The 208,695-nt window shown below is 68.2% G+C and carries 180 protein-coding genes, 1 tRNA gene and 3 pseudogenes; 94 read left to right on the top strand and 90 right to left on the bottom strand.

The features are described 5' to 3' along the window. Window positions 1-95 precede the first annotated feature (95 nt). Genes merP through QPK32_RS13155 form a run of 4 tightly spaced genes read right to left on the bottom strand, consistent with a single transcriptional unit; the run spans window position 96 to window position 2,498 of the window. A complete protein-coding gene (merP, locus tag QPK32_RS13170; protein ID WP_290413266.1) occupies window positions 96-392 on the bottom strand; it encodes a mercury resistance system periplasmic binding protein MerP in 297 nt (98 codons plus the stop codon). A gap of 15 nt (window positions 393-407) precedes the next feature. Beyond that, a complete protein-coding gene (locus QPK32_RS13165; protein ID WP_290413265.1) occupies window positions 408-785 on the bottom strand; it encodes a mercuric transporter MerT family protein in 378 nt (125 codons plus the stop codon). A gap of 22 nt (window positions 786-807) precedes the next feature. Further along, window positions 808-1,932 carry a transglutaminase family protein gene (locus QPK32_RS13160; protein WP_290413264.1) on the bottom strand — a complete coding sequence of 375 codons (1,125 nt, stop codon included), beginning with the start codon at window positions 1,930-1,932 and terminating at the stop codon, window positions 808-810. A gap of 23 nt (window positions 1,933-1,955) precedes the next feature. Further along, window positions 1,956-2,498: a TlpA disulfide reductase family protein gene (locus QPK32_RS13155; RefSeq protein ID WP_290413263.1), complete on the bottom strand. Its 543-nt coding sequence runs from the start codon at window positions 2,496-2,498 to the stop codon at window positions 1,956-1,958. Between the two features lie 139 nt (window positions 2,499-2,637). Here QPK32_RS13155 and QPK32_RS13150 point away from each other — a divergent pair, with 139 nt between their 5' ends. The 9 genes from QPK32_RS13150 to QPK32_RS13110 all read left to right on the top strand — a co-directional run bounded on the left by QPK32_RS13150 (window position 2,638) and on the right by QPK32_RS13110 (window position 15,266). Continuing rightward, entirely contained in the window at window positions 2,638-2,970 is a 333-nt protein-coding gene (locus QPK32_RS13150) for a multidrug efflux SMR transporter (RefSeq protein WP_290413262.1), read from the top strand. A gap of 77 nt (window positions 2,971-3,047) precedes the next feature. Then, a complete protein-coding gene (locus tag QPK32_RS13145; RefSeq protein ID WP_290413261.1) occupies window positions 3,048-4,937 on the top strand; it encodes a family 43 glycosylhydrolase in 1,890 nt (629 codons plus the stop codon). A 116-nt stretch (window positions 4,938-5,053) separates the two neighbouring features. Beyond that, on the top strand, window positions 5,054-7,060 hold the full coding sequence (locus QPK32_RS13140; RefSeq protein ID WP_290413260.1) for a glycoside hydrolase family 2 TIM barrel-domain containing protein: 2,007 nt from the start codon (window positions 5,054-5,056) through the stop codon (window positions 7,058-7,060). Window positions 7,061-7,122: 62 nt separating this feature from the next. Then, the gene (locus QPK32_RS13135) at window positions 7,123-8,430 is read left to right on the top strand and encodes an extracellular solute-binding protein (protein ID WP_290413259.1); all 1,308 of its coding nucleotides are present in this window, start codon (window positions 7,123-7,125) and stop codon (window positions 8,428-8,430) included. 19 nt (window positions 8,431-8,449) lie between these two features. Continuing rightward, the gene (locus QPK32_RS13130) at window positions 8,450-9,334 is read left to right on the top strand and encodes a carbohydrate ABC transporter permease (protein ID WP_290413258.1); all 885 of its coding nucleotides are present in this window, start codon (window positions 8,450-8,452) and stop codon (window positions 9,332-9,334) included. Beyond that, window positions 9,331-10,188 carry a carbohydrate ABC transporter permease gene (locus QPK32_RS13125; protein WP_290413257.1) on the top strand — a complete coding sequence of 286 codons (858 nt, stop codon included), beginning with the start codon at window positions 9,331-9,333 and terminating at the stop codon, window positions 10,186-10,188. The genes QPK32_RS13130 and QPK32_RS13125 overlap by 4 nt, the downstream gene beginning before the upstream one ends. Before the next feature lie 13 nt (window positions 10,189-10,201). After that, complete coding sequence (locus tag QPK32_RS13120; protein WP_290413256.1) at window positions 10,202-11,308, top strand: ABC transporter ATP-binding protein; 1,107 nt, start codon at window positions 10,202-10,204, stop codon at window positions 11,306-11,308. A gap of 147 nt (window positions 11,309-11,455) precedes the next feature. Continuing rightward, window positions 11,456-14,296, top strand: a complete 2,841-nt coding sequence (locus QPK32_RS13115; protein WP_290413255.1) for a TonB-dependent receptor — start codon at window positions 11,456-11,458, stop codon at window positions 14,294-14,296. Window positions 14,297-14,306: 10 nt separating this feature from the next. After that, window positions 14,307-15,266 carry a glycoside hydrolase family 43 protein gene (locus QPK32_RS13110; RefSeq protein ID WP_290413254.1) on the top strand — a complete coding sequence of 320 codons (960 nt, stop codon included), beginning with the start codon at window positions 14,307-14,309 and terminating at the stop codon, window positions 15,264-15,266. A 114-nt stretch (window positions 15,267-15,380) separates the two neighbouring features. On the opposite strand, the gene kefC is transcribed toward QPK32_RS13110, so the two are convergent. Both kefC and QPK32_RS13100 read right to left on the bottom strand, forming a co-directional pair. Continuing rightward, entirely contained in the window at window positions 15,381-17,201 is a 1,821-nt protein-coding gene (gene kefC / locus QPK32_RS13105; protein ID WP_290413253.1) for a glutathione-regulated potassium-efflux system protein KefC, read from the bottom strand. Window positions 17,202-17,203: 2 nt separating this feature from the next. After that, entirely contained in the window at window positions 17,204-17,779 is a 576-nt protein-coding gene (locus tag QPK32_RS13100) for an NAD(P)H-dependent oxidoreductase (protein WP_290413252.1), read from the bottom strand. A 198-nt stretch (window positions 17,780-17,977) separates the two neighbouring features. Here QPK32_RS13100 and QPK32_RS13095 point away from each other — a divergent pair, with 198 nt between their 5' ends. After that, window positions 17,978-18,346 carry a hypothetical protein gene (locus tag QPK32_RS13095; RefSeq protein ID WP_290413251.1) on the top strand — a complete coding sequence of 123 codons (369 nt, stop codon included), beginning with the start codon at window positions 17,978-17,980 and terminating at the stop codon, window positions 18,344-18,346. A 126-nt stretch (window positions 18,347-18,472) separates the two neighbouring features. Here QPK32_RS13095 and lpdA read toward each other — a convergent pair whose 3' ends face one another. The 4 genes from lpdA to QPK32_RS13075 form a co-directional block, all read right to left on the bottom strand. Beyond that, window positions 18,473-19,876, bottom strand: coding sequence for a dihydrolipoyl dehydrogenase (gene lpdA, locus QPK32_RS13090; protein ID WP_290413250.1), 1,404 nt, complete (start codon window positions 19,874-19,876; stop codon window positions 18,473-18,475). Between the two features lie 4 nt (window positions 19,877-19,880). Beyond that, window positions 19,881-21,221 (bottom strand): dihydrolipoamide acetyltransferase family protein, encoded by a 1,341-nt coding sequence (locus QPK32_RS13085; protein ID WP_290413249.1) that lies wholly within the window; start codon window positions 21,219-21,221, stop codon window positions 19,881-19,883. Between the two features lie 2 nt (window positions 21,222-21,223). Further along, complete coding sequence (locus tag QPK32_RS13080) at window positions 21,224-22,228, bottom strand: alpha-ketoacid dehydrogenase subunit beta (RefSeq protein ID WP_290413275.1); 1,005 nt, start codon at window positions 22,226-22,228, stop codon at window positions 21,224-21,226. A gap of 85 nt (window positions 22,229-22,313) precedes the next feature. Next, window positions 22,314-23,546: a 3-methyl-2-oxobutanoate dehydrogenase (2-methylpropanoyl-transferring) subunit alpha gene (locus QPK32_RS13075; protein ID WP_290413248.1), complete on the bottom strand. Its 1,233-nt coding sequence runs from the start codon at window positions 23,544-23,546 to the stop codon at window positions 22,314-22,316. A 290-nt stretch (window positions 23,547-23,836) separates the two neighbouring features. Here QPK32_RS13075 and QPK32_RS13070 point away from each other — a divergent pair, with 290 nt between their 5' ends. After that, the gene (locus tag QPK32_RS13070) at window positions 23,837-27,037 is read left to right on the top strand and encodes a PAS domain S-box protein (protein ID WP_290413247.1); all 3,201 of its coding nucleotides are present in this window, start codon (window positions 23,837-23,839) and stop codon (window positions 27,035-27,037) included. 48 nt (window positions 27,038-27,085) lie between these two features. Here QPK32_RS13070 and QPK32_RS13065 read toward each other — a convergent pair whose 3' ends face one another. The 5 genes from QPK32_RS13065 to QPK32_RS13045 form a co-directional block, all read right to left on the bottom strand. Further along, entirely contained in the window at window positions 27,086-28,987 is a 1,902-nt protein-coding gene (locus QPK32_RS13065; RefSeq protein ID WP_290413246.1) for a glycoside hydrolase family 2 protein, read from the bottom strand. A gap of 138 nt (window positions 28,988-29,125) precedes the next feature. Then, window positions 29,126-29,512: a DUF423 domain-containing protein gene (locus tag QPK32_RS13060; RefSeq protein ID WP_290413245.1), complete on the bottom strand. Its 387-nt coding sequence runs from the start codon at window positions 29,510-29,512 to the stop codon at window positions 29,126-29,128. 17 nt (window positions 29,513-29,529) lie between these two features. After that, window positions 29,530-30,516: an alpha/beta fold hydrolase gene (locus tag QPK32_RS13055; RefSeq protein WP_290413244.1), complete on the bottom strand. Its 987-nt coding sequence runs from the start codon at window positions 30,514-30,516 to the stop codon at window positions 29,530-29,532. Next, complete coding sequence (locus tag QPK32_RS13050) at window positions 30,513-31,325, bottom strand: SDR family oxidoreductase (RefSeq protein WP_290413243.1); 813 nt, start codon at window positions 31,323-31,325, stop codon at window positions 30,513-30,515. Before QPK32_RS13050 ends, QPK32_RS13055 begins: the two co-directional genes overlap by 4 nt. Continuing rightward, on the bottom strand, window positions 31,322-32,824 hold the full coding sequence (locus tag QPK32_RS13045; protein WP_290413242.1) for an NAD(P)/FAD-dependent oxidoreductase: 1,503 nt from the start codon (window positions 32,822-32,824) through the stop codon (window positions 31,322-31,324). Before QPK32_RS13045 ends, QPK32_RS13050 begins: the two co-directional genes overlap by 4 nt. Window positions 32,825-32,909: 85 nt before the next feature. On the opposite strand from QPK32_RS13045, the gene QPK32_RS13040 reads away from it, so the two are divergent. Then, window positions 32,910-33,536, top strand: a complete 627-nt coding sequence (locus tag QPK32_RS13040; RefSeq protein ID WP_290413241.1) for a TetR/AcrR family transcriptional regulator — start codon at window positions 32,910-32,912, stop codon at window positions 33,534-33,536. Here QPK32_RS13040 and xth read toward each other — a convergent pair whose 3' ends face one another. The 3 genes from xth to QPK32_RS13025 form a co-directional block, all read right to left on the bottom strand. After that, window positions 33,537-34,316, bottom strand: coding sequence for an exodeoxyribonuclease III (gene xth, locus QPK32_RS13035; RefSeq protein WP_290413240.1), 780 nt, complete (start codon window positions 34,314-34,316; stop codon window positions 33,537-33,539). It abuts the gene before it with no gap. A gap of 126 nt (window positions 34,317-34,442) precedes the next feature. Further along, entirely contained in the window at window positions 34,443-35,126 is a 684-nt protein-coding gene (locus tag QPK32_RS13030; RefSeq protein WP_290413239.1) for a hypothetical protein, read from the bottom strand. An 18-nt stretch (window positions 35,127-35,144) separates the two neighbouring features. Next, window positions 35,145-37,313, bottom strand: a complete 2,169-nt coding sequence (locus QPK32_RS13025; protein WP_290413238.1) for a phosphocholine-specific phospholipase C — start codon at window positions 37,311-37,313, stop codon at window positions 35,145-35,147. A gap of 357 nt (window positions 37,314-37,670) precedes the next feature. Between QPK32_RS13025 and QPK32_RS13020 the strand changes: the two genes are divergently transcribed. Next, window positions 37,671-40,118 carry a TIM-barrel domain-containing protein gene (locus QPK32_RS13020; RefSeq protein WP_290413237.1) on the top strand — a complete coding sequence of 816 codons (2,448 nt, stop codon included), beginning with the start codon at window positions 37,671-37,673 and terminating at the stop codon, window positions 40,116-40,118. Between the two features lie 98 nt (window positions 40,119-40,216). Beyond that, complete coding sequence (locus QPK32_RS13015) at window positions 40,217-41,461, top strand: hypothetical protein (protein WP_290413236.1); 1,245 nt, start codon at window positions 40,217-40,219, stop codon at window positions 41,459-41,461. Window positions 41,462-41,489: 28 nt separating this feature from the next. On the opposite strand, the gene QPK32_RS13010 is transcribed toward QPK32_RS13015, so the two are convergent. After that, complete coding sequence (locus QPK32_RS13010; protein WP_290413235.1) at window positions 41,490-41,918, bottom strand: hypothetical protein; 429 nt, start codon at window positions 41,916-41,918, stop codon at window positions 41,490-41,492. Window positions 41,919-42,019: 101 nt separating this feature from the next. Continuing rightward, window positions 42,020-42,415: a hypothetical protein gene (locus tag QPK32_RS13005; RefSeq protein WP_290413234.1), complete on the bottom strand. Its 396-nt coding sequence runs from the start codon at window positions 42,413-42,415 to the stop codon at window positions 42,020-42,022. An 80-nt stretch (window positions 42,416-42,495) separates the two neighbouring features. On the opposite strand from QPK32_RS13005, the gene arfB reads away from it, so the two are divergent. Then, entirely contained in the window at window positions 42,496-42,894 is a 399-nt protein-coding gene (arfB, locus tag QPK32_RS13000; RefSeq protein WP_290413233.1) for an alternative ribosome rescue aminoacyl-tRNA hydrolase ArfB, read from the top strand. Between the two features lie 34 nt (window positions 42,895-42,928). Here the strand turns inward: arfB and QPK32_RS12995 are convergent, their stop codons facing one another. Together QPK32_RS12995 and QPK32_RS12990 are read right to left on the bottom strand one after the other, a co-directional pair. Then, complete coding sequence (locus QPK32_RS12995) at window positions 42,929-43,690, bottom strand: SDR family NAD(P)-dependent oxidoreductase (RefSeq protein ID WP_290413232.1); 762 nt, start codon at window positions 43,688-43,690, stop codon at window positions 42,929-42,931. 88 nt (window positions 43,691-43,778) lie between these two features. Further along, window positions 43,779-45,464 (bottom strand): hypothetical protein, encoded by a 1,686-nt coding sequence (locus QPK32_RS12990; RefSeq protein ID WP_290413231.1) that lies wholly within the window; start codon window positions 45,462-45,464, stop codon window positions 43,779-43,781. Window positions 45,465-45,600: 136 nt separating this feature from the next. Here QPK32_RS12990 and QPK32_RS12985 point away from each other — a divergent pair, with 136 nt between their 5' ends. Further along, window positions 45,601-46,188, top strand: coding sequence for a flavin reductase family protein (locus QPK32_RS12985; protein ID WP_290413230.1), 588 nt, complete (start codon window positions 45,601-45,603; stop codon window positions 46,186-46,188). A 53-nt stretch (window positions 46,189-46,241) separates the two neighbouring features. On the opposite strand, the gene QPK32_RS12980 is transcribed toward QPK32_RS12985, so the two are convergent. The 5 genes from QPK32_RS12980 to QPK32_RS12960 all read right to left on the bottom strand — a co-directional run bounded on the left by QPK32_RS12980 (window position 46,242) and on the right by QPK32_RS12960 (window position 50,828). Beyond that, window positions 46,242-47,372, bottom strand: coding sequence for a serine hydrolase (locus tag QPK32_RS12980; protein WP_290413229.1), 1,131 nt, complete (start codon window positions 47,370-47,372; stop codon window positions 46,242-46,244). A gap of 290 nt (window positions 47,373-47,662) precedes the next feature. Next, window positions 47,663-48,055 (bottom strand): SMI1/KNR4 family protein, encoded by a 393-nt coding sequence (locus QPK32_RS12975; protein ID WP_290413228.1) that lies wholly within the window; start codon window positions 48,053-48,055, stop codon window positions 47,663-47,665. A gap of 131 nt (window positions 48,056-48,186) precedes the next feature. Next, complete coding sequence (locus QPK32_RS12970; RefSeq protein WP_290413227.1) at window positions 48,187-48,474, bottom strand: hypothetical protein; 288 nt, start codon at window positions 48,472-48,474, stop codon at window positions 48,187-48,189. 226 nt (window positions 48,475-48,700) lie between these two features. Further along, complete coding sequence (locus QPK32_RS12965; RefSeq protein ID WP_290413226.1) at window positions 48,701-49,237, bottom strand: GNAT family N-acetyltransferase; 537 nt, start codon at window positions 49,235-49,237, stop codon at window positions 48,701-48,703. Between the two features lie 187 nt (window positions 49,238-49,424). Further along, entirely contained in the window at window positions 49,425-50,828 is a 1,404-nt protein-coding gene (locus QPK32_RS12960) for an amino acid permease (protein ID WP_290413225.1), read from the bottom strand. A gap of 234 nt (window positions 50,829-51,062) precedes the next feature. On the opposite strand from QPK32_RS12960, the gene QPK32_RS12955 reads away from it, so the two are divergent. Then, the gene (locus QPK32_RS12955) at window positions 51,063-53,438 is read left to right on the top strand and encodes an outer membrane beta-barrel family protein (protein ID WP_290413224.1); all 2,376 of its coding nucleotides are present in this window, start codon (window positions 51,063-51,065) and stop codon (window positions 53,436-53,438) included. A 123-nt stretch (window positions 53,439-53,561) separates the two neighbouring features. On the opposite strand, the gene QPK32_RS12950 is transcribed toward QPK32_RS12955, so the two are convergent. The 6 genes from QPK32_RS12950 to hmgA form a co-directional block, all read right to left on the bottom strand. After that, window positions 53,562-54,266, bottom strand: a complete 705-nt coding sequence (locus QPK32_RS12950) for an MBL fold metallo-hydrolase (RefSeq protein ID WP_290413274.1) — start codon at window positions 54,264-54,266, stop codon at window positions 53,562-53,564. A 9-nt stretch (window positions 54,267-54,275) separates the two neighbouring features. Further along, window positions 54,276-54,737: a DUF6691 family protein gene (locus tag QPK32_RS12945; protein ID WP_290413223.1), complete on the bottom strand. Its 462-nt coding sequence runs from the start codon at window positions 54,735-54,737 to the stop codon at window positions 54,276-54,278. A 13-nt stretch (window positions 54,738-54,750) separates the two neighbouring features. Next, the gene (locus QPK32_RS12940) at window positions 54,751-55,182 is read right to left on the bottom strand and encodes a YeeE/YedE family protein (RefSeq protein WP_290413222.1); all 432 of its coding nucleotides are present in this window, start codon (window positions 55,180-55,182) and stop codon (window positions 54,751-54,753) included. Window positions 55,183-55,342: 160 nt separating this feature from the next. Then, on the bottom strand, window positions 55,343-56,155 hold the full coding sequence (locus QPK32_RS12935) for an OBAP family protein (RefSeq protein ID WP_290413221.1): 813 nt from the start codon (window positions 56,153-56,155) through the stop codon (window positions 55,343-55,345). A gap of 43 nt (window positions 56,156-56,198) precedes the next feature. Next, on the bottom strand, window positions 56,199-57,542 hold the full coding sequence (locus tag QPK32_RS12930; RefSeq protein ID WP_290413220.1) for a hemolysin family protein: 1,344 nt from the start codon (window positions 57,540-57,542) through the stop codon (window positions 56,199-56,201). Between the two features lie 134 nt (window positions 57,543-57,676). Continuing rightward, on the bottom strand, window positions 57,677-58,957 hold the full coding sequence (gene hmgA, locus QPK32_RS12925) for a homogentisate 1,2-dioxygenase (protein ID WP_290413273.1): 1,281 nt from the start codon (window positions 58,955-58,957) through the stop codon (window positions 57,677-57,679). Between the two features lie 137 nt (window positions 58,958-59,094). On the opposite strand from hmgA, the gene QPK32_RS12920 reads away from it, so the two are divergent. The 4 genes from QPK32_RS12920 to QPK32_RS12905 all read left to right on the top strand — a co-directional run bounded on the left by QPK32_RS12920 (window position 59,095) and on the right by QPK32_RS12905 (window position 62,373). Then, window positions 59,095-60,000: a LysR family transcriptional regulator gene (locus QPK32_RS12920; protein WP_290413219.1), complete on the top strand. Its 906-nt coding sequence runs from the start codon at window positions 59,095-59,097 to the stop codon at window positions 59,998-60,000. 49 nt (window positions 60,001-60,049) lie between these two features. Next, window positions 60,050-61,141 (top strand): 4-hydroxyphenylpyruvate dioxygenase, encoded by a 1,092-nt coding sequence (gene hppD / locus QPK32_RS12915; protein WP_290413218.1) that lies wholly within the window; start codon window positions 60,050-60,052, stop codon window positions 61,139-61,141. A 139-nt stretch (window positions 61,142-61,280) separates the two neighbouring features. Beyond that, window positions 61,281-61,640: a CidA/LrgA family protein gene (locus QPK32_RS12910; RefSeq protein WP_290413217.1), complete on the top strand. Its 360-nt coding sequence runs from the start codon at window positions 61,281-61,283 to the stop codon at window positions 61,638-61,640. Further along, complete coding sequence (locus QPK32_RS12905; RefSeq protein WP_290413216.1) at window positions 61,633-62,373, top strand: LrgB family protein; 741 nt, start codon at window positions 61,633-61,635, stop codon at window positions 62,371-62,373. Before QPK32_RS12910 ends, QPK32_RS12905 begins: the two co-directional genes overlap by 8 nt. A 141-nt stretch (window positions 62,374-62,514) precedes the next feature. On the opposite strand, the gene QPK32_RS12900 is transcribed toward QPK32_RS12905, so the two are convergent. Together QPK32_RS12900 and QPK32_RS12895 are read right to left on the bottom strand one after the other, a co-directional pair. Then, window positions 62,515-63,093, bottom strand: a complete 579-nt coding sequence (locus QPK32_RS12900) for a hemerythrin domain-containing protein (protein WP_290413215.1) — start codon at window positions 63,091-63,093, stop codon at window positions 62,515-62,517. 100 nt (window positions 63,094-63,193) lie between these two features. Beyond that, window positions 63,194-63,733 (bottom strand): N-acetyltransferase family protein, encoded by a 540-nt coding sequence (locus tag QPK32_RS12895; protein ID WP_374046739.1) that lies wholly within the window; start codon window positions 63,731-63,733, stop codon window positions 63,194-63,196. A gap of 285 nt (window positions 63,734-64,018) precedes the next feature. Here QPK32_RS12895 and QPK32_RS12890 point away from each other — a divergent pair, with 285 nt between their 5' ends. Both QPK32_RS12890 and QPK32_RS12885 read left to right on the top strand, forming a co-directional pair. Then, on the top strand, window positions 64,019-64,927 hold the full coding sequence (locus QPK32_RS12890) for a manganese catalase family protein (protein ID WP_290413214.1): 909 nt from the start codon (window positions 64,019-64,021) through the stop codon (window positions 64,925-64,927). A gap of 147 nt (window positions 64,928-65,074) precedes the next feature. Next, window positions 65,075-65,989 (top strand): ZIP family metal transporter, encoded by a 915-nt coding sequence (locus tag QPK32_RS12885; protein WP_290413213.1) that lies wholly within the window; start codon window positions 65,075-65,077, stop codon window positions 65,987-65,989. Window positions 65,990-66,091: 102 nt separating this feature from the next. On the opposite strand, the gene QPK32_RS12880 is transcribed toward QPK32_RS12885, so the two are convergent. From QPK32_RS12880 to QPK32_RS12865, 4 genes are all read right to left on the bottom strand, one after another. Then, the gene (locus QPK32_RS12880; protein WP_290413212.1) at window positions 66,092-67,663 is read right to left on the bottom strand and encodes an EAL domain-containing protein; all 1,572 of its coding nucleotides are present in this window, start codon (window positions 67,661-67,663) and stop codon (window positions 66,092-66,094) included. Between the two features lie 184 nt (window positions 67,664-67,847). Further along, on the bottom strand, window positions 67,848-68,327 hold the full coding sequence (locus QPK32_RS12875; RefSeq protein ID WP_290413211.1) for a DUF6644 family protein: 480 nt from the start codon (window positions 68,325-68,327) through the stop codon (window positions 67,848-67,850). 5 nt (window positions 68,328-68,332) lie between these two features. Continuing rightward, window positions 68,333-68,671 (bottom strand): DUF6152 family protein, encoded by a 339-nt coding sequence (locus QPK32_RS12870; RefSeq protein ID WP_290413210.1) that lies wholly within the window; start codon window positions 68,669-68,671, stop codon window positions 68,333-68,335. A 157-nt stretch (window positions 68,672-68,828) separates the two neighbouring features. After that, a complete protein-coding gene (locus QPK32_RS12865) occupies window positions 68,829-70,172 on the bottom strand; it encodes an MFS transporter (RefSeq protein WP_290413209.1) in 1,344 nt (447 codons plus the stop codon). 164 nt (window positions 70,173-70,336) lie between these two features. Between QPK32_RS12865 and cyoA the strand changes: the two genes are divergently transcribed. From cyoA to QPK32_RS12810, 10 genes and pseudogenes are all read left to right on the top strand, one after another. Further along, a complete protein-coding gene (cyoA, locus tag QPK32_RS12860; RefSeq protein ID WP_290413208.1) occupies window positions 70,337-71,356 on the top strand; it encodes a ubiquinol oxidase subunit II in 1,020 nt (339 codons plus the stop codon). 5 nt (window positions 71,357-71,361) lie between these two features. Next, window positions 71,362-73,365, top strand: coding sequence for a cytochrome o ubiquinol oxidase subunit I (gene cyoB, locus QPK32_RS12855; protein WP_290413207.1), 2,004 nt, complete (start codon window positions 71,362-71,364; stop codon window positions 73,363-73,365). Next, complete coding sequence (gene cyoC / locus QPK32_RS12850) at window positions 73,358-73,993, top strand: cytochrome o ubiquinol oxidase subunit III (protein WP_290413206.1); 636 nt, start codon at window positions 73,358-73,360, stop codon at window positions 73,991-73,993. The genes cyoB and cyoC overlap by 8 nt, the downstream gene beginning before the upstream one ends. After that, on the top strand, window positions 73,990-74,409 hold the full coding sequence (gene cyoD / locus QPK32_RS12845; RefSeq protein ID WP_290413205.1) for a cytochrome o ubiquinol oxidase subunit IV: 420 nt from the start codon (window positions 73,990-73,992) through the stop codon (window positions 74,407-74,409). The genes cyoC and cyoD overlap by 4 nt, the downstream gene beginning before the upstream one ends. Continuing rightward, window positions 74,410-75,240: an SURF1 family protein gene (locus QPK32_RS12840; RefSeq protein ID WP_290413204.1), complete on the top strand. Its 831-nt coding sequence runs from the start codon at window positions 74,410-74,412 to the stop codon at window positions 75,238-75,240. Further along, entirely contained in the window at window positions 75,233-76,567 is a 1,335-nt protein-coding gene (locus QPK32_RS12835) for an ATP-binding protein (RefSeq protein WP_374046738.1), read from the top strand. The genes QPK32_RS12840 and QPK32_RS12835 overlap by 8 nt, the downstream gene beginning before the upstream one ends. A 48-nt stretch (window positions 76,568-76,615) precedes the next feature. Beyond that, on the top strand, window positions 76,616-77,155 hold the full coding sequence (locus QPK32_RS12830; RefSeq protein WP_290413203.1) for a response regulator transcription factor: 540 nt from the start codon (window positions 76,616-76,618) through the stop codon (window positions 77,153-77,155). A 139-nt stretch (window positions 77,156-77,294) separates the two neighbouring features. Beyond that, window positions 77,295-77,810, top strand: coding sequence for a DUF6622 family protein (locus tag QPK32_RS12825; protein ID WP_290413202.1), 516 nt, complete (start codon window positions 77,295-77,297; stop codon window positions 77,808-77,810). Window positions 77,811-77,983: 173 nt separating this feature from the next. Beyond that, window positions 77,984-80,526, top strand: a pseudogene (locus QPK32_RS12815) (catalase). Between the two features lie 84 nt (window positions 80,527-80,610). Further along, a complete protein-coding gene (locus QPK32_RS12810; protein ID WP_290413201.1) occupies window positions 80,611-82,797 on the top strand; it encodes a metallophosphoesterase in 2,187 nt (728 codons plus the stop codon). A gap of 129 nt (window positions 82,798-82,926) precedes the next feature. On the opposite strand, the gene QPK32_RS12805 is transcribed toward QPK32_RS12810, so the two are convergent. After that, window positions 82,927-85,359 (bottom strand): TonB-dependent siderophore receptor, encoded by a 2,433-nt coding sequence (locus QPK32_RS12805; protein WP_290413200.1) that lies wholly within the window; start codon window positions 85,357-85,359, stop codon window positions 82,927-82,929. A 625-nt stretch (window positions 85,360-85,984) separates the two neighbouring features. Here QPK32_RS12805 and QPK32_RS12800 point away from each other — a divergent pair. Beyond that, window positions 85,985-87,172: a cation:proton antiporter gene (locus QPK32_RS12800; protein ID WP_290413199.1), complete on the top strand. Its 1,188-nt coding sequence runs from the start codon at window positions 85,985-85,987 to the stop codon at window positions 87,170-87,172. Between the two features lie 15 nt (window positions 87,173-87,187). After that, complete coding sequence (locus QPK32_RS12795) at window positions 87,188-88,315, top strand: YbdK family carboxylate-amine ligase (RefSeq protein WP_290413270.1); 1,128 nt, start codon at window positions 87,188-87,190, stop codon at window positions 88,313-88,315. A gap of 6 nt (window positions 88,316-88,321) precedes the next feature. Here the strand turns inward: QPK32_RS12795 and QPK32_RS12790 are convergent, their stop codons facing one another. Then, a complete protein-coding gene (locus tag QPK32_RS12790) occupies window positions 88,322-88,837 on the bottom strand; it encodes a MarR family winged helix-turn-helix transcriptional regulator (protein WP_290413198.1) in 516 nt (171 codons plus the stop codon). A gap of 62 nt (window positions 88,838-88,899) precedes the next feature. Here QPK32_RS12790 and QPK32_RS12785 point away from each other — a divergent pair, with 62 nt between their 5' ends. From QPK32_RS12785 to QPK32_RS12770, 4 genes are all read left to right on the top strand, one after another. Next, window positions 88,900-90,270, top strand: coding sequence for a chloride channel protein (locus QPK32_RS12785; protein ID WP_290413197.1), 1,371 nt, complete (start codon window positions 88,900-88,902; stop codon window positions 90,268-90,270). A 50-nt stretch (window positions 90,271-90,320) separates the two neighbouring features. Beyond that, window positions 90,321-93,116 carry an EAL domain-containing protein gene (locus tag QPK32_RS12780; protein ID WP_290413196.1) on the top strand — a complete coding sequence of 932 codons (2,796 nt, stop codon included), beginning with the start codon at window positions 90,321-90,323 and terminating at the stop codon, window positions 93,114-93,116. An 87-nt stretch (window positions 93,117-93,203) separates the two neighbouring features. After that, a complete protein-coding gene (locus tag QPK32_RS12775) occupies window positions 93,204-95,594 on the top strand; it encodes a PBP1A family penicillin-binding protein (RefSeq protein WP_290413195.1) in 2,391 nt (796 codons plus the stop codon). 58 nt (window positions 95,595-95,652) lie between these two features. Further along, window positions 95,653-95,883 (top strand): hypothetical protein, encoded by a 231-nt coding sequence (locus QPK32_RS12770; RefSeq protein WP_290413194.1) that lies wholly within the window; start codon window positions 95,653-95,655, stop codon window positions 95,881-95,883. 16 nt (window positions 95,884-95,899) lie between these two features. Here QPK32_RS12770 and QPK32_RS12765 read toward each other — a convergent pair whose 3' ends face one another. The 3 genes from QPK32_RS12765 to QPK32_RS12755 all read right to left on the bottom strand — a co-directional run bounded on the left by QPK32_RS12765 (window position 95,900) and on the right by QPK32_RS12755 (window position 98,388). Next, the gene (locus QPK32_RS12765; protein WP_290413193.1) at window positions 95,900-96,757 is read right to left on the bottom strand and encodes a glucose 1-dehydrogenase; all 858 of its coding nucleotides are present in this window, start codon (window positions 96,755-96,757) and stop codon (window positions 95,900-95,902) included. 90 nt (window positions 96,758-96,847) lie between these two features. Then, complete coding sequence (locus QPK32_RS12760) at window positions 96,848-98,029, bottom strand: mechanosensitive ion channel family protein (RefSeq protein ID WP_290413192.1); 1,182 nt, start codon at window positions 98,027-98,029, stop codon at window positions 96,848-96,850. A gap of 176 nt (window positions 98,030-98,205) precedes the next feature. Next, complete coding sequence (locus QPK32_RS12755; RefSeq protein ID WP_290413191.1) at window positions 98,206-98,388, bottom strand: DUF3606 domain-containing protein; 183 nt, start codon at window positions 98,386-98,388, stop codon at window positions 98,206-98,208. 190 nt (window positions 98,389-98,578) lie between these two features. Between QPK32_RS12755 and QPK32_RS12750 the strand changes: the two genes are divergently transcribed. The 4 genes from QPK32_RS12750 to QPK32_RS12735 all read left to right on the top strand — a co-directional run bounded on the left by QPK32_RS12750 (window position 98,579) and on the right by QPK32_RS12735 (window position 101,218). After that, window positions 98,579-98,902, top strand: a complete 324-nt coding sequence (locus QPK32_RS12750) for a thioredoxin family protein (protein ID WP_290413190.1) — start codon at window positions 98,579-98,581, stop codon at window positions 98,900-98,902. Beyond that, window positions 98,899-100,188 carry an MFS transporter gene (locus tag QPK32_RS12745; RefSeq protein ID WP_290413189.1) on the top strand — a complete coding sequence of 430 codons (1,290 nt, stop codon included), beginning with the start codon at window positions 98,899-98,901 and terminating at the stop codon, window positions 100,186-100,188. Before QPK32_RS12750 ends, QPK32_RS12745 begins: the two co-directional genes overlap by 4 nt. A 34-nt stretch (window positions 100,189-100,222) precedes the next feature. Continuing rightward, the gene (locus tag QPK32_RS12740; protein WP_290413188.1) at window positions 100,223-100,639 is read left to right on the top strand and encodes a GFA family protein; all 417 of its coding nucleotides are present in this window, start codon (window positions 100,223-100,225) and stop codon (window positions 100,637-100,639) included. Window positions 100,640-100,723: 84 nt separating this feature from the next. Continuing rightward, window positions 100,724-101,218 carry a hypothetical protein gene (locus tag QPK32_RS12735; RefSeq protein ID WP_290413187.1) on the top strand — a complete coding sequence of 165 codons (495 nt, stop codon included), beginning with the start codon at window positions 100,724-100,726 and terminating at the stop codon, window positions 101,216-101,218. A gap of 46 nt (window positions 101,219-101,264) precedes the next feature. Here QPK32_RS12735 and QPK32_RS12730 read toward each other — a convergent pair whose 3' ends face one another. Beyond that, on the bottom strand, window positions 101,265-102,071 hold the full coding sequence (locus tag QPK32_RS12730; protein ID WP_290413186.1) for a YdiY family protein: 807 nt from the start codon (window positions 102,069-102,071) through the stop codon (window positions 101,265-101,267). A 305-nt stretch (window positions 102,072-102,376) separates the two neighbouring features. On the opposite strand from QPK32_RS12730, the gene QPK32_RS12725 reads away from it, so the two are divergent. Both QPK32_RS12725 and QPK32_RS12720 read left to right on the top strand, forming a co-directional pair. Continuing rightward, window positions 102,377-103,006, top strand: a complete 630-nt coding sequence (locus QPK32_RS12725) for a response regulator transcription factor (RefSeq protein ID WP_290413185.1) — start codon at window positions 102,377-102,379, stop codon at window positions 103,004-103,006. A 275-nt stretch (window positions 103,007-103,281) separates the two neighbouring features. Further along, window positions 103,282-105,939, top strand: a complete 2,658-nt coding sequence (locus QPK32_RS12720) for an EAL domain-containing protein (protein ID WP_290413184.1) — start codon at window positions 103,282-103,284, stop codon at window positions 105,937-105,939. Between the two features lie 22 nt (window positions 105,940-105,961). Here the strand turns inward: QPK32_RS12720 and QPK32_RS12715 are convergent, their stop codons facing one another. Then, window positions 105,962-107,254 (bottom strand): NCS2 family permease, encoded by a 1,293-nt coding sequence (locus tag QPK32_RS12715; RefSeq protein WP_290413183.1) that lies wholly within the window; start codon window positions 107,252-107,254, stop codon window positions 105,962-105,964. A 93-nt stretch (window positions 107,255-107,347) separates the two neighbouring features. Here QPK32_RS12715 and QPK32_RS12710 point away from each other — a divergent pair, with 93 nt between their 5' ends. Continuing rightward, window positions 107,348-108,277, top strand: coding sequence for a sugar kinase (locus QPK32_RS12710; protein WP_290413182.1), 930 nt, complete (start codon window positions 107,348-107,350; stop codon window positions 108,275-108,277). Here QPK32_RS12710 and QPK32_RS12705 read toward each other — a convergent pair whose 3' ends face one another. Both QPK32_RS12705 and QPK32_RS12700 read right to left on the bottom strand, forming a co-directional pair. Beyond that, window positions 108,278-108,751 (bottom strand): AtaL-like protein, encoded by a 474-nt coding sequence (locus tag QPK32_RS12705; protein WP_290413181.1) that lies wholly within the window; start codon window positions 108,749-108,751, stop codon window positions 108,278-108,280. A 37-nt stretch (window positions 108,752-108,788) separates the two neighbouring features. Beyond that, on the bottom strand, window positions 108,789-109,667 hold the full coding sequence (locus tag QPK32_RS12700; protein WP_290413180.1) for an SDR family oxidoreductase: 879 nt from the start codon (window positions 109,665-109,667) through the stop codon (window positions 108,789-108,791). A 112-nt stretch (window positions 109,668-109,779) separates the two neighbouring features. On the opposite strand from QPK32_RS12700, the gene QPK32_RS12695 reads away from it, so the two are divergent. The 3 genes from QPK32_RS12695 to QPK32_RS12685 all read left to right on the top strand — a co-directional run bounded on the left by QPK32_RS12695 (window position 109,780) and on the right by QPK32_RS12685 (window position 113,661). Continuing rightward, complete coding sequence (locus tag QPK32_RS12695) at window positions 109,780-110,664, top strand: LysR family transcriptional regulator (protein WP_290413179.1); 885 nt, start codon at window positions 109,780-109,782, stop codon at window positions 110,662-110,664. Between the two features lie 73 nt (window positions 110,665-110,737). Further along, the gene (locus QPK32_RS12690) at window positions 110,738-111,946 is read left to right on the top strand and encodes a hypothetical protein (protein ID WP_290413178.1); all 1,209 of its coding nucleotides are present in this window, start codon (window positions 110,738-110,740) and stop codon (window positions 111,944-111,946) included. Between the two features lie 467 nt (window positions 111,947-112,413). Then, window positions 112,414-113,661, top strand: coding sequence for a glycosyltransferase (locus tag QPK32_RS12685; protein ID WP_290413177.1), 1,248 nt, complete (start codon window positions 112,414-112,416; stop codon window positions 113,659-113,661). A 113-nt stretch (window positions 113,662-113,774) separates the two neighbouring features. On the opposite strand, the gene QPK32_RS12680 is transcribed toward QPK32_RS12685, so the two are convergent. Then, window positions 113,775-114,737 carry a DMT family transporter gene (locus QPK32_RS12680; RefSeq protein ID WP_290413176.1) on the bottom strand — a complete coding sequence of 321 codons (963 nt, stop codon included), beginning with the start codon at window positions 114,735-114,737 and terminating at the stop codon, window positions 113,775-113,777. Between the two features lie 78 nt (window positions 114,738-114,815). Continuing rightward, the gene (locus QPK32_RS12675) at window positions 114,816-115,559 is read right to left on the bottom strand and encodes an AraC family transcriptional regulator (RefSeq protein ID WP_374046737.1); all 744 of its coding nucleotides are present in this window, start codon (window positions 115,557-115,559) and stop codon (window positions 114,816-114,818) included. Window positions 115,560-115,661: 102 nt separating this feature from the next. Between QPK32_RS12675 and QPK32_RS12670 the strand changes: the two genes are divergently transcribed. After that, the gene (locus QPK32_RS12670) at window positions 115,662-116,195 is read left to right on the top strand and encodes a DUF805 domain-containing protein (protein ID WP_290413174.1); all 534 of its coding nucleotides are present in this window, start codon (window positions 115,662-115,664) and stop codon (window positions 116,193-116,195) included. Between the two features lie 72 nt (window positions 116,196-116,267). Here the strand turns inward: QPK32_RS12670 and glf are convergent, their stop codons facing one another. The 3 genes from glf to QPK32_RS12655 form a co-directional block, all read right to left on the bottom strand. Further along, a complete protein-coding gene (glf, locus tag QPK32_RS12665) occupies window positions 116,268-117,422 on the bottom strand; it encodes a UDP-galactopyranose mutase (RefSeq protein ID WP_290413173.1) in 1,155 nt (384 codons plus the stop codon). A gap of 383 nt (window positions 117,423-117,805) precedes the next feature. Continuing rightward, window positions 117,806-118,126 (bottom strand): KGG domain-containing protein, encoded by a 321-nt coding sequence (locus tag QPK32_RS12660; protein WP_290413172.1) that lies wholly within the window; start codon window positions 118,124-118,126, stop codon window positions 117,806-117,808. Between the two features lie 167 nt (window positions 118,127-118,293). Then, entirely contained in the window at window positions 118,294-119,406 is a 1,113-nt protein-coding gene (locus tag QPK32_RS12655) for a mechanosensitive ion channel family protein (protein WP_290413171.1), read from the bottom strand. Between the two features lie 131 nt (window positions 119,407-119,537). Here QPK32_RS12655 and QPK32_RS12650 point away from each other — a divergent pair, with 131 nt between their 5' ends. Next, window positions 119,538-119,987, top strand: a complete 450-nt coding sequence (locus tag QPK32_RS12650) for an NUDIX hydrolase (RefSeq protein WP_290413170.1) — start codon at window positions 119,538-119,540, stop codon at window positions 119,985-119,987. Here QPK32_RS12650 and QPK32_RS12645 read toward each other — a convergent pair. Both QPK32_RS12645 and QPK32_RS12640 read right to left on the bottom strand, forming a co-directional pair. Further along, window positions 119,967-122,093: an ATP-binding protein gene (locus QPK32_RS12645; protein WP_290413169.1), complete on the bottom strand. Its 2,127-nt coding sequence runs from the start codon at window positions 122,091-122,093 to the stop codon at window positions 119,967-119,969. The two genes, QPK32_RS12650 and QPK32_RS12645, sit on opposite strands and share 21 nt — an antisense overlap. Window positions 122,094-122,137: 44 nt before the next feature. Then, on the bottom strand, window positions 122,138-122,302 hold the full coding sequence (locus QPK32_RS12640; RefSeq protein ID WP_290413168.1) for a hypothetical protein: 165 nt from the start codon (window positions 122,300-122,302) through the stop codon (window positions 122,138-122,140). A gap of 177 nt (window positions 122,303-122,479) precedes the next feature. Here QPK32_RS12640 and QPK32_RS12635 point away from each other — a divergent pair, with 177 nt between their 5' ends. Continuing rightward, window positions 122,480-123,313, top strand: a complete 834-nt coding sequence (locus QPK32_RS12635; protein ID WP_290413167.1) for a phytanoyl-CoA dioxygenase family protein — start codon at window positions 122,480-122,482, stop codon at window positions 123,311-123,313. Window positions 123,314-123,428: 115 nt separating this feature from the next. Here QPK32_RS12635 and QPK32_RS12630 read toward each other — a convergent pair whose 3' ends face one another. The 4 genes from QPK32_RS12630 to QPK32_RS12615 form a co-directional block, all read right to left on the bottom strand. Further along, window positions 123,429-123,683, bottom strand: a complete 255-nt coding sequence (locus QPK32_RS12630; protein WP_290413166.1) for a hypothetical protein — start codon at window positions 123,681-123,683, stop codon at window positions 123,429-123,431. A 64-nt stretch (window positions 123,684-123,747) separates the two neighbouring features. Beyond that, complete coding sequence (locus tag QPK32_RS12625; RefSeq protein WP_290413165.1) at window positions 123,748-124,029, bottom strand: DUF5985 family protein; 282 nt, start codon at window positions 124,027-124,029, stop codon at window positions 123,748-123,750. A 1-nt stretch (window position 124,030) separates the two neighbouring features. Further along, window positions 124,031-124,288, bottom strand: coding sequence for a DUF5985 family protein (locus QPK32_RS12620; RefSeq protein ID WP_290413164.1), 258 nt, complete (start codon window positions 124,286-124,288; stop codon window positions 124,031-124,033). Continuing rightward, a complete protein-coding gene (locus QPK32_RS12615; protein ID WP_290413163.1) occupies window positions 124,289-124,681 on the bottom strand; it encodes a hypothetical protein in 393 nt (130 codons plus the stop codon). Window positions 124,682-124,853: 172 nt separating this feature from the next. Between QPK32_RS12615 and QPK32_RS12610 the strand changes: the two genes are divergently transcribed. The 4 genes from QPK32_RS12610 to QPK32_RS12595 all read left to right on the top strand — a co-directional run bounded on the left by QPK32_RS12610 (window position 124,854) and on the right by QPK32_RS12595 (window position 128,394). After that, on the top strand, window positions 124,854-125,759 hold the full coding sequence (locus QPK32_RS12610; RefSeq protein ID WP_290413162.1) for a DNA/RNA non-specific endonuclease: 906 nt from the start codon (window positions 124,854-124,856) through the stop codon (window positions 125,757-125,759). A 17-nt stretch (window positions 125,760-125,776) separates the two neighbouring features. Further along, the gene (locus QPK32_RS12605) at window positions 125,777-126,037 is read left to right on the top strand and encodes a hypothetical protein (RefSeq protein ID WP_290413161.1); all 261 of its coding nucleotides are present in this window, start codon (window positions 125,777-125,779) and stop codon (window positions 126,035-126,037) included. Window positions 126,038-126,241: 204 nt separating this feature from the next. Beyond that, on the top strand, window positions 126,242-126,673 hold the full coding sequence (locus QPK32_RS12600; protein ID WP_290413160.1) for a DUF2382 domain-containing protein: 432 nt from the start codon (window positions 126,242-126,244) through the stop codon (window positions 126,671-126,673). A 20-nt stretch (window positions 126,674-126,693) separates the two neighbouring features. After that, window positions 126,694-128,394 (top strand): YsnF/AvaK domain-containing protein, encoded by a 1,701-nt coding sequence (locus QPK32_RS12595; protein WP_290413159.1) that lies wholly within the window; start codon window positions 126,694-126,696, stop codon window positions 128,392-128,394. A gap of 92 nt (window positions 128,395-128,486) precedes the next feature. Here QPK32_RS12595 and QPK32_RS12590 read toward each other — a convergent pair whose 3' ends face one another. Together QPK32_RS12590 and QPK32_RS12585 are read right to left on the bottom strand one after the other, a co-directional pair. After that, window positions 128,487-129,470, bottom strand: coding sequence for a diguanylate cyclase (locus QPK32_RS12590; RefSeq protein ID WP_290413269.1), 984 nt, complete (start codon window positions 129,468-129,470; stop codon window positions 128,487-128,489). Window positions 129,471-129,660: 190 nt separating this feature from the next. After that, window positions 129,661-130,134, bottom strand: coding sequence for a hypothetical protein (locus QPK32_RS12585; RefSeq protein WP_290413158.1), 474 nt, complete (start codon window positions 130,132-130,134; stop codon window positions 129,661-129,663). Between the two features lie 180 nt (window positions 130,135-130,314). Between QPK32_RS12585 and queE the strand changes: the two genes are divergently transcribed. The 8 genes from queE (at window position 130,315) to nadC (ending at window position 137,836) form a co-directional block, all read left to right on the top strand. Then, on the top strand, window positions 130,315-130,950 hold the full coding sequence (gene queE / locus QPK32_RS12580) for a 7-carboxy-7-deazaguanine synthase (protein ID WP_290413157.1): 636 nt from the start codon (window positions 130,315-130,317) through the stop codon (window positions 130,948-130,950). A 13-nt stretch (window positions 130,951-130,963) separates the two neighbouring features. Then, window positions 130,964-131,410 (top strand): 6-carboxytetrahydropterin synthase QueD, encoded by a 447-nt coding sequence (gene queD / locus QPK32_RS12575; protein ID WP_290413156.1) that lies wholly within the window; start codon window positions 130,964-130,966, stop codon window positions 131,408-131,410. 22 nt (window positions 131,411-131,432) lie between these two features. Next, a complete protein-coding gene (gene tadA, locus QPK32_RS12570; protein WP_290413268.1) occupies window positions 131,433-131,957 on the top strand; it encodes a tRNA adenosine(34) deaminase TadA in 525 nt (174 codons plus the stop codon). Between the two features lie 201 nt (window positions 131,958-132,158). After that, the gene (locus QPK32_RS12565; RefSeq protein WP_290413155.1) at window positions 132,159-133,085 is read left to right on the top strand and encodes an alpha/beta fold hydrolase; all 927 of its coding nucleotides are present in this window, start codon (window positions 132,159-132,161) and stop codon (window positions 133,083-133,085) included. Beyond that, complete coding sequence (gene ldcA, locus QPK32_RS12560) at window positions 133,082-134,011, top strand: muramoyltetrapeptide carboxypeptidase (RefSeq protein ID WP_290413154.1); 930 nt, start codon at window positions 133,082-133,084, stop codon at window positions 134,009-134,011. The genes QPK32_RS12565 and ldcA overlap by 4 nt, the downstream gene beginning before the upstream one ends. 102 nt (window positions 134,012-134,113) lie before the next feature. Next, window positions 134,114-135,715 carry an ABC-F family ATPase gene (locus QPK32_RS12555; protein ID WP_290413153.1) on the top strand — a complete coding sequence of 534 codons (1,602 nt, stop codon included), beginning with the start codon at window positions 134,114-134,116 and terminating at the stop codon, window positions 135,713-135,715. A gap of 106 nt (window positions 135,716-135,821) precedes the next feature. After that, complete coding sequence (nadA, locus tag QPK32_RS12550; RefSeq protein WP_290413152.1) at window positions 135,822-136,964, top strand: quinolinate synthase NadA; 1,143 nt, start codon at window positions 135,822-135,824, stop codon at window positions 136,962-136,964. Then, entirely contained in the window at window positions 136,961-137,836 is an 876-nt protein-coding gene (gene nadC, locus QPK32_RS12545; protein ID WP_290413151.1) for a carboxylating nicotinate-nucleotide diphosphorylase, read from the top strand. Before nadA ends, nadC begins: the two co-directional genes overlap by 4 nt. Window positions 137,837-137,928: 92 nt before the next feature. On the opposite strand, the gene QPK32_RS12540 is transcribed toward nadC, so the two are convergent. The 6 genes from QPK32_RS12540 to QPK32_RS12515 all read right to left on the bottom strand — a co-directional run bounded on the left by QPK32_RS12540 (window position 137,929) and on the right by QPK32_RS12515 (window position 145,042). Then, a complete protein-coding gene (locus tag QPK32_RS12540) occupies window positions 137,929-138,972 on the bottom strand; it encodes an alpha/beta fold hydrolase (RefSeq protein ID WP_290413150.1) in 1,044 nt (347 codons plus the stop codon). Continuing rightward, window positions 138,969-139,883, bottom strand: coding sequence for an NAD-dependent protein deacetylase (locus QPK32_RS12535; protein WP_290413149.1), 915 nt, complete (start codon window positions 139,881-139,883; stop codon window positions 138,969-138,971). The genes QPK32_RS12540 and QPK32_RS12535 overlap by 4 nt, the downstream gene beginning before the upstream one ends. 115 nt (window positions 139,884-139,998) lie before the next feature. Then, window positions 139,999-140,907 (bottom strand): DMT family transporter, encoded by a 909-nt coding sequence (locus QPK32_RS12530; protein ID WP_290413148.1) that lies wholly within the window; start codon window positions 140,905-140,907, stop codon window positions 139,999-140,001. A 1-nt stretch (window position 140,908) separates the two neighbouring features. Beyond that, a complete protein-coding gene (nadB, locus tag QPK32_RS12525; RefSeq protein ID WP_290413147.1) occupies window positions 140,909-142,537 on the bottom strand; it encodes an L-aspartate oxidase in 1,629 nt (542 codons plus the stop codon). 90 nt (window positions 142,538-142,627) lie between these two features. Then, complete coding sequence (locus tag QPK32_RS12520) at window positions 142,628-143,815, bottom strand: glycosyltransferase family 4 protein (protein ID WP_290413146.1); 1,188 nt, start codon at window positions 143,813-143,815, stop codon at window positions 142,628-142,630. Window positions 143,816-143,827: 12 nt separating this feature from the next. Beyond that, window positions 143,828-145,042: a glycosyltransferase gene (locus QPK32_RS12515; protein WP_290413145.1), complete on the bottom strand. Its 1,215-nt coding sequence runs from the start codon at window positions 145,040-145,042 to the stop codon at window positions 143,828-143,830. A gap of 311 nt (window positions 145,043-145,353) precedes the next feature. Here QPK32_RS12515 and QPK32_RS12510 point away from each other — a divergent pair, with 311 nt between their 5' ends. From QPK32_RS12510 to QPK32_RS12500, 3 genes are all read left to right on the top strand, one after another. Beyond that, window positions 145,354-145,851, top strand: coding sequence for a pyridoxamine 5'-phosphate oxidase family protein (locus QPK32_RS12510; protein WP_290413144.1), 498 nt, complete (start codon window positions 145,354-145,356; stop codon window positions 145,849-145,851). Window positions 145,852-145,970: 119 nt separating this feature from the next. Continuing rightward, window positions 145,971-146,579 (top strand): nicotinamide riboside transporter PnuC, encoded by a 609-nt coding sequence (gene pnuC / locus QPK32_RS12505; RefSeq protein WP_290413267.1) that lies wholly within the window; start codon window positions 145,971-145,973, stop codon window positions 146,577-146,579. A 168-nt stretch (window positions 146,580-146,747) separates the two neighbouring features. Beyond that, window positions 146,748-147,089 carry a four-helix bundle copper-binding protein gene (locus tag QPK32_RS12500; RefSeq protein ID WP_290413143.1) on the top strand — a complete coding sequence of 114 codons (342 nt, stop codon included), beginning with the start codon at window positions 146,748-146,750 and terminating at the stop codon, window positions 147,087-147,089. Window positions 147,090-147,141: 52 nt separating this feature from the next. Here QPK32_RS12500 and QPK32_RS12495 read toward each other — a convergent pair whose 3' ends face one another. From QPK32_RS12495 to QPK32_RS12480, 4 genes are all read right to left on the bottom strand, one after another. Continuing rightward, entirely contained in the window at window positions 147,142-147,516 is a 375-nt protein-coding gene (locus tag QPK32_RS12495; RefSeq protein ID WP_290413142.1) for a hypothetical protein, read from the bottom strand. An 11-nt stretch (window positions 147,517-147,527) separates the two neighbouring features. Further along, the gene (locus tag QPK32_RS12490) at window positions 147,528-147,806 is read right to left on the bottom strand and encodes a hypothetical protein (protein WP_290413141.1); all 279 of its coding nucleotides are present in this window, start codon (window positions 147,804-147,806) and stop codon (window positions 147,528-147,530) included. A gap of 134 nt (window positions 147,807-147,940) precedes the next feature. Beyond that, window positions 147,941-148,723, bottom strand: coding sequence for a slipin family protein (locus tag QPK32_RS12485; RefSeq protein WP_290413140.1), 783 nt, complete (start codon window positions 148,721-148,723; stop codon window positions 147,941-147,943). After that, window positions 148,720-150,195 carry a nodulation protein NfeD gene (locus QPK32_RS12480; protein WP_290413139.1) on the bottom strand — a complete coding sequence of 492 codons (1,476 nt, stop codon included), beginning with the start codon at window positions 150,193-150,195 and terminating at the stop codon, window positions 148,720-148,722. Before QPK32_RS12480 ends, QPK32_RS12485 begins: the two co-directional genes overlap by 4 nt. Window positions 150,196-150,532: 337 nt before the next feature. Between QPK32_RS12480 and QPK32_RS12475 the strand changes: the two genes are divergently transcribed. Continuing rightward, window positions 150,533-152,128: a DUF2784 family protein gene (locus QPK32_RS12475; RefSeq protein ID WP_290413138.1), complete on the top strand. Its 1,596-nt coding sequence runs from the start codon at window positions 150,533-150,535 to the stop codon at window positions 152,126-152,128. Window positions 152,129-152,988: 860 nt separating this feature from the next. After that, window positions 152,989-153,747 (top strand): cysteine hydrolase, encoded by a 759-nt coding sequence (locus tag QPK32_RS12470; RefSeq protein WP_290413137.1) that lies wholly within the window; start codon window positions 152,989-152,991, stop codon window positions 153,745-153,747. A 253-nt stretch (window positions 153,748-154,000) separates the two neighbouring features. On the opposite strand, the gene QPK32_RS12465 is transcribed toward QPK32_RS12470, so the two are convergent. The 3 genes and pseudogenes from QPK32_RS12465 to QPK32_RS12460 form a co-directional block, all read right to left on the bottom strand. After that, window positions 154,001-154,480, bottom strand: a complete 480-nt coding sequence (locus tag QPK32_RS12465; RefSeq protein WP_290413136.1) for a hypothetical protein — start codon at window positions 154,478-154,480, stop codon at window positions 154,001-154,003. Window positions 154,481-154,586: 106 nt separating this feature from the next. Beyond that, window positions 154,587-154,907, bottom strand: a pseudogene (locus tag QPK32_RS26680) (GNAT family N-acetyltransferase); the annotation flags it as partial. Next, window positions 154,904-155,317, bottom strand: a complete 414-nt coding sequence (locus QPK32_RS12460; RefSeq protein WP_290413135.1) for a serine hydrolase — start codon at window positions 155,315-155,317, stop codon at window positions 154,904-154,906. The gene QPK32_RS12460 and the pseudogene QPK32_RS26680, both read right to left, overlap by 4 nt. Before the next feature lie 82 nt (window positions 155,318-155,399). Between QPK32_RS12460 and QPK32_RS12455 the strand changes: the two genes are divergently transcribed. Beyond that, window positions 155,400-155,702: a hypothetical protein gene (locus QPK32_RS12455; protein ID WP_290413134.1), complete on the top strand. Its 303-nt coding sequence runs from the start codon at window positions 155,400-155,402 to the stop codon at window positions 155,700-155,702. Between the two features lie 6 nt (window positions 155,703-155,708). Here QPK32_RS12455 and QPK32_RS12450 read toward each other — a convergent pair whose 3' ends face one another. Then, on the bottom strand, window positions 155,709-155,909 hold the full coding sequence (locus QPK32_RS12450) for a hypothetical protein (RefSeq protein WP_290413133.1): 201 nt from the start codon (window positions 155,907-155,909) through the stop codon (window positions 155,709-155,711). A 155-nt stretch (window positions 155,910-156,064) separates the two neighbouring features. Here QPK32_RS12450 and QPK32_RS12445 point away from each other — a divergent pair, with 155 nt between their 5' ends. Both QPK32_RS12445 and QPK32_RS12440 read left to right on the top strand, forming a co-directional pair. Then, a complete protein-coding gene (locus QPK32_RS12445) occupies window positions 156,065-156,415 on the top strand; it encodes a hypothetical protein (RefSeq protein ID WP_290413132.1) in 351 nt (116 codons plus the stop codon). 439 nt (window positions 156,416-156,854) lie between these two features. Beyond that, window positions 156,855-160,061 (top strand): di-heme oxidoredictase family protein, encoded by a 3,207-nt coding sequence (locus QPK32_RS12440; RefSeq protein WP_290413131.1) that lies wholly within the window; start codon window positions 156,855-156,857, stop codon window positions 160,059-160,061. A 93-nt stretch (window positions 160,062-160,154) separates the two neighbouring features. Here QPK32_RS12440 and QPK32_RS12435 read toward each other — a convergent pair whose 3' ends face one another. The 3 genes from QPK32_RS12435 to fdhD all read right to left on the bottom strand — a co-directional run bounded on the left by QPK32_RS12435 (window position 160,155) and on the right by fdhD (window position 163,020). After that, complete coding sequence (locus QPK32_RS12435; RefSeq protein WP_290413130.1) at window positions 160,155-160,940, bottom strand: N-acetylmuramidase domain-containing protein; 786 nt, start codon at window positions 160,938-160,940, stop codon at window positions 160,155-160,157. Between the two features lie 64 nt (window positions 160,941-161,004). Then, complete coding sequence (locus QPK32_RS12430) at window positions 161,005-162,078, bottom strand: AI-2E family transporter (protein WP_290413129.1); 1,074 nt, start codon at window positions 162,076-162,078, stop codon at window positions 161,005-161,007. Between the two features lie 174 nt (window positions 162,079-162,252). Then, window positions 162,253-163,020 carry a formate dehydrogenase accessory sulfurtransferase FdhD gene (gene fdhD, locus QPK32_RS12425; RefSeq protein ID WP_290413128.1) on the bottom strand — a complete coding sequence of 256 codons (768 nt, stop codon included), beginning with the start codon at window positions 163,018-163,020 and terminating at the stop codon, window positions 162,253-162,255. Between the two features lie 245 nt (window positions 163,021-163,265). Here fdhD and fdnG point away from each other — a divergent pair, with 245 nt between their 5' ends. The 7 genes from fdnG to QPK32_RS12390 all read left to right on the top strand — a co-directional run bounded on the left by fdnG (window position 163,266) and on the right by QPK32_RS12390 (window position 172,548). Then, window positions 163,266-166,337 carry a formate dehydrogenase-N subunit alpha gene (fdnG, locus tag QPK32_RS12420; RefSeq protein ID WP_290413127.1) on the top strand — a complete coding sequence of 1,024 codons (3,072 nt, stop codon included), beginning with the start codon at window positions 163,266-163,268 and terminating at the stop codon, window positions 166,335-166,337. 16 nt (window positions 166,338-166,353) lie between these two features. Further along, on the top strand, window positions 166,354-167,274 hold the full coding sequence (gene fdxH, locus QPK32_RS12415; RefSeq protein WP_290413126.1) for a formate dehydrogenase subunit beta: 921 nt from the start codon (window positions 166,354-166,356) through the stop codon (window positions 167,272-167,274). Next, the gene (locus tag QPK32_RS12410; protein WP_290413125.1) at window positions 167,264-167,917 is read left to right on the top strand and encodes a formate dehydrogenase subunit gamma; all 654 of its coding nucleotides are present in this window, start codon (window positions 167,264-167,266) and stop codon (window positions 167,915-167,917) included. The genes fdxH and QPK32_RS12410 overlap by 11 nt, the downstream gene beginning before the upstream one ends. Window positions 167,918-167,992: 75 nt before the next feature. Continuing rightward, complete coding sequence (gene fdhE, locus QPK32_RS12405) at window positions 167,993-169,021, top strand: formate dehydrogenase accessory protein FdhE (protein WP_290413124.1); 1,029 nt, start codon at window positions 167,993-167,995, stop codon at window positions 169,019-169,021. Beyond that, window positions 169,018-170,475, top strand: a complete 1,458-nt coding sequence (selA, locus tag QPK32_RS12400) for an L-seryl-tRNA(Sec) selenium transferase (protein WP_290413123.1) — start codon at window positions 169,018-169,020, stop codon at window positions 170,473-170,475. The genes fdhE and selA overlap by 4 nt, the downstream gene beginning before the upstream one ends. After that, on the top strand, window positions 170,472-172,364 hold the full coding sequence (selB, locus tag QPK32_RS12395; protein ID WP_290413122.1) for a selenocysteine-specific translation elongation factor: 1,893 nt from the start codon (window positions 170,472-170,474) through the stop codon (window positions 172,362-172,364). Before selA ends, selB begins: the two co-directional genes overlap by 4 nt. A 91-nt stretch (window positions 172,365-172,455) precedes the next feature. Then, a tRNA-Sec gene (locus QPK32_RS12390) sits at window positions 172,456-172,548 on the top strand. A 15-nt stretch (window positions 172,549-172,563) separates the two neighbouring features. On the opposite strand, the gene QPK32_RS12385 is transcribed toward QPK32_RS12390, so the two are convergent. Continuing rightward, on the bottom strand, window positions 172,564-172,929 hold the full coding sequence (locus QPK32_RS12385; RefSeq protein WP_290413121.1) for a hypothetical protein: 366 nt from the start codon (window positions 172,927-172,929) through the stop codon (window positions 172,564-172,566). Between the two features lie 41 nt (window positions 172,930-172,970). Continuing rightward, window positions 172,971-174,080: a catalase family protein gene (locus tag QPK32_RS12380; protein WP_290413120.1), complete on the bottom strand. Its 1,110-nt coding sequence runs from the start codon at window positions 174,078-174,080 to the stop codon at window positions 172,971-172,973. 190 nt (window positions 174,081-174,270) lie between these two features. On the opposite strand from QPK32_RS12380, the gene QPK32_RS12375 reads away from it, so the two are divergent. Both QPK32_RS12375 and QPK32_RS12370 read left to right on the top strand, forming a co-directional pair. After that, on the top strand, window positions 174,271-176,580 hold the full coding sequence (locus tag QPK32_RS12375; protein WP_290413119.1) for an FdhF/YdeP family oxidoreductase: 2,310 nt from the start codon (window positions 174,271-174,273) through the stop codon (window positions 176,578-176,580). 1 nt (window position 176,581) lies between these two features. Next, window positions 176,582-177,016, top strand: a complete 435-nt coding sequence (locus tag QPK32_RS12370; RefSeq protein ID WP_290413118.1) for a PPC domain-containing DNA-binding protein — start codon at window positions 176,582-176,584, stop codon at window positions 177,014-177,016. Window positions 177,017-177,123: 107 nt separating this feature from the next. Here QPK32_RS12370 and QPK32_RS12365 read toward each other — a convergent pair whose 3' ends face one another. The 4 genes from QPK32_RS12365 to QPK32_RS12350 are packed head-to-tail and all read right to left on the bottom strand — an operon-like array spanning window position 177,124 to window position 181,836. Continuing rightward, window positions 177,124-178,743, bottom strand: a complete 1,620-nt coding sequence (locus tag QPK32_RS12365; RefSeq protein WP_290413117.1) for a chemotaxis protein CheW — start codon at window positions 178,741-178,743, stop codon at window positions 177,124-177,126. Then, window positions 178,740-179,321: a chemotaxis protein CheD gene (locus QPK32_RS12360; protein WP_290413116.1), complete on the bottom strand. Its 582-nt coding sequence runs from the start codon at window positions 179,319-179,321 to the stop codon at window positions 178,740-178,742. The genes QPK32_RS12365 and QPK32_RS12360 overlap by 4 nt, the downstream gene beginning before the upstream one ends. Further along, the gene (locus QPK32_RS12355) at window positions 179,318-180,136 is read right to left on the bottom strand and encodes a protein-glutamate O-methyltransferase CheR (RefSeq protein WP_290413115.1); all 819 of its coding nucleotides are present in this window, start codon (window positions 180,134-180,136) and stop codon (window positions 179,318-179,320) included. The genes QPK32_RS12360 and QPK32_RS12355 overlap by 4 nt, the downstream gene beginning before the upstream one ends. Window positions 180,137-180,144: 8 nt before the next feature. After that, window positions 180,145-181,836, bottom strand: a complete 1,692-nt coding sequence (locus QPK32_RS12350; RefSeq protein ID WP_290413114.1) for a PAS domain-containing methyl-accepting chemotaxis protein — start codon at window positions 181,834-181,836, stop codon at window positions 180,145-180,147. A gap of 545 nt (window positions 181,837-182,381) precedes the next feature. On the opposite strand from QPK32_RS12350, the gene QPK32_RS12345 reads away from it, so the two are divergent. From QPK32_RS12345 to QPK32_RS12310, 8 genes are all read left to right on the top strand, one after another. Next, a complete protein-coding gene (locus QPK32_RS12345) occupies window positions 182,382-182,876 on the top strand; it encodes a hypothetical protein (protein ID WP_290413113.1) in 495 nt (164 codons plus the stop codon). 39 nt (window positions 182,877-182,915) lie between these two features. Then, entirely contained in the window at window positions 182,916-184,220 is a 1,305-nt protein-coding gene (locus QPK32_RS12340) for a hypothetical protein (RefSeq protein ID WP_290413112.1), read from the top strand. A gap of 89 nt (window positions 184,221-184,309) precedes the next feature. Further along, window positions 184,310-189,223: a hypothetical protein gene (locus tag QPK32_RS12335; RefSeq protein ID WP_290413111.1), complete on the top strand. Its 4,914-nt coding sequence runs from the start codon at window positions 184,310-184,312 to the stop codon at window positions 189,221-189,223. Between the two features lie 18 nt (window positions 189,224-189,241). Continuing rightward, a complete protein-coding gene (locus tag QPK32_RS12330; protein WP_290413110.1) occupies window positions 189,242-190,912 on the top strand; it encodes a hypothetical protein in 1,671 nt (556 codons plus the stop codon). 393 nt (window positions 190,913-191,305) lie between these two features. Continuing rightward, a complete protein-coding gene (locus QPK32_RS12325) occupies window positions 191,306-191,932 on the top strand; it encodes a response regulator (protein ID WP_290413109.1) in 627 nt (208 codons plus the stop codon). Between the two features lie 76 nt (window positions 191,933-192,008). Beyond that, window positions 192,009-193,553, top strand: a complete 1,545-nt coding sequence (locus QPK32_RS12320; RefSeq protein ID WP_290413108.1) for an ATP-binding protein — start codon at window positions 192,009-192,011, stop codon at window positions 193,551-193,553. Then, a complete protein-coding gene (locus tag QPK32_RS12315; protein WP_290413107.1) occupies window positions 193,546-193,932 on the top strand; it encodes a PleD family two-component system response regulator in 387 nt (128 codons plus the stop codon). The genes QPK32_RS12320 and QPK32_RS12315 overlap by 8 nt, the downstream gene beginning before the upstream one ends. A 244-nt stretch (window positions 193,933-194,176) precedes the next feature. After that, on the top strand, window positions 194,177-194,479 hold the full coding sequence (locus QPK32_RS12310; RefSeq protein WP_290413106.1) for a hypothetical protein: 303 nt from the start codon (window positions 194,177-194,179) through the stop codon (window positions 194,477-194,479). Between the two features lie 30 nt (window positions 194,480-194,509). Here QPK32_RS12310 and QPK32_RS12305 read toward each other — a convergent pair whose 3' ends face one another. Genes QPK32_RS12305 through QPK32_RS12290 form a run of 4 tightly spaced genes read right to left on the bottom strand, consistent with a single transcriptional unit; the run spans window position 194,510 to window position 199,148 of the window. Continuing rightward, complete coding sequence (locus QPK32_RS12305) at window positions 194,510-195,505, bottom strand: spore coat U domain-containing protein (RefSeq protein ID WP_290413105.1); 996 nt, start codon at window positions 195,503-195,505, stop codon at window positions 194,510-194,512. Further along, complete coding sequence (locus QPK32_RS12300) at window positions 195,502-197,862, bottom strand: fimbria/pilus outer membrane usher protein (protein WP_290413104.1); 2,361 nt, start codon at window positions 197,860-197,862, stop codon at window positions 195,502-195,504. The genes QPK32_RS12305 and QPK32_RS12300 overlap by 4 nt, the downstream gene beginning before the upstream one ends. 15 nt (window positions 197,863-197,877) lie before the next feature. Further along, window positions 197,878-198,633, bottom strand: a complete 756-nt coding sequence (locus QPK32_RS12295; RefSeq protein ID WP_290413103.1) for a molecular chaperone — start codon at window positions 198,631-198,633, stop codon at window positions 197,878-197,880. Beyond that, entirely contained in the window at window positions 198,633-199,148 is a 516-nt protein-coding gene (locus QPK32_RS12290; protein ID WP_290413102.1) for a spore coat U domain-containing protein, read from the bottom strand. Before QPK32_RS12290 ends, QPK32_RS12295 begins: the two co-directional genes overlap by 1 nt. Before the next feature lie 296 nt (window positions 199,149-199,444). Between QPK32_RS12290 and QPK32_RS12285 the strand changes: the two genes are divergently transcribed. Next, entirely contained in the window at window positions 199,445-200,095 is a 651-nt protein-coding gene (locus tag QPK32_RS12285; RefSeq protein WP_290413101.1) for a DNA-binding response regulator, read from the top strand. 128 nt (window positions 200,096-200,223) lie between these two features. Here QPK32_RS12285 and QPK32_RS12280 read toward each other — a convergent pair whose 3' ends face one another. After that, on the bottom strand, window positions 200,224-202,539 hold the full coding sequence (locus tag QPK32_RS12280; RefSeq protein ID WP_290413100.1) for a sensor histidine kinase: 2,316 nt from the start codon (window positions 202,537-202,539) through the stop codon (window positions 200,224-200,226). Window positions 202,540-202,930: 391 nt separating this feature from the next. After that, the gene (locus QPK32_RS12275; RefSeq protein WP_290413099.1) at window positions 202,931-203,107 is read right to left on the bottom strand and encodes a hypothetical protein; all 177 of its coding nucleotides are present in this window, start codon (window positions 203,105-203,107) and stop codon (window positions 202,931-202,933) included. Between QPK32_RS12275 and QPK32_RS12270 the strand changes: the two genes are divergently transcribed. The 4 genes and pseudogenes from QPK32_RS12270 to QPK32_RS12255 form a co-directional block, all read left to right on the top strand. Further along, window positions 203,106-205,076, top strand: a complete 1,971-nt coding sequence (locus QPK32_RS12270; protein WP_290413098.1) for a U32 family peptidase — start codon at window positions 203,106-203,108, stop codon at window positions 205,074-205,076. The genes QPK32_RS12275 and QPK32_RS12270 overlap by 2 nt on opposite strands. Before the next feature lie 52 nt (window positions 205,077-205,128). After that, complete coding sequence (locus QPK32_RS12265) at window positions 205,129-205,602, top strand: hypothetical protein (protein ID WP_290413097.1); 474 nt, start codon at window positions 205,129-205,131, stop codon at window positions 205,600-205,602. A 382-nt stretch (window positions 205,603-205,984) separates the two neighbouring features. Continuing rightward, window positions 205,985-207,328 carry a sigma-54 dependent transcriptional regulator gene (locus QPK32_RS12260; RefSeq protein WP_290413096.1) on the top strand — a complete coding sequence of 448 codons (1,344 nt, stop codon included), beginning with the start codon at window positions 205,985-205,987 and terminating at the stop codon, window positions 207,326-207,328. A 359-nt stretch (window positions 207,329-207,687) separates the two neighbouring features. Next, window positions 207,688-208,695, top strand: a pseudogene (locus QPK32_RS12255) (hypothetical protein); the annotation flags it as partial.

Raw genomic sequence — 208,695 nt, 5'->3', positions numbered from 1 at the left:
CCGTAGCTGCTCTTCCTTATTTATCCCGGACAGCAGTGCGCCTGGGCGGGGACGACGGCCGGTCGTGCGGGCAGCCGGGTTGCACCCGGCCAATGTCAGCGGCTCGTCTTGAGCATCGCCGGATACCCGACGTCCTCGGTCGCCTTCTTCAAATCGGCCAGGCTGGCCTTGGCGTCGTCGTACACGATCACGGCTTCGCGCTTCTCGTAGCTCACCTTGACCTTCGATACGCCGGGCACCTTGGACAGTGCCGCCTTGATCGTGATCGGGCAGGTGGCGCAGTCCATGGTCGGTACGTTCAGTTCCACGGTCTGCTGCTTGGCCGACGCGAACTGCGGTGCGGCGAGGACGAACAGGGCGGCGGTGGCGGTCAGGATGCGGGTGGCGTTCATGGTCATTCCAGTGGGTCAATAAAACAGCGGGGCGATGAGCGGAAAGCCCAGCAGCAGGGCGGCGAACACGGCGCAGGCGATGAAGACGCGGCGCATGAGCGGGCGCGTCTTGGCGCAGCTGCCGTCGGCCAGCGTGCAGAAGCGGCGGGGACGGAACACGAGCCAGCCGGCCCAGCCCAGTGCGCCGACGGCTAGCGCGATGGCGTAGGGCGTGACGGGAGCGAGGGCCTGCAGGTGCGCCATCCAGGCCCCCGTGATCCCGACCAGCACCAATACCAGCGGCAGCACGCAGCAGGTCGAGGCCAGCAGCGTGGCCAGCACGCCGAACGCCAGCAGGCGCCCGAGCTTGCGCTCGGTGCCGGTGTCCACGCTCTCGAGGGTCGGGGGCGTCATGAGGATCGATCGGCCCGCGCGATCAGATGGCGCGCGAGGTGATGACGTACTTGAAGGCATCCGGATTCAGCGAGTCGTACGGCTCGCCGTTGCTCTCGGCCTGCGGGTACATCAGGAAGCCGACCTGCTTGATGGTCTTCGACTCCTGCAGGCGCACGTCGTGGCCGAAGTTGTAGCCCATCCAGTTGCCTTCCCAGCCGCCGAACAGCGCCTTGCGCACCGGGGCCACGATCGGGTTGTCGGCGTCCTTGATCCATTCGCTGGTCTCCTGGCGCATCACCTTGGTGACGTCGGCCGGGTCCATGGCGACCCAGCCGTGCTGCTTGAGCCAGACCTCGGCGCGGCAGTGCTGGGCGCCCTGCAGGGCGGCCGGCTTGCCGCCCAGTTCCTTGTACGGGAAGGCGCTCGGCGCGATGCGCACGCCGTAGACGTCGCGCGCCGGCAGGCCGACGGCGCGGCACAGGCCCACGAACAGGCCGTTCAGGTCGGCGCACTTGCCGCTCAGGTTCGCGGTCTCCAGCATGGACTTGATGTCGCCGATGCCGCAGCCCTTGACCTTCGGCTCGCGGAAGGTGTTCAGGATGATCCAGTCGTAGATGCGCTGGGCCTTGTCTTCGTCCGTGCGGGCGCCGGCCACGATCTGGTTGGCGGTCTTGAGGACGATGCCGTCCAGCGGCATCAGGTCGGTCGGGCGCAGCCACAGCGCGAGGTCTTCCCTGGTTTCGGTGGCAGCCTTGCCATGCTTCCAGTCTTCCGCACGGTCGCGGGTCTGGACGCGCGACACGACTTCCAGCGAGGGCACGACGCCGGCGTCGAACTGGGCGATCAGGTACTTGGCGCCGTAGTGCTCGTCGGTGGCGACCTTCATCGAGCGGGCGTTGCCGCTCCAGTTGTTGGACAGCGTGCGCTGCCAGTCGGTGTCGATGACGGGCAGGGGCACCCACACGGTCGAGGCGCCGGTCGGATTCTGCAGGCTCACCCTGGTGACCACCTCGTAGCCCTTCCAGTCGCCCGGCTTGGGCGCGAACGGGCGCTGCTGCTCCTGTTGCTGGGCCAGCACGGTGCGCGGCAGGGCGCCGGCGAGCAGGGCGCCGCCGGCGGCTTTGAGCAGCGAACGGCGCAGGGCGGTCGGTTTGGTGTCTTGCATTGCAGTCTTCCTAGTGTTGTTGGTTATTCTTGGTGCGGCTTGGCGCCGTCCCGCTCCGCGAGCAGCGCGTCGATCGCGCGGCCCAGCGCCGTGTCGTCGGCGGGAATCTCGCCGACGGTGCGCCAGCGCGCGCGGCCCTGGCGGTCGAGCACGACCGTGGTCGGCATCACGCCCGGGCTCCACAGCTTGAACGCGTCGCCGCCGCGATCGCGCAGCACGGGGTAGGGGATCGGGTGGCCGTCCGTGAATCCGCGGATCGCCGGCATGCCTTCCTTGTAGTTGACGCCGACGACGGCCAGTCCGTCGCGCCCGGCCAGCCTGGCCAGCACGGGGATCTCCGCCACGCAGGGAGCGCACCACGTGGCCCAGAAATTCACGACGACGACCTTGCCGCGCAAGCGGGCGAGGTCGAAGGGCTTGCCATCGAGATCGACGGCGTCGAGCGGCGGCGTCGCCTGCGCGGCGGGCCAGGGACGCAGCACGACGTCCCGTGCGGACGCCGGCGCGTGCACGCCGGCCGCCAGCAGGACGGCCGCGGCGGCCAGGCGGCGCCATTGCGAACCCATCAACATCGTCGGATCTGTGGAAATCGAAGCCATGAAGACCGTCATGATAGCAGAGCGGCGCCGCTTGCGCCGGAGCGGGAGGCGGCCGGCGTTGACATCCGGGCGGCGCGTTGTTCATCATCCACGCAAAGGAGTCATCATGAACAATTGGTTATGCCTGGCGGTCGCCATCGTGTCCGAGACGATCGCCACCACCGCCCTCAAGGCCAGCGCGGGCTTCAGCCGCCCGCTGCCTTCGGTCCTCGTCGTCGCCGGCTACGGGCTGGCGTTCTACTTCCTGTCGCTGACGCTGCGCACGATCCCGCTCGGCGTGACCTATGCCGTGTGGTCCGGCGTGGGCATCGTGCTGGTGACGCTGTCTGGCTGGCTGCTGTTCGGCCAGAAGCTCGACGCGGGCGCGCTGGCGGGCATCGGGCTGATCCTGGCCGGCGTGCTCGTGATGAATTTGTTCTCGAGGACGACGGGGCATTGAGCCTCTTTCCCTGACGTGCTGCACGACGGGCCGGGCAGTAGTAAGCTCGGCCAAAAAACAGCACGACAGGAGACGACATGCCACGATTCCCCCTGGCGGGGCTGGCGGCGCTTGCCCTGGCCACGGCGTTCGCGCCGGCGGCCGGGCAGGCGCCGCGGCCTGCGCCGTCCACCGCCGCCACCGCTGGTTCGTCCGCTGCGGGCCCTGCGGCCCCTGCGCCCGCGACGACCTACCGCAACCCGCTGTCCGTACGCCTTGCGAGCGGGGAGCCGGCCGAGAACTGCGCCGATCCCGCCGTCATGCGCGACCCCAACGCGGAGGCGCCGACCTGGTACCTGTACTGCACCAGCGACCCGGTCAGCAAGCGCGAACGCCCGCGGCCCGGCGAGCAGGGCGACTGGCATTTCCGCATGATGCCGATCTACCGCTCCACCGACCTGGTGCACTGGAACTTCGTGGCCGACGCCTTCGAGGAGCGTCCGGCGGGCCTCGCCGCCGGCGCGTCCGGCCTGTGGGCGCCCGAGCCAACCGTCATGAACGGCCGCTATTATCTGTACTTCACGGTGACCGACGTCGCCGATGCCCACAGTCCGGAGCCGGGCTGCGACCGCGACAGCGCCATCGGCGTGGCCACGTCGTCCTCGCCCACGGGACCCTGGCAGGCCGAGACGCGTCCCGTCGTCGCGCCGCGCCGCGCCGGCCCTGGCTGCAACTTCCTCTGGACCTACGATCCGAAGGTCGTCACCGACGACGCCGGCCGCCACTGGCTGTACTACGGCAGCTACGGCGGCGGGATCTGGGTCGTGCGGCTGGACGCGCGCGGCATGCGCGCCCAGGGCAAGCCGGTGCGGGTCGGGGCGGACGAACGCTACGAAGGGGCCGAGGTGATCCGCCACGGCGGCTGGTGGTACCTGTTCGCATCCGCCACCGACTGCTGCGCCGGTCCGTTGACGGGCTACGTCGTGTACGTGGGAAGAGCGCGCAGCCCCACGGGACCGTTCCGCGACCGCCTCGGCTACGACATGGCGGCGCGCCGCGCCGGGGGATCGCCCGTGCTCGTGCAGAACGGCAACCGCTGGGTCGGCGGCGGCCACAATACCGTCTTTACAGACATGGCCGGGCAGTGGTGGACGATCTACCACGCGGTGGACGTCAATGCGCCGTACTTCAGCGCGAAGGACAAGCTGACCAAGCGCGCGGCGCTGCTCGACCGCATCGACTGGGTCGACGGCTGGCCGCTGGCCGGAGGCGGGGCCGCGCCCACGGACACGGAGGAGGCCGCGCCTGCCGTCGCTCCCGGCACGCTCGCGGCAGAGGTGCACCCGAAGGCGGAAGACGTGCTCGCCGCGACGGGCGCGCCCCTGTGGGCCGACTCGCTGCGCGGCCCGCGGCTGGACCCCCGCTGGCGCTGGCTGCGCCCGCCCGCCAAGGGGGCCTGGTCGCTGGGGCCGGCGGGCCTCGCGCTCTCGACCCAGGACGCCGACCTGTACGTCGACACGAACAGCGCCAGCGTGCTGCGTGCGGCGCTGCCGGATGGCGACCTGCGCATCGAGGTGGAAATGGCCCTGGACGCGCCGGACGACTGCTGCGCGCGGCCCGTCCAGGCGGGCATCGTTCTGATGCGCGACGACGACAACTACGTCAAGCTGGTGGAGCTGGCCCGCGGCGGCCTGCGCCAGGTCGAGTTCGGGAAGGAGCTGGCGCCCGTCGAACCGGGCTATCCGCGCTACGGCAACACGGTCGCGGGCACGCCGGGGACGAAGACCTGGCTGCGCCTGGACATACGGCGCGGTCCGGGCGGGGAGCGCTACACGGCGTTCTCGAGCCAGGACGGGCGGCGCTGGACCGGCGGCGCGACCTGGAACCACAAGCTGGGGCCGGACGCGCGGCTGGGGCTCGTGGCGATGGGCGGGGCCGGGTGGACGGCGACGTTCTCGCGCGTGGCCGTGTACCGTCTGTCGCGTTGAAGATACGGCGCCCGCGCTGTTACGTTTCGTCACGCGAAAGAACTTGCGAGCGCGCGCCGGCCTCCATAGAGTAGGTGAAAACAACGAAGCGCCCGCCGCGGCGCCGAGGAGCCACCGTGGAATACCCCCGCCCGCAACTACGGCGCGCCGCCTGGCGCAGCCTGGATGGCCCATGGCAGGCCATGCTCGACGACGATGCCCGGCTCGTCGATCCGTCCGAGGTGCCGTTCGACCGCACGATCGTCGTTCCCTATCCGCCCGAGGCGCGCGCCAGCGGCGTGCACGACACCGGCTACCGCCGGCGCGTGTGGTACCGGCGCGCGATCCAGCTGGACCCGGCCATGGCGCCGGGCACGGGCGAGCGTCTCGTGCTGCACTTCGGCGCCGTGAACTACCGGGCCCGGGTCTGGGTCAATGGAAGGTTCGCCATCGAGCACCGCGGCGGCCACAGCCCGTTCTCGGTGGACGTCACCCGCTTCCTAGACGGCTCGGCCGTGGAGATCGCCGTCCAGGCCGACGACGATCCGCAGGACATGCACAAGCCGCGCGGCAAGATGGATTGGGAGCGCGACCCGCACAAGATCTGGTACCCGCGCACGAGCGGCATCTGGCGCACCGTCTGGATCGAGAAGCTGCCGCGCGCCCACGTGGCGCAGCTGCGCTGGACCGCCGACGTCGCCGCCTGGCAGATCCGCCTGGATGCCGACATCGCGCATGTGCCGGAGGGCGGCATGGCCAACGTCACGCTCAAGCTGGGCGAGCGTGTGCTCGTCAACGACCGCTGCCTGCTGACGGGCCCGCGCCTGTCGCGCATCTTCCAGCTGCCCGACCCCGGCATCGACGACGCCCGCGCCCTGTGGCTGTGGAGCCCGGAGAGCCCGCAGCTCATCGATGCCGAGATCGAGATCCGCAGCGCCGACGGCGCGCTGGTCGACGAGGTGCGCAGCTACACGGCCCTGCGTACCGTCGGCGTGCAGGGCGACCGCTTCATGCTCAACAGCCGCCCTTACTACCTGCGCATGGTGCTCGACCAGGGCTACTGGCCGGACAGCCTGATGGTGGCTTCCAGCGAACAGCTGCGCCACGACGTGCTGCTCATCAAGCGCCTGGGCTTCAACGGTGTGCGCAAGCACCAGAAGTCCGAGGACCCGCGCTGGCTGTACTGGTGCGACGTGCTGGGCCTGTGCGTGTGGGGCGAGATGCCCTCGGCCTACGGCTTCTCCAGCCAGACCGTGCACGGCGTGCTGGAGGAGTGGAAGGAGCTGGTCGAGCGCGATATCTCGCATCCCTGCATCGTGGCCTGGGTGCCGACCAACGAATCCTGGGGCGTGCCGGAGCTGATGAACGACCGGCGCCAAGTCGACTTCGTGCGCGCGCTGTACTACACGACGCGGGCGCTGGACGGCACCCGCCCCGTGATCGGCAACGACGGCTGGGAGTCGCCGTGCGGCGACGTCGTGTGCGTGCACGACTACGCCCAGGACACGCAGGTGCTGCTCGAGCGCTACGGCAACCGCGAGGCCGTCGACCATACGCTGGCCCACGTGCAGCCGGACGGGCGCCGCATCGTGATCGACGGCTTCACGGGCGCGGGCAAGCCCGTGTTCCTGTCCGAGTTCGGTGGCATTGCCATGATGCAAGTCGAAGACGGTCCCGGATGGGGATACTCGGTGGCGCGCGACGGCAAGGAACTGCTGGCGCGCTACCAGGAACTGATGGCCGCCATCCACCGCTGCCGTCCGCTGTCCGGCTTCTGCTACACGCAGCTGACCGACACCTTCCTCGAAAAGAACGGCCTGCTCACGGAATACCGGGTGCCGAAGGCGCCGGTCGACGCGCTGGCGGCGGCCACGCGCGGGCCGGACGCGGGGCGCCACGACTGGCACCTCGATCCCCTCGGCCACACGCAGCGCTGGCGCGCGCGGCGCGGCACCGATTTCCCGCTCGAGTGGACGCGCGTCGGGGAAACGGCAGAAGTGCTAACCTATCCGGGTGAGCGCCACGTGCCGCAGCAGGACGGTCCGGACGAGCACCCGCCGGGCAATCCGCCCGCGGGCGCGCCGGGCATCGAGCGGCGCGGACGTGGCGGTTCGGGAGTGCGCGGGAGACGCAAGGTGGCTTGAGCCGACCGCGATCTCCCGTCGCCGCGGCGCAAGCGCTGCGGCATACAAGAAAAGGGGAGATCGTGGCACGAGGAAGCAAAGGCCTCGCCGCCGCGCTGGCAGGATTGCTCGCGGCCGTACTGGGACTGTCGTCCCCGGCGGCCCGGGCCCAGGTCGAAGTCCGCATGTGGACCTTGCTGTCCGGCGGCGACGGCGCGCGCATGCAGGCGCTCGTCCGGGACTTCAATGCCAGCCAGCGCGACGTGCGCGTCGTCAGTACGACGCTCAAGTGGGGCGAGCCGTTCTATACCAAACTGATCACCGCCTCGGTGGCGGGCGCGGGGCCGGACGTGGCGACGGTGCACCTGTCGCGCATCGTCAACCTGGCCGGCGGCGGCGTGCTGCGGCCCATTTCCGGGGCCGAGCTGGGTGCCGCGGGCGTGCAGGGTGCGGACTACCTGCCGCGCCAGTGGGCCAAGTCGCACTACGAGGGCAAGCTGTGGGCGATCCCGCTCGACATGCACCCGCTGGTCCTCTATTACAACAAGACGCTGGCCGGCAAGGCCGGACTGCTCGACGCGCAGGGCCACCTGAAGCCCATCGATGGCATCGATGCGCTCACCGACGCCTTCCGCGTCGCCACCGAGCGCACGGGGCGGCGCGGCCTGACGATGGAGAGCAGCCAGAGCTCCTACGCGATCTGGCGCCTGTGGCTGTCGATGCTGGCGCAGCAGAACGTGCCCGTGATCCAGGGCGGACGCTTCGCGTATGGACCTGCGGGGCCGGCGACGCTGGCCAGGGTCGCCACCTGGTTCACGAGCGGCTACGCCCAGGTCGGCCTCGACTATCCCGCGTCGACGAGCCAGTTCATGGGCGGCAACGCCGTGTTCATGCTCAACGGCGTATGGGAAGTGCCGGAAATGGTGCGCGCGACGCAAAGCGGCACGCTGGGCTTCGACTACGGCATCGCGCCGCTGCCGCGCATGTACGCCAATGCCAGCGCCTGGGCCGACTCCCACGCCTTCGCCATTCCCGCGAACGCGGACAAGCCGCCGTCCCCCGCGAAGGTGGCGGCCGTGCTGCGCTTCGTCGCCTACGTCAGCAAGCATTCGCTGGGCTGGGCCGAGGGCGGCCACATCCCGGCCTATCGCCCGGTGGCGGAATCGGCCGCGGCGCGGGCGCTGATGCCCAACGCGATGTATGCACAAGCCGCGCACGACGTCGTCTACGACCCGGACGGCTGGTACATGGGCGCCGCCGGCCCGCTCGAGGCGATCGCGTCGAAATTCCTGCCGGCCGCGCTGTACGGCTACATGACGCCGGAGCAGGCCGTGCGCCGCTTCGAGGACGAGGCGGCGCGCCTTGTCAAGAAGCGCCCGCCGCTCTATTGAGGCCGTGCCGAGGACGACGATGAAACCGGATAGTACGCTCCACGACCGCAAGACGGATACGCTGCCCGCCTGGCTGCTGCTGGCGCCGTTCCTGCTCGCGTTTACGCTGTTCTTCGCCTTGCCGGCGCTGCAGACGCTGTGGCTGAGCCTGACGGAAAGCAGCCTGACGAGGACCAGCGCCTTCGTCGGCCTGGCCAACTACCACACGCTGCTCAACGATCCCGCATTCTGGGATTCGGTCGGCAACACCTTCTATTTCGCGCTGCTGACCGTGATTCCCCTGTGCGCGGTGGGCCTCCTCATGGCGCTGCTGGTAAACCGCTTCGTGCGCGTCCAGGGCCTGCTGCAGGGCGTGTTCTTCCTGCCGTTCGTCCTGCCGATCTCCGTCATGACGCTGATCGCCAGCTGGATGCTGCAGCCCTCGTCCGGCGTCGTCAACCACGTGCTGAACGGCGACCGCGCCTGGCTCGCCGACCCGCACTGGGCGCTGCCCGTCGTCGCCATCAGCACCGTATGGTGGACGGTCGGCTTCAACATGCTGCTGTTCCTGGCGGGCCTGCGCAACATCCCGAAGGAGCTGTACGAGGCCGCCGCCCTGGACGGCGCCAGCGGCTTCACGCTGTTTCGCGCCATCACCTGGCCGGCGCTGCGGCCCGTCGTCGCCACGGCGCTGGTGCTGCAGATGATCGCGTCGCTGAAGGTGTTCGGCCAGACCTACATCCTGACCACGGGCGGCCCGTTCAACACCACCCGCGTAACGCTGCACTATATGTACGAGACGGCGTTCACGCAGAGCGACGCCGGCTACGCGGCCGCCATCGCCATGGCCTTCGTCGCCATCGTCGTGCTGCTGTCGCTGCTGCAGGCGGGCATCGTGCGCTGGCTGGCGGGGAGGGGCGCATGAAGACCGGCGCGCAAGGCCGCGGCATGCCGGGGCGCGGCGGCCTCGCCTGGACCGCCGTCGGCGCCGCCTGCGCCGTCGTGCTGGTGGTGCTGTGGGCGGCGCCGCTGCTGTGGGCGCTGAGCACGGCGCTGCGCCCGGAACCGGAGACGGTGTCCGCCACCTTCCACTGGCTGCCACAGGTGTGGACGCTGAATGCGTTCGCCGAGACGCTCGCCGCGGGCAACCTGGTGCTGTGGCTGTTCAACAGCTTCTTCGTCGCCTTCCTCGTCACGGTGGTGACGATGGCGATCAGCCTGATGGCCGCGTACGCGTTCTCGCAGCTGCGTTTCCGCGGCCGCAACCTGGTGTTCGGCGTCGCCATGCTGGGATTCCTGCTGCCGTTCGAGGCGCTCCTGGTGCCGCTGTTCCGCACGATGAACGCGCTGGGCCTGATCAATACCTATGCGGGCATCGTGCTGCCCCAGGTCGTCGCCCCCGTCGTCATCTACGTGTTCAAGCAGTTCTTCGATGGGATCCCGGCCGACTATCGCGAGGCCGCGACGCTGGACGGCGCCGGCCCGCTGCGCGTGCTGTGGAGCGTCTACCTGCCGCTGTCGGGGAACATCGTGTGGGCGATGGCGATCGTGACCTTCATCGGCGCCTGGAACAACTTCCTGTGGCCGTTCATCGTCGTCACCTCCAACGAGATGATGACGATCCCGCTCGGCCTGACGCAGACCTACGACGCCTTCGGCGTGCGCTACGCCCAGCTGATGGCGGGGGCACTGCTGGGCGCCTTGCCCGTGGCGCTGGCCTACGTCGTGTTCCAGCGCCGGGTGACGCAGGGCTTCCTGGCCGCGGGCGGCCTCAAATGAACATGGAGACGGGATGGCATCGGTAAGGCTCAGGGACATACGCAAGCACTACGGCGAGCACGCCGTCATCAAGGGCATCGACCTCGACATCGAGGACGGCCAGTTCGTCGTCTTCGTCGGCCCGTCCGGCTGCGGCAAGTCCACGCTGCTGCGCATGATCGCGGGCCTGGAGGACATCACGGCCGGCACGCTGGAGCTGGACGGCGTCGTCAGCAACACGGTGGAACCGGCGCGGCGCGGCATCGCGATGGTGTTCCAGAGCTATGCGCTGTACCCGCACATGACCGTCGCGGAGAACATGGGCTTCGCGCTGAAGCTGGCCAAGGTGCCGAAGGGGGAAATCGCCGAGCGCGTGCAGCGCGCCGCCGACATCCTGCAGATCGGCCACCTGCTGGGGCGCAGGCCGAAGGACCTGTCCGGCGGCCAGCGCCAGCGCGTGGCGATCGGCCGCGCCATCGTCAGGAAGCCGGCCGTGTTCCTGTTCGACGAGCCGCTGTCGAACCTGGACGCCGCGCTGCGTGCCCAGACCCGCGTGGAGCTGGCGCGCCTGCACCGCGAACTGAACGCCACGATGATCTACGTGACGCACGACCAGGTGGAGGCGATGACGCTGGGCCAGCGCATCGTCGTGTTCAACGGCGGCCGCATCGAGCAGGTCGGCACCCCGCTCGACTTGTACGAACGGCCCGCGAACCTGTTCGTGGCGGGCTTCCTGGGCACGCCGAAGATGAATTTCCTGCCCGTGGAGCTGGTGTCCCACGACAGCGCCGGCGCGCGCGTGCGCCTGCCCGGCGGCGCCGTGCTCCTGGTCGACGCGGCCGTGCCGCCGGGCGCCGCCGGCGCCTTCACGCTGGGCGTGCGGCCCGAGCACCTGCTGCCCGCGGCGCACGGGGACGGCGCCGGCGAGGAGGGGGCGATCGCCGGCACGCTGAACCTGGTCGAGTACCTGGGCGACGTCACGCTCGCCTACGTGCAGGTGCCCGGCGCCGACGAGATGGTGGCGGCCAAGGTGGCCGCGGGCACGGCGCTGCCCGCCGTCGGAGGCCGCGTGCTGCTGCGTTTCGACGCGGCGCGCGCCTACCTGTTCGGCGCCGACGGGCGGGTCTGCCCGGCCGCCTGAGGGCGCACACGCGAGCGGCCATGTTGCGTGCATGCCGCAGGCGGCGCAAGCGTACGCCGCCGCATTCCGCTTTCTGTTAATTTCCTGATAATCAATTTAACAGATGCGGCCGACGTCCAGGCCGCCGAGAATCGGGAGAGACCCCCAATGAACGCTTTCCAGCTCCGGCCGCTGCACGTGGCCGCCATCCTCCTGTGCGCCCAGGCGGGCGCCGCCTGCGCGCAGGACGCCGCGCCGGCCCAGGCCCGGAATCCCGACAACCCCGGGGCCGCCGCACCGGCCCAACCCGCGGCCCAGGCCCCCGGCGCGCCCGCCGCCGCGACGCCGGCCGCCCCGACCCAGCCGCAGCAGATGCAGCAGGTGACGGTGACGGGCCTGCGCAGCAGCATCCGCACGGCCGAGGCGATCAAGCGCGACTCGATCCAGGTCGTGGACTCGATCAACGCCGAGGACATCGGCAAGTTCCCCGACCGCGCGGCGGGCGACGCGCTGCAGCGCATCGCCGGCGTGCAGGTGGGACGCGACCGCGGCGAGACCAGTTCCGTCATCATCCGCGGCCTGCCGGACGTCGTCACCACGGTGAACGGCATGGAGATCTTCACGGGCACCGGCCGCCGCCTCGCGTACCAGGACTTGCCCGTGCAGGCGATCGGCGGCTTCGACGTCTACAAGACGGCGACCCCCAACCAGCAGGAAGGCGGCATCGCCGGCGGCATCGACGTGCGCCTGCGCGCGCCGTTCGACCTGAAGGGCTTCAACGCCACCGGCTACCTCGAGAACCGGCGCCAGAAGGTGAACGGCTCCAGCGCGACGGACGACAAGAACAACCCGGGCGGCGGCTTCTCGCTGAGCAACCGCTGGAACACGGGCATGGGCGAGATGGGCGCCCTGGTCGACGTCGCGTTCAACCGCGAGCACTGGGGCTATCCCGTGCAGTGGGTCGACCGGCCCGACCGCATCTTCTCGGTGAGCCCGGACGGCACGGCCGTGCGCCTGGGCGACGGCGACCCGGTCGCGCCCCTGCGCCCGGGCGACCGCCTCGGCGACTTCTCGAACATCGGCGGCATCTACAACGCGGGCGACCGCGACCGCGGCAGCATCCACGGCGCCTTCCAGTGGAAGGTGCGGCCGAACCTGGAATTGACCGCGCAATACCTGGGCACGGGCTACCGCGGGCGCAGCGAAGTGGACTACATGATCGCCAACACGACCTGGGCGCCGCGCCTGTCCAACGTCGTGATGGCGCCGGACGGCGACTACTGCAACACGCCGGAAGGCAGGATCTGCCCGATCACGTCGGCCTACGCGCCGGCGGCGCAGTACGACGCGGGCGCGTACAGCTACGATCCCTACGTGGCCACCAGCAGCTGGGGCGTGAAGGAACACACGGTCTCGCACTTCTTCAACCTGGGCCTGCAATACCGCGACGGCCCGTGGAAGCTGTCCTCGAACGTGGCCTGGACCAAGTCGACCTTCGTCAACGACACGATGATCGTCGACCAGCAGGTTCCGGGGGCCAGCGTCAACGGCTATACCTACGGCGCCGACGGCCATGGCGGCTACAACGCGATCGCCACGCCGGGCAGCGCCAACCCGCTGCGCGATCCGAGCCAGTTCGTGCTGCGCGGGATGGTGCAGAACTGGGGCGTGCAGAAGGGCGAGCAGACGCAGTGGCGCGGCGACGCGTCGTACCGCCTGGGCGACGGCTTCTTCAGCGGCATCGACGCGGGTCTGCGCCTGTCGCAGCGCAACGCCAGCTACCATGGGGCCGAGGGCCACAGCGACTTCGGCGGCGCCGTGCGGCCGAACCCCGTCGCCGCCTTCGGCGCCGGCTTCGAGTCCCTGGTGCCCGGCATCGACCGCCTCGGCGGCCAGTGGCTCACGCCGTCGCGCGACTACCTGATCGACCAGGCCGACAGCGTGCGCGGGGTCTACGGCGCCGCCGCCGGACGGGTGGCCGAGGACCCGCTGCGCAGCTTCGACCAGAAGGAAACGACGAGCACGCTGTACGCGGCCGCGCGCTGGAAGGCGAAGGCGGGCGACATCGACCTGTCCGGCACCGCCGGCGCGCGCATCGTGCACACGAGCCGCGACCTGCAGGGCAGCAGCCGCATCGGCGACGTCATCAGCCCGATCGACCGCAGCACCAGCGAGAACAACGTGCTGCCCAGCGCCGCCGCCGTCATCGGCTGGCGCGAGAACCTGCAGTCGCACCTGTCCGTCGGCAAGACCATCAACCGCCCCGATTTCGCCTCGCTGAATCCGGCGCTGTCGCTCGTACCGTCGACCGTCAACGCGCCCGGCACGGGTTCGTCCGGCAACCCGGACCTGCGCCCGACCAAGTCCGTGAACAGCGACGCCACGCTGGAATACTATTTCCAGAAGAACGGCTACGCGCAGATCGCCGTGTTCCACCGCGATATCGACGGCTATCTGCAGAACATGGAGAGCCAGGAAGTCATCGATGGCCAGACCTACCGCGTGACGCGTCCGCAGAATTCGGGCAAGGGCAAGCTGAAGGGCGTGGAACTGGGCGCGCAGAAGTTCTTCGATTTCCTGCCTGGCGTCTGGAGCAACTTCGGCGTCCAGGCCAACTATACGTGGATCGACGGCGAAAACGAGACGCTGCTGTCGCCGACCAGCACCCAGTACCGCAAGACGGCGTTGACGGGCGTGGCCAAGCAGAACTACAACGTGGCGCTGCTGTACGAGGGCAACGGCATCACGGGCCGCCTGACGGCGAACCACCGGGGCGAATACGTCGAGCAGATCGCCGAGCCGCGCTTCGCCCAGGACCGCATCGTCAAGCCGGCGACCTTCGTCGACCTGAGCCTGTCGTACGAGATCAACAAGCATATCTCGATCCAGTTCGACGCCATCAACATCACGAAGGAGAAGTACGAGAGCTACCTGGGCAGCGAGATCCGCCCGCGCGACATCCGCTACAACCCGACGACCTACGGCCTCGGCCTGCGGTTCTCGCTGTAAGGAGCGCCGCATGGCCACGTATGCGAACCCCGTGTACCCCGAGGTATTCGCCGACCCCTTCGTGCTGCGCCACGAGGGCGTCTACTATGCCTACGGTACGGCGCCGGGCAATCCGCAGGGCGGGGAAATCCCCGTGCTGCGGTCGGTCGACCTCGTGCACTGGGAAGCGATCGGCCATGCGCTCGCGCCTGCTGGCGCGACGCAGTTCTGGGCGCCTGAAGTGGCCGCGCACGATGGCCGCTTCTACCTGTATTACTCGTCCGGCGGCGCAGCGGCGGAAGGGACTGACCACCGGCTGCGCGTGGCCGTGGCCGAGCATCCGGCCGGCCCCTTCGTCGACGCCGGCAAGCTGCTGGTGCCCTACCACCCGTTCTCGATCGACGCCCATCCATTCCGCGACGCCGACGGCCAGTGGTACCTGTTCTATTGCGTGGACTTCGTCGATCCGGACGGCGACCACCGGATCGGCACTGGCATCGTCGTCGACCGCCTGGCGGACATGACGACGCTGGCCGGCGAGGCCGTCACCGTCGTGCGGCCCCACCACGACTGGCACGTGTTCCGCAAGGACCGCGAGATGTACGGCAAGGTGGTCGACTGGCACACCGTGGAGGGGCCCGCCGTGCAGGTCCACGACGGCAAGTACTACTGTTTCTATAGCGGCGGCGCCTGGGAGCGCGACAACTACGGCGTCAGCTGGGTCGTCGCCGACCACCCGATGGGGCCGTGGCGCCGGCCCGAGGGCGATGAAGGGGCGCTGCTGATGCGCACGCCGAAGGACGGCCAGTTGCTGGGCCCGGGCCACAATTCCTTCACCGTGTCGCCGGACGGCAGCGAGACCTGGATCGTGTACCACGCCTGGGACCTGGCACAGACGGCGCGGCGCATGTGCATCGACCGGCTCGACTGGGTGGACGGCAGGCCGGTGACGGATGGGCCGACGTGGACGACGCGGCAGGCGCCGGCTTGAAACCGTCGTCCTCGCGCAGGCAGGGACCCAATCTTGCATGCTTGGCGGCGGCCCGATGAAAATCGGGTCCCTGCCTGCGCAGGGACGACGTCGCATATGCTGGATGACGTTCCATCAATCCCAGTAGTGCGTCTTTTCTTCCTCCGCCGCGCGCCGGTCGCGCGCGATCATCTCCTCCAGTTCCTCGCGCGCCTGCTTGCTCAGCGAGACGAAGGTCTCGCGGTCCTTGTAGTAGGGGTAGACGGCTTCCAGGCTCTGCTTGTTGTGGCGGCGGAAGCGGTTGGCGGCGTTGCGCGTGCGGTAGGCGCTCTGGCCCAGGCCTTCGGTCAGCACGGTGCGGCCCAGCTTGAGCGCCGACTCGTAGGTTTCGCGCTCGATCATCGTGACGCCCAGGTCCATCAGCTGGTAGTAATGCGTGACGTTGCGGGCGCGGGCGAAGATCGGCAGGTCCGGATAGTCGCGCCGTACCGTGTCGACGAGGGCGAGGCTGTCGTCGATGTCGTCGATGGCGACGACGACGGCGCGGGCCTTGGCCGCCCCGGCGGCGCGCAGCAGGTCGGCGCGGGTGGCGTCGCCGTAGAACACCTTGAAGCCGAAGTGGCGCAGCACCTCGATCTGGTCCGGGTCGTGGTCCAGCACCGTCAGGCGCACGTCGTTCGCGTGCAGGAAGCGGCCCACGATCTGGCCGAAGCGGCCGAAGCCGGCGATGATCACGTGGTCCTCGTTCGGTTCGATGGCGTCGGCCTTCTTCTTTCTCGCCTTGGCGCCGTCGCCGCCCTGGCGCCAGGCCTGGATGCGGTCGTACAGCATCAGCGTCAGCGGCGTGACGACCATCGACAGCGCCACCACGACGACGAGGATCGAGGCGACGTCGCTCGAGAACACGCGCGCGGTGGCGGCCGCGCCGAACACGACGAAGGCGAATTCGCCGCCCTGCGACAGCAGCAGCGCGAACTGCAGGTGCTGGCCGCGCGCCATGCCCAGCGCCCGGCTGAGCGCGTACAGCAGGGCGATCTTGATGACCTGGAAGCCCGCGACGAGGCCCAGGATCAGCAGCGGCTGCGCCAGGAACACGGCGAAGTCCACCGACATGCCGACGGCGATGAAGAACAGCCCGAGCAGCAGGCCCTTGAACGGTTCCACGTCCGATTCCAGCGCATGCCGGTATTCGGAGTCCGCCAGCAGCACGCCGGCCATGAAGGCGCCAAGGGCCATCGACACGCCGATCCACTGCATCAGCAGGGAGATCGCGATCACCATGAGCAGGGCGAAGGCCGTGAAGATCTCGCGCGTGTCCGTCTTGGCGATGACGCGCAGCAGCGGACGCACGAGGAAGCGGCCGGCCACGATCAGGCCCGCCAGCACGACGACCACTTTCAATACGGCCTGCCAGGCATTGCCGCCGCCGCCCGCTTCCTCGGGAATGCCGAGCAGGGGCACGATGGCGATCATCGGGATGGCGGCGATGTCCTGGAACAGCAGGATCGAGAAGCCGGCCTGGCCGGCCGGCGTGGGCATGAGGTTGCGTTCCTCCAGCGAGGCGAGGGCGATCGCCGTGGACGACAGCGACAGGCCCAGGCCCGCAATCAGGGCGACCTTCCAGTCGATGCCGGCGAGGATGGCGGCGCCGCACAGGCCGGCCGCCACGCCCAGCACCTGGGCGCCGCCCCAGCCGAAGATCGGGCGGCGCAGCGACCACAGCTTGCTCGGCTCGAGTTCCAGGCCGATCAGGAACAGCAGCAGCACGACGCCGAACTCGGCGAAGTGCAGCGCATCCTCGACTTCGCTGATGAGGCGGAAGCCGTAGGGGCCGATCAGGATGCCGGCCAGCAGGTAGCCGAGCACGGCGCCCAGCGCCAGGCGCTTGGCCAGCGGCACGACCAGCACGGCCGCGGCCAGGTAGACCATGGCGTTGAACAGCAGATTGTGTTCCATGCTCAAGCCTCCCCGGTGTAAGGCGTGGCCGCGGCCAGCGCGATGCCCGCGTAGCCCGCCAGGCGGCGCCGGAACTCGGCCGCGTGGGCGTCGATCGTCGCTTCGTCCGCCTTGGCGGCGCCGTGCAGCACGAGCGGTTCGATCCAGTCCATGCCGCACAGGGCGGCCGTCTGCTCGAACGGCGCGAGGAAGTCCGCGAACGGCCGGCCGTGCAAGCCGCCGGGGCGGTAAGCGTCCGGGCCGCTGCCGGTAGTCGTCACCAGCCAGTAGCCCTTGCCGCGCAGCGCGCATTCGCCCTTGCCGTAGGCCCAGCCGGGCTGCAGCACCTGCTCCATCCACTCCTTCATCAGCGACGGCATGCCGTACCAGCGGAACGGGTGCAAGAACACGACGAGGTGGGCGGCGCCGAGCAAGGAGCGCTCTTGCTCGGCGTCGATGTCGAAGTCGGGATACAGCTCGTACAGGTCCTGCACCTGCACGCCCTGCGTGGCGCGCGCGGCTTCCACCAGGCGGCGGTTGGCGGGAGAACGTTGCGGCGCCGGATGAGCATAGATCACGAGGATGGGGGCGGTTGTCATGCGGGCTTTCCAATATTGCAGTGTTGCGTTATTGCACTTATAGCATATCGAGGGCCGCTGCGGCTTCTGCCAAAGAACGTGCTTTCTTGATGGACATACGACGCCCGACATGTCCTACAAGTCAGCCGGGCGCGTGCCGATGGTCGCCGCGCGGGGCGCGCGTATGATAAAACCATCAAGATTGACGAGGAGGATACGATGTCCATGCAAAGCGAAGGCAAGGATGCCAAGGGCCGCAACTACGACCAGGTGACCAAGGACGGCAGCACGTCGATCGGCACGCTCGGGGCCGGCGGCACCGCGGGCGTGAACGACGTGGGCAGCATGTCGGGCGAGCGCGCGGCCGCGCGCGACGGCGCCGCCGGCGGCGGCATCAACACGCAGTCGGATCCTGGCGGCAACGTGCAGGGCGGACGGACGGACGACCTGCTGTCGGACGGCAGCGATGCCGACCGCGGCGACGGCTTCGTCGGCGAGGAAGCCGGCGAGCTGCAGACGGGCATGGGCGGCATCGGCAGCCTGAGCACGGGCAATGCCGGCAGCCGCCAGTCCGACGACAAACCATGATGGAATGAACGGGAACGTTTGATTCCATGCCCCTTGCGGGGATCGGGGGCGCGCCAGCGGACTGGCGCGCAGCACGGGCGGAGACGTGTCGGGGTGACGCGTCCCGCCCGTGTCTTTGGTCATCCGTCAGATATGCAGCGCGTGCCCCAGCGCCTTGAGCGCCGCCTCCTGCACGGCTTCGCCCAGCGTCGGGTGCGCGTGGATCGTGCCGCCGATGTCTTCGAGCTGGGCGCCCATCTCGATCGATTGCACGAAGGCCGTCGACAGCTCCGAGACCGCCTTGCCGACGGCCTGCCAGCCGACGACGACATGGTTGTCCTTGCGTGCCACCACGCGCACGAACCCGTCCGTGCCCTCGATCGTCATCGCGCGGCCGTTGGCGGCGAACGGGAAGCTGGACGTGACGACGTCCAGGCCCAGCCGTGCCGCATCGGCCGGCGTGTGCCCCACGACGACGACTTCCGGATCCGTGAAACAGACGGCGGGGATCGCCGCGGGCGCGAAGTGGCGGCGCTTGCCGGCGATGATCTCGGCCACCATCTCGCCCTGGGCCATGGCGCGGTGCGCCAGCATCGGTTCCCCCGTCAGGTCCCCGATCGCCCAGACGTTGCGCATCGACGTGCGGCACTGGTTGTCGATGCGCACGGCGCGGCCGTTCATGTCCAGCAGCAGGCTTTCCAGTCCATAGCCTTCCGTGTGCGGGCGCCGTCCAACGGCCACCAGGACGCGGTCCGCTTCCAGTACCGCTTCCTTGCCGCCGCCGCCGCGCAGACGGACGCCGCGCCCGTCCTCGGCCAGGCCCAGCACGCTCGCCTCGAGGTGCACCTCCACGCCCAGGCGCTTCAGGCTGGCCGCGACGGGCCGGGCCAGCTCGTCGTCGTAGGCCGGCAGCACGCGTCCGGCCGCCTCGACGACGGACACGCGCGCGCCCAGCTTGCGGTAGGCCGTGCCCAGCTCCAGGCCGATGTAGCCGGCGCCCACGACGACCAGGTGCCGTGGCATGCTGGCCGGAGACAGCGCCTCGGTCGACGAGATCACGTTGCCGCCGAAGGGCATGAACGGCAGTTCGACGGGACGCGAGCCGGTAGCCAGTAGCAGGTGTTCGCAGCGGATGCGCAGCGGGGCGCCGTCGCCGGTTTCGACGTCGACCGTCTTGCCGTCGACGATACTGGCATGGCCGTGCACCAGCGTCGCGCCGTTCTTCTTCAGCAGCGCGGCGACGCCGCCCGTCAGGCGCTTGACGATGCCTTCCTTCCAGCCGACCGTTTTCGCGATGTCGATCGTCGGCGCGCCGGCGGAGATGCCCAGCGGCGAGTCGCCGCTCGCGTGCGCGCATGCCATGTGAAATTCCTCGGCCGCGTGGATGAGCGCCTTGGACGGGATGCAGCCGATGTTCAGGCAGGTCCCGCCCGGATTCGCGGCTTCCACCAGGATGGTCGGGATGCCCAGCTGGCCGGCGCGGATGGCGGCGACGTAGCCGCCGGGGCCGCCGCCGACGATGAGCAGCGTGGTCGTTTCGTTCGTCGTCATCGGCTCACTCCACGAACAGCAGGGTCGGGGCTTCGAGATAGCCGCGGATGGTCTGGATGAACTCGGCCGCCACCATGCCGTCGATGACGCGGTGGTCGAACGAGGACGACAGGTTCATCAGCTTGCGCGCCACCATGCCGCCGTCGCGCACGACGGGCCGCTCGACGATGCGGTTGATGCCCACGATCGCCACTTCCGGGTGGTTGATGACGGGCGTGCTGACGATGCCGCCCAGCGCGCCCAGGCTCGTGATGGTAATGGTCGAGCCGGACAGTTCGTCGCGCGCGCACTTGCCGTCGCGCGCGGCCTGGGCCAGCCGGGCGATTTCCGCCGCGTTCGACCAGGGATCGCGCGCCTCGCTGTTGCGCACCACGGGCACCATCAGGCCGGCGCCCGTCTGCGTGGCCACGCCGATGTGGACGGCCTGGTAGCGCGTGACGATGCCGGCGCCGTCGCCGCTGCCGTCGTCATAGCGGGCGTTTACCTCCGGGTAGCGGCGCACGGCCAGCACGACAGCGCGCATCAGGAGGGGCAGCAGCGTGATGCGGCCGCGTTCCTCGCCGTAGCGCTCGTTGAGCTGCTTGCGCAGCGCTTCCAGCTCGGTCACGTCCACTTCCTCGACGTAGGTGAAGTGCGGGATCTGGCGCTTGGCCAGCTGCATCTTCTCGGCGATCTTGCGGCGCAGGCCGATCACGGGGATGGTTTCCTCACCGTCCAGCTGCGCGTAGCGGCTGTCGCCGCCGCCGGCGTGCCTGCCGCGGCCGGCCAGGTGCGCGTCGAGGTCGGCGTGGGTGATGCGGCCGGCCGGGCCGCTGCCCGCCACGTACTGCAGCTCGATGCCCAGGTCCCAGGCGCGCTTGCGCACGGCGGGCGCGGCCTGCGGTTTCTCGCCGGCGGCACGCGCCTGCGGCCGGCTCGGCGCGGGGGCCGACACTGGCGCTGCTGACGGTGCCGGGGTGGCCGGCGCAGGCTCGCGCCGTGCCACGCTGGCGGCCGCCTCGGCCACGCGAGGCGGCTCCGGCACGAAGCCGTGCGGCAGCTCGGCCGGCTCGTCGCCGGCCTCCGCCGTCCGGGCGACGGGCGCGGCGGCGGCATTGCCGGCACCTTCCACCTGCAGGCGGATCAGTTCCGCCCCCACGGCCAGCGCCTGCCCGACCTTGCCGCCCAGGCCCAGCACCGTGCCGTGCACGGGAGAGGGAATCTCGACGGTCGCCTTGTCCGTCATGACGTCGGCCAGCACCTGGTCTTCCTTGACGGCGTCGCCCGGCTGCACGCGCCAGGCCACCACTTCCACTTCCGCGATGCCTTCGCCCAGGTCCGGCATCTTGATCACGTAATCGCCCATCGTCAGCCCTCCATCGCACGCTTGAATGCCGCACCGACCCGGTCCGGGCCGGGGAAATACGCCCATTCCTGGGCGTGCGGATACGGGGTGTCCCAGCCCGTCACGCGCTCGATCGGCGCTTCCAGCTGGTAGAAGCAGTGTTCCTGCACGAGGGCCGCGAGCTCGGCGCCGAAACCGCTCGTGCGCGTCGCTTCGTGCACGATCACGCAGCGGCCCGTCTTCTTCACGGAGGCCACGATCGTGTCGAGGTCGAGCGGCCACAGCGTGCGCAGGTCGATGATCTCGGCGTCGATGCCCGTCTCCTTCGCCGCCGCTTCCGACACCCATACCATGGTGCCGTAGGCGAGCACCGTCAGGTCGGCGCCGGGCCGGAACACGGCGGCCTTGTCCAGCGGGACCGTGTAATGGCCCTCGGGGACGGCGCCAAGCGGGTGCTTGGCCCAGGAGACGACGGGGCGGTCATGGTGGCCGTCGAACGGGCCGTTGTACAGGCGCTTGGGTTCCAGGAAGATCACGGGGTCGTCGTTCTCGATCGACGCGATCAGGAGACCCTTCGCGTCGTAGGGGCTGGACGGCATCACGGTGCGCAGGCCGCACACGTGGGTGAAGAAGGCTTCCGGGCTCTGGCTGTGGGTCTGGCCGCCGTAGATGCCGCCGCCGCAGGGCATGCGGATCGTCAGCGGCGCCGTGAAGTCGCCGGCCGAGCGGTAGCGCAGGCGCGCCGCCTCCGACACGATCTGGTCGGTGGCCGGATAGAAGTAGTCGGCGAACTGGATCTCCACCACGGGGCGCAGGCCGTAGGCGGCCATGCCGACCGCCGTGCCGACGATGCCGCCTTCCGAGATCGGCGCGTCGAACACGCGCTGCTTGCCGTACTTGGCCTGCAGGCCGTCGGTGACGCGGAACACGCCGCCGAAATAGCCCACGTCCTGGCCGTAGACGACGACGTCGCCGTCGCGGCCCAGCATGACGTCCATGGCCGAGCGCAGCGCCTGGATCATGGTCATGGGGGTGGATTTGTCGCTTGTCTCCGCGGCCGCGTCGTCGTGCGCGGCCCCGTTCTTTGCTGGATTGTCGATGTCTCGCATCACGTCATACTCCCAGTTGCTGGCGCTGCCGGCGCAGGTGTTCGGGCATGTCCTTGTAGACGTCCTCGAACATCGATGCGGCGCTCGGCACGCGGCCGTCGATCAGGGTGCCGTGGCGCTCGGCTTCCTTCTGCGCCGCCAGCACTTCCGCTTCCAGTTCCGCCTGCACGGCCTCGTGCTCGGCGTCCGACCACCAGCCCAGCCCGGTCAGGTGGCGCCGCAGGCGTCCGACCGGGTCGCCCAGCGGGAAATGCGTCCATTCGTCGGCCGGACGGTAGCGCGACGGGTCGTCCGAGGTGGAATGCGGGCCGGCGCGGTAGGTCACCCATTCGATGAGCGTCGGCCCGAGGTTGCCGCGCGCCCGTTCGGCGGCCCAGCACGATGCGGCGTACACGGCCAGGAAGTCGTTGCCGTCCACGCGCAGCGAGGCGATGCCGGCGCCGACGCCGCGCGCCGCGAAGCTGACGCTTTCGCCGCCCGCGATGGCCTGGAAGGTGGAGATGGCCCACTGGTTGTTGACGACGTTCAGGATCACGGGGGCGCGGTAGACGTGGGCAAACGTGAGGCCCGTATGGAAATCGCTTTCGGCGGTGGCGCCGTCGCCGATCCAGCCGGAGGCGATCCTGGTGTCGCCCTTGATCGCCGACGCCATGGCCCAGCCGACCGCCTGCGGGATCTGCGTGGCGAGGTTGCCGGAGATCGTGAAGAAGCCGTCCTTCCTGACCGAGTACATGACAGGCAGCTGGCGGCCCTTGAGCGGGTCCGCCTCGTTGGACAGCAGCTGGCAGACCATGTCGACGAGCGGGTAGTCGCGCGCCATCAGCAGGCTTTGCTGGCGATAGGTGGGAAAGCACATGTCGCCCTGCTTCAGGGCGAGGGCGTGCGCGGTGCCGATCGCTTCCTCGCCCAGGCAGGTCATGTAGAAGGACAGCTTCTTCTGGCGCTGGGCGATGACCATGCGCGCGTCGAAGATGCGCGTCTTCATCATCGTGCGCAGGCCGAAGCGCAGCGTGTCGCGGTCCAGCTGCGGGTTCCATGGGCCGACGGCATTGCCGTCGTCGTCCAGTACCCGGATCAGGCTCGAGGCCAGCGCCGCCGTGTCCTGGTAGCGGACGTCGACGGCGGGGCGCGCGACGGCGCCGGCGGGGGTGATGTCGAGATAGGAAAAATCGGTCTTGCAACCGGGGCGGCCGGTGGGCTCCGGGACGTGCAGCGACAGAGGGGTGCTCTGGCTCATAACGCGCTTCCTTTGTAAGAAATGTGCGGGAGAGAACATATTAGTTGCGGCAAGACGGCGCACGGCAGCGTTGCCGAACTATTTTTCTGCTGCCGTGCAGCATGGGCGCGCCTTCGTGGGGCCGCCCGGCGCACCGGCGCAGGCGCTGACAGTAGCACGCGGCGCAGCGCGGCAGGATCGATTCCGGCAATCGAATCGGCGCCGGTATGTATGCACGATGAATCGTATGCGCGCGAACGTAAAACGAGATTACAATTTCCACCTCACAAGAAGATGGGCGTATTGACAAGATGTCGACACAGGCAGTTCCAATCAGGGCATTCGGCACCGCTGGCGGTGCGGTCGGACAAATCATCGACGACTTCGATTGGAGCAAGACCAGCCTCGGTCCCATCGGCGCCTGGCCTGCGGTGGTGCGCACGACCGTCGAGCTGATCCTGCGCTCTCCCTTGCCGATGGTGACGATGTGGGGCGAGGACGGCGTCATCATCTACAACGCGGGCTATGCGCAGCTCGCCGGCGCGCGCCATCCGCGCAGCCTGGGCGGCAAGGTGCGCGAGGAATGGCCGGAGATCGCCGACTTCAACGACCGCGTGCTGCGCACCGTGCTGGCGGGCGGCGCGCTCGACTTCCACGACGAGGAATTCACGCTGCAGCGCAACGGCCGGCCGGAACAGGCCTGGTTCGACCTCGGGTATTCGCCCGTCGTCGACGAGGCGGGGCGGATCGCCGGCGTGCTCGCCGTCGTCGTCGAGACGACGGGCAAGGTGCGGGCCGAACGCCGCCTGGCGGGCGAGCACGCGCGCCTGCAGGCGCTGTTCGAGCAGGCGCCCGGCTTCATGGCCATCCTGACGGGGCCGGACCACGTGTTCGGCGGCGCCAATCCCGCCTACCGGGAACTGGTGGGCGGGCGCGACGTGGTCGGCAAGCCGGTGCGCGATGCCGTCCCCGAGGCCGTGCCGCAAGGGCTGGTGGCGCTGCTGGACCAGGCCTACCTGAGCGGCGCCAGCGTGGCGGCGGCGGGCCGCGAGGTGTGGCTGGCCGGCGCGGACGGCGTGCGCCGCCAGGCCTACCTGGACTTCGTCAACCAGCCGCTACGCGGCGAGGACGGCGCCGTGTTCGGCGTGTTCGTGCAGGGCCAGGACGTCACCGAGCGCGTGCGCGCGCAAGCCCACCTGCGCGAGAGCGAGGCCAAGTTCCATACCTTTGCCCAGGCGATGCCGCACCAGGTCTGGACCGCCGGGCCGGACGGCAACCTCGACTGGTTCAACGACCACGTGGTCGCCTACACGGGCCTCGATCACGCGGCCCTGCGCGGCATCGGCTGGACCGCGGTCGTGCACCCGGACGACCTGCAGGCCACGCGGACACGCTGGGCCACGGCCATCGCGGGCGGCGCGCCCTACCAGCACGAATTCCGCCTGCGCGCGGCGAACGGCCGCTACCGCTGGCACCTGGCGCGCGCGGTGCCCCTGCGCGGCGAGGATGGCGGCACGCTACGCTGGGTCGGCACGCATACCGACATCGAGGACCACAAGGTGGCGACGGAGCGCCTGGCCACGCTCAACGCCGACCTGGAAGCCCGGGTGGCGCGGCGCACGGCGGAACGGGACCGGATGTGGAAGCTGTCGCGCGACGTCATGCTCGTCGCCGATGTCGACGGCGTCGTCGAGGCCGTGAGCCCGGCCTTCGGCTCCATCCTCGGCTGGTCCGAGCACGACATCGTCGGAAAGAACATCATGGGCCTCGTGCACCCGGACGACCAGGCCGCCACCGTGGCCCAGCTGGCATCGCTGCGCGCCGGACACTATGTCTACAAGTTCGAGAACCGCTACCGGCGCAAGGACGGCAGCTGGTGCCTGCTGTCGTGGAGCGCTTCGCCGGACCGCGGCTTCATCCACGCGATCGGACGCGACATCACGGCCGACCGCGAACAGGCCGAGCAGATCCGCCGCACCGAGCTGGCCCTGCAGCAGTCCCAGAAGATGGAGACGATCGGCAAGCTCACGGGCGGCGTCGCCCACGACTTCAACAACCTGCTGCAGATCATCTCGGGCAACCTGCAACTGCTCGAAATGGACCCGGGCGGCGCCGAGGTGCCGCGCTGGATCGCCAACGCCCGCCTGGCCGTGGAAAAGGGCGCCAAGCTGGCCAGCTACCTGCTCGCGTTCGGCCGGCGCCAGCCGCTGGAACCGAAGGTGGTCAAGGTCAGCCGCGTCGTCACGGGCATGGAGGACATGCTGCGGCGCGCGCTGGGCGAGGAGATCGAGGTCGAGCTGGTGATGTCCGGCGGCCTGTGGAACACGGCGGTCGACGTGGCCCAGGTCGAGAACGCCGTGCTGAACCTGGCAGTGAATGCGCGCGACGCCATGGGCGGCGCCGGCAAGCTGACCATCGAGGCGAGCAATGCGCTGCTGGACGATATGTATTGCCGCGCCCACGCGGACGTGGCGCCGGGCCAGTACGTGCTGCTGGCCGTGACCGATACCGGCTCCGGCATGGACCCGGACGTGCTGCGCCAGGCCTTCGAGCCCTTCTTCTCGACCAAGGAAGAAGGCAAGGGCACGGGCCTGGGCCTGTCGATGGTGTACGGCTTCGTCAAGCAGTCGGGCGGCCACGTCAAGATCTACAGCGAGCCGGGACAGGGCACCACCGTCAAGATCTACCTGCCGCGCACGACGGCGGCCGAGGATGCCCTCGGACCGGTCGAACCGCAGCAGCCGGCCGTCGGCGGCACCGAGACCATCCTGGTGGCCGAGGACGACGAGGCCGTGCGCACCACGGTGGTGGAGATGCTGACGGAGCTGGGCTACCGGGTGCTGAAGGCGGCGGACGCCGCAAGCGCGCTCGCGGTCGTGGAATCCGGCGTGCAGATCGACGTGCTGTTCACCGACGTCGTCATGCCCGGCCTGCTGAGAAGCCCCGAACTGGCGCGCATGGCGCGCGAGCGCCTGCCCAACCTGGCCGTGCTGTTCACCTCCGGCTACACGGAAAACGCGATCGTCCATGGCGGCCGCCTGGACCCGGGCGTGGAACTGCTCGGCAAGCCCTACACGCGCGAAAGCCTGGCGCGCCGCATCCGCCAGGTGCTCGCCAACCAGCGCCAGCGCGGCCATGCGGAGCCGCAGCTGCCCGCGCCGGCGGCCGGCGCCGGGGCGCGGCTGCGCATCGTGCTGGTCGAGGACGAGGACGAGATCCGCGACAGCACCGCGATGCTGCTGCGCCACCTGGGCCACGAGGTGCTGGAGGCGGTCGACGCCGAGCAGGCCGTCGGGCTGATCTCGGACCGGGCCGACGTTCTGATCACGGACGTGCAGCTGCCCGGCATGTCGGGCGACCTGCTGGCCGCCCAGGCGCGCTCGATGGCACCGGGGATCCGCATCGTGTTCGCGACCGGGAAGGGCGAGGTGAACAACTGGCCGGACGCGGTGGTGCTGCGCAAGCCGTACAACCTGGCGGCGTTGATGGAGGTGCTGGCGGCCGCAGCGTAACGGTCGCCGCCGCTGCCTGCGCAGGGGCGACGGCGGTGTGGCGCGGCCTTACTTCTCGTACTTCTTCTGGATGCTGTCGTAGTATTCCTTCAGCGTCCAGAACGCCATCTTCTTCTTCCCCGTTTCCGACACGAGCCCCTTGCGGTTCCAGAAGTCCTGGAAATACGGATGCTGGCGCCGCGGCGAGCGGAAGTCCGCCAGCACCCACGGCGTGATGCCGCGCAGCGAGGGGATCGCGGCGAACATCCTGAACTGGTTGCGGTACAGCGCGTCCTGGTATTCCTCGCTGAAGCGCGTGTCGGCGTCGGCGTGGTAGCCGGCCAGCGCGTCGGCGCCGAATTCCGTGATCACCACCGGCTTGTCGACCTTGATGTCGAAGCGGTAGTTCAGCATGTCGGCATTGCTCGACCAGTACCAGCCGGCGTACTCGTTGAAGCTGACCAGGTCCAGCTCCTGCCCGAGCGGATCGTCGACCGTGATGTCGGCGCCGCTGCGGTGGATCTCCAGCGCGGCGGCGACCAGGCGGGTGTCGTCCAGGCCGCGGGCGGCGCGCGCCAGCTTGCCCATGAAGGCATTGCGCGGCGCGCCGATCGGGGTCTCGTTCCCCACCGACCAGATCACGACGCTGGCGCGGTTCTTGTCGCGCACGACCAGGTCCGTCAGCTGGGCGTTCGCATTGGCATAGGTGTCCGGGTTGTCCCAGGAGATGGTCCAGTAGACGGGCACTTCGGCCCACACCATCAGTCCCATCTCGTCGGCCAGGCGCAGCATCTCCTCGCTGTGCGGGTAGTGCGCGAGGCGTACGTAGTTGCAGTTCAATTCCTTGGCCCACTGCAGCAGCATGCGCATGTCGCCGGCGCCGCGCAGCCGGCCCGGGATCAGGGGGTTCTCGTCGTGCAGGGAGACGCCGCGCAGGAACACGGGCTTGCCGTTCAGGAGGATCTCGTGGCCGCGCGTGGCGATGGTGCGAAAGCCGATGCGGTCGCGCACCGTGTCGCCGCCGCCGGCCAGCTCGACGGTGTAGAGCTTCGGCTGCTGCGGCGTCCAGTACTGCAGTTTGCCGGCGGGGAGGTCGATGGCGGCGCGGCCGGCGGCGTCCGTCGTGACGGTCGTGCGGAGGCCCGCTTCCGGAATGCTCACGGTCACCTGCTGCGACGTCGCCGCGCCGGCCAGCTGCACGTAGCCGGCGATGCGGCCCGGGTCGCCCTTGGCCAGCTGCACCTTGTAGTCGGCGATATAGGTCGCCGGAAGCTCGGCCAGCAGCACGTCGCGCGTGATGCCGCCGTAGTTCCACCAGTCCGTGTTCAGCGTGGGGATCGCCTCCTGGTGGCGCGTGTTGTCGGCCTTGACGACGACGACATTGCGTCCCTTGGCGAGCAGGCCCGTCACGTCGAACTGGAAGGGCGTGAAGCCGCCCCGGTGCATGCCCAGCTTCTTGCCGTTCAGGTAGACGTGGGCTTCGTAGTTGACGGCGCCGAAGTACAGCAGGTAATGCTTGCCCTGCTTGGGATCGGCGTCGAACACCTGGCGCATCCACACGGTCCCTTCGTACAGCTGCAGGCGTTCGGCCTGGGAGTTCCAGTCGCCGGGGATCTTCAGCGTCGGCGCCAGGTCGAAGCTGTACTCGGTCCAGTCCGTCTTGTCCTTCGGCTTGCGGTCGTCGTAGAAGCCGCCCTTGCCGCTGGCGGAGGCATCGAAGGGTGCGCGGCGGTAGTCGTAGTAGCCCGTCTCGTACGGGTCGATGATGTAGCTCCAGCGCCCGTTCAGGCTCACGTGGCTGCGGCCCTGGATGTTCTGGATCGGCGCCGCCAGCATGCTGGCGCTGGCGCCGGCGTGCGCGGCCGGCGTGCCGGCCAGCTGGACGTCGGCGGGCGGGGTCTGGGCGTGGGCCGCCAGGGCGGCAAGCGTGAATACGGCGGGGCAGGCCAGCCGGCGCAACAGGTGTCTCATCCAGTCTCCTCGTTTTTAGCTGTGTTTGGCAACGTTTCCATATTGCCTGAGGGATGGTAGCGGGATCGCGGACGAGCGTCAAAGCGTATTTGCGGCGGGTCGGCGCGGCGGTCTGCGCGAGGCGTGATGGCAGGTCCGCTAGGAGGCGGCGAGCGCCGCCCAGGCCAGGCTTGCCCAGCCGGCCAGCAGCGCCAGCCCGCCCAGCGGCGTGACGGCGCCCAGCCATTTGCGGCCGGTCATGCTCAGGATGTACAGCGAGCCCGAAAACACGAGCGTGCCGAGGACGAACAGGATGCCGGCCGCCTGCAGCGGCCCCGGGGCCAGGCGCCCCGCGGCCGCGCCGCCGCCGATCAAGGCCAGCGCGTGATAGAGCTGGTAGCGCACGCCGACCTCGAACACGGCCAGCATGTCGGCGTCCAGGCGCTTGCGCAGGCCGTGCGCGCCGAAGGCGCCCAGGCCCACGCCGACGAAGGCGGGGATGGCGCCGGCGGCGATCAGGAGGCGGTCGAGGGAAAGCGTGTCCATGGCGCCATGATAGCCGATCAGACGGCGGTGCCCGTCGCAGGCCGCGCGCGGGCGGCGTCCACGTCGGCTTGCGCGCGCCGGATGAAGGCGGCGCAGGCTTCGGGTTGCGTCACGGGCAGCATGTGGCCGCCGTCCACGAGGTCCAGTCGAGCGCCGGGTACCCGGGCCACGAGGTCGCGGCCGTTGGCCTCCCACGACAGGATGCGGTCGTCGCGGCCGTACAGCACGCTGACGGGCAGGCGCAGCGCGTGCCAGCGTTCCTGCAGTTGCGGCAGGCAGTCGGGCAAGGCCTGCAGGTCGCGCGCGGCGGCGAGGTAGGCTTCCGGACGCAAGCCCAGCAAGGCTCCGCCGCGAGTGGCGAAGTCGGCGGGCGGCGTCTCGGGACCGAACACCTGGTCGAGCGCGGCGCGGCCGTGGCGGATCGACGAGGGGACTGCCAGCGTCCACGCCAGCAGGCGGCGCAGGCCGGGAGAGCGCACCGTGAGTCCCTCGAACACGGGCGGCACCGTGTCCTGCATGCGCGTGAGCGGTGCGATGAGCGCGAGGCCGCCCACGTGCTGCGGGTGCTCCAGCGCGAGCGTCAGCGCCACGGCGCCTCCCAGCGAATGGCCGACGACGAGCGGCCGCTCCAGGCCCAGGCGCTCGATCAGCGCAGCCAGCGCGGCCGCCTGGTGCGACAGGCCGGCGCAGGCGTCCGGCGCTCTCGAGGAATGGCCGGAGCCCGGGCGGTCGACGGCGATCACGCGAAACGCGTCTTCCAGGCGGGCGGCGATGCCGTAGGTGTAGTGCGACAGCTGGCCGGCCAGGCCGTGGATCATGAGGACGGGCGGGCCGTCGCCGCCGTCGTGGATGTGCAGGCGCGCGCCCGGCACGTCCACGAAGCGGCCCCTGGGCGGCATCAGCGCCGTCACCTTGGCGCGCACGAACAGCGTGAACAGGAACAGTCCGAGGGCACAGGCCAGGGCCAGTGCCGCGCCGGCCGCCAGGATCGTCGGCAGGGTCATGATCGCTTCATCGCTTTCTTCAACAGGTTCCAGTATCCCACGGGCGCCAGGCGCTCGAGCCAGGCCGCGGCGCGCGCATCGCCGCCCACCAGGATACGCGCGCGGCGCCGTTCGATGCCGCGCACGATCCGTTCGCCGGCTTCCTCCGGCGGCATGCGCAGCATGGCTTGCATGGCCTTGCGGCCGCGCGCGACCTCGTCGGCGGGCGCGTCCGCGGGCACGCGCGCGTTGCGGGCGATCGACGTGGCGACCCCGCCCGGATGGACGACCGTCACGCCCACCGTGCTGCCTTCCAGCTCGTGGCGCAAGGCGTGCGAGAAGCCGCGCAGCGCGAACTTGCTGGCCGCGTACGCCGCTTGTCCCGGCGGCGCGACGATGCCGAAGATGCTGGACACGTTGACGATGCGCGCCTCGTCGCTGGCGCGCAGCAGCGGCAGGAAGGCGCGCACGAGGCGCACGGGTCCGGCGAAATTGACTTCCATGAGCCAGTCGAAGTCGCGCTCGGCCACCTGCTCGAAGGTGCCGCCAAGGGCCACGCCGGCATTGTTCACCAGCAGGTCGATCCGTCCATGGCTATCCATCACGGCGTGCGGGAAGGCGGCGACGGCGGCGCGCTCGGCCACGTCGAGCCGGTGCGCGCTGGCGCGCACGCCATGGGCCTGGACTTCGCGCGCCGTGCCGGCGGCGGCCTGGCCGTCGATGTCGGCCAACGCCAGGTGGCAGCCCCGGCGCGCGAGGGCGAGGGCGGTGGCGCGGCCGATGCCGCCGCCGGCGCCCGTGATGACAGCGACGCGGTTGGTGAAGTTCAAGGCAAGGTTCCTTTCGCGCCGAAGCGCAGCGTGCCGTCGGCCAGGCGGCCGAAGCGGATGGTCAGCATGTCCATCAGGAAGTCCTGGTGCACGCGCCAGGGCCGGCGCGTGCCCTGTTGCGGCAGCAGGTGCGCGGCGCGGCGCACGTAGCCGGACGTGAAATCGAGGAAGGGCGCCGGCTCGGCCGCCGGGTCGCGCCGGACGACGGCGATCGCGTCGCCTTTCCTGTCCATGCGCCGCAACAGGCGGCAGGCCCAGGATGCGGTGAGGTCGGCCTTCAGCGTCCAGGAAGCGTTGGTATAGCCGAAGGTCAGGATGCAGTTCGGCAGCCCGGTGAGCATCATGCCCTTGTACGACATCGCGCGGTTCGGATCGAAGGGTTCGCCGTCGACGGTGACGGCGCTGCCGCCCAGCAGCCGGATCTGCAGGCCGGTCGCCATCACGACGAGGTCGGCGGCCAGCTTGCGTCCCGAGCGCAGCACGAGGCCGTCGGCGTCGAAGCGTTCGATGTGGTCGGTGGCGACCGAGGCGCGGCCGCTCCTGATCGCCTTGAACAGGTCGCCGTCCGGCGCCACGCAGATGCGCTGGTCCCACGGTTGGTAGGCGGGCGTGAAATGCGTGCCGACGTCGTAGCCCGGCCCCAGCTGGCGCCGCGCCATCGCGACGATTTTCTGCTTCGCCAGTTCCGGCCGGGCGCGCACGACGCGGTACATCAGCATGCTCTCGACGATCACGCGCCAGCGCGTGAGCGCATAGGCGGCGCGTTCCGGCAGCCGGCGCCGCAGCTTGCGCGCGAAACCGTATTCGGAAGGGCGGTTGACGATATAGGTCGGGGAGCGCTGCAGCATCGTCACGTGGGCCGCGCGCGGCGCCATCGACGGCACCAGCGTGACGGCCGTGGCGCCGCTGCCGACGACGACGACGCGCTGGCCCGTCCAATCGAGGTCCGCCGGCCAGAACTGCGGCTGGACGATACGGCCGCGGAAGGTGTCCTCGCCCGGAAAGCGCGGGCGGTACGCCTCGTCGTAGCTGTAGTAGCCGCTGCACAGGTACAGGAAACGGGTGCGCAGCTGCCGCCTGGCGCCGGCGTACTCCACCTGCACGCTCCAGCAGGCGTCGGCGCTGCGCCAGGACGCCGCCACGACCTTGTGGCCGAAGCGGATCCTGCGCTCGATGCCGTGGCGGCGCGCCGTGTCCTCGATATAGGCGCGGATGGACGGCCCGTCGGCGATCGCCTTGCCGGCGGTCCAGGGGGCGAAGGCGTAGCCCAGCGTGTACATGTCGGAATCGGAGCGCACGCCGGGATAGCGGAACAGGTCCCAGGTGCCGCCCATGGCGGCGCGGGCTTCCAGGATCGCATAGCGCTTGCCGGGGCAATGGCGCTGCAGGTGCCAGGCCGCGCCGATGCCGGACAAGCCAGCGCCGACGATCAGCACATCGAAGATGTCGGCGGCGTCGTCCTCGCCGCCGTCGGGCGTGGCCGGATGGGAGGGATGCATGCTGTCTCGGAATCTTGTCGTTGTTGGAACTTGACACTGTATATTGTCACAAATGGGATGACAAGATTCTGTGCGAAAATACTATATGGCTTCTGTATCAACCCCTTCCCGGACCTACCGGGGCGTACCCCAGGACGAGCGCCGCGCGCAGCGGCGCGGCCAGCTCATCGCCGCCGGCGTGGCCGTGTATGGCGAGCGTGGCTACCGTCATGCGACCGTCAAGGCGGTCTGCGAGGCGGCCGGCCTCACCGAACGCTATTTCTACGAATCCTTCGCCAACAGCGAGGAACTGCTGATCGCGTGCTTCAACCACGTCACGTGTTCGGTGATGGGGCAGATCCTGGAGGCGGCGGAGCAGGCCGGCCAGGACCGCATCGCGCGGGCGCAGGCGATGCTGCATACCTACCTGGCGGCGCTGCAGCGCGAGCCGCAGTCTGCGCGCGTGTTCCTGGTGGAGATCCGCGGCGTGAGCCGCGCTGTCGACAAGGCGTTCGACGATGCGCTGCGCCAGATCGGCGACGCGGTGGCGGGCCAGGTGGCGCCGCCGGACATGCCCACCGACCCGCTGCTGCGGGCCGGCATCGTGGGCGGCGTGATCCACATCGCGCTGCGCTGGATCGACGACGGCTACCAGCCTGGCATCGAACGCGTTACCGACAGCGCGCTGCGCATGGTCGGCATGGTCCTCATGCAACCGCCGGTCGCGGCCTGATCACTTTTTCCAGTCGAATTCGACCCAGGTCGGCGCGTGGTCGCTGGGCTTCTCGCGGCCGCGCACGTCGCGGTCGACGCCGGCCGCCTTCAGGTGCGGCGCCAGCGATGGGCTGAGCAGCAGGTGGTCGATGCGCAGGCCGGCATTGCGCCCATAGGCATCGCGGAAATAATCCCAGAACGTGTAGATGGTTTCGCCGGGGTGCGTGGCGCGCAGCGAATCCGTCCAGCCCTGTGCGAGCAGGCGCTCCCAGGCCGCGCGGGTCTCGACGCGGAACAGGGCGTCGTCGACCCAGCGCTCCGGCTTGTAGACGTCGTCCGGCGTCGGGATCACGTTGAAGTCGCCGGCGATGACGACGGGCTTGCCGCTGTCGATGAAGTCCTGGGCGCGCAGGCGCAGGCGCTCCATCCAGGCCAGCTTGTAGTCGTACTTGGGACCGGGCGCCGGGTTGCCGTTCGGGAGATACAGGCCCGCGACGATCACACCGTTCACCTCCGCCTCGATGTAGCGGCTCTGTTCGTCCGACGGGTCGCCGGGCAGGCCGCGCTGCAGCTCCTTGGGCTCGACCCCGCGCGCGAGGATCGCCACCCCGTTCCAGCTTTTCTGGCCGTGCCAGATGGGGGAATAGCCGGCGGCGCGGATCTCCGCTTCGGGAAACTTGTCTTGCGGCGCCTTGAGCTCCTGCAGGCAGGCGACGTCCGGTTGCGTCTCGTCGAGCCACTGGAGGAGGGCGCCGAGACGGGTGTTGATGCTGTTGACGTTGAAGGTGGCGATTCGCATGGTGTCATCCGGGTTCATGGTCTGCGGACAGGCGCCGCCGGCCGGTGGCCGGTCGGCGCCTCGTTGCGAGCGATGATACCCGATCGCCACCCGGGAACCGGTGGCGCACGCGCGCGGCAAGCCGCTTCAGCGGCCGCCGCGCAGCCCCTTCCCGCGCTGGCGCGCCCAGCCCAGCATGCCCAGGCCCAGCGCGAACGTCGCGGCGATGCCGGGTTCCGGCACCTCGCCTTCCTGCGCCTGCAGGATGAACGACAGGTTGTCGGCATAGCCGTCGTTGTCCGTCGAGGCGAGCCGCTCCATCGACAGCCAGAACGACACGGCGTGGGTCCCCGTCGGCATCAGTCCTTCCGACGCGCGGTACCACAGGCCCGTCTGGCCGTCGCGGTCTTCCGGGGTCACGGGACCGAGCGACGCGCCGCCGATCTCCATGCCGGATTCGTCGAGGAACTGCACGTAGAACAGCGCGTTGTCGCCCTGGTCGGCCCAGCCGCCCAGCCAGCCGCTCAGGGAGAACGCGGTCGCCTGCGTCGTCGCCGTGCCGAAGTCCAGCGTCTGCCAGGCGGCGGCGTACTGGCCGGTGCCGGCGAACAGGCCATGGCCGCGGTCGGCCGGCCCCGGCTGCGTGGGCAGCACCCAGTTGCTGCCGTAGTTCACCGACTGGATCATGCCGTAGCCGCCATAGCCGTTCCATCCCGTCGTGCCGGCTTCGGCGTCGCCGTTGACGACGAGGTTGCTGCCGTAGATCACGGCCGCCTGGCTGGCGCAGGCGGCGGCGAGCAGCGCCGCGCCGAGGATGCATCGTAGTGTCATGGTCGTTTCCTTTGCGGGTTAGTTGACGCGGTACTGGTCGAGCTGGGCCGGGCCCTGCATCGCCGGGTCGCTGATCGACGGCAGGCCGTTTTCCAGGTGGCCGGCGAAGCGCCGCAGCCAGCCGGGCAGGCCGCTCACGCGCAGGCTGACGTCGTACCAGTTGGAGCTCGCCGCCAGCGGGATCCGCACGGTGCTGCGCGAGCGCGGCGGCACGCGCACGTCGGGGATCCGGTTCGTCGCGTACTTGTTCGACGCGAGCTGGAACACGCAGGGCTGGGTGCCGTTGTTCACCAGTTCGATCACCAGCTCGCCGGCGCGGCGGTCCGCCTGCAGGTTCATCTCCGGCCACGCGGCGTCGGCGGCACGGCGCACGTCGCCCGCGACGTGGCGGTGGAAGCCGTTCGGCCCCAGCACCCATAGGTCGTAGGCGGCCGTCGCGGCCCAGCGTCCGGTGAGTTGCTTGCCCGCTTCGACCGTATAGCGCCGCGGGATCTGGTCCAGCGCGAGGCGGTCGTACACGTGGAACACGGCGCCGGCTTCGCCCGCGTTCTGGAACGTGAGGTCGACCAGGCCGGCCGCCGTTTGCGCCTGCACCTGCAATTCATAGGGCAGCGCGCGTGCCGGGCGCACCCCGGCGGCCTGCACGGGCGCGGTCAGCGTCGACGGGATCGCCGGCACCTTGGTGCTCCCCAGGCTGATGGCGAGCTGGCGCCGTGCGGCCGTGTCGGGCAGCGGCGGGAAGGCGCCGTCCTGCGGATTGACGAAGTCGAAGCACGACAGCAGGTTGCCGCTGACGGCGCGCCGCCACGGGCTGATGAGGGGTTCCTTCACGCCGAAGCGCGCCTCGATGAAGCGCACGACGGACGTGTGGTCGAAGACCTGCGAATTGACCCAGCCGCCCCGCGTCCACGGCGAGATCACGTACATCGGCACGCGCGGCCCCAGTCCGTACGGGCGGTGCAGCGTGCGCGCATCCGCGCCGTTCTGGATGTGGTGGTATTCGCCCGTCGTGTCGACCGTCGAGGCCCCGGCGAAGCGGGCCTGCGCCGGGTCGCTGCTGTAGCTCGTGTACGACGGCACGGCCGGCGGCGGCATGTGGTCGAAGAAGCCGTCGTTCTCGTCGAAGTTGATCAGCAGGACCGTCTTGCTCCAGCTGTCCGGGTTGGCCGTCAGGGCGTCCAGCACGCGTGCGATGTAGTCGGCGCCCGAGGCGGGGCTGGACGGGCCGGGGTGCTCGGACCCTTCGGCCGTCGCCACGACCCAGCTTACCTGGGGCAGGCGGTTGGCCAGCACGTCGGCCTTGAGCAGGTCGAGGTCGCGCGTGCTCACGCCGCGCTCGCGCAGGGCCTGCGAATGGCCCGGACGCCCGTACCACGCGTTGCGGAAGGTGCGGAAGCCGGCCAGCGAATTGTCCGTGAAGTTGTCGGCCATGTTCTGGTAGACCTGCCAGCTGACGCCGGCCGCCTGCAGCCTTTCCGGATACGTGGTCCACAGGTAGTCGGTGGACGGATCCGGATTGAAGTCGTCGTGGCTGTTGTCGGTCGACGGGCCGCCGGCGGCGCCCAGCGGATCGTTGTGGCCCGTGAACAGGAACAGGCGGTTCGTGTTGGTGCCCGTCTGCGTGGCGCAGTGGTAGTGGTCGCAGATGGTGAACGCGCGGGCGAGCGCGAACTGGAACGGCACGTCGCCTTCCGCGTAGTAGCCCAGCGCGTGGTTCTGCTTGACGTTGCACCAGTCGTTCATGCGGCCGTGGTCCCAGGCCAGCTGGGCGTCCAGCCAGGCGTGCGGCGTGCCGGCCACGCGCATGACGGGAAAGTCCTGCACCGTGTTGAGGCGGAACGGCGCGATCGCGCGGCTTTGCGGCCAGGTCGGGCGGCCGGGCACCGGGGCGCCGCCGACCGTCCGCTGCACGAAGACCGTCTTGCGGCTGAACAGGTTCTGGCGGTCCATCACGGGGACGGGGAACGGGTCGGCGAAGCCGCGCACGCCTTCCATCGTGCCGAAATAATGGTCGAAGCTGCGGTTCTCCTGCGTCAGCACGACAATGTGCTCGACGTCCTGGAGACTGCGGGTGCGCTGGTTGGCCGGCAAGGCCAGCGCACGCTGGATGGCCGGCGGGAACGAGGCGAGCACGGCGCTGGCGCCGCCTGCCTGGGCGAGTGTGCGGAGGAAGTCGCGGCGGCTCATGCCTGTACCTCCGTGCGGGAAAACGCGGTACCGAACAGTTGCATGTGATGGGTCCATGTTGTTGGTGGGGACTGGCGCGGAAGCCGCCAGCGCGATCCAGAGTAGGCAGCGTTCGTGAAATGTTGATGACACGATAACGCTTTCGTCGCGTGTTTAGTGATTGGAAGGAAACAGGGCGGCTGCGAGCCTCCGTGTGGGCAGGATATGGTCCAGGTAGTCAAACTACAGCAGACGTAGGGCAGGAAGACGGCTCATCTGGCCGGTGATGCGTACGTTTTGTAAATTAACTACCTCATGCGTTTATAATCCGGCTGGCGCGCCCGAGGCGCCGCCGCCGACAACGACAACGACGAGACCATGACCAACACCCATCACGCCCGCCTGGCCCTGTGCCTGGCCGTCACCGCCGCCTTCGCGCCCCTTGCTCACGCCCAGAACGCCGACCGGCGCTTCGTCGCCATGAAGCCGATCGCCGGCGGCCTGGAGGTGACGGCCAGCGACGGCCGCTACCTGATCACCTCGTATGCGCCGAACATCGTCGAGACGACCTTCGTGCCGAAGGGCCAGCAGCCGCAGCCCGGTTCGCACGCCGTCGTGCTGGCGCGCGCCACGGCGCCGGCGGAGATCAAGGCCGATGCGCGCCGTATCGAACTGGCCGCCGGCGGCATGACCGTGACGATCGACAAGACGCCGTTCCGCATCGCCTACGCATACAAGGGCCGCCCGCTGGTGGCCGAGAAGCGTGGCTATGGCCGTGCGGACCAGCAGGGGGAGAAGCTGGAGGCGCTGGAATTCGCGCTGAACGACGACGAAGCGCTGTACGGCGCCGGGTCGCGCGCCGTCGGCATGAACCGCCGCGGCAACCGCTTCCGCCTGTACAACAAGGCCTCGTACGGCTTCGGCGCGCGCGCCGAGCAGATGGGCTACGGCATCCCGGTGGCGCTGTCCTCGCGCAAGTACGCGATCCACTTCGACAATCCGCAGGCCGGCTGGCTCGAAATGGACAGCCGCCACGACGGCACGCTGCGCTACGAGACGATGGGCGGACCGAAGACCTACCAGGTCGTGGCCGGCGACGACTGGGCCGAGGTGATGGACGGCTACACGCGCCTGACGGGCCGCCAGCCGCTGCCGCCGCGCTGGGCCTTCGGCAATTTCGCCAGCCGCTTCGGCTACCACACGGAGGCCGAGACGCGCGCCGTCGTCGACCAGTTTGCCGCGGACGGCATCCCGCTGGACGCCGTGGTGCTGGACCTGTACTGGTTCGGCAAGACGGTCAAGGGCACGATGGGCAACCTGGCCTGGGACCGCGAGAGCTTCCCCCGCGCGGAAGCGATGATGGCGGACTTTGCCCGCAAGGGCGTCAAGACCGTGCTGATCACGGAGCCGTTCATCCTGACGACGTCGAAGCGCTGGCAGGAGGCGTCGCGGGCCGGCGTGCTGGCCACGGGCAAGGACGGCAAGCCGCTCGCCTACGATTTCTACTTCGGGAACACGGGCCTCGTCGACGTGTTCAAGCCGCAGGCGCGCGACTGGTTCTGGAACATCTACAAGGACCTGAAGGCGGGCGGCGTGGCCGGCTGGTGGGGCGACCTGGGCGAGCCGGAAGTGCATCCGGCCGAGGCGCGCCACGCCACCCCCGGCGGCGTCGCGACGGCGGACCAGGTCCATAATATCTACGGCCACGAATGGGCGCACCTGATCGCCGACGGCTATGCGCGCGATTTCCCGGCCGAGCGGCCGTTCATCCTGATGCGCTCGGGCTATTCGGGCTCGCAGCGCTTCGGCATGATCCCCTGGAGCGGCGACGTCAGCCGCGGCTGGGGCGGCCTGCAGTCGCAGATGGAGATCTCGCTGCAGATGGGCATGCAGGGCCAGGCCTATATGCATTCGGACCTGGGCGGCTTTGCCGGCCCCGTGCTGGACGACGAACTGTACGTGCGCTGGCTGCAGTACGGCGTGTTCCAGCCGATCTTCCGTCCGCACGCGCAGGAACAGGTGCCGGCCGAACCCGTGTTCCGTACCCCCGAGGTAAAGGTGCTGGCGCGCGAGGCGATCCGCCTGCGCTACGCGATGCTGCCGTATAACTACACGATCGCCTTCGAGAACAGCCGCACCGGCATGCCGCTGATGCGTCCCGTGATGTTCGAGGAGCCGGACAACGACATGGCCCCGACCACCGCGATCTCCGGCACCTACCTGTGGGGCCCGGACTTCCTCGTCGCGCCCGTGACGGAACCGGGCGCGGCGCGCAAGGAAATGTATTTCCCGAAGATCGCCGGCCACCCGGAGGCGGCCTGGTACGATTTCTACACGGGCGCGCCGCATCGCGGCGGCATCATCGAAGTGGTGCCCACGGTTCGCGAACACATCCCGACCTTCGTCCGTGCGGGCGCCTTCGTGCCGCTGGCCACGCCCGTGCTGACGACGCGCGACTACACGACGCGCCAGCTCGAACTGCACTACTGGCACGACCCGGCAGTGACGGCCTCCGAAGGCCGGTTGTACGACGACGACGGCCAGACGGCGCGCGCCTACGAGACGGGCAAGTACGAGCTCGTGCGCTTCGGCGCCAGGGCGAGCGCGGGCCGCCTGGACATCACGCTGGCCCCGCAGCCGGGCAGCGCCGTACAGCCGGCGGCACGGACCTTCGTCTTGAAGGTACACAATGTCGCCGTGAAGCCGCGCGGCGTCGAGGCGGGCGGCAAGGCGCTGGCGCATGTGTGGGATGAGAAATTGAAATTGCTCGAGGTGAAACTCCCCGTGCTGCAGGGCACGCCGATGCAGGTGGGCGTGGCACTGTGATGGGGTGACCGTGTTGCTGCGCCGCGTCAGCCGCGCTCCCCGCTTGTGCGGGATTCGCTACACTGCCGGATGGGCAAGGCAGACGCACGCATCGCACCATGAAGACCCAACTGCTACAAGACATCGACGAGAGCGGCTCCAAGTCGGGGCCGCAGCCACCACCGGCGCTCCCGGCCGCGAGGCCGGACGAAGGCGCGTCCCTGATCGAGCGGGCGGCGCAGGCGCCGCGGCCGGGCGCGTCCGCGGCTACGCCCGCAGCCGCGCCTCCAGTCGCCGCCGAATCGGCACCGGACCCGGCGCCACCGCGCATGCCGCGTGCGCCTGCGGCCGTGTGGCGCCGGCAGCAGGTCGCATCGCCCCCGCCGGCCGCGCCGGCCGCGGCTGCGACGCAATCGCGCCAGGACGGCACCCTCGGGGCGTCGATGCAGCGCGCCTACGACCCGCGGTACGGCGAGGCGCGCGTGCCGCCGCCGCGTCCGGCAGCGCCGGAGTCCGCTTTCGCCTCTCGCGATGCCGTTCCACCGATTACGCCGGCACCGCCGCCGATTCCCCCGATTCCTCCGATTCCTCCAACGCCGCCGGCGCGCGACCCGGCACCCGAGGCCGCGATCCCGGACTGGCTGAACGAACGCCTGCGCGAGGATGCCCAGCGCGAGAAACGGGCGCAGTGGAGCAGCCTGTGGAAACGCCGGCTCGCCACCTGGAGCATGGCGGGCGGCTTGCTGGCCATCGTGGCGGCCGCCGGCTTGTGGGTCTATGAGGACAATCGCGTCGACGGCGCGCTGGGCGTCGTTGCGCAGACGAGTCCGGGTCAGCCGGTGGCGTCTCCTGCGCATGTTTTGAAGCCGGCGCCCGTCGAAGTGCCGCCTGCCGTGCAGATGCCAGTCCCTGCGCCAGTCCCTGAGCCGGCATCAGCGGTGGCTGGGGCGGCTGCGTCACCTGCGCCAGCCGACGTCCCGCCCACGACGGCCGCGCAGGCGGATGGCGCGTTACCCGCGATCGCGGGCGGCGCCGCCGTACTCGCGGCAACTGTCGGCGCGACGAGGAGCGAGACCGATCCGTCCGCGGCCGCCCCTCCGGCGCCGGCAGCGAACGCGCAGCCGGCCGCAGTTGCCGAGCGCAAGTCCGCACCGCCTCCCGTACGCCGCAGCACCCCGCGACGCCAGCTCGCCCAGGCCGACAAGCCGCGCCGCGCGGCCGCCGCGCCCGTCGCCGCTGAGCCCAGCGCGCGCCAGCGACGCGAGGAAACCTTGATGCAATGCCGCGCGCACGGCTACGACCAGCGGCAGTGCGACCGGCGCGGGTGCGTGATGACGTCGTATGGGTTTGCCTGCAAGGGCTAGCGCTGACGGTGTACGAGCCCCCACGACATCAGATATACAGCGTTCGCGCTGCGGGCGGCCGCGTCCTGGCCATGTCCGCAAAGCCCTGATAGAAAAAGGGAATGCTGTCAGCCGCGTCGCCGCTCAGGCGACCGCGTACCTTGTCCCAGGTCGCGATGGCGATATGCGTTTCCGGCTCGCCGACGACAAGCACCGGGCCCCGTGTGTCGTCGAGCCACGCGTATTCGCCGCCATATGCTGTGCGGGCAACTTCGAGGATGTAGCAGCCGATCAGGCGAACCAATCCCGAGACCTGCGACTGCGGCAGTTCGGCAACGTAGGCCGATGCTTCGGCAAGCATCTCTTCCACGATCGACAGGCTGTCTTCGGAAAAATCCAGGCCGTCATTCGACCGCTCGCGAAAGGTCTCCACAGCGCGATTTGCCGGGGACACGACGTCGTCAATAAGTGTACTCATCTTTTTTGCCGGTAGCTTCGGAGTCCATTCGAACTGCCCGGGATGGCCGGGGGCCGCCTGCGGGCACTGCGCCGCCAGTATGCATCGGATTCGGCAGGCGGTTAATCCGCATGCGCAAGCCGCAACCCACCCTTGCGGTCCGGCAGCCACGCTTCGGCCAGGTCCGAGCTGACGTCGAAGAACCCCAGTTCATGCTTGGCCGCGAGCGCGAACACGGCGCCGTGCGCCTCGTCGATCTTGTCCCAGTCGTTGAAGGTCATGTAGATCAGCATGCTGCCGATCGTGTAGTCGGTGCCGGTCTCCGGCGTCTCGTCCGAGGCCGGCGGGAAGGCGGCCGCCAGTTCAGCGTAGAACGCCTGCAAGGCCGGCGTGGCGACGGCCGGGTCGTCGTACTCGTGCTCCTCGGGCCATTCCGTCTGCGCCTCGTACCAGTCGAGGAAGGCGGGGCGCTTGGCGGGCGCGGCGTCGGGCGAGAACACCACCAGGTCGTAGCTCATTGTCGTATGCGTGTGTGATAGCGCGTAAGATGCGCGGGTATGATGCTCATTATGTGCGAAATCATCCTCAGCAACCAGCCATGCCCGTGACGATCGATCCCATCGAGGTGACGTTCACGGCGATCCGTGCCCAGGGCCCTGGCGGCCAGAACGTGAACAAGGTCTCCTGCGCCGTGCATGCGCGCTTCGACATCGAGGCGTCCTCCTTGCCGCCGCACGTGAAGGCGCGGCTGCGCGAACTGGACGACGCCCGCATCACGCGCGAGGGCGTGGTGGTGCTCAAGGCCCAGCAGTCGCGCAGCCTGGAACAGAACAAGATCGATGCGCTGCGGCGCCTGCAGGAGCTGGTCGACCGCGCCAGCGTCGTGGCGCCGCCGAGGCGGCCGACGCGGCCCACGCTGGGTTCCCAGCGCCGGCGCCTGGAATCGAAGGCGAAGAGCGGCCGCACCAAGGCGCTGCGCGGAAGGGTGGTCGACTGAAGGCGACCGGGTGGCCTGCGACGGCGACGGCGTCTTATTGCGGCGGCTGGCCGTTCGACGCCATCAATCCCGCATCCACCGGCAGGTTGACGCCCGTGATGAGCCGGGCATCGTCGCTGGCCAGGAAGGCCATCGCGGCCGCCACGCCTTCCGGATCGGCGGGCGCGCCGAGCGGCATGCGTTCCCGGAACTTGGCGACCAGTTCGGGATCGGCCACCATGTCCTCGGTCATCCCCGTCTTCGTGAAGCTGGGGTTGACGGCGTTCACGCGCACGCCGTCCTTGGCGGCGTCCATCGCCATCGCGCGCACCATATTGCTGACGGCGCCCTTCGAGGTGTTGTAGGCGAACATGTTCCAGTCCCCGCCGAGACCCGACACGGACGAGGTCATGACGATGGACCCGCGCGTCTTGACGAGTTCGGGCATCGCCGCCTTGGCCATGTGGAAGTAGCCGGCGACGTTGACCGCCAGGACGCGGTCGAAGTCCTCTTCGCTCGTCTTCAGGATGTCGCCCTCGGCGGCCACGCCGGCGTTGTTGACGAGGATGTGCAGGGCCCCGAAGCGTTCGACGGCCGCCTTGACGGCGGCGGATGCCGTGGCCTTGTCGGCGGTATCGCCGACGTGCACGAGCACGCGGTCCTGCGGCAGTCCCGCGGCGGCTTCCTCGAGCTTGGCGCCGTCGATGTCGAGCATGACGACGCGGGCGCCCTCGTCGAGGAAACGGCGGGCGGTGGCCAGGCCGATGCCGGAAGCGGCGCCGGTGACGAGGACGGTTTTATCGTTGAAGCGGGTCATTCCTGTTCCTTTCGTGTGGGTGGTAGGCGGGGCGCGGCGCAGGCTGCGTGAATCCCCTCGGTTTTGCTGCCTTGGTGTCACTCTGCGCTCAGCGCACGAGCCGCGTCGCACGGTCGGCATCGATGCCGAACACGCGCTCCTCCAGCCCGGCGGCCTGGCCGCAGCGCACCGTCACGGATGCGCCGCCGCGCATGCCGAGCGTGGTCGCGCCGCGGGTGCGGCATGCGGCCCGGGACGCGGCGATGGCTTCGGGGCCGGCGAACAGCGGCAAGCCCTCGGCCGTCGCGGGCACCATGCCGTCGCGCAGCACGCCGCAGCGCAGGCCGGGGCCGATGCGCGGCGCCTTGCGATCCGGGTAGATGCCGGCGCGGCCGTGGCAGTCGGCGCGCACCAGCAGTCCCAGGTGGTGCAGCGTCATCGCTTCCGTCAGTTGCGGACCCCAGGCCGGCGTGGCGGTCAGCACGGCGCCGGGGCGGCGCATCTCGTCTTCCAGCACCGTGCGCAGTGGCGTGGCGCCGCGCAGCGCCGCGGCCAGGCGCGGGGTGCAGGCGGTGTCGCCGCCGCATTCGAGCGCGCGGGCCACGCTGGCGGGATCGCGGTCGGCACCTGGGGCATACAGGGCCTGCAGGCGTTGCAACGGCGTCGTCGGGCCTGGATGCGACAGGGCCAGCGCATGCAGGGCCAGGCCGCAGCGGCGAGCCAGCATGTCCTTGCCGCGGCCTTCGATGGCGCGCCAGGGCTGCCGGCCGGCGGCCGCGGCGCAACCGTTAATGGACGCTTCCAGCGCGTCGCGGAAGGCATCCGGAGTGAGCCAGCCCTGGCGCAACGCGATGGCCAGGCGCAGGAATTCGGCGCCGCCCTCGCGCAGCGCACCGGCATCCTCGCCCGGGGGCGCCGGCCAGTGCGGCGGCTGCGCCAGGTGCGCCGCCTCGTGGGCGATCAGCACGCGCGCCTGCTCGCGCAGGTCGGCGGGTTCCTGGGTCGGCACCAGCAGGCGTAGCACGGTTCCGTTGGCGGCACCGGCACGCAGGTCCGGCGCATCGTCCGGCACGGCCAGCACGTAGGCCGGCGTCAGGCGTACGCCGGGCAGCAGCGCGCGCAGGGCGCCCAGTGACGCGTCGAGCGTCTCGGCCAGCGTGGCGCGGGTGGCCGGCGGGACGCCGTCCGCGGCGTGGAACGGCGGCGCGTCGGCGTCGTAGGGTTGCTGCAGCAGCACGGCGGCCAGGCCGCCGCCGTGGGCGGCGCTACCGCTGCGCGCGACGGCTTCCGGGGCGACGGTGCCGTCGACCATCACCGTGCCGCCAGGGACCGCGAAGCGCCAGTCGACGGCGCCGCAGCCGTGCACCGCATAGGCGGACGTGTGGGCATACAGGCCACCCCCGACGGGCTGCGCCCACGGTTCCACCTGGCCGTAGATGCGGGTGTCGGCGGCGCGCGTCGTCGCCGGCACGCGCAGGCGCAGCGTGCGGCAGCTGGCGCGGGTCGGGCGCACGCTCTGGAAGTCGACCGCCGTGCAATCGTCGACGGGCGTCCAGTCGCTGCGCAGTTGCACGGCGGCCTGGGCCTGGAAGCCGTCGTTGACGAAAGCCAGCGCCTTGCAGGCGGGCGGCAGCGTGTAGGCGACTTCGAGGGCGTCCGGCGTGCGCATGGTCAGCGTCGCGGTGACCGGTGCCGCGGCGTCCGACGGTGCAGCGGGGGCCGATGTGCCGGCCAGCAGCAGGGCGGCCAGGGTGGAAAGCAGGCAGGAGCGTGGGAAGGTGGTCGTTGCTGTCATGCCCACAAGCGTAGCAAAAATGCCAATCTTTACGCGTTCCGGTTCTTTGCGGAAACCGTCGGCCCGCCTCGGCGACCGGTGCGGCGAGAAGCGGCGATAATGGCGCCTCTCACGTTCGTCTGTCGAAGGAAACGCAATGCCCACCCAACCGATCCCCGTTCCCCTGTCCACCTGCTACCGCCTGCTCAACCACGGCCCGACCGTGATGGTCAGCAGCGCGCACGCCGGCAAGGCCAACGTCATGTCGGCGGCCTGGTCGATGCCGCTCGATTTCGATCCGCCCAAGGTGGCGGTGGTGATCGACAAGAACACGCTGACGCGCGGCCTGGTGGAAGGGTCGGGGGAGTTCGTGCTGAACGTGCCGTCGACGGCGCTGGCCGCGCTGACCGTGGCGGTAGGTTCCGAATCGGGACGCGACATGGACAAGTTCGCCGTCCACGGCATCGCCACGCTGCCGCCGCGGAAGGTCGGCGCGCCGCTGATCGAAGGCTGCCTGGCATGGCTCGAATGCCGCCTGATCCCCGAGCCGCACATCCAGCAGACCTACGACCTGTTCCTGGGCGAGGTGGTGGCCGCCTGGGCCGATCCGGCGGTGTTCGACGGGCACCACTGGACGATGGAGGAGGGAGGAAAGCGCAGCATCCACTATGTGGCTGGGGGCCACTTCTTCGAGACGGGGAAGGCGATCGACGTCGCGCAACAAGATCCGGTGAACGGACACTAACGTTTGTCGCAAGCGCTCCTGCAGGCGCGGGTCCAGCGCCTGCCTGCTTCAGTTCACGGAAACGGAAATCCGGTCATTTTGTAGCTGACCGCAATGGACCTGGCAATGCGCTTCACGGTGTCGTCGTTATCGTTAGCATTGATCATGATGACGATCCCATCCCCGCTTGCCGGCGCGAACCACAGGAAGGCGTCGAAACCCCGGTTCCTGCCCGCGTACCACAGGCTGGGGGCCCGGTTGTCGACGCCCATGACGAAGATGCCCAGACCTTCCGCGCGGATTTGTCGACTCATCATTTCTTTGGCCATCTGCTGAGAAATGACGGCGCCGGGGCGTCCCTCGAACGATCTCTGCAATCCGATGGCGAAGCGTGCCAGGTCGGGTGCCGTGGTCCACAAGCCCGCCGCCGCCAGTTCGGGATAGACGTGCCGCCCGCCCGGAAGCGGCTGGCCATCGACGTGCCCGGATGCCGCTGCCGACGACCATGCCGCAGGCAGCTGCTGTTCGAAGGTGCTGCGCGTCATGTCGAGCGGTGCCAGCACGAGATCGCGCATGAGGCCTGCAAACGGCTTGCCGCTGGCATCGCTCATCAATTGTTGCAGTACGGCGTGGCCGCCGCCTGAATAGTGCCACTGACTGCGGGGAACGTATTCGACCCGGACCGCAGGCGTGTTTGCCGGCGCTTTTCCGTCCAGCACCTGTTCGAGGGTGGGTATCGGCGCACCGGCCGCATAACCCGGGAAACTGAGCACGCCCAGCCCGCCGCTGTTGCTGAGGATTCCACGCAACGTGACCTTGCTATCCCTTGTAAATTCGTTGTCCGGCACCCGCAAGGTGCGCAGCGTGCGGTTGACGTTCTCGTCGAGTTGCAGCTGCCCGCTTTCGACGAGGCGCAGTGCGCCGAGCGCGGCGACGGTCTTGCTGATCGACGCCGCTTGGAACAGCGTTGCCGGCGTCACGGCCGTCTGTCCCGTGCCGCTGATGAGACCGAAACCGCCTTCGCGGACGATTGCGCCTTTCGATACCACGGCCAGCGACAAGCCAGGGATCCGGTGTTCTCGCATCTGCGCCTTGATCAGGTCGTCGATGTCGTCGGCGCGGGCTGAATTGGCGCACAGCACCAGCAGGCACGTCAATTGGGAGAGGAGTGCACGCAGGTAGCGTTTGCGACCAGGAGTTTTCATGAAATTCCAATGCCGTGTAATGGCGACAGGATATATCCACGACGGCTTTACACTACGTAGCGATGCGACCAACCGTTCATTCCTTGCGACGAATCGTTGGCGGGCCAGGTCCCGGAGCCATTCGTCGATACGGATGCCGCTTGCCTGATCGGTGTGCGATTGCGCGCACAGGAAAAATCGGCGCGGAAATACCTCCCTCGTCGGCCGATTCTTACGCTTCAGGCTAAGACCGGTATCGACCCGAAGCGGACGGTCGAACAGGCTTAGCCCGGTCGGATTTCCGGCGGAAGTTATCGACGTTTTAGTTGCGCAAAATCCTCTACCAGCTTAGTTAACTCACCTGATTCATGGGACCAGCAATAAACTGTTGCCTCGAACCGGTCGTCCGACCGGAGGAAGAGCAACTGGTCGCCCTCGCCATTGTTTGCTATCGCGAGCGCTCGGTGAGGGAATCGGTCCCATTCAGTCAGGCGCAGTGTCTCCGCAACGGCATCATTATTTGTCCGGGCAAAGCGCTTCCTATCGGTGCTGTCCATGAGCGGATACAAGTGCCAGTCATCAAGGTCACTGATGACTTCGCCGCCGTTCGCTAGCATCATTGCCCGTCGATAGCTCTCGGGCAGTGTCGCTCCTAGCTTCTCTTCGGCGATTTGCAGGTATTTGTCATCGAGAGGGAATGGCATGGGATTGCTTCCGTAGTTATGGCGCTTCGCGGCTTTATGGATTGAGAGCGTACACGGATCAACGGCTGCTCCTGGCCGAAGACGGTCTCTGCTGAAGTACCGCAACCAACCCGAAGAGGACCTTGCCCTGATCATCTCAACTGCTTCACATTGAGGTTGTAAATCGCCATGATCGCGTCGAGCCCTTTGTCCTTTTCACCCAAGTCAAAAGCGGCAAAAGCCTCCTGAAGCTTGTGGTCTATGAACTCGCATTTGTCGGCGCTGTTCTTCAACCTTGGCCGGATCTCACTCCATAGTTGCTTCAGGTCCGCCATATTGCTTTCATAGGTAACGTAACCCCAAGACGGGTAATCGTCTGGCGCGAACGTCGCCGAGGTAAGCGCCCCCGCAAAGTCTCTCAGCGTTTGCTTCAAAGACATGTGGCTTCCGTGTCGCAGTTACTCATCGGGTTATTGATCTTAGACGTCCGATCTTGGCCGAATCCGGCCATCGCCTTAGAATAGCAGGTTGCCGTCTGGGAAAAGTCACCAACGGTCACGAACGGCCGCAACCGACCCATTGCAGACGTTGGCGGCTAAGACGAGGACGGGCTGGGTTGAACTCGTCAGTGACTCTTTTCGCGTTCGGCACGATCTCTTTATAGTTTTAGGTTCTTGATGTGGTGGATGGTGCTTGGAAATCTGTATCGTTGATTGCGTGCTGTACCAGGTCCGGCAGGTTCGGATCGTCGTACGAGCGTACGCTGTTTGGTGGCAGGCTGGCGAACAGACGCTGCCAGAACGCTCCGGCACGGGTGTCGGTGCGAAAAATCGCTACCAGCCACGGGCCGGTAAAGGTGCGCGCTAACGCGTGCACAGCCTCAAACGCCAATCCCTGGCGCCGATAACGCTTCAGAATGAACAGATCGGCCACCTCCTGGGCTACGCGGCCGTTCGGCAGCGTGAAGGGTTCGGTGACGACGAAGCCCGCCAGCGCACCATCCTTCCTAATCCAATAGGCACCCTTGGCAGGGTCGTTGATGTAATCGGCAATTTGCTCTGGAGAGGCATCGAACAAGCCGTCCGGACCGATATCTTCATCCGCCCAATCGGAACCCTCGTAGTAGTACAGCTGGAACAGGCGGAACAGAGCCTCAGCCTCGCCCGGTGCGATCCTTTGCAGCAGATGCGACGGTGCGCTCATGCCTGCCCTCCTGTATCAAACATCTTCAGCGAATGATGTATTCGTGCGTCATCCATACAATTTGAGAAGCTGGTTGGTTGAACGTCCGGTCCTGGTCGACAGAGGACGGCCGGGTGCGCTGCAAAGGCAAGGCCGTCACTCCAGCCCCGCAATGCCATGTACTGCTGGCGCCTCTGCGCATCCCGCCCTACGACTTCTGTTGCTCGGCGCCGATCCCCGCCCGCGCGGCGAGTCCGGCCCTGGCGCCGCGGCGCCGTTCAGCGATCACGTAGCCGACCCACAGCGCCACCAGCCACGCCGGAATCATCCACACGGACATGCGCAGGTCCGGCGTCAGATACATCACGGCCACGATGCCGGCCAGGTAGGCGAGGCACAGCCAGTTCGTCAGCGGGTACCACGGGCTCGGGAAGGCCGTCGCCTCGCCGGCGGCGCGTTTGGCGGCGCGGAAGCGCAGGTGGCTCCAGCTGATCATGGCCCAATTGATCAGCATGCCCGCGACGGCGAGGCCCATCAGCACGCCGACTGCCTTGCCCGGCAGCGCATAGTTGACGCCCACGCACAGTACGGTGGCGATGGCGGACACGCCCAGCGACGCCAGCGGCACGCCCCGTTCCGTCACCTTCAGCAGGGCGCGCGGCGCATGGCCCTGCACGGCCAGGCCGTACAGCATGCGGCTGTTCGAGTACACGCAGCTGTTGTAGACGGACAGTGCCGCCGTCAGCACGACGAGGTTCAGCACGTGCGCGACGATGCCCGCGTCGAGCGCCTTGAAGATCAGGACGAAGGGCGAGGCGCCCGGCACGATCTGGTTCCACGGGTACAGCGACAGCAGCACGGCCAGCGCGCCGACGTAGAACACGAGGATGCGCCACAGCGCCTGGTTGGTGGCGCGGGGGATCGAGCGGGCCGGATCGTCCGCTTCGGCCGCCGTGATGCCGATGACTTCCAGGCCGCCGAAAGAGAACATGATGATGGCCATCGACATGACGAGGCCCGAGACGCCGTGCGCGAAGAAGCCGCCGTGCTGCCACAGGTTGGCCACCGTGGCCTGCGGGCCGGCGCCGCCGCTGGCAAGCAGGAAGATGCCGTAGACGATCATGGCGACGACGGCCGCCACCTTCACGACCGAGAACCAGAACTCGCTCTCGCCGAACGCGCGCACGTTGATCATGCTGATGCCGTTGGCGATCAGGAAGCACCCCAGGGCCGAGACCCAGGTCGGGACGTCCGGGAACCAGTACTGCACGTAGACGCCGACGGCGGACAGCTCGGCCATGCTGACGAGCACGTACAGCACCCAGTAGTTCCAGCCCGAGACGAAGCCGGCGAAGCGGCCGCAGTACTTGTCGGCGAAGTGGCCGAAGGAACCGGCCACGGGTTCGTCGACCATCATTTCGCTGAGCTGGCGCATGATCAGGAAGGCGACCAGGCCGGCGATGGCATAGCCCAGCACGACGGAGGGGCCGGCGATGCGCACGCTCTCGGCCACGCCGAGGAACAGGCCCGTGCCGATCGCGCCGCCCAGGGCGATCAGTTGGATGTGCCGGCTCTTCAGGCCGCGGTGCAGTCGTTGTTCGGAGGACGCCATGCTGGGTTGATCTCGATTGTCTATCAGGAAAGATCGGATTGTAAGGCAAACGTTGCGCAAGGGCGTATTTCTGCGGCTTTTACTTATCTTTACATAGCGGAAACGGACTGCCGAGGATCGCAGGTTTTAAAATCTGGAAAGTTTTCCAACCTAGCGGCGCCATGCCGTCCACGTCCGGAATGCCCCCACATCGGCCGGACGCGGACGGCGGCGCCGGGTAACCGCATCCACGACATGGTCCATACCAAGAATCCCATCCAGAACAGCATACCTTCGCGCGGCGGCAACGGGGCCTCGCCGCGCCACCGCGTCCTCTGTCTCGCCGTCGGCATCGCCGTGTGCGAACTGGCCGCCGTCCGGCCCGCCCTCGCGCAGATGGGCGAGCAGGCCGCGCCGGCGGCCCAGGGCGCGACGGCGGCGACCGCCGCGGCGTCGCCGGCCAAGGCGGCCACCAGGATCCAGGAAGTCAACGTCGTCGGCAACCGCTTGACGAGCAACCGCATCGACCGCCAGGTCTACGACGTCAAGCAGGACATCAATGCGCAGAACGGCAGCGCCGCCGACGCGCTGGGCAACGTGCCCTCGGTGTCGGTCGACATGGACGGCAACGTCAGCCTGCGCGGCAGCAGCAACGTGCAGATCCTCGTCGACGGCAAGCCGTCGGCCATGCTGCAGGGCGACAACCGTGGCCCGGCGCTGCAGGCGATGTCGGGCGACGACATCGATTCCGTGGAGGTCATCAACAACCCCGGCGCCGAATTCGGCAACGAGGGCGGCGGCGGTCCGATCCTGAACCTGGTCATGAAGCGCAACCGCAAGCCGGGCGGCTTCGGCTTCGCCAACGCCAACCTGGGCACGGAGGGACGCTACAACGCCGCGCTGAACGGTTCGTACAACACGGGCCGCTGGGGCATGCAGGGCGGCGTCAACGCGCGCCACGACGGCCGCAGCCAGACGCTCGAGGACGAGCGCGAACGCATCGATCCCGTCACGGGCGCATCGCAAAAGAGCACGCAGACGTCGAGCAGCACGGGCTTGAACGACAGCGCCGGCGCGCGCGGCCAGGTCAGCTACAACCTGACCCAGGACGACACGATCGAGGTGAATGCCGCCTTCATGAAGCGCACCAACGACCAGCAGTCGCTGGAGCGCTACGGCGTGTTCGACACGACGGGCGCGCCGTATAGCGACTACTTCCGCAGCACGCAGCGCAGCGGCGACAATACCAACACCATGTGGGGCGCGCGCTGGGACCACAAGGGCGCGAAGATCGGCGAGCTGTTCAAGATGGACCTGCGCGTCTCCGACAGCGACAACGACAACGATACCCGCTATGCCAACACCTACGTCGTGGTGCCGCCGGCGGCCGCGGACAGCCGCAACCTGCAGCAGGTGTCCAGCTCGAACCGCATCGTGGACTACACGGGCGACTACGAGCGTCCGCTCGACAGCGGCGCGATCGTCAAGATGGGCTGGAAGGTGTACGACAACCGCAGCGATTCCGACACGCGCTACTACGACGTCGACCTGGCCAGCGGCGCCCAGAGCGTCGACGGCCGCCGCACGAACGCCTTCGGCGTGGACGAGCGCGACACGGCGCTGTACGGCTCATACCAGTGGAAGGTGAACGAGCGCTGGGGCGCCCTGGTGGGCTTGCGCGCCGAGCATACGCACCTGGACATCGACCAGGCGACGACGAAGACGGGCGCCGAGAACAGCTACCTGAACTGGATGCCCAGCGCGTTCGCGACCTATAAACTGGACGAGAAGACGAATCTGCGCTTCTCGTACGCGCGCCGCATCCGCCGCCCGATGCCCAATGACCTCAACCCATTTGTCGTGTACAAGGACGAACTCAACGAATCGAGCGGCAACCCGTACCTCAAGCCCGTCAAGACCGACTCCTTCGAGGTCGGCTACGAGACCAAGGCCGGCGGCCTGGACGCGAACGTCCGTGCCTACTACCGCAACGACAGCGACACGATCCGCTACCGCCAGTACGCCGTGAGCGACACGGTGATCCTGACGCGGCCGGAAAACGGCGGCAGCAACCGTTCCGGCGGCCTGGAATTCACGCTCAGCGGCAAGGTGACGCCGAAGCTGTCCGTCAATGCCAGCGGCAACGTGTTCTACGCCCAGCAGCAGCAGATCGACATCGCGGGCAACGAGACCAGGCGCGACGCGACCTCCGTGAACGTGCGCGGCCGCTTCAATTACCAGCTGACGGCGGCCGACCAGCTGCAGCTGATGGTCAACGCCCAGGGCAAGACGCTCGTCGGCACGGGCTACCGCCAGCCCAGCGTCACGGCCGACTTCAACTACCGCCGCAACATCACGCAGGCGCTGTCGCTGACGCTGCGCGTGTCCGACATCTTCGATTCGACGAAGATCGAGACGATCACGGACTCGGCGACGCTCAAGGAGCGCTCGCTGCGCCGTTCGGATGGGCGCATCCTGTACGTGGGGCTGAACTGGCGCTTCGGCGGCGTGTCGCAGCCGCGCCGCGAAGGACCGCCGGACGGCGAAGGGTTCCGTCCGCCGCCGGGCGGCATGGGCGGGCCGCCTGGAGGATTCGGCGGGCCGGGTGGCGGTGGCGGACCTGGATTCTGAGGTGCCCCGCGGCACGTGAACGTCGTCCCTGCGCAGGCAGGGACCCAATCTCGTGTGCATTGTGGCATCCCGTGAAACTTGGGCCCCTGCCTGCGCAGGGGCGACGGTGCTGACGTCGCCGGCCTACGACGCCATATAAGTCAGCCCCAGGTTCCGGTTTGCCGGCACTGCCACGTCGATCATCTTCGGCTGCGGCAGATTCAATGCCGCCATCAGCGCGACGAACTCCTCGCGCGACCTGCCCGCCAGCCGGGCGTTATGACGTTTTTCCCACCCGATCGTCGACACCGACTGTCCCTTGTAGTCGTGCCCAGGCCACACGCGCGTGCCGTCCGGCAGCGCGAACAGCTTGCGCGTGACGCTGTCGTACAGCGCCTCGGCGCTCCCGCCCTGGAAGTCGGTGCGGCCGCAGCCGCCGATCAGCAGCGTGTCGCCGGAAAACAGGTTGCCGCGCCACAGGTAGCACATGCTTCCGGCCGTGTGGCCCGGTGTGTGGATGACGTCGATGGTCTCGCCCTCGCCGAAGCGCAGCACGTCGCCGTCGTTGAACTGCACCTCGGCCGGCGGGATGCCGCAGCCGCTCGGCACGGCGGCCTTGGCGCCGGTGAGCTGGCGCAGCCTGCCGGCCGACGTGACGTGGTCGGCGTGCGCATGCGTCTCGACGACGTAGGCCAGGCGCAGTCCCAGGCGCTCGATGTGCGCCAGGTCGCGCTCCCAGTGCTGGTCGACGGGGTCGATGATCACCGCCTCGCCGTTTTCCGGCCCGGCCAGGATGTAGGTGAACGTCGACGAGACGGCGTCGAACAGCTGGATCGGATTCAGGTGCATCTGCATGGACTACTCTCCCGTACTGGTGGCTGGCGGCCGCATCCCGGGCGCGTGCGCGGACCGGAGGCGTTCGTAGACTTCGAATAGTGCCATGCCGGCCACCATGGCCGCAACGAAGACGAGGGTAGGCCTGCCGCCGACGGCCAGCGCGGCCAGCGCCGGACCGGGGCAGTAGCCGACCGTGCCCCAGCCGACGCCGAACACGACGCTGCCCGCCACCAGGCGGCCGTCGATGCGGGTGGCGCCGGGCAGGTGCACGCTCGACCCGAGCAGCGAACGCGTGCGGCTGCCCGCGAAGCGGAAGGCGATGGCCGCGACGAAGATGGCGCCCAGCATGACGAAGGCGAGCGACGGGTCCCATTGTCCGGCCACGTCGAGGAAGGCCAGCACCTTTGCCGGATTGGTCATGCCGGACAGGATCAGGCCGGAGCCGAACAGCAGGCCGGCGAGGAAGGCGGTGAGCAGGGTCATGGCGGCCGCCGCATCAGTTCAAGGCGTGACGCGTCACGAAAACCGTGACAGCGCCCGCCAGGAAAAAACACACCGTGGCCACCAGGGAGCGGGGCGACCAGCGCGCGATGCCGCACACGCCGTGGCCGCTGGTGCAGCCGGTACCGAAGCGCGTGCCGATCCCGACCAGCAGGCCGGAGAGGGCGAGCACGCGCAAGGAATGGTCGATCTGGGCGGGCGGCAAGGTGCCGGCCGCCAGCCACACGAGCGGCGCCACGAACAGGCCAACGAGGAAGGCGCCACGCCACGCCAGGTCGCCGCGGGCGGGACGAAGCAGGCCGCCCAGGATGCCGCTGATGCCGGCGACGCGGCCGTTCGCGAGCAACAGCAAGCCGGTTGCCAGCCCGATCAGGATGCCGCCGAGCAGCGCGGACCAGGGAGTGAAGTGTTGCCAATCTATGTTCATGGTGAATCCTCCTCATTGGAACTGGTTTGATCGCGCCGCCGTTGCGGCGTTCTCCTCCCTATTGAAATGCAACTAACCGACACATACCACATCCCAACCTGAAACCCCGCCACCAGCACGCCGGCGGCCGGAAACCGGCGCACGCTGCGGGGGAGGACAATCAGCGGGGAGGGGCCGCGCGGCTGTCGACCACGCCGGGAATATCCTGCGTCGGCCGCTTGAACTTGCCTTTCAGGTCGTCCACGCCGGATTGCGGCTTGGCCAGCGGCCGCAGGTCGGCCCGTTCCTTGCGCTTCTCGCTCGTCTGGATCTTCAGCTTCGTATCGCGTTCTTCCTGCAGGTTGGGAAGGATCTCGCCGTCACGGCTGAACGACCACGCGAGCTGGGCGGGACCGAGGGGAAGCCCGTCGCCGCGCTTGCCGTTGTAGCCCGTGTTCCAGACGTGCCAGGTCTTGCCGTAGCTGTTCATCTTGGTCTTCATCAGCGCGTGTTCGGCGGCGTCCGGAATGCCGGGCGCGACCAGCTGGCCGCTCAGGATTTCGCCATTGTGCGGATGCCAGTACTTGCGCTCGCCCGCGGGCAGGGTATTGAACAATTTTTCGGAAATGATGTATTCGATGCCGTTCATGTTCGCCGTGCGCGTATTGCCGTCGAACAAGGCGCACTGGGCCATGTCCTCGTTGACCTGGTGGCAGAAGTGGTGCGCCTCGATCTGGTTTTCAGGCGCGTCCTTCATCGGGTGGAAGCCGACCAGGTAAACGTCGAATCCGGCCAGCGGCGCATTGCCCTGCAAGGCCTTGGCGCCCGCCTCGAGCGCGAGGGTCTTGGGCGCCTTCGGTTCGCCGGCGGGCGCCGTGCGCGGACGGGCGTCCTGGGCACGCGCCGGAAGGGCGGCGATCGTGGCGATCGTGGCAAACGCGGCGGCGGCGATGCCGCCGGCGAGCACTACGGGAACATTTCGCTGCGTACGCATGGGACCTCCTTCATCGTGGGTGCGATGTGGAGATCCTAGCGGCTCACGTCTGGGTGCGCCGTTCGCTTGCCGCCGCGGCGGCAGCGGCCGGTTCCTCGCGCGACACGAGCAGGCGGTCGATGCGGTTGCCGTCCATGTCGGCGACCTCGAACCGCCAACCGCCCCAGTCCAGGCGGTCGCCGGACTTCGGGATCACGCCCAGCTGGTACAGCAGGAAGCCGGCCAGCGTGTGGTAGGCGCCTTCTTCCTCGTCGGGGAAGGCGATCTCGGCGCCCGTCAGGTAGCGGAAACGGTCCAGGACCATGCCGCCGTCGACGAACCAGCTGCCGTCCTCGCGCCGGACGGCATCCTCGTGGCCCGCCTCGCCGTCGGCGGTGACCTCGCCGACCAGGGCGATCATCACGTCGGTCAGCGTGACCATGCCCTGGATGTCGCCGTATTCGTCGACGATCATGGCCAGTTCCACGCGGTGCTTCTTGAGCTGCTCGAGCAGGTCGATGGCGCTCACCGATTCGGGCACGTAGACCACCGGTTCGACGGCGGCAGCGATGTCGATCGCCTCCAGCGACTGCTTGCGGATCGCCTGGCCGAACAGGTTGCGCGCGCGCACGACGCCCGCGACCTGGGAGCGGTCGCCGCGGTACACGGGGAAGCGGCTGTAGGGCGATTCCGCGATGCGCGCGAGGCTCTCGGCCAGCGGCTGGTCCAGGTCGATGTATTCGAGGTCGACGCGCGGCGTCATCAGCGCGCGCAGGTGCCAGTCGTCCAGGCGCAGGGCGCGCGCGGCGATGTCGTACTCGGCCTTCTCGAACACGCCGGCATCCGTGCTTTCCTTGATCATGCCCGTGACGTCTTCCTCGGTCGGCGTCTCGTCCTTGCGGTGGTGCATGCCGATCAGGCGCATGATGGAGTCGGTGGTGAACGCCAGCAGCCGCACGAACGGATGCATGATGCGCGACAGCAGGTTCAGAGGGCGCGAGATCGCCGCCGCCATCGCTTCCGGATACAGGATCGCGATGCGCTTTGGCACCAGTTCGCCCAGCACGATCGAGACGAAGGTGATGCAGACCACGACGATGGCCAGCGCGGCCGCGCGCGCGTAGTCGTCGTCCAGGCCCAGGGACACGAAGGTGGGCGCGAGGCGCGCCACCAGCGAGGCTTCGCCGAACGCGCCGGTAAAGATGCCGATCAGGGTAATGCCGACCTGCACGGTCGAGAGAAAGCGGCTGGGATCCTCGTGCAGGCCAAGCGCGGTGGCGGCGCCGGCACTGCCGTCGGCGGCCAGGCGCTCCAGGCGCAGGCGCTTCGACGAGACGACAGCCAGTTCGGACATGGCGAACACGCCGTTCAGGAGGATGAGGGCAAGGATGATGAATATGTCTGACATGCGTTCTTGTTGGTAGCGGAGCGGCCCATGCCGCTCCTCGTTACCGGATGATCGCATGCCGGACCCGTCCCGCCAACGTCCACACGGTCGGTATCGCCGCTTTTTCGCCCTTTTTTGCCGTCTTATCGCCTGATTTACGGCTTGTTGGGATCGAAATGGCGGGCGATCCCCGCCCAGCAGTCCTGGTAGTTTCGCTGCAGCAGCGGCGCAGCCAGCGCCTGCGCGGTGGCCGCGAGCGGATTGCGGGTCTCGAACATGAACGCCATCGTGTCCGTCACCTTGTGCGGGCGGCTGGTGTCTGCGCTGCTGGCCTTGTCGAAGGTGGCGGCGTCCGGCCCGTGGCCGCTCATGCAATTGTGCAGGCTGGCGCCGCCCGGTACGAAGCCCTCGGCCTTGGCGTCGTAGGCGCCATGGACCAGGCCCATGAACTCGCTGGCCACGTTGCGGTGGAACCACGGCGGGCGGAAGGTGTCCTCGCCGGCGAGCCAGCGCGGCGGGAAGATCACGAAATCGAGGTTGTCGACGCCCGGCGTGTCGCTCGGCGAATGCAGGACGAGGAAGATCGACGGGTCCGGATGGTCGTAGCTGATCGACCCGATCGTGTTGAAGTGGCGCAGGTCGTACTTGTACGGGGCGTAGTTGCCGTGCCAGGCGACGACGTCCAGCGGCGAGTGGCCGATACGGGCCGACCACAGGTGGCCGGAGAACTTCGCCACGAGTTCGAAGTCGCCCTCGAGGTCCTCGTAGCGCGCCACGGGCGCCAGGAAGTCGCGCGGGTTCGCCAGGCCGTTCGAGCCGATCGGGCCCAGGTCGGGCAGGCGTAGCAGGGCACCGAAGTTCTCGCAGACGTAGCCGCGCGCTTCCCCGTCCGGCAGCGCGACCGAAAAGCGCACGCCGCGCGGGATGACGGCGATCTGCTGCGGCTCGACCTCGAGCAAGCCCAGTTCCGTGGCGATCGCGAGGCGCCCCTGCTGGGGCACGACGAGCAGTTCGCCATCGGCGGAATAGAAGTAGCGGCCCGTCATCGGCCGGTTGGCCGCGTACAGGTGGATGGCGCAGCCCGTCATGGCGGCGGACGAGCCGTTGCCGGCCATCGTGACCCAGCCGTCGATGAAATCGGTGGGCGCGTCGGGGATGGGCAAAGGGCTCCAGCGCATCTGGTTCGGCGACGCGGCCAGGCGCTCGAAGTCGCCGACGATGCCGCGGGCGTCGATCTGCTCGAAGCTGCCGTGCTGGGCGGCGGGCCGGATGCGGTACAGCCAGGAACGGCGGTTGTGGCTGCGCGGCGCCGTGAAGGCCGTGCCGGAGATCTGTTCGGCGTACAGGCCGTACGCCACGCGCTGGGGCGAATTGCGGTGCGCCGGCAGGGCGCCGGGCAGTGCTTCGGTGGCGAATTCGTTGCCGAAGCCGCTCATGTAGGCGTTCGAATATGCCTCGTTGTTCAAGATGTCTCCTCCGTATCTTTACTGCCACTCTAGAGGAGCGGCCCGGATTTTACGAGATGAATATAAAAATGTAGACTATTCATGATGCAAATAACCCTATCTCGTGCATGATCGAACCCTCTAGCATCGACCTGAATTTGCTGTCCGTATTCCAGGAGGTGTATCGCGAACGCCAGATTTCCGGCGCGGCGCGGCGCCTGGGGCTGACGCAGTCGGCGGTGAGCAATGCGCTGGCGCGGCTGCGCCGGGCCTTCGGCGACGAGCTGTTCGTGCGCACGGCGCACGGCATGCAGCCGACGCCGCTGGCCCAGCAGATGGCCGAACCGATCGGCGCGGCGATGGCCCAGGTGGCCCTGGCGCTGTCCCAGCGCAGCCGTTTCGAGCCGGCCACGAGCACGCGCCGCTTCACGCTGGCGATGACGGACGTGGGCGAGGTGTACTTCATGCCCGTGCTGATCGAGCGCTGCCGGGCGCTGGCGCCCGGGGTGGAAATCGCGTCCGTGCGGGCCAATGCGGCGACGCTGAAGGACGGGATGGAGACGGGGCGCGTGGACCTGGCCGTCGGCGCGTTCGAGGACGTGTCGGAAGCCCTGTACCAGCGGCAGCTGTTCCGCCAGCGCTTCGTCAGCATGTTCCGCAAGGGGCATCCGCTGGACACGGGCAAGGTGGACCTGGCGCGCTTCGTCGCCGCCACGCACCTGATCGTCGATGCGGCCCAGAGCCCCTACGACCGCATCAACGTGCTGCTGGAAAAAGCCGGAGTCGGGGCGAGCAGCCGGTTCCGGGTACCGCATTTCACGGCGGTGCCGTACATCGTCAGCACGAGCGAGCTGGTGGTGACGGTGCCGCAGAAGCTGGCCGAAAGCGCGGCGAAGCCGTTCGGCCTGAAGTGGATCGAGCCGCCGCTGGCCTTGCCGACGTTGCAGACCAACGTCTTCTGGCACCGGCGCTTCAACCACGATCCCGGCAACCAGTGGCTGCGGGGACTGATTGCCGACGTGTTCGCGGAGTAGCTCCGCCGCACGACCGGAGGAGACCAATTTTTATAAAAGGAAGACTACGATGGCTGACCTGTTTGACAACCCGATGGGCCTGATGGGCTTCGAATTCGTCGAATTCGCGTCGCCCACGCCGGGCGTGCTGGAACCCGTGTTCGAGGCGCTGGGCTTCACCAAGGTGGCCGTGCACCGTTCCAAGGACGTGGCGCTGTACCGCCAGGGCGACATCAACTTCATCGTCAACAACGAGCCGAAGAGCGCCGCCTACTATTTCGCCGCCGAGCACGGCCCGTCGGCCTGTGGCATGGCCTTCCGCGTGAAGAACGCGCACCAGGCCTACAACCGCGCGCTCGAACTCGGCGCCCAGCCGATGGACATCCCGACCGGCCCGATGGAACTGCGCCTGCCCGCGATCAAGGGCATCGGCGGCGCGCCGCTGTACTTGATCGACCGCTTCGACGAAGGTGACAATGTCGGCAAGTCCATCTACGACATCGACTTCGAATTCATCGACGGCGTGGAGCGCAAGCCGAAAGGCCACGGCCTGTCCATCATCGACCACCTGACCCACAACGTCTACCGCGGCCGCATGGCCTACTGGGCCGGCTTCTACGAGAAACTGTTCAACTTCCGCGAGATCCGCTACTTCGACATCCAGGGCGAATACACGGGCCTGACGTCGAAGGCGATGACGGCGCCGGACGGCAAGATCCGCATCCCGCTGAACGAGGAAGGCCAGGCCGGCGGCGGCCAGATCGAGGAATTCCTGCTGAAGTTCAATGGCGAGGGCATCCAGCACATCGCGCTGCTGACCGACGACATCTTCGCCAGCGTCGACGGCCTGCGCGCCGCCGGCGTCCCGCTGATGAGCGCCCCGCCCGCGACCTACTACGAGATGCTCGAGGGCCGGCTCCCGGGCCACGGCGAGGACGTCGGCGCCCTGCAGGCGCGCGGCCTGCTGGTCGACGGCAAGGTCGAAGGGGAGGGCAAGCGCCTGCTGCTGCAGATCTTCTCGGAAAACCAGCTGGGGCCCGTGTTCTTCGAATTCATCCAGCGCAAGGGCGACGACGGCTTCGGCGAAGGCAACTTCAAGGCGCTGTTCGAATCGATCGAACGCGACCAGCTGAAGCGCGGGGCGCTGAAAACGGCCGCGTAAGTGCGACATTAGGCCCCTGCCTGCGCAGGGGCGACGGTTTGTCAGCCAGCACAATACGCACGTCGTCCCTGCGCAGGCAGGGACCCAAGTTTTCCAGGCATACCTGCTATCCTTGTCCTTTTCCCACAAGGAGCCTCGTTTGCTGCCCGCCTTCGCCATCCTGCTCCTCTTCCAGTGCCTGGGAGAGGCCCTCGTATTCCTGTTCCGCTTCCCGATTCCCGGCCCCGTCGCCGGCATGCTCCTGCTGCTGGCCGCCCTGGTCGCGTGGCCGCGGCTGCACGACGCCGTGGAGCAGGGCGCCAACGAATTGCTGCGCCACCTCTCGCTGCTGTTCGTGCCGGCCGGCGTCGGCATCGTCGTCGCCGCGTCCAGCGTGGGCGGGCACTGGGTGGCCGTCGCCGCGGGCCTCGTCGTCAGCACGCTGCTCACGCTGGCCGTGACGGCGCTGGTCCTCAAGGCCACCAGCGGAACGGACAGGAAGGAGGGTGGCGATGTTTAACTTCGAACAGTTCAGCCACTTCTGGGTCTACCTGGCCGCCTCGCCGCTGCTGGGCCTGACGCTGACCTTGTGTGCCTACCTGGCCGCGCAGTGGGTCTATGCGCGCTGCGGCTTCTCGCCGCTCGCCAATCCCGTGGCCATCGCGATCGCCATCATCGCGATCGTCCTCGTGGTCAGCGGCATGTCCTACCAGCGGTATTTCGCCGGCGCCCAGTTCGTGCACTTCCTGCTCGGCCCCGCCACCGTCGCGCTGGCCGTGCCGCTCGCGCGCCAGGTGCCGCGCCTGCGCCGCAACCTGGTGCCGCTGGCCTGCGCGCTCGTCAGCGGCAGCGTGACTGCGATCGTCAGCGCCGTCGGCGTGACCGCCATGCTGGGAGCCTCGCCGGAACTGGTGCGCTCGATCGCGCCCAAGTCGGCGACCACCCCGATCGCGATGGCCGTCTCCGAACACCTGGGCGGCGTGCCGGCGCTGACGGCCGTGCTAGTGATCCTGACGGGCATCTGCGGCGCCGTGACGGCGAAGTTCCTGTTCAACGCCATGCGCATCGAGTCGCACGCGGCGCGTGGCCTGGCACTGGGCGTGGCCTCGCACGGCATCGGCACGGCGCGCGCCTTCCAGGTCAGCGCCGAAATGGGCGCCTATGCGGGCCTGGGCATGGGATTGAACGGCGTGCTGACGGCCTTGATCGCGCCGTGGCTGGTGCCGCTGCTGCTCGGCTGGATGGGGAAATAAGATAGGGAACGCGATGAAAAGTGCCCGCAGCCGCGCGCGGACGCGGTGCGGGCAGGGCGGTGCCGTGCGGCGGCCCCGCCGGGGGAGCGCAGGCGGCGCGGCCGCTTGCGGGAGAGAATCGACGGGCCCGGATACGGGTCCTTATGCGGTCTTGCGGGTAAAGGCGCGCGCCGCGAACAGGGCGCTGGCCAGGCCGACGACGATGGCGGCGGTGCTGCCCGAGAAGCCGACGGCGTGGTTGGCGGCCAGCTTGCCGGCCTTCGGACCGACCAGCTGCAGGCGGCGCTTGGTCATGCGGCTGCCGAGCTCGGACAGCTGGTCCTTGCTCATGGTCTGTTCGGCTTCCGGCAACAGCACGGTTTCCTCGTCCGCCACGTGGTGGACGACGTCGCGCATCAGTTCGAACACGAGTTCGTCGTGGCGTGGCGAGGCCGGATCGGTACGGCGCAGTTCGGCGATCACGCGGCGCATCTCGTCGTGCTCGGGTTCGCTCTTTTCCATCACCTTCTGGTCGTGCGCCTTCGGACGCATCACGGGATAGAAGATTTCCTCTTCCAGCGTGGCGTGGATTTCCAGCGCGTCGCAGATGGTCTCGGCCAGCGCCTTCTTGACGCTGGGACGCTTGTCCTTCGTGTACTGGTGGAAGATCGTCATCACGTGCGAATGATCGAAGCGGATCATGTCGGTGATGGTCGGGCTCAATTTATTCAGAGAAAACATTATCTGCTCCTCGCCTGTGTGGGGGTAAGGAGCATGCTAGACCCGTTGCCGTCGCGGCCGCGTAGGAGGCACGCGCATGGCATTGTAAGTGTAATACGTGTCAGCGCGGCGCAGGCGGATACGGTTCGGCGGCCGGCGGCTCGGCCGATCCTTCGCCCAGCATGAGCTGCCAGTAGCCGACGTCGATCCAGGCGCCGAACTTGTGGCCCACCTCGGCAAAGTACGCCACCTGCCGAAAGCCCAGCCGTTCGTGCAAGGCGACGCTGGCCGGATTCGGCAGCGCGATGCCGCCGATGGCGCAGTGAAAGCGTCCGCGCAGGCGCTCCAGCAAGGCGCCGTAGAGCCGCGTGCCATGGCCGCGGGCACCCTGGCCCGGGGCTAGGTAGACGGTGGTTTCCACCGCGTGCCGGTAGCCGGGACGCGCGCGCCACTTGGTGGCATAGGCCCAGCCGAGCAGCCGGCCATGCTCCTCCAGCACGATCCAGGGCAATCCGCCATCGCGCACGTCGGCCATGCGGCGGGCGATCTCGGCGCTGTCCACCGCTTCCGTTTCCATCGAGACGGCTGTCGTCAACACGTAATGGTTGTAGTGGGAGGCAATGAAGCCGGCATCCTCGGGCTCCGCATCGCGGATCAGCACGGACGGTGGATCGGCTGGCAGATCCGGAGAGGAAACGGGCGCGGCATCGATCATGGCAGGCTATCGCTCGACAAAATTGCATTATTACATTGCTATCGGTTCAGAACAACAAACTGTCGTCGAATGTCCTACAAGGAGACGGCGAGAAAACCGATGTTCCCGATTTCTGAGCCTGCGATCATGATTGCACAGCTGATCGCCGTCAAACGCGATCAAGGCGCCGCGCTGCCGACGCAGGACGCGTCGTGGCCCGGCTTAACCCCCACAGTGAACTGGAGAATTCGAATGTTTGCACACAACAAACGCTTGCAGTACACGGTGCGCGTCAGCGAGCCGAATCCCGGCCTGGCAAACCTGATGCTCGAACAATTCGGCGGCCCGCAGGGCGAGCTGGCCGCGGCCATGCGCTACTTCACCCAGGCCGTCAGCGACGACGATCCCGGCCGCAAGGACATGCTGTTCGACATCGCGACGGAGGAACTGAGCCACCTGGAGGTGATCGGCCATATCATCGCCATGCTGAACAAGGGCGCCAAGGGCGAGCTGGCCGAAGCGGTGGACAGCGAAGCGGAAATGTACAAGAAACTGACCGGCGCCGGCAACGACAGCCACGTGACGCAAGTACTGTATGGCGCCGGCACGCCGCTGGTCAATTCGGCCGGCGTTCCCTGGACCGCCGCCTATATCGACACGATCGGCGAGCCGACCGCCGACCTGCGCTCGAACATCGCGGCCGAGTCGCGCGCCAAGATCGTCTACGAGCGCCTGATCGCGCTGACCGACGACCCGGGCATCAAGGAGGCGCTGGGCTTTCTCATGACGCGCGAGATCGCGCACCAGAAATCCTTCGAGAAGGCCTTGTACTCGATTTCGCCGAACTTCCCTCCGGGGAAAATGCCGGGCGACCCGCGCTTTGCCGACACCTACTTCAATATGTCGCAAGGTCCGGGCGAGATGCGTGGTCCTTGGAACCAGGGCGAGAAGTGGAATTTCGTCACCGACCGCGACAAGCAGATGGCCGTGGACGGCGGCACGGGCGAGGCCGAGGTCAAGCTGCCGGCCAAGGACATCGACCTGCTCAAGCAGATGTCGGCCCGCACCATGTCCGACCCGACCATCGACCCGCCGACGGGCGCCGAGCTGGGCATGGGCAACCAGACGGTTGCCGACGGCAAGACCGTCAGCGGCAAGTGACCGTTCGCTAGCCTCGCCAGGCGGCCGCGGATCGCGGCCGGCCCCCGACGCCGCGCGCCACTGGTTGCGCGGCGTTGTCGTATTCGTGCACGGGCGGCGTGCAGACGTGCGCCGCATCCGCCCGTTTCGCCTATGATTGGATACAAGATGGAAACGCCACTTCCCAAAGCCCGCCAGCAGTCCCACCTCCCGCGTGCGTTCGGCGCGCGGCGCATGGTCGGGCTCTTCATCTGCGCGCTGGGTTCCGTGGCCTTGCTGGCCGGCCTGCTCGAGCAGCTCGTGCGCGCCACCCCGAACCTGCGCGGCGCCCTGATCGGCGGTGGCACCGCGGCCGCCGCGACGGCGCTGGGCACGATTCCCGTGCTGCTGTCCCAGCATTTCTCGAAGCGCACCTACGACTGCTTCCTCGGTTTCGGCGCCGGCGTGATGCTGGGCGCGACCTCGTTCTCGCTCGTCATTCCCGCGCTCGCCGCCGCCGAATCCGCCGGCGCCGGCAACTGGGGCGCCAGCCTGTCGGTGGGCGCCGGCATCATGGTCGGCGCCGGCCTGTTGCTGCTGCTGGAGCGGCATATCCGCGTCGACGGCATCCTGGCGCAGCACGACGCCCGCACCGCCCATTCGATGCGGCGCGCCTGGCTGTTCGTCTGGGCCGTCGCGCTGCACAACCTGCCGGAAGGCCTGGCCATCGGCGTCGCGTATGCCGGCATCGACCTCGAAAAGGCCAATTCGCTGGCCACCGGCGTCTCGATCCAGGACGTGCCGGAAGGCCTCGTCGTGGCCCTGGCCCTGCGCACTGTCGGCTACGGCCGGGTGCTGTCGGCCGGCCTGGGCGTGGCCTCGGGCCTGATCGAGCCGGTGGCGGCCGTCGGCGGCGCCGCGCTGATCGGCGTCTCGGCCGGCCTGCTGCCGTTCGCGCTGGCCGCGGCCGCCGGCGCGATGCTGTTCGTGATCGTCAACGACGTCGTGCCGGAGTCGCACCAGGGCGGCAACGGCACCTGGGCCAGCGTGGCCCTCGTGTTCGGCTTCGTGCTGATGACGGTGCTCGATACCGCATTGGGTTGAGCGGCCGTCCGGTGGGCATATGATGCGCCCCTTGTCTTAGGGAGGCGTAGGGTGGGCACCACGTGCCCACCATGCCTGCCCGAACCCGCTTACGCCGCCCGCTCAGGCCGCGTGCCGGTAGCCGTCGGCGCGGCGCGCGATGTCGGCGAACGGCATCGGCTTGCCGAACAGCCAGCCCTGGGCGAATTCCACGCCCCGTTCGCGCAGGTAGGCCGCCTGCGCCGCGTTCTCGATGCCTTCCGCGATCATCGACAAGCGCATCGAGCGTGCCATGTCGATGATCAGCCCGACCACGCCGCTGGTCGGCGCATCGGTGCCGATCGCCTCGGTGAAGGAGCGGTCGATCTTGAGGTAGTCCAGGTCCAGGCTTTCCAGGTAGGACAGGCTGGAATAGCCGGTGCCGAAATCGTCGATGGCCACGCCGATGTCGTGCGCGCGCAGCAGGCGGATCACCTCGCGCGCCGATTCCAGGTGCAGGAAGCCCCGTTCGGTGATTTCGACGATCAGGTTCGACGGACGGGCGCCGCACGCCGCCAGCATGGCCGTCAGCCGGTCGACGATCACGGGCGACTGCACGTCGGCCGCGGACAGGTTGATGGCCACGTGGAAGGCCGGATGGTCGCGCAGGAAGGCGCCGGCATCGCGCGCGACCATCTCGATCACGTGCTCGGTCAGCCTGACGATCTGGCCGCTCCGCTCGGCGGCCGGGATGAACGCGTCCGGCCCGACCATCTCCCCGCCGGCGCGGCGCCAGCGCAGCAGCGCCTCGGCGCCCACCCATTGTCCCGTCTGCAGGTTGACGATGGGCTGGTACAGCAGGAAGAATTCGCCGCGCCGCAGCGCCGCCGCCAGCGACATCTCGAGCGACATGCGGCGCCGCAGCAGCAGGCCGAGCGCCGTCGCGGCCACCACGCCGAACAGCAATCCGGCCGGCACCAGGCGCAGCGCGATCGCGTGCGCGCGCCGCGCGACCCCGGCGAGCGGCACGGCGGCGACGGCGGCGATGGCGGCGATGGTGTCCAGTTTCGAGCGCACGATGGCGACCAGCCTGCCGCGGTCGGCGAACGTGGTCGAGCGCGCCGTGCCCAGGCGCGTGGCCCAGGCCGGGTCGATCCGCCCGCGCGACACGGCGACGCGGCAGGTCTGGAGGTGCAGCACGCCCAGGGCCACGTCGGCGGCGGCGCCGGACGCGTCGACCGGCATGTCGCGGTGGATGATGGTGGCGTAGCCGTCCCGCTCCGCCGCGAACAGCGCGCCCTGGGCCGTGCCGGGCAGCGGGACGTTCGGATACAGGACGGCGCCGGAGGCGGTATGCAGGACGTCGCTGCCGAGCGGGATCGGGAACGGCCCCATCGACGAGCAGACGAGGACCCCGTGCTCGACCCATCCGATCGCATGGATGTAGCTGGCGCCGAGGGCAATCCGGCGCATCAGCGCGAGCGAGGCGGGCGAGCAGGGGGCGAGCCCGGAGCGTGCCAGCGTCCGGTTGCCGTTCATGATCTGTACCGCGGCCTCGTCGGTGCGATGCAGGACGTCGCGGGCGATGGCCAGGGCCTGCTCCGCCTCCGCCGCCCAGGCCTGGCGTTGCGCTTCGCGCCAGGCCAGCCAGGGAGGCACGATCAATACGGCGATGGTTGCCAATCCGGTGAGCCCGAGCCCGAGGCGTCTGCGCATCTTGTTCTCCCAACGTTCGGATGCCGTGTCCCGCACGGCGCCGGCAAGGTGCCGGTACAAGCGCCTGCCATGCACGCAGTATAGCGGGCACTGCCTTCGCATCGGGCAGGGACACTGTTCAATATATGCTAACCATAATTGTGCGGCGCAAACGTTTCTGTGCGCTGACGCTCATCGGCACCCGTCACACATAGGCGAGCATGCGGCCGCAGGCGATCACGGCGATCCACAACAGGATCGACGCGCCGGCCTGCAAACGGGCGCGGCGCGGGACCGGCCCGCTGTCGGGCGCCGTGCGCCAGGGGCCGAGGTGGAAGGCGAGCGCGTTCAGGCCCGCCGCCGCCAGCAGGACCAGCTTGAGCAGGAAGGCGCGATTGACGAGGAAGTCCGGTGCCTGCGTGGCGAACAGCAGCAGGCCGCTGGGCAGGACGAGCAGCAGGCTGCCCACCGACCAGGGCAGCGTATGGCGGGCGAGGGCGCGCAGCGGCAGGCCGGCGCCGAATCCGAGCACGCGCAGGTCGAACACGAGCACCGCCCCCACCAGCAGCACGAAGCCGAGGATGTGGGCGGTCTCCACCAGCGGGTACAGCCAGGCATGCCCGCGCAGGCCCTCGGCCAGGGGCGACGCCGCCAGCCGCGATGCCGCCTGCGCCAGGGGCTCCATCCGGCTCAGCGCAGTTCGGTGGCCTTGCCAGCGATCGTGATGCGCTCGGCGCGCAGTTCGCCGGCCTTGCTGCGGTGCGGATAGCCGTAGACGGTAGCGCTGGTCCCGCTTGCCAGCATCGCTTTCGACAGGCCGCGGTTGTCCATGCGGCCCGGCGGCGCCAGGACGACGTGCCAGGTCTTGTCCGCCGTCTTCAGTTCCACGTAGCCGTGCGGATTCTCGTAGCCGGATTGCTGGATGGTGCCGGTGAGCTCGAGGGGCTTGGCGGCGTCGTAGTCGCTCCAGCCGTGATGGGCCCAGGCGCTTGCGGTGACGAAGCTAGCCAACAGGAACAATCTTTTCATGATTCCTCCAGGATGGACAATGCACGGGACAGCGCGTCGATTCTACGCCGTCCTATCTTTTGCCAGGCGCGCACACACTATATATAAGGCAATCTGTCGCTGTACCGCAAGAAAAAGCCCCGGCACAGGCCGGGGCTTGGTGCGGACGGGCGGGACGCTAGTTGCGGATCTCCAGTGCGCGGTTCAGGCTCAACGCCGCCAGCGAGCCGACGGCGCCGGACAGCAGGTACAGGCTGACGTAGCCCAGGCCGAAGTTGGCGGCCAGGCCGAGGGCGACCAGCGGGGCAAAAGCGGCGCCGACCAGCCAGGCCAGGTCCGACGTCAGCGCGGCGCCCGTGTAGCGGTAGTGCGGACGGAAGTTCGAGGTGACGGCGCCGGCCGCCTGGCCGTAGGACAGGCCCAGCAGCAGGAAGCCGACCAGGATGAAGGTGTTCTGGCCCGAGGTGCCGCCATCCATCAGCGTGGGCACGAAGCCGGCGAACAGGGCGATCAGGGCGGCCAGCGTGCCGAGGGTGTTGCGGCGGCCGAATTTATCGGCGATCCAGCCGGAAGCCAGCACGCCGACGATGCCCAGGCCAGCGCCCCAGATCTGCACGACGAGGAAGTCGGCCATGGAGCGGGTGTCGTACAGCTGGATCCAGGACAGGGGGAACACGGTCACGAGGTGGAACAGCGCATAGCTGGCGAGGGCGGCGAGGGCGCCCAGCACGATGGTGGTGCCCTGGTTGCCGATCACTTCGCGGGCCGGCACGGCGTCCAGGTGGTGTTCGTCCAGCAGGTGCACGTAGTCCGGCGTGGAGACGAGGCGCAGGCGCGCGAACAGCGCGACGACGTTGATCGCGAAGGCGACGAAGAAGGGGAAACGCCAGCCCCAGACGAGGAAATCGTCCTGCGACAGTTCGGAGAGCATGTAGGCGAAGATGCCGGCGGCGATGATGAAGCCCACCGGTGCGCCCAGTTGTCCGAGCATCGCGTACCATCCGCGCTTCCCTTCCGGTGCGTTCAGGGCGAGCAGCGAAGGCAGTCCGTCCCAGGTGCCGCCCAGCGCGGCGCCCTGGCCGAGACGCAGGATGACCAGCGAGACGATGGCCCATTCGCCCCAGCGCGAATAGGTCGGCAGGCCGGCGATGGCGACGGTCGCGGTACCGAGCATGAAGAGGGCGATGGTCAGCTTGATCTCGCGGCTGAAGTGCCGCTGGATCGCCATGAATACCAGGGTGCCGATGGGGCGCGCAACGTAGGCGAGGGCGAAGATGGCAAAGGAATACAGGGTACCTTCGAGCCGGTCCGCGAACGGGAAGAACACGGCCGGGAACACCAGCACCGACGCGATCGCGTACACGAAGAAGTCGAAGTATTCCGAAGCCCGGCCGATGACCACGCCGACGGCGATGTCCCCGGGTGCCACGCGGTCGTCGCGGGCGTTGATGTTGCGGGCACCGCTGTGGTGTCCGGTGATGGGAGCGGCGCCTGCGTCGCCGTACGTCGTCGAGCTCTGCATAAGGGTCTCCTTGGGAAGCTGGCCGCCCCCGGCCGGATACTTTGCTCAACCCCCTTGAAAACTTGCAAAAACGAAAGGGGTGGGACAAAACGTCCAATCGCCAAAGGCACGCCGATGGAGGTACATTAGCATGTTATCTTTCCCATGTAACGTAAAACACAAGCATGATTCCTAAAACCGCCCGTCGAGGACTGCTCCTCGCCCCGTTGGCAGCGCTGGCCGGCTGCAATACGGTGGTGATGAACCCGTCCGGTGACATTGCTGCACAGCAGGCGCATCTGATCACCATCTCGGTGATCCTGATGCTGTTGATCATTGTTCCGGTGATGATCCTGATCATCTGGTTTGCCCGTAAATACCGCGCGAGCAATACCGAGGCAGAATACCTGCCGGATTGGGATCACTCGACCAAGCTCGAACTGGTCATCTGGGGCGCGCCCCTGCTGATCATCATCGTGCTGGGTCTCGTGACCTGGATCTACACCCACAAGCTGGACCCCTACCGTCCGCTGGAACGCCTGGACGCCAACCGTCCGATCCCCGCTTCGACCAAGCCGCTCGTGGTGCAGGCCGTGGCCATGGACTGGAAATGGCTGTTCATCTATCCGGAGCAGGGCATCGCGACCGTGAACGAACTGGTGGTCCCGGTCGACGTGCCGGTGCGCTTCAAGATCAGCGCGACCTCCGTCATGAATGCGTTCTACGTTCCCGAGCTGGCCGGCATGATCTACGCGATGCCGGGCATGGAAACGACGCTCAACGCCGTCCAGAACAAGCCGATCCAGTCGATGGGCTTCTCGGCCAACTACAGCGGCGCCGGTTATTCGGACATGCGCTTCTCCTACCGCGGCGTCGCCCAGGGCGATTTCGACGGCTGGGTGCAGTCGGTCAAGAGCAGCAGCGCCGGCAACCTCGACCGCGCCAACTACCTGACGCTCGAGAAGCCGAGCATCAAGGATCCCGTGCGCCACTACGGCAGCGTGGACGGCGACCTGTTCTACCGTGTCCTGAACCGCTGCGTCGCCGACGGCGTCGTCTGCATGGACAAGATGATGCAGGAAGACGCGAACAAGGCACGCGAGATGGCCATGCGCCGGATGCCCCAACAAGCGGCAGCGACCCGTCTGGCCCAGGCCAACGGCGAGGTTTGCACCACGCCCGATGAATCTGTGAAGAAGAAGTAATCACCATGCACGAGCAATTTGACTTAGCGAAGTTGATCTTCGGTCGGCTCAGCTGGGAAGCGATTCCCTACCATGAGCCCATCCTGATCGGTACCTTTATCGCGGTGCTCCTGGGCGGCGTCGTCGTCTTGGGCGCCATCACCAAGTTCAAGCTGTGGGGCTATCTCTGGAAAGAGTGGTTCACCAGTATCGACCACAAGAAGATCGGCATCATGTACATGGTGCTCGGCCTGATCATGTTCCTGCGCGGCTTCGCCGACGCGCTGATGATGCGCGCCCAGCAGGCGTTCTCGTTCGGGGATTCCCACGGCTTCCTGCCGCCGCACCACTACGACCAGGTCTTCACCGCCCACGGCGTGATCATGATCTTCTTCGTGGCGATGCCGCTGGTGACGGGCTTTATGAACTACGTCGTGCCGCTGCAGATCGGCGCCCGCGACGTGGCCTTCCCGTTCCTGAACAACTTCTCGTTCTGGATGACCACCGCCGGTGCCATCCTGGTCATGGCGTCGCTGTTCGTCGGCGAATTCGCCCGTACCGGCTGGCTGGCCTACCCGCCGCTGTCCGGCATCCTGGCGAGCCCGGACGTCGGCGTCGACTACTACATCTGGTCGCTGCAGATCGCGGGTGTCGGCACCTTGCTGTCGGGCGTGAACCTGGTCGTCACCATCGTCAAGATGCGCGCGCCGGGCATGGACCTGATGAAGATGCCGGTCTTCACCTGGACCGCACTGTGCACCAACATCCTGATCGTCATGGCCTTCCCGGTCCTGACCGCCGTCCTGGCCATGCTGGGCCTGGACCGTCTGTTCGACACCCACTTCTTCACGAATGAACTGGGCGGCAACTCGATGATGTACATTAACCTGATCTGGATCTGGGGCCACCCGGAGGTGTACATCCTGATCCTGCCGGCGTTCGGCATCTTCTCGGAAGTCGTCGCGACCTTCTGCGGCAAGCGCCTGTTCGGCTACACCTCGATGGTGTACGCGACGGCCGTCATCATGCTGCTGTCCTACCTCGTGTGGCTGCACCACTTCTTCACGATGGGCTCGGGCGCGAGCGTGAACTCGTTCTTCGGCATCACCACGATGATCATCTCGATCCCGACCGGCGCCAAGATCTTCAACTGGCTGTTCACCATGTACAAGGGCCGCATCCGCTATGAACTGCCGATGATGTGGACCGTGTCGTTCATGATCACCTTCATCATCGGCGGCATGACCGGCGTGATGCTGGCGGTCCCGCCGGCCGACTTCGTGCTGCACAACTCGCTGTTCCTGATCGCCCACTTCCACAACGTCATCATCGGCGGCGTGCTGTTCGGCCTGTTTGCCGGCCTGAACTACTGGTGGCCGAAGATGTTCGGCTTCAAGCTGGACCGTACCTGGGGCGTGCGCTCGTTCTGGCTGTGGTCGATCGGTTTCTGGTTCGCGTTCATCCCGCCGTACATCCTGGGCTTCATGGGCGTGACCCGCCGCATGAGCCACTTCGAGGACCCGTCGATCCACTACCTGTTCCAGATCTCGCTGTTCGGCACCCTGATGATCGCCGCCGGTATCGGCTGCCTGCTGATGCAGATCGCCGTGTCCGTCATCAACCGCAAGAAGCTGGCCGACGTCACGGGCGACCCGTGGAACGGCCGTACCCTGGAATGGTCGACCTCGTCGCCGCCGCCGGCCTACAACTTCGCGTTCACCCCGGTCGTGCATGACAACGACAGCTGGGCCGACATGAAGAAGAACGGCTACCAGCGTCCGCTGAAGGGCTACGTGCCGATCCACATGCCTGCCAACACCTGGGCCGGTCCGGTGATCCCGGGTCTGTCGTTCGTGGTCGGTTTCGGCATCATCTGGCACATGTGGCTGCTGGTTGCCGTCGGCTTCGTGGCCCTGATCGCCACGACCATCTACCACACCTTCAACTACAAACGCGACTACTACATCCCGGCGGAAGAGGTTACCCGCACGGAAGCAGAGCGCACCCGCATGCTGGAAGCCCATGTCTGAGATTAACGCCACCCACGCCGGCGCCGCGAGCGCCGACCCGAGCTCGCGCTACTACGTGACCGAGCACCACCCGGAAAACGGCACGCTGCTCGGTTTCTGGATCTACCTGATGAGCGACTGCCTCATCTTCGCCTGCCTGTTCGCGACCTATGCCGTCCTGGGCCGCAACTACGCAGGCGGCCCGTCGGGCGCCGAGATCTTCGACCTGCCGCTGGTGGCCTTGAACACGGCCTTCCTGCTGTTCTCGTCGATTACCTACGGCTTCGCGATGCTGGCCGCGCAGAAGAAGAACCTCGGTTCGACCCAGCTCTGGCTGGGCATCACCGGCATCCTGGGCGCCTGCTTCCTGGGCCTGGAACTGTACGAGTTCTCGCACCTGATCCACGAGGGCTTCGGCCCGTGGCGCAGCGGCTTCCTGACCGCGTTCTTCTCGCTGGTCGGCACCCACGGCCTGCACGTGACCTTCGGTATCGTGTGGCTCGTGACGCTGATGTTCCAGCTGGGTAAGCACGGCATCAACGGCGCCAACTACCGCCGCCTCGCCTGCCTGTCGATGTTCTGGCACTTCCTGGACGTCATCTGGATCGGCGTGTTCACCTATGTCTATCTGATGGGAGTCCTGCCATGAGCAATATTCACCACGCCCACGGCCACGACCACCACGGCCATGGCCACGTCGACCACGACGACCACCTGGAGGCGCACGGCAGCCTGAAGGACTACACGATCGGCTTCATCCTGGCGGTGATCCTGACCGTGATCCCGTTCTGGCTGGTGATGACCCACCAGCTGGCGCCGGAAACGACCAAGTTCGTGATCCTCGGCTTCGCCGCCGTCCAGGTCATCGTCCACATGGTCTACTTCCTGCACATGAACTCGAAGTCGGAAGGCGGCTGGAACATGATGGCCATGATCATGACCGTCATCCTGCTCGTCATCATCCTGGTCGGCTCGATCTGGGTCATGTACCACATGAACGCGAACATGATGCCGCACATCAGCAACGATGGCGGTTCGGTTCACGGCATGCACGACATGCAGTAAATGGCGGGCAACGATCTCGCAGCAGCGCCGGGCACCGCCCGGCGCAAGGGAGCTTCTCCCGTCCTGGCAGTCCTGGCGCTGCTCCTGATCGTCCTGTTCGCCGGTCTAGGTACCTGGCAGGTGTTCCGCCTGCAATGGAAACTGGACCTCATCGCCCGCGTGGATGCACGCGTGCACGCCGTTCCCGTCGCGCCGCCCCCCGCGGCCGGCTGGGCCGGCATCAACGCCGCCGACGACGAATACCGTCGCCTGGAACTGAACGGCACCTACCTGTACGACCTCACCACCCCCGTCCAGGCCCTCACCGAGCAGGGCAGCGGCTATTGGCTGATCACGCCGATGTGCACGACGGACGGCACGATCATTCTCGTCAATCGCGGTTTCATCCCGGCCGACCTGGGTGCGCGCACGCGCTACGCGCCGCTGGCCGCGAACGGCGACCCTTGCGCGGCCGTGCTGGCCCGCCACGACCCGACCGTGCGCGTCGTCGGCCTGCTGCGCATCAGCGAGCGGGGCGGCTCGTTCGCCCGCGACAACGACCCGACGAACAACCGCTGGTATTCGCGCGACGTCGCGGCCATCGCCGCCGTGCGCAAGCTGGGCACGCCGGGCCAGGCCGTCGCCCCGTATTTCGTCGATGCCGAAGCGGCCCAGAATCCGGCCGATTCGCCGGACCGTCCGACGGGCGGCCTTACCGTCGTCAGCTTCCACAACAGCCACCTGGTCTACGCGATTACCTGGTACGCACTGGCCCTGATGGTGGTCTTCGCCTGGTGGCGCGTGACGCGCGGCCCGCGTGCCGGCGCGCACGACTCGGACGACGATGAGTGACCCGACGGCGGCCGCGGGCAAGGGCCCGGGACGGCGCTGGCGGATGAATTCCGTCGCCGACGTCGAATACGTCGCCGGCCACAAGAACATGCTGCAGCTCATCGAGCTGCGCTGGATCGCCGTCATCGGCCAGATCACCACGATCGCCGGCGCCATCCTGATCTTCGACGTCCCGCTGCCCCTGGTGCAGATGCTCGAAGTGCTGGCCTGCCTGATCGCCTTCAATATCGCCAGCCACCTGCGCTGGCACGAACACCGTCCCGTCACCAACAGCGAGCTGTTCCTCGCGCTGCTGGTCGACGTCGCCAGCCTGACGATGCAGCTCTACCTGTCCGGCGGCGCGAGCAATCCCTTCGCCTTTCTCTACCTGCTGCAGGTGATCCTGTCCGCCGTGCTGCTGGAGGCGTGGTCGACCTGGACCATCGTCGCCATCACGCTGGCCTGCCTGGCCGGCCTGTCGATCTTCGCCCAGCCGCTGCCGCTGCCGCCGGACCACGCGCGCGGCATCTCCAGCCTCTACGTTCAGGGCCTGCTGCTGTGCTTCGTGCTGGACGCGGCGCTGCTCGTCATCTTCATCCTGCGCATCACGAATACCCTGAAGACGCGCGCCAGCCAGCTGGCGGACTTGCGCCAGCGCGCCGCCGAGGAAGAACATATCGTGCGCATGGGCCTGCTCGCCTCGGGCGCCGCCCACGAGCTGGGCACGCCGCTCGCGACGCTGTCCGTGATCCTGGGCGACTGGAAGCGCATGCCCGAGTTCAAGGAAAACCCGGACCTGATCGAGGAAATCTCCGAGATGCAGACCCAGCTGCAGCGCTGCAAGTCCATCGTCAGCGGCATCCTGCTGTCGGCCGGCGAGGCGCGCGGCGAATCGGCGCGCCGCACGACGATCCGCACCTTCCTCGACGGCCTCGTGCGCCAATGGCAGGCCAGCCGCCCCGTGCGCGCTTTCGACTATACGAACCGCATCGGCCAGGACCTGCCCGTCGCCTTCGACGAAGCGCTCAAGCAGATGATCGACAACGTGCTCGACAATGCGCTCGAGGCCTCGCCGGACTGGGTGAGCCTGGATGCCGGCGTCGACGACGGCACGCTGATCCTCACCGTCACCGACCGCGGTCCCGGCTTCGCGCCGGCGATCCTGGCGCAGTTCGGCAAGCCCTACCAGTCGACCAAGGGCCGCCCCGGCGGCGGCCTGGGCGTGTTCCTGGCCGTGAACGTGGCGCGCACGCTGGGCGGCAGCGTCACCGCGGTCAACCGGCCCGAGGGCGGCGCGCGCGTCACGCTCGCGCTGCCGCTGTCGGCGATCGCGCTGCGGCAGGAATAGTCCGCCGCGGCCGCAGCAGGCCATCCTGCTTGCATGTAAAATTGCGCAATGCCTAATACCGAACCCCTGCTACTCATCATCGAGGACGACGACGCCTTCGCCCGCACCCTCGGCCGCTCCTTCGAGCGGCGCGGCTACAAGGTCCTGCTCGCTCCCGGGCTGGACGAAGCCCAGGAACTCCTGAAGGACCACAATCCCGGCTATGCCGTGGTCGACTTGAAGCTGAAAGGGAACAGCTCGGGCCTGGCCTGCGTGCAGATGCTGCATGCCCACGACCCGGAGATGCTGATCGTCGTGCTGACGGGCTTCGCCAGCATCGGCACCGCCGTCGAGGCGATCAAGCTGGGCGCCTCCCAGTACCTGGCCAAGCCGTCCAACACGGACGACATCGAGGCCGCCTTCGGCCACGTGGCCGGCAATACGGAACTGGAGCTGACGAACCGCTCGACGTCGATCAAGACGCTGGAGTGGGAGCGCATCCACGAAGTGCTGGCCGAGACGGATTTCAACATCTCGGAAGCGGCGCGGCGCCTGGGCATGCACCGCAGGACGCTGGCGCGCAAGCTCGAGAAGCAGCGGGTCAAGTAGGGCGCCGCATCCGCTGCAACTGGCGCCGCCGGCGTGCATCTCGCGCCGCCGGGCCGCCGTTCGTCGCATCGCCGCCCGCCGGGGCGGCCAGGGCGGCACCATGGAGCCATTCGATCACGAACCTTCCAAGGAGCCGACCATGCCGAGCCACATCGTCACCCACACCCCCGTCCATGTCTGGGCCATCCTGGCCTTCCTCGTCGCGCGCGGGATGATCGCCAGCCGCGACCGCGAGGTCGCCGTCAACAAGCTCTGGATCATCCCGTTGGCGATGCTGGCCCTGTCCCTGCAGGACATCGCCGCCAAGTTCGGCGCCGGCGCCTTGCCGCTGGCCGCGTGGGCCGCCGGCGCCCTGGCCACGACGCTGCTGGTCCTGCGCTTCGGCCCCGTGCGCGTGGCGCCGGGGCCCCGGCCCGGCACGGCGCGCGTGGCCGGCAGCTGGGCGCCGCTCGCCCTCATGATGGCCGTGTTCTGCACCAAGTACGCGGCATCGGTCGCCGTCGCCGTGCTGCCCCATGCCCGCCAGGACGCCGCGTTCATCGCCGCCGTGTGCATGCTGTTCGGCATCGTCAACGGGTGTTTCCTGGGCCGCCTGCTGGCCGACCTGGCCGCCGTGCGCGGCTTCCAGGCGGCCAGCCCGGCCGCAGCCGCCTGAACCCGGCATCGGCCTTTGCAGTACCTCAAGACGGTATGCGCGCTGCCTAGCAGACTCGGCATTTGCGCACCCGCTGAGCCCGGCGACATCCAGTTTTCCCATGGGCACCTAACCGGCAGCCAACCGCCAGCTGAGCCGTGCGCATCCTTGTCAACCCGACCAAGAGGTGATGCATGGCTACGCACAACAACGGCCCGTACGACGGCGCCGGTTCGATCCTGGGCACCGTCGGCGGCCCGTCCGACCCGGCCGATCCCGCCAGCCTGGGCTTCGACACCCGCGAGGACGAGCGCCTGCTGGAAAAAGTCACGGAGGGCGGCGAGCTGGCCGCCCAGATGCCGTACAACGACACCAAGGGCCTCGAGTACGGCGAGGCCGCGTTCACGCCGCACCGCGGCGCCGTGCGCGTGCCGGACACGCCGCTGGCCACGGCCAGCACGACCACCGAGGACATCGCCTCGCGCAAGGCCGGCGACGGCAAGCCGGAGATCGGCGCCAATCCGCTGAACGGGCCGCTGGACCGGGTGCGCGTGGACGACAGCCGCCGCGAGCTCAGTACCAACCAGGGCGTCAAGGTCGCGGACAACCAGGATTCGCTGAAGATCGGCCTGCGCGGCCCGACGGCGCTCGAAGACTTCGTCTTCCGCGAAAAGATCACGCACTTCGACCACGAGCGGATCCCCGAGCGCGTCGTGCATGCCCGCGGCGCCGGCGCCCACGGCTACTTCGAGAACTACCACGACCTCTCGAGCTTGACCCGCGCGTCGCTGTTTTCCAAGGCCGGCAAGCGCACGCCCGTGTTCGTGCGCTTTTCCACCGTCGCCGGCTCGCGCGGCTCGGCCGACACGGCGCGCGACGTGCGCGGCTTCGCCACCAAGTTCTATACGGACGAAGGCGTGNGTTTTCCAAGGCCGGCAAGCGCACGCCCGTGTTCGTGCGCTTTTCCACCGTCGCCGGCTCGCGCGGCTCGGCCGACACGGCGCGCGACGTGCGCGGCTTCGCCACCAAGTTCTATACGGACGAAGGCGTGTGGGACCTGGTCGGCAACAACATCCCCGTGTTCTTCATCCAGGACGCGATGAAGTTCCCCGACCTGATCCACTCCGTGAAACCGGAGCCGCACAACGAGATCCCGCAGGCGTCCAGCGCGCACGACACCTTCTACGACTTCGCCGGCCTGTCGCCCGAGATCTTCCACATGCTGCTGTGGGTGATGTCGGACCGCGCGATCCCGCGCAGCTACCGCACCATGCAGGGCTTCGGCGTGCACACGTTCCGGCTGGTGAACGACAAGGGCGACGCGCACTTCGTCAAGTTCCACTGGACCCCGCTGCAGGGCACCCATTCGCTGGTGTGGGACGAGGCGGTGAAACTGGGCGGCGCCGACCCGGACTTCCACCGCCGCGACCTGTGGGAGGCGATCGAGGCCGGCCACTTCCCCGAATGGGAGCTGGGCCTGCAGGTGTTCAGCGAGGGGGATGCCGCCGGCTTCCAGAAGTTCGACATCCTCGACCCCACCAAGATCGTACCGGAAGAGCTGGTGCCCGTGCGGCCGGTCGGCAAGATGGTCCTGGACCGCAATCCCGACAACTTCTTCGCCGAGACCGAGCAGGTGGCCTACTGCGCGGCGCACCTGGTGCCGGGCCTGGACTTCAGCAACGACCCGCTGCTGCAGGGGCGCATCCATTCGTATATCGACACCCAGTTGACGCGCCTGGGCGGGCCGAACTTCCACGAGATCCCCATCAACAGCCCGGTCGCGCCCGTGCACAACAACCAGCGCGACGGCATGCACCGCCAGGCCATCAACCGCGGGCGGGTCGCCTACGAGCCGAACTCGCTGGCCGGCGGCTGCCCGTTCCAGGCCGGCGCGCGCGGCTTCGTCAGCTATCCGGAACCGGTCGCGGGCAGCAAGATACGCGGCAAGCCGGAGCTGTTCGCCGAGCACTACGGGCAGGCGCGCCTGTTCTGGTACAGCCAGACGCCCGCCGAGCAGCGGCACATCACCGACGCCTTCCGCTTCGAACTCACGCGCGTGCAGGTGCCGGCGATCCGCGAACGCATCGTCGCGGGCCTCGTCAACATCGACACGCGACTGGCCAAGGCGGTGGCGGACGGTCTCGGCATCCCCGTGCCGGATCCGCTGCCGCGCGTGAACGACACGCCGGTCCCCGACTATCCGCTGTCGCCATCGCTGTCGCTGCTCGCGCGGCCCGGCGCGACGGGCATCCGCACGCGCCGCGTCGCGCTGGCCGCGGCCGAAGGCGTCGACGCCAATGTCGCGCGCCAGGTGTACGCCGTGCTGCTGAAGGAGGGCGCCCAGCCGCGCGTGCTGGGCCAGCGCCTGGGCGAGCTGCGCCCCGCCGCGGGCAAGCCCCTGGACGTGGAGGTGACGTTCGAGGCCACGCCGGCGGTGATGTACGACGGGATCGTGGTCGCACCCGGCGCGGCGTCGGCGGGGGCATTGGCGCGCGACGCCCGCGTGCTGGACTTCGTGCGCGACCAGTACCGCCACGGCAAGCCCCTGCTTGCGCTGGGCGCGGGCAGCGAGCTGCTGGCGGCGGCCGGCATCCCGGCCGCGTTGCCCAACGGCGAACCCGATCCTGGCGTGATCGTGGCGGGCGACGGCGGCCTGGAAGCGGCCCTGGCCAGCTTCATGGCGGTGTTGGCGCGGCACCGCGTGTATGCGCGGGAGACGGATCCGCCGCGGGTGTAACGGCAGGCGCCAGGGGCTGCGGCTTGTAATGACGCCGTCACGGGAGGATGGAATCATTTCCATTCCTTGACCTCGGAGACCCGCATGCCCCCGACCGACCCGCACCGTGCCCGCCATCTTCCTTTTGCCGCAGGCGCCGTCGCGCTCGCGCTGCTGTCGGCCTGCAGCAGCAGCGACGACGCACCCGCACCGGTACAAACCGCCCCCGCGCCGACGCCGCCCGTCACGGCGGCGAACACCAGCGTGGCCTTCATGACGGACGTGCACTTCGAGAACGTCTACGGCGACTTCAAGAGCGGCCAGTTCGCGGGCATCCCGACCAAGGACGGCAGGAACGCGACGATCCGCACGATGTATGCCCAGCTCACGTCGACCCGGCTGTTCAACGAAAACTACTTCGCCTTCCGCGCCGCGCTGGACGACGCCTACGCGAAAGGCATCCGCCACGTGGCGCTGCCGGGCGACTACTCGGACGACGCCCAGCCGATCAATATCGACGGGATCGCCGACATCCTGAAGGAATACCAGGCCAAGGGCATGCGCTTCTTCATCGCTCCCGGCAACCACGACCCCAACGAGCCGTACGACGACATGGAAGCGGGCAAGAGCGACTTCCTCGCCAAGGACGGCAAGGAGCAGAAGGTCTACGCCACCGCGAACGCAGCCTGCAAGTCCAGGGATCCGGCCGTGGTCTGCACCGACCAATTGATGGAGCAGGGCTACGAGAAGCTCGTGGCCAAGCTGTCCGACTTCGGTTTCACCCCCAGCAAGGCGGACGTGCTGTGGGAGACGCCGTTCAGCAAGTACACGGACGGCAAGTACAGCTACGACCAGGCGCTGGCCCAGTCCGGCATGAAGAGCCGCCAGTACGAGATCTGCGCGGAAGGCGAGGGTGGCGCGTACAAGGCGGCGGGCGAGGCGAAGCTGGGCAAGTCCTACACCCGCTGCGCCCGGATGTTCGACGCCAGCTACCTGGTCGAACCCGTCAAGGGCTTGTGGCTGCTGGCGATCGACGCCAACGTCTACGTGCCGAACGCGAACTTCGATCCCGCCAGCCCGCAGAACTTCAAGGGCTACGACGGGGCGGGCAACGCCGGCTGGAACAAGGTCCTGACGCACAAGATCCACCTGATGGAGTGGATCAAGAACGTGGCAAGCCGCGCCAAGGCCGAGGGCAAGCAACTGATGGCCTTCTCGCACTATCCGACGATGGACTTCTACGCGAACCAGACGGACGCGATGAAGGCCGTGTTCAAGCCGGGCGCCTTCCAGACGGCACGGGTGCCGGAAGCCGCCACGACAGCCGCCGTCGCCGCCACCGGCTTGCGCCTGCACGTGGGCGGCCACATGCACTTCAACGGCACCAACGACTACACGGACGGCAGCGGCAACTACCTGGCCAACGTGCAGTCGCCGTCGCTGGCCGTGTACGGCGCCGCCTACAAGATCCTCACCTACAAGGACCTGGACACGGTCGACGTCCAGACCGTCCCTCTCAACACGGTGGCGAACTTCAACGTGCTGTTCCCGTACTACCAGGTCGAGAACGACTACCTGAAAGGCAGCACGGCGACCGCCGACGTGGCCAAGCGCTGGGACCGCGCCGTGCTCGACACCCGCACCTACGGCGAGTACACGCGCTACTACTTCGGCGAGCTCTCGCGCCTGCGCTTCATGGACGAATACTGGCCGTGCGAGATGAAGGAGGCGGCGATGAACCTGAACGCGAAGCAGATGCTGATCCTGTCGCAGCTGCAGACGAAGGTCACGCTCGCCCAGCTGAAGGACAACCCGGGCGTGGTGCCGCTGACGGCAAACTGCACGGCCGCAGGTGCTGCCGCGGGCGCGGGCGTCGCCGCCTCGCAGTTGACGGCCGACTGGGCCGACGCCACCGCGCGCGCCGACAAGCTGGCCGCCGCGGCCGGCCTGAAGCTGGACGACTTCGCCCAGGTCAGCGCCTACGAGTTCTACGGCGACTTCCACCGCACCGTCTACGCGGGCGAACTGGCCCTGCGCGACATGGGCGCCCAGCGCGTGGCGATGTACAAAGTGCTGATGGCCGCGTTCCCGGCCAGCCCGGCAGCCGTCGCGCGCGTGGGCGACAAGCCGTCCGACCAGAATCCGGTCGGCGTGCCGTTCCAGAACCAGTTCAAGCAGGTGTTCGCGATCTTCAAGGGGCTCGGCTCGGCCAAGCCCAGCGATCACTTTACGGTCGACCTGAAGGGGAAGAAGATCAGCAATGCGAATGGCAACGGCTTGAGTTTTAATTGAACCGCCACCCCAAAGACCGTCGCCCCTGCGCAGGCAGGGGCCCGATCTGCTCGCATTATCGTGACGCGTGCAGAAAATTGGGCCCCCGCTGCGCAGGGGCGACGTCGTTTGATGCCGCGGTACGGCGGCTTACCAGTTGTAGCCGGCCTTCACGTAGAAGTAGCGCCCATTGAAGCCGTTCGGCGCGAAGCCGCTGTACGGGCTGGTGCCGTTCTGGTTCAGGTTCGACAGCGACGTGATCTGCGCCGGATAGCGGTTCGTGGCGTTGTCGATGCCGCCCGTCAGGCGCCAGTTGCCGGCGATGCGCACCGTGGCGGCCAGGTCCAGCACCCATTGCGGATCGTAGGTCTGGTCGAACGCGGCATTATTCTGCGGCACCGTGAATTCGCCGTAGCGGGTCACCGTGGCGCGGCCGTTCCAGATGCCGCGGGTATAGTCGCCCGTCAGGCTCAGCTTGTCCTTCGGCGAGCCGACGGTCAGGCGGTTGACCGACTGGCGGTCGAGCAGCGTCAGGCCCTGGCTCGACAGGAAGGCCGGGTTGTCGGCCAGGCGGCGCACCTTGTTGTCGTTGTGGTTGTAGGCCAGCGTGAAGTCGGCGCGCGCACCCTGCTGCAGGTTCAGGCGGTAGGTGCCGACCACGTCGACGCCCTTGGTGCGGGTGTCGACGGCGTTGGTGAAGTAGCGCGCGGCGCCCACGTAGTTGCCGGTGCTGGCGGCCAGCGACTGCTGCAGCGCCGGCGACAGTTGCAGGTTCGACGAGAACACGATGCGGTCGTCGATGTCGATGCGGTAGGCGTCGACGGTCGCGGTGAAATTCTTGAACGGCTGCCACTGGGCGCCGATGCTGATGTTGCGCGCGCGCTCGGGCTTGAGCTGGGTCGCGCCCAGCGCCTGGGCGGCCGGGCTGTCGACGGCGAAGGTGCCCGTCTCGACCGGCACGTAGTCGTACAGGCCCGTGCCCGGATTCTGCACGGTCAGCAGGTTGGTCGTCGTGATCGTGTAGAACTGCTGGGCCAGCGAAGGGGCGTGGAAGCCGTTCGACACGGTGCCGCGCAGCGCGAAGGTCGGGGTGAACGCATAGCGCAGCGAGCCCTTGCCGGACGTGGTGTTGCCGAAGTCGCTGTAGCGCTCGTGGCGCACGGCCAGGGAGCCGGACAGGTCCTTGACGATGTCGCCTTCCAGGTTCAGGTAGATCGACTGGTTGTGGCGGCTGTTCTTGCCCGCATTCTCGGGACGGAAGCCGGAGAAGCCCTGGGCGCCCGACTTGTAGTAGGAGTTCGGCTCGCCCGCGCCGATCTCGTAGTCCTCGTGGCGGTATTCCAGGCCCCAGGCGACGGTCAGCGGACCGGCCAGCCAGGCGACGTCGAAGTCGCGCGCCACGTCAAGGTTCGCCACCTGCTGGGTGGCGGTCAGGTCGCCCGCGTAGAAGTGGGTCGGGCTGGCGGTGCCCAGGTCGTAGTTGACGGTGTGGTCGACGTCCAGCTTGAAGCGGTTGCGGCCGTAGTTCGCGCTCGCGTCCCAACGCCAGCCGGCCAGGTCCCCGCGCAGGCCCGTGACGACGGAATTATCGTAGGACATGCTGTTTTCCAGCGGTAGGAAGCCTTCCGGATAGAGCGGGGTACGCAGCGTCGTGCGCGCGTCGTTCGTGTAGGCGGTGCGGAAGGTGGCAGCGGCCGAGGTGTAGCGCTCGCTGTAGCCGGCGAACGCGTACCAGTCGATGTTGTCGTTGATCCGGTACTGGCTGTTCAGGAAGATGCTGTGCGGGCGGCTTTCCGGATCGCCCAGGCGGGCGTTCACCTGACCCTGGCGCGGTCCGGCTTGCGGGCGCGGATCGGGACCGGCACGGTTGGTGGGGTTGCGGTCGGCCACTTCGACCGAGACGCGGGCCCAGCCCTGGTCGCCCAGCGCAAAGCCCTTCGAGCCGCGCAGCGTGACCTGTTCGCCGTCGCCCGCATCGTACTGGCCATAGCCGATCTCCGCCTCGCCGCCTTCGGCGCCGTGCTTCAGGATGATGTTGACCACGCCGGCGATGGCGTCGGACCCGTATTGCGCGGCGGCGCCGTCGCGCAGTACCTCGATGTGGTCGATCGCGGCCAGCGGGATCGCGTTCAGGTCGGCCGGTGCCGAGCCGCGGCCCAGCGTGCCGTTGACGTTGATGACGGCCGAGGTGTGGCGGCGCTTGCCGTTGACGAGCACCAGGGTCTGGTCCGGCGACAGGCCGCGCAGCTGTGCGGGACGCACGGCGTCGCTGGCGTCGGCGCCGGACGGGCGCGGGAAGTTCATCGACGGCAGCAGGCGGCCCAGCACGGTCGCCAGTTCGCTCGAGCCGGTGCTCAGCAATTCCTTGCTGCCGATGACGTCGACGGGCGATTGCGAATCGAGGGTGCGGCGGTTCAGCGCGCGCGTGCCGGTGACGACGACGGTCGCGGCCGGATCGGCTGCCTGGGCAGTCTGGCCGGCGGCATCCTGGGTTTGCGCGTGGGCGGCGGGGGCGAGAACGCCGACCAGGGCGAGCGCGAGCAGGGCGCGGGCCGGGTTCGGCTGGGTATGTTTGACGCTCATCGTTTTCTTTCTCTCTCTTCTTGTTGGATGCAAGGCGCCGGCTCCATGGCCGGCGAGGGGGCGAAGCTTAGCAGTCGGGCAATGTCCTCGCCAATACTCTTTGGGCTTATGCTTATATCCACATTGGATATCGGGAGGCAGTGTCCCCGATTCACGATTTCCCGTGCGCGCGCCTGGCGGCGTCGGCCAAAGTCCGTGTCAACGGTGCGACAGGCGGGCTGGCGCCGCCGTTAGAATGGATGAGCTCGCTTGACGACGAGGGTGCTCGATGAGGGTGCTTGATGAGGATGCTCGATGAGGCGCGCCCGACCCGTGCTCGGCGCGCCTGCGTGGTTGCGGCGAATGCCGGCGATCAAGCCCCTATCGGGGCCGACATTGACGCCCTTGGCGCCTTATCCCGTCATCTCCACGGATCCATCCGGGATCCGTCGATATCTTTATGGATTGCTACAAATGTGGTTGCCAGCGATACATGTTATGTGCAACAATGTATGCGTGAGCGGGGCGGCCGGACGCCGCCTTCGCGATCAGCGATGAGGATACCCTGGTATCTATTTGGCTCCCGGCGGGCGACCCCGGGAGCCGTTTTTTCCTGGTTGCCGCTCGATTACGTCAAAGGACGTGCATGACCGACCTGATTTCCTATGTCGGCCAGCTTGCCTGGCCACTGGCGCTCGTACTCTCCTGGATGGCCGGCGAACTGCTGTTCCGCTGGACCGGCCTCCCTCGCATCAGCATCTACGGCCTGGCCGGCTTCCTGTTCGGTAACCTGGCCAATAATTTCCTCGCTCCCACGGACAGCAATGCCTTCCTGCTGCTGGCGAACCTCGGCTTCGGCCTGATCCTGTTCGAGCTGGGCTACCGCATCAACCTGAACTGGCTGCGCGCCAATCCCTGGATCCTCGTGACCGCGCTGGCCGAGAGCATCCTGACCTTTGCCGCCGTGTATGCCGTGGGGCGCCAGTTCGATATGCCCGTGCTCGCCGCCAGCCTGCTGGCGTCGCTGGCGATGGCGAGCTCGCCGGCCGGGGTGCTGCGCGTGTTCAATGAACAGCATGCGGGCGGCCAGGTGACGGAGCGGGCGCTGCACCTGACGGCGCTGAACTGCGTGCTGGCCGTGTTCGTGTACAACGTCGTCGTCGGCATCGGCCTGTTCCAGACTTCCGGCAACCTGGGCCATGCGGCCGGCGCCAGCCTGCTGGTACTGGTCGCGTCGGCGCTGCTGGGCGTGGCGTTCGGCGTGCTGGTGCCGCGCTGGCTGCGCAGCCGCGCCGGCGCCGGCAGCGACGCCACGATGGCGTTCGCGCTGGCGGTACTATTGCTCGTGGCCGTGACCCACGTGCTGACGCTGTCGCCCGTGCTCGCCGCGTTGTCCTTCGGCCTGGTGGCGCGCCATCGGCGCAGCGCCCTCGGCATCGCCCAGCGCAATTTCGGGCCCCTCGGCGACCTCCTGACCGTGCTGCTGTTCGTGTTCGCGGCGTCGACGCTGAACTGGACCAGCGCCTGGAACGGCCTGGGCCTGGGCCTGCTGCTCGTCATCGTGCGCCTGGCTGTCAAGATCGGCGTGTGCGCGGCGTTCGCCCGCGTTTCCGGCATCTCGGTGCGCAAGGGCGCGCTGGCTGGCGTGGCGCTGGCGCCGATGACCGTGTTCGCGATCATGCTGATCGAGCAGACGCGGCGCCTGGGCGTCGACCTGTTCGACAGCCTGGCGCCGCTGGCGGCGATCGCGCTGCTGCTGCAGCTGTTCGGTCCCTTGCTGACGCAGCGCGCCGTGCGTGCTGCTGCGGAATATTCACCAGGAAAGGAGAGCTGAATGACGCAAGCCGACATGGCGCTCGAACCGTTCAATACGTCCGAATCGCTGACCTTCGGCGTCGAGCTGGAACTGCAGCTCGTCAGCCTGTCCGACTTCGACCTCGTGCCGGCCTCGCCGGACATGCTGGAATTGCTGGGCCGCGCGCCGTTCCCGGGCAACGTCACGCCCGAGATCACGGAAAGCATGATCGAGATTAACAGCAGCGTGCACACCAACTACACGGAGCTGCTGGCCCAGCTGCGCCAGATCCGCGACACGCTGCTCGCGGCCGGCGACCGCCTGAACGTGGGCGTGTGCGGCGGCGGCACGCATCCGTTCCAGCTGTGGTCGCAGCGCAGGATTTATGCGAAGCCGCGCTTCAAGGAAGTCTCGCAGCTGTACGGCTACCTGGCCAAGCAGTTCACCGTGTTCGGCCAGCACGTGCACATCGGCTGCCGCAGCGGCGACGAAGCCCTGTACCTGCTGCACGCGCTGAACCGCTACGTGCCGCACTTCATCGCCTTGTCGGCTTCGTCCCCGTTCTCGCAGGGCTTCGATACCAGCTTCCAGTCCGCGCGCCTGAATTCCGTGTTCGCCTTTCCGCTGTCGGGCCGCGCGCCGTTCCTGCTGAACTGGGAGGCGTTCGCCGAGGACTACTTCAACCGCATGGCCGGCACCGGCATCGTGCGCAGCATGAAGGACTTCTACTGGGACCTGCGCCCGAAGCCGGAATACGGCACGATCGAGCTGCGCGTGTGCGACACGCCGCTGTCGGTGGAGCGCGCCGCCGCGCTGGCCTGCTACCTGCAGGCGCTGTGCCGCTACCTGCTGGAAGGGAACGAGCCGCCACCGCTGGAAGACGACTACCTGGTCTACAACTACAACCGCTTCCAGGCCTGCCGCTTCGGGCTGGACGGCACGCTCGTGCATCCGCAGACGCACGAGCAGCTCTCGCTGCGCGAGGACATCATGACGACGCTGCGCCGCCTGGAGCCGCATGCCCAGGCACTGGGCAGCACGGCGGCGCTCGATGCGCTGTACCGCGAATCGCACGTGGGCAGCGACGCGACCTTCCTGCGCCAGGCCTTCGAGGCGGAGGGCAGCCGCGAAGCCATCGTCGACGCGGCGCTGCGGCGCTTCCGCGCCGGCGAACCGGCTTGATGCGCGTTACAATTGGGCCAGCGGCACCTTGGCGCTCGTTTCGTCGGCCTCGAGCAGCGTGATGAGCTTGCTGAGATCCTCCTCCAGCCGCGCCAGCGTGGACGCGTCCAGGCTGGAGAGCGCGTCCGGCAGCACGCCGGCGAACGGCATCGGCGCGCTGCTCAGGACTTCGGACCCGGCCGGGGTCAGGCGCAGCGCGACGCTGCGCCGGTCCATGCCTTCGCGCCCCGCCGCGACGAGCCCGCGTTCGACGAGGGCCTTGAGCAGGTTGCTGGCCGTGGATTGGTGGATGTCGAGTTCGCGCGCCAGGCCCGTGACGCCGATGCCGGGCTGGCTCTGGATGACGGACAGCGCCCATAGCTGGGCGCCGCCCACCCCCGCTTCGCGCTCGACCTGGCGGAAGTGGGTCTTGACGGAATTGAAGACGATGCGGAACTGCCGCAGGACACGGGTCTCAGGCGGGGTGGCCGGCTGGGTGGCCGGTGGCGGTTCGCTCGCGTTGACGGAAGAAGATGAGGACATAGGCGGATGATAGCGGAAAACATGCTGGCTGGGCCAGCGATGGGAACGGCGGTGGCCCTCCCATGAGTGCAGTGGAAGAGATCGACGACGACTGGCGCACCGCGTTGCGCCGCGAATTGGCCGACTGGCGGCTGTGGGCGATGCGGGCCATCGTGGTCGCGCTGGCCATCCTGTCCGGCCTCACCATCGTGATGTTTACCTGGCTGGCCGAGCAGGCCGCCGCCTGTTTCGACCTGCTGCGCGATGCGGCCTGGTGGAGCCCGCTGCTGGCGGCGCCGGCCGTGGCCGCCGCCGTGGTGTGGCTGACGCGCCGCTATGCACCGGGCGCGGCGGGCTCCGGTATCCCGCAAGTGATCGCCGCGCTCGACCGCCAGGCCGACGGCGAACAGCGCAGCCTGTTCGTCTCGCTGCGCCTGTCGGTCGCCAAGATCCTCCTCACCTCGGCCGGCCTGCTGGGCGGCCTGTCGCTGGGCCGCGAAGGGCCGTCCGTACAGATCGCGGCCGGCATCATGCTGCAGGCGAGGCGCGTGCTGCCCTGGGGCCTGGGCGTGCGCCTCGACGGCCGGCCCGCGGTCGGCATCCGCGGCCTGCTGGTGGCGGGCGGCGCGGCCGGCATCGCGGCGGCGTTCAACACCCCGCTGGGCGGCGTCATGTTCGCGATCGAGGAACTGGCCCGATCGCCCGAACACCGCAGCAGCGGCCTGATCATCGCCTCGATCGTGCTGGCCGGCCTCGTCGCCGTGTCCGCGCACGGCAACGGCGTCTACTTCGGCGTCATCCACGCCCAGCACATCGGCATGGAACTGTTGTGGCCCGGCCTGCTGGTGGCGGTCGTGACTGGCCTGGCCGGCGGGCTGTTCTCGCGGCTGCTGCTGGCCTCGCTGTCGGGGACCGGCGGCGACTGGTTCTCGCGCCAGCGGGCGCGCCGCCCCGTCGTGTTCGCGGCGGGCTGCGGCCTGGCCGTCGCCGTCATCGGCCTCGTCTCGGCGGGCGCCACCTTCGGCTCGGGCTACGAATCGACACGCATGATGGTCGAGGGCTGGTCCGCGATGCCGGCCGCCTACGCGCTGTTCAAGTTCCTGGCCACCTGGATCACGACCTGGTCGGGGGTGCCGGCCGGCATCTTCGCACCGTCGCTGGCCATCGGCGCGGGCATCGGCAACGACGTCGCGCTGCTGCTGTACGGCAGCCAGGCGCCGGCGCTGATCGCGCTGGGCATGGTCGGTTTCCTGGCCGCCGCCACCCAGGCGCCGCTGACGTCCTTCATCATCGTGATGGAAATGGTCGACGGCCACGCCATGGTGCTGAGCCTGATGGCCTGCGCGCTGGTCGCGTTCGCCGTGGCGCGCATCATCAGTCCGCCGCTGTACCCGATGCTGGCACGGCTCCAGCTCAAGCGCCTGCCGCCCCCGGAGGCGCCGCCGGGTTCCTGACGGCGCGGCAATGCGGCGTGCCCCATCGGGCTTCTGCGCTACGATGGGCCATGTTGACACGGATCGCGCCCAACGCCCGCGCACGCATGCGGCTTCCGGCCACCGCCACGCTGCTCACGCTGCTGGCGGGGCTGGTCGTCACGGGCCTGCTGTTCGCCGGCGTGCGCGACGCCGAGATCGAACGGGCGCGGGCGGAATTCCTGCAGCGCGCCGAGGTGCGCAAGGCGGCCGTCACCCGCAGCCTGGGCGATTCCTTCGACGTGTTGCGAGCGGCAAACGCGCTGTTCGCCTCGGTGGGTCCCGTGGGCCGCGACGAGTTCGGGGCCTTCGTCCGTCCGCTGCTCGACAACCATGCCTACCTGCGCGCCGTCGTGTTCCACCGCCTCGTCGCGGGCGCTGCGCGTCCCGCGTACGAGGCCGAACACCGCGCCGCCGTGCCCGGCTTCGCCGTTCGCGAGCGCCAGGGCACCCGCCTGGTGCCGGCGGGCGTCCGCGCGCGCTACCTGGTCGTCGAGTACGTCGAGCCGCTCCCCGGCAACGAATTCACGCTGGGCTACGACGTGCTCGCGCACACGGAGCAGGGGACGGCCTTCGCGCGCGCGGTCGGCACGGGGCAGGTGGCGTCGACCGGGCTCGTTCCGCTGCTGCAGCAGCCCGACCACCTCGGCCTGATCCTGATGCTGCCCGTGTACGCTCGGAACGCGCCGCGTTCCGCCGCCTCCGTGATCGGCGACACGGCCGTCGTCATCGACATCGCCGCGCTGCTCGGCAGCAGCTTGAGCGGCTCGCGCCTGCTGCAACGGGGCGACATGACCATCGAACTGTATGGCCCTTCGCATACGGGGCGCCGCCTGGCGTTCCGGCAGGAGGCCGGTCTGGAGGACAGGGAGCCGTGGTGGCTCGCTGGATCGGGCGACGCCGTCTTCCGCACCCGGCACGTTTTCGAGTTTGCCGGCCAGCGCTGGGAACTCGGCATGGCGGGCTATTCCGGGCGCATGATGAACGGTGCCGCGCCCATGCTGACGCTCATCCTCGGCAGCCTGGCCAGCGCGGCGACGGCCGCCTGGGTCCAGGGGCGCGTGCGGCGCACGCGCCGGATCGAGCGGCTGGTCGAGCGCCGCACCGCCGACCTGCACGGCGCGCTGGACGCCTTGCGGCTGTACCGGCGCGCGATCGACGCCAGCGCGAACGCCGTGATCCTGATCAGCGCGACGCGGCCCGGCTATCCCATCGAATACGTGAACCCCGCCTTCGTGCGCATGCGCAAGCTGGCGCCCGCGGAAGTCGTCGGACGCCAGCTGCAGGAGCTGGGAATACAGGAGCCGGACCAGTCCGCGGTGGCCGAGCTGCGCGCGGCCATTCGTACCAACCGCGAGGGCCACGTGGCGATGCGCCTGCGCTGCGGCGACGGTCGCGAGATCGATGCCGAGGTCTACATCGCCCCGGTTTTCGGCGACGACGGGTCGACCGAACATTTCGTGATGACGCAGTACGACGTCAGCACGGCCCGGCGCTACGAGGCCGAGCTGGAGACCCGCGCCCGCTTCGACACGCTGACGGGACTGCCCAACCGCTCGCTGCTGCACGACCGCATCGACGGCGCCATCAATGCCGCGGCCGGAAGGGCCGACGTCTGGGTAGCGGCGCTCGACCTCGACCACTTCAAGTTCGTCAACGACACGCTGGGCCACCAGGCCGGCGACGAGCTGCTCAAGGCGGCGGCCGCGCGCATCGCCGGCGCCATCGACCGGGGCGACACGGCGGCGCGCACGGGCGGCGACGAGTTCGTGCTCGTGCTGCCCGGTCGCCAGACGGAGGCCGAGGTCTCGGCCACCGTGCGCGCCGTGCTGGAAGCGCTGGCGCACCCGCTCGCGCTGCGCGGCCAGGAGCTGGTTATGACGGGCAGCGCGGGCGTCGCCGGCTTCCCCGCCGACGGCAGCGATGCCGCCACGCTGGTCCAGCACGCCGAGGTGGCGATGTACCGGGCCAAGGAAGTGGGCCGCAACACCGTCCAGTTCTTCACCCCGGCGATGAATGCGCGGGCGCGCGACCGCCTGGCGCTGGAAGGGGCGCTGCGCAGCGCGCTGCTGCAGGACGAATTCGAGCTGTTCTACCAGCCCCAGGTCGACCTTGGGACGGGTTCCGTGGTGGGGCTGGAGGCCTTGATCCGCTGGCGCCACCCGAGCATGGGCATGGTGCGCCCGGACCGCTTCATCAACCTGGCCGAGGAGACGGGCCTGATCGTGCCGATCGGCTCGTGGGTGCTGCGCACGGCGTGCCGCCAGAACCGCGACTGGCAGCACGCCGGCTACGGGCCGCTGCGCATCGCCGTGAACCTGTCGGCGCGCCAGTTCGCCGAGCCCGGCCTGGTACGCGAGATCGCCCGCGTCCTCGACGAGACGGGCATGCCCGCGGCCTCGCTCGAGGTCGAGATCACGGAAAGCCTCGTGATGGCCGACGTCGAGGGCGCGATCCGTACCATGCGCGAGCTCAAGACGATGGGCGTGAAACTGTCGATCGACGATTTCGGCACAGGCTACTCGAGCCTGTCCTACCTGCGGCGCTTCCCCGTGGACGTGCTGAAGATCGACCGCAGCTTCGTGCGCGACATCGCTTCCAGCGCCGACGACGCCGCGCTGGTCTCCGCCATCATCGAGCTGGCGCGCGGCCTGCACATGCGCGTGATCGCCGAGGGCGTCGAGACCGAGGCCCAGCTGGACTACCTGCGCCGGCGCGGCTGCGACGAGGTGCAGGGCCACGTGTTCGCCCGCGCCGCGTCCGGCGCGGACGTCGAGGCGCTGCTGCGCAACGGCCGCAATGTGCGTCCGAACGGGGTGCCGGCCTGACCGTATTCGCCTGCGGCGGCCAACCGTGCGCGGCGGGGAGCTCAGCTATACTTATGCCTCTGACAAGGTGGAGCAGGCAGGAATAACGTGGATGACCATAACGACGGCAAGTGGGACGGGCGCGAGCGCCGGCTGATCGACCGCGCCAGCGCGCGGGCGCAGGAGGGCTATGAACGCACCCGGGCGCACCTGATGAAGAAGCCGCCGCTGCAGCGCTGGTTGTGGATCGCCTGCGGCAGCCTCGTCCTGCTGCTGGTCCTGTTCGCGGGCTACGTCGCGCTGCTGTTCCCGCTCACGCCGGCCATCAAGGACGTCCGGCAGGCGCGCATGGCGAGCCCGACCGTCGTGCTGTCGGCCGACGGCCGCGAGCTGGCCAGCTTCGAGCGCGGCGTGCAGGAGCGCGTACGCCTGGCCCAGGTGTCGCCGCACGTGATCGCGGCGCTGATCGCCACCGAGGACCACCGCTTCTACGACCACCACGGCGTCGATTTCACGCGCATCGCCGGCGCGCTGGTTGCCAACCTGCGCGGCGACGCCCAGGGCGGCTCGACCATCACCCAGCAGCTGGCCCGCAATATGTTCCGCGAGGAGATCGGCCGCGCGCGCAACATCAACCGCAAGCTGAAGGAACTCATCACCGCCTTCAAGATCGAGAACACCTACAGCAAGACGGAGATCCTGGAAGCCTACCTGAACACGGTGCCCTTCCTGTACAACACCTATGGCATCGAGGCCGCGGCGCGCACGTATTTCGGCAAGCCGGCCGCGCAGCTGAACGAGACGGAAGCGGCGACGCTGGTCGGCATGCTCAAGGGCACGGCCTACTACAACCCGGTGACGAATCCCGAACGCTCGCTGGCGCGCCGCAACGTCGTGCTGGGCCAGATGCTCAAGGCCGGCGCCATCGACGAGAAGCGCTACGCCCAGCTGGTCAAGCGTCCGCTGCGCCTGCGCTTCTCGCGCCAGCAGGAACGCACCGCCAAGGACGACCATTTCACCACCTACGTCCGCAAGTGGCTGGTCGACTGGGCCGAGAAGAACGACGCCGACCTGCAGCAGGACGGCCTGGTGGTGCAGACCACGCTCGACTACGACCTGCAGCAGGCCGCGCTGCGCTCGGTCGAACGCCAGGCCGACGCGCTGCAGGCCGTGGCCGACGTCGACTGGGCCCATTCCTGGCAGGTCAATTCGACCTCGACCAATACCTACACCAGCATGCGCGAGGGCGTGACGCCGTTCGCCTACTACTGGCAGACGCACGGCGCGCTGCTCGACACCTTCGTGCGCGAGTCGGCCGAGTACCGCAAGGCCGTGGACGGCGGCGAAAGCCCGGCCGCCGCCTTGAAGCGGCTGGAAGGCGACCGCGAATTCATGCGCGCGCTGAAGACGACCAAGGCGCGCCTGGAAGCGGGATTCGTGGCGATGGATCCGGACACGGGCGAGGTGAAGGCCTGGGTCGGCAGCCGCGACTTCCAGCGCGAACAGTACGACCACGTGGCCCAGGCCGCACGCCAGCCCGGCTCCACGTTCAAGCCCATCGTCTACGCCGCCGCGCTGGAGCAGGGCATCGCGCCGGAGCACCCCTACCTGGACGCCGTCACGGAAATCCGCTTCGCCGACGGCACCCGCTGGAAGCCGACCGACATGAGCGGCACCACGGGCCGCCGGCTGACGATGCGCGACGGCCTCGTGCAGTCGAAGAACACGATCACGGCGCAGGTCGCGCGCGACGTCGGCGTGGCGCCCATCGTCAAGCTCGCGCAAAACCTGGGCATCCGCCAGAGCAGGTTGCAGCAGGTGCCGTCGATCGCGCTGGGCACGAGCCCCGTGACGCTGCTGGAAATGGTCAGCGCCTATTCGACCATCGCGGCCCAGGGCGAGTACCGCCGCCCCGTGTTCGTGCGCCGCATCACGGACCGCGACGGCAAGGTGGTCGCCGATTTCGGCTCGCAGGCGCCGCAGCGCGTGCTGTCGCAGGAAAATGCCGTGACGCTGATCGACATGATGCGCGGCGTGATCAACCGCGGCACCGGCACGGCGATCCGCTACCGCTTCGGCATCTACGCCGACGTCGCCGGCAAGACCGGCACCACGCAGAACAATGCGGACGGCTGGTTCATCATGATGCACCCGAACCTCGTGGCCGGCGCCTGGGTCGGCTTCAACGACAACCGCGTGACGATGCGCTCGAATTACTGGGGCCAGGGCGGCCACAGCGCGATCCTGCTGGTGGGCGACTTCTTCAAGGGCATGCTCGACAGCGGCAAGATCAGCGCCGACCAGTTGTTCCCCGGCGGGCGCAAGCCGCAGCCGCCGGCGCCGCGCGAGGAGCCGGAAGAGGAGCCGGTGGAAGAGGGCGGCGAGTTCGAGCAGGATGGCGGCCCGCCGGCCGACCTGCCGCAGCCGCCGCCGGACGAAGCGCCGGCGCCGCCGGCCGACCAGCCGGCGGACGTCAACCGCTTCCCGAACGACGCGTGACGCGGTCGCCCGCCCCGGTGGTAGGATCACGCTTTTCAAGCAAACAGCAGAGGAAACCATGACCGTATTCGCCATGCCCGTGTTCGACGCCACCGTCGTCTACGAAGGCAATGAACTGTTCAAGGGCAGGGGAGCGGCCGGGATCTGGGCCGAGAAGCTGGCCAGGGAAATCGAGACGGGCGTGACGGTCGAGAAGATCGGCACCGGCTGGGCGCTGTGCGCCCGGCTCGACGGCGTCGATTGCCGCTGGGGCATCCTGGGCCAGCGGCTGAAGCGACTCGAAGCTTGATGACGCGAGGCTTAATTCATAGCACCGGCGTACCGCCCGTGACGGCGATGCGCGCGCCCGTGATGTAGGAGCTGGCCGCGTTCGACGCCAGGAACACATAGGTGCCCGCCAGTTCGGCCGGCTGGCCGGGGCGCTTCATGGGCGTCTGCGAACCGAAGCTCTCTACCTCGTCCGGCGGCATCGTCGACGGGATCAAGGGTGTCCAGATCGGGCCCGGCGCCACGCAGTTCACGCGGATGCCCTTGTCGGCCAGCAGCTGGCCCAGGCCCGCCGTGAAGTTGGCGATGGCGCCCTTGGTGGTGGCATAGGCGAGCAGCGTCGGCGTGGGCTTGTCCGAGTTGACCGAGCTCGTATTGATGATCGCGGAGCCCTGCGGCATGTGCTTCACGGCGGCCTTGCAGATGTAGAACATCGCCGAGATATTCACGGCGAACGTGCGTTCCCATTCCTCGTCCGGGATCTCGTCGATCGATTCGTGGGTCATCTGGAAGGCGGCATTGTTGACCAGGATGTCGATGCGGCCGAACTCCTGCACGGCGCGGTCGACGAGGGCGCGGCACTGGGCCGGGTCGGCCAGGTCGCCGGCCAGCAGCACGGCCTTGCGGCCCGCTTCCTCGACCAGGCGCGCCGTTTCCTGCGCGTCCTCGTGTTCGTTCAGGTAGGAGATCAGCACGTCCGCGCCTTCGCGCGCATAGGCGATGGCGACGGCGCGGCCGATGCCGCTGTCGGCGCCGGTGATGACGGCGGCCTTGCCTTGCAGGAGGCCGTGGCCGACGTAGCTGGTTTCGCCGTGGTCGGCCTTCGGCTGGAGCAGGGTCTCGGTGCCCGGCGGGGTCTGTTGCTGCGCGGGCTGTTGCTGGTTCTGTTCGGGCATTCTCAACCTCCGATGCATTCGTGGAGGTTCGAATTCTATGCGCTGCGGCTGCGGCGCGGCGTTCGTATTCCGCGCCGCAACAAGCGCCCCTCAATGCGTCGGGCGCGACTGCAGCTTGCCGCGGCCGTCCGGCAGTTCGATGGCGCCGCCCTCGTGCGTATCCGTGCCGCGCGCATCGTTGGCGGCCCGCGCGGCCGCGGCCGAGTCGACGGCCGGATCCTGCACCAGCAGCTGCCGGGCGCGCGGCGCCGTCGAGATGCCCAGTTCGCGCAGCATCGTCATCGTCTGCAGCAGCACCGCCTGCTGGGTGCGCAGGAACAGGCCGTAGTCCGCTTCCTGCATGTTGTAGACGATGTCGTACTCCAGGTAGTCCTGGTTCATCGCGGTCAGGTTCACGTGGTCGAACTTGACCTTGTCCTGGGCCTTGATGATGTCGCCCAGGGCTTCCGGCACGCGGCTCACCAGCTCCGGTGGCGTGGACGGGTTGATGCGCAGCGCGTACTGCACGCGGCGCGTGCTCTGGCGCTTGAAGTTGTGCACGACCTTGCGCAGCAGCTCGGCGTTGGCGATGACGATCTGCTCGCCGGACAGGGCGCGGATCCGCGTCGTCTTGAGGCCCACGTGCTCGATGGTGCCGGAGAATTCCGGCACCGAGACCGCGTCGCCCACCTCGAAGGGCTTGTCGACGGCGATCGACAGCGACGCGAACAGGTCGCCCAGGATGTTCTGCACGGCCAGCGCGACGGCCACGCCGCCGATGCCCAGGCTGGCAACGAAGGTGGTGACGTTGATGCCCAGGTTGGACAGCATCGCCAGGGCGAAGATGGTCCAGACGCTCCATTGCAGCGCCCAGATCATGAGGGTGTGGGCGACGGTGACCTGGTCGTCCTCCAGGCCCTTGCCGTGCACGCGGAAATAGCGCCGCGCGGTGACTTCGATGGCGCGGTGCAGCCACAGCGCGATCTGGGCGCCCAGCGTGATGAACCACAGGTGGTCGACGCGGGCGTTCCAGGGCGCCGGCAGGTCCAGCACTTCCAGGCCGACCAGCACGGCGGTGGCGAAGATGGCGAACCTGCTGGTGCGCGCCAGCGTGTGGCGCAGGACTTCTACGATGGGCTTGTGGGCGCGTTCGCCCGACAGGGCGGCCAGGCGCTTGCGGAACAGCGCGACGGCGCCGTGGATGAGGGCGAAGGTCAGCACCGCCGCGGCCAGCGCGAAGGCGGCATTGGTCCATGCGATGTCGAGGCTCGGGAAATAGCCGTGGATGTCCATTGGGCTCCTTTCGTTGGGATGGCAAGGGCGCCGGGGATGGCACTGGAGAGGACGTCGAAGCGCGCCGGACGCGCCGGCGGCGGCCCGGCGGAAGCGGGCAGGTCGCCGCCCCGGAGGGGGCGGCGTGGCGGCGGCGCCGAGGCGGGCCGGGGCCGCCGCCGTTCAGCAGCGGCCTGTCAGTGCAGCTTGGCCAGGTGGTGGCGCACGGCGTTGACGCTGTTGCCGGCCTGCTTGACGGCCTGCTGCAGCTGTTCCTCGGTGACGTTCAGTTCCTTCGTCCAGTACTGGACTTCCCACTTCTCGCTCAGGCTGATGCGGCTGCGGTCCTGCGGGCCGCGGTTGTTCAGGTTGTCGGACATGATGGCCTCCTTCGAAACGGTATGCGCCCAGCATGCCAGCGCCCCGGGCCGTATTCCGTTCGGTGTTTCACCTAACGGAGGCATCCGGATTGCCCGTTCTTGCCGTTTTGCCGTTCTTCCCGCTTTGCCGTTCTTCCCGACCAACCGCGTTTGAGGTAGGCTAGTCGCAAGGACAACACGGAGATGCACCATGACCAAGCCCTATGAGACCGAGCAGCCCGAGCGGGCGGCCATCGACGCGAGGAGCGGCGTGACCGCCGTCGATTTCGGCACCAACTGGTGCGGCTACTGCAAGGCCGCCGAGCCGCATATCGAACGCGCGCTGGCGCAATATCCGGAAATCGCGCACATCAAGGTCGAGGACGGGCCGGGCCGCGCGCTGGGACGATCGTTCCGCGTCAAGCTGTGGCCGACCGTGATCGTCATGAAGAACGGCCAGGAGATCGCGCGCGTCGTGCGCCCGGAGGACGACCAGGAAGTCGTGAGCGCATTGAGCCTGGCGGACGGCGAATGACGACACCTGCACCGCGCAACAAACCGGCGACCGTGCTGTTCGCCAGCCTGATCGGCACCACCATCGAGTTCTTCGACTTCTATATCTACGCCACCGCGGCCGTCCTGGTCTTTCCCAAGCTGTTCTTCCCGGCCGGCGATGCCGCCGCGGCCACGCTGCAATCGCTGGCCACCTTCGCCATCGCCTTCTTCGCGCGGCCCGTCGGCTCGGCCCTGTTCGGGCACTTCGGCGACCGCATCGGCCGCAAGGCGACGCTCGTCGCCGCGCTGCTGACCATGGGCGTGTCCACGGTCGTGATCGGCCTGTTGCCGACCTATGCGACGATCGGCACGCTGGCGCCGCTGCTGCTCGCGCTGTGCCGCTTCGGCCAGGGCCTGGGCCTGGGCGGGGAGTGGGGCGGGGCCGTGCTGCTCGCCACCGAAAACGCGCCGCCCGGCAAGCGCGCCTGGTACGGCATGTTCCCGCAACTGGGCGCGCCGCTGGGATTCTTCCTGTCCGGCGGCATCTTCCTGCTGCTGTCCGAGACGATGAGCGACGCCGCCTTCTTCGCCTGGGGCTGGCGCGTGCCGTTCCTGGCCAGCGCGCTGCTCGTCATCGTCGGCCTGTACGTGCGCCTGAAGATCACCGAGACGCCCGACTTCCAGGCCGTGCTGGACCGCAACGAACGCGTGCGCCTGCCGGTCGTGGAAGTGTTCGCGAACCATGGGCGTCCGCTCGTGCTGGGCACGCTGGCGGCGCTGTCGACCTTCGTGATCTTCTACCTGATGACGGTGTTCGCGCTGTCCTGGGGCACCACGGCCCTCGGTTACTCGCGCCAGCAATTCCTCGTGCTCCAGCTGGTCGCCATCGTGTTCTTCGGCCTGACGATCCCCATCGCCGCCGTGCTGGCCGACCGCCACGGCCGGCGCGCCGCCATGATCGGCGTGTCGGCGGCGATCGCCGTGTTCGGCCTCGTGCTGGGCCCGATGTTCGGTTCCGGCAGCCTGGTCCTCGTGATCGCGTTCATGGTGATCGGCCAGTGCCTGATCGGCATGACCTATGGCCCGCTGGGCACGCTGCTGTCCGAGATGTTCCCGCCGGCCGTGCGCTACACGGGCGCCTCGCTCACGTTCAACCTGGCCGGCATCCTGGGCGCCTCGCTGGCGCCCTACATCGCCACCTGGCTGGCCACCCACCACGGCCTGGACTGGGTCGGCTGGTACCTGAGCGTGGCCGCCCTGGTCAGCCTGGCCGCGCTGCTGCTTGCGGGCGGTGCGCCGCGCGGGGCGCCTGCCGCGGTACGCTGAAGGCCTCGAACGCAAGCGGCGATGGGAGGAACGCATGGCCTGGCACGGAGGATGCGCCTGCGGCGCGGTACGCTATGAGGTGGACGGGCCGGCGTTCAACCGGACGCTGTGCCACTGTGTCGACTGCCGCCGCACCAGCGGCGCCCCGGCGTTTGCCTGGTTCAGCGTGAGGACGGATGCGCTGCGCTGGACGGCGGCGCCGCCGCTGGTCCGCGGCTCGAGTCCGGGCGTGGAACGGGGGCTGTGCGCCCAATGCGGCACGGCGCTGACGTGGCAGAGCGACGCGTCGCGCGGCGAGATCGACGTCGCGACGGGCAGCCTGGACGACCCGGAACTGGCGCCGCCGGACGACCATACCTATGCCAGCCAGCGCCTGTCGTGGTCGTCGATCGACGATGGATTGCCGCGTTACCCCCGCACCCGCGCGGAAGGGCCCGGCCCCGGAGGCTGAGCAAACTCATCCGTGCGCTCCTCGAAATGTGAAATAGTTAATATTGAACTCCAATTAACTTTCACACTGTTTCGGAGAGAAACCATGTCCAAACTCGCCCTGCGCGCCGTCGTCGGTTCCCTGCTGCTGAGCGCCGCCTTCGGCGCATCCGCCGCCAAGAGCGCCTACCAGGACCTCGAACTGTCCGGCGTGATGCAGGAAATCCCCGGCGTGTCGCTGCGCTGCGCCTCGAAATTCGGCGGCACCATCCTGGGCTACGGCTCGAGCGCGCTGCTGGGCCGCGTCACCTTCCTGTCGAGCGACTGCATCAACCAGAACGGCACCAGCTACACGTTCAGCGACGGCAAGTTCATGATCACCACGATGACCGGCGAGCTGCTGTTCGCCGACTACAACGGCCAGTTCGTGCCGACCGGGGAAGGCACCAAGTACGTGTTCACGAACGCGAGCTTCTCGATCACCGGCGGCACCGGCCGCTACTTCAAGGCGACCGGCAGCGGCGCCATCACGGGCGGCGAGGACATGGCGACGGGGCAGGGCACGATCCAGCTCAAGGGCCGCATCCTGCTGAAGAAATAAGACGACACCGTCCCCGGCCGTGCCGGGGACGGCGGTCAGGACGACATCAGAACGAATACACCAGCGTCAGCGACGTCTGCGTATCCGTATTCTTCTTGTCTTCCGGGACGTTGGTGTCGTTGCGGGCGCTGAACGCCGCCTTCATCTGCATCGTCCCGTTGATCTTGGTGGACAGCGAGGTCTCGGCGATCGAGTGCGTGTTCGCCGTGCTGCGCTCGACGCTGATGCTCTGCGAGAACGCCGCCGACGGGCTCACGCGCCAGCGCAGCTGGGCCGCGCCGCGCACCGTCATGCCGGACTCGATTCCGCCTTCCGCATTCTCGCCGTGGAAGTAACCCGGACCGACCTCGACGTCGAGCGTCTTGTCCTCGCGCCGCATCAGCTGCGTGCCGTAACCGACGGACAGCGAGGAATAGCGGGTGTAGGCGCCGAACTTGTCGTTCACGTGCGAGCCGAGCACGAAGGCGCGGTTGCCGTCCGTGAGCAGCTTGTAGGCCGCCTTGGCCGATACCGAATAGCGCTGGGCCGAACGGGTGCGCTCGCGCGAACCGTCGTCGTTGACGATTTCGTCTTCCTTGAAGTAGCCGCTGACGATGTACTCGTTGCTCCAGTTCTTCATCTCGTGGCGGGCGTCGATCTTGCCCGTGACGGACGTGCCGGTCGTATTGCCGGAGGTGGAGATCGCGCCCAGTTCCGCCGACGTGTACCAGTTGCTGCCCTCGGGGATGGGCTTGGACGGCGCTTGGGTGAAGTAGGTCGACTGCGGCGCATCGGGGACATCGAGTGCATCGTCGGCCCAGGTATTGCCGGCTGCGCCGGCCAGGGCCAGCGCGCAAAACATCAGAGATTTCATAGGCATCTGTACGGCTGCCGTCTGCGCTCCGCTGCCGAAGGGGCGAACCGGACCTGGGACAGCCTGTCGTTCATGGATGGTCCGCCGATACATGGCAAGCGCGTGGCACGCAGGCGCGGCGGAGGCAACATTGTAGCCTAAAGCGCGACGCACGGCTTTTTGCGACGAAATTTTATTCTCGAAAATTCTCACGGAAAATAATGCAATTGTTAAGTCGCCATTAATTATGTTTGCAATGTGATCAGGCCGGTGCCTAGAATGCCCGCTTTGCCGGACATACCGGCTTGGATGTATAAGGAAGCACATTGATCAGGGTAGTTATCGCCGACGATCACGAATTGATCCGCGAAGGAGTCAAGAAGATCGTCCGGCACTGCGCCGACCTAAAAATCGTCGGCGAAGCCGCAGACCTGAAGCAGTCCATCGCGCTGATCGCCCAGGTTCGTCCGGACGTGGCGGTGCTGGACATCAGCCTGCCCGACAGCGATGGCCTGGACGGCCTGGCCGAGTTGCGCCGTCATTTTCCCGCGCTGCGGATCGTCATGCTGAGCATGCATCCGGAAGAGCGCTTCGCGCTGGCCGCCATGCGCGCCGGGGCGCTTGCCTATGTATCGAAGTCGATGGCGTCGAGCGAACTGGTCGAGGCGATCCGCTGCGTCGGCACGGGCCGCCCCTGGGTCGGGCCGCGCGTGGCGGCCTTGCTGCAGCAGGAGGGCGACCCGGCCGCACGGGCGCGCCACGAGAGCCTGACGCCGCGCGAGTCGGAAATCGTGGCCCTGATCGGGGCCGGCCTGCAGATCAAGCAGGTCGCGGCGGAACTGGGCATCAGCGTCAGCTCCGTGAACACCTACCGCAGCCGGATCTTCCGCAAGATGGGCATGTCGACCAACGCGTCCCTGATCCGTTACGCGCTCCAGCACGGCCTGGCCGGCTGATTCGCACGAATTGGTTGCCATTCAACAACAATGTTAAAGCTTGCTGTCGTTAAATATGCGACACAGCGGCTGACCAAAAGATAGGGCTGAGCAGCTCGCCATCGGCGTGGCCGACTTCGAGGGATCCGGTAAGAAGCCGCGTAAATACAGTCCATGTATCATATGCGCGCGAAACAATGTTATTTCTTAACCATCTTCGCTATCATCACAGCAAGACACATTCGGGCGTAGGTTGCGCTTGCCCTTGACGGTTTCTGAACAATCGCCGCAGAACGATGACGACAACGCAAGACATCCCGCTGCCAGCCGCCCTCGCGAACATCCTGGTGGTCGAGGACAGCCCCACCCAGGCCCAGTACCTGGTCCGCCTGCTGCAAGGAACAGGCGGCTACCGCGTCCGCGTCGCCGGCGACGGGCTCGCCGCGCTGGAGCAGATGCGAGCCGACTGCCCCGACCTGGTGCTGAGCGACATCGCCATGCCGCGCATGGACGGCTATGCGCTGTGCCGCGCGGTCAAGGACGATCCAGCGCTCGCCCACGTACCGGTCGTGCTGCTCACGAACCTGTCCACGTTGCAGGACATCGTGCGCAGCCTGGAGGCGGGCGCCGATGCCTTCCTGCGCAAGCCCTACGAACCCGAGGAACTGTTCGCGCGCGTGCGCCGCCTGCTCGAGCAGCGCGCCGCCGGCGACGACCGTCCGCTCGAATTCCTGGCCGGCGAGCGGCGCCGCATCTACGAGCTGCTGGTCGCCACCCACGAGGAAGCCTTGCGCCTGAACGAGGAGCTGGCGGAACAGCAGGCCGGCCTGGAGCGCATGGTCGGCTCCCTGGCCCTGCTGGGCAGCATCGCCGGCGCGCTCAACGAAGCCTTGACGGAGACCGCCGTCGCCGACGCCGCGCTGGGCCGGCTGCTGCAGCTGGCCGCCCTCGACGGCGCCGCGCTCAGCACGGCGGGGCCGGACGGGCTGCTGCGGGTGGTGCGGTCGGAAGGCGTGGCCGCGGCGGCTGCGGTGTGCCCGGAATGCCAGGGCGCCGGCGCCTGCGCCACGGACGGCGAGCGGCGCCTGTGCGTTCCGCTGATGGCGGGCGAGCGCAAGCTGGGCGTGCTGCACCTGGTGTGCGCGGCCGATGGCCTGGAGGAAGGCGAGCGGCCGCTGCTCGACAGCGTCGCCAAGCAGGTCGCCCTGGCCCTCGAACGGGCCGACTTGTATGCGCGCCTGGAAGCGCTGGTGGTCGAACGCACGGCCGACCTGCGCTCGGAACGCAACCGCCTGTCCGCCATCGTGGAGACGGCGGGCGCGCTGGTCCTGCTGATGGACGCCGAAGGCCGCATCGTGATGTTCAACCGCGCCTGCGAGGAAACGCTGGGATGGGCCGCACAGGATGCGATCGGCCGTCCCTGCTGGGACGTGATCCGCCAGGCCGACGACCCGGACGCGGCGCACCGCCTGTTCGACGCGCTGGTCGCGGACCGGCTGCCGCAGCCGGTGCAGGGCGAATGGGTCGCGCGCGACGGCAGCATCCGCTCGATCCTGTGGAACAGCACGGTGCTGCGCCGGGAGGACGGCAGCGTCGACTACGTGCTCGGCACCGGCATCGACATCACGCAGTTGCGCGGGGCGGAGGAACGGCTGCGCTACGTCAGCAATTTCGATACCCTGACGGGCCTGCCCAACCGCCAGCTGCTGGGCGAGCGCTTTGGCGAACTGGAAACCGACGCGCTCGCGTCGAACAAGCCGCTGGGCTTTTTGCTGCTGCGCTTCGGGCGCATGGCGCTGATCCGCGAGACGCTGGGACCGCGCGCCGAACAGGTGCTGCTGCAGCAAGCCGCCGGGCGCCTGAAGGAGCTGGCCGGAAACGACCCCGTCGGGCGTTTTTCCGAAGGCGCGTTCGCGCTGGCGGCCGTCTGCGAGGACATCGACGCCTTCTCGGCCCTGGCGCGGCGCCTGCTGGCCGGGCTCGACCCGGCCTACCAGTTCGAGGGCGAGGAGCTGCACCTGGACCCCTGCATCGGCATCGCCGTGTATCCGAACGACGGCCGCGACTTCGACGTGCTGGCCAAGGGTGCCGAGGCGGCCCAGCGCCTGGCCGCGGACGGCATCGGCCAGCGCTTCGCCTTCTACCGTCCCGAACTCAACCACGGCGCGAACGACCGCTTCCGCCTGGAGAGCGCCTTGCGCCGGGCGCTGGAACGCGACGAGCTGGAACTGCACTACCAGCCGCAGGTGGACATGACCGGGCAGATCGTCGGCGCCGAGGCGCTGCTGCGCTGGCGCAGCCCGGACCGTGGACTCGTGTCGCCTTCCGTGTTCATCGGCCTGGCCGAGGAGAGCGGCCTCATCATGACCATCGGCGAGTGGGCATTGCGCCAGGCCTGCGCCCAGCTGCGCGCGTGGCAGCTGGCAGGCATCGATCCCGTGCCGGTGTCGGTGAACCTGTCCATGCTGCAGTTCTCGGACCGCATCGTGCCCACGCTGCGCCGCATCCTCGACGACTACGGCGTCGACCCCAGCCTGCTGGAACTGGAATTGACGGAGAGCGCATCGATGGCCGACGCCGGCAAGAGCGTCGCCCTGCTGGCCCAATTGAAGGCCATGGGGATCCGGCTGGCGATCGACGATTTCGGCACCGGCTACTCGAACCTGAACTACCTCAAGCGCTTCCCCGTCGACAAGCTGAAGCTCGACCAGTCCTTCGTGCGCGACATCCTGCATGACGGTGAAGACCTGGCGATCTCGCGCGCCGTCATCGCCATGGCCCACGGCCTGCGCCTGACGGTGGTGGCGGAGGGCGTGGAAAACGCGGGCCAGCTCGCCGTGCTGGAGCAGCTGGGCTGCGACCTGATCCAGGGGTGGCACTACAGCCGCGCGGTGCCGGCGGACGACTTCGCCCGCCTGCTGCGCGCCGGCCGCCTCGCGGGCGGCGCGCCCTGAGCGAAGCGTCGAACAGGAAGCGTCAGGTTCCCACGTAGACGATCTTGAAGGTGAACAGCAGGGCGATCACCCAGACGACGGGCGCCACTTCGCGCGCTCGCCCCGTGGTCAGCTTCAGCGCCGCATAGGTGATGAAGCCGAAGGCGATGCCCTCGGCGATCGAATAGGTGAAGGGGATCACGAGGGCCGTGATGGCCGCGGGAATCGCCTCGGTCGTGTCGCCCCATTCGATGTCGCCCAGGTCGCGCAGCATCAGGCAGGCGACGAACAGCAGCGCCGGCGCCGTCGCGTACGGCGGCACGACAGCGGCCAGCGGGGCGATGAACAGGCAGGCCAGGAACAAGGCGGCGACCGTCAGCGCCGTCAGGCCCGTGCGGCCGCCGGCCTGCACGCCGGCCGCGCTTTCCACGTAGGCCGTCGTGCTGGACGTGCCCAGCGCGGCGCCGGCGACGATGGCCGCGCTGTCGGCCAGCAGCGCCTTGCTCAGGCGCTCCATCTTGCCTTCCACCAGCAGCCCCGCGCGGCTCGCCACGCCCATCAGCGTGCCGGTGGCGTCGAACAGCTCGACCAGGAAGAACACGAGGATCACGTTCTGGATGCCGACGCCCAGCGCCCCCGGCACGTCCAGGTGCAGGAAGGTCGGCGCGATCGAGGGCGGCGCCGAGACCACGCCCTGGAAGGTGTTCCCGCCGAAGAAAAAGCTCAGCACCGTCACGGCCACGATGCCGATCAGGATCGCGCCGCGCACCCGCAGGCGGTCCAGCGTGACGACCAGCAGGAAGCCGGCGACGGCCATGATCGGGCCCGGCTGGTGCAGGTCGCCGGCCTTGACCAGCGTCGGCGCGTTGGGCACGACGATGCCCGCGTTCTTCAAGGCGATCAGGGCCAGGAACATGCCCAGGCCGACCGTGATCGCCACCCGCAGCGAGTGGGGGATGCCGTTGACGATCATGGCGCGCAGCCCGAACAGGGACGCGAGGATGAACAGGCAGCCGGACACGAACACGGCGCCCAGCGCCGCCGGCCACGGCACGCCCATCCCCAGCACGACGGCGTAGGCGAAGTAGGCGTTCAGGCCCATGCCCGGCGCCATCGCGATCGGGTAGTTCGCGTACAGGCCCATCACGGCGCTGCCGAGGGCAGCCACGAGGCAGGTGGCGACGAACACGGCCTCCTTGGGGATGCCCGCGTCGCCGAGGATGGCGGGGTTGACGAAGATGATGTAGGCCATCGTCAGGAAGGTGGTCAGGCCGGCCAGCATTTCGGTGCGCACGTCGCTGCCGCTCTGCTTCAGCTTGAAGAGTCGTTCGAGCATGGGAGGGGGGGATAACGGGGGATGATGGCCGAAGCATAACATCCGGGGCCCGGGTGCCGCGAGATCGCCCTCATCGATTACACTAGCCATACCATGACGACACCTACCATCTATGCGATCGGCGAATGCATGATCGAGCTCCAGCGCAGCCCGGCCGGCACCGGCACGATGGACTACCGCTTCGGCGGCGACACCCTGAACGCGGCGGTCTACATGGCGCGCCTGCTCGATCCCGGACTGGCCCGCGTGGCCTACGTGACCGGACTCGGGGTCGACGGCATGTCCGACGAGATGCTGGCGGCGTGGGAAGGCGAAGGCATCGGCACCGGGTCGGTGCTGCGCCTGCCGGACCGCCTGCCCGGCATCTACCTGATCGAGACCGATGCCGGCGGCGAGCGCCGTTTCCACTACTGGCGGCGCGATTCGGCCGCGCGCCACTGGCTGCAGGCGCCGCAGGCGGACGAGGTCCTGGACCGCCTGGCGACGGCGCGCCTGTGCTACCTGTCCGGCATCAGCCTGGCGATCCTCGCCGGGCCGGACCGCGAGCGCCTGCTGGCGGCGCTGGCGCGCTGCCGCACCAACGGCGGCAGCGTCGCCTTCGACAACAACTACCGACCGCGCCTGTGGGACGGTCCGGAGGCGGCGCGCGCCGCCTACCGCGCGGCGCTGGCCCACAGCGACCTGGCGCTGCTGACGCTGGACGACGAGGCGGCCCTGTACGGCGACGCCGACCCGCTCGCCGCGATCGAACGCGCGCGCGCGCTCGGCGTGGAGGAGATCGTCGTCAAGCGCGGCGCCGACCCCTGCCTGGTCTGGCACGACGGCACGCTGGCGGAAGTGGCCGGCGCACCCGTCGAACGGGTGGTCGACACGACGGCGGCGGGCGACTCCTTCGGCGCCGCCTATGTCGCCGCGCGCCTGTCCGGGCAGGATCCGCAGGCGGCCGCCCGCGCCGGCCACCGGCTGGCCGGCGCCGTGATCGGCGTGCGCGGCGCCATCATTCCTCGCGCCGCGATGCCCTGACTAGATGCGCCCTTCGGCCACGAGGGCGCGCGTGCGTTTCAAGGTCGACAGCAGGGCCGCGCGGTAGCCGTTGTCGCCGTCCAGCGTGGCCTGCTCGGCCTGTTCCTCCGGCCCGCCCGGCGTCTTGTCGCGCAGGCCCAGGTAGCCGTAGAAGCGCAGCATCAGCCGGCCTGCGCCGTCCTCGAACAGTTCGTTGACGATGACGCCCTCGCGCGGACCGGTCGCCTGGAAGAAGGACACCTTGCGCTCCTCCTCGAAGGCGATGATTTCGCGCAGGTCCTGGCCGCCGATCGCGGCTTCGCGCACGATGTGGGTGGCGCTTTCCTCGACGACGTCGCAGCGGGTGCACAGGCCCGGCGGCAGGAACTGGCGGGCGTCGCGCGCCTTGAGCACGAGGCCGGCCCAGGCCTGGGCGCGGGTCAGCGGGGCTTCCCCTGCCGGGTTGACGGGGACGGTGGCGGTCGAATAGATCATGATCTTCTCCTTGTTCGGTCAGCGGTGGTTTCAGGGTTCAGTCGGCGGCGGCGAGGGCGGCGGCAAAGTCGCGGTAGGAACGCAGCGGGCGTCCCAGCATGGCCGCCAGCCGGGCGGCGGCGCCGTCCGCCCCCGCCATGCCCACGTCGTGGAAGCGTTCGCTCATCAGGCGCATGTCGTAGGCCATCCAGGGCGGCATGACGTTGCGCAGGTTCTGCTCGAACGCCGCGCCGTCGTCGCCACCGTAGGCGATGGGACGTTGCAGGACGTCCGACCAGATCGCGGCCACCGCGGCGCCCGTCAGCGTGTCCGGGCCGACGAGGTCGATGCGTTCCAGCGGCAAGGGCCCGGCCGCCCGCTCGCGGCGCAGCAGTTCGATGGCGGCGATCTCGCCGATGTCGCGCGCATCGATCATCGCCAGGCCGCGGGTGCCCAGCGGCATCGGATACACGCCGTACTGCTGTACGACGTCCTGTACGGTGCGGTCGTTGTCCATGAAATACGCCGGGCGCAGGATGGTGGCGGGGATGCCCAGGTGCTCGATCATGCGTTCGACGCCGAACTTGCCGGCGAAGTGCGGCACGTTCGCATAGCGGTCGGCGTGGATCACGGACAGGTAGACGACGCGCTCGATGCCGGCCTCGCGCGCCAGGTTCAGTGCGACGAGGGCCTGGGTGAATTCGTCGGGCACGACGGCGTTCAGCAGGAACAGGGTGGATACGCCCTTGAAGGCGGCGCGCAGCGAATCGACGTCCAGCAGGTCGCCCTGCACGGTCTCGACGCTCGCGGGGAAGCCGGCGGCGCGCGCTTTCGCGGGATCGCGGACGAGGGCGCGGACGGTGGCGCCGCGTCGGGCGAGTTGTTCGACGACGTTGCGGCCGACGGTGCCGGTGGCACCGGTAACGAGGATGGTCATGGTGTTTCTCCTTGGTGGTTGAACGACAGTGATTGCGTGATTCCATCGTAGCCATCCCACGGGCGGTCCGATAGAGGGTAATATTGGACATCCCGTCTCGCTGGTGGAACACATGGACTTGCTCGCCCTCGCCGATTTCAACCTCGTGGCCCGCCATGGCGGCTTCGGCCGCGCCGCACGGGCCACCGGCCGGCCTAAGGCGACGCTGTCGCGCCGCGTGCTTGAACTGGAGGCGGACCTGGGCGTGCGCCTGCTGGAGCGCGGCGCGCGCACGCTGCAGCTGACCGAGGAGGGCAAAGCGCTGCACGCCCGCACCGGCGCGCTGCTGACCGAGATCGACGAGGCGGCCGCGGAGATCGCCTCGGGCGGCGCGCGGCCGCGCGGCGTGCTGCGGGTCAGTGCGCCGCTGCTGTTCTCGCAGGTCGCGCTGGGACGGCTGGCGGCCGGCTTCGCGCTGGCCCATCCGGAGGTGCGGCTCGAAGTCACGACGGAAGACCGCGCCGTCGACATGGTCGAGGAGGGTATCGACCTCGTCATCCGGGTCAATCCGGATCCGGACGAGAACCTCGTCGGCCGCGTCCTGCTGCGCGACCGCCTGGTGGTCGTGGCCAGCCCCGCGCTGGCGCGCCCGGCGGCCGGCATGCCCGTCGCCGCCGTCGTACGCGGCCGGGGCGAACGACGCACGGCCTGGGAGGTCGAGGGCGCGGCGCCGATTCCTTTCGACCCGGTGCTGCGCCTGTCCTCGCTCGTCATGGTGCGCGACGCCGTGCGCGTCGGGGCCGGCGCGGCCAGCCTGCCCCTCTCGCTCGTGGCGGGCGACCTGGCGGCCGGCAGGCTGGCTCACTGGGGCGACATCGACGGCCCGGAGACGGCGCTGTGGGCCTTGTATCCGTCGCGCCGGCTGCTCAGCGCGCGTGTCGCGGCCTTCCTGGACCACCTGCGCGCCGCCTTCCCGCGCGGCACTCCGGAGGAGCTGGCGGCCTTCGTCGACGCCTGACCGGCCCCCATCGTTTGGGTCCGCGCCGCCGATTTGCTACCATGGCATCTCGTTCACTCTTTGCGATCCCGCCATGCCGAAAAACAAGCGCCCCGTCCCCCGCAAACCCGCCAAGCAGGCGGAGGAGCCGGACTACGACGCGCTCGCCCAGAACCTGGTCGACCTCGCCCTCGAGATTACCGAGCGCGAAGACCTGGACCCGCCGACCCTCGCGTCGCGCGAGCAGGACCTGACGACGCTGGTGCGGCGCCTGCTGCGGCGCAAGCACGACGAGGTCCTGTACGGCGCCGTCGAGCTGGCCCTGTATACGGGACCGGATTGCGGCCGCTTCCTGCGCGAGCGCGTCGAGGAGGAAGCGGCGACCCTGCTGATCCGCCAGGACGACGACACCGAACTGGAGATCGATGCCTTCATGATCCCGCTGTTCGTGCACAGTACGGGCGGCCTCAAGGCCGAGGAGGCGTTCGCCGACGATGCCGCCTACGAGGAACTGGTGGACAGCTTCCGCGCCGCCGGCCTGGCCAGCGCCGACACGCGCATCGTGCTGGCGCGCTGGCTGTACGACCTGGACGGCGTGGACCGCGTGCGCTACAGCGAGCTGCAGGAGATGCTGCGCGAGGCCGCCCAGGTGCTGCGCTCGAAGAAACTGGTGGCGGCGCCCGCCATCGAGGCCAGCATGCTGCCCTGGCGCGACGGCGGCTACGGTCCCGACGACGATGCGATGCAGCTGCGCTTCCTGCTCGGCTTCTCCTTGAAGCGTGCGGACGATCCGTTCTACAAGGTACCGAAGGACGAAGCGGCGGCAGACGCCTATTTCGAGGCGCGCATGGCGCGCTATCGCATGTGGGCCGGCAGCACGGCGCCGGTGCTGCAGCGCTGCCTGGCGGCGGACCCGTCCAGCGTCGAGCTGAACTTCCTGTACCAGGACCTGTTCTACGGCGCCAAGGAGCAGGGTCTCGCGGAGCTGGGCATGCTGGCGACGCTCGCCGAGGTCAACCTGCGCCTGGACGAACAGGAGCGCGATCCCGGGCGCATCAAGGCCGTCGTCGCGCCGGTCGAGGCGGAAGGCCAGGGCGTCCTGCGCATCAACCTGTATCCGCTCGACGGCGGCGCGCCGCTGGCCACCGTCGACAAGCCGCTGGACCTGGGCGCCGAGCTGGAGGGCGAACTGGAAGACTTGTGCGACGCCCTCGGCACGCTGGGCCTGGACGGCGTGCTGCTGGCACGCGGCTTCGACGCCGGCGGGCAGCCGGAGGAGGCCGAGCCGTATCTGACGGCCTGATCGTCACTTGCGCATGGCCTGAACCCTTGCAAGAAAGCGGCGCGCCGGGCAGGGCGCCGCTGTTCCGCCCGCCTTACTGCCGCGCAGACCCGCCCCGCAATCCGTCAAATCCGGCAGATTTCTGCGTGATTACACGGATTTTCAGCATCTTTCATCCCTGTGCACGCCGCAGCGCACAAGAACACTGGATGGGTTTTCGTAGTGTTTCTTCTTGAGCGTATGTAGGACGCCGCCTACAAGACAAGACCAATTGTTTGTCCTAGCTAGGGGATCGCGACGAATTTAACGAAACTCAGTGTCTAGTTGGCAGGATTGCATTCCTACACGGGAAATATTAAGAATTTTGCATGATACGATTGCCGGGTCGGGTTGCGAAAGTGCGCCAGTTTCCAAGAGCAGCGCAAGCGCATGCGACCGACAGGAATTCAGATCAACGAGAACGCCACGAAGGCGAAAGGAACTTGAACATGCCAACCCTGATCGTGTTTTGCCACCTGCGCTGGGATTTCGTTTTCCAGCGTCCCCAGCACCTGATGACGCGCCTGGCGGAACACTACAAGATCGTCCTGGTCGAGGAGCCGATCTACCACGAAGGGCAGGCACACCTGCAGAAGCGCGAAGTCGCTCCGAACATCACGGTTGTCCAGCCCCATACCGCCATCCACGCCCCGGGCTTCCACGACGACCAGCTGCCGACGCTGGAAACCCTGCTGGCCGAAGGCGACCTGGTGCCGGAAGGCGAGAAGCCCGTCGTCTGGTTCTACACCCCGATGGCGCTGCCGCTGCTGAAGGCCTTCGATCCGGCGCTGGTCATCTACGACTGCATGGACGAACTGGCCGCGTTCAAGAACGCCCCGAAACAACTGCTGCAGCGCGAGAGCGCCCTGCTGAACATCGCCGACCTGTGCTTCACCGGCGGCCCGAGCCTGTACGAGTCCAAGCGCGAGCGCCACGCCAACGCGCACTGCTTCTCGAGCAGCGTCGACGCCAAGCACTTCCAGCAAGCCCAGGACCGCGGCAACAGCCACCCGGACCAGGCCCACGTCGCCCATCCGCGCCTGGGTTTCTACGGCGTCATCGACGAGCGCTTCGACACCGGCCTGATCAAGGAAGTCGCGGCGGCCCGTCCGGACTGGCAGATCGTGCTGGTCGGCCCGGTCGTCAAGATCGACCCGAAAGACCTGCCGCAGGCACCCAACATCCACTACATGGGCCAGCGCAACTATGACGACCTGCCGAAATTCCTGGCCGGCTGGGACGTCTGCCTGCTGCCGTTCGCCCTGAACGAGTCGACCAAGTTCATCTCGCCGACCAAGGTGCTGGAATACATGGCTGCCGAGCTGCCGTCCGTCAGCACCCCGATCACCGACGTCAAGGTGCCGTACGGCGACGTGGTCGCCATCGCCGACACGCCGGAAAAATTCATCGCCGCCTGCGAGCGCATGCTGAACATGAGCGCGGAACAACAGGCCGCGCTGAAGGAGCGCATGCGCGCCATCGTCGCCAACACCTCGTGGGACAAGACGGCCGAGAAGATGCACCACCTGATCCAGACCACGGAACCGGGCAACAAGGCCGCGCGCCTGCTGAACCCGGCCCTGGACAGCGCCGACCTGGACGAAGTCGATGCCGACAACGTCGACGCGCTGCGCATCCACCCGGCCGCGGCCAGCCGCGCCGCGGGCCAGGATGGCCGCGTGCAGGCCGCCGGCTGATCGAGCAGTCCCTGCATCGCAACGCCGCCCCTGCGCAGGCAGGGGCCCGAGTTTCCAAGCGCTGTCGCAACGCTTGCGGAATTGGGCCCATGCCTGCGCAGGGGCGACGTGTTTTACATCGCCGTTACACGGTCGACCGCTTCGTCGGCAAGCGCTTGCGGCCGGTGCGCCAGCGCCGAGGCGAATAGCCCCGCGCCCAGCAGCGCCATCGCCAGCACCTCGTGCGCGGCCGGCCAGCGGCGTTCCCACATGAAGCCGTACAAGAGCGCGAACAGCGTCTCGAACAGGATCACCTGGCCCACCATCGTCAAGGGCAGCAGGCGGCTCGCGGCGTTCCACAACGCATTCCCCACCACGGAACACAGCAGGGCGATCGTGCCCATGCCGGCGGCGAACCAGGCCCATTCCGGGGCCGCGTGCGCCTGCGGGGCCAGCAGGAAGGCGGGCACGGCCAGCACCAGGGCGAGCGCGCCCGTCGCCACGCCCGTCAACAGGCTCCACTCGTGCCCGCTGACGCCGCCCAGGCGCGCGAGCCAGCGGCTGTTGGTCACCGCGTAGACGGTCCAGGAGCCGAGCGCCCCGAGGGCGCACAGGAGCCCGAGCAAGCCGTCCGACAGCGTGCCGCCGCGCGCCGCGGCCAGCGCCGGCCAGCCGATCGCGACCAGGCCCGCGACGCCCAGCAACAGCGAGCGCGCCAGGCGCCGCAAGGGCACCGCGCCGGCGTCGCGGCTGCCGGCCAGCGTGATCGTCACGGGTAGCAAGCCGATGACCAGGGACGTCATGGCAACGCCGCCCAGCTGCACGGCCCCGGCCAGGCACAGGTAGTACAGGATGTTGCCCGTGAAGCCCAGCCAGGCCAGGCCGATCCATTCGGCGCGGCCCAGGACGCCGTGCAGGCGCCGCCACGACGGCGCGGCCAGCACGGCCGCGATGAGGCCATAGGCAAGGTAGCGGCCGGCGGCCAGTTGCGCCGGCGAGAACCCGCGCGCGAGTTCCGGCGCGAGGAAGACGAGGCCCCACATCGCCCCGGCCAGCAGGCCGGCGCCGAGGCCGCGCCACGTTCGATTCGACATCATCGTGCTCTCCCAAAAACCCGAGTATGGCGGGAGCGCGGCTGCCGGTCTTGGCAGGGTCTCCTGGGAGTTTGACCGGGGCTACTGGGCACGTCGCCGGCGGCGGAACTCGGCCGGGGTGGTGCCCAGGCTGCGGCGCATGGCGCGCGTGAGGGCGCTCTGGTCGGAAAAGCCCGCGCGCAGCGCGAGCTCGGCGATCGGCAGGTCGCCCGCGCCGAGCCAGGCGCACACGCGCGCCAGGCGCAGCTGCAGCAGCCAGTCGCGCGGCGTCGCGCCGACCTCCTCGCGGAACAGCGCGTGCAGGCGGCTGGGGCTCAGTCCCGCCCAGCGCGCCATCGACTCCGCCGTCCACGGCGCGCCCGGATCGGCTTCGACGCGGGCCAGCAGCGCGTCCAGGCGCGAGCGCGGCCGCGGGGCATCGAGCACGAGCGTATCGAGCAGCAGCGGCGCCCAGCCGGCCACCAGCGCGGGCGTCGTGGCGCCGCGGTCGGCCAGCAGGCGCATGAACTCGACAAGCTTGCGCGCCTCCGGGCCCAGCGGGGCGAAGCGGCGCTCGTGCAGGCGCTCGCCGACGGCGGGATCGATCGCGGCCGTCGCGACGTCGACGATGAAGGACCGGTTCAGGCCATCGGCAGCCTGCGAGTGCCAGGCGCCCGGCGCCACGAAGGCGGCGTGCAGCGGGTCGAGCATCCGTTCCCGCCCCTCGATCTCGAGCGAGACGGCGCCGTCCAGCGGCAGGACGATTTGTGCGAACGCATGCCGGTCCGATTCGCGGACGCGGCCGTAGCTGCGCACATGGAGGTCGACGGAGGCGGGCAGGGACATGCGTGGTTCGATGGAGGGGACGGTGGTCCGCCAGTGTAGCACCGCCCGCCGCCGCCAAACCCTGTAAGATGCGGTCTCCCTTCGACTCATCCAAGGAATATCGTGATCGACCTCGGCAAGACCCCGGAGACATTCTCTGGCGCGCCCTTACAAGAAGAACAGACCTACCGGCCGAAGCTGCTGCAGCTCAACGGCAGGATCGGCAGGGCGCGCTACCTGGCATACGGGCTCCTGCTCAACCTCGTGCTGGTGGTGTGCCTGATCCTCGTCGCGCTGCTCGGCGGCGGCGTGGGGGACGGCAGCTTCACCGAGCTGGTGTACGGCATCGTCGCGCTGGCGATGGCGCTCGTCCTGGGCCGGCGCCGCTTCCACGACCTGAGGCGCAGCGGCTGGTTCGCGCTGCTGCTGGTCGTGCCGGTCGTCAACCTGTTCGTCAGCCTGTGGCTGATCTTCGCGCGCGGCGATATGGGAGCGAACCGCTTCGGCCCGGCGCCGGCGCCGAATACGCGCGCCGTGCTGGTACTGGCCTGGTTGGTGCCCCTGCTCGCGGTCGCCGGCATCGTGGCCGCCATCGTGATGTCGCCGCAGAAGTCCTCGTTCGAGCGGGCGCGCGACGAAATGGAGCAGGCGATCTGAAGGCGGAATAACGCGTCGCCCCTGCGCAGGGGCGACGTTTTTTCGTGACGCGTCACACGCGCCACACAGGAATCAAGCCAGTGGATCGATCGCGAACGCCGGCATGCGTGCGCCGCTCTTGGCCGCTTCCAGGAACTTGTCCGACGTGATCAAGGCTTCGTTGATGGTGACGTCCATGTCCAGGTAGCGATAGGTGCCCAGGCGGCCGACGAAGGTGACGTTCGGTTCGTCCTTGGCCAGGTTCACGTACTTTTCCAGCTGGGCCTTTTCGCGGGCCTGGCGAATCGGGTAGTACGGGGTGTCGTTTTCCTCGCACTGGCGGCTGTATTCCTTGTACATGATCGTGCCGTCGTGCTTTTCCCACGGCGAGAAGTGCTTGTGTTCCGTGATGCGGGTGTAGGGCTCGGCATCGTCGCAGTAGTTGACGACGGCATTGCCCTGGTAGTCGCCCTTGTCGCGGAAGACTTCGAAGTCCAGCGTGCGGTAGGGCAGGCGGCCTTCGGCGTGCTTGAACCAGGCGTCGATGGGGCCCGAGTAGAACACGTGCTCGTAGTTGCCCTTGTCGGCCGGGTCGAAGCGGGTGTTCAGGTGCACGGTGATGCCCGGCACCTTGAGGACGTTTTCCACCAGCTCCGTGTAGCCGTTGGCCGGCATGCCCTGGTACTTGTGGTTGAAGTAGTTGTCGTCGTAGTTGAAGCGTACCGGCAGGCGCTTCAGGATGCTGGCCGGCAGCTGGCTCGGCTCCAGGCCCCACTGCTTGATCGTGTAGGTCTTGAAGAAGGCTTCGTACAGCTCACGGCCGACGAAGCGCAGTGCCTGCTCCTCGAAGGTCTGCGGGTTCTCGATCGATTTGTCGGCCACCGATTCCAGGAAGGCCTGGGCTTCGGCCGGGCGGAAGGTCTTGCCGAAGAAGTTGTTGATCGTCAGGAGGTTGATCGGCAGGGTGAACACGCGGCCGCCCGTGATGGCCTTGACGCGGTTGACGTAAGGCTTGAACTCGGCGTAGCGGTTCACGAATTCCCAGGCGCGCTCGTTATCGGTGTGGAAGATGTGCGGACCGTAGACGTGCACCATGACATTGGTCTCGGGATCGCGTTCCGAATGACAGTTGCCGGCGATATGGGGGCGCGACTCGAAGACGTCGACGGTGTACCCTGCTTGGGCGAGCTGGTTTGCGATGACAGCGCCGGAGAACCCGGCGCCGACGATGGCAATATTCTTTTTCATTCGTTTATCCTGACTGTTGGTTGTTGTCTGCCCAGGGGAGGGCGGAGCCGCGCGGATGCTTGTGCCGGCGACGCGTCCGATTTCACATTCGCCGCGTGGCTTGGTTATCCCGCACGTCATTTTTATTCTGTTATGACAGCGTGGCAGGCAGCCTCGTCTTGGTACGAATGTGAAATTAGTGCAAAAAATATATCATTGAACGTCCATTTTGCTCCGCACAATTGAGAAGTACGGCTGAGCGGCCGCGTCCGCTGCCCGGGCGGGATCCCGGAAACGGGCGGTGAACTTGCGGCCAAATAAACCGAACGCGTCACGAAAAAAAAAGACCGCCGGCCGAAGCCAGCGGTCTTGTCCCGTCGCCTGCCCCCTAGGGGCGCGGCGCCTCACTTCTGGTTCTTGTGGCTCTGCGAACCGGCTTTTGCGTGCTGTTCCGGCGTGCCGCCGCGGGTCGAATTGCCGCTCTGCTGGTTGTTGCCGGCATTTTGCGACTGGCTGTTGCCGTCGTTCTTGTGGCTCATGGAGCCGGCGCGGCGTGCTTCTTCCGAGTCGAACTCGTGGGCATTGCCCGAGGCGTGGGCGGCGCGGCCGCCTTCCGAGGCGATCTCGCGCTGCTTTTGCGGATCCATCGATGCGAAGCCGCGGTTGCTGGTGTCGCCGCTCTGGTTGTTGCCCTTGTTGCCACCTTGCTGGTTATTCGATGCCATGATCGTTCTCCTTGAAGAATGGTTGTCTGAGGCCTCTGCCGGATCGACGTCTCCAGACGATCGATCGGGAAGAGGTGAAGCCATGGTAAAGCGCCGGTCATGCTCTGTGCATAGGACGCACCAGCCCGGTGCTGTAGGACGAGTCCGGCTACCATTTATTCACGAAGTCAGTGCACGGAGGCACCAGGTGGGGGCGCGCCATTGCGGCCGCCGTGCAGGGCGCCGGCCAGCTCGGGATCGGCCAGGCGCACGATCGACATCGGGTGGGCGAAGGCGATCCCTTCCTGCTGGAAGCGGCGGTAGATTTCCAGGAAAATGTCCTGCTGGGCGTCCATGTGCATGAAGTAATCGGAGCTGCGGTAGTGGTAGACGACCTCGAAGTTCAGCGACCATTCCCCCCACATCATGAAGTGGGCGCGCTCGAAGTCGACGTTGGGCTTGGAGGTGATCACTTCGCGGATCAAATGCGGGATGCGGCACAGCCGTTCCTCGCTGGTGCCGTAGGTCACGCGCAGGATGAACGCCACCCGGCGCGTCTGCATGCGCTTGTGGTTGTGGATGCGGCTCTTGAGCAGCTCGCCGTTGGAAAAGACCACCTGTTCGCCGCCCAGGCCGCGCAACCGGGTCGTCTTCAGCCCGATGTGTTCGACGGAGCCCAGCACGTCGCCCACGATGATGAAGTCGCCGACCTCGAAGGGCTTGTCGAGCATGATCGACAGCGAGGCGAACAGGTCGCCCAGGATGTTTTGCGTCGCCAAGGCCACGGCCACGCCGCCGATGCCCAGGCTGGCCACCAGCGTGGTGATGTTGATGCCGAAATTGTCGAGCACCATCAACGTGACGATGGCCCACAGCACCAGGCGCGAGATGAAGCACAGCACGCTGCTGGAGGCGCGCCGCTCGCCGTCCGCGTGCGGGCCGGCGCGGTACTGGTCGCGCCAGGCGCGCAGGCCCGTGTCCGCCCAGATGGCGGCCTGGACGAGCAGGGCGGCGATGCCGATGCGGGTCACGAATTTTTCCTGCTTCGCCGTGAGGTCGAGGAAGGTGCTGCCGATGTAGAAGGCGAAGGTCAGGATGAAGACCAGGTAGGTGCGCTGCAACATGGCGCCGGCGAAATCGTCCAGCAGCTTGGACGTGGGCGAGGCGCGCGCGGCCAGCCGCCGCAGCACGAAGCCGCGCACGGCCAGCATGACGAACGTGGCGGCGACGCCGGCGGCGATGGCCAGCGCCCACTCTTCGAGGGAATTCCTGAGGAAATAAAAATGGCCTGCTTGGGTCAAGTACGGCAACCGCATTTGAAAACTCATCGGCAAACTCCGGGAACGGCGTGAAGGCAGTCCCTAGTTTGGACGGGGCGCGCATGCTGGTGCGCACAATTGACTTTGGAAATGGCTGAGCCTACATTGAGTCGATGGCACACAAGAAACACGGATCGATGGGGGCGATGGCGGTTTCCTGCGGCACACTGGTCGTCGACGGCGACCACCGGCTGCTGCTGGGCCACGTCACGCACACGCCCCGCTGGGACATCCCCAAGGGTCTGCAAGACGAGGGCGAGACGCTGCTGGCCGCTGCGATGCGCGAGCTGTACGAGGAGACGGGCCTCGTCTTCCCGGCCGAGCGCTTCGCCGAGATCGGCCGCATCGACTACCGGCGCGACAAGGCGCTGCACCTGTTCCGCGTCGACGCCGGGCCGGACCTGTGTGCGCTCGACGGCCTGACCTGCCGCAGCTTCTTCCCGCATCGCAGCACGGGCAAGCCGACGCCGGAAATGGACGGCTACCGCTGGGCCACGCGCGCCGAGGTGGCGCGCCTGTGCTGGCCGCGCATGGCCGAGCGGCTACTGGCGCTCGACTGGTGACGCGGCGGCCGGGAGGCGCCCGAGCACGGACTCGATCGCCACCAGCGTGGCCGGCTTGGTGAGGTGTTCGTCGAAACCGGCGGCGGCCGTGCGCGCGCGGTCCGCGCTGCCGCCCCAGCCGGTCAGGGCGACCAGGCGCACGCCGTCCCAGTCCGGATTGCGGCGCACCGCCTGCGCGACCTCGTAGCCGCTCATGCCGGGCATGCCGATGTCGAGGAAGACCACCTGCGGACGCAGCCCGGCCAGCATGCGCAGCGCGGCGTGGCCGTCGTTGGCGACCGCCGCTTCGTGCCCCATCATGGCCAGCAGCGCCGCCAGGGTCTCGGCGGCGTCGCGGTTGTCATCCACCACCAGCACGCGCAGGCCGCCGGCGGAATGCGCCGCCACGTCCGCAGCGCGGGGACGCAGGGGCGCCGCAGCGCCCAGCGGCAGGCGCACGGTGAACACGCTCCCCAGGTTGGGGCCGGCGCTGGCGGCCGAAATGGTGCCGCCGTGCAGCTCGACAAGGCTTTTCACCAGCGACAGCCCGATTCCCAGGCCGCCCGGCACCGCCTGGCTCTCCTGCGACACTTGGGTGAACATGGTGAAGACGTCGTCGAGCGCGTCGGCGGGAATGCCGATGCCGTTGTCCGAGACGGCGATCAGGGCCTGGTCGCCGTCGCGCTCCGCCGCCAGCACGATGGAACCGCCGCGCGGCGTGTACTTGGCGGCATTGTTCAGCAGGTTGCTGACCACCTGGGTCAGGCGCGTGGCGTCGCCGTACAGCGCCAAGGGCTCGGCCGGCAGGCGCACGTCCAGCCGGTGGCGGTTGGTTTCGATGAGGGGCGTGCTCGTCTCCACCGCCGCGTTCAGCACGTCGGCCAGTTCGATCCAGGCGGGTTTCAGCTCGACCTGGCCGCGCGTGATGCGGGCGACGTCGAGCAGGTCGTCGACCAGGTGCACGAGGTGGTCCAGCTGGCGCTCCATGATGTCCTGCACGCGCGTGGCCGCGGCGGCGTCGTGCCCGGCGCGGCGCAGCAGCTGCAGGCCGTTGCGGATCGGCGCGAGCGGGTTGCGCAGCTCGTGCGCCAGCGTGGCCAGGAATTCCGTCTTGCGGCGGTCCTGCTCGGCGAGGTCGTCGTTCAGGCGGCGCAGCTCGAGGTCCACGCGGCGCTGCGCCGTGATGTCGGTGGACAGCACCACGACCTTGCGGCTGCCCGGCGGGCCCACGCGCGCGGCGTACACGTCGTACCAGCGGTCCAGTTGCGCCGCTTCGTTCACGAAGTGGGCCGCTTCTTCCGTCTCGGCCACGCGGGCAAAGGTGTCGAACCAGTGCTGTTCGTGCTCCGGCCTCAGGCTGCGCATGGTGCGGCCGACGGCGTCCTCGAGGCCCGTGTCGCGCGCGAACGCGCGGTTCACTTCGAGGAAACGGTAGTCGTTCGGCCGGCCGGCGGCGTCGTACAGCATCTCGATCACGCAGATGCCGCTGTCGATCGCGTCGAACAGCGTGCGGTAGCGCTCCTCGCTGGCGCGCAGGCGTTCCTCGGCCTGCTTCTGCATGGTGGCGTCGACCACCACGCCGCGCATCAGGCGCTGCGCGCCGCTGCGCTCGCACTGGCCGCGCGCCAGTACCCAGCGCCAGGCGCCGCCGGCGCTGCGCACGCGGAAGGTCGCGTGATAGGGTTCGCCGCTATCGATGGCCTGCGCGAGCAGCGCGCGCGTGGGCGGCACATCGTCCGGGTGGATCGCCGCGAAGAACGCGTCGACGGGGGCGCCGCCCGCATCCTCGGCAGGCAGGCCGAACAGCGCGAGCATGCGCGCATCGGCCTGCACGCTGCCGCTCTGCACGTCCAGGGTCCAGGCGGCAACCTCGGCCAGGCCGATGATCGATTCCAGCCGGGCCCGGGCGTCTTCCAGCGCGTCCTGGGTGCGGCGGCGCGCGCCCGCATTCGCGTAGGCTTCCAGGAAGAACGTGGCCTTGGCCTTCAGGATGGGCCGCGATACGGGGTCGTGCAGCACGGCCAGCGCGCCCGCCTCGTAGATCGATTCGAGCGAGAACGGCGCTTCCTTCGGGATGCCGTGCACGATCACGGGGGTGGCCGGCAGCAGGCCGCGCAGCTGGCGCACGCTCTCGAACAGCGCTGCGCTGTCGCCCGAGTAGCCGGCCAGGATCAGGTGAAACCGGGCGGGCGCGCATGGTCGAGCGCTTCGGCCAGGCTGCGCGCGCGCACCAGTTCGTAGCCCAGCTCGGCGGCGACTTCGCCGACGGCCGCATCGGGCACGGGACGATCGCACAGGAACAGCACGCGGCCATGTTCGGGCCGGATCATGCGCATGCGTGCCGCGTCCGCGATAGGGCGGCGGTCTGGAAAATAGCGATGGGCATGGCATACGGGATATCGTTGTTGTGCGCACGACTGTAGGTGCGCGGCGATCGAAAGTCAATGTCCGCTCGTGCGCGCCAGCCCGGGCCATTTGCCGCTAGGATTGCCGATAAGGATGGAGGAGATCATATGGAACGCAAGGACAGCCCCGGCGCCTACGACGTCGCGACCATCATGGGCAGCCTGTACGGCGACGGCATCATCGCCTGCCGCGGCGCCTTCGACGCGCACTGGGTGGCGCAACTGAAGGAAGACATCGAGACCCTGTTCGCCGAGGCGCGCGCCCGGCCCGGCGGCGCGCTGGAGCGCGGGCCGCAGCGCTACTACGTGGAAGTGCATCCGGAGCGGGTGCGCGGCTTCGTCGACCTGGCCAGCCACCCGTGGGTCGTGGCCGTGTGCTGCGCCGTCCTGGGGCCGGACTACAAGATCGTCGAGGCGGGCTTCGACATCCCGTTCCCCGGCGCGATGCACCAGCCCTGGCACCGCGACTTCGCGTCGCCGCCGGAGACGCTCAAGGGCCGGCGCCTGAATTCGCTGGCATTCAACATCACCACCGTCGACGTCACCGAGGAGATCGGGCCGTTCGAGATCGCGCCGGGCACGCAATGGGACGACCTGGGCGACGGCGACCCGATGTTCCCGCCGAAGGAAAACTACCCGCGCTACGAGGCCCGCGCCCAGCGCAAGCTGCCCCAGGTCGGAGACATCTCGGCCCGCTCGGCGCTGGCGATCCACCGCGGCACGGCCAACCGCAGCACCCAGTCGCGGCCCGTGTTCGTGCTGGGCGTCGACGCGCCCGACGCGCGCAACGCGGAAAAGCACGACCTGCAGGTGACCCAGGCCTATTGGGACGCCTTGCCGGAGACGGTGCGCGCCCACCTGCGCTGCCGCATCGTGCCGGAGCTGGAGACGATCGAGCAGGCGCACACGATCGAGGGACTGAAGATGGGACTGGAGGGATAGATCGGCTCGGCGTCGCCCCTGCGCAGGCAGGGGCCCAATTTGACCTTGGCGTGAACGCACGCGACATTGGGCCCCTGCCTGCGCAGGGGCGACGGCTTTACTTGCTGCAACTTGCTTACTGCTTGCCTGCGCGCTCGTCCTTGAGCGTGTCCGCCAGCGCATCCGACGCGATGCCCTTGGGCGGCTTGCCGACGCGGCGCGCCAGGTCCGATTGCTGGTCGAGGTTCACTTCCTCGGCCACCTCGTAGCGGCCGTCGTCGGCCGCCGCATCGCCGTCGCCGCTGTCGGCCGGCAGCAGGTTTTCCGAGCGCTGTTCCGGTCCGCCCGGCGCGCGTTGCAGGTTGTCCTTGCGTTGGTCTGGTGTCGCCATGCTGTTCTCCTTGGATGGGATCTGCGGCCGATTATGGCGCAGCCCGGAGCAGGGCAGGCGCACGCTACCCGGCGCCGCCCCGTTTGCCGCGCCGCGCCGGCAGGTTCTTTTCCAGGATCGCCCAGATGATGAGGCCGTAAGCCGCGGCCCGGATCAGGTAGTGCCAGGGCGAATCCTCGTGCTCGTCGAACGTGAGCGCCGTGACCACGCGGTGCACGCCCTCGATGCCGAAGGACAGGGCGAACCACAGGAACAGGCGGTCGCGCGTGCTGCGCCAGAAGCGCAGGAAGAACAGGGCGATGACGAGCGAGGCCATGGCGATGGCGCCGGTAATCAGGTCGTTCATCTCATTCCTTCTCGTAGATCAGCCCGTACAACAGCAGCAGCATCGCCACCAGCGCCGAGATCTGGCGCATGGGAAGCAGGTAGACGTCCGGAAACACCACCTTGTCCAATACCAGGAACACATTGTTCACCGTCATTGCAATGAACGAGGCCCCGCTCCAGAACAGCAGCCGGTGCCGCGTCCTCCGGTAACTGCCCAGCAACAGCCACGCGCAGGCCAGCGACGTCAGCGTGCACAGCGAATAGATGATGATCGCCACTTAGGAATCCTTGCGCCACTTGAAGGCGTCGGCAAACTGCTGGGCCTTGCGGTCCAGCGAGGAGTGGATGAGGTGCGTGACTTCGACCAGGTGCGTCGAATACAGGTCGGCCAGGCGGTCGATGCGTTCGCGCAGCGATTCCGGAACGGGAGCGTAGCGGAAGCAGTCGGTGTCCGGCGGCGGGCAGCGCGCGACCATGCCGGCCGTGCACAGGTCGGCCAGCAGGGTGTCGGCGGTTTTTTCGCGCACGTACAGGCGCCGCGCCAGCGACTCGCGGTGCCAGGATCGCAGCGGGTCGGCCCGCATCAACAGCAGGGCCTCCAGGAAAGGAACGGAAGGAATACTGGTCAGCACGAAGCGCCGGATGTCCTCGGGTATGGAGGGCTTGTCCATCGCTAATTTACTTTTGTACGAAAGTATTAACTTTTTGAAACCGCAATTCTATTACATTCTCACTAGAAATTGTTATGGCATCTCCAAACGTGCGCACCCCTGCACTATTCGTTGATCGTGTTCAAGACGCGGTCGGATACAATAACCGCCCGCTTGATCTTACCGATGTACCATGTTCCGACAGTTTTCCGTCCCCGCCATCCTGCTGGCCGGGCTGCTCGCCATTGCCGGCTGCCACGGGCAGTCCGACGGCACGGCATCGCGCCATGCTTCCCGTTCCGCGCATACCGGGGAGCGCCACGACGGCCGCGCCGACGCGTCCGCACGTGCCGCCGCGCCGGTGCCGCAATCCTGCGACGACCATTTCGTCGGCGGCGATGCGCCGCAGATCGTCAACCCCAAGCTTGCCGTCAACACGAAACCGCTGTGCTTCAACGTGTTCAGCGTCATGCATTCGGGCGTGACGCGCACGCCGCTGTGGTCGGCCGAGCACTTGCAGGCGCAGAACCTGCAGGCGGCCCAGGAGCTGTCGCGCGAGGATTCCTTCCACCCCGAGAAGCGCCTGCCGGCGTCGCAGCGCGCCGAGCTGTCCGACTATTCGCGCAGCGGATTCGACCGGGGCCACCTGGCCCCCAATGGCGACATGCCGGACCGCGCCAGCCAGCGCGACAGCTTCAGCCTGGCCAATATCGTGCCCCAGGACGGCGAGAACAACCGCCACCTGTGGGCCGGCATCGAGGGCGCCGTGCGCTCGATGGCGAAGAAGGAGGGCGAGCTGTACGTGGTGACGGGCCCGGCCTTCCTCGGCACGAACCTGCGCAAGGTCGGCAACGTGCTGGTACCCACCCACTTGTACAAACTGGTGTACAGTCCGCGCCAGAAGGCCGGCGCCGCCTGGTTCGTGGAAAACCAGGCCGACGCCAAGGCCAACGTGGTCCCGATCCCGGAACTCGAGCGCATCATTGGCATCAACCTGCTGCCCGCGCTGTCCGATGCGGAAAAGGAGCGCGTGCTGAAGCTGCCGAACATCCGCCAGCGCGCGAAAAAGAACAGGAAAGAGCGTCAGTCGGACGATTGACCACCCAGGAGATTTCAATGAGCACGCACGAACCCGCCTTTGCCCCCTACGAAAACGAAGCCGACGTCGTCGAAGTCGGCAACCTGACGCTGGAAAACCGTGTCGACCGCATCACTATCTCGGGCGACGTCGACCTGACCGCCGACCGCCGCGGCCTGGAACAGGCGCGCCTGTTGCAGGCCCTGCTGGCGCGCGTCGTGGCCAGCCTGGAGGCGAAGGACTTGCCGGACCGGCTGCCGCCGCCGGAGGTGAATACGGTCGACAATCCCTTCGCGTGAGCGGACCCGGCCGCGCGCGCGTCGTCGGTGCGCGGCCGCACGCCGGAAGTGCATCGACGGGCCTGCGGGCCCGTTTTTTTTGCGCCGCTCGCCGCTTTTCTGCCTGCGCGGAACTCTTCATTTCGGTGCGTCAATGGTGCGCGCAAATCGCCTGCTTTGGAGTAGCCTGAGTCCCTCTAGCGTCGTGTTCCGAGGAGGCGAGCCGTGTCGATCGATCCCATGCAGTCCCGTCCCGATGTCCAGGAATCGGTCACGATTCCCGTGCACCAGGAAGAGGCGTGGATCGAGAAGCGGCTCGTCGACTCCGGACGCGGCGTCCGCATCCACAAGACGGTCGTGGAGCATCCCTTCCAGATCGACGAGCGCCTGATGCGCGAGCACGTCGAGGTCAACCATGTTCCGGTCGACCGCATCGTGCCGCTCGACCAGGCGCCGGCCACGCGCTACGAAGGCGACACCCTCGTCGTTCCCGTCGTGGAAGAGGTGCTGGTGGTGGAACGCCGCCTGCGCATCAAGGAAGAGTTGCACATCACGAGGACCCGGCGCGAGGAGCACCACGCTGAGACTGTCCTGCTCAAGGCGGAGCAGGTCAGCGTGGAGCGCTTCGATGAAGCCGGCGACCGCCCGTCTCAATGACCATCATCGGAGGATCCATCATGCAACATACTCTAGTAGCCGTGTTCGACAACCGCAGCGATGCCCAGAACGCGATGGATGAACTGCTGGGCGCGGGCTTTGCGCGCACCGACGTCAACCTGTCCACCGCCGATCCGAGCGGCCAGGTCGACAGCACCAGCGGCGCCACCGAACGCCTGAGCGGCGAGCACGAAGAGGGCATCGGCGCCTCGATCAAGCACTTCTTCACCGGCCTGTTCGGCTCGGACAACGACGAGCACGCCACGCGCTACTCGGCGGCCGTGGCCAGCGGCCGCCACGTGGTCACGCTGACCACCCAGTCCGAGCCGGAAGTCGAGCGCGCGGCCGACATCATCGAACGCTTCGGCCCGGTCGACATCGACGAGCGCCACGACCTGTCCGGCCCCGCCAGCACGCTGGGCGCCAGCGCCTTGAGCACCGGCGCCATGGGCGCGTCGTCGGCCGGCATGCAGCAATCGTCGTCGATGTCGGCCCAATCCGGTTCGCTGGGCTCGTCGATGGCCAGCGGCGCGCTAAACCAGAGCAATATCGACGACCGTTCCTCGCTCGCCCCGGGCGCCCTGCAGAACCAGCAGGCAGCGTCGATGCAGCGCGACGAGGACGACCTGCCGTTCCCGGCCAAGCAGGACCTGAACGACGACGTTCCGCGCGGCACCACCTACCAGGAATCGACGGGCAACGTGCAGTCGAGCGGCCTGAGCCCGGCCAGCGGCTCGCTGCAGGGCACCGCCTCGCTGCAGGGCTCGAACGACATGTCGCTGGGCGGCACGGTCCAGCAGGGCAACCTGTCGGGCCAGTCGATGCAGCGCGACACGGCGTCCCTGGGCCAGACCGGCGGCGCGATCCCCGTCGTCCAGGAAGAGCTGAAGGTCGGCAAGCGCGACGTGCAGCGCGGCGGCGTGCGCGTGTATTCGCGCCTGGTCGAAACCCCGGTGGACGAGAGCGTGAGCCTGCGCGAGGAGCACGTCAACGTGCAGCGCCGCCCGGTCGACCAGCCGATCAGCACGAGCGATGCGGCGGCCTTCAAGGAGCAGTCGATCGAGCTGCGCGAGAACGCCGAGGAGGCCGTGGTGCAGAAGTCGGCGCGCGTGGTCGAGGAAGTCGTGGTCGGCAAGGATGTCTCGCAACGCCAGGAAAACATCCACGACACGCTGCGCCACACGGAAGTCCAGGTCGAGTCGCTGGGCGACGACAGCAGCTTCCGCAACGACTGGAACAGCAATTACGCCAGCCTGGGCGGCACCTACGACGACTACGCGCCGGCCTACCGCTACGGCAGCGAATCGCGCAGCAAGTACAGCGGCCGCAACTGGGACGACGTGGAAAGCGACCTGCGCACCGACTGGGACAGCCGCTACGGCACCTCGGGCGGCCCGTCGACCTGGGAAAAGTTCAAGGCCGCCGTGCGCCATGGCTGGGACAAGATCACCCCGGACATGGATGACGACGACGATTACTACCGCAACCACTGGAGCAATACCTACGGCACCAGCGGCGACACCTACAACGACTACCAGCCGGCCTACCGCTACGGCAACGAGATGCGCCGCAATCCGAAGTACACGGGGCGCAACTGGACCGACGTCGAGTCCGACCTGCGTACCGACTGGGATACCCGCTACGGCAAGGCCGGCGAGCCGTCGACCTGGGAAAAGATGAAGTCGGCGGTGCGTCATGGCTGGGATCGCATGACCTCCTGATGGATCACGCACCATGAAAAAGCCGGCGTCATGCCGGCTTTTTTTTGCGGCCGCATGCCCGCGCCGCTTCGCCGGATCATTCCGTCGAACGCTCAGCTGGGCTCCGACAGCGGCAGGCTGATGCGGTTGCGGCCCATGTGCTTGGCTCGGTACAGGGCGGCGTCGGCGATGGCGACCAGCTCGCTGGCGCTGTTGTCGTGCGAGGCGATGGCCGTGGCGGCGCCGATCGACACGGTGACGTGGGTGCCCGCCGCCAGCCGGTTGGGCACTTGCAGGGCCTCCACGCGGGTGCGGATGCGCTCGGCCACGCTGGCCGCGCCCTTCAGCGACTGGTTCGGGAGGATCACGGCGAATTCCTCGCCGCCGTAGCGCGCCACGAGGTCGTTTGCGCGCATCTCGCTGGCGACGGCGCCGGCGATGCGCTTCAGGCATTCGTCCCCGCCCAGGTGGCCATTGGCGTCGTTATAGGCCTTGAAGTTGTCGACGTCGACCATCAGCAGCGACAGCGGCTGGTGCTGGCGCAGCGCGCGCGCCCATTCGGCGTGCAGGGTGTCGTCGAAGCAGCGGCGGTTGGCCAGGCCGGTCAGGCCGTCGCGGGTGGCCAGTTGTTCCAGCGCGACCTGGGCCATCTTTTCCTCGGTCAGGTCGCGCAGGGTCTGCACGACGGCGACCAGCTGGCCGTGCTCGTCGTGGATGGGGCTGGCGTCGGCCGCCAGGTAGCGCCGCCGCCCCATGCGCGGCATGTCGCACCAGCTTTCGGCCGACAGGTGGCCCTGCTGCCCGCCGTGGTCCGGCCGCGCGGCCATGCTGGGGCGGGCACGCAGGCGGCCGATTTCCTCGGCGCGGTCCTCGACGAGCAGGTCGGCCAGCGTGGGGCGCTGCTCCTCGAAGAAGGCGCGCCAGTGATTGCGGGTGCCCACGACCTCGCTGGCGGAAACGCCGGTCAGGCGCTCGCAGGCGAGGTTCCACAGCATGACGCGGCACTGGAGGTCGAGCACGAACACGGGAATGGCCAGCATCTCCATCAACTGATGGGCGAACGCACGGTCCGGCGCGCCGCCGGCCAGCGGCGGCATGGCCGAAGAAAGCGACGCGGAAAGGGACGCCGCCTGGGCGCCCGCAACGCTGGCGAGCCGCTGTGTCGATGTACTTGTCATGGCCGTCCTTCGGGTCTGTCTGTTAGGAAATTGATTGCTGACAGGCACCGATTGTGCGCTACGGCCAATAGCGCTCCTTTGATTTATAGCAAGACCGAACGGGCGCGCGTCACCCGGGGTCGAGCACCCACCAGCGCTCCCGGACGGCCAGCAGGACGCGGTCGACGCGGGCGCACAGCAACTCCATCCGTGCCGCCAGCAGTGGGTCGTCGATGGCGCTCTGGCGTTGCAATTGCGCCAGTTCGGCGCGGATCAGCGCGAGCTGGGCGCCGGCATCCGAACCGGTGCCGGGCGCACCCAGGCGGCCGAGCAGGAGCTCGGATTCTGCCAGCGCCAGGTCGGCACGGCTGCCGATGGTGCGTTCACCGCAGCGCGCGGCTTCGCGGCGGGTGGCGGCGTCTTCGCTGTACACGGCCCAGAAGATCAGGCCGAACAGCGCGCCGATCCCGCCCAGCATCAGCACGCCGACATGCAGGTGCCGGGGCAGGACCGGCGCGCTTGCGCCGAGCCCGGCCTGCCAGCCGGACAGGGCCAGCAGCAGGAGCAGGGCAGTGCTCGCTAACCAGAACATTGGCGATCTCATGGCGAAGCTTCCGATAGTTGGGTTAGGAATTTTCCTCAAAGAGAAAGTACGTCTTTCTGATCGGAATTATCTTGCTTACGGTCAATTGAGGTGTCCATCGCACGGGCCCCGCGAAAAATCGCCCCTCTTCTACGGCCGTGCCGGCGCGCGGTATAATGGAAGGTTGACGAGAGGCTTAACGTGACTTACAGCATCAAAGAGATTTTCTATACCTTGCAGGGGGAGGGGGCCCATGCCGGCCGTCCGGCCGTGTTCTGCCGTTTCTCCGGCTGCAACCTGTGGACCGGTCGCGAGGAAGACCGCGCGACGGCCACCTGCACCTTCTGCGACACCGATTTCGTCGGCACCGACGGCGAACGGGGCGGCAAGTTCAAGGAAGCGGCGCTGCTGGCCGACGAGATCGACGGCCTGTGGCCGGCATCCTACCCGGCCAGCAAATACGTCGTCTTCACGGGCGGCGAACCGCTGCTGCAACTGGACGCGGCGCTGATCGACGCCATGCATGCGCGCGGCTTCACGATCGCGATCGAGACCAACGGCACGCTGCCGGTACCGGCGGGCGTGGACTGGGTGTGCGTGAGCCCGAAAATGGGCTCGACGCTGGTCGTGGCCAAAGGCAACGAGATCAAGGTCGTGATCCCGCAGGCGGGACAGGACCTGGCCGCCTACGAGCACCTCGATTTCGAGAATTTCTACGTGCAGCCGATGGATGGCCCGCTGGCCGAATTCAATACGAAGCTGGCGATCGACACCTGCCGCGCCAACCCGAAATGGAAGCTCAGCCTCCAGACCCACAAACTTTTACAGATTCCTTGAGAGGCGACGCTCCATGCTGACCATTACCCGCAAACTCGAATTCGATGCCGGCCACCGCATCCCGGACCACAAGAGCCAGTGCCGCAACCTGCACGGCCACCGCTACACGCTGGAAATCACGTTGACCGGAGAAGTCATCAACGTTGAAGGCAATTCCGACAATGGCATGATCATGGATTTCTCGGACATCAAGGCGATCGCCAAGGACCACCTGGTCGACGTCTGGGACCATGCCTTCCTCGTGTACGAAAAGGACGACAAGGTGCGCGAATTCCTCGCCAGCCTGCCGGGTCACAAGACCGTCGTGATCGACCGCATTCCCACCGTCGAGAACCTGGCGCAGGTCGCCTGGAACATCCTGAAGGCCGCCTACACCGACCGTTTCGGCACCGGCCTGCGCCTGCAGAAGCTCGTGCTGCACGAAACCCCGAACTGCTGGGCCGAGATCGCGGATGCCTGACCGGGAGCCAACGCCGCCGGGCATGGACGCGCCGCCCACGCCGGCGGATGAAACCTATATGGGCCTGGCCCTGCAGGAAGCGCGCAAGGCCTGGCGCGCCGGCGAGGTGCCGGTCGGCGCCGTCGTCGTCAAGGACGGGGAGGTGATCGCCGCCGGCTTCAACCAGCCGATCGGCCGCCACGACCCGACCGCCCACGCCGAGATCGTGGCCCTGCGCGCGGCCGCCGACAAGCTGGGCAATTACCGCCTGCCGGGCTGCGAGCTGTACGTGACGCTGGAGCCGTGCGCCATGTGCTCGGGGGCGATGATGCATGCCCGCCTGGCGCGCGTCGTGTATGCGGCGCCCGATCCCAAGACGGGCGTATGCGGCTCCATCCTGGACTTGTTCGCGCTCGAGCAGCTGAACCACCACACGGCGGTGGTGGGCGGGGTCCTGGCCGACGAGGCCGCGACGATGCTGAAGGGCTTCTTCGCCGAACGCCGGGCGGCGCGCAAGGCGCCGCAGGAACCGGCGGCGCCGGAAGTGCCTGAGGCGCCTGAGCGATAAGCAGCGTCGTCCTTGCGCAGGCTGGTACGACGGGAGCCGTTGCGCCGACCACACAATTCTCCCGTCGCGCCCCCGACATGTCGAAAATGGTATGCTGGTTCCAGCAGCCGCCTTGACGCGGCACGGAGAATCCCTTGGACCAACCGCTTACCTTCCGGCATCCCCACCTCCTCCGGTCGACCCGGTGCCGGCGTCGCCGCCATGCCTAGCCTGAACGCCAACGGCATCCGCATCGCCTTCGATACCGCCGGCGATCCGAAAGCCGCTCCCTTGCTGCTGATTTCCGGCCTGGGCCTGCAGATGAGCGCCTGGCCCGACGACTTCGTCGAGGGCCTGGCCGATCTCGGCTTCTACGTGATCCGCTTCGACAACCGCGACTGCGGCCTGTCGACCAAGTTCGAGCATGCGGGCACGCCCAGCCTGGGCCTGGCCTGGCTCAAATCCAAGCTGCGCCTGCCCTTGAAGCCCCCGTATGCGCTGGACGACATGGCCGACGACGCCGTCGGCGTGCTGTCGGCGCTGGGCATCGCGCGCGCCCACGTGGTCGGCGCCTCGATGGGCGGCATGATCGCCCAACTGGTCGCGGCCAGGCATCCGTCACGCGTGCTGAGCCTGACCTCGCTGATGTCGAGCACGGGCCGGCGCGGTTTGCCGGGCCCGGCGCCGGCCGTGCGCCGCGCCTTGCTGCGGCGGCCACGCAGCAGCATGGACGTCGACGCGGCCATCGACCACACGGTGCAGCTGTTGCAGGCGATCGGCAGCCCGGCCTATCCGACGCCGGAAAAACACCTGCGCCGGCGCGTGGCACGGGCCATGCGGCGCAATTGCTGCCCCGGCGGCATCGCGCGCCAGATGCTGGCCGTGGCCGCCGCGGGCGACCGCACGGCGCAGCTGCAGGGCATCGCCGCGCCCACGCTGGTGATCCACGGCGCCGCCGATCCCGTCATCCCGCTCGCCTGCGGCGTCGATACGGCCCAGGCCGTGCCGGGCGCGCGCCTGGAAGTGATCGAAGGCATGGGCCACGATTTACCGGCCCAGTTACTGGAGCGCCTGCTCGCCTTGATCGACGCCCATGCCCACGGTAAGATGACGCCCGACTCGACACCCAGGCTCTTCGTCAAACAGTGACCATTCCCGTATTCCCGCAACGCATCGGCCTCGCCGTCGTCGCACCGGGCAGCTACGCGCCCGACGCCGATGCCGTCGCGCGCGGCATCGCCCGCCTCGAAGCCCAGGGCGTCCTGGTCCACAACTATTACGAGCACGCGCGCCGCCACCTGCGCTTCGGCGATACCGACGAAGGCCGCCTGGCCCAGCTCGAGGCCGCCGCGGCCGACCCGGACGTGCAGATCGTCATGGCCCTGCGCGGCGCCTACGGCATGACGCGGCTGCTGCCGCATATCGACTTCGACCGCATGGCGGACAGCGGCAAGATCTTCGTCGGCTTTTCCGACGTCACGGCCTTCCACATGGCGCTGTACGCCAAGCGCGGCGCAGTCAGCTATGCCGGCCCCATGTTTGCCGGCGACTTCGGGGCCGAGGAACCTGTCGACTTCACGCTGGACGATTTCTGGCGCTGCCTGGCCGGCCCGACCCACGCCATCGCGGGCGAGGGCGCCGGCAATCCGGCGCTGGCCGTGGAGGGCACGGTCTGGGGCGGCAACCTGGCGATGATCTGTTCGCTGCTGGGCACGCCGTACTTCCCCCGCATCGACGACGGCATCCTGTGGCTGGAAGACATCGCCGAACACCCGTACCGGGTCGAACGCATGCTGCTGCAGCTGATGCAGGCCGGCGTGCTGGAGCGGCAGCGCGCCATCGTGCTGGGCGATTTTTCCGGCTACCGCCTGGGGCCGATGGACAACGGCTACGATTTCAAGACCATGCTGGACTATGTTCGCAGCACGCTGCCGTGCCCGGTATTGACGGGACTGGAATTCGGCCACATCCAGCGCCGGGTGACGATTCCGTTCGGGGCGCGCGGAAGGCTGCGGTCCAGCGAAGGTGGCTGGACGCTGGAACTGTCCGGCTATCCGACCTTGCAAGCCGGCTGAGCGGGCACGCCACAGGCGTGCCCGCTATGGCAAGGGCGGCGCACGGTGGTAAAATGTACGGTTTATTAGCATAACCGCGCAAAACCACAAAGGGTTTACCAAGTGCTCAGTACAGCCAACATCACGATGCAGTTCGGCGCCAAGCCGCTGTTCGAAAACATTTCCGTCAAGTTCGGCGACGGCAACCGTTACGGCCTGATCGGCGCCAACGGCTGCGGCAAGTCGACCTTCATGAAGATCCTCGGCGGCGATCTCGAGCCGTCCGCGGGCAACGTCAGCCTCGACCCGAACGAGCGCCTCGGTAAACTCCGCCAGGACCAGTTCGCCTACGAGGACAAGCGCGTGCTCGACGTGGTCATGATGGGCCATACGGAGCTGTGGAACGCGATCGCCGAGCGCGACGCGATCTACGCGAATCCGGACGCGACCGACGAGGACTACATGAAAGCGGCCGAGCTCGAGGGCAAGGTCGCCGAGTACGACGGCTATTCGGCCGAGGCGCGCGCCGGCGAACTGCTGCTGGGCCTGGGCATCGCCACCGACCTGCACCAGGGGCCGATGAGCGCCGTGGCGCCGGGCTGGAAGCTGCGCGTGCTGCTGGCGCAGGCGCTGTTCTCGGATCCGGACATCCTGCTGCTGGACGAACCGACCAACAACCTGGACATCCACACGATCAGCTGGCTGGCGGACATGCTCAACCAGCGCAACTCGACGATGATCATCATCTCGCACGATCGCCACTTCCTGAACTCGGTCTGCACCCACGTGGCCGACATGGACTACGGCACGCTGAAGGTCTATCCCGGCAACTACGACGACTACATGGAAGCGTCGACCCAGGCGCGCAACCAGCAGCTGGCGAACAATGCGAAGGCCAAGGAAAAAGTGGCCGAACTGCAGGACTTCGTGCGCCGCTTCTCGGCCAACAAGTCGAAGGCACGCCAGGCCACGTCGCGCCTCAAGCAGATCGACAAGATCAAGATCGAGGAATTCAAGCCGTCCTCGCGCGCCTATCCATTCGTGCGCTTCGAAGGCGAGAAAAAGCTGCACCGCCTGGCCGTCGAGACCGAGGGCTTGTCGAAAGCCTACGACCGCCAGCTGTTCAAGGACTTCTCGATCATGGTCGAGGCGGGCGAACGCGTGGCGATCATCGGTGCCAACGGCGCGGGCAAGACCACGCTGCTGCGCTCGATCGGCAGCGGTCCGATCACGGGCCTGGATGCCGATACCGGCCGCGTGAAATGGGCCGAGAACGCGAACCCCGGCTATATGCCGCAGGATCCGACCGAGGAATTCGCCACCGACGCCAACCTCACCGACTGGATGGGCCAGTGGACCAAGGAAGGCGACGACGACCAGGCCGTGCGCTCGATCCTGGGCCGCCTGCTGTTCGGCGGCGACGAGGTCAAGAAGTCCGTGCGCGTGCTGTCCGGCGGCGAGAAGGGCCGCATGATGTACGGCAAGCTGATGCTGGGCCGTCACAACGTGCTGCTGCTCGACGAACCGACGAACCACATGGACATGGAATCGATCGAGTCGCTGAACATCGCGCTGGACAAGTACGCGGGCACGCTGATCTTCGTGTCGCACGACCGCGAGTTCGTGTCCTCGCTGGCCACGCGCATCCTCGAGATCAAGGAAGACCGCATCATCGACTTCCAGGGCAATTACGAGGATTACCTGAAGAGCCAAGGGCTCGAGTGATTTTTCAGCCGGTTGGACGCGTGGACGGCACAGCCGTCCACCCTACCGGTAGGGTAGGCGGGTTCCCCGCCTACGCGTTCAACGGACTTCAAACGGGACATCCGTCATGAACACCATCGCCCCCATCAAGACTTTCGAATACGACCGCCCGGTCGGCGGCGTCTGCTCGACCGCCGAGGCCTGGGCCCGCACCCCATCGCCCCTGGAGGTCGCCGAAAAGACGGCCCTCAAGGAGCGCATCCGCCGCCTGCTCAAGGAACGCGAAGCCGTGCTGGTCGCGCACTACTACGTCGACGCCGACCTGCAGGACCTGGCCGAGGAGACGGGCGGCTGCGTGTCCGACTCGCTGGAAATGGCCCGCTTCGGCCGCGACCATCCCGCCAAGACCCTGGTGGTGGCGGGCGTGCGCTTCATGGGCGAGACGGCCAAGATCCTGAGCCCGGAAAAGACGATCCTGATGCCGGACCTGGACGCGACCTGCTCGCTCGACCTGGGTTGCCCGGCCGACGAATTCGCCGCCTTCTGCGACCAGCATCCGGACCGTACCGTCGTCGTCTACGCCAACACCAGCGCCGCCGTGAAGGCGCGCGCGGACTGGATGGTGACCTCGTCGATCGGCCTGGACATCGTCAAGGAACTGCACGCCCAGGGCAAGAAGATCCTGTGGGCGCCGGACCGCCACCTGGGTTCCTATATCCAGAAGCAGACGGGTGCCGACATGCTGCTGTGGCAGGGTTCCTGCCTCGTGCACGACGAGTTCAAGGGTATCGAACTGGACCTGCTGCGCGCCCAATACCCGGATGCGAAGGTGCTGGTGCACCCGGAGTCGCCGGCCAACGTGGTCGAACAGGCGGACGTCGTCGGCTCGACCACCCAGCTGATCAACGCGGCGCAGACGATGGATGCGACCCACTTCATCGTCGCCACCGACAACGGCATCCTGCACAAGATGCGCATGGCGGCGCCCGGCAAGATCCTGATCGAGGCGCCGACCGCCGGCAACAGCGCCACCTGCAAGAGCTGCGCGCACTGCCCGTGGATGGCCATGAACGGCCTGCAGAACCTGGCCGCCGTGCTCGAGGCGAGCGATGGCCGCAACGAAATCCACGTCGACCCGGAAGTCGGCCGCCAGGCCAAGCGCGCGATCGACCGCATGCTCGATTTCGCGGCCGCCAAAAAGGCCAAGGCGCTCCCGACGGGCGCGCTGGAAAACGAAGGCAAACTGTTCTCTGGAGTCGGACCCGCATGACAACGCTACGTAACCCGCATGCCGACGAAGGCCAGATGGACGAAAAACTGCAGGCCGCGTTCGAGCAGAACATCCTGGCCGCGCTGCTGGAAGACGTGGGCAGCGGCGACCTGACGGGCAAGCTGGTGCCGGAGCAGCCGCGCGCGAAGGCGCGCGTCATCGTGCGCGAGCAGGCCGTCCTGTGCGGCGCGCCCTGGTTCGAAGGGGTGATGCTGGCGATCGATCCCGAGACCGAGATCGACTGGCAGTACGCCGAGGGCGACGTCATGGCGGCCGACAGCGTCGTCTGCACGATCGAAGGCTCGCCCCGTTCGCTGCTGACCGCGGAGCGCTCGGCGCTGAATTTCCTGCAGCTGCTGTCCGGCGTGGCCAGCAGCACCCGGACCTATGTCGACGTCGTCGCCGGCACCCGCGCACGCATCCTCGATACCCGCAAGACGCTGCCCGGCCTGCGCCAGGCGCAGAAGTACGCGGTGCGCGTGGGCGGCGGCGAGAACCAGCGCATGGCGCTGTGGGACGGCATCCTGATCAAGGAAAACCACATCGCGGCCGCGGGCGGCATCACGGCCGCGCTGAAGGCGGCGAACGCGCTCGACGCGGGCGTGACGATCCAGGTCGAGGTCGAATCGATCGCGGAACTGGAGGAAGCGCTGGCCGCCGGCGCCGTGTCGATCCTGCTCGACAACTTCGACCCGGACACGATGCGCGACGCGGTGCGCATCAATGCCGGCCGCGCGCTGCTGGAGGCGTCCGGCGGGATCAATATGCAGACCGTGCGCGCGATCGCGGAGACGGGCGTGGACCGGATCTCGATCGGCAGCCTCACCAAGGATATCCGGGCGACGGATTATTCCTTGCGCATCATCGGATAATAAACGTGATTCGTCACGGTTAAATGGTGGGCACCTGGTGCCCACCCTGCGATGCCGCTTATTCGTGACTATTCGTGACTATTCGTGACGCATCACGTCCCGCTCTCGCTCGCCCGCGCCAACGCCTCGGCACGCGGGTCGCGCAAGTGCACGGGCGCTCCCGCCTGGGCCGCGATCGCGTCGACGGCCGCCATCACCTTGTCCGGGTGCGCATAGTGCGTCATATGGCCCACGCCCGGTTCCAGCTGCAGATCGCTGTCCGGGACCCGTTCGTTCAGGCGCTCCGAATTGTGGCCGAAGTCGACCACGCGGTCCTGCGTGCCGGCGATGATCGTGACGGGCACCTTCAGTTCCTGGTAACGCTTGGACAGGGCCAGCGCGGCCGGCACCATCATCGTGTTGTCGGCCGCGGCCGCGCGCAGCTGGCCGGGGCGCAGTGCCATCCACGGCGACACCTGCTCGAAGCGCGGATCGACGGGCAGGGGCGCGAACATCCTCTTCTTCAGCGGCCGCCACAGCATGCGCGCCGTCAACGGCGAGATCGTGTAGCGCATCACGTCGCCCAGCAGCGGGATCGCGGGCCCGGACAGCAGCGGCACGTCGACCCGCAGGCTCGGGTAGTAGTAGCCGGACAGCAGCACGAGGCCGCGCACGAAGTCCGGCACGTCCAGCGCCATCGACAGGGCGACTTGCGTGCCCAGCGAATGGCCAACGACGATGGCGGAATCGACGCCGATCTCCTGCAGCGCGTGGTGCAGCAGCCGCGCCTGGGCCTGCGGCGTCCACACGCGGTTGCGCGGACGTTCGCTGTAGCCGAAGCCGGGACGGTCGAAGGCGATCACGCGGTAGTGCTCGGCCGCCTTGTCGATGATGCCGCTGTACGTGAAATCGTCGGCCAGCACGCCGTTCCCGTGCAGCAGGACCAGCACTGGCCCTTCACCCCGTTCCAGGTAGTGCAGGCGCACGCCGTCGACCGTCACGAAGCGGCCCTGAGGCGGATGCGCGGCCTCGGCCTGTTTCGTCCTGGCCTTCACGTAGAAGAACGATGCGGCCAGGCCGATGCCGGCCAGCAGGGTGCCTGCCTTCCAGCGTGTCAAGCCGGTGCCCGATGCGGTATTGCGTAGCGTGTTCGTCACAGTATTCCCCCGTCGAGTTGAATGGATGGCGTGTCTCCTCCAGCCGGCTCCAGTCCCCGGTTCAACAGGTCGAGCGCGAGCGGCAGGATGCGCTCGGCCGAGTCTTCGATCTTGATGTCCAGCAGGTCGTCGGCGCGCGTGCGTCCGAGGTTGATCGCCGCGATGGGCTTGCCCGCCGCCTGCGCCATGCGGCAGAAGCGGAATCCCGAATACACCATCAGCGAGGAGCCGACGACGAGCAGCGCGTCGGCTTGCTCCATGCGATCCAGCGCGATGGCTGTGCGCGCGGGCGGCACGTTGTCGCCGAAGAAGACGACGTTCGGCATCAGGTTGCCGCCGCAGCAGATGCAATGGGGCAGGCGGAAGTCCGCCAGTTCGGCCGGCTCGACGGCGGCGTCGCCGTCCGGCAGCGGCGTGGCGTTGGCGCCCGTCATGTGCGGGTTCGCGCGCTCCAGCTGGTCCTGGACGAAGGCGCGCGGGAACAGCGCCGAACACTCCAGGCACGCGACCGAATGGATGTTACCGTGCAGTTCAAGCACGCCCTGGCTGCCGGCCTGGCCGTGCAGCCCGTCCACGTTCTGCGTCAGCACGGAGCCGATCCTGCCGATTGCCTCCAGCCCCGCGATCGCGACGTGCCCGGCATTCGGGCGGGCGCGCGCCAGCACGGGCCAGCCGATCATGCTGCGCGCCCAGTAGCGGCGCTGGACGTATTCCGACTTGCGGAAGTCCGGTCCGTGGATGGGCGGCTTGCCGCGCCGGTTGCCGTCGGCGTCGCGGTAGTCCGGGATCCCGGACGCCGTCGACAAGCCGGCGCCGGTCAGGACCAGCGCGCGCGGATGGCGGTCGAGGAATCCCGCGACCGCGGCCGCATGGGCGTGCACGGTGGCGGGATGGGTGAGTGCTTCGGACATCGGCTGCTTCCTTGTCGCTGCTTCCTGGTTGACACCTGGCGATGCTAACACCCTTACTGCCGGGGCGGACACACGTTTCCGCCACGGCACGGGCCCCGTAGCACCCGCCCGCGCCTCAGCGCGAGGACCAGACGATCCCGCCGACGATCAGCGCGAACGCCAGCGCGTGGTAGGCATGAGGCAGTTCCCCCAGGAAGGCCGAGGACAGCAAGGCGGTGAAAAGCGGCGTCAGGTTGACGAAGAAGGCGCCGATGCCGGGGCCGGCGCGGCGGATGCCCGCGCCCCACAGCGCGAACGCGAGCACGGCGGGGCCGACGGCCACGAACAGCAGCGCCGCCGCCACCGCTGGGCTCCAGGCGATGGCGTGCGCGCCGAGCGACCACTCGGCGCCGGCGAACAGCCCGGACCACAGCAGGCCGTAGCCGACCTGGGCCAGCAGGAAGCCGGCCCAGTCGCCGCGCAGCGCGGGCACGTCCTTCGGCTGCAGCAGCATCCAGCTGTAGAACGACCAGGCGATCGTGGCCAGGATCATGTACAGGTCGCCGGCGACGATGCGCAGCGCGAGCAGCTGGTGCACGTCGCCGCGGCACAGCACGACGAGCACGCCGGCGATCGACAGCACGGCCCCGCCGACCTGTCGTCCGCGCACGGGCACGCCGAAGAACAGGCGCCCGACCAGCATCATCCAGACGGGCATGCCGGATGCGACGAGCGTCACGTTGATGGGCGTGGAGCTCTGCAGGGCAAGGTATTGCAGCGAGTTGTACATGCCGATGCCCAGCAGGCCGAGCAAGGCGTAGCGGCGCCAGTTGGCCAGCACGCCGCTGCCCGGCCGCAGCGCGGCCCGGCCGAGCGGCAGCAGCACCAGCAGCGCGATGGTCCAGCGCAGCAGGTTCAATGTCATCGGCGGCACGGCCTCGCGCACGAGGCGGCCGACGATGGCGTTACCGGCCCACAGCAGCGGCGGGACGGTCAGCAGCAGGACGGTCGACGGGGTCAGCGACGACGCGAGCTTGCCCTTCACGTCAGCGCGGGCCCGGCGCCAGCACGCTGGGCAGGGCCTTGGGCAGCGTGTCCGGATAGTCGCGCGAGTAATGCAGGCCGCGGCTTTCGTGGCGCGACAGGGCGCTGCGCACGATCAGGTGCGCCACCTCGACGAGGTTGCGCAGTTCCAGCAGGTCGTTGGTGACGCGGAAGTTGCGGTAGTACTCCCCAATTTCTTCCTTCAGCAGCTTGATGCGGTGCTCGGCGCGCTCCAGGCGCTTGTTCGTGCGCACGATGCCGACGTAGTTCCACATGAAGCGGCGCAGCTCGTCCCAGTTGTGGGCGATCACGACCTCCTCGTCGGCATTGGTGACGCGGCTCTCGTCCCATGCCGGCAGTTGCGGCTGGCCCACGGCCGGCGCGGCGGCGATGTATTGCGCGCAGGCGCGGCCCACGACCAGGCATTCGAGCAGGGAATTGCTGGCCAGGCGGTTGGCGCCGTGCAGGCCCGTGCACGCGGTCTCGCCGACGGCATACAGGCCGGCGATGTCGGTGCGACCGGCCAGGTCCGTCACCACGCCGCCGCAAGTGAAGTGCACGGCCGGCACGACGGGGATCGGTTCCTTCGTGATGTCGATCCCCAGTTCCAGGCAGCGCGCGTAAATGGTCGGGAAGTGCTCCTGGATGAATGCCGGACTCTGGTGGCTGATGTCCAGGTGGACGTAGTCGAGGCCGCGCTTCTTCATCTCGAAGTCGATGGCCCTTGCCACCACGTCGCGCGGGGCCAGCTCGCCGCGCTCGTCGTGGGCCGGCATGAAGCGCGTCCCGGCCGTCGCCCCCGCCTCGGGCGGCAGTTTCAGCAAGCCGCCTTCGCCGCGCACGGCCTCGCTGATGAGGAAGGATTTGGCGTACGGGTGGTACAGGCAGGTCGGGTGGAACTGGATGAATTCCATGTTCGACACGCGGCAACCGGCGCGCCAGGCCATCGCGATGCCGTCGCCGGTGGCGGTGTCCGGATTGGTCGTGTAAAGGTAGACCTTGCCGGCGCCGCCGGTGGCCAGTACCGTGTGCTCGGCCTCGAAGGTCAGTACCTTGCCGGTGGCGCCGTCCTGCACGTAGACGCCGTGGCATCGCGGCTGGCCGGCCAGCGCCGGGGCGCCGCCATGCACGCCGGTGGGCGTCAGCTTGTCCGAGGTAATCACGTCGATCGCGCTGTGGTGTTCGAACAGGGCGATGTTCGGGTGGTTGCGCACCTTCTGTTCCAGCGTCACCTGGACGGCGTGGCCGGTGGCGTCGGCCGCGTGGATGATGCGGCGCTGGCTGTGGCCGCCTTCGCGGGTCAGGTGGAAGCCGAGTTCCGCGCTCTCGTCGCGGGTGAACGGCACGCCCTGGTCGATCAGCCATTCGATCGCCTCGCGGCCGTGTTCGACGATATAGCGGGTGGCACCCTCGTCGCACAGGCCGGCGCCGGCGACCAGGGTATCGGCGATGTGCTGGTCGTGGCTGTCGCCCGAGTCGAGCACGGCGGCGATGCCGCCCTGGGCCCAGTTGCTGGCCCCTTCGAGCAGTTCGCGCTTGGAGATGATGGCGACCTTGCGGGTCTGGGCCAGGTGCAGGGCGACCGACAGACCGGCCAGGCCGCTGCCGACGATGACGACGTCAAATTTCATCGCAAGTCTCTTGGATTGTTCTAGGTATGTCGAAAGAGCATCACTATAGACCATTTGTGGCGCAGTCGCCCGGCAGGCAGCGATAATCCTTCACCGACGCTGCCGGGACGCGGGCATCCCGGCATGGCGGCCATGGTCGTGCAGGATCGTCTCGTACAGCTTGCGGTAGCGCGCCGCCGCGACGGGCCAGCTGTGCCGCGCGGCGATGGTATCCGCCGCCGCCCGGCCAAGGGGGCGCAGGCGCAGCGGGTCGTCCAGCAGGCGCGCGAGGGCGCCGCACAGCGCCGTGCGGCTGCCGGCGCGAAACAGCATGCCGTTGTGGCCGTTCACGAGCAGCTCCGCGTGGCAGGCGATGTCGGACGCGACGACGGTACAGCCCTGCGCCATCGCATTGAGCAGCTGCCGGGGCGGCGCGAGGCCGGCCGTGCGGGACCCGGGCATCGCGGGAAACACGGTGACGTCGGCGCGCGGCAGCAGGTCGGCGATGCGCCGACCCGTGAGCTCGCCCGTAAACACGACGTGGCCGCGCAGTCCGAGCGCGGCGGCGCTCTGCTCCAGTTCGTCCAGCCGCATGCCTGCGCCCGCGACGACGAGGCGCAGCGCGGGACGCCTACGCCGCAGCAGCGCGAGCGCCTCGAGCAGCAGGTCGATGCCGTCGGCCAGCTCGAGCGGCCCGGCATAGGCCAGCAGCGGCGCCCCGTCCAGGCCGCGCGGCGCGGGAACGGCGACGCATGCGCCGGGCAAGTCGGCGGCGGACGGCAGCACGGCGATGCGGCGCGCGCGAATGCCGCCGGCACGCAGGAAAGCACGGACGTCGGGTGTCGCCGCCACGAGCGCGTCCGCGCCGCGCAAGGCGAGGCGGTCCAGCAAGGGCAGCGCGGCGCCGGCGGCGCGCCGGTCCGCCTCGACCAGCAGGGGCAGGCGCGCCAGCCGCGCCGCCGGCCAGGCCGCGAGGGCGTGCCGGCTGCCGGCATGGACGTGGATCAGTTGCGGCCGCGTCAGGCGCGTCACGTCGTGCAGCCGCTGCGCCAGCAGGATGCCGCCGGCGCCGATGCGCAAGCAGGGCGGGAGGCTGGTCGGGGCCGCCGTCCGGTAGAACTGCCAGCCCGCCGGCACGGATTCGGCGACGACGGCGGCACCGGCGGCACCTGTCGCGGGCGCCGCCAGCTGCACGGTCTGCACGCCCTGGCTGCGCAAGCCATCCAGCAGGGCCAGCGCGCGGCGCGCATAGTCGGTAGGGCGCAGCACGGCGTGCTCGAACAGGTGCAAGACGCGCATCGGGCATCCCGGTCAGGTGTCCCAGCGCGACCGGTCGTCGCTGCGCGCCGGATCGGCGCCGCCCCGCGCCAGCGTGTCGTAGACGGCCAGGTAGTCGCGCGCCATCGCCGGCATGCTGTGGCGCGCGATCACCTGGCTGCGCGCCCTGGCGCCGTGACGGGCCGCCATGTCGGGGATGCGGCAATAGTCGGCGATGGCCGCGGCCAGCAATTCCGGCGACAGCGGCGGCACCAGGATGCCCGTGAAGCCGGCATGGACCAGCTCCGCATTCCCGGCCACCGCGCTGGCGACGACGGGCAGGCCGCTGGCCATCGCCTGCAGGATGGCGTTCGTCCTGTCCTCGGACGGCGCCGGCAGCACGAACAGGTCCATCGCGCGCAGCAGCTGCGGCAGGTCGGAGCGGGCGCCGGGCAGCCAGGCGCGCGCGCCGGCACCGGCCCGGTTCAGCAGGGACTGGCATTCCTGGCGCGCGGGCCCGTCCCCGACGATCAGCAGGCGCAGCCGGGCATGGGCCGGGTGCGGCGACGCGACCAGGCGCAGGAAGGCCTCGACCAGCGTGACATGGCTGGCGGCGTCCGTCATGCGGCCCGAGCTGCCGATCACGAAGGCGCCGTCCTGCATGAAGCCGGGCGGCCCGACGGCGGCGGCCGGTCCCAGGCGCGGGTGGAACTGCACGCTGTCGACGCCGTTCGCGATCTGCGACACGCGCGCCGGCTCGGCGCCCACGGCGTCGATCAGCCACTGTTCGAGGTCGCTGCTGACGGCGATGAAATGGCCGATCAGCGGGCGCAGCAGCCGACGCAGGATCCAGCCTCCCTGGCCGGCGGCGTCCTCGCGTCCGTGTTCGGCATGCACGCGCAGGCGCACGCCGGCGAGCGCCGCCACCAGCTGGGCCGGCAGGCCGGAGCGGTTGCGGGTATGCACGAGGTCGGGTTGCAGCGCCCGCAGCGCGCGGTACATGCGCAGCCACAGCAACGGGTCGCGGCCCTCGCGCCGGTGCAGGCTGACGACGTCGACGCCCCGGGCACGCAGTTCGCCCACGTATTCGCTGCGTTCGCGCAGGCAGACGATGGCATGGCGGTAGCGCCCGGCCGGCAGGTGGCGGATCAGGTTCAGCAGGGCGCCGTCGAGCTGGGCACCATCGAGGCCGTCGACGAAGTGGGCGACGAGGCGCGTGCGTTCGCCGGGCGCGGACAGCGCGGCACTGGCGGGATGTTGGGCACCCATGGGGCCACCATCCGTTCAGGCAACCTTCAGGGAAGCGCGCACCGCCGGCCCGGCCGCGGCAAGCGACAGGACGGCGGACTGGACAGGATGTTCGTGGTGATCCATGGCGGTTCCATCCTCGGTGGGGGCGATGCGACGGCGGCGCTGCCGGCGCAGGAGGATTATATTGCGATGCAACGCGGGCGATTTCGTGCTTTCCGGCGCCCTTGACAGTGCTCAAACAGCGGCCGACGTCATCCGTACGCCGCCGCACGGACGCGCAGGCAACGATCCGCGAGGATGGAAGCTTGTCGAAACAGAAAGGATCTACCATGACCACCCATGACGCAAACAACGTGGCCCAGCTGAAGGCCAAGATCGCCGACGTGCGCTTCCCCATGTTCACCTGGCAGGACGCGCACGGCCACCTGCTGAGCCAGCCGATGACGAAGGAAGACGTCGACGACGACGGCGGCATCTGGTTCTTCACCTCGACGCTGACGTCGCTGTGGGACTGCATCGCCCACCGTCCGCAGGTGAACCTGGCGTTCGCGAACCCGGACGACAGCCTGTACGTGTCCGTCAGCGGCACCGCCGAGCGCGTCGTCGACCGCGAACTGATCCGCGCGAAGTGGAACACCGGCGCCCAGGCCTGGTTCCCGGCCGGCCCCGACGACGAGCACGCCGTGCTGGTCCGGGTCGACCCGCACTCGGCCGAATACTGGGATTCCAACGACAGCAAGATGGTCCGCATGTTCGCCATCGCCAAGGCCGCGGTGACGGGCACGACGCCGGACATGGACAGCGAGCACCGCACGCTGAAGCTGTAACGCTGATCGCGCGAGCAATTCCTCTCTTGCAATAAAAGCAGGGGCTGTCGTACAGTAGACGCTTCTTCAACGGGAGCGTCGATGGATTCGAACGGGCAGGGCGGAACGGGATGACGGCGCTGGTCGGACCGCTGGAACTGGCGGCAAACGTCTTCACCGCCCTGGCCATCGTGCTGGCCGGCCGCAACAACGTCCACACCTGGTGGACGGGCATCGTCGGCTGCACGCTGTTCGGCATCCTGTATGCGGACAACCGCCTGTACGCCGACGTCGTCCTGCAGGGCTTCTTCGTCGCCACCAGCGTGCTCGGCTGGTGGAAATGGGCGCGCGGCGACCATGGCGAACCGTTGCCCATCACCCACGCGACAGGCCGCAACCTGCTGTGGATCGTGCCGGCCGGCGTGCTGGCCATGGCCGCCTACGGCACGCTGCTGCACCTGACCACGAACGCCTACGCGCCGTTCTTCGATTCCGCGGTCTTGGTGTTTTCCATCATCGGCCAGATCCTCATGATGCAGCGCCGGGTCGAGAACTGGCCGTTCTGGGTGCTCGTCAATACCATCGCCGTCCCGCTGTACTACAGCCGGGGCCTGGTCCTGACCTCCGTGCTGTACGCCGGCTTCTGGATCAATGCCGTCGTCTCCTGGCTGAACTGGCGCCGCCTGGCGCGCGCGCACGGGAAACGCCCGGAGGCCGGCCTGGCGACTTCTCCCACCCATTCGTCATGAAGGGCGGCGCCGTCGTCAAGCAGGCGCAGTAAACCTTCACCGGGGGCCGACCCGGGCGAGCCTCGGCGGACGGCTATGCTAAGCTGGTCCCTCGACGCGCAGGCCGGGATGACACCGGCCGCGCCGCGAAGGGATGTCCGTCCATTCACCAGCACCAAGGAGGAATCGATGGCCCAAGACCGACCGATCGACACGATGCGCAGCTGCATCGAAGCCTGTTACGCCTGCGCGGCGGCGTGCGACAACTGTTCCACCGCCTGCCTGCAGGAAGGCGACGTCAAGATGATGGCGCGCTGCATCGCGCTCGACATGGACTGCGCCCAGCTCTGCCGCACGGCCGCGGCCCTCATGGCGCGCGGCAGCGAATTCGCCAAGGCCGTGTGCGCCGTGTGCGCCGACGTGTGCCAGGCCTGCGGCGACGAATGCGGCAAGCACCCCATGGACCACTGCCAGCAATGCGCGGCCGCCTGCCGCCGCTGCGCCGAGGAGTGCCGGCGCATGGCCGCCTGAGGGCGGGGCCGCGGGCCGCAACAGGCCTGCGGCCCGCGTTCCAGCGGGTATGTCAGCGAGGGCGCGGCGGCGCCAGGTCGCGCTCGCTCTGGTTGCCGCCCGTCTCGGGCGTGCCGAGGCCCGTGTCCCCAGGGCTGGCCTGGCGGCTGCGGGTGTCCTGGGCGCCGCGGGCGATGGCCGTCGCCGCCGTGTCGGCGCCTTCGGCATCCGCCTCGTCGGTTGCCTCGTCCTGCCGCGTGGCCGATGGCGTTGCCGGCGCCGCTTCCTCGCGCCGCGGCTTGGTCAGCGCATCGCCGCCGCTGCCGCCCGTCTCCGCCATGGTCTCGTGATCCGGCGTCGCGCCTTGCTCGCCGCTGGTGGTGCCGCCGATCCCGATGGTGGCCGACTGCTCACCGTGGCCGGTCCCGTTCGTGTGCTGCGCTGTCATGCTTCCTCCATTCAAACGGGGATTTCCGACGTGCCGCCGCCCACGCTGCCGAATTCCTGCAGCTGGTCGAGCGACAGCCGGCGCTCGTTGAGCGCCTTCAGGATCGCCTGCAGCTGCTCCGGATCGGGCTGGATATAGATGATGCGCTGCTCGATCTCGTTCTCCCAGCAACGCGTGTAAGGCACGTCCGTTTCGGCCATGACCTTGGCGTCGAACGTGCCATCCTGCAGCTCGCCGAACAGGGTGACCTTGACGGTATCCGGATTGGTATTGTTGACGGTAATGCTCATGCGGACTCCTTTCGATCGAAAAACGCTTGCTGCCATTCTCCCGTAGGAGGGACGAGCCTGCAAACGCGCGGCAACCGTGCGCGCGCTACCTGCCCCATTGGCAGGTGTAGCTCGGCAATCATTGTTTCCGATCGCTATCGGGTTTCCGATGGCGCGGTGTATCGCGGCGATGGCTTGACGCCGGTCAGCAGCTCGATCGGCAAGGGAAACACGATGGTCGACGATTTGTCTCCCGCAATGGTGCTGAGCGTTTGCAAATAGCGCAGCTGCATCGCGCCCGACTGCTGCGACAGCACCAGCGCGGCCTGCTGCAGTTTCTCGGAGGCCTGCAACTCGCCCTCCGCGTGGATGACCTTGGCGCGCCGTTCGCGCTCCGCCTCGGCCTGGCGGGCGATGGCGCGGATCATGGATTCGTCCAGGTCGACGTGCTTGATCTCGACGTTCGCCACCTTGATGCCCCAGGCGTCCGTCTGCACGTCCAGCACCTGCTGGATGTCGATGTTCAGCCGTTCGCGCTCCGCCAGCATCTCGTCCAGTTCGTGCTTGCCGAGCACGGCGCGCAGCGTGGTCTGGGCCAGCTGGCTGGTTGCCTCCATGAAGTTGACGACCTGGATGATCGCTTTTTCCGGGTCGATGACGCGGAAATAGATGACTGCATTGACCTTCACGGAGACGTTGTCGCGCGAGATCACGTCCTGGGTCGGCACGTCCAGCACGATCGTGCGCAGGTCCACCCGCACCATCTGCTGCAGCACGGGGATGATGACGATCAGCCCCGGTCCCTTCACGCCCCAGAACCTTCCCAGCTGGAACACGACGCCGCGCTCATATTCGCGCAGGATCTTGAAGGCAGACAGGATCAGCGGCAGCAGCAGGACGATGAGGGCGCCGAGGCCGAAACCGATATCGAGGATCATCGCCGCTCTCCCTTGTCCACGTTGACGGGCACGACCTGCAATAGCAGTCCGTCGCGTGCCGTGACTTTCACCGCCTGCGACGGGCGCAGCGGCACGTTGCCGGTGACTTGCCACAATTCGCCGTCGACGCGCGCCCAGGCGGAACGGCCGTCGCCGCCGGCGAGCTGCTCGACATGCCCGACGGAGCCCACCAGCGCCGCCGCGCCGCTGCGGACCGGCCGCCGGCGCGTGGCCATGGCGACCTGCACGGTACCGACGAGGAGCAAGGCGCTGGCCAGTCCCAGCACCGCGACGAGGATGGGCGGCGCGCCGTAGCCGGGCAGTTCCGTGTCGATCAGGATGAGGGCGCCCGCCACGAACGCGACCACGCCGCCGATGCCGAGGATGCCGAAACTGGGCAGGAAGGCTTCGCCGAGCATGAACAGGAGTCCCAGCACGATCAGGCCCAGCCCGGCGTAGTTCACGGGCAGCAGCTGCAGCGCGTACAGTCCCAGCAGCAGCGAGATGGCGCCGACGACGCCCGGCACGACCACGCCGGGGTTCATGAACTCGAACACGAGTCCATAGATGCCGATGGTCATCAGGAGCAGGGCGACGCTGGGATTCGTGATCGCCGCCAGCACGTTCGTGCGCCAGTCGGGGTCGTAGCCGGCCAGCGGCGCCGCGCGCGTGCGCAGCTGCCGCACCTGCCCCTGCACCGCGACCCGGCTGCCGTCCACGCGGGCCAGGAGTGCCGAAACGTCGGGCGCGACGTAGTCGATGACGCGCAATGTCAGCGCCTCGTCGGCCGTCAGGCTGACCGACTCGCGCACGGCCCGCTCGGCCCAGTCGGCGTTGCGTCCGCGCAGCTGGGCCAGGCCCCGCAGGTAGGCGGCCGCGTCGTTCACCTGCTTGCGCGACATGGGGCCGTCGGTATCGGGTACCGGCGCTTTGTCCCCCGCCGGGTTAGCCGGCGCGTCCTTGCCGGCCGGAGCACGCTCCCCGGCCCGGGGCGGCGCCTGGCCGCCGGGCGCGCCGGACGGCTCCACGCCGATGGCCACCGGCGTCGCCGCGCCGAGGTTCGTTCCCGGCGCCATCGCGGCGATATGGCTCGCGTACAGCAGGTACGTCCCGGCGCTGGCGGCGCGTGCTCCGCTGGGCGCGACGAAGACGGCCACCGGGACGGGCGACGCGAGGATCGCCTTGATGGCGCTGCGCATCGACGTGTCCAGCCCGCCGGGCGTGTCGAGTTCCACGACGACGAGCTGGTGGCCGGCCGCGGCCGAGCGCGCCAGCCCGCGGACCAGGTAGTCGGCGCTGGCCGGCCCGATCGCGCCATCGATCCGGATCAGCCCGACGCCAGGCGCGCCGTCGGCCGCGACGGGCAGCAGCAGGACCAGGATCGCCAGCACGAGGCGCAGCAGGGCGCGCGCGGCGGGCAAGCCGGGCGCAGGGGCGCCGACGCGTCGCCGGAATGCGGTGATGGGTACCATGGGCTTGCCTTGTCGTATGCTGGTTCAGACATTCCCGGCGGCCCGGAGTTCGGCGGCCGATAGGCGGCCGATACGTGGCCAATACGCGACCAGGCCGCAGGCGCCGGCGATCAGCGGCCGCGGCGAGCGGCAGCCGCCAGCGCCGGCCGCCACGTGGCAGCGGCGCATCGAGCAATGGAGAGGGCAGCATGTCTTCCTCCTGGTCCGGACCGCGCAGCCGCCGGTCAAGCGTGCGGCCGCGCCGGGAAGTACCATGCAGGATAGGTGGGCAGGTCGCCTCGGGCTTGATGCCGATCAGGCGTGCGGACGCGGCCCCCGCCATCATTTCCTTGCAGCCATGGCCTACCGTTTCCTTGCCGATGCCGTCCTCGTGCTGCACCTGGCGTTCATCCTCTTCGTCGCCTTCGGCGCGCTGCTGGCGGCGCGCCGGCCGCGGCTGCTGACCTGGCACCTGGCGGCGGCCGCCTGGGGCTTCACGGTCGAAGCCACTGGCGCAGGCTGCCCGCTGACGGGCCTGGAAATCCGTCTGCGCCTGCTGGCAGGCGAGGGCGGCTACGCGGGCGGCTTCATCGAACACTACCTGCTCCCGGTCGTCTACCCGCCAGGACTCGACCGTCACATCCAGTACCTGCTGGCAGGCGCCGTGCTGCTGTTGAACGTGGCCTTGTACGCCCGGTACTGGCACCGCGCGCACGGCCGAGAGCGCCACTGTCGCCGCGGAAAGCACGATGCTATACTGTATATAGATACAGCTTCAGTGAATGCCGCCATGCCGAACTTCTTCCCCATCGACCTGGGTCCTTCGACGCCGGACCATATCGTCGGCGGGGAGAGCCGGCGCATGCACGTCAAGATGTACCGCAGCGCCGACGATCCGATCACCGAGGCGACCACGGACATCGAACTGGCGCGCGAATTCATCGCCCACGGCGAATTGAGCGCGAAGTCCATCCAGAATACCCAGAAGGAACTGTACCGTTTCCTCACCTGGTGCCGGGAGGAGGCCGGCAAGACGCTGGTACAGCTGAACGTGGCCGACCTGAACGCCTACAAGGAATTCCTCAAGGATCCGCCGCCCGCATGGGTGTCCAAGACCAAGTGGCCGCGCAGCGACGCGCGTTACCGTCCGTTCACGGGGCCCTTGTCCGACCCCAGCCGGCGCCAGGCGATGATCGCCGTGAAGGCGCTGCTCGGTTTCGCCGAACAGACGGGCTACCTGCGCCGCAATCCGGCGGCCCTGGTGCGCAACGTGCGGGCGCCAACGGCCAGCCGTATCACGCGCTACCTGACGCAGGGCGCGATCGCGCTGGCGCTGGACACTGTCTCCACGCGCACGGCCGAGACGCCGGCCGAGCTGCGGCGGCGCGCGCGCGACCGCTTCCTGCTGGTCGCCTTCGCCCACACGGGGGCGCGGCTGAACGAGATCGTCGGCGCCTCGATGGGATCGATCTACACCGAGGGCAACGGCCGCTGGTGGCTGGACGTCGTCGGCAAGGGCAGCAAGCCGCGCCGCCTGCCGGTGCCGCCCGACATGCTCGAGGCCTTCCAGTCCTACCGCGTGGCCTTCGACTTGCCGCCGCAGGCGAGCCGCAGCGACCGCATGCCGCTGGTGCTGTCCAGCCGCAGCCGCACGCTGTCGTGCATTACCGACGAGGCGGCGTCCGAAGCGATCAAGGCGATCTTTGCCGATGCCGCCGGCGTCGCCGCGGCCCGGGGCGACGCCGATACGGCCGCCACCTTGCGCCAGGCATCGGCGCACTGGCTGCGCCACAGCATGCTGACCAACCACGCCAACAACGGCGTGCAGCTCAAGACGCTGCAGGACACGGCCGGCCACGCGAATATCGCGACGACGGCGGCTTACCTGCACAAGACCGACAACGAGCGCTACGACGAGATCATCGCTTCCGTGAACGGGCGCGGCATCCTCTGATTGCGTGCCGGCCGGCGCGGGCCGGCGGTGGAGGAGGGGGCGGGAACGCAGCGCCGCGGCCCGGGGTCGAAGCCTTATCGGTCGATACCGGCTGGAGGAGCCCATGGACAGGGTCTCGTTGGTCACCGGCGGTCCGTCGCGGTCCGGGCCGTGCTGGCTGACGGCGACCAGGTCCGCGTAACGCGAATGCAGCAGCAGGGCGTAGCCGGAGTTGACGTCGACCACACGCTCCTCGAAGGAGGCGACACCGAGGCGTTCCGCCTGCGCGCGAAAGCCGGCGAGGCGGGCCCGGGCGCCATCGCGCAAGCCATGGAAGTCGTCGCCGGCGTCGGCCTCGGGCGCGAAGCACAGCCGGGCGGCGAGGGCGACCCGGCTTTCCTGCTCGGGCGCGCCGTCGATGTGGACCACGATTGTCTTGTAGCTGTGCATGCACGATCCTGTCGGCCAAGGACATCGGGAAGAACGCGGCCAAGACCATCGGCGACGCAACATGTGCCGGCGGGATGTGGCGCCGCTGGCCGCTCGAATGAATGTTCGGTTCCGGGAATGTTCCGGCGGATGCGCATCCCGCCAATCCGCCGAACTCGACATTATTTTACGTATTGTCGAGTTGGTTTTTCGCGCGCCTTCTCGCCCGTGACGATAGGGCACCCGGTCGATTCACGCAGCTGGTCCAACAGCAGGGTTGGAGAACCTGCGGCCACGCCCCGGCCAAACGGCGGCCCGCCATAGGGGGTGGACGGCCATATTTCCTTGTGCCCCGGCGCGCAAGACGAGTACGATTTTCTTGTCTCCGGAGCCAGAACGCGGGGCCGCGACGCGGCGCCCGCCTTACCAAAACGATCCTGAAAGGAAATGCCATGGATACCAACAACAACCCGAACGGCGCCGCAGCCCCCGATCCCTATGCGGATCCGACGAATCCGGGCCTGCCGCAGACCGACGTCCAACTGGACCTGACGCGCGCGGCGCTGGTCGTCATCGACCCGCAGATCGACTTCCTGAGCCCGAAAGGCGTGGCCTGGGGCGCATTCGGCGCGAGCATCACGCACCACAACACCGTCCCGAACCTCGAGCGCCTGTTCGCGGCGGCCAAGCAGGTCGACCTCCCGGTCATCATCTCGCCGCATTATTACTACCCGCACGACCACAAATGGGATTTCGCGGCACCCGGCGAGCGCCTCATGCACGCGCTGCACATGTTCGACCGCCCCAGCGCGCTGTCGCTGGAAGGTTTCGAGGGTTCGGGCGCCGACTGGATGCCCGAATTCCGCGACTACATCGAGGACGGCAAGACCATCGTCTGCTCGCCGCACAAGATCGCGGGCCCGCAGACGAACGACGTCATCTTCCAGCTGCGTAAAAAGAAAGTCGACCAGGTCATCCTGGCCGGCATGGCCGCGAACTTCTGCATCGAATCGCACCTGCGCGACTTCGTCGAGCACGGCATCGAAGTGGCCGTGGTCCGCGACGCCACCGCCGGCAGCATGCTGCCGGAAGGCGACGGCTACCTGGCCGCGCTGATCAACTTCCGCTGGCTGGCGAACGCGCTGTGGACGACCGATACGGCCGTCGCCCGCATGACCGGGACACCGGCAGCGGTGAAAGCGGCAGCCTGAAGACGTAGGGGCGCACCATCCGGCCTCGAACAGGAACGGGCCGGATGGGCGCGGTGAAGGAGCGGTGTAGTACAAAACGGCGTCCTCCGGATGTGGTAGGAGATGTCATGGCTGTGGACGGATCTCGCATTTTACATAATATAGATTATGCGAAGTCTTAGATCTTTCCGTAAACCGGCCCACCCGTGATCAACCCGAAGGCGCCGGTCGGAATGCCGACCTCGTCGCGGATACGGCGCCTGCATGGAATCTGCTAACGCGCGGCCACGGTAATGCGCGCGGTCGGCAGATTGCCGCCCGTCGATACGTCGACGAGATCGACGCCGAGTTCCTTGAGGCGCCGCGACAGTTCGCCCGACTCCTCGACGTCCCAGCCGCCGGCCACCCAGTCCGTCGCGCAAATGTGCACGCACAGCGGCAGCCCGGCGGGCATGGCGGCGCGCACGCGTTCGGTCACGCGCAGCACGATGCGCATCCGGTTTGCCGGGCTGCCACCGTACTTGTCGTCCCGTTGGTTACTGTGCGGCGACAGGAACCGGTGCAGCAGGTAGACATGCGCGGCGTGGATCTCGATGACCTTGAAGCCGGCGGCGAGAGCGCGCCTCGCGGCCACCTCGAACGCATCGACGATGCCGTCGATGCCCGCTTCGGAGAGCGCGACGGGCGCCGGATCGCCCGGATGGAACGGGATCGGACTGGGCGCGACCACCGGCCAGCCGCCCTCCTCGGGCATTTGCGCGCCTCATCGCCACGATCTGCTGTCCGCCCGCCAGATAGCCTGTCAACCGCTCCTGCAGGAACACCGGCAGCGCATCCATTGCCACGGCCTGGAATCCGATCCCTCCATAGAACGCGGTCAGGTGCGCATACGGTAAACAATACGCAATCTCGTCGCCGAGCGCCTCGTCGCATGCGACCAGCAGGGCTCGGCCAACCCCGCGGCGCCGATATCCGGCATCGACCTGCATGCCGCGCAGCACGCGTACACCATGCTCGACGCACAGCCGCACGGCGCCCACCACGGCATCGTCCAGTACAGCCACGATGACGGTATCGCGCGCATGGACGCCGCCACCGTAGCCGCCTGCCGCATACAGCGCGCGCACCGCATCCAGGTCGCGGCCCGCCGCTCGCCGCGTGCGCACCTGCGCCGCCGTCATGCGTACACGGCTTCCATGACCGCGCTCGCCAGTTCGCCCAGCCGTCGATGGTCGTAGCTGCCGTTGTTGAAGACGACGACGCCCACGCCGTCGTCCAGCACCCGCCGCGCCACCAGGCGGAAGCCGCCGTTCGACCCGTCCTCCCAGGCCGCCTCGCGCTCCTTGTCCGCGATGGTCTCGACCTGCGTGCGCCCGCCCAGCGCATAACGCTGCGCCGGCCGGTGCACGCGCATCAGCGTGGCGCGCGACGCCGGCGTCAGGATGCGGTCGCCGCCCAGCACGCCCTCCATCAGGCGCAGCATGTCCGGTGCGCTGCTGTAGAAACCTCCCGCCATGGCGAGGTAGTCGGGAATCGCGCTGACCTTGCGCACCCAGGGCGCGGTCCCGGATGTCGCGCTCGCATAGGCCACCGCCCTTGCCGGCCACCACGGTGCCGTTGAAATCGGGATAGGCGGCCAGCGCGGCATCGTAGCGCGTCGCCGGTGCGGCCGCATGGACGAGGTCCGTGGCCGCGGCGACGGCGGCGCCGGCGAAGGCAAGGCATTGGCGGCGGTCCATGACGTCTCCCGTTCGATGGCCGCCGGCGGCGGCAACCGGCTCATCTTAGCCGATTACTTGCGCCGGGTGCCCGGCAGACGTCAGGACGCCGGTCAGGGATGCGCCCCCACTCCGATCGGCGGCGCTTCTCCCGTGATGGCCTGCCAGAACGTGCCGAGGAACTCTGCCAGCAGAAGGATGGGCATGATGTTCGCTCCTCTCGGTGACCTCGTTCGATGGATGATTGCGCGTCGATGAAGCAATTCAGTGCAGGAACGGGCGCACCGGCGTTTCGCCGGCGCCGGCCGGCATCGACGGCCAGCCCGTGCGTACGCCCTTCCCGGCCGCCGCGCGCGGCGCCAGCGCCGTGATGCGGCCTTCCTTCAGGCGCCAGCTGGTGCCCGAATCGGGTCCTTCGGCCAGCTCGCTGCGGCCCTCGGGCCTTAGGCTCGTCGCAAGCGACACGGGTTCCAGGGCGAGTCGGCTTGTCCGCTGCTTTTTTCCGCATGGGCCTGGATCGCCATTCAACGTGACCCGTCACGCACAAGCACGCCGTTTGACTTGCATTAATGTAATGCGTCACGAATAATGGACGAGTTATCCATCTCTCCCCGCCCCGCATGAAGCAAGCCGACGACCTCAGTACCATCGAACTCCCGCTCGACCCGTCCAGGCCGAAGAAGCGCGGCCGTCCGCCCAAGCAGGACAAGCTGAGCGACGCCGAACGGGCCCGGCGATACCGGGCGCGCCAGAAGATGCTGCCGAAGGACGAGTGGAATTACGAGCACGTGACGGCCACGGCGCGCAACGAGATCGCGCGCCTGCTGGGCGACGCCGCCGGCCGGCCGGCCGGGGAAGCGGAATTGATGACGCAATGGGCCTACGGCATGTTCCTGTTGTGGGACCGCGTCACTGGCCAGTGCCAGCGTCCGGACGACCGGCGCGAACTGCAAGCGCTCGTCTCGGGCTGACCACGGCGCCGAAGCGAACGGTCGTCCTTTTGGAAGGGGGATGCTTGACAGTCACCGGCCGTAAAGATATCTTTCCTGAAATATTGCCGTGCAGAAATTTAAAGACGGGCCGGACGTGTAGATTCTAACGTGCGCCAAGCCGAGCTCATCTTTACGACAATATGCGCGCCGCGGGCAGCCGTCCGTTTCCGTCGCAGGGAAACGGGCGGCTGACTGCGGTCGTAGAACACGCATTCCAATGCGGGCAACCATCCTCGCGGGTGACGGAAAACAAACGGCCGGACCGCTGCTTTCGCAGCTTTTATTTTCATCTTATACATGATGATGATCATACTATCATCATTGTTGACAGGCTGGAAAGAGGAGCGGCGATGTGGCGCGATGGCCGGCGATGAAAGTCGACAAGCAAAGCAATAGACCACATCACTGGGAGAATCACATGCCATATCGGCATCAAACCAAGCAGCAACCACGCAGCGGCGCCGCCCGCAGGGTCCCCCTCGCCCTCGCCGCTTCCCTGACCGCCCTGCTGGCAGCTTGCGGCTCCGGGTCCGGCGACACGGGCACGCAGGCCGGCAGCATGGCCCGCACGGCCTCCAAGATGGCGGTGGCCGAGACCGTGCTGACGCCGGTCGACGTCACCGCCACCGGCGAGGAACGCGGCGACCTGTCCGCCAAGGCCGCCGTCGACAACGACGACACGACGCGCTGGAGCAGCGGCTTCACCGACGACCAGTCGCTGGTGCTCGACTTCGGCGAATCGAAGTCGATCAACCGCGTCCGCATCAACTGGGAGAACGCCCACGCGATCGCCTACGAACTGCAGGTCTCGGACGACAAGGTCAACTGGAAGACGATCAAGTCGGTCGGCGACAGCGCCGGCGGCGTCGAAGACTTCGGCGACCTCGACGGCCAGGGCCGCTACCTGCGCATGCACGGCATCAAGCGCTCGACCCAGTACGGCTATTCGATCTTCGAGATCCAGGCCTTCTCGGGCACGAGCGCGAGCACGCCGACTTCGCCGGACCCGCTGCCGGGCGACGTCGACCTGTCCAAGCCGGGCGTGGCCGTCAAGCCCGTCAACGCGTTCTCGTCGGGCGACGAAAACCCCGCCAACGACGCGACCAAGGCCATCGACGGCAACACGAGCACCCGCTGGTCGAGCAAATCCGAGAACGGCGCCTGGATCACCTTCGACTTCGGCCAGAAGACCCCGGTCGGCTACATGAAGCTGGTGTGGGAGAACGCCTACGGCAAGGAGTACGAGCTGCAGGTGTCCGACGACGGCCAGTCCTGGACCAAGCTGCGCACGGTGAGCAACGGCACCGGCGGCACCGAGGAATTCTTCAACCTGAACGCGAACGCGCGCTACGTCCGCATCCAGGGCGTCGCCCGCGCCACGGCCTACGGCTATTCGCTGTTCGAAGTCGAGTTCAAGTCGCCGGGCAGCGACAACACGCTGCCGAACAATCCGACCTCGGCCTTCAAGTTCCCGGCCAGCGGCAGCGGCATGACCCCGCTGCCGGCAGCCGCACGTCCGACGGAAATGCTTCAGTTCACCCTGCCGGACGGCACCCTGGTCACCCGCTACGGCGCGCGCGCCATGGCGCGCCACGGCCGCGAGCGCGGCGAGGCCTGGAACGAAGTCGGCTACGGCCTGAACGAGACGGTGGACCTGACCACGGGCCTGCCGGTCGACAAGGGTCCGGGCAACTACCTGACCTTCGTGCCCGAGTACTTCCAGAACCGCACCTGGGGCGTGGAGATCATCGACAACAGCAACGTCAAGGGCGTCACGAATCCCCAGCTAATCATCAACAACTACAACCAGGTCGAGTGGAAGCCGGGCCAGACCGTGTTCGTGCGCGGCTGGGACCGCCCTGACGTCACCGACTACGGCTGGATGACCGGCCCGCTGATGGCGGACAACAACGTCCAGACCTGCAAGCCGATGGCCTATCCGGCCGACGGCGTGATGGTCAGCGCGAACGGCATCAACAACGGTTGCACGATGAAGCTGATCGCGTATCCGCAGCACGGCGAGATCGACAGCGCCGGCTTCCCGACCGGGAAGACGGTGCCGGCGCGCGCGCTGGTGGCCGGCGACGAGATCGAGATCGCGCCGTCGATGTTCGCCCAGGACGGCGCCCTGGCCGCCATCGGCGACAAGGGCAACAGCCGCTACTACGGTCCGGAAATCATGTACGTGATGGGCAAGGGTATCCTGCCGTACTACGGCACCTTCCCGCGCCTGAACTCGACCCCGCTGCCCGCTGCGACGCTGTCGGGCGGTACCACGTCGGTGTCGTACAACTACTCGGACAACAGCCTGTTCATGTTCCAGCAGCCGGTCAACAACGTCGGCATGCAGGACATCCAGCGCTTCGTCGAGGGCCGCCGCGTGTTCCACGCGAACTTCACCACCGGCGCCCACAACGAACCGGGCAACGACCCCTACCTGCCCGTGGCGAACCTGCAGGGCGGCCACTTCAACCAGTCGTCCTGCTTCGCCTGCCACACCAATAACGGCCGCAGCCCGGCGCCGATCGCGCTGAACCAGAAGCTCGACATGATGGCCGTGCGCGCCGCCGTGCTCGACGCCAACGGCAACCAGGTCCCGCATCCGCAGTACGGTACCGCGATCCAGATGAACGGTTCGTCCGGCGGCGGCAAGGCCAACTGGGGCACCGGCGTGCGCGTGGGCGGCTTCACCAGCCAGACCGTCAAGCTGAACGACGGCACGGCGGTGGAACTGCGCAAGCCGACGCTGGCGTTCGAAGGCCCGGTCCCGCAGATCACCTCGCTGCGCGCGGCGCAGCCGATGATCGGCATGGGCTTGCTGGAAGCCGTGCCTGAAGCGGACATCCTGGCGCGCGTGCGCACCACGGCCGACGCCGACGGCGTCAAGGGCACGGCGAACTTCGTGTTCGATCCGGAAAGCGGCGCCGTGCGCCTGGGCCGCTTCGGCTGGAAGGCATCGAAGGCGACGCTGCGCCACCAGAGCGCCGAGTCGCTGCTGCAGGAGATGGGCGTGACCTCGTCGATCTACCCGAACCGCGCCTGCCTGAACGGCCCGACCGCCTGCGCGTCGGGCGGTGCCCAGGCCGGCATCTCGGAAGCGGACCTGCAGCGCATCTCGCAGTACCTGGCGCTGGTCGCCGTCCCGGCCCAGCGCAGCCTGGCCAGCGGCTTCCCGAAAGGCGTGGCCCCGATGGACGAGCACCGTGTCGATCCGACGCAAGTCGCCGCCGGCGCCAAGCTGTTCGACGGCATGCGTTGCACGGCCTGCCACACCGCCGAGATGAAGACCGGCAGTGGCCACCTGTTCGCCGAACTGCGCAACCAGACCATCCACCCGTACACCGACCTGCTGGTGCACGACATGGGCGACGGTCTGGCCGACAAGTTCGCCGAAGGCCAGGCCAAGGGCAATATGTGGCGTACCGCGCCGCTGTGGGGCATCGGCTATACCGACAAGGTGATGGGCAACAGCGCCAACGTCGGCTACCTGCACGATGGCCGCGCCCGCAACCTGACGGAAGCCGTCATGTGGCACGGCGGCGAAGCCACGGCAGCCCGCAACCGCTTCGCCGGCCTGTCGAAGACGGACCGCGACGCGCTACTGGCGTTCCTGCGCTCGCTGTAAGGCGTCGTGAACCGGGACCGCGCGTCCCGGCATGACACCACGGCGGCACGGCCCACGAAGCCGTGCCGCCGTTTTTTTCGTGACGCGTCACACTCAAACGGCGTCGGCGACGGCCAGCCGCAACTGTTCGAGCGTGGCGTCGTCCAGCCCGGCCGTGACTGGCAATCCCTTCTCTTTCTGGAACGCGATCAGGGCCGTGCCCGTGGCCGGTCCGAGGATCCCGTCCACGCCGCGCGGCTGGTAGCCGAGATAGGTCAGCCAGGCTTGCGCCATCCGGACCGTGATGTCCGGCGTCCCCTTCAGCTGGTACAGGTCGTGGTAGTGCTCGAGCTTGCGGTGGTAGCCGTGCTCGGCGTAGCCGGCCCCGTTGTAGAAAAACGCCACGCGGGTCCAGTTCTTCTGCAGCAGCGCCTGGCGCAAGGGAGGATGCGCTCCGATGAAGCGCTGCACGCCCGCCAGCTGCTCGTCTTCCCCCTCGCAAAAGCCGGCCACCATCGCCTCGCTGCCCGGGTAGCCGAGCGCCGTCGCGTGGTAGCCCATGATCTGTCCCAGGCCCCAGGATGCGCTGTCGAGCGCCGCCTGGCGGTCCAGCGCCATCGCCCGCTCCAGCCGCGTGTACTCGGCGCCGTCGCCCAGGTAGCCGCCCGCCGCCGGCGCGCTGATGTCCGCATGCGCGGCCCCGTACCTGCCACCCGTGCGCCGGTGGAAGACATGGCGTTCGAACAGGATCTTCGGCCGGCGGTCCGGCAGGTAGCCGAAACCGCTCGTTTCCACCGTGATCAATGCCCACAGCGACTGGGCGTCGGTCTCGAGCGACTGCATGGCTTGCCTGAACCCCGTGCCCGACAGGGGGGCGGCGGCGCCGCGGAACGTCGGCATGATCGTCTCCTGGCCAAGTACGGCGTAAGATCGCCGCGGCGACGGAACGTTCCGCTGCAGCCTTCTAGCGTGCCTGCTTGTCCTTCAGCTTGGACACGACGCCATCCTCGACGACGTCCACGTCCCCGTCGCGCAGCCACCAGAACAGCACCGCCATCATGAACGGCCCGACGAACAGCCCCAGCACACCCATCGTCGACACGCCGCCCAGCAGGCCGAACAGCACAGCCAGGAACGGCAGGTCGACCCGGTGCCCGATCAGCTTGGGCCGGATGAATTTATCGACCATGAACAGCTCGATGGCGCCCCAGCTGAACAGTCCCAGCGCGGCGCCCGGATTGCCCTGGCCCAGCAGCAGGATCGACACCGTCGTGAACGACAACGGCGCGCCGCCCGGGATCAGGGCCAGGTAGCCCGTGATGACGGCCAGCAGCACGGGCGCGGGCGCGCCGGCGATCGCGTAGGCGGCCCCCAGGACGATGCCCTCCAGCAGCGCGATCGAGCACAGCCCCAGCGCCGTGCCGCGCACGGACAGCGGCAGCAGGCGCCGGAACACGGGATAGTGGGCCGGAATGAGGCGCATGCCGGCGCGGTCCGCATGGCGCACGACGGCCGGGCCGTGCAGGTACAGCACGAACAGCGTCAGCAGCGTCAGGAACAGGTACAGGGCATTGGCGAGGATGGTCGAGCCCCAGGCGCGCAGCGTGCCCGTCATGTGCGGCAGGAAGTCGCCCACCGTGTTGCGGACCAGCGTGCGCAGCCCGCCCGGCACGGCCAGGTGCTGGTTCCACCACTGCAGCGCCGGCTCCAGCGCCACCTGGGGCAGCTGCAGCAGCCAGGGCGGCGCCGGCACGCCCGTCTCGTTGACCTGGGCAAACAGGCGCTCGACGCCGGCCAGCTCGTGGCCCAGCGCATTGATCAGGAGGATCGACGGCCCCACGAAGCAGGTCACCAGCAGGAACAGCAGCGTGGCGGCGCTGGCCATGCGCGGCCAGCCGCGCGCCAGCAGGTGCCGGTGCAGCGGCCACGTGATGACGGCGAGCAGGCCGGCCCAGGCCAGCGAGCCGACGAAGTGCTGCAGCAGGAAGGCCAGCGCGGCGGCGAACAACAGCGGCGGCACGAGGGAGCGGTACGGCATGTTTTTCCTGATAATCGTTGTTCTTGGGTCGAGCCGGTGCTCAGTGCAGCCCTCTTTGCAGCCGTGTCCGCCCCGGCGAAGCATAACGACAAAGCCGGCCGGGGTGAATCCGAGTTTATCGGAGAATCACATCGGAAAAATCGATGCAAGGCAGCGCCATGCGCTGCCGGGAAACTAAGTGTCCACCGCCAGATGTTGCGGATGCGCATAGCAGACGAAATTGTCGCCCCGCGCGAACGCCAGCAGCGTCATCCCCGCCCGTTCGGCCAGTTCGACGGCCGCCAGCGTCGGCGCCGACATGCCCACGAGGGCGGAGACGCCGGCCAGGCTGGCCTTCTGGGCCATCTCGAAGCTGACCCGGCTGGTGATGAGGAGGAAGCCGTCATGCGGATCGGCCTTGCCGCGCGCCATGGCGCCGATCACCTTGTCGAGCGCGTTGTGGCGGCCCACGTCCTCGCGCACGATGCGCAGCACGCCGTCCATGCCGCACCAGGCGGCCGCGTGGGCGGCGCCCGTCAGGCGCGTCAGCTCCTGCCGGGCGCCGATCGCGCCGAGCGCCTGGCGCACCCCGGCGGCGTGGAATCCGCGGGCCGGCGCCAGCGCCGGCAAGGGACGGCACACCTGGTCCAGGCTGTCCACGCCGCACAAGCCGCAACCCGTCCTTCCGGCCAGCGAGCGGCGGCGCTCCTTCAGGGCCATGAAGGCGGCGCTGGCGATCTCCAGTTCGACGGAGACGCCGCCCGGGCCGTTCTCGACCTCGATGCCGTAGCACTCGCCCGCATGGGCGATGATGCCCTCGCTGAGCGAGAAGCCGAGCGCGAACTCTTCCAGGTCGGCAGGCGTGGCCATCATCACCGCATGCGATATCCCGTTATACACGAGCGCGATCGGGACCTCGTCGACGATCATGTCCTCGACTTCGGACAGGATACCCGTGCGCATACGCAACACCGGCCGAGGTGCCGCTCTCAGCGGTAAATCTGAATCCGGGGTACCATTTCCGTACGGATGCAATGTGAGGTTCGTCAATTTTCGGAGTCCCAGTGGGGCGTAGTCCTACAAGATGTGTTGTGGAAACTACGTATTTTGGGTGAAGAAGTGAAGCAGGACATCATTTTAGCATTCATCAAAAAGGGACGGAGTGTTACACTCCAGCAGCAATATTTTCCCGTTAGAAGGACTTATTCATGAACCAAATGTCAAGGCGCCAGTTCCTTCGGGTAACCGGCGCTACCATCGCTGGCTCGAGCCTGGCGGTGCTTGGCTTCGCTCCGGCTACGGCACTCGCCGAAGTCCGGCAGTACAAGCTGGCACGCACGACCGAGACGCGCAATACCTGCCCGTACTGCTCCGTGGGCTGCGGCCTGCTGATGTACGGCCTGGGCGACGGCGCGAAGAACGCCGCTGCCTCGATCATCCACATCGAAGGCGACCCGGACCATCCGGTCAACCGCGGCACGCTGTGCCCGAAAGGCGCTTCGCTCGTCGACTTCATCCACAGCCCGGGCCGTCTGCTGGAGCCGAAATACCGCGCTCCGGGCAGCAACGAATGGACCCCGATCTCGTGGGACAAGGCGCTCGACCGCATCGCCAAGCTGATGAAGGAAGATCGCGACGCGAACTTCATCGAAAAAACCGAGGACGGCAAGACCGTCAACCGATGGATCAGCACGGGCATGCTCGCCGCTTCGGCAGCCAGCAACGAGGTGGGTTACCTGACCCACAAGGCCATGCGTACCATGGGGATGCTCCCCTTCGATAACCAGGCGCGTGTTTGACACGGTCCGACGGTGGCAGGTCTTGCCCCGACGTTTGGCCGTGGAGCGATGACGAATCACTGGGTCGACATCAAGAATGCCGACGTGATTCTGGTTATGGGCGGTAATGCCGCCGAAGCTCACCCCTGCGGTTTTAAATGGGTCACCGAAGCGAAGGCACATAACAAGGCCAAGCTGATCGTGGTCGATCCACGCTTTACCCGTACCGCGTCCGTCGCCGACTACTATGTCCCGACGCGCACCGGCACGGACATCGTATTCCTGGGCGCGGTCGCGAACTACCTGATCTCGAACGACAAGATCCAGAAGGAATACGTCGTCAACTACACCGACATGTCCTTCATCGTCCGCGAAGACTTCGCGTTCGACGACGGCATCTTCTCGGGCTACGACGCCACCGCCGGCAAGTACGCCGACAAGGCCAGCTGGAACTACGAGATGGGCGAGGACGGCTACGCCAAGGTCGATCCGACCCTGCAGCACCCGCGTTGCGTCTACCAGCTGTTCAAGAAGCACTACTCGCGCTATACGCCGGAAATGGTGCAGAAGGTCTGCGGCGTGTCGCCGGAGCAGTTCCACAAGGTTGCCGAAGCCCTCGCCTCGACCGCCGTGCCGGGCCGCGCAGGCACGATCCTGTACGCGCTGGGCTGGACCCAGCACTCGACCGGTGCGCAGACCCTGCGCATGGGCGCGCTCGTCCAGCTGCTGCTGGGTAACATCGGTATCGCCGGCGGCGGCATGAACGCGCTGCGCGGCCACTCGAACATCCAGGGCCTGACCGACCTGGGCCTGATGACGAACATGCTGCCGGGCTACATGACCCTGCCGTTCGAAGCGGAACAGGACTTCGGCAAGTACATCGATGCGCGCGCACCGAAACCCCTGCGTCCGAACCAGCTGAGCTACTGGAGCAACTACAAGAAGTTCCACGTCAGCTTCATGAAGACCTGGTGGGGCGATGCCGCCACCGAGGACAACAACTGGGCCTACGACTACCTGCCGAAGCTGGACAAGCCGTACGACCTGCTGCAGGCGATCCAGATGATGACCGAAGGCAAGATGCACGGTTACATCTGCCAGGGCTTCAACGTGATCGCATCGGCGCCGAACAAGAACAAGACGGTGGCAGCACTGTCGAAGCTCAAGTTCCTGGTGGTGATGGATCCGCTGGAGACGGAAACGTCGGAATTCTGGAAGTCGTACGGCGACATGAACGACGTCGATCCGTCCAAGATCCAGACCGAGGTATTCAACCTGCCGACCTCCTGCTTCGCCGAGGAACGCGGCTCGCTGGTGTCGTCCTCGCGCGTGCTGCAGTGGCACTGGCAAGGCGCCGAACCGCCGGGCAAGGCCAAGAGTGACCTGGAAATCATGGCGGGCCTGTTCCTGCGCATGAAGAAGATGTACCAGACCGAAGGCGGCAAGTTCCCGGACCCGATCCTGAACCTGACCTGGCCGTACGCGCGTCCTGACAGCCCGCAGCCGGAAGAGCTGGCGATGGAGTACAACGGCAAGGCGCTGAAGGACCTGATGGATCCGAAGGACCCGACCAAGGTGCTCGTCAAGAAAGGCGAACAGCTGTCCAGCTTCGCGCAGCTGCGCGACGACGGCAGCACCACCTCGGGCTGCTGGATCTTCACCGGCTGCTGGACCCAGGCGGGCAACCAGATGGGCCGCCGCGACAACAGCGACCCGACCGGCATCGGCAATACGCTGAACTGGGCCTGGGCCTGGCCGGCGAACCGCCGCGTGCTGTACAACCGCGCCTCCTGCGACACCAAGGGCAAGCCGTTCGACGCCAAGCGCAAGCTGATCGCCTGGAACGGTACGACCTGGAGCGGTCCGGACGTGCCCGACTTCAAGTTGGACGAGGACCCGGCCGGCGGCATGAACCCGTTCATCATGAATGCCGAAGGCGTGGCGCGTTTCTTCGCCCGCGGCATGATGAACGAGGGTCCGTTCCCCGAGCACTACGAGCCGTTCGAGAATCCGCTGGGCTACAACCCGCTGCATCCGAAGAACAAGGCCGCCACGTCGAACCCGGGCGCACGCGTGTTCCCGGACGACCGCGCCATGTTCGGCACGCACGAGGAGTTCCCGGTGGTGGCGACCAGCTACCGCTTGACCGAGCACTTCCACTACTGGACCAAGCATGCACGCCTGAATGCCATCATCCAGCCGGAACAGTTCGTGGAAATCGGCGACAAGCTGGCGGCCCAGATCGGCGTGTCCACCGGACAGACCGTGAAGGTGAGCAGCAAGCGCGGCCACATCGTCTGCAAGGCGGTGGTGACCAAGCGAATCCGCGCCTTGAACATCGACGGCAAGGAAACCCATACCATCGGGCTTCCGATCCACTTCGGCTTCAAGGGGCTGACCAAGCCGGGCTACCTGACCAACACCCTGACCCCGTCGGTCGGCGACGGCAACTCGCAGACGCCGGAATTCAAGTCCTTCCTGGTGAAGGTCGAGAAGGCATAACGGCGGAGATATTGATATGGCATTACAATCTTTGGATATCAAGCGGGTTTCCGCTACCACGGTCCAGCCGCCGACGGCACGTGCCCCGGTCACGGGCACGGTCGCCAAGCTGATCGACGTTTCCAAGTGCATCGGTTGCAAGGCTTGCCAGACCGCGTGCATGGAATGGAACGACCTGCGCGACGACGTCGGCTTCAATGCCGGCGTGTACGACAATCCGCTCGACCTGTCGCCGCATTCGTGGACCGTGATGCGGTTCTCGGAAGTGGAGAAGGACGACGGCAACCTCGAGTGGCTGATCCGCAAGGACGGCTGCATGCACTGCGAGGAACCGGGCTGCCTGAAGGCCTGCCCGTCGCCGGGCGCGATCGTGCAGTACAACAACGGCATCGTCGACTTCCACCAGGAAAACTGCATCGGCTGCGGCTACTGCGTCACCGGCTGCCCGTTCAACATCCCGCGCATTTCGCAGCAGGACAACCGCGCCTACAAGTGCACCCTGTGCTCGGACCGCGTGGCCGTGGGCCAGGAACCGGCTTGCGTGAAGACCTGCCCGACGGGCGCCATCGTGTTCGGCACCAAGGAGGACATGAAGGTGCACGCCGAGGAGCGCATCGCCGACCTGAAGGAACGCGGCTTCGAGAACGCCGGCCTGTACGACCCGGCCGGCGTGGGCGGCACGCACGTCATGTACGTGCTGCACCATGCCGACCGTCCGGCGCTGTACCACGGCCTGGCCAAGGATCCGTCCATCAGCCCGATGGTCGGCCTGTGGAAAGGCGTCACCAAGCCGCTGGCCCTGCTGGGCATGGCCGCGGCCGCGGTGGCCGGCTGGTTCCACTACAGCCGCGTCGGTCCGAACGAGGTCAGCAAGGAAGAAGAAGCCGAGGCGCTGCACGAGGCCCGCAAGCTGAAGGGAGAGAAGCATGAAGCATGATAAAGACGGCCACCCGCTCATCCAGCGCTATACGGCGAACGAGCGCAGCAACCACTGGATCACCGCGATTGCCTTCATCCTGCTGGCGCTGTCCGGCCTGGCCATGTTCCATCCGGCCACGGCCTGGATGGCCGCGCTGTTCGGCGGCGGCCAGTGGACCCGCATCCTGCACCCGTTCTTCGGGATCGTGATGTTCGTGTCGTTCGCCTTCCTGGCGATCCGCATGTGGGGCCACAACCGCTTCGACGAAGGCGACAAGCAATGGCTCAAGCAGATGGACGACGTGCTCGCCAACCGCGAGGACAAGCTGCCCAAGGTCGGCAAGTACAATGCCGGCCAGAAGCTGCTGTTCTTCACGCTGATCGTGGCGATGATCGCGCTGCTGCTGTCGGGCATCGTGATCTGGCGCGAGTACTTCTCGGCCTTCTTCCCGATCGGCCTGCGCCGCTTCTCCTCGCTGATCCACGCGTTCTTCGCGTTCGTGATCATCATGGCCATCATCGTGCACATCTATGCGGGCCTGTGGATCAAGGGCTCGATCGGCGCGATGGTGCGCGGCACCGTCACCTACGGCTGGGCGCGCAAGCACCATCCGAAGTGGTTCGAAGCCGTGATGAAGGGGAACGAAAAGCGCGGTCTCTGACACGCGGTTCCTCCTTGATCTAAAATAGGCCGGGTCCGCCGAGGCGACCCGGCCTTTTCATTTCTAGAGATTATCTTGGTACAACGTCTGCTCCAACCGGGCGAAATCGAATCGCTCGACCATACCGCCATCCCGCGCCTGCTGCTGCCGCACCCGGGTTCCCTGTTCTCCGCGCGCGCCGAACGCCTGCGCAACCTCGCCGCCGGCAACGTGCACGGCATTCCGGTCGAGGAAGCGCTGCGCGGCTACCTGTCGCTGATGGCGGCCGTCGCCGATGCCCAGGCCGTCGTGGTGGCCGACCTCGGCCGGGACGGCGTGCCCCTGCCCGACGAATCGGCGATGGCGCTGGCCCACGAACACAATATGCCGCCGCTGCCGGCCACGGGCGAGCGCCCGGCCGCCTGGCGCGACGTCTTCACCCGCCTGCTGGACGCGCTGGCCGCCGCCAAGGACGCCCCGCCGCAACTGGCCGCCGCGTTGGACACCCTGCGCGCCACCGAGGGCGCCGAGCTGGAAGGCATCGCCGATGCGATCCTGGGCACTTTCGACGAAGGCGCCGATCCGCTGCGCGCCCCGTTCGTCGCCGCCGCGCTGCAGGTGACCTGGAGCGTCATGGCCGGACAGCTGGACCCGGCCTGGGCCCAGCCGCTCGTCACCGGCACGCTGTGTCCCGTGTGCGGCTCGCATCCGGTCGCCAGCGTCGTGCGCATCGGCGGCCAGTCGCAGGGCTACCGCTACCTGCACTGCAGCGTCTGCGAGTCCGAATGGCACATGGTGCGCGTGAAGTGCTCGCACTGCGAATCGACGGCCAAGGTCGCCTACCAGGGCCTCGTCGGGAAGGACGCCGACCCGGTCGCCGAGAACAAGTCGGCCGCCAAGGAAGGCAAGACGCTCGACAAGGCCAACGACCCGACCAAGGTCGCGCGCGCCGAGACCTGCGACGAATGCGGCACCTACCGCAAGATCTTCAACCAGGAACACGACTTCCACGTCGAACCGGTGGCCGACGACCTGGCCAGCATGATGCTGGACGTGCTCGTGTCCGAGGCAGGGTATGCGCGCGCCAGCGGCAATCCGCTGCTCTGGTTGAAGGAAGGCGCATGACGGCTCGGGTGCCTGGGTCCGCGCCTGGTTCGGCAAACGCGGCCGGCGCGCTGCGCCTGCCGGCCGTGCACGTGCTGCTCGACGACGCGGCCTGCGCGCCCCTGCTGGCCGAATACGGCCGCGAGCAGAGCGTGGCCGCCCTGCGCGCCGTGCTCGACGCCACCCGGGCGCGCCTGCTCGCGGGCGAGGCGGCCGACGCGTCGCCCGCGGCGCTGCTGGACCAGCTCGCCGCGCGCCTGCGCGCCGCCAACGTGTCGAAACTGCGCCCCGTCTACAACCTGACGGGGACCGTGCTGCACACGAACCTGGGCCGCGCGCTGCTGCCCGACGCGGCCGTGCAGGCCGTCGTCGACGCGCTGCAATGGCCGATGAACCTGGAATGGGACATCGAGACGGGCTCGCGCGGCGACCGCGACAACCTCGTCGAGGAACAGCTGCGCGAACTGACGGGCGCCGAAGCCGTCACCATCGTCAACAACAATGCCGCGGCCGTGCTGCTGATGCTCAACGCGCTCGGCAACGGGCGCGAAGTGGTCGTCTCGCGTGGCGAGCTGGTCGAGATCGGCGGCGCCTTCCGCATCCCCGACATCATGGCCCGCGCCGGCGCCATCCTGCGCGAAGTGGGCACCACCAACCGCACCCACCTGAAGGACTACGCCGAATTCGCCGGGCCGCAGACGGCCCTGCTGATGAAGGTCCACGCCAGCAACTATGCGATCACGGGCTTCACCAAGGAAGTCACGGTGGCCGAGCTGGCGCCGCTGGCGCGCGAGCGGGGCATCCCGCTGGCCGTGGACCTGGGCAGCGGCACCCTCGTCGACCTGGAGCGCTGGGGCCTGCCGCACGAGACGACCGTGAAGGAAACGATCGCTGCCGGCGCCGACCTCGTCACCTTCAGCGGCGACAAGCTGCTGGGCGGCCCCCAGTGCGGCATCATCGCCGGCCGCAAGGACCTCGTCGCCGCCATCAAGAAGAATCCCCTGAAACGGGCCCTGCGCGTGTCCAAGCTGACGCTGGCCGCGCTCGAACCCGTGCTGAACCTGTACCGCGCGCCGGACCTGCTGCCCGAGCGCCTGACCACGCTGCGCCTGCTCACGCGCCCGGCCGGCGCCATGCGGGCGGCGGCCGAGGCGCTGCTGGCGCCCTTCCAGCACGCGGTCGGCAGCGCCTATGTCGTGACCGCCGAGCCGGTGACGAGCCAGATCGGCAGCGGCGCGCTGCCCGTGGACCGCCTGCCCAGCCACGGCCTGGCCGTGCGCGCCGCCGCCGGCGTGAAGGGCAATCCGCTGGGCGTGCTGGAACGCCGCCTGCGCGCCCTGCCGCGCCCCGTCATCGGCCGCATCGCCGACGACACGCTGTGGCTGGACCTGCGCTGCCTGGAAGACAGGCAGCGCGACGGCTTCCTGGCCCAGCTGGACCAACTGAACCAACCCAACACAGATTCGAACGCATGATCGTCGGTACCGCAGGACACATCGACCACGGCAAGACCACCCTGACCCGCGCCCTGACCGGCGTCGACACCGACCGCCTGAAGGAAGAAAAGGCGCGCGGCATCTCCATCGAGCTGGGCTACGCCTACCTGCCGAGCGCGGACGGCCGCGTGCTGGGCGTCATCGACGTGCCCGGCCACGAGAAATTCATCCGTACCATGGCCTCGGGCGTGACGGGCATCGACGTCGCGCTGCTCGTGGTGGCCGCCGACGACGGCATCATGCCGCAGACGCTCGAGCACCTGGCGATCCTGGACCTGCTGGGCGTGCGCCGCGGCGTCGTCGCGCTGACCAAGACCGACCGCGCCGACGCCGCACGCATCGCGGCGGTGGAGCGCGACATCGCGCACCTGCTGGCGCCGACCCCGTTCGCGGGCAGCCCCGTGTTCCCCACCGCGGCCACCGTGCCGGGCGATCCCGGCGTGGCCGCCCTGCTGGAACACCTGCACGGGATCGAGCGGGAACTTCCCGTGCTGGACGAGGCGCGCCTGTTCCGCCTGGGCGTGGACCGCGTGTTCACGCTGTCCGGCCAGGGCACGGTCGTCACCGGCACGGCGCTGGCCGGCACCGTGGCCATCGGCGACACGGTCACGCTGGCGCCTTCGGGCCGCCAGGCGCGCGTGCGCGCCATCCACGCGCAGAACCGCGCCGCCGAACGGGGCCAATCCGGACAGCGCCTCGCGCTGAACCTGGCCGGCGTGGCCAAGGAAGACGTCGAACGAGGAAGCTGGATCGTCGATCCGCGCATGGCCGCGTGCTCGGAAAGGATCGATGCCGAACTCACGCTGCTGGCGGACGCGGGCGGCGCCCTGAAGGCCTGGAGCCCGGTGCACGTGCACCTCGGCGCCGCCCACCGCACGGCGCACGTGGTTCCGCTGCTCGAGGACACGCTGCAGCCGGGCCGGCGCGGCCGCGTGCAGATCGTGTTCGACGCGCCGCTGCACGCCGTGCCGGGCGACCGCTTCGTGCTGCGCAACGCCCAGGCCACTCAGACCATCGGCGGCGGCGTCGTGCTGGATCCGTTCGGCGCGCCGCGCCGGCGGCGCAGCGCGGCGCGGCTGGCCTGGCTCGACGCGCTGGCCGCCTTCGTCGACGGCGGCGCCGCGGCCGCGCTGGTCGCGGCGAGTCCCTCCGGCCTGGAAGGCAACGCCCTGGAGCGCCTGGTCCAGCGTCCGCTGGAAGACATCGCGCTGCCGCCGCAGACGCTGCGTCTGCCGCTGGCGGGCGGCGACACGCTGCTGATCGATCCGGCCATGCTGGCGCCCCTGGAAACCCGGGTGCTGGCCGCGCTGGACGACTTCCATGCGCGCCATCCGGACGAGGCGGGGCCGGAACTGTGGCGCCTGAAGCGGATCGCCGCGCAGGATGCCAGCGACGCGCTGTGGACCGGCGTGACGGCGCGCATGCTGGACGACGGCCGGATCGCCCGCACGGGCCACAGCCTGCACCTGCCGGGCCACAGCGTGGCCCTGTCCGAAGCGGACCAGCGCGCCGCCGCCCTGCTCCTGCCGGCGCTGGAGAAGGGACGTTTCGATCCGCCCTGGGTGCGCGACCTGGCGAAGGAATTCGGCCTGCAGGAAGACGCCGTGCGCCAGCTGCTGCGCAAGCTGGCGCGTGCCGGCCAGGTGAGCCAGGTGGTGAAGGACTTGTTCTACCATCCGGCGCCGCTGGCCGAGCTGGCGCGCGTGGTGGGCGAGCTGCCCGACGCGCAGGCCGCGAGCTTCCGCGACGCCACGGGCCTGGGCCGCAAGCGCGCCATCCAGGTCCTGGAGTTTTTCGACCGCGTCGGCTATACTCGCCGCGTCCGCAACAGCCACATGGTGCGGCCGAACGTCAGTTGGCAAGGCTGACCCGAACGTCGTCCCCGCGCAGGCGGGGATCCAGGTTCGATGGATCGGCTGCTCCACATTGGATTCCCGCCTGCGCGGGAACCACGTACGAGGAAGGCATTCTCATCCGGTGATGGGGCCGGGCTTCAAACCCGGTGGGGGGCGTCAGCCGCTCTCCTGTAAGTTCGACTCTTTCTGCCTTCCGCCCCCTCTTCCTTGATTACTTCTTGCCCTTGGCCGAGACGTCGAGCGCATGGCGTGCCGACGGTTCGACCTGGGTTTCCGAAGGGTCGCCCTGCATCGTTTCCTTGGCCTCGTTGCCGGCCTGCGCCGCGCTGATGTCGTTGCGCAGCTTGCCCTTGTCGTCGTACGGCGTGCGCACGGGCGGCTTCCATTCGCCGTTCGGCTTGTTGGACGACTGGTTCTGCGCATCCTGGCGGTCCGCGGTCGCGGTATGGCCAGGCGTGGCCTTCGTGCCCGCCTTGGTGTCCGACTGCGCCTGCGGCGGATTGGCCATATTGGTCGTGGAATGGCTTTGCGCCGCGGCGGCGCCCGCAACCAGCATCACGGCCGCGACTGCACTCATGTTCCTCATCATATGCTTCAGCATGGTATTGCTCCTTTCATTCACGCGCCCTCGAGCGCTTCGATATTCTTCGGTTCCTGCACCGGCACGCCGTTGCGCTCCGCGCGGAAGCGCTTCGACATCGCATAGACCTCCTTGCGCACCCGCATGATGGAGCCCAGCGGGCGGTGCGCCGCCAGCGCGTGCCACGGGTTGAACTGCATGCCCTCGTCGATGCGACGGGCGCGTTCCTCGCTGTACGCCTGCTGGGGTGCAGCGCGCAGCCGCGCCACCGTCACGTACGGGCTCTCGTCCTCCGGCCACTCCTTCGACGCATCCTCGATCGGCATCTTGTCGATGTCCGTGCACAGCTGGATGCGCACTTCCCATTCGCCGCCCTTGGACGCGAAATGCCCGACGACGGCGTCGCGCAGGCCGTCCGGCTTGTCCGCCAGGTCGACGGGCGCGTCCTTCAGCTCCGTCAGTTCGGGCACGACGGGCGCGATCTGCACCTTGGCCATGTAGGGGCCGTACAGGATCGGCACCTGGCTGTAGAAGGTCTCGCCCAGCGGATGGGTTTCCGGATGACCGCCCAGGGCCTTCAGCGTGGCGCTCTCGCCCCCGACGGCTTCGACCGCCTTCTCGGCGCCGCGCGCGACGGCCGAGAACAGGCGCTTCAGGTTGGGGCCCTTGTCCGTGGTGGACGCCAGCAGCTTGGCATTGCCGGCGAATTTCTTCGCCGTGGGCGCACTGAACACGGGGCCGTTGACGGTGACGAAGTCCTGGGTGACGTCGCCCTCGCTCCCTTCGACGCGCTCGCCCGGCACGCCGATCACCTTGACGGCCATGCCGCGCGGGGTCGATACGTCGTCCGGCAGGATGTCGCCCGGCGTCGTCGACAGCCGCACGACGGCCGGATAGGTCGCCGCCTGCGCGAACAGGCCCTGCGCATACGCCGGCGGCAGGCCGTCCAGCACCGTCAGCTCGCCCAGCAGCAGGCCGTGGGTCTTGGCGTGCACGCTGCGGATCGCGCGGCTGCCGTCCTCGAAGGTCTTGGCCGAGATCTGGTGCATCGTGTCCTTCAGCTCGAAGGTCGTCTGCGCCTCGTCCTCCTCCGGCACCTCGAACGCGGGCTGGTAGGGGATGGGATGGATGGTCGCGGGTGCGGTCATGGTGCTTGCCTTGTTGTTGGTTAGACCACATGATGAACCGCCGAGCCCGGCCGTTCTGTGCCCCGCCGCACGCAAAATCGACAAATTTAGCGCTCTGCACCGAAAACGGACGCGTGCGCCCCCGCTCGCCGAGCTGCGTTACCTTGTCGCCGTATCAACACATTTGCCCCCAAGGCGCAGCGAGACGACCATGAATACACGCAGCAAGACCAACGAACCGACGATCCCGGCCGGCGGCTGGGGTTCCCTCAAGGAGGTCAGCACCATCCTGCTGAAGCAGCACGTGCCCGTCGAGGGCGGCGCCCTGCTCCTCCAGCAGAACAAGCCGGACGGCTTCATGTGCGTCAGCTGCTCCTGGGCCAAGCCCGCCCATCCGCACCCGGCCGAATTCTGCGAGAGCGGCGCCAAGGCGACGGCCTGGGAAATCACGAGCAAGACGGTGGACGCCGGCTTCTTCGCGCGCCACACGCTGCGCCAGCTGGAAAGCTGGCACGACCACGAACTCGAGGATGCGGGCCGCCTGACCGTGCCGATGAAATGGGACGGCGCGCTGGACCGCTACGTCGAGATCGGCTGGGACCAGGCATTCGCCGAGATCGGCGCCCAGCTCAAGCAGTGCGATCCGAAGAAGGTCGTGTTCTACAGTTCCGGAAGGGCCTCGCTGGAGACCTCGTACATGTACGCGCTGCTGGCGCGCATGTACGGCAACAACAACCTGCCGGACAGCTCGAACATGTGCCACGAGAGCACTTCGGTGGCGCTGCCGAAATCGATCGGCGTCCCGGTCGGCACCGTGGTGCTCGACGATTTCGAGAAAACCGACTGCATCTTCTTCTTCGGCCAGAACGTGGGCGTGAACAGCCCGCGCATGCTGCACCAGCTGCAGGAGGCGCGCAAGCGCGGCGTCCCCATCGTCACTTTCAACCCGCTGCGCGAGCGCGGCCTGGTCAGCTTCGTCAACCCCCAATCGCCCGCCGAAATGCTGAGCGGTCACGAGACGGCGATCAGCACCCAGTACCACCAGCTCAAGGCGGGGGGCGACCTGGCGGCCCTGATGGGCATGTGCAAGGCCGTGATCGCTGCCGACGACGCGGCGCGGACGGCCGGCGGCGCGCGCGTCCTGGACGCCGCCTTCGTCGCCGAGCACACCCACGGCTTCGACGCCTTCGCCGAGCAGGCCCGCGCCTGTCCATGGGACGAGATCGAGCGCGAAAGCGGCCTGGCGCGCGCGCAGATCGAGGAAGCGGCCGGTCAGTACATGCGTTCGAACGCCTGCATGGGCGTGTACGGCATGGGCCTGACCCAGCACCGCAACGGCGTCCAGACCGTCAACATGCTGGTCAACCTGCTGCTGCTGCGCGGGAATATCGGCAAGCCGGGCGCCGGCATCTGTCCCGTGCGCGGCCACTCCAACGTGCAGGGCCAGCGCACGGTGGGCATCAGCGAGAAGCCGGAACTGGTCCCGCTCGACAAGCTCAAGGCACAATACGGCTTCGAGCCGCCGCGCGACAAGGGCATGAACACGATCGAGGCCTGCGAGGCGATCCGCGACAGGAAGCTCGAAGCCCTCGTGAGCCTGGGCGGCAACCTCGTGCGCGCCGTGCCGGACCACGGCCCCATGGAGCAGGCCTGGCGCGACGTCCCGCTGACCGTGCACATCGCCACCAAGCTCAATCGCAGCCACCTCGTGCACGGCAAGGTGGCCTACCTGCTGCCCTGCCTGGGCCGCATCGAGGTCGACCGCCAGCAAACGGGCGAGCAGGCCGTCACGATGGAGGACTCGACCGCCTGCATGCACGGCTCGCGCGGCCGGGCGGAACCGGCGGCCGGCACGCTGCTGTCGGAACCGGCCATCGTCGCCGGCATCGCCAAGGCGCTGTTGCCGCCCAACCCGCGCCTGGACTGGGATGCCTGGGTGGCTGACTACGGCCGCATCCGCGACGCCATCGCCGAGACCTATCCGGAGATCTTCCACGACTTCAACGCGCGGATGTGGACGCCCGGGGGCTTCCGCAAGCCGCTGGGCGCGGCGCACCGGCAATGGAAGACGGAGACCGGCAAGGCCAACTTCACGACGCCCGACGGCCTCGTCGCCGACCCCGACATGCCCAGGCATCCGGAGGCGCTGCGCCTGTTCACGGTGCGCAGCGACGGCCAGTTCAACACGACGATCTACAGCCTGGAAGACCGCTTCCGCGGCGCCCAGCGGCGCGACGTGCTGTTCATGGCGCGCGAGGACATGGATGCGCGCGGCCTGGCCGACGGCGACCTGGTGACGGCGTCCACGGCCGTCGACGACGGCGTCGAGCGGCGCGTGGAGAACCTGCAGGTGATCGAATTCCCGGTGCCGGCCGGCTGCGTGGCCGGCTACTACCCGGAACTGAACCCGCTGATCCCCCTGTGGCACTACGCCAAGGAGAGCAAGGTGCCGGCCGCCAAGTCGATCGACATCGTGATCGCGAAGAGCGGCACCACGCGCGACCCGTCCAGGATGCACTGACATGGCGGCCAATCCGAAATACCTGCGCACGCATACGGGCTGGCTGATGGTGCTGACCGAGGGCGACGACCTGTTCGCGGAACTGGAGCGGCTGGCGACAAGCGAACAGCTCACGTCGGCCAGCGTGAGCGCCTTCGGCTTCGCCGGCAGCGTCACCTTCGGCTTCTACGACTTCGGCAAGAAGGACTACGACCCGGCCACGTTCACGGACCGCGAGATGGCGGGGATCACGGGGACCCTGGCATGGAAGGACGGCAAGCCGTCGCTGCACGCCCACGGCGTGGGCGGCGGCAAGGACTTCTCGGTGGTCGGCGGCCACCTGCTGGCCCTCACGGTGGGCAAAGGCTCGCTGGAGGTGACCTTGACGGTGCATCCGCAGCGGCTGGAGCGGAAGGAAGATCCGAGGATCGGGGCGAATGTGCTGCAGCTGTTCTAAAAGCCGACGGGATTGAATGCACGTACGACACCCTTCCTCGCAACCCCAGAAACGTCATCCCCGCGAAGGCGGGGATGACGGTTTATAGGCTAGCGATGCTGCGTGCTTCAACCGTTCAAATGCCCTTTCAGCGTCTCCAGGAACCTACCCTTGTCGAACAACGTCAGCACGGTCTCCTTGCCACCTTCGCCCGGCACTTCCAGCACCTCTCCCGCATCGCGGCGCATGTCGTCCGGGCCGTTCAGGCGCAGCAGCGCGGGCGACGGGCGGCGCTGGCTGTCGGGCAGCGACAGGATGCTGTCGACACGGTCGACGATCACGCCATAACGCTCGTCGCCGTGGTCCAGCACCAGCACGCGGCGCTCGGCCTGCGCGGCGGCATCCAGGCACGCCTGGGCCGGCATGCCGTACATGCGGCGCAGATCGATCACGCAGATCATCCGCTGGCGCAGCTGCATCATGCCGTGCACGCAGTCCCGCATGCCGGGCGGGCGCGTCATCGCGTCGTCGAACGCGACGATTTCGCGTACCTGGCCGATGTCGGTGGCCCACGCCGTGTCGAGCGTGAACGCGAGATAGACCTGGCGGCGCCCGTTCTTCGACCCGCTCCGGCCCGGCGCGGCGTCCAGCTCGTGCTGGTACAGGCGGCGGTGGCCGGCGCAGATCTCGGCCACTTCGCTCTCCGAGAACAGGTGGGCGTGATCCAGGAACAGCGCGTCGCCCCGCTCCGCGTTCGGCAGCACGCCGCGGAACATGGCGGCGCGGCGCGTGCCCAGCATGGGGATCGCGAGCACGTCGGCGTCGAAGTACGGGCGGATGTCGTCGACGCCGTCGACCAGCAGGCCGAGCAGGTCGCCGCCGGCGCGCACGATCATCACGCGGCGGTCTTCCTCGCGCGCGTCCGGGTTCGGCGCGCACTGCAGCAGCGCGCCCAGGTCGACGGCGCCGACCACGGTGCCGCGCAGGTCGAACCAGCCCTTGCACAGCGTGCCCAGCATGACGGACGAGCGCAGTTCCGGCACGCGGATGATTTCCTGCACGGCGTCGATCGCCATCGCGAAGGCCATGCCGCCGGCGCGGAACGCGAGCGCCTTGCGGCCCTGGGCGCGGCGCAGGAAGCGCAGGCGTTCGGCGTCGCGCGCGGCGCTCTGGGCCCGCACCTGCGGCACGTTGTCGATGCGGATCAGCGCCGCCGGATCGAGCAGCTGCACCAGGCGCGCGCCGCCGTCCAGCGTCAGCGCGCCGGACAGCACGGCCGCGGCCCCCGCGCCGCCGTAGGCGAGCACGGTGCGCTGTTCCGGACGCACGCGCAGCACCTCGCCGGTGGCGTCGAACACGAGACCCACCAGCACTTCCTCGTGCTCGAGGATGGCCACGCGCTGCTCCGGGCCGGCCGCGGGGGCCTGCGGGTCGAACACGCGCGCCAGGTTGATCATCGGGATCGCGCTGCCGCGCAGCGTGAAGATGCCTTCCAGGCAGGCGGGCGACAGCGGCAGGCGCACGACGCGCTCGGGCATGCCGACCACTTCGCGGATGCAGGCGGCGTCCAGCGCGTATTCCTGGCCGCCCAGCCAGAAGCTGCCGTACAGGGCCGTGCCGGCCGCGCGCGCCAGCGCGTCGGCCTTGACGGCGCGGGCCGCATCGGCCGCGGCCAGCGCCTGGCGCACCTCGCTCGATGCGGACAATGGCGCAGGTGCCAGCGTGTCCGCCAGGACGGCGGCGTTCACGCGTACGCTCCCTCGGCCATGCCGACGCGCACCACCGACCAGGTCCGGCTGTCGCAATCGATCGACAGGCGGCGGCCGTGGCTGCCGCCGACGTCCTCGTATTCCACGTGCAGGCCGCGCGCGGCCAGCTGCGCATGCGCCGCGGCGATGTTGCGGCGGCCGATGGCGCCCTCGCCGCCCGGCAGGTGCAGCATGCGCGCGCCGCCGGCGACGACGACCTCGACGTCGCCGTACTGTTCGCGCTTGACGCCCAGGGCGGCCAGCAGGGCCGGCACGGCGGCGCTGACATAGCGCGCGGCGGCATTACCGATGCCCGCGCCCTCGGGCAGGAAGCAGTGCGCCAGGCCGCAGCGGCCGCGGCTCTTCCAGATCATGCCGATGCCCACGCAGGAACCCAGCAGCGCCGTCAGCACCTGGTCGCCCTCGGCCACTTCGAGCTGGCCGGTCCAGACGTGACGCGTGTGGGCGGCGTCGGGACGGGGGCGCGGCATGTGGCGCATGCCGCGCGGCAGGGCCAGCGATGCCGCGAGGGGGCCCTGCATGGTGGTCGTGCTCGGGGACAGTGCGTGCGCGTTCATGCTTGGCCTCCTGCGATGCGATAGACGTGTGCTTGTTCGAATTCGAACGGGGTGTTCAGGCGGGTGATCGACTCCTGCTCGCCCAGGATCAGGCGGGCGTCCGGACGCATGGCGCCGCGGACCTGCCCCAGGATGCGCTGCTGGTTCTCTTCGTCGAAGTAGATCAGGACGTTGCGCAGCAGGACCAGGTCGTAGTGCTCGCGCCTGGACGGCGCCGCCAGCAGGTTGTGGCTGTCGAAGCTCACGTGCTGGCGCACTTCGGGGACCACGGTGAAGCGCTCGGGGCCGCCCGCCAGGTAGCGGCGGAACAGCGCCGGGCGGGTCAGCTCGAAGCGTTCCACGGTGCGGCCGCGATAGGTCGCGCCGCGCGCCGCGTCCAGCGCCTGGCTGGAGATGTCGGTCGCGTCGATGGCGAAGCGGAACGAGGGGTGCCGGCGCTGGAATTCCAGGCACAGCATCGACATCGAATACGCTTCCTCGCCGGTGGCGGCGGCCGCCGACCAGATGCGCAACGGCGTCGCGCCCATGCGCCCGTGCCAGTCGGCGAGGAATTCGTCGTTCAGGTACCACCACACGGCCGGGGTCCGGAAGAATGCGGAGTCGTTGGTCGTCACGGAATTGATGAACGAGCCCACTTCGTCGCCGCCGCGGCGCAGGTGGGCGATGTAGTCCGCGTAGGAGGCCAGGCCGAGCGCGCGCATGCGCGGCAGCAGGCGGCCCTGCAGCAGCACGCGCTTGTTCTCGTTCATCGCGATGCCCGTGTGCTGGCGCACCAGCTCGATCACGGCTTCCAGGTGGTCGTCGCCCAGCTCCATCCCCGTCCTCATACGGCGAAGCGGCCGACGGCGCGGTTGAGCTGCTCGGCGTTCTCGTTCAGGCCTTCGGTCGAACGGGCGATGCTGTCGCAGGAGCCGGCGGAACGCTCGGTTTCCTGGGCGATGTAGGAGATCGCCACGCTCACTTCCTTGGCCGTGAGCGACTGCTCGTTGGCGCTGGCCGAGATGTCGGCGATCGCCAGCGAGGTGCGCGCCACGCCCTGGGTGATGCGGTCGAAGGCTTCGCTGGCCTGGCGCGAGATCTCGCTGCCCTGGGCCACGCGGCGCACCGATTCGTTGATCAGCTTGGAGATTTCCTTGGTCGCCTGCGAGGAGCGCTCGGCCAGCTTGCGCACCTCGTCCGCGACGACGGAGAAGCCCAGGCCGTGTTCGCCGGCGCGCGCGGCCTCGATGGCGGCGTTGAAGGCCAGCATATTGGTCTGGCTGGCGATCTCGCCGATCACCTTGACGATCTCGCCGATGTCCTCGGCCGACTGGTTGATCATGCCCATCGCTTCGATCGACTTGGCGATCGCCTTGCCGCCCAGCTCCGCCTCGTCGTGCGTCGCCTGCGCCAGCGTGTTGGCATCCTGGGTGCTGCGCGCGATGGTCTCGATCGATGCCGTCAGGCCGTCCACCGAGGCGTTCATTTGTTCCACGGTCGCGCCCAGCGCCTGGGCGCTGGCGGCGACGGTGTTGGAGCGCTCGGCGATGGTGCGCGAGGATTCGGACAGCTTGCCGGCCGACTGCACGACGCCGCCGATCACGGCGCGCAAGTCGCCGATCATGGCCAGCACGCCCGTGGCGAGCTGGTCGAGCGGCTCGTCGCCCTCGACGGCCACGGTCCCGGTCAAGTCGCCGCGCGCGGCCGAGGCCACCAGGGCCAGCAGGCCGTCGACCTTGCGGCGCTCGGCATCGCCGCGGGCGGCATTGGCCTGCTCCAGGCGCACCTGTTCGGTGATGTCGGTGGCGAATTTGACGACTTTGACGGGCTTGCCGTTCAGGTCGAAGATCGGGTTGTAGGTCGCCTGGATCCACACGACCTTGCCGTTGTTACCAAGGCGCTTGTAGCGGCCCGCGTCGAATTCGCCGCGGTTCAGTTTCTGCCAGAACTTGCGGTAGGCGGCGCTGGCGGCGTAGTCGTCCTCGCAGAACACGCGGTGGTGCTCGCCCTTCACGTCGGCCAGCTCGTACTCGAGCAGGTCGAGGAAATTCTCGTTGGCGCTCAAGAGGTGGCCATCCATGTCGAACTCGACGACGGCCTGGGCGCGGCTCATGGCGGCCGCCAGGGCGACGTACTCGGCATTGCGCACGCGCTGCCCGGTGATGTCGGTTGCAAACTTGATCACCTTGATCACGCGGCCGTCGGCATCGACGACGGGGTTGTAGGAGGCGTTGATCCACAGCTCGCGGCCGCCCTTGCCGACGCGCTTGTATTCGGCGCGCTCGATCTTGCCGGTGGCCAGGTCTTCCCAGAAACGCGCGTATTCGGCGGAGGCGGCGTGCTCCTTCTCGACGAACATCGCATGGTGGCGGCCGACGATCTCGTCGGCGCGGTAGCCGGTCAGGGCCAGGAAGTTGTCGTTGGCGCGGATGATGATGCCGTCGAGGCCGAACTCGATGATCGCCTGGGCGCGGTCGAGGGCGGCGTAGGCGGCGCGCATTTCTTGCAGGTCTGCCTGGGAATCCTGAATGGTCATGTCGATGTCGTGAAATGAAAGAAGTGATGGCAAGCGCCTTGATGGGATCGATCATGAACTATTTATTTCCCGAAGTAAATTACGCAAATACGAAAATCCAGAAAATCCAGTATCAGCGTTGTTGTAGGACAACACCTACAGCTTCACTGAGTGCTTTTGAGCGTCATTAGCCCCTTCCTCCCTCGCTACGCAGCGCCACCTCCGGTGGCATCGCGCAACCGCATGTTGCTATCGCGCCGGTTGTTCAATATCAAATTCCCCTATCAGCACGACCGTTTCATGGGGGCCGTCCGGATTTGGTCAGCCGTTTCATCGTGAGGGCAATTGGAACCCAACTCAGCCGTTTCACGCGATGCGGGTCGAGAGCGGGTCAAGTGCGTTCAATACGAAGCGCGGATGTTCATGTTTCTAGGACACAACACGAAACGCAAAATCGAAACTTTCCTTACGGGAACTCGGAAAAAGTGATACAGTGCAACCCGTTCCCCAAATCCGGCAAATCCGATACCTGTAGCACCACCGATTCCACCAAAGGAGATCATTCGATGACCAACCGCATTCTGACCACCCTGCTGCTCTGGACCCTGCTGCTGATCGGCACCCGCACGTTCGCTGCGGACGGCGACCAGGTCAGCGCCACGCTGCACGCATTCCAGGTAGTGACCTCCGGCAAGGACGTCAAGCTGGTGCCGACCACCCAGGCCAACCCGGGCGATGTCATCGAGTACCAGGTGACCTACCAGAACAACGGCAAGACGCCGGCCAGGCAGGTACTGGCCACGCTGCCGGTGCCCGAAGGCGGCATGGCCTACATCGATGGCACTGCCACCCCGGCCACGCTGATGGCCAGCCTGGACGGCAAGACCTTCGCCCCGGCCCCGCTCAAGCGCCAATTCGTGCGCAATGGCCGCCGCCAGAGCGAACCCGTGCCGGCTTCCGAATACCGATTCCTGCGCTGGGACCTGGGCGAACTCGCTCCGGGCCAGTCCGTCACCGTCACCTCGCGCATGCGCCTCGGCGATGCCGGGAAGCGTTCCTGATCCACATCCCATGTCTTCTAATTAAGAAAGGATACCGACATGAAAACCCGTTTGACCGTCCTCGCTACCCTGATGCTGGCCGCCGCCCACGGCGCCCAGGCGGCTACGCCTGCCGGTACCCAGATCAGCAATACCGCCACAGCCACCTACTCGGACGGCACCGGTACCAAGACGGCAACCTCGAATACCGTGGTCACCACCGTGCAGCAGGTCGCCAGCCTGACCATGACGGCCGGCACGACCAAGACCGGCGCCGCCGGCACCCAGGTCGTGTTCGCGCACAGCCTCACCAACACCGGCAACGGCACCGACACCTTCGCCCTGAGCACCAGCCAGAGCGGCGCGTTCACGATGGCCAACGTGCAGTTCTTCGCCGATGCCGACGGCAACGGCGTGGCCGACAACGCCACCCCGATCAGCGCCGCCAGCGACGTGGCCGCCGGCGCCACGTTCAAGTTCGTCGCCGTCGCCACGCTGCCGGCCGGCGCCGCCAACGGCACCAGCAACAGCCTGGTCGTCACCGCCACCAGCAACTTCACCAGCACCGTCAAGACCAGCAGCACCGACACCACCACCGTCGGCGCCGGCTCGACCATGGACATCACCGCCAACGGCTCGGGCCTGGGCGCGGGCGCCGGCGGGGAAGCCAGCGCCGTGGTGACCAACACCGTCGCCCCGGGCGTGGCCACCCGCTTCACGCTGCACCTGAACAACGGCGGCGGCATCGCCGACACGTTCAACCTGGCCGCCAGCACCGACGGCACCTTCGGCACCACCACGCTGCCGAGCGGCTGGACCGTCGTGTTCCGCGACGCGACGGGCGCCGTCATCACCAGCGCGACCGTCAATCCGAACTCGACCACCGTCGTGTACGCCGACGTGACCCCGCCGGCCGGCGCCACCGCGGGCACCACCGACCTCTACTTCCGCGCACTCTCGCCGACCACCAACGTCAAGGACATCATCCATGACGCCGTGATCGTCAACCCGAACGCGACCCAAGTGAGCCTGGTCAAGACCCAGGCGCTGGACGCCAACTGCGACGGCACGGCCGACACCGCCTACAGCTCGGCGCCGATCACGACCGGCGCGCTGCCGGGCGCGTGCATCCGCTACAAGATCACCGCCACCAATACCGGCACCACCAACGTGACGTCGGTGACGATCAACGACGACATCCCGGCCAATACGACGTATTACGCCGGCAACAATCCGGTCACGGCCACCCTCGGCTCCATCCTGACCGTGCTGACGGGCCAGGTGTCCACGATGACCGCGTCGGTGCCGGTGCTGGTGCCGAACCAGTCCGGCACCATGGAATTCGGCGTGCGCATCAACCCGTAAGCCCCGCCTGCCGCTCCCCAGTAGTGCCCTGACCGCCGCCCCCACGGGCGGCGGCGGGGCGGTTTTCGCCCTTTTTTCCTGCCGCCGCCATGAAAAATCCCGTCATCCACCTCGTCCTCGCCTGCCTGCTGGCATTACTGGCGCCCTTCGCCGGCGCCCAGATCAGCAACCAGGCCAGCGCCAGCTACCCCGGCCCGGCCGGCCAGAGCGTGACGCTGCGTTCGAACACGGTGACGGCGGCGCGCGGCACCCCAGCCGACGACAAGGCCCCAATGCCCACCGTCGACACGATCGAATACTTCACCGGCGGCGACTACAGCACCCGCGCCCGGGTGACGCGCGCCGGCACCCGCCTCTACCTGCAGGCCACCGCACCCAAGTGCAACGCCGACCCCAACGCGGTCGACCGCATCAGCATCACCGTACGCTCCATCAAGACCGGCGACGTCGAGGCGTTTTCCGCCACCGAGACCGGCACGGATACCGCCAGGTTCCGCGTCGACCCGATGACCACCATGCAGGGCGCCGCCGCCGACACCGTCGAAGACGGCGCGGGCAAGGTCCGCGCCAGCAGCGCCAGCGCCAGCCCGGTGGCCCACGACGGGTCCTTCATGGCCGTGGCCGACGACACCCTGGTCGCGTCGATCGACGGCTGCGGCCAGAACACGATCGAGACCAGCATCCTGGTCGACCCGAGCGGTATCGTGTTCGACAGCAAGTCCAACCTGCCGCTGGCGGGCGCCAGCGTCACCCTGATCGACGTCACCGGCGCCGGCAACGGCGGCAACCCCGGCGGTCCGGCCCAGGTATTCGACGTCGATGGCGTCACCCCGTGGCCCAGTACCGTCGTCAGCGACGCCGGCGGCCACTACCGCTTTCCGCTGGTCGCGCCCAGCCTGTACAAGCTGCAGGTCGTCGCGCCGACCAACTACACCTTCCCGTCGAAAGTGCCGGCCGGCCAGCTGCCGCCCGCGCGCGACATCCACCTGTACGGCTCCTACGGCGGCGACTTCATCGTCAGCGCCGAGACGGGCGCCGTCCATCTCGACCTTCCGCTCGACCCCGTCCCCGGCCTGCTCTACCTGGAAAAGGCCGCCTCGCGCGCCAACGCCGAGATCACGGACTTCGTCGACTACACGCTGCGCGTGCACAACGCCGCCGACCAGGACCTGCACGGCGTGACCGTCGACGACACCCTGCCGGCCGGCTTCCGCTTCGAGCCGGGCAGCCTGCGCATCGACGGCGCCGCCAAGGCCGACCCGCGCCGCGCGGCCGGCGCCAAGCTGCACATGGAAGTCGGGTCGATCCCCGCCGGCGGCGTGTCTGTCCTGCGCTACCGCGTGCGCATCGGCGCCGGCGCGCTGCAGGGCGACGGCATCAACCGCGCCTACGCCAGCAGCGCATCGCCGCTGGCCCTCGTCAGCAGCGTGGCCGCCGCCAAGGTCAAGGTGCAGGCCGGCGTGTTCAGCGAAAAAGGCTTCGTCGTCGGCAACGTCTTCGCCGACTGCGACGGCGACCGCCTGCGCGGCAAGGACGAGCCGGGCCTGCCGGGCGTGCGCATCTACCTCGAGGACGGCAGCTGGGCCGTCACCGACGCCGAAGGCCGCTACAGCTTCGCCGAACTGCGCCCGCGCACCCACGTCGCCAAGGTCGACGGCACCACCGTTCCGGACCCCGCCGAACTGGTGGCCACCTCGCAGCGCAACGGCGGCGACGCCGCCAGCCTGTTCGTCGACCTGAAGGACGGCGAACTGGCCAAGGCCGACTTCGCCGTGGCGGGCTGCAGCGCCGAACTGCGCGGCACCATCGCGGCGCGCCGTGCCAGCGCCCGCGCCGCCCTGGAAGCAGCCGCGAAGGCTGGCGACCAGCTGCCGGCGAGCGATACCGAGCGTGCCGCCAAGGCCGCCGGCGACGCCGTCGCCCTGGACACGCTGGACAACAGCCTCGGCTTCATCGGCCTGGAAGACGGCGCCGTGCTGGCCCGCGCCCAGGCCACCGTGCGCGTGAAAGGCACGGCCGGCTCGACCTTTACCCTGCTGGCGAATGGCGAGGAGGTCGGCGAGACGCGCATCGGCGAGCGCAACACCGTCGCCGCCAACCGCATGCAGAGCTGGGAATTCGTCGGCGTCGACTTGCGGCCGGGCCGCAACGTGCTGGAACTGCGCCAGAAGGACCAGTTCGGCAACGATCGCGGCAGCAAGAGCATTGCCGTGACGGCGCCGGGCGCACTGGGGCGTATTCGCATGGAACTGGATCGCTCGCAAGTGGCCGCCGACGGCCGCTCGCTGGCCATGCTGCGCGTCCACGTGGAAGACGAGCACGGTGTGCCGGTGGCCGAGCGCACCCCGCTGACGCTGGACGCCGCGCGCGGCCAGTGGCTGCAGAACGACCTCGATGCGCGCGAAGCGGGCCTGCAGGCCTTCGTCGAAGGCGGCAGCGCCGATTTCGCCCTGCGCGCCCCGCTGGAAGCCGGCGACGTGACGATCCAGGCCAGCAGCGGCCAGGTCCGGGCCCAGGCCGACGTGGCCTTCGTGCCGGACCTGCGCCCGCTGGTCGCCGCCGGCGTCGTCGACGCCGCCGTCAGCCTGAACAACATCAAGGGCAATGTCACCGATCCGGTGCGCTCCTTCGACGGTTTCGAGGACGAACTGCGCCATTTCTCGGCCGGCAGCGCCGACATCGGCGCCCGCGCCGCCATGTTCGCCAAGGGCAAGATCGCCTACGACACCCTGCTCACGATGTCCTACGATTCGGACAAGGTGGCCGAGCAGATGCTGTTCCGCGACCTCGACCCGAACGCCTACTACCCGACCTACGGCGACGACGCCCAGCGCGGCTTCGATGCCCAGTCGACCAGCCGCCTGTACCTGCGCGCCGACCGCGACAAGTCCTGGATCATGTATGGCGACATGACGCCGCCGGGCGTGACCCCGGCGCGCAACCTGGGCGCCTACAACCGCAACCTGACCGGCATGCGCGGGCACTACGAAGCGCACGGCCTCACCGTCGACACCTTCGCCAGCTACGACAGCACCCGCCAGATGGTCGAGGAAATCGCCGCCAACGGCACCTCGGGCCCCTACCTGACGGGCGGCGGCGTGATGGTCATCAACAGCGAACGCGTCGAAGTGATCGTGCGCGACCGCAACCAGACGGGCATCATCCTCAAGCGCACCGTGCAGCAGCGCTACGTCGACTACGACATCGAGCCGCTGACGGGCCGCATCCTGTTCCGCGCCCCTGTGGCGAGCCTGGACGCCGACCTGAACCCGCAATCGATCCGCATCGCCTACGAGATCGACCAGGGCAACCCGCGCTTCTGGGTCGCCGGCGTGGCGGCGCAATACAAATTCGGCAAGCAGGTCGAGATCGGCGGCAGCTACGTCGACGACCGCAATCCGGCCGCCCCGACCACGCTGTCGAGCGTGAATGCCACCGTGCGTCCGGACGACAAGACCACGATCGTCGTCGAAGGCGCGCAGATGGACAAGGCGGGCGACGACGGCCGCGCCGCCCGCTTCGAGGCAGTGCGCGTGGACGGCAAGCTGGAAAGCCGCATCTACGGCGGCCGTGCCGACACCGTGTTCGACAACCCGACCTCGAGCCTGCCGCGCGGCCGCGTCGAAGGCGGCGCCCGCCTGCGCTGGCAGGCGACCGAGCAGGCTACCGTGCAGGCCGAGGCGCTGCACACGGCGGACCTGACCACCGGCGCCAAGCGCGACGGCGTGCAGGTGTCGGCAGGCTATGCGTTCGGCAACGGCGTGCGCGTCGAAGCGGGCGTCCGCCGTTCGCACGAGGACGCCGGCGACAGCAATACCGTGCTGTCCCAGCCCGACCTGACCAGCGTGCGCGGCAAGATCGCGGCCCAGGTCCCGGGCCTGCCGCAGGCCGGCGTGTACGCCGAGGCCGAGCAGGACGTGCGCGACAGCGGCCGCCGCATGGTCGCCCTGGGCGGCGACTACCGCCTGGCCGGCGGCAGCCGCCTCTACGGCCGCCACGAGCTGATCAGCAGCCTGGGCTCGAACTACGCGCTCAACGACAGCCAGCAGCGTAACGCCACCGTATTCGGCATCGATGCCGACTACATGAAGGATGGCCGCGTGTTCTCCGAATACCGTGCCCGCGGCAGCGACCTGGGCGCGATCGGCAGCCGCCAGGCCGAAGCGGCCCTGGGCCTGCGCAACCTGTGGCAGATCGCCGACGGCGTGCACGGCAGCACCAGCTTCGAGCGCGTGCGCGTGCTGTCCGGCTCGACCGGCAACGAGGCCGTGGCCCTCGCCGGCGCCATCGAGTACAGCCGTACCCCGATACTACGCGTCAACGCGCGCCTGGAACTGCGCCACGCCGACGACAGCGACAATGTGCTGAACACCGTCGGCCTGGCCTACCGCCTGTCGGATACGCTTGCCTTCCTGGGCAAGAACACGCTGGCCGCCAGCCGCAGCCGCGCCACCGACGCCATGCGCATCAACGAATTGATGCAGACGGGCCTCGCCTACCGCGCGCTGGAGACGCTGGGCTGGAACGGCCTGGCCAAGTACGAGTACAAGCTGGAGCGCGACGACAGCCTGTCCGAGCAGCGCCGCCAGGTGCACACGGTGGCCGTCAACGCCAACTGGCAGCCGACCCGCGAGACCGTGTTCTCGGCCCGCTACGCCGCCAAGCTCGCGCTGGAACGGTCGGCCGGCGTCCCCAGCCGCGCCACGGGCCAGCTGGCGAGCGGCCGCGTCACGCACCAGATCGGCGAAAACTGGGACGTGGGCGCCGTCGCCCAGGTGCTGGTCAGCGGCGCCAACAAGGCGCGCCAGTTCGGCGCCGGCATCGAGGCGGGCTACCAGCTGCGCACCAATACCTGGGTGTCGGCCGGCTACAACTTCCTCGGCTTCCGCGAACGCGACCTGGCCGGCGCCGACGCCACCGCCAAGGGCCTGTACGTGCGCCTGCGCATGAAGTTCGACGAGCGCACGCTCGAGAACCTGCTGTCGCCGAAATTCTTTCAATAATCGCCAGGATCGCGCATCATGACTGATTTGAAAAACCGTCTCTCCCGTTTCGCCCGCCAGCTGGGCGCCGCCGCCCTCGCCTGCGCCGCCTTGCTGGCCGTCTGCGCCCCGGCACGGGCAGCCTGCACCGTGGGCGCCTGCGTCACCGCCGGCCCGCGCCTGGCCAGCGTCGACACGTCAAAAAGCGCCCTCCTGAATCCGCTGCTCGGCAGCCTGCTGGGCAGCAACCTGTCGCTGACGGCCGCCGACTGGAATTCGCTCGCGACCGGCAACGTCCAGGTGCTCGGCTTCCTGAACGCGCTGCAGGCGTCGACGAACGTGTCGTCCCCGGCGCAGGCCCTCGCCGCCAACGTCACGCTGGCCCAGGTCGCCGCCGCCCTCGGCGCGCAGGCCCAGGCCCAGGTCAATACCTCGCTGTCCGGCGCGCTGCAGACGCTGGCGTCGCAGCTGAGCGGCACCGGCGCCACCGTGCGCGTCGGCGACCTGCTGAAGCTGACCGCCGATGCCGGCACCCTCGGCGCCACGACGGTCAATGCGCTCGACATGCTGACCGGCCTCGTGCAGCTATATAACACACGCAACGTGCTGACGACGCCCAAGCCGGTCGGCATTTCCGGCGGCGTGCTGGGCCAGGCCGGCCTGATCAACAGCGTGGCCCTGTACTCGCAGGTGATCGAACCGCCCGTCTATGTCTGCGGCCCCACCGGCTCGGCCTTCCATTCGGCCGCGATCCGCGTCAAGCTCAAGCTCGACCTGGTGACGCTGAGCCCCGTGACCGACGTGCTGACGATCCTGCCGGGCGTGTCCAGCGCGTCGCTCGCGATCGGCAAGCTGGACGTCTACCTGGAGCTGGCACGTGGCGAAGGCACGCTGGCGGCCGTCGACGCCGTCAACCGCGCCGTCACCCTGCAGGTGGCGCCGGGCGTGGCCGACGCGTATATCGGCAACATCGACGACAGCGTGTTCTTCAACCGCTCGCGCACGCTGTCCGCCTCCGACGTCGGCTACGGCCAGGTCGGCTCGCTCGTGCTCAACGGCGCCGTGCTGGCCATCGAGGTCAAGAGCACGACGCGCGGCCAGGCGCCGTTCTCGACCAGCGTCACGATGTCCGGGACCTTTCCCCAGACCCGCACGGTGAGCACCAGCACGGCGTTCGCCACCAGCATGGCCAACAGCCTCGTGTCGAACATGTCCGTGCGCACGACGCCGTCGCTGGGCCTGCTCGATGCCGTCGTGTCGCCGGTCCTCAAGACCCTCGTCGTGGGCACGCTCAGACCCGTGCTGACGCCGGTGCTGACGGGCGTGGCCGATCCCCTGCTGAACCTGCTGGGCATCGGCCTGGGCCAAGTGACGGTGACGGTCGAGGGCATCTGCGACGCCTGCGCCTCGTTCAAGCTGACGAAGTCGGCGGACAAGGCCGACGCCCAGCCCGGCGCCACGATCACCTATACGATCTCGTACCAGAACACGGGCAACACGACGCTGTCCGATCTCAGGATCACGGATCCGACCCCGGCCTTCACCACGTATGCCGCCAGTGCCTGCGGCACCCTCGGTGCGGGCCTGACGGGCTGCAACGTCACGACGCAGCCGGCGGCAGGGGCGACCGGAACCGTCGAGTGGCGGTTCACGGGCACCTTGTCCCCCGGCGCGAACGGCAGCGTCAATGTCACCGTACGCATCCAGTGACCACCGGGCTAAAACTGCAATTCCGATACACGGCCCTCCTGAGTTTGTTGCGTTTTATCATCACTACACGGGACGGTATTCATACAAAATATTGACGCGCTGCAGCGGGCTTTGCCGGCGTGTGTGATAATTTGATAGATTCAGGACATCGTGTTAATTGTGTGCTTTTACACCAAATATTGGCTCGCGACTGAGCATTTGTACGAACCACGTGCTTAAATTAAACATTGCGGGCATAATGTTGGTCGGTATGCGCAGCGCAGCGAGGCACCGCGCGCCGAAAACCACGACACGGCGATGATCCCGGACCGCGGCGCAACATGGCCCAGCAGCATGGCCAGTGCCAATGAATAATGCTTGACAGCATCACCTGACCACGTAAAATCAGAAAATATGAAATTGCACAGCAGCCAAAACTTGCGGGAGCAAAGCTACGACGCATCGGAGTTCTGCTCCACCAAGGAAGCAGCGACGATGCTCGGGGTATCCCATCGCACGGTGCAGCTGTGGGTGGAAAGCGGGGTGCTGCAGGCATGGAAAACGGCAGGTGGCCACCGGCGCATCGCCATGTCGTCCGTGAACCGCCTGGTCGAGCAGCGCAGCAACGCGATTGCAGGTCCCGCCGCCAGCCAGGCTGCAGATACCGGCCGCAAGGTGCTGCTGGTCGACGACGACGCGACCATGCTGCGCCTGTACGAGCTGGAAATGGCGGGCTGGGACCTTCCGCTTGACGTGATGAAAGCCAGCAACGGTTTCGAAGCGCTGATCCGTATCGGCGAAACCCGTCCCGACCTCCTGATCAGCGACCTGAGCATGCCCGGCATGGACGGTTTCCGCATGATCCGGACGCTGCGCAACGACCAGGCGTACGCGAACATGGCGATCATCGTGATCAGTGGGCTGGACCGTGCTACCATCAAGTCCATGGGTCTGCCGGAAGATATTCCCGTATTTTCCAAACCGGTTCCATTTGCCGAACTGCATCGCGCAGTCGACCATGTGCTCCGTCCGGCGGCTTAAGCAATTTCTAAGAAGAAAGCCAACGTGATGTATTTACCGAGCGAACATGCCAGGAACGCCCACGAACCCACAAGAAGTGCAACGGCTACAAGTCCTGAAGGACCTGAATCTCCTCGATACGCCCGCTGAAGAGCGTTTCGACCGCATTACCCGGATCGCCACCCGCTTGTTCGACGTCCCCATCGCGCTGGTCTCCCTGGTCGATGAGGACCGTCAATGGTTCAAGTCGCGCGTCGGACTCGACCTCGACCAGACCGCCCGCTCCGTCTCCTTCTGCGCCCACGCCATTACCCAGGACGACATCTTCGTCGTCGAGGACGCGGCGCAGGACCCGCGCTTCGCCGCCAATCCCCTCGTCACGGGCGAGCCGGGGCTGCGTTTCTATGCGGGCTTTCCGCTGGCCGCCCAGGATGGCAGCCGGCTGGGCACGCTGTGCGTGCTGGACCGCAGGCCGCGCCGCTTCGACGCCGCCAAGCGCGCGCTGCTGCGCGACCTGGGCAGCATCGCCGCCAACGAGGTGACGTCCGTCGAACTGAACTGGGCCATGCAGCGCCAGCGCGACAGCGAGGCCGGCATGCGCGCCCTGCTGGAGCACATCCCGGAAGGCGTGCTGATGCTGGACGTGGCCGGCACGATCCTGTGGGTCAACCCGGCCGCCGAACGCATCTTCGGCACGTCGGCGAGCGGGCTGGTCGACCGGCTCGGCCAGTCGCTGCTGGCCGAGGATCCGCAGAAACTGGCCGCGAACACGGGCCTCATCAACCTGACACCCTATGAAAGCATCGGCCGGCGTACCGATGGCAGCCTGTTCCCGCTCGAATTCACGGTCAACCGGCTGATCCTGAGCGGCGAGAAGCGCGTCGTCGCGATCGTGCGCGACATCTCGACGCGGCGCGCGGCGGACGATCGCTACCGCGCCACCGACGAACGCCGGCGCAAGTATTTCGCCACCGCCACGCACGAACTGCGCACCCCGATGGCGAGCGTGCTGGGTTTTTCCGAATTGCTGCTCAAGCGCGATTTCGACATCGCCACCGGCCGCGAGCTGATCGAGATCATCCATCGCCAGGCCAGCCGCCTGGTCGACCTGATCAACCAGCTGCTCGACCTGGCGCGCATCGAGGCCGGCGGCAAGGACGAACTGGATTTCCGCCCTCTCGCGGTGGGCGAGCTGCTGGAACAGACGCTGGCCGGCCTCGTCGGCCTGGGCGAGGCGCACCGCATCGCCGTGCGCATCGACCCGGGCCTGCCCACCCTGTCCGGCGACGCCCAGAAGCTGCAGCAGGCGCTGACGAACATCGTCAGCAACAGCATCAAGTATTCCGGACCGGATACCCCGATCGAGGTCAGCGCCTTCCAGGCCGCTCCCGGCGCGCAGCCGACCGTCGGCATCCGGGTGCGGGACCGCGGCATCGGCATGACGCCGGAACAGCAGGCGCAGATCTTCGATGCCTTCTACCGGGCCGACAAGGGCTCGAGCGTCCAGGGCAGCGGCCTGGGCATGACGATTTTCAAGGAAATCATCGACCTGCACGGCGGCACCGTGGAGCTGCGCTCCGCCCCCGGCACGGGTACCGAGGTCACGATGATCCTGCCTGCCATAGGAGCTGGCCATGAGTGAACCGAACACCATCCTCGTCATCGAGGACCAGGACGACCTGCGCCTCCTGATCCGCCTGACCGTGAAGCACCTGGGACGGGTCGTGACGGCGGCCGATCCCGTCGGCGCCATGCAGATGGTCGCGCAGGAACGTCCCGACCTGGTCGTGCTGGACGTCTGGCTGGGTTCGGAAATGTGCGGCCTGGACATTTGCCGCCGGCTCAAGGGGGATCCGGAAACGCGCCACGTGAAGGTGTTGCTGCTGTCGGCCTGCGGCCAGCAGAGCGACGTCGAGGCCGGTCTCGCGGCCGGCGCCGACCGCTACGTCGTCAAACCCTTCAGCCCGGAAGTGCTGGTGCGCACGGCAACCGAGCTGCTCGCGGAACGAACAGCGCTTTAGAGGACATCCTCTAATCCACGTCACGCGCCTGTTTATCCGGTAAATTCGAAAGTCACGGGCCGTGTTTCTTTCAAGAACTTAATATTTCTTTAGGGAATTTATTGGTTGCGGCATCCAAAGCCGTCAAACCCGAAATCTTCTGCCATCGCGCAGCGGTCCGCGCGTCCGGCGCCCCGCCCCGCCTGTATTTGCGCGTGCTGACCCGCTGGTCGATAATAAGAGCATGGACAAGCGAGGCGGACAAATGAACAAATGGATGGCGGCAGCGATGGCGGCAATGGCGATGGCGAGTGCGCCCACTGCCGGCGCGGCGACGCAGTCGGCCACCATGGAAGTCACGTTCCGCATCCAGGAAGCATGCGCGATCCGCAGCGGCAGCGCCGCCCCGGGCCTGGATGCCCAGGTCAGCTGCCAATACCGGACGCCCTACCGGATCGTTCCGAACGATGGCGCCGCCGCGTCTTCGTCGGCGTCTTCCACGGAGCCGCGCCGCGCCGAGAAGCCGGCCGATACCGGCGCGCCGGCGGCTCTCACGGTCTTCTTCTGAACCTTCCGTCCTTTCGATCCGGCTCCCCGCTCAGAAATACAGCGTCGCCGTCACCGTATCCTTGTAGTCGCCCGGCGACGGCGTCGTCTGCGGGCTCACGCGGCCATACACCGTGATCGACTGGTTCGATCCCGTGCCCGTGCGGCCCAGCGCGACGCCCGTGCTGCCGCCGTCGCCCCAGGCCGCGCCGTCCAGCGTGCTGGAGAGCTGGTAGGCGACCGTCTCCCCCGTCGCCACGTTCTTCATCCGGCGCAACCCGCCGCCGGCGTTGTTGCCGGCGTTCAGCGATACCTGGTAGGCCTTGCCCGCGGTGCACACCACGTTCATGCTCGTACTGGCGCGCACGGCCGCGTTCAGCACGCGCGAGGTGCCGAAGGCGAGCTGGCCGACGCTGATCTGGCAGTCGTTGACGACGTTCGCCTTCGCCTGGAACGAGAACGTGCTGCTCGAGCCGGCCGTGCAGGACGGCGTGACCAGGCCGCTGAAGGCGTACTGGATCGTGCCCTGGCCGGCGAAGTTGGCCGTGTACAGCGTGTCGCCGCTGCCCGTCGTCGCCACCCCGGACAAGGCGCTGCCGGGGATCTTGCCGTAGACGGTATAGGTCCTGCTGGCCGAGCCGATGCCGAGCAGGCCGCCGCCGGCGTACTTGAACTGCGACGTGCCCGGCACCGAGGCGGAGCCCCAGATCGCCGCGGCGGAATAGCTGCTGTCCACGTACAGGTTGAACGGCAGCGTGTTGCTTCCGTTCGTCATCGTGCGCCAGGTCCCGCCGGCCCCGGCCAGGCTGACGCAGATCGAGGCCGTCGGCAGCAGCGTATTGGGCGACAGCAGCGTCAAACTGCAGGTGACGGTGAGCGTGCCGCTGGCATACACGTCGGCGCCGGCGATCGGATTGACGTTGTTGAACACGACGTCCGTCATCGCCGCCGTGCACTCGTCGGCGCGGGCGGCGCCGGGGGCCAGCAGCCACAGGGCCACGAAGATGGCGGTCAGGCGGACCAGGAAGGCGGCCAGGGTCGATGTCATGGGGTGTTCTCCACAGGTTGATTGCAAACGAGGGGGCCGATGGTCGGCAGCGCGCCGCCCGCGGCGGCGGCGTAGGCGAACGGCAGCGTGCAGGCGCCCTCGCCCTCGCCCACCACCAGCCGGTTATTGGGTTTCAATCCTTCGACGAAGGCGACGCCGTCGTAGCCGACGACCGTCTCCGCTCCGCCGTCCAGCACGACCTTCGTGCCCACAGGCAGCGGCTTGCCGTCGGCGCCGTGCAGGATGACGGTGGCCGCCGCATAGCGCTCCAGCGCGAAGCGCGCCAGCACGCCCGCAGCCTGGCGCGGCACCACGCCCGCGCGGGTCGAGGCCACGCGCATGTCGGCCGGCAGCGCCGTCACGTCGATGCCGATCTCGTTGCGGGTGTACGGCATCAGGTCCGGCACCAGCAGGCGGCCGGCGCCGTCGGTGCGGCCGATCACGCGGTTTTCCTGCAGCACGGGGACGTCCGCCACGCCCGTCGAGACCAGCGCGAAGCCCCGTCCCACGTGGCGCGCCGGCACGACAGCGCCATCCATCGCCACCAGCGCCCCGGTCAACTCGACCGTGGTGGCGCGCGTGGCGCCGGCGCTCTGGGTGGTCGCGCTGAGCTGGCCGGCGCTGCCCAGGTACTGGACTTGCGCCTGGTCGTAATGCCGGTCGCCGACCGTGCCGCGCTGCACGTTCCAGCCGAATCCGCCGCCGAAATCGGGCGCGCCGGAGGCCGACAGGTAGGTCGTGCGCACGCCGTTCTGGCTGCCCACGCCGGCGCTGCCGCCGGCATGGCCGCCCAGCGGGAAGCTGAGCGCCAGCTGCATGCCGCGCGCGTCGTCGCGGTTCAGGTCGCGGTAGGCGGACACGCTGGCCTGCACGCCGTAGACGAGCTGGCTGGCCAGGGACACGGAAACGATGCGCGCTGCCGGCTGGTCCGGCAGCTTGTAGTTGATGAAGCTGATGCCGGCGTTGCGCCCGCCGGCCAGCGCCACGCTCAGGTTCAGGCGGTCGCTGGCGCGCACGGCCGGCGCGTCGTCGAGCGAGCCCAGGTCGCCATAGCCGCGCGTGCCGCGCAGGCTCTCCGCATCGATGGCGAAGCGCTGGGCGATGTACTGGTAACCGAGGCTGGCCTGGGCGCCGCGCATGCGACCGGCGCTGCCGGCCACCGAGGCGCTGACGACGCCCGCCTGGCCCAGGCGCACGAGGCCGCCCGCGCCGATATTCACGAGGCCCCGCCCCGCCTCGCCGTGCGCTTCCAGCGTGAGCGCGTCGCTGAGGCCGTGGCGCAGCGAGCCCATCGCGACCGGCGTGCCGGCGTAGTCGAACGATTTGCTGCCGTACGACCGGCGCGGCGCGCCCAGCGTGACGGCATAATCGGTCAGGCCCGTCTCGAGCAGGCGCGTGTCCACGTACAGGGGCAGCGTGGCGGTGACCGTGCGGCCCAGCGCGTCCTCGGTGACGACGGTGGCCTGGCCGGCGCCGTTGAAGCCGGCGATGTCGCGCACCTGGAACGGGCCGCCGGCCACGACGGACTGGTACTGGCGGATGCCGTTGACGTACAGGCTGACGCTGCTGGGCACTACGGCCGAGCCGCCATAATTGGCCACGGGATAGGTCAGCAGGTCCGGTCGCAGCGAGAAATTGCGGCGCCACTGGATGCCGCCCACGCGCATGGAGCGCGACCAGCTCAGCGAGGGCGCGATCACGTCGCCGACCTCGAGCAGGCTCAGGGCATCCGGGTCGGCGCGGACCCAGGTCGTGTCGTAGCGCACGTACCCCGGGTTCGACCCGCGCAGCACGGCCGCGCCGGTATTGCTGACGACGCCGTTGGCATCGAAATAGCGCAGCTCCGTGATGGCGTTGACTGCCGTGCCGTAGCCGGACTGGCCGTGCAGCGTGTAGTTCAGCAGCAGGCCGCGGCCGGCGTCCTCGGTGGGACGCGCGGGGGCCTGCACGCGACGGGCGCGCAGTTCCTGCGGGGCCTGCAGGCTGTCGTCGAGCGCGAGGTCGATGCGCTGGCGCGCCGCGTCGTAGGTGTAGTGCAGGCCGGCCACGGCATCGAGGTCGAAGGCGTCCTGGCCGGCCACGCCGAAGCGCCGCGGGTCCAGGCCCAGGTCGACCAGGTTCTGTACCGGGCTGCGCAAGCCCTTCGGGCCCTGGGTGAACGAGGCGACGGTGCCCGTCGGCCGGCCGTTGATGCTGACTTCGAGGAATAGTTCGGCGGCGATGGGCGCTGCGGGGATCGCATCGAGCGGGGCGGCGTCCAGGACGTCCGGCACGGCGGCGGCCGCGCCGGCGGGCGGCAGTGCCAGCACGACCAGCGCGAATAAAGCCAGCGGACGGACCGCGCGCCCCGCTCCCATCGGACCCCGGCCGGATCAGTTGCCGTCAGGCACGACGGGGAACTGCTCCTCGCGCGTGTTGACGGTCGTGATCACGGTCAGCTTGCCCTGCAGGCCGGCGGCCTTGTCCTGTGCCAGCTTCCATTCGCGGCTACGGCCGGCCAGCGCATAGCCGAGCAGGCCCTTGCTGATCTCGACGTCCTGGCCCGCCTCGGTACGCAGGCGGGTGGCGCCCAGCTGGGCGTGCAGCGTGCCGCCGTTGGCCGCGCGCAGCACGGTGTCGCCATCCTTGCGCACCAGGGTCCAGGTGACGGCCGGCGCGGCCGCGGCGCTGGAGCCCGCCACGAACACGGGCACGGAATATTGCAGGCGGATGGCGACGCCGCTGGCCGCATCGCCGCGCGGGATCTCGTCGATCAGGATGCGGTAGCTGCGCTCCACGCCCGCGGGCGCGCTGGCGCGGCGCACCAGGCGGATGGTCTGGGCGCTGTTCGGCGCCACTTCGATGACGGGAGGGCTTGCCACCAGGTCGGTGGTCGGGGTCAGGACGTCGACGCCGTCCTTCTGGTCCCAGGCGTACACGCGCACCTGGCCGTACAGCGGCGTCTCGCCATAGTTCTGCAGGTTGATGCCGGACGCTGCCTGCGACGGCTGGAAGGCGATCGAGACGGGCGAGATCTGCAGGTTGGCGGCGCCGGCCGCGGTGCCGGCCAGCATTGCCGCGCTCATGGCGGTGGCGGCGATGGCGACCCTGACGGACGGGATGCGCGGCATGCGGGAGGAGCGTCGCATCAGAAGTAGACGGTGGCGGTGACGGTCGATTTGTAGCTGTCCGGCGCCGGGGTCGTCTGCACCGGGATCTCGCCATAGACGGTGAGGGTCTGCAGGTTGCCGTTGCCGACGCCCGACATGGTGTCCGTGCCCTGGGTATTGCCCCACAGGCCGGAGCCCGGCGACTGGAACAGGTTGAAGCGCACGGTGCCGGTGTTCGCGCCAGTGCCGCTCAGGTAACGGTTGGTGCCCGACGAGCCCGTGCCGGTGCCGGCGTTCAGGCCGACGTTGTACGGGGTGGTGTTGGTGCAGGTGACGTTGATCGTCGAGTTCGCGGTGACGGCCGCGCTCAGCACGCCCTGGTTCTGGCCGAAGTCCATGCTGTTGGCAGCGATGGTGCAGTCTGCAACAATCTTCATGGTGACGTCGAAATTCGCGGTCTTCGACTGGCTGTAGGTGGCGGCCTGGGTGGCCAGCGGAGCGAACAGGGCGCCGATCAGGCCGACGACTGCCAGTTTCGAATGCGACTTCAACATGATGATTCTCCTTATGAATGGGGCTGCGGGGACTGCGCTATTGCCGTGCGACAACTATCGCAAAAGACAGAAAAAGCTGCAAATCTGAAACATCTTCGGTAGGAGAAAATCCGTCTGGAAGATGTGAAATCTCGCAAAAGTCGCTAATATCGCTGCTTCACAACAACGTTCGACACCATGCCTTTCACGCCGCATGCGACCCGTATCCTCTTGATCGATCCGGACGAGCACCGCCGCATTCGCCACGGGACGCTGCTGCGTCGGGCCGGCTACGGCGTCACCGGGCGGCGGGCGGCGTGCAGGGCGTACGCCTGGCCGCACTGGAACAGCCGCAACTGATCGTCGCCGACGTCGCGCTTCCGGACATGGACGGTTATGCCTGCTGCCGCCTGCTCAAGGCGGATCCCGCGACGAGCGCCATCCCCCTGATCCTGCTGGGAACGGACGCCGGTCCGCGCGAGCGCGTCACGGGCCTGACGCTGGGGGCCGTGGATTTCCTCGTCGCGCCCTGCGATCCGGACGAATTGCTGGCGCGCATACGCGTGCACCTGGGACTGATGCCGCGCACGGGCGCGGCGGCACCGACGGCCGCCCCTGCCCGGCCCATGGACCTGGACGCGCTGGTCCTGGCGGCGGCATGCCGCCTGATCGACGCCAACCTGTCCGACCTGCCGGAGCTGGCGGATATCGCGCGCGCCGCAGGCACCTATCGCGAGCGTCTGAACGCCGTGTTCCGCCAGCGCCTGGGCTGCAGCGTGTTCGACTACGTGCGCGAACGGCGCTTCGAGCGCGCCGAGCGGCTGCTGCGCGAGTCGGAGATGGATGTGAACGACGTGGCGGGCACGGTGGGCTACCGGAACGCGCGCAATTTTTCGACGGCGTTCAAGGAACGGACGGGACTGGCGCCCGGCGCGTGGCGCCGCCGCGTGCGCGACGAGGGGCGCTGAAGCCTGCCCGCTGGATCGCAGGGCAGGCGCGCATCGAAGACCGGCAGGGGCCTGGGTGGCCCGCAGATTCGCCAGGATGCCCGACATCGGGAGCTCGCCGGATTTCTCCTCGTCGCCGGCCAGGATGATCAGGCAGGTTCGCCGTCCGCACGCGCCGCAGCCGGGGCCGGGTCCGCGACGCCAGCGGGCAGGTCGACGTGGAAGCTGGTGCCCTTGCCCTCCACGCTCGTGAACCACAGGCTGCCGCCGTGTTCCTCGACGATACCCTTGCAGATCGACAAGCCCAGGCCGCTGCCGCCGGCGCTGCCGGCCTGCGCGAAGCGCTGGAAGATGCGGTCGCGGAAACTGTCGGGGATGCCGCTGCCCTGGTCGATCACGGAGATCCGCAACACCTGCGGCAGGCGCTCGATACGCACGACGACGGCGCTGTCCGGCGGCGAGAACTTGATGGCGTTCGACAGCAGGTTGGTCAGTACCTGCAGCAGGCGGTCGTGGTCGAGCTCGGCGCTCACGTCGGCGCAGCCGCCCGGGCACTCGCATTCGAGGGCGATGTGGCGCTCCCGGCCGAAACCGCGCATGGCGGCGATGGCTTCCTGCACCAGCGGCAGCACCGCCTCGCGGCGCTTGTCGAGCTGCAGCCCGCCCGCCTCGATCTTCTGCACGTCCAGCATGTCGTTGACCAGGCGCACCAGGCGCTCGCAATGGCGGTGCGCGATGTCGACCAGCTCCTGCACCTCGGGCTCGAGCGTGGCGACCGTGCCTTGCGCCAGCAGCGACAGCGACACCCGCATCGAGGTCAGCGGCGTGCGCAACTCGTGCGAGGCGGTGGCGATGAACTCGTCCTTCATGCGCTCGACCTTCTTGCGCAGCGAGATATCGTGCAGGAAGATGCTGAAGAACGGCCGCGTGCCGCTGGCCACCAGGCCCAGCGTCAGCTCGACGGGGATCTCGTTGCCGTTGCGGTCGCTGACGATGCGCTCGACGCGCTGGCCCAGCAGGCCCAGCTCGCCCGTCTCGGCGAAACGCGCGAGCGATTTTTCCACGCTGAAGCGGTAGCGTTCCGGCACCGTCAGCGCCACCGGCTTGCCGATCGCCTCGCTGCGGCTCCAACCGAACATGGCGCGCGCCTGGGTATTCCAGTCGACGATGCGGCCGTCGAGGTCGACGCCGATGAACGCGTCCTGGGCCGTGTCGATGATCGTATGGATGCGCTGCTCGTTGGCCTGCACCTGGGCCAGCGCGGCGGCCAGCTCGTTGGTGCGCTCGCCGACGCGGCGCTCCAGCGTCGCATTCAACAATTCCAGCTCGCCGCTCCTGCGGATCAGGTCCTGGACCAGGTGGTTCAGCGAATCGGCCAGCTCGCGCACTTCCTCGTAGCTGCTGGCGCCGCCTTCGATGACGGGGATCCTGGCGCTGCCGTCCTGCAGCGTGCGGGCCGAACGCGCCAGCCGTTTCAGGGGGCGGGTGATCATGCGGGCGACGAAGGCGCCGGCGATCGAGAACAGCAGCGCCAGGCCGATGCCGCTCGCCAGCGCGTACTGGCGCAGCAGCTCGATGGGCAACAAGGCGGTGGACACCTTCTGGCGCACCAGCACGGTCCAGCCCAGGCCGGGATAGTCGTCGTAGCCCCTGGAGCGGCTCAGGCCCGTCAGGTAGCGGGTCCCGCCCGGCCAGGTTTCCTGGCGCCAGGTCGGGTGCGCGGGATCGGCCATGGCCAGCAGCGACGTGGGCAAGCGCTTGCCCTGCAGGTCGCTCGGACCCAGCAGCACCACGCCGTTCGCGCTGACGATCATCGCCTCGACCTGGCGGCTCTGTTCCAGCGGCGCGATGATCGATTCCTCGACGTCGCGCGCCCAGGCCCAGGACAGGTGGGCGGCCAGCACGCCGTTCACGCGGCCGTCCGGACCGTGGTAGGGAAACGCGACGTCGACGAAGCGCATCGGCTCCCCGCCCTCCTGCTGCAGCAGCTTGGCCAGCAGCAGGGCTTCGTGCACGTCGCCCACGTGGCGGCCTTCCAGCGCGCGCCCGAACCAGGGGCGCGCGGACACGTCCTGGCCTTCCAGCAAGCCCTTGGCGGCGACCTTGACCTTGCCGTCCAGGCCGGCCAGGCCGATCCAGCCGTAATAGCGGTAGCTGTTCAGCACGTCATCCAGCATGGCGCGCCGTGCCGCGATGGAGCGCGACGCGTCGCCCAGTTCGCTGCGCCGCGCCAGCAGCGCGACTTCGCGGTAGCGCTCGAACATGCCGCGGTCGAGCTTGTCGGAAGTCTGCAGGGCCACCTCGGCGAGCCCGCGGCCGATGGTCTCCTCGACGTGATGGGTCGCCTTGTGCTCCACCACTTCGACGATGACGAAGGTGAGGATGATGGATAGCAGGGAGAAAGCCAGGGCCATGTAGCCGGCCAGGCCGCGGGGCAAGGGGAACGCCGTTTTGAACACAGACATTTGTACAAATGCTCGAAATGGTTTTTGCTGCACAGTAACATACGTTCAGGCATGCGCCCAGCTTTGCGCGCTCGTTTGCGGCATTTAGGAGACATCGAGTCGACGCCGCTCCCGACGAAGTTTCTTAGATGGCACATCGATCCTGCGAAACCATTCCACTAGGAAAAACAGGCGAGCGGGACGAACGACAGGCGCGAGCCGTCCCGCCGTGGATGCCGCGGGGGCGCTTGGCGAATGCGGCGTCATTCGAAAAAAGAGTTGTGCGAATGCACAAGAAGCACGGCGTCGGCGCGACCGATGCGTGTAACCGGGACGGTAGTAAAACGCTTTCCCTCGGCAGTTTCATGCAGCCCGGCGCATGTTTATTGCGATCGCAATCAGAAATAGGGGATCAACGATGGCGAGCGCAATCTTCAGCAGGGGCGAGAGCGATGAAAGTTTCGGATTCATAATAACTAAAAGAAATTCTTGCTGCAAGAATATGTTCGCACTCGCCGATTCCCCGGCCGGTGACATAAGCCATTGATATGGCTATAATTTCCGCCTTCGCTTGCCAGGAACCCGCCATGTCCCTCCTCCCCCACCAGCTCGAACTGCTGTCCCCCGCCAAAACCGCCGAGATCGGCCGCGAAGCCATCCTGCACGGCGCCGATGCGGTCTACATCGGCGGGCCGGCTTTCGGGGCGCGCCACAATGCCAGCAATACGCTGGAAGAGATCGCGTCGCTGGTGGCGTTCGCGCACCGCTACCGCGCGCGCATCTTCGTGACGATGAACACGATCCTGCACGACGCCGAGCTGGAAACGGCCCGCAAGCAGATCCACCAGCTGTACGACGCCGGCGTCGACGCGCTGATCGTCCAGGACATGGCGATGCTGGAAATGGACTTGCCGCCGATCCAGCTGCACGCCAGTACCCAATGCGATATCCGCACCGTGGAAAAGGCGAAGTTCCTGGGCCAGGTCGGCTTTTCCCAGCTCGTGCTGGCGCGCGAGCTCACCATCGAGCAGATCAGGAAGATCCGCGCCGACGTCGACACGCCGCTCGAGTACTTCATCCACGGCGCCCTGTGCGTGGCGTTCTCGGGCCAGTGCTATATCTCGCATGCGGACACGGGCCGCAGCGCCAACCGCGGCGACTGCTCGCAGGCCTGCCGCCTGCCGTACACGCTGTCCGACGGCCAGGGCCGCGTGGTGGCCTACGAAAAACACCTGCTGTCGATGAAGGACAACGACCAGAGCCGCAACCTGGAGGCCCTCGTCGATGCCGGCATCCGCTCGTTCAAGATCGAGGGCCGCTACAAGGACATGGGCTACGTGAAGAACATCACGGCCCACTACCGCCTGCTGCTGGACGAGCTGCTCGAGCGGCGCCCGGAACTGGCGCGCGCGTCGAGCGGCCGTACCGAGGTCCACTTCACGCCCGACGTCGACAAGAACTTCCATCGCGGCCACACCGATTATTTCGCCCAGGGCCGCCAGCAGACCATCGGCGCCTTCGATTCGCCCAAGTACGTGGGCGTGGAACTGGGCACCGTGGTGCGCGTCGGGGGCGACAACATCGACCTCCTCACCAATGCGCCCATGGCCAATGGCGACGGCTTGAACTACATGCACAAGCGCGAGACGGTCGGCATCCAGGCCAACGTCGTGCAGAAGCTGGGCGAGGACGCGGACGGCCAGCGCTGGCGCGTGTTCCCCAACGAGCCCGTCTCGAGCCTGGCGGGCCTGAAGGTGGGCACCGTCGTCAGCCGCAACCGCGACCACCAGTGGGAAGCCGTGCTGACCAAGAAGTCCTCGGAGCGCCGCGTGCGCCTCGACATGGTGCTGGCCGACACCGACGGCGGCCTGTCCCTGACCCTCACGGACGAGGACGGCATCGCGACGACGACGTCGGCCGCCCTGGCGCTGCAGCCCGCCCAGCAGGCCGAGCAGGCCCTGGCCGGCCTGCGCGCCAGCCTCGGCAAGCTGGGCAACACGATGTTCGAGGCCGGCACCATCGACCTGGCGCTGGCCCGGCCGTGGTTCGTGCCGTCCAGCACGATCAACGCGCTGCGCCGCGACGCCGTGGCGGCCCAGGAAGCGGCGCGCCTGGCCGCCTGGCAGCGCCCGGAACGCGCCCGGGCGGCGGAGCCCGCCCCCGCCTACCCGGAAACCCAGCTCAGCTACCTGGCCAACGTCTACAACGAGAAGGCGCGCGCCTTCTACCACCGCCACGGCGTGCAATTGATCGCCGCGGCCTACGAGGCGCACGAGGAGCCGGGCGAGGTGTCGCTGATGATCACCAAGCACTGCCTGCGCTTTTCCTTCAACCTGTGCCCCAAGCAGGCCAAGGGCGTCCAGGGCGTGCAGGGCCAGGTGCGCGCCGAGCCGATGACGCTCGTGTCGGGCGAGGAGCGCTACACGCTGAAGTTCGATTGCAAACCCTGCGAGATGCACATCATCGGCGCCATGAAGGACAACATCCTGCAGTCGCCGCCGCCGTCGGCGATCCCGTACAGCCCGCTCGTGTTCCACCGCCAGCGCCCGCGCGCCTGATGGCGTGAAGGCGGCTATAATCTTGCGCGATTGAAATGTACGAAAGGATGCAATGAAACCTGCCCTGCCCTTGCTGCTGACTCTGCTGTGCGCATCCGGCGCCGTCCTGGCCGACGATGCCGCGCTGCTGGCCTGCCGCAAGCTCGACGACACGGCTGCCCGCCTGGCGTGCTACGACGCCATTCCGGCGAATTCCGCCAAGGTCGGCGCGCCGCGCGCGGCCGCAACGGCCGCTGCAGCGGCTGCCCCGGCCGATCCGGCCCAAAGTTTCGGCCTGGAAAACGTGCGCCGCCCGGAAGCGCCCAAGCTGATCGAAAGCGCGCTCGTGGGCCGTATCGACGGCTGGGGGCCGAACACCCAGTTCAAGCTGGCCAACGGCCAGGTCTGGCGCGTCAGCGACGGCAGTTCGGGCATGCTCGACCCCGTCACCGATCCCAAGGTCCGCATTACCCGCAATATGTTCGGCACGATGTTCATCGAGTTCCCGGGCACCAACCAGACCGCCAAGGTCAAGCGCGTGCGCTGACGCGCAGGCTCCCCCGCCGGATGCGCCGCCGCGCATCCGCTTCCCCTCCCACCGCTTTGTAACCGCCGGGTACATATGGCCGAGTTCCGCGCATGCGCGGCTGTCCGGGCCCTCATGCCGCCGACCACAGGACCTTGAACCCGCCCCCCGGTCCCATCGCTCTCGCGCGCATGCTGCATATGCACCTTTCGTCGCGCACGATTGAATCCACGAAAGTTGCATAAATGGCATAATGTTACTTGAACTTCAACGAATGTTAAGAACTTGCCAAGGGGCTAGAGAACTCCAGCATTTCTTACCGTTGGTTACACTTGTAGAACTATAAGCCGGTGCCCCGTCCCTGCCGCCACGCAGGGGACGGCGGATGCCCATGGAGAGATGGATGACCCAAAAGAAGCGCCTGCTGTGCATCGCGCCGGACGGGACGGAAACGCTCGACCTGCTGAGCGATGCGATGCACGATTGGGAGATCCGCAGCGTTGCCACCCTGGCCGAGGCCGGGCGCGAGCTGCGCGGCAACCGTTACCTCGTCGGCCTGTTGATGCACGGACGCGAATTGCAGCGCCCGTCCGACGTCGACCTCTTCCTGCGCCGCCACGGCCACATGCAGTGGGTCGGCGTGTTCCGGCGGCGCGACCTGGAACAAGCGCCCTGCCGCGACCTCGTCATCGAACACCTGTGCGACTACCATACGGCGCCCGTCGATCCGGTGCGCCTCGCGCACACGCTGGGCCACGCCCATGGCTGGGCCATGCTGCGCCGGCCGGCCGCTGTCGCCGCCAGCGCCGCCGACGGCCGCGACTCGCCGCTGATCGGCAGCTGCGACGCCATCGTGCGCCTGCGCGCCCAGGTCGACCGTGTCGCCAAGGTGGCGGCGCCGGTGCTGATCTGGGGCGAGAGCGGCAGCGGCAAGGAGCTCACGGCCCAGGAGATCCACGCCCGTTCGGAACGCGCGCGTGGGCCGTTCGTGCCGATCAACTGCGGCGCGATCGCGCCCAGCCTGATCCACTCCGAACTGTTCGGCTACGAGCGCGGCGCCTTCACCGGCGCCACCCGCGGCAAGGCCGGCTTGATCGAATCGGCCGATGGCGGCACGCTGTTCCTCGACGAGATCGGCGACCTGCCGAAGGACTTGCAGGCCAACCTGCTGCGCTTCCTGCAGGAGAAGACGATCTGCCGCCTCGGCAGCACGCGCCAGATCCGGGTGGACGTGCGCGTGGTCGCCGCCTCCCACGTGCAATTGCAGCAGGCCGTCGCCGGCGGCGCCTTCCGCGAGGACCTGTATTACCGCCTCGCCGTGCTTCCCGTGACGGTGCCGCCGCTGCGCGAGCGCCGCGAAGACCTGGTGGCCCTGTCCGAGCACTTCTTCGAACTCTACGCGAGCGAGAAGTCGCCGCGCCTGAAGGGCTTCTCGAACCGTGCCATCGAGGCCATCCTGGAACACGAGTGGCCCGGCAACGTGCGCGAACTGATCAACCGGGTGCGGCGCGCCCTCGTCATGTCCGACGGCCGCCTGATCATGCCCGAGGACCTGGGCCTGACACGGGGCATCCCCATCGCCCAGCCCGACGCGCTCGACGACACGCGCATGCGGACGGAGCGGCGCGCGCTGCGCGAATGCCTGGACCGCAGCGGCCAGAACGTCAGCCGCGCCGCGCGCGACCTGGGCGTGTCGCGCACGACGATGTACCGCCTGCTCAGCAAGCACGGCATGCGCCCGGCCTGAGCGCGCTTTACTCATCCTTTCAGGGCGGCCGATGGCCGCCCTTTTGCGTTTGGGCACTGCCGAGCGCAACCGTTTGCGGACACCTTGGCACAAAGTGGCACAACCCTGTCCAGCCGCGCGGCGCGCCGGACAGGCCAGCGTGACAAACCTGTTCCGCATCTGGCACACATTTTCAATAAATTCGGCAATTCGTGCCGGATTTTCTCTGACGGCTGCGTAGGACGAAGCGCACAAAGCCAACAAAAACAATGGGTTAGCGAGCTCTTCCTTAACGCTGGCACCGAACGTGCAAAGGAGATAACGTCGGCGCGAAAGCGCAGCCGGCCCAACCAACCATCAAACCCAGAGGGGAAACTCGAATGAACAAGACTTTGCTCGTGACTGCCATTTCGCTTGCCTTCTCGCTGAGCGCACAGGCGGATGACTCCGTCGTCGGCCGCGGCGGCAGCACGGTGACGCAAACCACCACCCGCTCGACCGACAGCTTCAACAACAACAGCACCAACACCGCGACCAATACCACGTCGTCGGACAGCAGCAATAGCGGCAACAACAGCAGCACGAATACGAACACCACGTCGTCCGACAGCAGCAACAGCGGCAACAACAGCAGCACGAACACGAATACCAACACGAACACGAACAACAGCAACAACAGCGTCAACACCTCGACGGACAACCGCAACAACAGCACCAACACGGCGACCAACACCGACAACCGCAACAATAGCACCAATACCTCGACCGACAACCGCAATAACAGCACCAACACCGCGACGACCACGTCGAACAGCAACAGCGGCAACACGAACACGAACACGAACACCAACACGTCCACCACGACCCGCGACAGCGGCAACACCGCCACCACCACGTCGACCGACGACCATACGGACAACAGCCAGCGTACGGCCACCACGACCAACACGAACACCACCACCACGAACCGCGACAACGACAACAGCACGGGCAAGAACAACAGCTCGGGCGACTCGTCGGCGTCGTCGCTGGGCGCCACCGCAGCCAACAACGGCGGCACCGCCACCTCGAATGTGTCGAACGCCTTCAATACCTCGTCGGCCAACGCCACCAGCAACCTGTCCGGCTCGGTCTCGGGCAACAACATCTCGAACATCGGCAACGTCGCCAACAACACCGGCAGCGCCAACGGCGCCACCGGCACGGCAGGCGTCGGCTCGACCGGCACCGGCGGCAGCGTGCAAGCCACCGGCGGCGCCGGCGCGGCAGCGGCCGGCGCCTCGGGCGCGGCTGGCGCGGCGGGCGGCATGTCGACCAACGGCGGCGCGACCGCGGGCAGCGCCACCACCGGTGGCTCCTACGCCGGCACCGGCGGCGCCGGCGGCGCG

The organism is Massilia sp. YIM B02763 (assembly GCF_030412015.1).
Taxonomy (GTDB): domain Bacteria; phylum Pseudomonadota; class Gammaproteobacteria; order Burkholderiales; family Burkholderiaceae_D; genus Telluria.
This window is presented reverse-complemented; position numbering and strand designations above follow the sequence as displayed.

Bases quoted from the DNA above. Each gene is read 5' to 3' on its own strand.
- QPK32_RS13065 (WP_290413246.1), bottom strand. From the start codon at position 28,987: ATGAGACACCTGTTGCGCCGGCTGGCCTGCCCCGCCGTATTCACGCTT.
- cyoD (WP_290413205.1), top strand. From the start codon at position 73,990: ATGAGCAATATTCACCACGCCCACGGCCACGACCACCACGGCCATGGC.
- QPK32_RS13045 (WP_290413242.1), bottom strand. From the start codon at position 32,824: ATGCATCCCTCCCATCCGGCCACGCCCGACGGCGGCGAGGACGACGCC.
- QPK32_RS12355 (WP_290413115.1), bottom strand. From the start codon at position 180,136: ATGGAGCTGGGCGACGACCACCTGGAAGCCGTGATCGAGCTGGTGCGC.
- QPK32_RS12800 (WP_290413199.1), top strand. From the start codon at position 85,985: ATGACCGACCTGATTTCCTATGTCGGCCAGCTTGCCTGGCCACTGGCG.
- QPK32_RS12920 (WP_290413219.1), top strand. From the start codon at position 59,095: ATGATCGAACCCTCTAGCATCGACCTGAATTTGCTGTCCGTATTCCAG.
- QPK32_RS12595 (WP_290413159.1), top strand. From the start codon at position 126,694: ATGCAACATACTCTAGTAGCCGTGTTCGACAACCGCAGCGATGCCCAG.
- QPK32_RS12330 (WP_290413110.1), top strand. From the start codon at position 189,242: ATGACTGATTTGAAAAACCGTCTCTCCCGTTTCGCCCGCCAGCTGGGC.
- QPK32_RS12535 (WP_290413149.1), bottom strand. From the start codon at position 139,883: ATGTCCGAAGCACTCACCCATCCCGCCACCGTGCACGCCCATGCGGCC.
- QPK32_RS12990 (WP_290413231.1), bottom strand. From the start codon at position 45,464: ATGACAGCAACGACCACCTTCCCACGCTCCTGCCTGCTTTCCACCCTG.
- glf (WP_290413173.1), bottom strand. From the start codon at position 117,422: ATGAAAAAGAATATTGCCATCGTCGGCGCCGGGTTCTCCGGCGCTGTC.
- nadC (WP_290413151.1), top strand. From the start codon at position 136,961: ATGACAACGCTACGTAACCCGCATGCCGACGAAGGCCAGATGGACGAA.
- QPK32_RS12625 (WP_290413165.1), bottom strand. From the start codon at position 124,029: ATGAACGACCTGATTACCGGCGCCATCGCCATGGCCTCGCTCGTCATC.
- cyoC (WP_290413206.1), top strand. From the start codon at position 73,358: ATGTCTGAGATTAACGCCACCCACGCCGGCGCCGCGAGCGCCGACCCG.
- QPK32_RS12810 (WP_290413201.1), top strand. From the start codon at position 80,611: ATGCCCCCGACCGACCCGCACCGTGCCCGCCATCTTCCTTTTGCCGCA.
- QPK32_RS13080 (WP_290413275.1), bottom strand. From the start codon at position 22,228: ATGACCATGATCCAGGCGCTGCGCTCGGCCATGGACGTCATGCTGGGC.
- QPK32_RS12300 (WP_290413104.1), bottom strand. From the start codon at position 197,862: ATGGGAGCGGGGCGCGCGGTCCGTCCGCTGGCTTTATTCGCGCTGGTC.
- QPK32_RS12790 (WP_290413198.1), bottom strand. From the start codon at position 88,837: ATGTCCTCATCTTCTTCCGTCAACGCGAGCGAACCGCCACCGGCCACC.
- QPK32_RS12735 (WP_290413187.1), top strand. From the start codon at position 100,724: ATGTCCAAACTCGCCCTGCGCGCCGTCGTCGGTTCCCTGCTGCTGAGC.
- QPK32_RS12430 (WP_290413129.1), bottom strand. From the start codon at position 162,078: ATGCCGTACCGCTCCCTCGTGCCGCCGCTGTTGTTCGCCGCCGCGCTG.
- QPK32_RS12485 (WP_290413140.1), bottom strand. From the start codon at position 148,723: ATGATCCTCGATATCGGTTTCGGCCTCGGCGCCCTCATCGTCCTGCTG.
- QPK32_RS13030 (WP_290413239.1), bottom strand. From the start codon at position 35,126: ATGACACTACGATGCATCCTCGGCGCGGCGCTGCTCGCCGCCGCCTGC.
- QPK32_RS13025 (WP_290413238.1), bottom strand. From the start codon at position 37,313: ATGAGCCGCCGCGACTTCCTCCGCACACTCGCCCAGGCAGGCGGCGCC.
- QPK32_RS12940 (WP_290413222.1), bottom strand. From the start codon at position 55,182: ATGAACATAGATTGGCAACACTTCACTCCCTGGTCCGCGCTGCTCGGC.
- QPK32_RS12270 (WP_290413098.1), top strand. From the start codon at position 203,106: ATGTCCCTCCTCCCCCACCAGCTCGAACTGCTGTCCCCCGCCAAAACC.
- QPK32_RS12880 (WP_290413212.1), bottom strand. From the start codon at position 67,663: ATGCGCAGACGCCTCGGGCTCGGGCTCACCGGATTGGCAACCATCGCC.
- cyoA (WP_290413208.1), top strand. From the start codon at position 70,337: ATGATTCCTAAAACCGCCCGTCGAGGACTGCTCCTCGCCCCGTTGGCA.
- QPK32_RS12985 (WP_290413230.1), top strand. From the start codon at position 45,601: ATGCCCACCCAACCGATCCCCGTTCCCCTGTCCACCTGCTACCGCCTG.
- QPK32_RS12590 (WP_290413269.1), bottom strand. From the start codon at position 129,470: ATGCCGCCGCTGGCCGGCGGCGCGCCGGACCGTGCGTTCGCCCATCAG.
- QPK32_RS12870 (WP_290413210.1), bottom strand. From the start codon at position 68,671: ATGAAAAGATTGTTCCTGTTGGCTAGCTTCGTCACCGCAAGCGCCTGG.
- QPK32_RS12495 (WP_290413142.1), bottom strand. From the start codon at position 147,516: ATGACAGCGCAGCACACGAACGGGACCGGCCACGGTGAGCAGTCGGCC.
- QPK32_RS12335 (WP_290413111.1), top strand. From the start codon at position 184,310: ATGAAAAATCCCGTCATCCACCTCGTCCTCGCCTGCCTGCTGGCATTA.
- QPK32_RS13075 (WP_290413248.1), bottom strand. From the start codon at position 23,546: ATGAGCCAGAGCACCCCTCTGTCGCTGCACGTCCCGGAGCCCACCGGC.
- QPK32_RS12350 (WP_290413114.1), bottom strand. From the start codon at position 181,836: ATGACCATTCAGGATTCCCAGGCAGACCTGCAAGAAATGCGCGCCGCC.
- QPK32_RS12750 (WP_290413190.1), top strand. From the start codon at position 98,579: ATGACCAAGCCCTATGAGACCGAGCAGCCCGAGCGGGCGGCCATCGAC.
- QPK32_RS12490 (WP_290413141.1), bottom strand. From the start codon at position 147,806: ATGAGCATTACCGTCAACAATACCAATCCGGATACCGTCAAGGTCACC.
- QPK32_RS12520 (WP_290413146.1), bottom strand. From the start codon at position 143,815: ATGCGCGTCTTGCACCTGTTCGAGCACGCCGTGCTGCGCCCTACCGAC.
- QPK32_RS12945 (WP_290413223.1), bottom strand. From the start codon at position 54,737: ATGACCCTGCTCACCGCCTTCCTCGCCGGCCTGCTGTTCGGCTCCGGC.
- QPK32_RS12745 (WP_290413189.1), top strand. From the start codon at position 98,899: ATGACGACACCTGCACCGCGCAACAAACCGGCGACCGTGCTGTTCGCC.
- QPK32_RS12265 (WP_290413097.1), top strand. From the start codon at position 205,129: ATGAAACCTGCCCTGCCCTTGCTGCTGACTCTGCTGTGCGCATCCGGC.
- QPK32_RS12760 (WP_290413192.1), bottom strand. From the start codon at position 98,029: ATGGACATCCACGGCTATTTCCCGAGCCTCGACATCGCATGGACCAAT.
- QPK32_RS12980 (WP_290413229.1), bottom strand. From the start codon at position 47,372: ATGAAAACTCCTGGTCGCAAACGCTACCTGCGTGCACTCCTCTCCCAA.
- QPK32_RS12875 (WP_290413211.1), bottom strand. From the start codon at position 68,327: ATGGAGCCCCTGGCGCAGGCGGCATCGCGGCTGGCGGCGTCGCCCCTG.
- QPK32_RS12615 (WP_290413163.1), bottom strand. From the start codon at position 124,681: ATGGACAAGCCCTCCATACCCGAGGACATCCGGCGCTTCGTGCTGACC.
- QPK32_RS12715 (WP_290413183.1), bottom strand. From the start codon at position 107,254: ATGCTCGAACGACTCTTCAAGCTGAAGCAGAGCGGCAGCGACGTGCGC.
- QPK32_RS12340 (WP_290413112.1), top strand. From the start codon at position 182,916: ATGAAAACCCGTTTGACCGTCCTCGCTACCCTGATGCTGGCCGCCGCC.
- nadA (WP_290413152.1), top strand. From the start codon at position 135,822: ATGAACACCATCGCCCCCATCAAGACTTTCGAATACGACCGCCCGGTC.
- QPK32_RS12345 (WP_290413113.1), top strand. From the start codon at position 182,382: ATGACCAACCGCATTCTGACCACCCTGCTGCTCTGGACCCTGCTGCTG.
- QPK32_RS12710 (WP_290413182.1), top strand. From the start codon at position 107,348: ATGACGACACCTACCATCTATGCGATCGGCGAATGCATGATCGAGCTC.
- QPK32_RS12900 (WP_290413215.1), bottom strand. From the start codon at position 63,093: ATGTTTTCTCTGAATAAATTGAGCCCGACCATCACCGACATGATCCGC.
- QPK32_RS12260 (WP_290413096.1), top strand. From the start codon at position 205,985: ATGACCCAAAAGAAGCGCCTGCTGTGCATCGCGCCGGACGGGACGGAA.
- QPK32_RS13010 (WP_290413235.1), bottom strand. From the start codon at position 41,918: ATGAGTACACTTATTGACGACGTCGTGTCCCCGGCAAATCGCGCTGTG.
- QPK32_RS13130 (WP_290413258.1), top strand. From the start codon at position 8,450: ATGAAACCGGATAGTACGCTCCACGACCGCAAGACGGATACGCTGCCC.
- QPK32_RS12830 (WP_290413203.1), top strand. From the start codon at position 76,616: ATGCCTAATACCGAACCCCTGCTACTCATCATCGAGGACGACGACGCC.
- QPK32_RS12770 (WP_290413194.1), top strand. From the start codon at position 95,653: ATGACCGTATTCGCCATGCCCGTGTTCGACGCCACCGTCGTCTACGAA.
- QPK32_RS13155 (WP_290413263.1), bottom strand. From the start codon at position 2,498: ATGGGTTCGCAATGGCGCCGCCTGGCCGCCGCGGCCGTCCTGCTGGCG.
- fdxH (WP_290413126.1), top strand. From the start codon at position 166,354: ATGGCATTACAATCTTTGGATATCAAGCGGGTTTCCGCTACCACGGTC.
- QPK32_RS12295 (WP_290413103.1), bottom strand. From the start codon at position 198,633: ATGCGACGCTCCTCCCGCATGCCGCGCATCCCGTCCGTCAGGGTCGCC.
- QPK32_RS12995 (WP_290413232.1), bottom strand. From the start codon at position 43,690: ATGACCCGCTTCAACGATAAAACCGTCCTCGTCACCGGCGCCGCTTCC.
- QPK32_RS13120 (WP_290413256.1), top strand. From the start codon at position 10,202: ATGGCATCGGTAAGGCTCAGGGACATACGCAAGCACTACGGCGAGCAC.
- QPK32_RS12865 (WP_290413209.1), bottom strand. From the start codon at position 70,172: ATGCAGAGCTCGACGACGTACGGCGACGCAGGCGCCGCTCCCATCACC.
- QPK32_RS13060 (WP_290413245.1), bottom strand. From the start codon at position 29,512: ATGGACACGCTTTCCCTCGACCGCCTCCTGATCGCCGCCGGCGCCATC.
- QPK32_RS13005 (WP_290413234.1), bottom strand. From the start codon at position 42,415: ATGAGCTACGACCTGGTGGTGTTCTCGCCCGACGCCGCGCCCGCCAAG.
- QPK32_RS12290 (WP_290413102.1), bottom strand. From the start codon at position 199,148: ATGTTGAAGTCGCATTCGAAACTGGCAGTCGTCGGCCTGATCGGCGCC.
- QPK32_RS12635 (WP_290413167.1), top strand. From the start codon at position 122,480: ATGGAACGCAAGGACAGCCCCGGCGCCTACGACGTCGCGACCATCATG.
- QPK32_RS12360 (WP_290413116.1), bottom strand. From the start codon at position 179,321: ATGAACGCGCACGCACTGTCCCCGAGCACGACCACCATGCAGGGCCCC.
- QPK32_RS12480 (WP_290413139.1), bottom strand. From the start codon at position 150,195: ATGGTACCCATCACCGCATTCCGGCGACGCGTCGGCGCCCCTGCGCCC.
- QPK32_RS12685 (WP_290413177.1), top strand. From the start codon at position 112,414: ATGCCAACCCTGATCGTGTTTTGCCACCTGCGCTGGGATTTCGTTTTC.
- selA (WP_290413123.1), top strand. From the start codon at position 169,018: ATGACGGCTCGGGTGCCTGGGTCCGCGCCTGGTTCGGCAAACGCGGCC.
- QPK32_RS12605 (WP_290413161.1), top strand. From the start codon at position 125,777: ATGAGCACGCACGAACCCGCCTTTGCCCCCTACGAAAACGAAGCCGAC.
- QPK32_RS13070 (WP_290413247.1), top strand. From the start codon at position 23,837: ATGTCGACACAGGCAGTTCCAATCAGGGCATTCGGCACCGCTGGCGGT.
- selB (WP_290413122.1), top strand. From the start codon at position 170,472: ATGATCGTCGGTACCGCAGGACACATCGACCACGGCAAGACCACCCTG.
- QPK32_RS12680 (WP_290413176.1), bottom strand. From the start codon at position 114,737: ATGATGTCGAATCGAACGTGGCGCGGCCTCGGCGCCGGCCTGCTGGCC.
- QPK32_RS12970 (WP_290413227.1), bottom strand. From the start codon at position 48,474: ATGTCTTTGAAGCAAACGCTGAGAGACTTTGCGGGGGCGCTTACCTCG.
- QPK32_RS13100 (WP_290413252.1), bottom strand. From the start codon at position 17,779: ATGACAACCGCCCCCATCCTCGTGATCTATGCTCATCCGGCGCCGCAA.
- arfB (WP_290413233.1), top strand. From the start codon at position 42,496: ATGCCCGTGACGATCGATCCCATCGAGGTGACGTTCACGGCGATCCGT.
- QPK32_RS12380 (WP_290413120.1), bottom strand. From the start codon at position 174,080: ATGACCGCACCCGCGACCATCCATCCCATCCCCTACCAGCCCGCGTTC.
- QPK32_RS12795 (WP_290413270.1), top strand. From the start codon at position 87,188: ATGGCGCTCGAACCGTTCAATACGTCCGAATCGCTGACCTTCGGCGTC.
- QPK32_RS13145 (WP_290413261.1), top strand. From the start codon at position 3,048: ATGCCACGATTCCCCCTGGCGGGGCTGGCGGCGCTTGCCCTGGCCACG.
- QPK32_RS12960 (WP_290413225.1), bottom strand. From the start codon at position 50,828: ATGGCGTCCTCCGAACAACGACTGCACCGCGGCCTGAAGAGCCGGCAC.
- QPK32_RS12765 (WP_290413193.1), bottom strand. From the start codon at position 96,757: ATGCCCGAACAGAACCAGCAACAGCCCGCGCAGCAACAGACCCCGCCG.
- QPK32_RS12475 (WP_290413138.1), top strand. From the start codon at position 150,533: ATGGCCTACCGTTTCCTTGCCGATGCCGTCCTCGTGCTGCACCTGGCG.
- QPK32_RS13040 (WP_290413241.1), top strand. From the start codon at position 32,910: ATGGCTTCTGTATCAACCCCTTCCCGGACCTACCGGGGCGTACCCCAG.
- QPK32_RS12905 (WP_290413216.1), top strand. From the start codon at position 61,633: ATGTTTAACTTCGAACAGTTCAGCCACTTCTGGGTCTACCTGGCCGCC.
- QPK32_RS12700 (WP_290413180.1), bottom strand. From the start codon at position 109,667: ATGACCATCCTCGTTACCGGTGCCACCGGCACCGTCGGCCGCAACGTC.
- QPK32_RS12780 (WP_290413196.1), top strand. From the start codon at position 90,321: ATGTTGACACGGATCGCGCCCAACGCCCGCGCACGCATGCGGCTTCCG.
- QPK32_RS12440 (WP_290413131.1), top strand. From the start codon at position 156,855: ATGCCATATCGGCATCAAACCAAGCAGCAACCACGCAGCGGCGCCGCC.
- QPK32_RS12965 (WP_290413226.1), bottom strand. From the start codon at position 49,237: ATGAGCGCACCGTCGCATCTGCTGCAAAGGATCGCACCGGGCGAGGCT.
- QPK32_RS12510 (WP_290413144.1), top strand. From the start codon at position 145,354: ATGACCACCCATGACGCAAACAACGTGGCCCAGCTGAAGGCCAAGATC.
- QPK32_RS12310 (WP_290413106.1), top strand. From the start codon at position 194,177: ATGAACAAATGGATGGCGGCAGCGATGGCGGCAATGGCGATGGCGAGT.
- kefC (WP_290413253.1), bottom strand. From the start codon at position 17,201: ATGGAACACAATCTGCTGTTCAACGCCATGGTCTACCTGGCCGCGGCC.
- QPK32_RS12315 (WP_290413107.1), top strand. From the start codon at position 193,546: ATGAGTGAACCGAACACCATCCTCGTCATCGAGGACCAGGACGACCTG.
- tadA (WP_290413268.1), top strand. From the start codon at position 131,433: ATGGACGCGCCGCCCACGCCGGCGGATGAAACCTATATGGGCCTGGCC.
- merP (WP_290413266.1), bottom strand. From the start codon at position 392: ATGAACGCCACCCGCATCCTGACCGCCACCGCCGCCCTGTTCGTCCTC.
- QPK32_RS12825 (WP_290413202.1), top strand. From the start codon at position 77,295: ATGCCGAGCCACATCGTCACCCACACCCCCGTCCATGTCTGGGCCATC.
- QPK32_RS13020 (WP_290413237.1), top strand. From the start codon at position 37,671: ATGACCAACACCCATCACGCCCGCCTGGCCCTGTGCCTGGCCGTCACC.
- QPK32_RS12890 (WP_290413214.1), top strand. From the start codon at position 64,019: ATGTTTGCACACAACAAACGCTTGCAGTACACGGTGCGCGTCAGCGAG.
- QPK32_RS12515 (WP_290413145.1), bottom strand. From the start codon at position 145,042: ATGGGTGCCCAACATCCCGCCAGTGCCGCGCTGTCCGCGCCCGGCGAA.
- QPK32_RS13015 (WP_290413236.1), top strand. From the start codon at position 40,217: ATGAAGACCCAACTGCTACAAGACATCGACGAGAGCGGCTCCAAGTCG.
- lpdA (WP_290413250.1), bottom strand. From the start codon at position 19,876: ATGACGACGAACGAAACGACCACGCTGCTCATCGTCGGCGGCGGCCCC.
- QPK32_RS12950 (WP_290413274.1), bottom strand. From the start codon at position 54,266: ATGCACCTGAATCCGATCCAGCTGTTCGACGCCGTCTCGTCGACGTTC.
- QPK32_RS12280 (WP_290413100.1), bottom strand. From the start codon at position 202,539: ATGTCTGTGTTCAAAACGGCGTTCCCCTTGCCCCGCGGCCTGGCCGGC.
- QPK32_RS12955 (WP_290413224.1), top strand. From the start codon at position 51,063: ATGGTCCATACCAAGAATCCCATCCAGAACAGCATACCTTCGCGCGGC.
- QPK32_RS12885 (WP_290413213.1), top strand. From the start codon at position 65,075: ATGGAAACGCCACTTCCCAAAGCCCGCCAGCAGTCCCACCTCCCGCGT.
- QPK32_RS12785 (WP_290413197.1), top strand. From the start codon at position 88,900: ATGAGTGCAGTGGAAGAGATCGACGACGACTGGCGCACCGCGTTGCGC.
- QPK32_RS13165 (WP_290413265.1), bottom strand. From the start codon at position 785: ATGACGCCCCCGACCCTCGAGAGCGTGGACACCGGCACCGAGCGCAAG.
- QPK32_RS13125 (WP_290413257.1), top strand. From the start codon at position 9,331: ATGAAGACCGGCGCGCAAGGCCGCGGCATGCCGGGGCGCGGCGGCCTC.
- QPK32_RS12660 (WP_290413172.1), bottom strand. From the start codon at position 118,126: ATGGCATCGAATAACCAGCAAGGTGGCAACAAGGGCAACAACCAGAGC.
- QPK32_RS12275 (WP_290413099.1), bottom strand. From the start codon at position 203,107: ATGGCGGGTTCCTGGCAAGCGAAGGCGGAAATTATAGCCATATCAATG.
- QPK32_RS12840 (WP_290413204.1), top strand. From the start codon at position 74,410: ATGGCGGGCAACGATCTCGCAGCAGCGCCGGGCACCGCCCGGCGCAAG.
- QPK32_RS12500 (WP_290413143.1), top strand. From the start codon at position 146,748: ATGGCCCAAGACCGACCGATCGACACGATGCGCAGCTGCATCGAAGCC.
- QPK32_RS12435 (WP_290413130.1), bottom strand. From the start codon at position 160,940: ATGCCGACGTTCCGCGGCGCCGCCGCCCCCCTGTCGGGCACGGGGTTC.
- QPK32_RS12305 (WP_290413105.1), bottom strand. From the start codon at position 195,505: ATGACATCGACCCTGGCCGCCTTCCTGGTCCGCCTGACCGCCATCTTC.
- QPK32_RS12720 (WP_290413184.1), top strand. From the start codon at position 103,282: ATGACGACAACGCAAGACATCCCGCTGCCAGCCGCCCTCGCGAACATC.
- QPK32_RS12640 (WP_290413168.1), bottom strand. From the start codon at position 122,302: ATGCGCATGATCCGGCCCGAACATGGCCGCGTGCTGTTCCTGTGCGAT.
- QPK32_RS12585 (WP_290413158.1), bottom strand. From the start codon at position 130,134: ATGAGATCGCCAATGTTCTGGTTAGCGAGCACTGCCCTGCTCCTGCTG.
- QPK32_RS13055 (WP_290413244.1), bottom strand. From the start codon at position 30,516: ATGACCCTGCCGACGATCCTGGCGGCCGGCGCGGCACTGGCCCTGGCC.
- QPK32_RS13160 (WP_290413264.1), bottom strand. From the start codon at position 1,932: ATGCAAGACACCAAACCGACCGCCCTGCGCCGTTCGCTGCTCAAAGCC.
- QPK32_RS12740 (WP_290413188.1), top strand. From the start codon at position 100,223: ATGGCCTGGCACGGAGGATGCGCCTGCGGCGCGGTACGCTATGAGGTG.
- QPK32_RS12455 (WP_290413134.1), top strand. From the start codon at position 155,400: ATGGACGAGGTCCGTGGCCGCGGCGACGGCGGCGCCGGCGAAGGCAAG.
- nadB (WP_290413147.1), bottom strand. From the start codon at position 142,537: ATGAAATTTGACGTCGTCATCGTCGGCAGCGGCCTGGCCGGTCTGTCG.
- QPK32_RS12630 (WP_290413166.1), bottom strand. From the start codon at position 123,683: ATGGCGACACCAGACCAACGCAAGGACAACCTGCAACGCGCGCCGGGC.
- QPK32_RS13110 (WP_290413254.1), top strand. From the start codon at position 14,307: ATGGCCACGTATGCGAACCCCGTGTACCCCGAGGTATTCGCCGACCCC.
- QPK32_RS12470 (WP_290413137.1), top strand. From the start codon at position 152,989: ATGGATACCAACAACAACCCGAACGGCGCCGCAGCCCCCGATCCCTAT.
- QPK32_RS13095 (WP_290413251.1), top strand. From the start codon at position 17,978: ATGTCCATGCAAAGCGAAGGCAAGGATGCCAAGGGCCGCAACTACGAC.
- QPK32_RS12935 (WP_290413221.1), bottom strand. From the start codon at position 56,155: ATGCGTACGCAGCGAAATGTTCCCGTAGTGCTCGCCGGCGGCATCGCC.
- QPK32_RS12445 (WP_290413132.1), top strand. From the start codon at position 156,065: ATGAAGCAAGCCGACGACCTCAGTACCATCGAACTCCCGCTCGACCCG.
- QPK32_RS12805 (WP_290413200.1), bottom strand. From the start codon at position 85,359: ATGAGCGTCAAACATACCCAGCCGAACCCGGCCCGCGCCCTGCTCGCG.
- QPK32_RS12610 (WP_290413162.1), top strand. From the start codon at position 124,854: ATGTTCCGACAGTTTTCCGTCCCCGCCATCCTGCTGGCCGGGCTGCTC.
- QPK32_RS12755 (WP_290413191.1), bottom strand. From the start codon at position 98,388: ATGTCCGACAACCTGAACAACCGCGGCCCGCAGGACCGCAGCCGCATC.
- QPK32_RS12705 (WP_290413181.1), bottom strand. From the start codon at position 108,751: ATGATCTATTCGACCGCCACCGTCCCCGTCAACCCGGCAGGGGAAGCC.
- QPK32_RS12465 (WP_290413136.1), bottom strand. From the start codon at position 154,480: ATGCCCGAGGAGGGCGGCTGGCCGGTGGTCGCGCCCAGTCCGATCCCG.
- cyoB (WP_290413207.1), top strand. From the start codon at position 71,362: ATGCACGAGCAATTTGACTTAGCGAAGTTGATCTTCGGTCGGCTCAGC.
- QPK32_RS12930 (WP_290413220.1), bottom strand. From the start codon at position 57,542: ATGTCAGACATATTCATCATCCTTGCCCTCATCCTCCTGAACGGCGTG.
- QPK32_RS12370 (WP_290413118.1), top strand. From the start codon at position 176,582: ATGGCGGCCAATCCGAAATACCTGCGCACGCATACGGGCTGGCTGATG.
- QPK32_RS12385 (WP_290413121.1), bottom strand. From the start codon at position 172,929: ATGAGTGCAGTCGCGGCCGTGATGCTGGTTGCGGGCGCCGCCGCGGCG.
- xth (WP_290413240.1), bottom strand. From the start codon at position 34,316: ATGCGAATCGCCACCTTCAACGTCAACAGCATCAACACCCGTCTCGGC.
- QPK32_RS12730 (WP_290413186.1), bottom strand. From the start codon at position 102,071: ATGAAATCTCTGATGTTTTGCGCGCTGGCCCTGGCCGGCGCAGCCGGC.
- hppD (WP_290413218.1), top strand. From the start codon at position 60,050: ATGGCTGACCTGTTTGACAACCCGATGGGCCTGATGGGCTTCGAATTC.
- QPK32_RS12325 (WP_290413109.1), top strand. From the start codon at position 191,306: ATGAAATTGCACAGCAGCCAAAACTTGCGGGAGCAAAGCTACGACGCA.
- QPK32_RS12695 (WP_290413179.1), top strand. From the start codon at position 109,780: ATGGACTTGCTCGCCCTCGCCGATTTCAACCTCGTGGCCCGCCATGGC.
- QPK32_RS13115 (WP_290413255.1), top strand. From the start codon at position 11,456: ATGAACGCTTTCCAGCTCCGGCCGCTGCACGTGGCCGCCATCCTCCTG.
- QPK32_RS13085 (WP_290413249.1), bottom strand. From the start codon at position 21,221: ATGGGCGATTACGTGATCAAGATGCCGGACCTGGGCGAAGGCATCGCG.
- QPK32_RS12675 (WP_374046737.1), bottom strand. From the start codon at position 115,559: ATGTCCCTGCCCGCCTCCGTCGACCTCCATGTGCGCAGCTACGGCCGC.
- QPK32_RS12375 (WP_290413119.1), top strand. From the start codon at position 174,271: ATGAATACACGCAGCAAGACCAACGAACCGACGATCCCGGCCGGCGGC.
- QPK32_RS12650 (WP_290413170.1), top strand. From the start codon at position 119,538: ATGGCACACAAGAAACACGGATCGATGGGGGCGATGGCGGTTTCCTGC.
- hmgA (WP_290413273.1), bottom strand. From the start codon at position 58,957: ATGAGCGGCTTCGGCAACGAATTCGCCACCGAAGCACTGCCCGGCGCC.
- QPK32_RS12565 (WP_290413155.1), top strand. From the start codon at position 132,159: ATGCCTAGCCTGAACGCCAACGGCATCCGCATCGCCTTCGATACCGCC.
- queD (WP_290413156.1), top strand. From the start codon at position 130,964: ATGCTGACCATTACCCGCAAACTCGAATTCGATGCCGGCCACCGCATC.
- QPK32_RS12975 (WP_290413228.1), bottom strand. From the start codon at position 48,055: ATGCCATTCCCTCTCGATGACAAATACCTGCAAATCGCCGAAGAGAAG.
- QPK32_RS13150 (WP_290413262.1), top strand. From the start codon at position 2,638: ATGAACAATTGGTTATGCCTGGCGGTCGCCATCGTGTCCGAGACGATC.
- QPK32_RS12835 (WP_374046738.1), top strand. From the start codon at position 75,233: ATGAGTGACCCGACGGCGGCCGCGGGCAAGGGCCCGGGACGGCGCTGG.
- QPK32_RS12410 (WP_290413125.1), top strand. From the start codon at position 167,264: ATGAAGCATGATAAAGACGGCCACCCGCTCATCCAGCGCTATACGGCG.
- fdhD (WP_290413128.1), bottom strand. From the start codon at position 163,020: ATGCGCACGGGTATCCTGTCCGAAGTCGAGGACATGATCGTCGACGAG.
- QPK32_RS12690 (WP_290413178.1), top strand. From the start codon at position 110,738: ATGCCGAAAAACAAGCGCCCCGTCCCCCGCAAACCCGCCAAGCAGGCG.